The sequence below is a fragment of the Kocuria sp. BT304 genome, assembly GCF_003290245.1.
Classification (GTDB): Bacteria; Actinomycetota; Actinomycetes; order Actinomycetales; family Micrococcaceae; genus Kocuria; species Kocuria rhizophila_A.
This window is the reverse complement of the sequence record NZ_CP030039.1, coordinates 456,979-683,826: the sequence shown is the minus strand read 5'-3', so window position 1 is coordinate 683,826 and position 226,848 is coordinate 456,979. Positions and strand designations below refer to the sequence as shown.

Genomic DNA, 226,848 nt, shown 5'->3' with positions numbered 1-226,848 from the left:
ATCCCCGTGCTCAAACAGTGCGGGTTCATCAACCTGGGTGTCACCGTGCTGTACGCGGTGGCGGTGCTGGTCTACCAGTACGTGGGCTGAGCCCGCTCAGACGTCCTTGCGGGACTCGGCGTCCGTGTACGTGTCCTCGATCTCCTGGTCCTCCAGCGCCACGCGGTTGGCGGGCTTGGGCGAGCGGGAGATGAAGCGGTGGAAGTCCTGCCCGGCGGCATAGTGCAGCTTGGGGAAGAAGATGTAGCAGATGGCAAACGCGGCCAGCACGGCGGCGATCCCGGAGAACACGAGTCCCAGGCCCGCGAGCATGAACAGCAGGAACAGGACCACCAGGATGCCCAGGCGCAGCAGGGAATACTTCACGAAGTTCACGGCACCAGTCTAAGCGTGCGCCCTGGGTGCTCCCCGGGGGCACGCCCCCGGTGGGCGCCCGCCCCGTCCCCGCACAACCTCGCTGGGCCGGTGGGTGCGTGCGAGGTGCGTGCCCGCTGTCCGTCACCGCCCACGTCCGCGACGCCGCCCTGCCCGCCGCCCCCGCCCGGCCACGCCCGGCTCCCGGGCACGGTCGGCGCACGGCGCCGCGGCGCTCGTGCCCGCCGCTTCCCCGGACCGCGCGCCATGAACGGGGTGCACCCGGCCCGCTCGCCTAGGATGACACGCATGGGCAGAGCGATTCTCATCATCACCGCGGGTGCGCTCGCGGTGGGCGTCATCATCTACGCGCTCATCGAGTGTGCGCAGTCGGACCGGTACCGCGTGCGGGCCATCCCCAAGGGCGCCTGGCTGCTGGTGATCCTGCTGCTGCCGGTGGTGGGCGCGCTGCTGTGGCTCTTCTTCGGACGCCCCCGGCAGGACGACGCCGCCCGCGCCCCCGAGCGCGGCCGCGGGCCGGACGACGACCCCCAGTTCCTGCGCAACCTCGAGGAGCGCCGCAAGCAGCAGGAGCAGGCACGCCGGTTGCAGGAGTGGGAGAACGAGCTCAAGCGCACGGGCCGCGCCCCCGGCGCCCGCCCCGGCACGGACGACGCCGAGGACGGCACGAGCGCCCCGGACGCCGATTCCCGAGGCACCAATTTCCGCGGCACCGATTCACAGGGCACCGATTCCCGCGGCACTGATCCGCGAGAACCGCAGCCCCGCCGGGAGAACCCGGGTGACGAGGGCCCGACCGAGAACCACCCCGCAGCAGAGGACACCGACCCGCGATCCTGACGCAGGCGGTGGTCTCCGCCGCACCCGGGCCCGTCTCCTGCACCCCGGGATGCACACGAAAAGAGCCCGCCTCCGCAAGCACATGCGGAGGCGGGCTCTGCCGTATGGGGGCGCGGGCGGCGTCGTCGGCGCCACCCGGCCGCGAGGTCACAGACCCGAGTAGGAGTGCAGCCCCGGGAACAGCGTGTTGACCACGGTGAAGTTGAAGACCACGCACAGGTAGCCGGCGATCGCCAGCCACGCGGAACGGTTGCCGTTCCAGCCGCGGGTCACGCGGGCGTGCATGTAGGCGGCGTAGACGGTCCACACCACGAAGGTCCAGACCTCCTTGGTGTCCCAGCCCCAGAAGCGGCCCCACGCCTGGTCCGCCCAGATGGCGCCGGCGGCCAGGGTGAAGGTCCAGAACACGAAGCCCACGGAGTTGAGTCGGAACGCGAAGTTCTCGAGCGTCACCGAGTTGGGCACGGCGCGCAGGAAGCCCATGCGGGACTCCTCGCCCGCGGCCAGGCGCTTCTCGCGGCGGGACTGCAGCAGCTGCAGCACGGCCATGGCGAACGTGATGGTGAAGATGCCCGAGGCGGCTACCGCGATCGACACGTGGATGATCAGCCAGTAGGACTGCAGGGCGGGCTGCAGCGGGGACACCGGCGTGGGGAACGCGATGGTGGCCAGGCACAGCATGGTCAGCACGAGGCCCGAGACCATGGGGCCCACGAAGCGCAGGTCCTTGAAGGCCAGCGTGACCAGGTACACGCCCGAGACCACCAGGGCGCCGGTGCTGCAGAACTCGTACATGTTGGCCCACGGCACGCGGTCCGCGGCCACACCGCGGGAGATCACCGCGAAGGCGTGCAGCGCGAACGCGAGCACCATCAGCGTCACGGCCACCCGGGCCGCGGGGCGGCGGGCGTCGCGGCGGTAGTTCAGGGCCTCGAACTCGCCCACCGCGCGGGCGGGGTTGTCCGCCGAGGTGCGGAACTCGCTCGCCACGGACGATCCCGCGGCCTCGCGCGAGGACACGCTGCCACCGCCGGAGGACGACGCCGCCCCGGCCCCGCGGGACGCGCCCGCGGCCACCAGCTGCGGGGACTCCGCGGCCGCCTCGGCGCGCTTGCGCGCGCGCTGCTCCTGGACCCCCAGGGTTTTGGAGTGGCTGGCCATGTCCCACACGAACGCCACGAACACCACCATGTAGGTCATGGCGGCCAGGAGCATGAACCACTCGCTCCAGTTGCCCAAAGTCACATTGATGTCGCTACCCATTGTTCTGCGCCTCATCCGACGATTTCAGGTGGAACTCCCGGACACCGCTGTCCTCCCACAGTGACGTCCACAGTGCTGTCAGTTTCTCCGCTTCCGCGCCCAGCCTGTGGTCCTCACCGCGTGCCAGCAGTCCGTACTCCAGAACAGTACACCGCACCCCGTTGGGGTCCTCCGTCTCGGTGGCCCGCACCCAGGCCCGGCGGCGGGCGATGAACAGGCTCATGATCAGCCCCGCGAACGCCACCAGGAAGGAGATGAACGCCGGGATCCGCCCGGGGTCGCTGTGCACGTCCAGGCCCACGTAGCGCTTGACGTCCAGGAACTCCACGCTGCCCTTGCCGTCGGGCAGATCGGCGGTGCGGTGCTGTGCGTCCAGCATGATGGGCCCGTTCTCCGAGGTCATGGAGTTGAGCTCGGTGAGCTTCTGGGTGTCCAGCACGTACACGTTCTGCGGCTGGCCGCTGTCCAGGCCCAGGTCCCCGGAGAACGAGGAGAGGATCAGCGCCGGGTTGTTCAGCGCCGGGTCCACGGACTTGGGGATCTGGCCCTCCTGGGAGACCGCGGTGGGCAGCAGCAGCCCCACGAAGCCCAGCTGGTCCGGTGCGGCGTCCGGGACCTTGAGGGTCAGCGAGGACGTGTACACGGAGTCGGAGGGGACCGTGACCACGGGGCCCTCGTACGCCACGTTGCCCTTGCCGTCCTTCACGCGGATCACGGGGGCGTAGCCGTTGCCCACCAGGTACACCTTGGTGCCGTCGATGTTCAGCGGCTTGTTGACCGCCAGGTTGACGTCCTGGGGCGTGGCGCCGGGCTTGTCCGTGACCGTGAGGTCCGCGTTGAAGTCCGTGGGCTGGCCGTAGTGCTTGGGGTCCGAGGTGTCCCGGTTGAAGGTGGCCTCGAAGGACTTCAGCTGCACCGAGAACGGGTTGAGCGAGTCCGCGTCGAAGTTGGTCCCGGGGTTGAAGGAGTCGTAGTCCACCAGGGTGTTCACGAAGGACTCGCCCTCCACCACCACCTTCTGGCCCTTGTACCCGTAGAGGGAGCCGATGGCCACGGAGATCAGCACGGCCAGCAGCGCCACGTGGAAGAGGATGTTGCCCACTTCCTTGAGCATCCCGCGCTCCGCGGCCACCGACGGCGCCGCGGTGCCGAGGTCCTGCGGCGCCACCCGGTAGCCGCGCTTCTTCAGGGCGGCCGCGGCTTGCTCCACGGCCTCGTCCGGGGTGGGGCCGGGCGCGCCGTCCCGCCCGCCGAGCATGACCTTGCGGTACTGCGGCATGCGGGAGATCCGCCGCGGGGTGCGCGGGGGCTTGGAGCGCCACGCCCTGAAGTGCTGCACCGCGCGCGGGATCACGCAGCCCACCAGGGAGATGAACAGCAGGATGTAGATCGAGGAGAACCAGTAGGACGAGTACACGTCGAAGAGCTGCAGCCGGTCCAGCCAGGGCCCCATGGTGGGGTTGGCTTGGATGTAGCTGGTCACGGCGTCCGGGTCCTGCACCCGCTGGGGGAACAGGGAGCCGGGGACCGCGGCGATCGCGAGCAGCAGCAGCAGCACCAGCGCGGTGGACATCTTGGTCAGCTGCCGCCACGCCCAGCGCAGCATGCCCACCGGGCCGAGGGCCGGGACCTCCGCGTCGGAGCGCTTCGGGTTCCGCTCACGCGGAGTGCGCGCTGAGGTCATATCGGCATCACCCAATCGGTTACGAATTCGGACTGGATCCAGGAGACCAGCGCGGACCACACGCCCGTGGCCATGGCCAGCCCGATGAGCACGAGCACCACGCCGCCCACGCGCTGCAGCGTGAGGCGGTGGCGGCGGAAGAAGGACATGGCGCCCATGCCCCGGCGCAGTGCCAGGGCGATGAGGATGAACGGGACACCCAGTCCCAGGCAGTAGGCGGCGGTCAGCACCACGGCCTTGCCCGTGGAGGCGCCGTCCACGTAGGCGAGGGCCTGCACGGCCGCGAACGTGGGCCCGATGCACGGCGCCCAGCCCAGCCCGAAGGTCATCCCGAGCACGGGTGCACCCCACAGCCCGGGAGGTGGGCGGCGCTCGATCTTGCGGTCGCGCTGGAACCACGAGAAGCCGCCCAGGAACACCACGCCCATGAGCGCCACCAGCAGACCCAGCACCACCATGATCCAGCGTTGGCCCAGGAACCACGCGAACGCCCCCAGCTGGGCGAGCACCACGGACATCACCACGAACACCACGGAGAAGCCGAGGACGAACAGCAGCACGCCCCAGAAGATCCGCCCGCGCTTCTGCTCGCGCAGGTCCGCGCCCGTGAGCCCGGTGATGTAGCCCAGGTACCCGGGGATCAGCGGCAGCACGCACGGGGAGGCGAAGGAGACGAAGCCCGCGAGCAGGGCCACGGGCAGCGCGGCAATCAGTGAGCCGTCGAGGATCACCTCGGCGAAGGGATTGCCGTTCATGCGGACTCGGCCACCGTGTCCTTGATGAGCGCGTCCAGGGTGGACTTGTCCGCCTTGCCCAGCACGCGCGCTGCCACCCGGCCCTGCGAGTCCAGCACCAGGGTGGTGGGCACGGCCTGCGGCGGGACGTAGTCGCTCAGCGCCAGCAGCACCGCACCGTTGACGTCTGTGGCGGAGGGGTAGTCCACGCCGAAGGTGCGCTCGAACGCCTCGGCGGTGGCCTTCTGGTCCCGCAGGTTCACGCCCATGAACCGGGCCTTGTCCCCGTACTCCTCGTGCAGCGCCACGAGGTCCGGCGCCTCGGCGCGGCACGGGGCGCAGCCGGCGTACCAGAAGTTCAGCACCACGGGCTTGCCGCGCATGCTCTCGGCACTCACGGTGGAGCCGTCGAACATGGCGGCGTCGAAGGTCACGGGCTCCCCTCGCTTGTCCGGGGCGTACTCGCTCACGGAGCCGTCACCGGCCACGTAGCCCTTGTCCCCGCCGGCGTTGGCCTGCTGCGCGAGGCTGTCGTCCGAGGACGAGCACCCCGTGAGTGCGAGACCCACCGCGGCCACCACGGCGATGACGCCCGTGCGCACGCGTGCTCGGGTGGCCGGGCGCCGGGAGGAGGAGGGCAGTGAGTTCACGGGGGCAGCACCTGGAAGGGGTCGGGTGGGGTGGGACATCGATTATGAGCCGGGAAGCTGGTTGACACCTGGATAGAGGTGCGCGGCCGGCTCGCGGTAGGAGACCGTGGGGACCTCGGCGGCGTCGACGTCCCGGAAGGTCAGGGACGTGAGGGAGGCCAGGTTGCACTCGCGGCGGCGCGGGTCGTGCGGCAGGGGCCGGCCCTCCGCGGAGAGGCGGGTGAGCCAGATGGGCAGCTGGTGGGACACGGCCACGGCCTGGGCGCCGTCGCCCCCGCGGCGGACCGCCTCCCGGGCGATCTCCCGCACGGCCTCGGCCATGCGCGCGACCTGCTCGCGGTACGGCTCGCCCCACGAGGGGCGCAGGGGGTTGAGCAGGTGGGGCCAGTGCCGGGGCCTGGCCAGCTCGGCCGGTGTCACGTGCAGGCCCTCGAAGTGGTTGGCCGGCTCGATCAGCCGCTCGTCCGTGTGGACATCCAGGCCCAGCTCGCGCGCCACCGGGGCGGCGGTCTCCCGGGTGCGGGTCAGCGGGGAGCAGGCCAGGTGGACGATCTCGTCCCCCGCCTGCACCCGCTGGGCGAGGTCCGCAGCGGCGGCCTCCGCCATGCGGGCCCCCTTCTCGGAGAGGTGGTAGTCCGGCAGACGCCCGTAGACCACGTGCTCGGGGTTGTGGACCTCGCCGTGGCGCAGGAGGTGAACGGTTGCGGAAGCCATGGCCCCAGTGTCTCAAACCCCGGGGGAAGGCCCCAATCCGCGGCTCACTCCAGCACGGAGCGCAGCCGCTCGGCGTCGATCCGCCAGCGGTCCCACGCCGCTCCGTCCACGAAGACCACGGGCACGAACTCGGCGTAGTCCCGGGTGAGCGCCTCGTCCCCGGTGATGTCCTGCTCGCGCAGCGCGCTGCCGGTCTGCGCGCAGACCCGCTGGACCACCTCGCGGGCGTCGTCGCACAGGTGGCACCCGGGTTTCGTCAGCAGCACCACCTCGTGCCGCGGCCGGGGGCGCGTCCAGTCCACCCCGGCCAGCAGGCCACCGGTGCGCCGGGCAGTTCCGGCGGTTCCAACTGCTCCAGGGGTTCCGGCTGTGTGAGCGGCTCCGGCAGCTCCGGCGGTCCCGGCACTGCCTGCGGTTCCAGCGGTTCCGGCGCTCCCGGCCGGGGTGCGTGCCGGATGCGTGGCTCCGAAACCCAGCCCCGCGGCGTCGTCGTGGCCCGCGCGCGCCGACGCGGAGCGTGCGGCACCCGGGCTCCCAGGGGCGCCGGGGCCGGTGGCCGGCTGGGCAACGCGGGGGTGATCGGTCATGGCGCCCATGCTACGCACACGGCACAGGCCCCGTTCCCTGGTGCGGGAACGGGGCCTGGCGCGAGCGCGACTACTTCTTGTTGCGGCGCTGGTGGCGGGTCTTGCGAAGCAGCTTGCGGTGCTTCTTCTTGGACATGCGCTTGCGGCGCTTCTTGATGACCGAACCCATAGGATCCCTCACAATTCTCTGGACAGTGTGTTTGCTGGGGGTCGCGAGTCGACGCCACCCCGCCCCGTGGAACTCAGGGGCAACATCCGATTAACGGCAAACTACGGCATAGCCTACCGTGTGACCCCGCCCCGCCCGAAAACGGAGGGCCGGTCTCACGCGCTCGCCCGGCGCTGCGAGCTCAGCTCGTGCTCCTCGCCCGGGGCGGACGACGACGCCGCGGGGCCCGGGTGCCCCGCCTCCCCCAGTGCGCGGGGGTCCGCCGTGGTGCTGCGGGCCTGGTCCGGGTCCACCCCGGCCTCCTCATACTGGTACTCGATGTGCTCCCGCACGAGCCGGGCCGCCAGGGTGCGGTCCCCCGCCTCCAGCGCGCCCACGATCGCGCGGTGCTCCGCGCGGATCCGGCTGGACGTGGTGGACCACAGGGGCACGTGGCCCACCAGCGCCATCGTGTACTCGTAGATGGAGTCGCGCAGCGCGGTGAACAGCGCCACGTTCACGGCGTTGCCGCAGGACTTCACGAGCGCGATGTGGAAGCTCACGTAGAGGTCGTGGAACTGCTTGAGCCCGAGGTCCTCGCGGTCCATCCGGGCCATGATCCCCTGCAGCTCCTCACGGGGGATGCTGCGCTGCTGGGCGGCGTGCAGGGCGGCGGTCTCCAGCAGCACCCGGGCCTCCACGATGTCCCGCAGGGGGTGCTCGGAGGTGGCCATGTGCAGCTGCAGCGCCGGTCCCGCGGACGCCGCCGGCTCACGCACCAGGATCGGGAGGATCCCGCGGTGCGGGCCCTCGAAGAGCTTGACGATGCCCTGCGCCTCCAGGATCTTCAGCGCCTCGCGCATGGAGCTGCGGGAGACCCGGAAGATCGCCGCCAGGTCCTTGTCAGTGGGCAGCCGCTGCCCCAGCACCAGGTGTCCGTCGAACAGCTCGTTCTCGAGCCACTGCAGAACCTCTCGATGCGTTGCCATGTTCCCCACCCTAGACTCGCAGGGTGGGCCAGCCGCGCCACGACGCGGCTGGCCCACCCTGCGAGACGTCTCGTGACCGTGCGTGTGATCAGATAATGCCCTGGGCCACCATGGCGCGCGCCACCTTGATGAACCCGGAGATGTTCGCGCCGGCCACGTAGTTGCCGGGCATGCCGTACTCGTCCGCGGTCTCCGCGCAGGTTTCGTGGATGCCGCGCATGATCTCCTGCAGCCGGTCCTGCGTGTGCTCGAAGCTCCACGAGTCCCGCGAGGCGTTCTGCTGCATCTCCAGCGCGGAGGTGGCCACACCGCCGGCGTTCGCGGCCTTGCCCGGGGCGAACAGCACGTCCGACTCCTGGAAGAGGTGCACGGCGTCCGTGGTGCAGGGCATGTTCGCACCCTCGGCCACGGCCACCACGCCGTTCTCCAGCAGGGTCTTGGCCTGGCGGCCGTTGAGCTCGTTCTGGGTGGCGCACGGCAGGGCCACGGATCCCGGGACGTCCCACACGGAACCGCCGGCCACGTAGGTGGCGGAGGAGCCGCGGCGTTCGGCGTAGTCGCTCATGCGCCCGCGCTCCACCTCCTTGATCTGCTTGAGCAGATCCAGGTCGATGCCGTCCTTGTCCACCACGTAGCCACCCGAGTCCGAGGCGGTCAGCGCCTTGGCCCCGAGGGACTGCGCACGCTCGATCGCGTAGATGGCCACGTTGCCGGAACCGGAGACGATCACGTCCCGGCCCTCGAAGGTCTTGCCCTGCGTCTTGAGCATCTCCTCGGCGAACATCACTGCGCCGTAGCCGGTGGCCTCGGTGCGCACGAGGGAGCCGCCCCAGGACAGGCCCTTGCCGGTGAGCACACCGGACTCGTAGCGGTTGGTGATCCGCTTGTACTGGCCGAACAGGTAGCCGATCTCCCGGCCGCCCACGCCGATGTCACCGGCGGGAACGTCCGTGTACTCGCCGATGTGGCGGTACAGCTCGGTCATGAAGGACTGGCAGAAGCGCATGATCTCGGCGTCGCTGCGCCCGGAGGGGTCGAAGTCCGAACCGCCCTTGCCGCCGCCGATGGGCATGCCCGTGAGCGCGTTCTTGAAGATCTGCTCGAAGCCCAGGAACTTCACGATCCCCAGGTACACCGAGGGGTGGAAGCGCAACCCACCCTTGTACGGGCCCAGGGCGGAGTTGAACTCCACGCGGAAGCCGCGGTTGATGTGCACCTCGCCCTGGTCGTCCACCCACGGCACGCGGAAGATGATCTGCCGCTCGGGCTCGCAGATCCGCTCCACGATCGCGGAGTCCAGCACCTCCGGGTGGCGCGCCACCACGGGCCCCAGGGACTCGAAGACCTCGTCCACGGCCTGGTGGAACTCGGACTCCCCCGGGTTGCGTGCCGTGATGATCTGTCGGATGGGGATCAGTTTCTCGTGCATGTCTCTCCTGCCGTCTTGAAAGTGTCTGCGGATGCGCGCTCAGTCGCGGCGTGAGCCGCGGCCTCGGCGCCGGAAGCCCGTCAGAGTGGACAGCAGACCGCTCTGACGGCGATGCGCCCCACCGCGCGGACGCATCGGCTCCGCGGGCTCCGGTGAGGCGGTGTCCTCGGGGAGGTCGCGGGGCTCGACGCCGCGGGGCTCCTCCTCGTGCGCGGCACCCGGCTGCGCGGTCGAGTCGGCGGGGACATCGTCCTCCACCCTAGCGGCTGCCGCGTCGAGCCCCCCGGTCGCCGTCTCCCGCTCGACGTCCGCCACCGCGTCCGCGACGTCCTCGGCGGGATCGTGCTCGACGTTTGCCACCGCGTCCGCGGAGTCCGCGTGCAAGCCTGCGGTCTCGGCCACCACGTCCTCACCGGAGGTTGCGGTCCGGGCGCTCGGGGTGCTCTCGTCCGCGGCGTCCTCAGCGGTGGCGTCTGCGTCCTCGCCGTCCACGGCGGCACCGTCCGGCTCGACGTCGCTCTCGACCGCCGCGGGCCCGGTCACCTCGGTGACGTCCGCCATGAACCACGGAACGGAGCGCTCCGGCTCGGCCGCGGGGAGCTCCGCGGGCTCCGCGACGTCCTCCCCCGCGGGCTCAACGGCCGGGGCGGCCTCCTGGCCAGCAGGCGCGGCGACGGCGGCATCCCCCTCGGTGCCCGCCGTCCGGGACGGCATGTCCGCACCAACGGTGGGCGAGGTCTCGGGGACGTCCCCGGTCGGAGGGGTGGTCTCGGTGACGTCCTCCTCGGCCGGGGAGGGCGCGTTGGCGTGGTCCCGGGAAGGCGCGGTCGGGTCGTCCCCCGACCGTGCGGCGTCGTCGTGCGACGGTGTGGCCGCCGTCTCCGGAACCGGCGCGGACTGCGGTGCGGCCTCCGCCGCGGCCACGAGCTCGTCGAGCCAGTCGGCGACCTCGGTGAGCGGCTCGGGCGCGATGCTGTAGAAGCGCTTCTGTCCCTGCGCGCGGGTGCTGACCATGTGCGCGTCCCGCAGCACCTTGAGGTGCTTGGAGACCGTGGGCTGGGAGACCTCCAGCTCCGTGACCAGCTCGCCCACGGGCCTCGGACCGCCCCGCAGTGCCGCGAGGATGCGGCGTCGGGTGGGGTCGGACAAGGCGGAATATGCATCGTGGGACATGGGAAACAGCCTAGTGGGAGCGCACGTGTCCGCCCCAATCCGGTGCCCGGGTGGTGCCGGGCCGTGGTCCGGTGCCGTCCGGTGCGCTCAGTCGTACCAGGGGTCCAGTCCCCAGTGGGGGAAGACCTCCTTGCGCGTGGCCATGATGCTGCGGTCGGTCTCGTCGTTGGGGTCGTAGCCGATCTCCCAGGAACGCCACCAGAGGTCCACGTCGTCGCCCATGGACTCGGGAGGGCGCCCGCCGTACTTCTCGCTCATGTAGTCCCGCCAGGGCTGCGGCACGGGGGTGCTCACGTCCACCGGGTGCCCGGAGGCCACGCCCACCAGGTGGGCCCAGGAGCGGGGAACGGCGTCGTGGACGTCGTAGCCGCCCCCGCCCGTGGCCAGCCAGCGGCCCTCGCACAGCTCCCCCGCCAGCTCGGACATGGACAGTGCGATCTGGCGCTGCCCGTCCACGCTCACGCGCAGGTGCGTGAGCTCGTCCTGGAAGTGGGAGTCGCAGCCGTGCTGGGAGACGATCACCTCGGGGCGGAACTCGCGCGCGATGGGCGGGACCACGGCGTCGAACGCGCGCAGCCACTGGGAGTCGTCCGCGCGGGTGGGCACGGCCACGTTCACGGCGGTGCCCGCGGCCTCGCCCTCACCGATCTCGTTGGCGAAGCCCGAGCCGGGGAACAGGGAGAGCCCCGTCTCGTGCAGGGAGATGGTCATCACGCGGGGTTCGCTGTAGAAGATCGACTGCGTGCCGTCCCCGTGGTGGCCGTCCACGTCCACGTAGAGCACCCGCTGCACACCGTTGTCCAGCAGGTGCTGGATGGCCACGGCGCAGTCGTTGTAGACGCAGAAGCCCGAGGCCCGGTCCGCGGCCGCGTGGTGCATGCCCCCGCTGAAGTTCACCGCGTGCACCACCGAGCCGCTGAGCAGGTCCATGGCGCCCTGGTAGCTGCCGCCCACCAGCCGGGCACTGGACTCGTGGATGCCCTCGTAGCCGGGGGTGTCCTCCGTGCCCAGCCCACACTCGGGGATCTCGCGGGTGGGATCCTCGGAGACGGCGTGGACGGAGGCCACGTACTCGGGGGTGTGCACGAGCTCCAGGACACTGTCCTCCGGGACCTCCGGGACGGTGACCCGCACGTTCTCCGCGGTGTCCAGGCCCAGCTCGCGCACCAGGCGCATGGTGGCGTCCAAGCGCGTGGGACTCATGGGGTGGTAGTCCCCGAAGTTGTACTGCAGCAGCTGCGGGTCCCAGTAGACGCTGGTGGGGTGCAGGGCGTCCTTGCCCCTTGTTGCGGAGGTCACAATCCCATTAGACCACTCGGGTCCCGGGGCTGTCGCGGCACCGCACCGGCACGGGGGATACTGGGGGACGTTGCCCGCAACGAGCCCGGGGCCCGCGCCGCCGCGTGCGCCCCGATCCCACCCGCGACGTTCCCGAGGAGGTGCCGTGAGCGAGCTCGAACAGTGCAGTGCCGTGGAGGAGTCCGAGGCCGAGGCGCCCACCACGGAGCCCCTGACCTCGCGCGCGGCACGCGGTGTGCGCGACTTCGTGGACCGGGTCGCGGATTCCTCCCCCGCCCGGCTGGCCGTGATCGTGTTCGTGATCGTGGACCTCGGCTTCGCGCTGCTGCTGTGGCTGCCGGTGTCCGCGCAGCCCGGGCGGCACACGCACTTCGTGGACGCCGTGTTCACCGCCACCTCCGCGGTGACCGTCACGGGACTGACCACGGTGTCCACCGCGGCGCAGTGGTCCGTGCTGGGGCAGGTGGTGATCCTCGTGGCCATCCAGGTGGGCGGTCTGGGCACCCTGACCATGACTTCCATCCTGGCGCTGGCGATCGGGCGGAAGCTGGGGCTGAAGTCCAAGCTCATCACGCAGGAGGCCCTGAACATCGGGCGCCTGGGCGAGGTGGGCTCGCTGCTGCAGATCATCGTGATCACCTCCATCTCCATCGAGGCGGCCCTCGCGGTGGTGCTCTCCGTGGGCTTCCTCGCGGAGGGCGAGCCGCTGGGCACCGCCCTGTGGCACGGCGTGTTCTACGCCGTGTCCAGCTTCAACAACGCCGGTTTCACCCCCCACACGGACGGCCTGGTGCCCTACGACCACGCCGGGCCCACCGTGTGGCTGATCCTGCTGCCGGTGTCCGTGGGCGTGATCGTGGGCTCGCTGGGCTTCCCCGTGATCCTGGTGCTGCGCCAGGTGGGCTTCCGCTTCAACCGGTGGAACCTCAACGCCAAGCTCACCGTGGTCACCACGGCCATCCTGCTGGTGCTCGCGTGGGTGCTGTTCCTGGCCGTGGAGTGGAGCAACCCGGCCACCCTGGGCGGCAAGTCCGTGTCCGAGCGGATCTTCCAAGGGTTCTTCGCCTCCGTGATGATGCGCTCGGGCGGCTTCAACCTGGTGGACATGCCGGACACCTCGCAGGTCACCCTGCTGCTCACGGACGCCATGATGTTCGCCGGGGGTGGCTCGGCGTCCACGGCCGGTGGGATCAAGGTGACCACGCTCGCGGTCGTCTTCCTGGCCATCCTCGCCGAGGCGCGCGGCGACCAGTCCGTGATCGCGTTCTTCCGCACCATTCCGGACTCCGTGCTGCGCATCGCGATCTCCGTGATCATGATGGGCGCCTCCGTGATCCTGCTGGGCTGCGCCGTGATGATCTCGCTCACGCACCTGCCGCTGGACCACGTACTGTTCGAAGTCATCTCCGCGTACGCCACGTGCGGGCTGAGCACGGGTGTCTCCGCGGCCTCCCCGGACGCGGGCAAGTACGCACTGTCCGTGATCATGCTGGTGGGCCGCATCGGCACCAACACCGTGGCCACCGCGCTCGCGCTGCGTTCCCGGCGGCGGCTGTACTCCTACCCGGAAGAGAGGCCGATCATTGGCTAAGAACTCCTCCCACGCCGCGCCCGTGCTGGTGGTCGGTCTGGGCCGCTTCGGCGCGGCCACCGCACTGCAGCTGATCCAACAGGGCCGCGAGGTGCTGGGCGTGGAACGGGACGCCGCGCTCGTGCAGAAGATGTCCGGGCAGCTCACCCACGTGGTCGAGGCCGAGGCCACGGACATGGACGCCCTGCGCCAGATCGGTGCCACCGAGTTCTCCTCGGCCGTGGTGGGGGTGGGCACGTCCATCGAGTCCTCGGTGCTGATCACCGCCAACCTGGTGGACCTGGGCATCGACCGGATCTGGGCCAAGGCCATCTCCCCCGCGCACGGCAAGATCCTCGCGCGCATCGGCGCGCACCACGTGATCTTCCCGGAGGCCGACGCCGGGCGGCGCACCGCGCACCTGGTCTCCGGGCGCCTGCTGGACTACATCGAGTTCGACGACGACTTCGCGATCGTCAAGATGTACCCGCCCCGCGAGACCCAGGGCTTCACGCTGGGCGAGTCCCACATCCGCTCCAAGTACGGCGTGACCGTGGTGGGCGTGAAGTCCCCCGGCGAGGACTTCACCTACGCGCGCCCCGAGACCACGGTCTCCTCGCGGGACCTGCTGATCGTCTCCGGGCACGTGGACCTCATCGAGCGCTTCGCCGCCCGCCCGTAGGACGACGCCGCACGGTCGCCTCCCGGGTGCCCGTCACCCGCAGGACGCCGGCGGCTGTCCCGGCCCGCTGGGGAGGGCACGCGGCGGCACCCGCGGGCGCAGCGGCGTCGTACCGGCCCGCACGCGCGTGCACGCCGCAGCGGAACCGTGCCCCGTTCCCCGACTCAGGCCCGCGGGTCGGCCGTCATCGCCGCGGCGGCCATGTCCATGACACCGGGGATCCCCGCGCGGGCGAAGGCGCGGCGCTGCCGGATGGCCCCGTTGCCGCGCTCCGCGATCCGGCGGACCCCGGCCTCGGCGAACTCGCGGTCCGCCGCCGTGGGGTAGTAGTCCCGCACCCGCTCCAGCAGGTCGGTGACCAGCGCCTCGCCCGGGACCAGCTCGGCGGCCACGGGGTCCAGCACCCGGCCGCTGAGCCCCCAGCGGGCCGCCTGCCACAGGGCGATGTCCAGGTACTCCTGACTGAACTCCATGGTGGGCGGGACGTCCATTGCGTAGTCCGCCAGGGCGCGGATCAGCACCGCGATGGCCACGGAGTCCTGCGCCTCGAGCTGCACGTCGCACGCCCGGATCTCCAGGGTGCCGTGCTTGTGGGACAGCCGGGCCAGCCAGCTCAGGGTGGAGGGGCTCTCCATCACGTCGAACGCGCTGAGCACGGCCACGCGCTGCTCGTGGTCCGCCAGGTCCTTGAAGTGCGGAGGGATGTCGTTGGCAATCCAGCGGCGGTAGTGGATCGAGCGCCAGGACTCGAACCCGGACTCCGCGCCGCGCCACAGCGGCGAGTTGGCACCGATCGCCACGAGCGCGGGCAGCCAGCCGCGCAGCCCGTTCAGCGCACGGACAGCGTCCTCCATGTCCGGGAAGCCCAGGTGCACGTGCATCCCGCTGATGTACTGGTCCGCGGCGACCGCCGGGGTGTACCCGGCGAGGCGCTGGTAGCGCTCGTTCACGGTGATGTCCGCCGGTTCCGGGCGGATGTCGGGGGCCGCGGCGAGTCCCACCACGTCCATGCCCATGGCCTCCGTGGCGTCGTGCAGGGCGGTGCGGAAGGTCACGAGCGAGTCCACGGCCCCGGCGGCGTCGTGGAAGATCGGCGAGGTCTCCTCCACCTGGCACGCCAGCCACTCGGGCGTGGCGGAACCGCCGCCCGCCTCGAGGGAGACCAGCTGCGCGGACTGCTCCGGAGTGGGGCGTGCGGGCAGCCTGTCCCCGCGGTCGATCAGGAGGAACTCCTCCTCGATGCCGAACGTGCTCATGGTGCTACCGCCTTGCTGGTCTCGTGGGGTGGCCGGTGGCGTCACTCGCCGCCGTACTCCTTCTCCATCTCGTCGCCCTTGGCCGCGGACGCCTCGGCACCCGCGGCGACGATCTCCCGCAGGCCCTTCTCGTCGAACGTGGTGATGGCCTGCTCCGTGGTGCCGCCCGGGCTGGTGACGGCCCGGCGCAGAGCCGCGGGATCGGCGTCGTCGGGGCGCAGCAGCTCACCGGCGCCCGAGACGGTCTCCTTGGCGAGCACGCGCGCGGTCTCGGGGTCCAGGCCCAGCCGCTCGCCCGCCTGCTGCATGGCCTCGGCCAGGTAGAACACGTACGCGGGCCCGGAGCCGGAGACGCCGGTGACCGCGCGGATCAGGTGCTCGGGGACCTCCACCACGGTGCCCACGGTGGAGAGCACCTCCCTGACACGGGCCAGCTGCTCGGCCGAGGTGTGCTCCCCCGGCGTCACGGACAGCGCGCCGCGGCCCACGCTCGAGGGGGTGTTGGGCATGCAGCGCACCACGGGCTGCCCGTCCGGCAGTGCCTTCTGCAGCGCGTCCAGCGCGACGCCGGCCGCCACGGAGACCACCACCGTGGCCGGATCCAGCGCGGGGGCGACCTCCCGGGCCAGGTCCAGAACCGCGTAGGGCTTCACACCCAGCAGGACCACGTCCGCGCCCGTCACGGCCTGGGTGTTCGCCTCGGGATCTGACTCCCCGGCAAAGACCTCCACGCCGGTCTCCTCGTGCAGGGCTTCCGCCGACGACGCCGAACGGGTCGTCGCGCGCACCCGCCCCGCCTCCGTGCCCGCGGCCAGCACACCGCGCAGGATTGAGCCGTTCATGGATCCGGCGCCCAGGAACGTCAGGGTGGTCTCGCTCATCGGATCAGTCCTCTCTGCCCCCGCGGTCCCCGCCCAGCAGGGGCGGCAAGACGCGCGGTTGGTGCGGATGTCGGGAAATCTGGTCTCGACCGTACAGCGCCCCGGGGCGTCCCGCGACCGTCCCCGCGGGCCCGTGCAGTGCGCACCGCGGGCTCAGGCGGTGGGCAGCGACCCGTGCGGCGCCAGCGCGAGGTGCAGGATCGGGTACGGGCACCCCGCCTCGTCCGTGGCGTTGCGTCCGACCGTACGGAAGCCGTGGTGCTCGTAGAAACCCACGGCCCCGGGGTTCTGCTCGTTGACGTCCACCGCCGTGACGCCCCGCTCCCGGCGCACGTGTGCGAGCAGGGAGCTTCCGATCCCCCGGCCGCGGTGGTCGTCGGAGACGAAGAGCATCTCCAGGCTTCCGCCCAGGGTGCCCACGAACCCCACCGGCTCCCCGTCCAGAGTGGCCACCGTGAGCTCCACGGCGGGGAAACAGTCCGGCTCCAGGTGCGCGGCGATCGACTCCCGGTCCGCCACGCTCAGGAAGTCGTGGGTGGCCTCCCCCGCGCTGCGGCAGATGCGCACCAGCGCGGGATGCTCCTGCGGCCCCCGGCAGGCACGGATCACGGGCTCGGAACGGGGTGCGGCGGCGGCGTCGGCCATGGCGGTTCTCCTGAGCGGTGCAGGCGGGCTACGGCGTGGGCGTCATGTGGCGCCGGGCGAAGTCCAGGGACTCGGCAAGCCACTCGTCGCGCTGCTCCGGGGTCTCGCACTTGCGCGTGGAGACCTCCACGCCCACCACGCCCTGCCAGCGCTGGTCCCGCAGGTACTCGAGGGTCTGCGCGACCGGTTGCACGCCGTGGCCCGGGAGCAGGTGCTCGTCCGCAAGCGTCTGCCCGGAACCGTCCGTGAGGTGCACGTGGCCCAGCCGGGAGCCGAGCTCCTTCACGGCCGCCAGGGAGTCCATCTTGGCGGTGGCGGCGTGGGAGAAGTCCCACGTGACCCAGTCGTAGTCCTGGCCCAGCGGGCTGTAGTGCGGGGAGTAGACCACGGCCTCCCGCCCGGCCATGCGCCACGGGTACATGTTCTCCACGGAGATCTTGGTGTCCGTCATCCGGGAGACCTCCCGGACCCCGGCCACGAAGTTCCTGGCGTACTTGCGCTGCCACCGGAACGGCGGGTGCGCCACCACCACCTCGGCGCCCACCTGGTGGGTGAGCTTGGCGGCCATCTGGATCTTGGTCCAGGACTTGCCCCACACCTGCTGGGTGAACAGCAGCGTGGGCGCGTGGATGGTGGAGATGGGGATCTGGTACTTCTGCACGCTGTCCAGCAGCTGGTGGGTCAGCTGGCTCATGCGCTCGTGGGTGACGAGCACCTCCACGCTGTCGTAGCCCAGGCGAGTGGCGGCCTCGAAGGTCTCCGGAACGCCCTGCGGGTACAGCGAACTCGTGGACAGCGCCACGTGCGGGCGGTAGACGGCGGGGTTCTCGCTCATCGGCGGTTCACCAGGTCCTTCGGGTTGACGGTCTCGCTCGTGGCGTCCCGGACCAGCCGGTCCATGCGGCGCAGGATCAGGCCCTCGCGCAGCGCCCACGGGGAGATCTGCACGGTGTCCACGGCGAGCATGTCCATGGCGGTCTCCGCGACGATCGCCCCGGCCACCACCTGGGCCGCGCGGTACTCGGAGACGCCCGGCAGGTCCTCGCGCTCCCGCACGCTCATGGCCTCCATGCGCCGGGTCCACAGCCGCAGGTCCTCCAGGTGCATGAGCCGCTCCACGTAGGGCCCCTGGGCGGACGGCGCGGCGCCGCAGATTCGGGCGAGGGAGCGGAACGTCTTGGACGTGCCCGCCACCAGGTTGGGGTGCCCGCCCCCGGCGATCCGGTCCACGGCCGGGCGCAGCGTGGTGCGCACGTGCTTGCGCAGGGCCTTGAACTGGGCGGGAGAGGCCACGTCCGCCCCCGCCAGGTACCCGCGGTACAGCCGGCCCGCTCCCAGCGGCACGGACGTGGCCACCGAGGGCAGCGCGTTGGTGCCGATCGCCATCTCGAACGAGCCGCCGCCGATGTCGAAGTCCAGGATCCGCCCGGCGCTCCACCCGAACCAGCGCCGCACCGCGGAGAACGTGATGGCGGCCTCCTGGTCCCCGGAGAGCTCCGTGAGGCTCACCCCGGACACGGACTGCACGTGCTCCAGCACGTCGGCGCCGTTGGTGGCCTCACGGATCGCAGAGGTGGCGAACGCCAGCAGGTCCTCCGCCCGGTGGTCCACCGCGAAGTCCCGAGCCTCCACCACGAAGGACGTCAGCAGGTCCCGCCCCTCGTCCGTGATCCGCCCCTCGGCGTCCTGGTGGTCCACCAGGCGCAGCGCCATCTTGTGGGACGCGTACGGCTCCGGGCGGGATCCCGGGTACACGTCCAGCAGCAGCAGGTGCACCGTGTTCGAGCCGACGTCCAGGACGGACAGACGCATGTGTGCTCCTTCGCTCGCGGGCGGGGCGGGTGCGCGTCCCACCCCGCGGATTCACCGGTCGACGACGCCGCTCGCGGCGTCCCCGGGCTCAGCTCGACTTCTTCGCGGGGGCCTTGCGGGTGGTCCGCGCCGCGCCCGTGGTGCTCTTTGCCTTCGTCGCGGAGGCGCGCTTCGCCGTCGTCGTCCCGGCCTTGGCCTTCGAGGAGGTGCCCTTGGAGGCGGAGGCCTTGGACGTGGAGCTCTTCGACGCGGTGCGGGCCTTGCCGCGCGCCGGGGACTTGGCCGGGGCGGGGCCCTTGGCGCGCTTCTCCGCCAGCAGCTGGGAGGCCCGCGCCGCGGTGATCTGCTCGACCGCCTCCGCGCGCGGCACCGTCACGTTGGTCTCGCCGTCCGTGATGTACGCGCCGAAGCGGCCCTCCTTGATGACCATGCGCTTCTCCGTGAGGGGGTCCGCGCCCAGGTCCGCGAGTGGCGGCCGCGCGGCCTGGCGGCCACGCTGCTTGGGCTGCGCGTAGATGGTCTTGGCCTCCTCCAGGGTGATCGTGAAGATCTGGTCCTCGGAGGAGATCGAGCGGGAGTCCGAGCCCTTCTTCAGGTACGGCCCGTAGCGCCCGTTCTGCACCGTGATGGTCTCGCCGTCCGTGTCCTGGCCGAGCTCACGCGGCAGGGACAGCAGCTTCAGGGCGTCGTCGAGCGTGATGTCCTGCAGATTCATGGACGAGAACAGCGAGGCCGTGTTCGGCTTGGGCTTCTCGATCTTCTTGGGTTTGGGGTTGCCGTTCTTGTAGTACTCGGTGGGGATCGCGTCGAGCTCCTCCTGCGTGGGCTCGGGCACGATCTCCGTGACGTACGGGCCGTAGCGGCCGTCCTTGGCCACGATGGTGCGCCCGTTCGCCGGGTTCACGCCGAGCTCCCGGCCGTCCGCCTTGCCGATCTCCATGAGCTCCTGTGCCTTCTCGGGCGTGAGCTCGTCCGGGGCGAGGTCCAGGGGAACGTTGGCGCGCACGGGATCCGTGATCTCCCCGGTCTCCGGGTCCACGGTGCCGCCGGCCTCCAGGTAGGGGCCGTACTTGCCCACGCGCAGGGTGATCTCGTCCGTAATGGGGATGGAGTTCACCGCGCGGGCGTCGATCTCCCCGAGGTCGTCCACGATGGGCTTGAGCCCGGGCTCGGACGGGTTCTCCCCGAAGTAGAAGCCAGAGAGCCACTTCACGCGCTCGGCCTCGCCGCGGGCGATCCGGTCCAGGTCGTCCTCGAGCTCCGCCGTGAAGTCGTAGTCCACGTAGTCGGAGAAGTGGTCCTCCAGCAGGCGCACCACGGAGAACGCGAGCCAGGACGGGATCAGCGCGGAGCCGCGCACCTGCACGTAGCCGCGGTCCATGATCGTGGAGATCGTGGCGGCGTACGTGGAGGGGCGTCCGATGCCCAGCTCGTCCAGGGTCTTCACCAGGGAGGCCTCGGTGTAGCGGGCCGGCGGGGTGGTGGTGTGCCCGTCCGCGGTGACCTCGGAGGCGTCCAGGGCGTCGCCCTCGGCCATCACGGGCAGACGTTTGTCCTCGTCCTTCGCGCCCTTCTTGCCCGAGTCCGCGGTGAGGTCCGGGTTCACGTCCCGACCCTCCTCGTACGCGGCCAGGAACCCCCGGAAGGTGATGACGGTTCCGGAGGCCGAGAACTCGGCGTCGGCCCCGGTGTGCTCACCGGCGGCGGAGGTGGCCGTGGCGCCCAGACGCACCGTGGCGGTGTCGCCCTTGGCGTCCTGCATCTGGGAGGCCACGGTGCGCTTCCAGATCAGCTCGTAGAGCTTGTACTCGTCCACGGACAGCTGCGAGCGCACCTGGGAGGGCGTGCGGAAGGTGTCCCCGGCGGGGCGCACGGCCTCGTGGGCCTCCTGCGCGTTCTTGGACTTGGAGGCGTACACGCGCTTGGAGGACGGCACGAACTCGGGGCCGTAGAGCTCCTTGGCCTGCGCGCGGGCGGCGTTGACGGCCTGGTCGGACAGGGCCACCGAGTCCGTTCGCATGTAGGTGATGTAGCCGTTCTCGTACAGCCGCTGCGCCACGCGCATGGTGGTGCGGGATGTGAAGCGCAGCTTGCGCGCGGCCTCCTGCTGCAGCGTGGAGGTGGTGAAAGGTGCGGCGGGGCGGCGCGTGTAGGGCTTGGTCTCCAGGGAACGCACCGAGAAGGGCGCGTCCTGCAGGCCGGCCGCGAGCGCCGTCGCCACGGCCTCGTCCAGCGTGACCGGGGCGTTGCCGGACGAGGGGGACTTGAGCTGGCCACGGTCGTCGAAGTCCTTGCCCGTGGCCACGCGACGGCCGTTGACGGAGCTCAGCCGCGCGGAAAAGGCGCGCCCGGCGTCCTGGCCCTTGGGGCGGGAGAACTGGCCCGTGAGGTCCCAGTAGTCGGCGGGCACGAAGGCGATCCGCTCACGCTCGCGCTGGACCACCAGGCGCGTGGCCACGGACTGCACGCGGCCCGCAGACAGGCCCGCGGCCACCTTGCGCCACAGCACCGGGGAGATCTCGTAGCCGTAGAGGCGGTCCAGGATGCGGCGGGTCTCCTGGGCGTCCACGAGGTCCTGGTCGATGTCCCGCAGCTGGCCGAAGCCGCGCTCGATCGCCTCCTTGGTGATCTCCGGGAACGTGAGGCGGTAGACGGGCACCTTGGGCTTGAGCACCTGCAGCAGGTGCCACGCGATGGCCTCGCCCTCGCGGTCCCCATCAGTGGCGAGGTAGAGGGCGTCGGCGTCCTTCAGCTTGCGCTTGAGCTCCGTGACCTTCTTCTTCTTGTCCGGGTTGACCACGTAGTACGGGTCGAACTCGTGCTCCACGTCCACCGCGAACTTGCCGTACGGGCCCTTCTTCATGTCCGTGGGCAGCTCGGAGGGCTGCGGCAGGTCACGGATGTGGCCCATGGAGGACTCCACCTCGTAGGCGTCCCCCAGGTAGCCCGCGATCGTCTTCACCTTGGACGGTGACTCCACGATCAGCAGGCTCTTGCCCGTGCCTTCGTTCTTGGTGGCCTTCGATGCCAAAGGTGCTCCTCGTCCTGACCCGTGCGTGCGGGGCGGGTCTGTCTGTGGTGGTCGCCGTTCAGCGTAGGCGACGGCGCCCGGTCTGGTGCTCGTGGTGTGTCTCGTCCCGCGTCTGAGTCGTCAGCGTACGTCACGCGGCTCATCGGCCCCGGTGGGCCGCGTGACTGTGCAGATGTTCACACCCGGTGGGCGGCCGTGGTGCGGATCAGCACCGGGCACCCGTCCACGGGCTCAGTCTGACACCTCCAGCAGGAAGCCGTGGGCGATGAGCCCCTCGATCTCGGACACCAGCTGCGCGGACGGGCCCTGCTCCCACCCCAGCAGCACGCCCAGCGCCGTGAGGATCTGCTGGGCACTCAGCTCGCCGTCGCACACCCCCGCGAAGCCTGCGGCCTCGCTCGACAGGATCACGGTCCGCCGCAGCCCGGCGCCCTGCCGCAGCAGGATCAGGGACGGGTCTTCCGCGCCGGGGGTGCCGTGGCGCTCCTCGGTGACGTCCGGCGCCACGGTGAAACGACGATCCAGCCACGCGGGCTGCCCGGGCGCTCCGCTCTCGGCATCCGCCGCTTCCCGGCCCAGCCGCACGGTCCGCTCCCACTCGGCCGCCAGTGCGGGCGCGATCGGCTGCTGGATAGGGTGCGGGACGGTCTCGAAGATCCGCGGCAGGGACCACGACGCCGCACGGCCGGGTTCCGCGGTCCCGCTCGCCGTGCGCTGTATGTCCTCGGGGCGCTGCAGCCACACCATGCCGAAGCCGATCGCGGCCACGTCCCGGGAAGCGAAGTCGTCCAGATAGGCGGCGTAGGCGCGGTCGAAGCCCTCGGGATCGCGCTGCTGGGAGGCGTCCTGGAGCCAGGTCTCGGCGTACTCGCACGGGTCCTGCAGCTCGCGCTGGATGAGCCATGCCCCGGTGCCCTCCGGGAGCCACGACGCCGGACCGCGGGACCACGTGGTCTCGGGGGTGTCCTGCGGATCGTGGGGGATCTCCCAGTTGGCGAGCAGGTGCGCGGTGCCGCCGGGGGCCAGCACGGAGGGCAGCGTGCTCAGCAGCTCACGTACGATCCGGTCCCCGGGCAGGCCGCCGTCCCGGTAGGTGAAGCGTTCGGTGTCCGACTCCCGCGGGGTGCGCGGGGTGATCACGAACGGCGGGTTGGAGACAACCATGTCGAAGGACCGCCCGGCCACCGGCTCCAGCATGCTGCCGAGCTCCAGGCTCACCCGGTCCTCCAGATGCTCCGGGTCCAGGCCCAGGGCCGGGGCGTTGAGCAGCAGGTTGAACCGCGTGGTGGCCAGGGCGCGCTCGGAGATGTCCGTGGCGGTGACGTGCTCCGCGTGGGCCAGCAGGTGGAAGGTCTGGATGCCGCAGCCCGTGCCGAGGTCCAGGGCCGTGGCCACCGGGCGGCGCGGGGTGGACTGCACCAGGGTGGTGGAGGCTCCCCCGATGCCCAGCACGTGGTCGTGGCGCAGCACGCCCGGGCGCTGGAAGGCCCCCAGGTCGCTCGCGACGTACAGCTCGGCCGAGGAGTCCGTGGCGTAGGGGCGCAGGTCCATGGCGGCGCTCAGCAGCGGGTCGGTGCCTGCGCCGGCGCCCGGGCAGGTGCTCGTGGGCTCGGGGGTCCCCTCCACCAGCCCGAGACGCACCAGCCCGAAGGCGCCCACGGTGGGCAGGGCGGCGTCGAGCGCGGAGGACTGAACGGGGTCGCCCAGGAGGAAGAACGCCGTCAGGGTGCTCAGCGCCGGATCCTGTGCGCCGCGGTCACGGAGGGCGCGCCGGGCGGGTACAGCCTGGTCACGTGACCACGCGGACATGGCCTCCGGGCCCACCAGGTCCGTGACACTGTCCACCGTGAAGCCCGCCGCTGTGAGGTCCGCGTGCAGGGAGGCGAGCAGGGCGGCGTCGTCGGAGCGGGGTGCGTCCGGGACGGTGCTGAACGGGGCGGGGCCGGAGACAGCCGCGGCCACGCTCAGTGACCCAGCCGGAACGCGCGGCCGGTGATGCGCGTGGGGGTGATCTCCACGAACTCGATCTTCTCCGTGTTCAGCCACGGCCGCAGCCCCAGGCCCTCCACGCGCTTGATCTCCGCGGAGTCCGTGATCATGGCCGCGGTGCCGCGCACCACCACGGAGTGCGCCTCGGAACCGGACGTGCGGTCGATCTCCAGCGCCACGTTCGGGTTCAGCTGCAGGTGCAGCACCTTGGTGCCCTTGGCGGAGCGGAAGTAGAGCTTCTCGCCGTCGGTCACGATATTCAGGGGCGTGATGTCGATCTCGTCCCCGTCGCGGGTGGCCAGCCGGGCGAACCGGGCCTGCCGGAGCAGCTCCCAGCTCTGCTCCTCGCTCAGCTCCGTGATGGGCGAGCCCTGGGGGGCGTCCTCGTGCTCGCCGGCGATGTTCATGGGGTGGGAATGCGCGTCGTTGCTCATGCCCCCATGATTCCACGCAGGCGGGCGCGGCGGGTGAGAGGGCTCGGACGCGTCGTCGGCACCCCGGGCTGGGCGGGGGCGGGTGGGAGACCAGCAGGGCCGGGGCGGGCGATGCCGCCGATTCCTCGCGTGGCCGGGGTGCAGCGTGGCTGGGGTGCGGTGGCCAGCGCGCGGTACGGCCGGGGTGTGAGGCGGCTGGGGTATCAGGCGGCGGCGGGGCGGGCCGCCGCCCGTCCCCGGGAGCCGGGCAGCTCGTTCGTGCTCCCTCACCGGGTGGGCGACAATGACGGGATGACGACCTCCCAGCAGATGGTGGACCTGCTCGGCCGCGGACCGCGCCCCGAGCAGGTGCGTCACGTCCGGGAGATTCCCGAGCGCGCCCCGGTCCACGCACCGTGGCCGGACTGGCTGCACCCGGACGTGGTGGCCGCCTACGAACGGCTGGGCATCCACGAGCCCTATGCCCACCAGGTGGCCGCGCTGAACGCCCCGCGGCACGCGATCGTGGCCACCGGCACGGCCTCGGGAAAGTCGCTCGTCTACCAGTCGCTCGTGGTGGACGCCGTGCACCGCGGCCGCCTGGCCGTGGCCGAGCGTCCTGGGATGCTCCACCACCCGGACGAGGCCACCGCCCTCTACCTGTCCCCCACCAAAGCGCTCGCGGCGGACCAGCTCAGCTCCCTGCGCTCCCTGGGTTTCGACGACGTCCGGGCCGCCACGTACGACGGCGACACCGATCCCGGCGAGCGCCGCTGGATCCGCGAGCACGCGGACGTGATCCTGTGCAACCCTGACATGCTCCACCACGGGGTCCTGCCGAACCACGCCGGGTGGTCCCGGTTCTTCCGGCGGCTGCGGTACGTGATCATCGACGAGGCCCACTCCTACCGCGGGGTCTTCGGCTCCCACGTGGCGGTGGTGCTGCGCCGGCTCGCGCGGATCGCCGCGCACTACGGGGCGTCCCCGCGGTTCATCGGGGCGTCCGCGACGAGTGCCTCCCCGCAGGAGTCCTTCGCCAAGCTCATCGGCTGCACGCCAGAGGACGTCACGGCGGTCACGGAGGACACCTCGCCCCACGGCTCGCGCACGGTGGTGCTGTGGGAGCCCGAGCAGTCCCCCGGCGGCTCGGACAACGGCGCCCCACGACGCCGCACTGTCACCGCCGAGGCCTCGGACATGCTCACCGACCTGGTGCTGCGCCAGGTGCGGACCATCGCGTTCATCCGCTCCCGGCGCGGCGCGGAGACGATCGCGCAGGCCGCCCACCGGCAACTGGAAGAGGTTGACCCCTCGCTCGGCCACCGGGTGGCCGCGTACCGCTCCGGCTTCCTCCCGGAGGAGCGGCGAGAACTGGAGCAGCAGCTGCGGGACGGTCGGCTGCTCGGGGTGGCCAGCACCTCCGCACTGGAGCTGGGGATCGACATCGCGGGCCTGGACGCCGTGCTCGTGGCCGGGTGGCCCGGCACCCGGGCCTCGTTCCTGCAGCAGATCGGCCGGGCCGGACGGGCCGGGCAGCAGGCGCTCGCTGCGCTGATCGCCGGGGACGATCCCCTGGACGGGTACCTGGTGAACCATCCGGAGGCGATCTTCGACGTCCCCGTGGAGGCCACGGTGTTCGAGGCGTCCAACCCCTACGTACTGGCACCCCACCTGTGCGCGGCGGCCGCCGAGCTGCCCCTGCGCCCCGAGGAGCTGGAACGCTTCGGCCCCACGGCCCGGGACGTGGTGGACTCCCTCACCGCGGCTGGCCACCTGCGACGTCGCCCGTCCGGCTGGTTCTGGACCCGTTCCGAGCAGCCGGCGGGCATGGTCTCGATCCGTTCCGGGGACGGCGGCCCGGTGCAGATCATCGACTCGGACACCGGTACCGTGCTGGGCACGATGGGCGCGCCGCAGTCCCACTACCAGGCACACCCCGGGGCGGTGTACGTGCACCAGGGCAGGACCTACCTGGTGGACGAGCTGGACGAGGAGCTGCACGTGGCGGCCGTGCGGCGGGCGTTCCCGGACTTCTACACGGTCGCGCGGGACGTCACCGAAGTGCGGGTGCAGGACGTGGCCGACTCGGTGCAGTGGGGTCCGGTGAGCATCCACCGCGGCTCCGTGGACGTGACCACACAGGTGGTCAGCTACCAGCGCAAGCTCGTGGCCTCCAACGAGGTGGCCGGCGAGGAACCCCTGGAGCTGCCACCGCGGCAGCTGTCCACGGTGGCCACGTGGTTCACGGTGTCCGGGCCCCAACTGGCCGCCATGGGCATCGAGGAGCCGGACATCCCCGGCGCCCTGCACGCCGCGGAGCACGCCATGATCGGGCTGCTGCCCCTGCTGGCCTCGTGCGACCGGTGGGACGTGGGCGGGCTGTCCACCGCGCTGCACGTGGACACCGAGCTGCCCACGATCTTCGTGCACGACGGCCACCCCGGTGGCGCGGGCTTCGCCGAACGCGGCTACGACATGTTCCGCACGTGGGTCACCGCCACCCGGGACGCGATCGCCCAGTGCGAGTGCGAGTCCGGCTGCCCGTCCTGCGTGCAGTCCCCCAAGTGCGGCAACCGCAACAACCCGCTGGACAAGGCCGGGGCGCTGAAGCTGCTCAACGGGGTGCTGCGCTTCGCGCCCTGAGCGATCTCCTAGCGGGTGAACGCGGGCCAGCGCGGGCGTCAGCCGACGGTGGCCGTCCTCGGACGACGCCCTCCGGTTCCGTCCGGTTGCCCCCGGCCCCGGAGATACCGGGGGGCTTCCCCGGGTCGTGACCATCACGGCTCCCCCGGTGGCGGTCCGGCGCGGGACACGCCGCGCGCCGGTCCGAGCGGGCTCAGCGGCGGCGGCAGGTCGATGCTCGCGGTGACGTCCACCGAGGTGTTCTCCGGAGCCACCACCGCGCACTCGACGGCGTCCGCGCCGTTCTCCCGGGCCACCGCCCCGGCAACGTCGCACGGCACCCCGGGACTCAGCCCCCGCGCGACGTCCGCTGCCGCGAGTGCGGCGAGGTCTGCGGCCTTGGCGGCGCGGTGCGTGGCAATGCCGGCCTGCGCCACGAGGAGCAGCGCGATCAGCAGCGTGCACAGCACCGCCGCGAGGGTGAGCCCGTGCACGGTTCCGGAGCCCTCGTCACGGTCCTCCATGACCGGCTCCGTCCCTGTCCGTGGCGGGCCCGTTCCCACCGGCTCCGTTCTCGCCGCCCTCCTGCCCGCGCTCCCCGGCTCCGCCCGGCCCGTCATCCGACGGCGCGACCGCGATGCTCTCCACCGCGGCACTGGCGTCCGCGTCGAGCCGCCAGCCGCTCCACTGCCCCAGGATTCCGGGGGCGGGTCCGCTCACGGCCACCGTCACGCGGCCGGCAGCGGCCCCGACGACGACGCTCGCGGACTCCCCCGCGATCTCCTGAGCGGTGCGCTCCACCACCGCAGTGTTCTCGCCCCGCGCGGCAGCACGGGCGGACGCCCGGGCCGCCTCCTCGTAGCGGACGGCGGTCATCCCGGCGGCGGCCGCGGCGAGCAGGACCGCGAGCAGCAGCACCAGCGCGGGCATGATGACGGCGGTCTCCACGGTCACCGCACCCCGGTCCGGGTCGGTGTGGTCTGGACGAGCTCTGGTGCGGTCGATCATGGTTCCTCCTGACAGGTGGTGGGTGACTCGGCAGCCCGGTCTCCGCTGCACCGACCCACCGGAGCGCGGGGCGCCCGCTCGTTGCGGCGAGCACCCCGCACTCCGTGGCCTCGGTGGCATCTCAGATGGCCAGGGCCTTCTGGATGATCCCGAGCAGCATCCCGGACACGGAGTCCGAGGACAGCACCGCGGCCATGACCCCGCCGAACGCGGCGGCGGCCAGGACGATCACCGCGTACTCCGCGGTGGACGCCCCGAGATCGGGATCGTCCTGGTCCGGGAGCACCTCGGCGGTCGAGCCCGGGTTCGCGACGGCCCCCGCATCCGCAACGGGGTCGGTCGAGGGGTCCGTGGTCTCGACGGGGACCTCGGTGTCCGTCGTGTCGGTCGGCTCGGTGACGGGCACGGCCGGGGGCGGCACGTCAGCGAGGTGGGCGGCGTCGTCGTGGCCGGAGGTCGGGGTGGGGGGAAGGCAGGTGAGCATGGACATGGTGGGTCTCCTTCGGTGGGTGGATCGGTCGAGTGCATGGAGCGGGATGGAACGGCTGTGGACGCCGCGAGCGGTGGATCGACCGCGGCACGGCACGCGGGCGGGCCTCGCGCCGGAGGCGCACGGTGGACGCACGGCGGGCTCATGAGCCGAACGCCCTGGGCAGCAGGCCCATGAGCACGGGCACCACGCCCCAGCACATGAACGCCGGCAGGAAGCACAGGCCGAGGGGAAGCACGAGCTTCACCGCAAGGGCCTCCGCGGCCCGTTCCGCGCGGCGGTACTCGGCGCGGCGCACGAGTTCCGCCTGACCCCGCAGCACGGACGCGGACGCCGTGGCGGAGGTGGCCGTGAACTCCAGGGCGTCCCGATAGTCGTGGATCTCGTGCGGCAACGCCGTCTGATCCGGCCACGCGGCGTCCCACGAGAGGCCGAGACGCAGTGCGGCGGCCGCCCGCGAGAGCGCCGGATAGGGGCGCCCCGCGCTGCTGTCCGCCAGCACCCCCACCGCTTCGGCGAGGGGCAGCCCGGCATCCAGCTGGCACGCCGTGAGCTCGACGAGAGCGGCGGCCGGCAGAGCGGGGAACGAGTGCTCCCCCGGCCCAGGACGAGCACGGCGCAGGGCGGAACCGCCGGCCGCGCGGCGTCGTGGGCCCGGCCCGCGTGAACGGACACCGAACGCGCCCGGTGACATCCACAGCAGCAGGGCACCGGCGGCGAGCAGGCCCGCGAGGACGGTGGCGATCACGACCCGTTCACCCCCTCGGCGCGGTGCATGAGGCTGCGCGTCCACAGCCGGCCCGCAATGCTCAGTCCGGCCCCGGCGGCGAGCGCGATCCGGCCCCACACGGTGGTGAGCAGGGTGCTCACGGGGTCCGTGCCCATCAGCACGCCGAGCCCCAGGGCGAGGACGGGCAACCAGGACAGGGTGCGGACGGTGACGCGCGGCCCGGCCAGGGCGCTCTCGCGGGCGGCCTGGGCGTCCAGCTGCGACTCGAGGGACTCCGCAACCCCGGAGAGGGTCCGGGCCAGTGAGGAGCCGGAGCGCTCCGAGATCTCCCAGCACGCCGCGAGCTGGGCGCACACCGAACGGGCCGTGGCGCCGAGCACGCGGTCCCCCACGGCGGCGGGCCGGTGGGCGAACTGACCGAGCGTCGTCGAGACCGGAATGCCCACGAGGGCCGCGGCGTGCACCTCCTGGCACACACGGGTGATCCACCGGGCGGTGGGATCAGCGGTGCCGGGGGTGATCTCGGCGAACACCGTGGCGGGGGCCCGCCCGGCATGCAGCAGGGCCGCCAGACGACGCACCGCGGTGACCCAGCGCATGGCCTCGGTGGCGCGGTCCCGGCGCCGCCACCGTCCGACGAGCCGCGGGCGTGGCGTCTCGCCCGAACGCTGCGGGTGCAGGGCCCCCAGCGAGTGCAGACGCCCGGCGGGCGCTGCGGCCCCGGAGCCGATCAGCAGGGCGGCGAGCACCAGCGCGCCCGCGAGCACGGCGGCAGTCATGACGGCTCCCGTCCGCGCGCGAGAAGCTGGGCCAGCCGGGGCCACCCGGGTCCCTGGACCGGGTGGCCGTCCGTGGTGCTCAGCGCGGGCAGCGTGCGCAGCACGCCGTCCTCCCGGGCCAGGACGCACAGCTCGCTCAGGCGGCGCCCGGCGGGTGCGCGGTCCACGTGGGCCACGAGGTCCAGGGCGCTGGCCGCCTGCAGGTCCACGGCCTCGCGGCCGAGCCCGGCCAGTGAGCCGAGCGCGGCCAGCCTGGCGGGCACCGCCCGGGCCGAGTTCGCGTGCACGGTTCCCGCCCCGGAGTGGCCCGTGTTCAGCGCGGTCAGCAGCTCGCGGACCTCCGCACCTCGGCACTCCCCCACCACGAGCCAGTCCGGGCGCATCCGCAGGGCCTGGCGCACGAGGTCCGCGAGATCCACGGACCCGGCGCCCTCCACGTTCTCCTGGCGGGACTGCAGGCCCACCACGTGCGGGTGCTCGGGGTTCAGCTCCGCAGCGTCCTCCACCAGCACGATCCGCTGCTCCGCTGGGCACTGGGACAGCAGCGCGGAGAGCACCGTGGTCTTCCCGGACCCGGTGGCCCCGCTGATCATCAGGTTGACACGGGCCGCCATGGCATCGGTGAGCACGTCCGCCGTGAAGGGGTGGGCCGTGCCGGAGGCCACGAGGTCCGTCAGGGACAGCCGCTGCGGCGCCCGGAACCGGATGGACAGCAGCGTTCCTCCGGTGGACACGGGCGGGATCACGGCGTGCACGCGCAGTCCCGTGGCGGTCTGCACGTCCACGCAGGGGTGGCCGTCGTCCAGCCGCCGTCCCGCGGCCGTCACCAGCCGCACCGCGAGCGCTCGCAGCTGTGCCTCGCCCGTGAACGGTGAGGCCACGCGCTGGATCCCGTCCAGGGTCTCCACGAACACGTTCTCGTGGCCGTTGACGTAGAGATCGCTCAGCCCAGAGGCGGGCAGCAGGGGTTCGAGCGGACCCAGGCCGGTCAGCTGCGCCTTGACGTGCTGGGCCGCGCGCACCGAGCCCACGGCGCCGAGCACCCGCCCGGTCTCCCGCACGGCGGTGGCGATCCGGGTGTCCGTGAGGGCACCGCCCTCGGACAGCAGACGTTCGCGCACCTGGTCCACGAAGGCGTCGTCGAGCGCGGTGGCCTCCGCGGCGGCGTCGAGCGTGGCGCGGCCCGCGGGGGTGCGGTGGGCGGGCCCGTTCACGAGAGTCCCTCCAGGGCCCGGGCGAGCGCCGCCACCGTCTTGGCGTGCTTGGCGGTCCGGCCGCGCCGCAGCACGGTGCCGTCGTCCAGGTGCTGGGGCACGCGCGCGTCGAACGCGATCGTGGCCGCGCACGGCACCCCGGTGGCGTCGGCGAGGACGCGCGGTTCGAGATCCGCCACGTTGACGCCCGTGAGCGCGGTGGCGGCGGGCACCGGGGCGCAGCGGGCGAGGGCGAGCTCGGCCGCGAGCACGCCGCGCACCGTGCGCGGGGTCAGCACCAGCACGGCGTCGCACCACCGGGCCTGGCGTTCGAGGTCCGCGCGGGAGAGGTCCACGACCTGCACGGCCGCCGCCCCGCGCAGCGCCGCGACGACCGTGGCCGCGGGAACGGTCTCCGCGTGCGTGGCGCGACGGTCCCACGAGAGGTAGCGCAGCGCCTCCACACGCGGCATGGCGGCCCACAGCTGGTCCGCGGCCACGGCGCCGGAGAACTGGTTCAGCTCCGGCCAGCGCAGCCCGTCCGCGCCCTCCTCACCGAGCACGAGGTCCAGTCCCGCACCCAGCGGGTCCCCGTCCACCAGGGCGGTCTCGCTGCCCTGCCCGGCGAAGTGCCCCGCGAGCCAGCTCGCCACGGTGGACGCGCCGACCCCTCCGGTGGCCCCGACGACGCCGTACACGCGCCCGAGCGCCCGCGGCACCTCCGCGTCCACGGAGCGGGAGATCAGCTCAGCCAGCCACGCGGCGGCCTGCGGCAGGACCACCACGGCGGATGCCCCACGCCGTGCGGCGACGTCCCACGCGTCGCCGTGCTCGGCGAGCGCCACGACCACCGCTCCCGGTGGCACGGCCTCGCCCTCCCAGCAGGCGTCCACGAGCACCACGTCCGACGACGACGCCGCTCGCGCTCCCGTCTGCGCGCCCTCGACCGTGAGCGGCACTGCGGCTCCAATGCACACCGCCTCCACGGCCTCCGCGAGATCCGGGCAGCTGGTGAGCAGGCGGACGCCGCGCCCGCGGTCCTGCCGTGACGGGGCAGGGGCCGGCCGGGTGCGTCCCCACTGGCGGGGTGCGATGGGCCCATCCCATGAGGCGGGTCCGTGGCCCACTCGCTCGTCCCCGGTGAACCGGCCCACCGACGTCGATCCGGCGGCTCCCCGAGGCGGGCCGGCGGCCTCCGGAGCCGGGTGAGCGGCGCGACGAGCTCGGCGCGGGCTGTCGACAGCGGGAGCGCCCGGGGCGGTCATGTGTGCGGTGGTCATGGCCCCACGGTGGCGGTCGCGCCGTGGCAATGGTCCGGGCCACCTCGGGATTGTGGAGCGCCGCCGACGGCCGGTCAGGGCGGAACGGGCTGTGCAGTGACCCCGCCGCGCGCCGGGAACTCTGGCCGGAGGGCCATTGTGGTAACGGACTCACACCGCCACCATGGATTGATGGATATCAAGCCGGTCTCCCGTACGTCAGTCGTCGGCGCCCTCGCCCTCTGGTTCGTCTACGTGGGGCTCGTGGTGCTCCTCTTCCGCTGGGCGAGCGGCGAGTTCGCCCCGATCGTCGTGGCTGGGGCCGTGGTGGCGGGCGTGTCTGCGGCCATCTTCAGCCTGGTGGCCTGGCGCCCCGGCGTCCGCCGGGACGAGGGGTGGGAACTCACGGTCCACGGTGCCCGCTGCCAGGGCCGGGCCCATCTGGATGTCCCCGCCGAGGACGTGCCGGGACTGGTGGAACGGGTATGCCAGCGCAATGAAGAGCTGGGGCTGCGGACACTCGCGGCTCACGGCGGCACGGCAACAACGGGGCCCTCGTTCCGGACGTGGGGCGAGCGCCTGCGCTTCGCCATCCGCCCGTCCTCCGACGAGGGCTCCGAGGTGGAGGCCACGTGCCGCCCGGTGGTCCCGTTCGTGGTCTCGGACTGGGGTCGAAGCGAACGGATTCTCCGCGAGTTCCTGCGCGCCCTGCACCAGGAATCCCTCCAGCCACAGGCCCCGTTGCACACCGCCGGGCTGCCACACACCCCCTAGAGGGGCGCCCGTCTCACAGGGTGAGGGGGACTCTGCTCACCACCACGCCCGCGTGGTGTCCGTGGGTCCGTCCAGCTCAGTCAGCCCGGAATCCGTGACCGTCACCGGCCGCCGCGCCCCGGTCCACTCCCGCTCCGAGGGGAACACCACCCGCACGCGGTAGTCGTCCGCCCGCCAGCGGTCCCGCACGTCGGCGGGCATCTGCTCCCACGCAAGCTGCGCGGCGTGCCCGCACTGCGCCGCGAGCTTGCCGCTGGAGATCCCCAGCCCCGGAGCCACCTCCACGGTCACCACGGCGTCCTGGGCCCGTGACACGCCGCCCGCCGGGAACTGCGTTCCGGACACCTGCAGCTTGTGCAGTTCTCTCGGAAGGGGGCGCACCGGGGCCGGGACGAACGCGCGCACGGCGGCCGCGGCGTCGTCGTCCGAGCCAGCGCGCACCACCGTGACGCCGGGCAGGGACTGGACGTCCTCCCAGCGCTTGCCGTCCGCGCGGCGCACGAGCTTGCGGATCTGGACGTCGCGCCAGGTTCGCACGGCCTCGTGCCAAGGCCCGCCGGGGGCGCTGCGCTCGTCGGCCAGCAGGGTGACGACGGCGCTCGCGGCCGCCTCCGCCACGTCCACCTCGCGTGCCGGATCGGCTCTGTCCCGGTGCACGACCAGCTGCATGGCCCACGGCACGTCCTGCTCCACGTTCGCCTCGCTCATCATGCCGCCCAGTCTCCCACCGACCCCGCGGAGCACGACGCCGCCCGCTCCCCGGCCTGCGCGTCCCGGGTTCGGGAGCGGCCGCGGTCGCTGATGCGTGTCCTGGCCATCCGGTAGACCTGGAAGCATCAGCGGGACAGGTCGTGCTGGCAGAAAGAACACGTGGGCGGTTCCCCGGCCACGGCGCAGCACGCACCGCTCCCGCCCGGCATGCAGGAGGAGCCATGAGCACTCTCACGGACCGCGCCAGGGACATCGCCACCCGGGCGCACCGGGGCCAGACGGACAAGAGCGGCGCGGACTACATCGACCACCCACGCCGCGTCGCGCAGCGGGTGCGCCACTACGCGACTGCGGACCAGCAGGACGCCGCACAGGTGGTGGCGTGGCTGCACGACGTCGTGGAGGACACCGGGGTGACCCTCGACGACCTCCGCAAGAACTTCACCGAGGACACCGTCGCTGGAGTGGACGCCATGACCCGGCGGCCGGGTGAGGACGGCGAAGACTACTACCGGCGGGTGGCCGCCCACCCCCTGGCGCGCGCCGTCAAGCAGGCGGACCTGGACGACAACACGGACCCCGCCCGCATGGCCCTGCTGGACGAGGACACCCGCGCCCGCCTGGCGCGCAAGTACGCCCACGCCCGGGAGGTGCTCGCCGCCGGGTGAGTCCGGCGGGCGAACCTTGGCGCGTTGGTCTGTTCGGCCATCGGTCCGCCGCCGAACACGCAGCACACCCGGTCCCCCGCAGAGCTCCGGCCGGGCGGCCGCTCAGTGCCGCGGGCCGCCACTGTCGGAACCCCGGCCCATAATGAACCCCATGCACATCGTGGTGGCCGCCGCCGAGCCCGGGACCTGGGTCCTGCAGGTGGTCTCCGCCAACGGCGAGCGCGCGGGGCAGGAGCTCACGGTGGCGGACGCGGAACTGCCCGGCGTCGTCGCCCAGCGGGAGGAGGCGGCCGCCCGCGCGGGCGTCCAGCCCCCGGTGTGGACCTGGCAGGACACCTCCGTGCCCGCCGCGCTGCTGTGCGCCGCGGGGGTGTGGGTCACGCGGTGCCGGGACCTGGGACTGTGCGCCATGATCCTGGCCACGGCCTCCACCGCCCCGGGATCGGGCGCGCCCGACGACGCCGGGGAACCCCGTCCCCTCGCCTACCGTCCCGTGCTCGAACCGGCGGACCCGCGGCACGTCCCCGGACCCCGATCGCCGTCCCCCGCGAGCAACCAGGGCTCGCTGTTCGCCGTGGCGGAGGAGCACGGACCGGGCGTCGCGGAGCTGATCGCCGAACTTGCGGCCCAGACCAGCGCGTGCGCCACGGCCCGGAACCCGCAGCGTCTCGAACGGCTGCTGAGCCTCGAGTCCCAGGGGGCGCTCGTGGCCGCGGACATGCGCCACCGGGGCATCCCGTGGAACCCTGCGGTGCACCAGCAGATCCTGGAGGACATGCTCGGCCCGCGTCCGGCAGGTGAGGAGCGCCCCGCCCGGATGCAGGAGCTCGCACAGGAGGTCCGCACCGCACTGGCCGCGCCCGCCCTGAACCCGGACTCGCCCGTGGAGCTGCTCAAGGCCCTGCGCAACGCCGGGGTGGACGTGGACACCACCCGCGCGTTCAAGCTCCAGGAGTGGACGCTCGTCAACGGTCAGCCGCAGGAGCAGCGCGTGGCCACGGTGACGCCGGTGCTCGAGTACAAGAAGCTCTCCCGCGTCTTCTCCGCCACCGGGTGGCACTGGCTGGACACCTGGGTCCACGAGGGCCGCTTCCACCCCGAGTACGTGGTGGGCGGCGTCGTCACCGGCCGGTGGGCGGCGCGCGGCGGGGGTGCCCTGCAGATCCCCAAGTACATCCGGGACGCGGTGCGCGCGGACCCCGGTCACGCGCTCGTCGTCGCGGACGCCGCCCAGCTGGAGCCGCGCGTGCTCGCCATCCTCGCTCGCGACGACGCCCTGGCCGAGGCCTCGCGCGGCCGCGACCTCTACACCGCCATCGCGGAGCAGGGCCAGGCCCGCGGTTCCGAGCTCACGGAGCGCTCCCACGCGAAGCTCGCGCTGCTGGGGGCCATGTACGGCGCGACGTCCGGGGCGGGCGGCCGGTTCATGCCACAGCTGACCCGCATGTTCCCGCGGGCCGTGGGCTACGTGGAGCACGCGGCGCGCGTGGGCGAGCTCGGCCACCAGGTGTGCACCTACCTGGGCCGCTGGTCCCCCGCGCCGGGCCCGGAGTGGTTCGAGGTGCAGCGCGCCACGGACACGCAGGCCGGCGAGCGCCGCGCCGCGCAGGCGTCCCGCAGCCACGGCCGGTTCTCCCGCAACTTCGTGGTCCAGGGCTCGGCGGCGGAGTGGGCGCTCGCGTGGCTCGGCCACATCCGTCAGGGCCTGCACAGCGCGGACGTGGACGCGGAGCTCGTGTTCTTCCTCCACGACGAGGTCATGGTGCACTGCGCCGAGCAGCACGCGGACCGGGTGCAGCAGATCGTGGAGCACGCCGCGGGGCAGGCGGTGCACACGGTGTTCGGCACGGTACCGGTGGAGGTCCCGGTGGCCACGACCGTGGTGACGTCCTACGCGGACGCGAAGTAGAGGCGCTGCCTCACCCACCCGACGGAGAGGCCACCCGGATGCGGCCTCCGCGACCGGGCCACCACATGCGACAAGCTCACGCCGCCCGGCCTGGCTCTACGTCTTCGGCCCCATCCCCGGCGCCGGCCGCTTCACCGAGCGGTCCCACTCCACGGACCACCCGAGCCACTCGAGCACGCGGTCCAGCACCACGCCGGTGAAGCCCCACACGGTCACGGTCTCGGGGGCCCCGGCCACGGAGACGTCGAACGCCGGGGACTTGTAGGTCTGGTTCCCCCGGGTCACGGTCGCGTAGTAGCGGTGGGCGGGATTGATGAGATCCAGCACGGGCACACGGAACACCAGGGAGGACTCGGCATGGTCCACCACGTCCACGGGTGACTGGCTGCGCCACCACCCGATCACGGGGGTCACCAGATGGTTGCTCACGGGCAGCGGCACCTCGTGCAGTGCTCCGAGCACCTCCACGCCGTCCGGGTCCACACCGGTCTCCTCGTGGGCCTCGCGCAGCGCCGCGCGCACGTGCGGGGCGCTCACGGTTCCACCGGGGGTCTCCAGGGTGGTTCCGGGTTCGCCGTCGGGTGGGTCGAGGCGCCCGCCAGGGAAGGCCACCTGACCGGGATGCGCCCGCAGGGTGGAGGCACGCTGCACCAGCAGCACGTCCAGGTCCCGCCCGGGGCCCTCCGCGTGCTCGGCGTAGGCGGAGGGCACGCTGTCCAGCGCGCCGAAAAGGATGAGCACCGCCGAGTGCCGGAAGTTCTCGTTCAGCTGCCCGATCCGCCACGGCTCGCGGTCGTGCATGACCACGGAGTCGCCGTGGCGCGCGAGCTCCACGAGCTGCTCGCGCGGGCCCGCGGGCATCGCTGAAGAAGTGGTCATCGTCCGTCCTTTCACGCGCTGAGCGTGTGTCCCTCGGCGCGCAGCTGCCGCCGGGTGCGTCCCGCCATGAACCCGGCCAGCAGGTCCTCGCGGCCGGGTTTCAGTTCGTAGCCGAGCAGCTGGCGCGCCGCCTCCGGGTCCGTGGGGCCCTCGCCGTAGGAGGGGCACAGGTCTGCCACCGGGCACACCCCGCACGCGGGCCGGCGGGAGTGGCAGATCCGCCGTCCGTGGTAGATCAGCTCGTGGGACAGCTCGGTCCACAGCGCGGGCGGGAACAGCGCCGCCACGTCCGCCTCGACCTTCACCGGATCGTCCTGGACGGTCCACCCCAGCCTGCGCGCGAGCCGCCCGAAGTGGGTGTCCACGGTGATCCCGGGCACCCCGAACGCGTTGCCGAGCACCACGTTCGCGGTCTTGCGCCCCACGCCGGGCAGGGTCACGAGCTGCGCGAGCGTGCCGGGCACGGCGCCGTCGTACTCGTCCACGACGCGCGCGGCCAGGGCCTGGATCGAGCGCGCCTTGGAACGGTAGAAGCCGAGGGAGCGCACCATTTCCTGGACGTCCTCGGCGGGCGCCTCGGCCAGCTCGCGCGGGCCGGGGTACGCCGCGAACAGCCCCGGGGTGACCGCGTTGACGCGGATGTCGGTGGTCTGCGCGGACAGGACCGTGGCCACGAGCAGCTGCCAGGCGTCGTCGAAGTCCAGCTCCGCCACGGCGTAGGGGTACGTCTGCGCGAGGATCCGCTGGATGCGCCGCGCGCGCCGCGTCCTGGACAAGGCAGTCTCACTCCCGGCACGACGACGCCGCGCGGCCGCCTGCTCCGCCTGCCGCGCCGGGACGAAGCGCACGTGCTCGGCTGCGGCGGGGGTCTCCATGCCCTCGATCATGGTGCGCCCCGTCACGGGGGTCAAACCCGCCCTGGCGCCGCAGAACCGGGCCGACATGCGCCCGCACACGATGGAGGGCGCCCGCGAGGTTCCACTAGGCTGAGCGGGAGAATGTGAACTGCACCACGCGTCCGCGCAAGCGGCGCGTACCGGCCCCAGTGAAGGAGCACCATGACCCCGGATCCCGCAGCCCAGCCGAAGACCTTCGCCCCGAGCGAGGAGTTCGCCGCCCAGGCCAACGCCACCGCGGAGCTGTACACGCAGGCCGAGGAGCAGGGCGAGGAGTTCTGGGCGAACCAGGCCCGTGACCTGCTCACGTGGTCCACCCCGTTCACCGAGGTGCTGGACTGGTCCAACCCGCCGTTCGTCAAGTGGTTCCAGGACGGCACCCTCAACGCCGCGTACAACGCCGTGGACCGCCACGTGGAGGCCGGCAACGGGGACCGCGTGGCCCTGTACTTCGAGGGCGAGCCCGGGGACAGCGCGTCCTACACGTACGCGCAGCTCAAGGACGAGGTCTCCAAGGCGGCGAACGCCTTCGAGGCGCTCGGCGTGGGCAAGGGCGACCGCGTGGCCGTGTACCTGCCCATGATCCCGGAGGCCGTGATCACCATGCTCGCGTGCGCGCGCATCGGTGCGATCCATTCGGTGGTCTTCGGCGGCTTCTCCGCGGACGCCCTGCGCTCGCGCATCGAGGACGGCGAGGCCAAGCTCGTGGTCACCGCGGACGGCTCCTACCGCCGCGGCAAGCCCACCACGCTGAAGCCCGCCGTGGACGCCGCCCTGGAGAAGGGCGGGGACACCGTGCAGCACGTGGTGGTGGTCAAGCGCAACGGCGAGGACGTCGCGTTCCAGGACGGCCGCGACGTGTGGTGGCACGAGATCACCGAGAACGCCTCCACCGAGCACACGCCCTCGGAGCAGAACGCCGAGGACCCGCTGTTCATCCTCTACACCTCCGGCACCACCGGCAAGCCCAAGGGCATCCTGCACACCACCGGCGGCTACCTGACCCAGGCGGCGTTCACCCACAAGAACGTGTTCGACCTCAAGCCGGAGACGGACGTCTACTGGTGCACCGCGGACGTCGGGTGGGTCACGGGCCACACCTACATCACCTACGCGCCGCTCGTGAACGGCGCCACCCAGGTGATCTACGAGGGCACCCCGGACTCCCCGCACCGCGGCCGGTTCTGGGAGATCGTGCAGAAGTACGGCGTGAGCATCCTCTACACGTCCCCCACCGCCATCCGCACCATGATGAAGTGGGGCGAGGAGATCCCCGCCGAGTGGGACCTCAGCTCCCTGCGCCTGCTGGGCACCGTGGGCGAGGCCATCAACCCCGAGGCATGGACCTGGTTCCGCAGGGTCATCGGCCAGGACCGCTGCCCCATCGTGGACACGTGGTGGCAGACCGAGACCGGCGCCATGATGATCTCCCCGCTGCCCGGCGTCACGGCCACCAAGCCGGGCTCCGCACAGGTGCCGCTGCCGGGCATCGCCGTGGACGTGGTCGACGACGCCGGCACCTCCCTCCCCAACGAGACGGACGGCTTCCTGGTGGTCCGCAAGCCGTGGCCGTCCATGCTGCGCACCATCTGGGGTGACGACGAGCGCTTCGTGAACACCTACTGGGGCCAGTTCGGGGACAAGTACTTCGCCGGTGACGGCGCCAAGCGGGACGCGGACGGGGACGTGTGGATCCTGGGCCGCGTGGACGACGTCATGAACGTCTCCGGCCACCGCCTGTCCACCCCCGAGATCGAGTCCGCGCTGGTCTCCCACCCCTCCGTGGCGGAGGCCGCCGTGGTGGGCGCCGCGGACGAGACCACGGGCCAGGCGGTCTTCGCGTTCGTGATCCTCTCGGACCAGGCCACCGCCGAGAACCGGGACGCCGCCGAGCTCGCCGAGGAGATCCGCGCGCACGTGGGCCGGGAGATCTCCCCGATCGCCAAGCCCAAGAAGGTGCTGATCGTCCCCGAGCTGCCCAAGACGCGCTCCGGCAAGATCATGCGCCGCCTGCTCAAGGACGTCGCCGAGGACCGCCCCGTGGGGGACGTCTCCACGCTCGCGGACCAGACGGTCATGCAGCAGATCGTGGACTCGCTCGGCACCAAGTAGCCCACCTGCACGCTCCGTTCACGACGCCGCCGCGGCGCCTTCCCCACGGGAGGCACCGCGGCGGCGTCGTCCGTGGCGAGTGCCCCGCGACGGGGACCGTCAGACGCCCGGGCGGCACCCAGCAGAGCAACGGCCCGGGCGGCGCCCGCCGGAGGAACGACCCGCGCGATCTGCCCGGGAGACCCGGGAGGGCCACCGCGGCGTCGTGCGTCCGCGGCACAGTGGGCGGGACCGATGCGCTTGAATGGGGGCATGAGCGAGCTGCCGATCCACGTCCTCAACGGCCCGAACCTGAACACGCTGGGCACGCGCAAGCCCGAGATCTACGGGCACACCACCCTGGCGGACGTCGAGGCCGACGTGCGCGCCAGGGCGCAGAGCTACGGGCTGGAGGTCGTGTTCGAGCAGTCCAACTGGGAGGGCCAGCTCGTGGACTGGATCCAGCGCGCGCGCACCGAGGCGTGCGGGATCGTGATCAACCCCGCCGCCCTGACCCACTACTCCGTGGCCATCCACGACGCGCTGGAGATGTGCGAGATGCCGGTCGTGGAGGTGCACATCTCCAACGTGCACCGCCGGGAGGCGTTCCGCCACACGTCCTTCGTCTCGCCGCGGGCCACCGCGGTGATCGCCGGGGCCGGGGTGCTGGGCTACGAACTGGCCGTGGACGTGGTGGCCCGGAACCTCGGCCTGGGCTGAGCGCACCGCACCTCAAGGCGGCGCAGCCGCAGCGGCACCGACGCGCCGCTGCCCGGACGGGCCGTCCCGCAACTGCACCGGACACCCACGCCCCCGTTACGCACGGCCCACTCAGCCACGGCTCGGGCAGGAGCGGCCCGGGCAGGAGCGTCGCGCCAGGGATCAGGGCACCACGCACTCGCCCGTGGCCACGGACTCCGTGGAGTCCCCTGCCGCGGTGAGCACCTCGCGGACCCGGTCCACGGGAATGGCGTAGCCCACCTGGTCCTGCACGGCCTTGGCGAAGACCACGCCCACCACGTGGCCGTCCGCGTCGAGCAGCGGCCCGCCCGAGTTGCCCTGCTCCACCTTGCCCGCGATCTGGATGATGCTGCGGGTCTGTGTCTCCCCCGTGGTGACGTTCTGCACGGGGGCCACGGCCTGGCCCTGCACGGTGGCCGCCCGCAGGGTGTAGGGCCCGCCCAGGGGGTAGCCCGCGAAGGACACGGCCTCGCCCTGGCTCACGGTCTCGTCCATGCTCAGCGGGGCCTCGGGCAGGTCCGGGACGCGCAGCACGGCGAGGTCCGAGGCGGCGTCGTACTGCACGGTACGGGCGGGGTAGGCGCGGCCGTCCCGGGTCTCGACCACGGGCTGGTCCACGCCCGCCACCACGTGAGCGTTGGTGACCACGGTGCCGGGCTGGACCACGAAGCCGGAGCCCGTCTGGTTCTGGGCGCACTTGGCGGCCGTGCCGTAGACCTGCACCACGGACTGCCCGGCGTCCGCGACGGTCTGCGAGTCCGGGGTGTCCTTCGGATCGGGGGCGGCCTGCGTGGGGAACAGCAGCTCGTCCAGCTGCCGGATGCCCTGCGCACCGCTGATCGCGTTGCGGGTCTGGGTCATGGCGTGGCGCACCGGATCCGGGGTCATGCGCTCGATCCCGCGCAGCACCTGGGAGGACGCCACTTGCTGGGAGAGCCCCGGCAGACCCATCTGCCCCACCAGGGAGCCCAGCAGGGACATCACCAGGCCGGCCACCACCACGTTGAGCACCGCACCGCCGAGCCGGTCCAGCAGACCCACCCCGGACTTCTCCAGCAGCTCGGACAGGGCCCTGCCCAGCACGGTGCCCAGGTACTCGCCGAGGGCCAGCAGCGCCAGGACCGTGAGCAGCACGGTGGGGATCTGCCACTGGGTGTCCACGTACGCGGCCACCACGGGACTTGCCCAGAAGGCCAGCACAGCGCCCAGCAGCAGGCCCACCAGGGCCGCGAACGAGCGGAAGAAGCCTCGGCGGAACCCGGCCACCAGGTACGCCAGCAGGACGACGATCAGCACGGCGTCCAGGAGGTTCAGGGCCAGGGTCATCAACGGTCCTCGGGAAGTTGAGGGGTCACGCGGGGATCCACCGCGTGTGGGCACGAGCATACGGTGGGTGCCCGGGCGCCACACGAATCCCGCGGCCGCACCCCGGATCACGGGCTCCCTCCGGGGAATTTCCTGGACGTCCACACGGAGCACCCACCCCCGGGTGGCCCTGAACCGTGTGAAACTCGTTACTATGTAACGTAATCATGCACGTGGCCCCACCGGGGCACACCCTTCTTCGTGAGGAGATCTACCTTGGATACCGACGTCCTGCGCCGCGCTCCGCTTTTCGCTTCCCTGGACGACGAGGCGTTCGCGGCTCTGACCAAGGAGATCACCGAGGTGGACCTCTCCCGCGGCGCCACCCTCTTCTACGAGGGCGATCCCGGGGACCAGCTCTACTTCATCGTCTCCGGCAAGATGAAGCTCGGGCGCACCGCGAGCGACGGCCGTGAAAACCTCGTGGCCGTCATGGGCCCGGGCGAGATCTTCGGTGAGATGGCGCTGTTCGACCCCAGCCCGCGTTCCACCTCCGCGACCGCGGTGTCCGAGACGCGCCTGGCCGGGCTCAAGCACGAGAACCTGCGCAAGGTCATCCAGCACTCCCCCGAGGTCTCCGCCCAGCTGCTCCAGGCCCTTGCCCGCCGGCTGCGCCGCACCAACGAGAACCTCGCGGACCTCGTGTTCTCGGACGTCCCCGGCCGCGTCGCCAAGGCCCTGCTGGACCTCGCGGACCGCTTCGGGCGCCCCGCCACGGACGGCATCCTGGTGGCCCACGAGCTCACCCAGGAGGAGCTGGCCCAGCTGGTGGGCGCCTCCCGCGAGACCGTCAACAAGGCCCTCGCCGAGTTCGTTCAGCGCGGCTGGATCCGCCTCGAGGCGCGCGCCGTGGTCATCCTGGACCTGCAGCGCCTCAAGCAGCGCTCGCGCTGACCCCCGTCACAGCATTCACGACGACGCCCACGGCACCTGCCGCGGGCGTCGTCGCGTTGTGCACGCGCTCACCGTGGCGTGCGTCGCGTACCGGCCCGGGCGGCGTCGTCCGGCGGTGGGGTGTGCGGCTGCTCGCGGTGGGGTGTGCGGGTGTCCGCCTTGAGCACACCCGCAGCGGCGGATCCCAGCGGGGCGGGTGCGAGGTCCGGTGTCAGCCGTCGAGCACGAGGACGGGTTCGCCGTCGCGCAGGTCCAACCGGGGGCTGCGCACCCGCAGGTCCCGGCGCGCCGCGAGGAACGCCACCGCGGAGGACGCCTCGGCCACCGCCTCCACGGCGCACTGCACCCCGGGAGTGGTGAGCTCGTGGAACTCGAAGTGCCTCGGATCGTCCGTGAGCGCGGAGTCCTCGGCCTGCTGCCGGAACAGCTCGGGAACCGGCGTGGACCACGGGTCCTCCAGCAGCGTGCGGGCATCCACCCACCCGAGCCACGCGCGCCCGCGCTGGGTGGCCAGCGGACTGTGGCGCTGACCCACGGGCACCGCCGCCGCGAAGAACTGCAGGTCCACCCGCTGGTGCACGAAGTCCGAGGTCACCCAGTGGGACAGCGGGCGCAGGCACTCGCTGTGGAACGCCATGCTGCGCTTGGCCAACAGGTCCGCGAAGGAGATGTCCTCCGTGGCCAGCAGCTCCCGCGAGCGCATCCAGTCCACGCCCTCCACGGTGTCCGCGACCCCGTACATGGGGGTCCCGGCGAAGAGGATCCCGGTCTCCACGAACGTTTTGCGCGCGGCGGCGACCACGCGGCGTCGTGAGAGACCAATGTCCTCCGAGAGCAGCCGGTGCGCCCACTCGGCGGGGGACGGCCCGCACCAGCTCAGGGGCTCGTCGTCGCTGGTCTCGGTGATGCCGCCGGGGAACGAGAGCGTACCCATGGACTGGCGCCCGGGGCGGTGGAGCATGAGGGTCTCGACCCCGTGCTCGCCGTCACGCACGAACACCGTGGCCGCACCGTGGCGCGGCGCGGACCCGTGCATGCCGAGCCCGCGCTCGAGCCACGCACGGGCCGCCTTGGAGTACACGCGGGGCACCGCGAAGATGCGCTCGCTCCCGCGGGGGGCGTCCATGCTCAGCCGAACTCGACGATCAGCTCGACCTCCACCGGGGAGTTCAGGGGCAGGACGCTCACGCCCACCGCGGAGCGCGCGTGCACGCCCGCGGCCCCGAACACCCGACCCAGCAGGGTGGAGGCACCGTCCACCACGGCGGGCTGGCCGTGGAAGTCCGGTGCGCTGGCCACGAAGCCGGTGACCTTCACGATGCGGCGGATCCGGTCGAGGTCCTCGATCTGGGACTTCACGGCGGCAATCGCATTGAGCGCGCAGCGCTCCGCGAGCTCGGCGGCCCGCTCCGGGGACACGGTGCCGGCGGCGCCGGAGTCGCTGACCACGCCGGTCTCCGGCAGGGCCCCGGACACGAGCGGCAGCTGCCCGGCGGTGTACACGTACGTGCCGCTCACCACGGCCGGTGCATAGGCCGCCAGGGGCTTGGCCACCTCCGGCAGCTCGAGCCCCAGCTGCGCCAGGCGCTCCTCGAACTTCTCACTCATGGTTCGACCTTCCCGCCGCTCAGGGCTTGGGGCGCTTGAAGTAGGCGATCGGGTTGTTCTGGACGGGCGCGTTCATGTTCCCGGCCGGCGTGTCCGCGGCCTGGGTGCCCGGCAGGACGGTCACGAGCTCCCAGCCGTCCTCCCCCCAGTTGTCGAGGATCTGCTTGGTGGCGTGGATCATGAGCGGAACGGTTGCATATTCCCAAGTGGTCATGGCCTCCACACTACTTGCCGCGACACTGTCAGGCGCGTGCGCGCACCCCGGGAGAACACAGTGTGACCCCTCCCGCGCCCGCCCGGTCCACCCCGCCCCGGCTTGTACACTGGCGCAATGGCATCACGCAACAACTCGGGCTCCGAGCCCACGTCGGTCCTGGGCAACGTCGTCGCGTTCATCGCCGTCGCCGTGGTCACCGGAGTGGTGGCGGCCGGACTCCTGGTACCCCCCGCCGCGGCCGCCGGGCTGGCCGCCAACGCGTCCGTGGGCTGGTTCAAGTCCCTGCCCGCGGACATGGAGTCCGGACCCGTCTCGGAGGCCTCCACCGTGGTGGCCAAGGATGGCACCGAGATGGCCAAGTTCTTCGCGCAGAACCGTGATCCCGTGCCGCTGGACCAGATCTCCCCGAACATGCGCAACGCGCTGCTGTCCATCGAGGACCGCGACTTCTACGACCACGGCGGCGTGGACCCGTGGGGCATCGTGCGCGCCATGGGCAACAACCTGCTACGCCCCAGCACCCGCCAGGGTGCCTCCACCATCACGCAGCAGTACGTCAACAACCTGATCATCGACCAGCAGGTCCGGGCCGGTGAGCAGGCCAGCACCATCGGTGCCGACAAGGGCGTGGTGGACAAGATCAAGGAGATCAAGCTCGCCCTGTCCATGGAGCAGGAGAAGTCCAAGGACGAGATCCTGGAGGGCTACCTCAACATCGTGCTCTTCGGCGGCTCCAACTACGGCGTGGAGGCCGCGTCCCAGTACTTCTGGGGCATCCCGGCGTCCAAGCTGAGCATCGCCCAGTCCGCCACGCTCGCGGGCATGGTGCAGTCCCCCAACTACTACAACCCCGAGGTCAACCCCGAGGCGTCCACGCAGCGGCGCAACGTGGTGCTCGACACCATGGTCCAGACCGGGTCCATCACGCAGCAGCAGGCGGAGCAGGCGGCCAAGGAGCCCATGAAGCTGGACATCCACCACACCAACTCGGGGTGCTCCGCGGCCAAGACGGCCCCGTACTTCTGCGACTACGTGGAGAACGAGGTCATGCAGTCGGACTCGTTCGGCACCACCCCGGAGGAGCGGCTGGCCACGCTGCAGCGCGGTGGCCTGACCATCCGCACCACCCTGGACCCCAAGGCCCAGAAGGCGGCGGACACCCAGGTCAACGCCACGCAGCCCAAGGACAACAACCCGGACAGCGTCTCCACGTCCCTGATCTCCCTGGAGCCGGGCAACGGGCACATCGTGTCCATGGCGCAGAACACCAACTACTCCGCCGCGGAGGGCATGTCCAACACCACGTACAACTTCAACGTGGACACCTCCATGGGCGGGGCCGGCGGCTTCCAGGTGGGCTCCACGTTCAAGCCGTTCACCCTGGCCCAGTGGATCAACTCGGGCAAGGGCGTGAAGGCCAGCATCGACGCCCGCAGGCTGAGCTACCCCGCGGACTACCAGTGGAAGGCCTCGTGCCTGCCCAACGGGTACAAGATCGAGCCCGGCACGGACGGCAACGGCCTCTCGTTCCAGAACGCCACCGAGGGCTACAACAAGGTGATGGACGTGGACTACGGCATCTACAACTCCATCAACTCCGCCCTGTACGCCATGGCCGCGGACCTGGACCTGTGCCAGATCGGCGAGATCACCAAGGCGCTGGGCATCCACGACGGCAAGACCGGCGACCCCGTGGACACCACGGTGCTGTCCTCGCTGCTGGGTGGTTCCGCGGACATCTCCCCCATGACCATGGCCCGCGCGTTCTCCGCGTTCGCCAACGACGGCATGATGTGCGAGCCGCGCTCCATCACCAGGGTCACGGACCGTTCCGGCAAGAACTACTCGGTGCCCGGTGACAAGTGCCAGCAGGTCATCAAGAAGGAGGTCGCGCAGGGCGTGAACTACGTCCTGGAGCAGGTGATCGTGAAGGGCTCCGCGTACCAGCGGGGCATCGGACTGCCCAACGCCTCCGCCGCCAAGACGGGCACTACCGACAACTCCACCCAGACCTGGATGCTCGGCTACACCAAGGGCCTGTCCACGGCCTCGTGGGTGGGCAACTACCAGTCCGGCTCCCGCTCGCTGAACGGGCTGAACATCGGTGGCAAGCGCGGCGGCTCCGGCACCGAGTGGGTGGACGGCGCCACGTACGCGGGCAGCCAGTGGCAGAACTACATGAAGGAGATCGCGCCAAACTACAGCACGGCGCCGTTCTCCGACCCGCCCTCGAACGTGCTGTCCACCCGCAAGTGACGGCGCCCTCCCCCGGCACCGGCCCCGCCCCGGTCGCGCGCACCCTCGCCGCGACCGGGGCGGGGCTCTTCGCCGCCGGCGCGGCCACCGTGGCCTGGGCCACGCTCGGGGAGCGCCGCCGGTTCCAGCTGCGCCAGGAGACCGTGCGGGTGCTGCCCGCCGGGTCCCGGCCGCTGCGCATCCTGCACCTCTCGGACCTGCACACGGTTCCGGGCCAGGAGGCCAAGAAGCGCTTCGTGCACTCGCTGGCCGCGCTGGAACCGGACCTGGTGGTGGACACCGGGGACAACCTCTCCCACCCGCACGCGGTGCCGTACCTGCTGGAGATCCTCGAGCCGCTTTTCCGCTTCCCGGGCGTCTACGTGCCGGGCTCCAACTGCTACTTCGCGCCGCAGCCCAAGAACCCCACGCGCTACCTGTGGCGCACCACCGCGGGCGAGAAGTCCTCGGGCGAGGCGCCCCGGCTGCCCACCGAGCAGATGCACCGCGCGTTCGAGTCCCACGGCTGGCAGGGCCTCGTCAACCGCTCGCTGCGCCGGGAGGTGGCCGGGACGGTCGTGGACTTCTCGGGCGTGGACGACCCGCACCTGAAGTACGACCGCCACCCCGGTTTCCCCGAGGGCCAGCCGACCCCGGCGGACGTCCGGATCGGGGTGGCCCACGCCCCGTACCTGCGCACCCTGGACCGCTTCGCCGCGGACCGGGCGGACATCGTCTTCGCGGGCCACACCCACGGCGGCCAGGTGTGCCTGCCCGGGGGCCGGGCCCTGGTCAGCAACTGCGACCTGGACCCCGCGATCTGCAAGGGACTCATCGACCACCGGGGCGTCCCGGTGAACATCTCCCAGGGCCTGGGCGAGTCCCGCTTCGCCCCGGTGCGGCTCTTCTGCCCACCACAGGCCGTTCTGGTCACACTCACGGACTAAAGTTCTTCCCATGGCACCGATCCGACTCCCCCTCCCCACGCGCCGGCCCGACGACGCCCCGGCTCCCCTCGACTCTCCGTTGGACCACGCGGTGGCGAGGATCGAGCGGGAGTGCGGCAGCGGCGTCGTCGTCACCGGGGAGCTGGAGCGGCGCGCCCTGGCCCACGACGCCTCCCACTACCTGATGCAGCCGCGCGCGGTGCTGCGCCCGCGAGACACGCACGAGGTGGGGCGGATCTTCGCCGCGGCCGCGGACACGGACGCTGGCCTGACCCTGCGCTCGGGCGGCACGTCCCTGTCGGGGCAGTCCGTCACGGACCAGATCCTCGTGGACGTCCGCCGCCACTTCAAGAGCGTGGAGGTCCTGGATCGGGGTGCCCGCGTGCGCGTGCAACCGGGGGTCACCGTGCGCCAGGTCAATGCGCGGCTGGCTCCGCACGGGCGGGCGCTGGGCCCGGATCCGGCCAGCGAGTCCGCGTGCACGCTGGGCGGAGTGGTGGCCGACAACTCCTCCGGGATGGCGTGCGGCACCGAGTTCAACACGTACCGCACCCTGGAGTCCATGGTGCTCGTGCTGCCCTCCGGCACGGTGCTGGACACCGCCGCCCCGGATGCTGGTGAGCAGCTGCGGGCCCGAGAGCCCGACCTGTTCGAGGGCCTGCTCCGGCTGCGGGACCGCGTGCGGGGCAATCCGGAGTCCGTACAGACCATCGAGCGGCTGTTCGCCATGAAGAACACCATGGGCTACGGGCTGAACTCGTTCCTGGACCACGAGGACCCCGTGGCCGTCCTGGAGCACCTCATGATCGGCTCGGAGGGCACCCTGGGGTTCGTGGCGAGCGCGACCCTGCGCACCGTGCCCGTGCGCCCGCACGTGGCCACCGGCCTGCTGGTGTTCCCCACCGTGGTGGCCGCCACGAGTGCCGTTCCGGAGCTGGTGGGCTCGCAGTGCGCCACCCTGGAGCTGATGGACGCCACGTCCCTGGCGGTCTCGCAGCGCACCGGACTCGCGCCGCCCGCGATCATGGACATCCCGGTGGGCCAGCAGGCCGCACTGCTCGTGGAGTACCAGCACGACACCGCGGCAGGTGTGCGGGAGCTGGCGGAGGCGGCGGCGTCCACCTTCGACGCGCTCGAGCTGGCCGGGCCGGTGGCCCTGACCACCGACCCCCGCGAGCGCGCGAGCCTGTGGACCGTGCGCAAGGGGCTCTACACCACCGTGGCGGGCAACCGGCCGCAGGGCACCAACGCGCTGCTCGAAGACGTGGTGGTGCCGGTGGACCAGCTGGGCGGCACGTGCGAGGAGCTCACCGGACTCTTCGACGCCCACGGCTACCGGGACTCGGTGATCTTCGGCCACGCCAAGGACGGCAACGTCCACTTCATGCTCAACGAGCAGTTCGACGATCCCGCCCAGCTGGAGCGCTACGAGCGCTTCACCGAGGAGATGGTGGATCTGGTGCTCGGCCGCGGTGGGTCCCTGAAGGCCGAGCACGGCACCGGGCGGATCATGGCCCCGTTCGTGCGGCGGCAGTACGGGGACGAGCTGTACTCGGTGATGGTGGAGCTGAAGGCCCTGATCGATCCCGGCAACCGCTTCAACCCCGGGGTGATCCTCACCGAGGACCCGCGCGCGTACCTGCGGGACCTCAAGACCGCCCCGCCCGTGGAGTCCGAGGTGGACCGCTGCGTGGAGTGCGGCTACTGCGAGCCGGTGTGCCCGTCCCAGGACCTCACCCTCACCCCGCGCCAGCGCATCGTGGGACGCCGGGAGATCGCCCAGGCTGAGGAACGCGGGGACACCGCCCTGGCCGCCCGGCTGCGCCGCGAGTACGACTACGCCGGGCTGCAGACGTGCGCCGTGGACGGCATGTGCGTCACGGCCTGCCCCGTGCACATCAACACGGGCGACCTGGTGCGGCGGCTGCGCGCGGAGAACCACTCCACGGTCGCGGACCTCGCGTGGGGAGCCGCCGCGCGCTCGTGGGCCGCGACCTCCGCCGGGGCGGCCTTCGCCCTCACCATGGCCTCGCACATGCCCGCGGTGCTTCCGGTCTCCGCCACCCGCGCGGCCCGCGCGGTGCTCGGCGCAGACACGGTCCCCCGCTACAACGCCACGCTCCCGGCGGGCGGCGGCACCCGCTCCCGGTTGACGACGCCGCCCGCGCACTCCCCTGCCGGGCAACCGGCCCGAGGGGCTGCGGGCGCCCCGGGCACGAGCGCCCAGGGCACGAGTGCCGCAGGAGCGAGGGCGGCGGCTCCCCGCGGTGACGCCGCGGCGTCGACCTCCGCCGAGCACCACCCCGTCCGGGCCGTGTTCTTCCCCGCGTGCATCGGGGCGATGTTCGGCACGGTCTCCGGTGAGGGCCCCTCGGCGTCCGAGGCGTTCCTGCGGCTGTGCGAGCGCGCCGGGGTGGCCGTGCGGATCCCGGAGGGCATCGACGCGGCCTGCTGCGGCACCCCGTGGAAGTCCAAGGGACTGCCCACCGGCTACGCCACGATGAGCGAGCGGACCCTCGGGATGCTCTGGGAGGCGTCCGAGCACGGGCGGCTGCCGGTCGTGTGCGATGCGGCGTCCTGCACGGAGGGGCTCGAGACCATGCGGGAGCTGGCCACGGAGCACCCCGTGTACCGTGACCTGCGCTTCGTGGACGCCGTGACGTTCACCGCCGAGCACGTGCTGCCCGGGCTGGACCGGGGAGCACCCCTGGAGACCCTGGCCGTGCACCCCACGTGCTCGTCCGTGCACCTGGGCGCCACCGAGGACCTGCTGCGCGTGGCCCACGCGTGCGCCGGGGAGGTCACCGTGCCCGTGGACTGGGGCTGCTGCGGCTACGCGGGGGACCGCGGGATGCTGCACCCGGAGCTCACGGCGTCCGCCACCCGGCGCGAGGCCGCGGAGGTCGTTGCCGGAGATTTCGATGCGTATGCATCGTTGAATCGGACGTGCGAGCAGGCCCTCACGGAGGCCACGGGCCGGCCCTACGAGCACGTGCTGCAGGTCCTGGAGCGGGTCACCCGCTGAGCGCGTGCGCCACCTGACGCCGGCGGTGGGCTCAGCGCGGACCCACCGCCGGCGACGGCCGGACAGGCCACCGCGCCACGCGCGGGCAAGCAGCGCCGGACGTCTGTCTCGTCAACAGAGGGTCGTCGGCACAGCACCACGCGCGAGCGGCCGACGCACCGGAACGGACGACAGGGCCGGGGCAGCGCCCGAACCGGGGCGGGCGCGCCTCAGCCCTGCGGCGTCGTCGTACCCGGATCCGGAACGCCGCGTGCCGCGGCGCGTGCCACCGGGACCGCGGAGGCCGCGCACACCAGCACGCCGAAAAGCAGGCACCACACGAAGCCCGTGGTGGGCTCCACCCCGGCCCAGCGCGCCACGGCCGGGGCCACCAGGGACAGCACGAACGGCACCGCGAAACCCGTGTAGGTGAGGGTGTAGAACACCCCGATCAGCGCCCCGAGCTCGTGCGGGCGGGCCATGAGCTCCACCTCGCGCAGCCCGGCAACCATCATGAACCCGTAGCTCACGCCCAGCATCACGGCTGTGGGGAACGCGAGCCAGCTCAGGTGCCACGTGACGGTCAGGGCCCCGAGGACCAGGCCCGCGCTCGCGGCACCGAGCCCCGTGACGGACAGGGGGAGCCACCCGCTGCGCGCGAGCCGGGCCGCGAGGGGCTGCACGAGCACCCCGGTGAACATCACCGTGGCGGCCACCGCGCCGAGGTAGGCCACGGGGAAGCGCACCGTGGTGAGCAGGAAGGACGGGATGCTCGCGAACGCGATCGTGGCCGTGCCGAACACCCACGGCGCCCACGCGGCCACCACCCAGAAGAACCGGCCCGTGCGCGCCACGGCGGGCACGAGCGGCCGGGACGGGCGCGGGCCGCTCGCGGGCGGCTGGGTCTCGGGCACGCGCCACACCAGCACCGCAGCGCAACCCGCGAGCAGCACGTGCAGCAGGAACGGCGTGACCTGCGGTGCGGGCAGGAACTGGGCGAGCAGTCCGGCGGCGAGCGGGCCCCCGCCGAATCCCGCGGAGAGCACCACGGTGGCGCGTCGGGGTCCGGAGCCGGGGCGGTCCGTGCTGAGCTGCTTGACCCACGCGGAGCCCGAGGCCATGGCCATGCCCACCCCGAAGCCCATGACCCAGCGGCCCGCGTACAGCAGCCAGTCCGAGGTGTGGGACGCCGCGGCGAGCACCAGGGAGGCCGCGATCACCACGGCGAGCGCCGGGCGCATCACGGCGCGCCGCCCCCGGTGGTCGGACACCGGCCCGAACACGAGCAGCGCGGGCACCAGCCCGGCGGCGTAGATCCCCAGCATCCCGGTCACGAAGGACTCGCTGAGCCCGTCCTGCGAGCGGTAGACCTCGAGCATGGGGGCGAACAGGTTGGCCCCGAACCCCACGGTGAACATGGCCGCGCCCACCCGCCACCACGTGCGCGGGGCGGCGGCCGTCACGGCGGGATTCTCCATATGGGCGAGCGTACCGGTGCCCGCCCCGGTGATTTCGCATTCCCCGGAGCCTGACGCTATGCTGAAGCAGTTGTTCGCGGGTCCGCCCGTGCAACTTCCGGGATGTGGCGCAGCTTGGTAGCGCGCGTCGTTCGGGACGACGAGGTCGCAGGTTCAAATCCTGTCATCCCGACCGAAATCCCCTTGCTCCTCCGCAACCGGAGCAAGGGGATTTTTTTCATGCCCGCCCCGGGCGTCGGGGCTCCGTGGTGGAATCGTGGCATGACCTCCGCACCCCGCTCCCGCCCGTTCGCCCAGGTGGACGTCTTCTCCGCCGAGCCCTGCCGGGGCAACCCCGTGGCCGTGGTCCTGGACGGCACGGGCCTCTCGGAAGAGCAGATGGCACGGTTCGCCGCCTGGACCAACCTCTCCGAGACCACGTTCGTGCTGCCGCCCACCGACCCCGCGGCCGACTACCGGCTGCGCATCTTCACCCCGGACCGCGAACTGCCCTTCGCCGGGCACCCCACCCTGGGTTCGGCCCGCGCGTGGCTCGCGGCGGGCCACGCCCCGCGCGCCCCCGGCACGGTGGTCCAGGAGTGCGCGGCGGGTCTCGTCCGCATCCACGTCCCGTCCCCGGACGACGACGCCGCCGCGCTGCGTTTCGAGGCCCCACCCATCCTCCGCTCGGGCGGGCTGGACCCCGGGGACCTGCGGGCGGTCACCGTGGCGCTCGGGCTGGCCGAGGGGCAGGTGCGCGACCACCAGTGGGTGGACAACGGCCCCGGGTGGGCCGCGCTGCTGCTCGCCTCCGCCGAGGACGTTCTGGGCGTCGAGCCCGACTACGCCGCGCTCGGGGACCGGAAGGTGGGCGTGGTGGGCCCGGCGCCGGACGGGGCCGGGCACCGCTTCGAGGTGCGGGCCTTCGTGCCCGGGGCCCGCGGCTACGAGGACCCCGTGACGGGCAGCCTCAACGCGGCCCTCGCGCAGTGGCTGATCCGCACCGGGCGTGCACCCGGCGAGTACACGGCACGGCAGGGCACCCGCGTGGGCCGGCACGGACTCGTGCACGTGATCTCGGACCGGCAGGGCGCCGTGCTGGTGGGCGGCGAGTGCGCGGTGCGCATCACCGGGAGCGTGGAGCTGTGAGCGCACGGCTGCACGTGGTCTTCGACGGCCGGTGCGGTTTCTGCACCCGCGCCGTGGGCTGGGTGCGGCGCCTGGACCGGCACGGGCGGGTCGAGCTGCACGCGTGGCAGCAGCCGGACGTGCCGGAACGGTTTGGCCTGACCCCGCAGGAGTGCGACGCCTCGGTGTGGGCGGTGCCCCAGGCCGGGGAGAGCACCGTGATCGCCGCGCAGCGCCCCCGCGGGGGCGGAGCCTCGGGCAGTGCCTGCGACGGTCCGCAGCCTGGAGCTGCGCCGCCGGACGCTCCGGAGTCCGGATCCGGTGACCTCGGGTCGGGGCGCGGAGGCCCGCAGGCCACGAGGAGGCACGCGGTGAGCGGCGCCCGAGCAGTCGCGGCGATCCTCGACACCGCCCTGGGCACACGCTGCTTCGGCGCGTTCCACGGCCTGCCACTGGTGGGCCGCACCCAGGAGGCCGTCTACCGCTGGGTGGCCACCCACCGGGGCCGCTTCCCGGGGGTCACCCCGTGGTGCGAGGAGCACCCAGGGCAGTGCGCCGGGGATGCCTGACCTCCGGTTCTGCCCCGCCTCGCGCACAGCCCCCGCACCAGCTTCCCCGCCGGAGACGCCGGGAGGGACCACCCCGGACGACAACGCGTTGCGTCGCCGCCCGGGTCAGGCGGGCAGCGCGCTGCGCAGCTCCCGCGCGGCGGCGGTGACGTCCCGCGCCTCGGTGACGGCGCGGACCACCACGATGCGCGTGGCACCGGTGCCGAGCACGGCGGGCAGCCGGGCGGCGTCGACACCCCCGATGGCGAAGAACGGGGTGGTGCCCGCGTGCTCGGCGGCGTAGCGGGGCAGCTCGAGCCCCACGGCCGCGCGGCCGGGCTTGGTGGGGGTCTCCCAGACCGGCCCGGTGCAGAAGTAGTCGAGCCCGGGGTCCGCGAGCGCGGCGTCCACCTGCGCGGGCGAGTGGCACGAGCGGCCCAGCACCACGTCCGGGCCCAGCACAGTGCGTGTCTGCCGCGTGGTGAGATCTCCCTGGCCCACGTGGAACACGTCCGCGCCGGTCAGCAGGGCCACGTCCGCGCGGTCATTGACGGCGAAGAGTTTGCCGTGCTCACGGGCGACCTCCGCGAGCACCTGGATGGCCTCGATCTCCGCGGCCGCCTCGAGCGTCTTGTCCCGCAGCTGGATGATGTCCACCCCGCCCTCGTACGCGGTGTGCAGGAAATCCCGCAGGTCACCGCGCTCCCGCCGAGCGGTCACGCACACGTAGAGCCGCGCGTCCCGCAGCTGTCGGCGTCGTCGTCGTCCCTGGTCCTCGCTCCGTTCCATGCCGCCATGGTGGCACGAACAGCGCACCGGGGGTGCAGCGCCCGCTCAGCCGGCCGCGAATCCCCCGGGGAAGCGACCGGCAAGGAGGACTAGACTGGCGGCGTCGTCCGGTTGCCGACGCCGCACCGCGCGACGAGGTCCACGGGAGCCCGCACACGTCACCGACCACCGCATCCGGCTGAGAGGGCGTGAGACGCCGACCGGTCACCTGATGCGGATCATGCCGCCGGAGGAAGGATGAGGATGTCCGAGAACGCACCCGTGCACGTCGTCGTGGCCGGGGCGGGTCTGATCGGGCTCGCCACCGCGGTCGAGCTGCGACGCCGCGGCGCCGCCGTCACGGTCGTGGACCCCCAGCCCGCGTGGGGCGCCACCCGAGCCGCTGCGGGCATGCTCGCACCGGTCGCGGAGACCCAGTACGGCCAAGAGCGGCTGTACCCCCTCATGCGCGCCTCTGCGGAGGAGTACCCCCGGTTCGTGGAGCGCATCGGCGCGGCCACCGGGCTGCCCACGGGCTACCGCACGGAGGAGACCCTGGTGGTCGCCGCCGACGCCGCGGACGCCCATTCCCTCTCTGACCTCGCCTCCCACCAGATCGCCTCCGGCATGGACGTCGAGGAGATCTCCACGGGCGAGGCCCGCGCCATGGAGCCCGCGCTCGCCCCCCGCCTCGCGGGCGCCGTGCGCATCGTCTCCGACCGCCAGGTGGACCCCCGCATGCTGGCCGCGGCCATGGTCGAGGCCCTCAACGCCCCGCACACCGAGACGCTCGCCGGGGTGCCCGACGCCGGGCCCGCCCTGTGGCGCACCCGCCGCGTGGACTCCGTGCAGGTCCCCCGCAGGGGCCCCCGCCGCGCCGAGGGCGTACTGCTGGACGACGGCGAGCGCCTGCCCGCGGACGCCGTGGTGGTGGCCTCGGGGCTCACCGCCAACACCGTGGGCGGACTGCCCGAGGACCTCGAGCTGCGCCTGCGTCCCGTGTTCGGGGACATCCTGCGGCTGCGCGTTCCCGACGCCGCCCTGGCCCCCGGTGAGGACCACCTGCTCACCCGTACCGTGCGCGCCCAGGTGATGGGGCGGCCCGTCTACATGGTCCCCCGCGTGGACCGCACCCTGGTGGTGGGTGCCACCAGCCGTGAGGACGGCCGCGAGTCCGTGCTGGCCGGCGGGGTGCACCAGCTGCTGCGGGACGCCCGAGCCGTGGTCCCCGCGATCGACGACTGCGACGTCCTGGAGATGATGGCCCGCGCACGGCCGGGCACCCCGGACGACCTCCCCTACCTCGGCGCCACCTCCGTGCCCGGACTCGTGATCAGCACCGGGCACTTCCGCCACGGCATCCTGCTCACCCCGGTGGCCTCGCGGCTGGCCGCGGAACTCGTCACCGGGGTCCTGGACCCGGCGGTGGACCACGCGCAGGACGCGCAGTTCCTGGCAGCAACCGACCCGGGCCGGCACAGCCCCCGCAACGACGACCCGCACGACACCCCTGACTTCTCGGGAGGACTCGCATGAGCACCCCTGCACCGCACACGCCCGGCCCCGCCACCCCGGCCGCTTCTCCGCTGACACCCGCCGTCACCTCCGCCCCGCAGCCCCAGACCGCGGTGGTCTCGCAGCACGATGACGCCGCCGCGGGCACCGCGAGCATCAACGGCGCTCCCGTGCCCGTGCGCGAGGGGTTCACCCTCACCGACGCCGTGGCGGATCTGACCGGGCGGGAGATCACCCCCCGGGGCACCGCCACGGACGGGCATCCCCTGGGCATCGCGGTGGCCGTGGACGACACCGTGGTCCCCCGCTCCCTGTGGGCCGCCACCGCCGTGGCACCGGGGCAGTCCGTGGAGATCGTCACCGCGGTGCAGGGAGGCTGAGCATGACGGATGCACACCGGACCGGCACCCCGAACACCGATCCCGTGACCGGAGGCCCCGCCACGCCGGAGAACCCCGCCACCGCCGCCGGTTGCCGTGCCCGCGGCTCCGGTGACACCCGCAGAGCCCGGACAGCGGGTGACCCCTCGCTGCCCGCCCTGAGCGTGGCCGGGGTGGAGCTGTCCTCACGGCTCATCATGGGCACCGGCGGTCTCACGGACCTCGCGATGCTCGAACGCGCCCTGCTGGCCTCCGGCACGGACCTGACCACGGTGGCGCTGCGCCGCTTCTCCCCGGGGGTACCCTCCGCGGACCGCCCCACCGGGCAGGGCCCGCACGGAACCGGACCGGCGAGCGGTGCCGGCGGAGCGGCGTCGTCGTCGGGGGCCCCGCAGGACAGCCTGTACGGGATCCTGCGCCGCCACGGGATCCGGGTGCTGCCCAACACCGCCGGGTGCTACACCGCCCGGGACGCGCTGCTGACCGCGGAGCTCGGGCGCGAGGCCCTGGAGACGGACTGGGTGAAGCTGGAGGTCATCTCGGACGAGGACACCCTGCTGCCGGACGGCGTGGAGCTGCTGGACGCCACCGAGAAGCTCGTGCGACGCGGCTTCACGGTCTTCGCGTACACCTCCGACGACCCCGTGCTCGCGCTGCGCCTCGAGGACGCAGGGGCCAGCGTCGTGATGCCCCTGGGCGCGCCGATCGGCACGGGGCTGGGCATCCTCAACCCCCACAACATCGAGCTGATCGCCTCGCGCGCCTCCGTGCCCGTGGTGCTGGACGCCGGCATCGGCACGGCGTCCGAGGCGGCGCTGGCCATGGAGCTCGGGTGCGACGCCGTGCTGCTCGCCTCCGCGGTGACCCGCGCCCAGGACCCCGTGGCCATGGCCCACGCCATGAAGCACGCCGTGCAGGCGGGTCAGCTCGCGCGGGGCGCGGGGCGGATCGCGCGCCGCACCCACGCGCTGGCATCCTCGCCCATGGCCGGGCGGATCGGCACCGATGAGGACACCCCGCGCGGGGACTGGCCCGCCCGGTCCGTGACCGAGACCGCGGGTGAGCCCGTCACCGGCGAGGGAGCGGCGCGGAACCCTCGAGGGAACCGCCCGTCCCCGGTGGGACCCCGTATGGATGGGGGTGGCGGCGCACCGCGTGACGTGGTGGACGCCTCCCCCGGCGCCCGCGGAAGCGCGGGGGACGTCACCCGATGAGCGCTCCCTCCCCCTTTGATCCCCTGGTGGAACCGGCCACCGAGCTCACGCGCGAGGAGCTCAAACGGTACTCGCGCCACCTCACCCTCACGCAGTTCGGACCGGTGGGGCAGCGGCGGCTCAAGAACGCGCGCGTGCTCGTGGTGGGGGCCGGGGGGCTGGGCGCGCCCGCGCTGCAGTACCTCGCCGCCGCCGGTGTGGGAACCCTGGGCGTCGTGGACGACGACGTGGTGTCCGTGTCCAACCTGCAGCGCCAGGTGATCCACACCGTGGCGGACGTGGGCCGTCCCAAGGTGGACTCTGCCGCGGACGCCCTGGCCCGCCTCAACCCGCTCGTGACCGTGCGGACCCACGACACGCGCCTGAGCACCGACAACGCCCTGGAGATCCTCGGGCAGTACGACCTCGTGCTGGACGGCGCGGACAACTTCGCCACCCGCTACCTCGTGGCGGACGCCGCGGAGCTCACCGGGATCCCCGTGGTGTGGGGATCCATCCTGCGCTTCGACGGCCAGGTCTCGGTGTTCTGGGCGGGCCGAGGGCCGGTGTACCGGGACCTCTACCCGGAGGCTCCCCCGGCCGGTTCCGTCCCCTCGTGCGCGGAGGGCGGGGTGCTGGGCGTGCTGCCCGCGACCATCGGCTCCGTGATGGCCACAGAGGCCCTGAAACTGCTCACCGGCATCGGGGCGCCCCTCGTGGGGCGCGTGCTGGTCCACGACGCCCTCGCCCAGACGTGGCGCACCCTCACCGTGCTGCCGGACCCCCAGCGCGAACCCGTCACCGACCTCACGCAGGTCTTCGTGGCGTGCGGCCTCCCGGCCCCCGACAACGACGCGGCGGACCGCGGGGACGTCCCGCCCGCCGCGCCCGGGGCCGGGGCGGGCACCCCGCCGGCCGCACCGAGCGCCGCGGAGACCGTGGACGCCACCGAACTCGCCCGGCTGCTGGCGGCCCGCGAGCGCGGCGAGACAACGTTCACGCTCGTGGACGTGCGTGACGACTGGGAGCGGCAGCTCGTCTCGATCCCCGGATCCGTGCCGGTGCCGCTGGACCGGCTGCTCGCCGACGGCGTGCAAGCGTTGCCCGCGGGCTCCGAGGGGGACGTGGTCCTGCACTGCAAGGCCGGGGTGCGCTCCGCACAGGCACTCGCGGCCCTGCGAGCCGACTACGCCCTGCGGGAGGACCGCCTGAAGCACCTCGACGGTGGCGTCCTCGCGTGGATCGAGGACGTGGACCCCACGCTGCCGCGCTACTGAGCAGCGCAAGAGGCCACGCGCCGCGAGCGCACCTCAACCGCGCACCCTCCTGACCCAGAAAAAAGTGCAGATATTGTTATCTACCGCTTGGTAGATAGCAATATCTGCACTTAATCCCGCGGGGTGAGCCTCGGCATCAGCCCGTCGGAAAGTCAGCCCAGCAGGATGACGTCCAGCGTGCGCGGACCGTGGACGCCCTCCACGCGCTCGAGCTCGATGTCCGACGTGGCGGACGGGCCCGAGATCATGGTGGTGGGCGCGGTGGGCTCCACGCGGGCCATGGCCTCGGGGATCAGCTCCACCACGGAGTCCAGCGGCACGATGCAGATGTGGTGGTCCGGCACCAGGGTGATGGCGCGCCGCCCCTCGTCCGGGCGCCCGGACAGGAAGATGGTGCCCGTCTGCGCGCACGAGACCGTGGAGGATGTCACCACGGCGTCCACCTGGTTGAGGTCCCGCACGGTGAGCGCGGAGGCCTTGCGGGCGTCGTTGGGGTCCACGATGGCCCGGCGCGCGGCGGTCTCCTCGGGCAGCCACGCGGTGTCGAGGCCCTCGGGGATCACGTAGCGCGCGGAGGTCCCAAGCTGGGTGGCGACGCGCTGCGCCACGGTCTGCGCGGTCTCCCGGTACACGTTGGCCTTGTAGTCGAGCAGCCGGTCCTCGAGCATGTCGATGATTTCGTCCCGCCCGAGGTCCGAGGTGTGCCGGTAGTCGCGAGGCACGTGGGGAGCCCGCGGATGGTCCGCGAGGGCGCCGTTGAGCCGCTCGAGGATTTCGGTCTTGGCGTCGGCGCTCATGCCCGCTCTCCGTCCTGGTTCCCGCGGCCTGCGTGGCCGTTGCGGGGTGCGATGTTGTCCTTCTGGGGGTCGCCCGTGGCGGCACTGTCCGCTCCGGCCACGGCGTCCGCGCCGGCACCCGGGGTGGCGGCGTCCTTGCCGGTGCCCGCGGCGGTCTCCTCGGTCCGGGCGGCCTTGGACTCGCCGTGCGCACCCGCGGGGCTCGCCTCCCCGGGGGACGACGCCGTCGGGTGGCCCTGCGCGGGCCCCGCACCGGTGCGCGCGGTTCCCGACGCCGCGGTGACGCCGTCGCGCTCGAGCCGCTCGTCGGTCTCCCCCTCGTGCTTCTTCCACCAGTTGCGGAAGGACTCCTTGGGGGGCTCGGGGATGTCGCGCTCGGCGGTCCAGCCGCCCACCATGCCGGGCAGCCAGCCGATGGCGCGGTCGCGGCCGGCGATGACACGGCCCATGGGTAGCCCGCGCTCCGCCAAGGACATCCGCTGGCCCGACGACATCACGAAGGAGGCGCCCTTCATCATGGCGTCCATCTGCGTGGGCACACCGCGGGAAGGCACGGCTCCTCGGATGCGGCGTCCTGCGCGACGCGCCCGAGAACCGAGCTCCTGGAGGGTGCCCTTCTGGGGGGCAGTGTCCTGCCCACCCCGGCCCTCGTCCGCGGTCAGGGACTTCTCCTCGCGCCAGTTGTCGTCCCCGCCCACCGCGGGGTCCTTGGAGACCGGTGCTGGGTTGGCGTGGTCCGCGCGTTTCCCGTGCTGGGCGCGGATGTCCTCGTCCCGCAGATGCACGAGGATCTCGGGGATGTTGATCTTCACGGGACACACCTGGTAGCACGCCCCGCACAGGGAGGACGCGTACGGCAGGGAGGCATTCTCCTCGGACGTGATGCCCGTGAGCTGCGGCGAGAGGATCGCCCCGATGGGACCGGGGTAGGTGGAGCCGTAGGAGTGCCCGCCCGCGTGCTCGTACACGGGGCACACGTTCAGGCACGCGGAACACCGGATGCAGTGCAGTGCGGAGCGACCCTGCGGGTCCGCGAGCACCGCGGAGCGCCCGTTGTCCAGGAGCACCACGTGGAAGTTCTTGGGGCCGTCCCCGGGCGTCACGCCGGTCCACAGGGAGGTGTACGGGTTCATGCGTTCGCCAGTGGAGGAGCGCGGCAGGAGCTGGAAGAACACCTCGAGGTCCTGGTAGGTGGGCAACAGTTTCTCGATGCCCATCACGGTGATCAGGGTCTCGGGCAGGGTCAGGCACATGCGCCCGTTGCCCTCGGACTCCACCACGGACAGGGTGCCGGTGTCCGCGATGCCGAAGTTCGCGCCGCTGATGGCCACCTTGGAGGTGAGGAACTTCTCCCGCAGGTGCTGCCGCGCGGCCTCCGCGAGCACTCGGGGCTCGCTCGTGAGCTCCTCGGTGACGCCGGGCATCTCGCGGCTGAAGATCTCGCGGATCTCCTCGCGGTTCTTGTGGATCGCGGGCACCAGGATGTGGGAGGGCTTGTCCCGCCCCAGCTGCACGATGAGCTCGGCGAGGTCCGTCTCCGTGGCGGTGATCCCGTGCTCGGAGAGGTGCTCGTCCAGCCCGATCTCCTGGGTGGCCATGGACTTCACCTTGATCACGTCCGTGGTGTCCTGCTCCTGGACCAGACGGGTCACGATGGCGTTCGCCTCGTCCGCGTCCCGGGCCCAGTGGACGACGCCGCCGCGCGCCGTCACGTTCGCCTCGAACAGCTCGAGCAGCTCGGGCAGCCCCGCCATCACGGTCTCCTTGATGGCGGAACCGGCGTCGCGCAGCTCGCTCCAGTCCGGGACCTCCCCCACCACGCCGGCGCGCTTGGCGCGGATGGTGTGGGTGGCGTGCCGGATGTTGGCGCGCATCTGCTTGTTCTGCAGCTCCTTCTTGGCGGCCTTGGGGAAGGCGACCTGCGCATGCAGGTTGCCCTGCCCGTGCACGGGACGCACGGCGGGCATGCCGAGGGACGTGACGCTCATCGAGTTGCTCCTGCAGTGGTGGCCGGGCTCGCCGCGCGACGGCCGGGTTGGGAGATGGACAGTTCAACGGGACCCTCTACCTGCAGCGGGTTGGCCCGGGTTGAGGCGAGGATTTCCGCGAAGTGGACGGTCTGGACGTCCACGTTCCGCTTGGACGCGGCTCCGCCCAGGTGCAGCAGGCACGAGGCATCCCCGCCGGTGCACAGCGAGGCGCCCGAGCTGCGGATGTTGTTGAGCTTGGCGTCCGCCATGGCACCGGAGACGTCCGGATTCTTGAAGGAGAACGTGCCGCCGAAGCCGCAGCACTCCTCGGCGTCGGGTAGCTCATGGAACTCGATGTCCGCCACGGAGCGCACGAGGTCCTTCTGGCGATCCCCGAGTCCCAGCAGGCGCATGCCGTGGCACGAGGGGTGGTAGGTCACCGGGTGCGGGAACCAGGAGCCGAGCTGCTCGGCGGCGTCCGTCACGCCCAGCACGTCCACGAGCAGCTCGGAGAGCTCGTAGGTGTTCTCGGCCACCATGGCGGCATCCTCGGCCAGGGCGTCCTCGCCGCACTGGCGCGCAACCATCGGCTGCTGGTGCCCCAGGGAGGCCACACAAGAGCCGGAGGGGGCCACAGCGACGTCGTAGTCCACGCTGGTGAACGCGCGCACGTGGTTGCGGATCACCGGCACGGCGTCCTGGAAGTACCCGCTGTTGACGTGCATCTGGGAACAGCAGCCCTGCCCCTGGGGAAACACGACCTCGTGTCCCAGCCGCTCGAGGATCCGCACGGTGGCCAGCGCCACCTTGGGATACATGGCATCCACAATGCATGTGGCGAAGAGCGCGATTTTCATGGGTGTGGTCTCCTAACCGTCTGCCCCGGTCATGCTGTGCCCCGGTCCATCTCTGTGGCCAGACCAGGCTACGCCCGTGAGTCCGGTCACAACAACGCACCGCGCGGCATCGGGGATGTGCATGGAGGCCCGCACACGGGCTCCCCGCCGCCGGGCGCGAGATCTTCACCGTGTGACCTGGATCATGTACGCTGTGTGGTCGGACCACTGTGGTCTGACCACTTATCGTACGACCGGTCCCGGACACGGAGCACACCGCCCCGCCGGGACCATCCTCTCGACCCGGGAACCACGGTTCCGATCCGGCCCCACCCCTTGGAGAACGCGTGAACACCTTTACCGCCGCGACCGACGCCGTGGGCGGCAGCGTCGGGCTGTCCGCCCTGGTCGGCTGCCTGCCCCTGCTGACCTTCTTCGTGATGCTGCTGGCCTTCAAGGCCAGCGCCTACGTGGCGGGGCTGACGTCCCTCGCCGTGGCCCTGCTGGTGGCCATCCTGGGCTTCGGCATGCCGGCCCACCTCGCCGCGCTGGCCGCCACCCAGGGCGCCGTCTACGGACTGTTCCCGATCGTGTGGATCGTAGTCATGGCCCTGTGGTTCTACCAGGTGACCGTGCTCTCGGGGCGCTTCGAGGACCTGCGCACCATCTTCGACACCATCGGCGGCGGTGACCTGCGCATCCAGGCCATGCTCATCGCATTCTGCTTCGGCGGCCTGCTGGAGGCGCTGGCGGGCTTCGGTGCCCCCGTGGCGATCACCGCCACGATGATCCTGGCCCTCGGCCTCAAGCCGCTCAAGACGGCCACTCTGGTGCTGATCGCCAACACCGCCCCGGTGGCGTTCGGCGCGATCGCCATCCCCATCACCACCGCGGGCACGCTCACGGATCTGGACCCCGCCCACATCGGTGCCGTGGTGGGGCACCAGGCCCCGTTCTTCGCGTTCGTGGTCCCCTTCTTCCTGCTGCTGATCGTCGACGGCGCCCGCGGCCTCAAGCAGGCCTGGCCCGCCGCCCTCGTGGTGGGTGGCAGCTTCGCGATCGCCCAGTGGTGGTGCGCCACGCACTTCTCGTACGAGCTCACCGACGTGGTCGCGTCCCTGGCCGGACTCGCCGGCGTGGTGATCCTCATGCGCTTCTGGCGGCCCAAGGGCGCCGAGGCCGTGCGCGCGGACCTCGGCATTGCCCGCCCGGAGAACGCGGCCGTCCTCACGCCCGGACGCGTGTGGATGGCGGTGCTGCCCTACCTGCTGGTGGTGGTCGTCTTCGGCATCGCCAAGCTCTGGACCGCCGGAATCAACGTGCCCAAGGCACTCGCGTCCACGGACATCAAGATCCCGTGGCCCGGCCTTAACGGCCACCTGCTCAACGCCAAGGGCGAGGCCATCTCGGGCACGGTCTACTCCTTCCAGTGGCTCTCGAGCCCCGGCACGCTGCTGCTCATCACCGGGCTGCTGGTGGCCGTGATCTACGCTCTGTTCACCCACCACGGGATGTTCCGGCTCTCGATCGCGAACGCCCTTGCCGAAATCGGACGCAGCTTCTGGAAGATGCGTTTCTCCGCCCTGACCATCATGTCCGTGCTGGCACTGGCGTACGTGATGAACTTCTCCGGCCAGACCCTGGCGATCGGCACGTTCGTGGCCGGTCTCGGCGCGGCGTTCGCGTTCTTCTCCCCCGTGCTGGGCTGGGTGGGCACCGCGGTCACCGGTTCGGACACCTCCGCCAACGCACTGTTCGCCAACCTGCAGAAGACCGCGGCCCTGGGGTCTGGGCTGGACCCGCACCTGATGACCGCCGCGAACACGTCCGGCGGTGTGGTGGGCAAGATGATCTCGCCGCAGTCACTGGCCATCGCGTCCTCAGCGGTGGGCATGCAGGGCAAGGAGTCTCAGATCTTCCGCTCCGTGGTTCCGTGGTCCCTGGGCATGCTGCTGGTGCTGTGCTGCCTGGTGTTCCTGCAGTCCAACGTGCTCTCCTGGATGCTCCCGGCGGCCTGAGCCGCCCGAGAACGGTGAGCACCCATGGCCCGTCGTCGCCGCGCGCGACGGCGGGCCACTGCACGTGAGGACCTTGGAGGAAGCATGAGCGCTGCACCCGCCTACACGGTGGTGCTGGACTGGCTCGAACGGCAGCTGCGTTCGGGAGCGCTGCGCGTGGGCGACAAGCTGCCCGCGGAGCGCACGCTGGCCGAGGACTTCGGGATCTCCCGCGCCTCGGTGCGGGAGGCCGTGCGGATCCTCGCGGCCATGGGCCTGGTGCGCTCGGCCACGGGGTCCGGCCCGCAGTCCGGGGCCACGGTCATCTCGGACCCCTCCGCCGCCCTGGGCTGGGCGCTGCGGATGCACATCGCCACCCGGTCCCTGCCGGTCGCGGACGTGGTGAGCACCCGTGTGCTTCTGGAGACGCAGTCGAGCCTGGACGCGGCATCGTCGACATGCCCCGAGCGCGAGGAAATCTTGGAGCAGGCCGCGCAGATGCTCGACCGCATGGACGACCCCGCGGTGGACGACGAGCAGTTCCACATCCTGGACGCGCAGTTCCACCTGCACCTGGCCTCGCTGGGCGGCAACGTGGTGCTCGAGACCATCATGGCGTCCCTGCGGGAGGCCACCATCGGCTACGTCCAGGAGACCGTGGCGGGAACCTCCGACTGGCCCGCGATCCGCGCCCGCCTGCAGGAGCAGCACCACGCGATCCACAGGGCCACCGAGGCCCGCGACGGCGCTCTGGCCGCCCGGCTGCTGCGCGAGCACATCATGTGGTTCTACGGCCACGCACCGGACGCGCCGCGCCACCGGGAGTAGGTGCCCGCGGGTGCCGCCGGGTCCGGGAACAGAGGAACCCCGGCGCCCACTGGTCGGAGGACGCCGGGGCCAGGCCTGTCTCTGCCCTGGACCGCTGACGCAGCGGAGGTCCCGGAGCTTCGCGTGAGGTGATCCAGGCCTCACGGTACTCATCCGGTAACACCAGGGGCACGAGGACCCCCGCTGCGAGTTCAGCGATCCGCTCCTGCGCGGGACGGACGCCGTACATCCGCCCGCCCCGGTGGAGCGTGGGGACACCTCTCGGGGTGTCCGCCACCTACTCTGCCGCACGGGGTGCCGCGCCCACCATGGCCGAACGGCCAGAGTTGCGCCCCGAAGCTGGGCGGGGACTGGGAGTCAGCGCGGGCCGAGGGTGCCCTCCGGCTCCAGTTCGGGGTGCACGAGGCCCCACTGGATGCCGGAGATCAGCACCTGCACGCGGTCCCGCACGGCCAGCTTCTCGCACAGGTGGGACACGTAGGACTTCACGCTGCCGTGGGACACGGACATCCGCTCCGCGATCTCGGCGTTGTTGAGCCCCTTGGCGATCCACTGCAGCGTCTCCTGCTCACGGTCGGTGAGCTTGGGAGCACCGGGGTGCGGGCCCGGTGGCGGGGACGTCGCCGCCTGCGTCATCGCGCCGCGCTGGCGCCCGCGCCGCACGGACGGCACGGGCACGTCCCCCAGCACGTTGTTCGCCAGGGAGTTGGCCACGGACGGGGACAGTGCGAGCTCGTCCTCCCGGATCAGGCTCACCGCGGAGACGATCTCGTGGTGCCGCGCATCCTTGACCAGGTACCCCGAGGCGCCGGCGCGCAGGGCCGGGACCACGTACTCGAGCGTGGAGAACGTGGTGAGGGCCAGCACCTTGGTGTCCGGGCACTGCGCGACGATCTGCGCGGTGGCCTCGATGCCGTCCATCCCCGGCATGCGGATGTCCATGAGCACCACGTCGGGGGACAGGTCCAGGCACGCGGCCACCGCCTCCGCGCCCTCGGAGGCCTCGCCCACCACCTCGAAACCCGGCTCCGCACGGAACAGGTTGGCCAGGGCATCACGCATGAGGGGGTGGTCGTCCACGAGAATGAGCCTGCACAAATCCATGATCTTGATCATAAACTGGGTGCATGACTCACACTTCTCAGGGCTCCGGCACCGCCGCCCCCACTCGCAACGTGACCCTTCTGCGCGCGGCCGCAGCCGCCGCCCTCGTGTTCTCCATGCTCTTCGCCTCGGCGGCACCCGCCATGGCCCTGCCCGACGACGCCTCGGTGCGCGGCCCGGGCAGCGCCCTGTGCCGCTTCTTCCCCATTTACTGCAACCCCCGGTGAGTTCGGCCCCCGCCGTCACGGACGGGGATCCCGCCGCACGCACCAGCACGATGCCCAGTTGGCTGCGCATCGTGCTGGTGCTTTTTGCCGCCGTGGCACTTTTCGACGACCTCCACGCCCTGGACTGGCCCGCCCTGTCCCCCGGGCAGAGGGTGCTGACCTCGGCCTGGATCGTGCTCAGCTACGGCGCGGTGGCCCTGCTCGCGTGGTCCGCCGTGGCGGGAGCGGCGGCCATCGCCCTGTCCTACGCGCTGTGCCTCGTGCTCGACGAGTACTCCATCACCCTGCTGTGCGGGTGCGTGGTGATGGTGGCCGCGCTCGCGATGCTCGAACGCACGGCCATGCTCGTCCACCTGGCGGTGACCGCCGTGTGGATCGCCGTCACCGCGTGGGTGCTCGAGAGCACCGACTTTCTCTGGGCCCTGGGGCTGCCCCTGGGCATCGCGGCGCTGATCGGCGTGGCGGTGCGCTTCTTCCTGGGCCAGTACCGCCTCAGCACGCGCCGGCTCGCCGCCATGGAGGCCACCCACCAGCGGCTGCGCGAGCAGGAGCGGCTGGCCCTGGCCCGGGACCTGCACGACGTGGTGGCCCACGAGCTCACCCTCGTGACCATGCAGGCCGCGGGCTCGCAGCGCCAGAGCGACCCCGAGGAGCTGCACCGCACGATCGACACCATGGACACCGCCGCGCGCTCCGGACTCACCGAGCTGCGGACCCTGCTGCACATCCTGCGGGACTCCCCCGGCTCCTCGGACACGGACCCCGACCCGGACGGACCCGAGGAGCGCGGCAACGCGTCCGGGCTGACCACCGGGTCCCTGCACGGCGTGGCCCAGGCGCTCGAGGGGAGCCTGGAGCGCGCCGGTCTGCTGCCCCGCTTCGAGCTGGGTGAGGGCGTGGACGACCTCCCGACCTCCATCCGCGGCACCGCCGCACGGGTGATGCAGGAGGCCGTGACGAACATGATCAAGTACGCCCCCACCGGCTCCCGGTGCCTGGTGCGGATGAGCGTGCGCGGTTCCACGCTGCACATCCACACGGAGAACCGGATCCCGCACCGGGCCGTGGAGCTCGACCACCGGGAGCTGGCCTCCGGTTTCGGGCTGCGGGGCATCCACGAGCGGGTTGCGCTGCTCGACGGGGAGGTGGCCTACGGGCCCCGCAACCACGTGTGGCACCTGGACGTGCGGATCCCGTTCTCGTGAGCGAGGGGCGCGGCACCCGCACCGGGGCGGACGCGGTCGAGGCGGTGCGCGGCGTCGTGCTGGCCGTCCCGCCCGCCGCGGTGCTGTCCTACGGGGACGTCGCGGAGCTCGCCGGGCTGGGCACCCCGCGGCTGGCCGCGCGCATCATGGCCCTGGGCCAGGCTGGTGAGGACATTCCGTGGTGGCGCGTAGTGCGTGCGGACGGCACCCTGCCGGACCGGCTGCAGATCGGCGCTCGGGAGCACTACGAGCGGGAGGGCACGCCCCTGCTCGAGACCGCGGCGCACTGGGTCCGGGTGGACATGGCCCGCGCCCGCTGGGCCGGACCGGGCGGGGCGCTCAGCCCTCGCGGGATCCCGTGACCTCGAGGAACGGGCCGCGGGGGTCGAAGACCCGACCCGTGAGCCGTTCGTAGGCCTCCACGTAGCGCTCGCGCGTGCGGGCCACCACGTCCTCGGGCAGCTGGGGCACCGGCCCGTGGCCGTCCCACCCGGAGGCGTCCGAGCGCAGCCAGTCGCGCACGTACTGCTTGTCGAAGGAGGGCTGCGCGCGGCCGGGCCGGTAGGTCTCCATGTCCCAGAAGCGGGAGGAATCCGGGGTCAGCACCTCGTCCCCCAGGGTGATCGCGCCACGGTAGGAGTCCAGGCCGAACTCCACCTTGGTGTCCGCCACGATGATCCCGCGCTCCCGGGCGATCCGCTCGGCGCGCGTGTAGATCTTCAGGGACAGCTCCCGCAGCCGGTCCGCCACGGAGTTGCCCACCACGTCCGCCATCTCGCGGTAGGTGATGGGCTCGTCGTGCTCGCCCAGGGCGGCCTTGCCCGTGGGCGTGAAGATGGGCTGCTCCAGGCGGTCGCCGTCCCGCAGCCCCTCGGGCAGCTCGATCCCGCACACGGATCCCGTGGTGCGGTAGTCCTTGAGACCGGAGCCCGTGAGGTAGCCGCGCACGATGTTCTCCACGGGGAACATGGACAGGTTCTTGCACACCACGGCGCGCCCGCGCACGGACTCGTGCACGTCCGTGGAGAGGATGTGGTTGGGGATCCCGTCCAGCTGCTCGAACCACCACAGGGACAGCTGCGTGAGGATCGTGCCCTTGTCCGGGATCTCGGTGGGCAGCACCTGGTCGAACGCGGAGATCCTGTCGCTCGCGACCACCAGCACGGCACCCGCGCGGTACTCGGCGTCGTCGTGGATGGCCACTCCCGTGGCGGTCATGCGGGACTCGTCCGGGACGTACAGCTCCCGCACCTTCCCGGAGTAGACGTGCTTCCAGCCCGGGATCTCGCGGGGTGTGCCGTGCTCGCTCATGCCTGCTCCTCTGCCGTGCGCGCCGTGGGCGGGGCGTCCACACCGGTTCCGCCGTCCGGGTCCGCCGGGGACGACGACGCCGCCCCCACCCCGGGCAGCGCCACGCGGCCGTGCGCGGCGTCCAGGGCAATGTCCGTGCGGTGGTGCGATCCGTCCAGGGTGATGTGCTCCATGCCACGATAGCCGCGCTCGCGCGCCTCCCCCAGATCAGCGCCCCGGGCCACGACCGCGAGCACCCGCCCGCCGGCCGAGACCAGGTTCCCTGCGGCGTCGCGGGCCGTGCCGGCGTGGACCACCCACGTGTCCTCCTCACGGGCGGCGTCCTCGAGCCCGGTGATCACGTCCCCCGTACGCGGGGCCCCGGGATAGTTGTGCGCCGCGAGCACGATCGTCACGGCCGCACCGGGCTCCCAGTCGAGGGGCTGCTCCTCGGACAGCCGTCCCGTGGCGGCGTCGAGCAGCAGCTGCCCGAGCGGCGTCTCCAGCACCGCCAGCACGGACTGGGTCTCGGGGTCCCCGAAGCGCGCGTTGAACTCGATCACCCGCATGCCCTGGGACGTGACGGCCAGCCCGCAGAAGAGCACGCCCGTGAACGGGGTGCCGCGGCGTCGCAGCTCGTCCACCACGGGCCGGGCCACCCGCTCGACGACCTCCCCGGCGAAGCCCTCGGGAAGCCAGTCCAGCGGCGTGTAGGCCCCCATGCCGCCCGTGTTGGGGCCCCGGTCCCCGTCCCGCACGCGCTTGAAGTCCTGCGCCGGCTGCAGCGGCACCACGTGCGTGCCGTCGCTGAGCACGAACAGGGAGACCTCGGGACCGTCCAGGAACTCCTCCACGAGCACCGAGCCCCCGGCGTCGAGGCACTCGCGGGCGTGGGCCTCGGCGCGCTCGCGGTCGTCCGTGACCACCACGCCCTTGCCCGCGGCCAGACCGTCGTCCTTGACCACGTAGGGCGCGCCGAACTGCTCGAACGCCTCGCGCACCTGCGCCAGGTCCGAGGTGGCCACGGCCCGCGCGGTCGGAACATCCGCTGCGGCCATGACCTCCTTGGCGAACGCCTTGGAGCCCTCGATCCGGGCGGCCTCGCGGGACGGGCCGAACACGGGGATCCCGGCCTCCGTGAGGGCGTCGGCGACGCCCGCGACGAGCGGCGCCTCCGGACCCACCACCACGAGGTCCACCGCGAGCTCGCGGGCCAGGGCCACCACGGCGTCCGGGTCCTGGGCGTTGAGCGGGTGCACGGGGACGTCACGGGCGATCCCGGCGTTGCCGGGGGCCGCGTGGACCTCGCTCACGTGCGGGTCCCGCAGCAGGGACATGATCATCGCGTGCTCGCGGCCGCCTGGGCCCACCACCAATACCTTCACGCGCTCAGCGTATCGGCCGGGGCCCCCGCCGGGGCAACGACGCCGCGCGGTGCGCTGACATACTGGGGCCATGCAGACTTTCAGCTCGGATCAGGCCGTGGACCTCGCCGTGGTGCAGCGCAGCGGCTTCGTGGAGTCGCGCCACCGCGGCTCCGCCGTGGTGCTGGCCCCGGACGGCTCCGTGGCCCTGTCCCTGGGGGCCCCGGACGTCCCGGTGTTCCCCCGCTCCACGCTCAAGCCGTTCCAGGCCATCGCCTCCATGAAGGCCGGGGCCGCGCTGCGCGGCGAGCAGGTGGCGATCGCGGCGGCGTCGCACACCGGCACGTTCGACCATCTGGACGCCGTGAGCTCCATCCTGAAGGCCGCGGAGCTGGGCCCCGAGGCACTGCAGTGCCCGCCGGACTGGCCCGAGGACGAGGACACCCGCGCGTGGCTGATCCGCACCGAGCGCGGGAAGAACCGGATGTGCATGAACTGCTCCGGCAAGCACGCGGCGTTCCTGCTCGCGTGCGTGACCAACGGCTGGCCCACGGACTCGTACCTGGACCCCTCCCACCCGCTGCAGCAGCTTGTGGTGGAGACCATCGAGGAGTTCTCCGGCGAGCGCGCGGCGCACCTGGGCGTGGACGGCTGCGGTGCGCCCCTCGCGGCCGTCACCCTCACGGGTCTGGCGCGGATGTACTCCACCCTGGGCCGTGCCGCGCGCAACATCCAGGCGGACGCCCGCGCCGCCACCGTGGCCACCTCCATGCTCGACTACCCCGAGTACGTCCAGGGGCCGGGCCGCTCCAACACCGTGATCATGGAGGAGCTGGACGTGATCACCAAGCTCGGCGCAGAGGGCGTGCTGGGCCTCGGCACCCGCTCGGGCTGGTCCGTGGCCATCAAGATGCTCGACGGCTCCTCGCGTGCCAACTCGCTCGTGGGCCTCACCCTGCTCGCGCACGCGGGGGCGATCTCCCGGGCCGACGCCGACCGTGTCCTCGCGCGCGTCACACACCCCATCACGGGGGCCGGGAAGCCCGTGGGCGCCATCGAGCTCGCCCAGCCGCTGCTCGACCTCGTGGACTGAGGGCGGCTCCGTGGTGCGACGCAGGATCGACCCCGCCGACGGCTCCCTCGCGCTCGCGCGCTGGCGCCGGGACCCCGCGGCCGCGGACCGCAGGACCACCGCCACCGCGGTGCGCTACTGCCTCGAGGAGCTCGGCTCACGGGCCGAGGGGAACTCCGTGGAGGTGCGCGTGCCCCCGTTCGGCGTGACCCAGTGCGTTCCGGGACCGCGACACACCCGCGGCACCCCGCCCAACGTGGTGGAGACGGACGCCGCCACATGGCTCGCGCTGGCCACAGGCACCGAGACGTGGGCGGGCGCCGTCGGGCGCGGCACCGTGGCGGCGTCGGGAACGCGCACGGACCTCAGCGCGTGGCTGCCCCTGTTCGGGTGACGCGAACTCCCAGCGGACCGCAAGAGCACCCACAGCCCGCACGGAGCGCGGGAGCGCGCGGCCGCGATAACCTGGAGACCATGAGTTCCGCGAGCCCCGAGACCCCAGACCGCGCAGCGCAGACCACGTCCGAGACCCAGCGGATGACCGTGCGCCGCGCACCCAACCTCGTGGCGTTCGTGGCCGCGGGCGCCGGGGTGGGCGCCATCGCGGGGCTGCTCGTGGGAGCACTGGGCCCGGGAGCCCTGGCCTACACCCGGGCGGCCATCCTCGGCTTCTTCCTCATGGCGTTCCTGATCCTCGGCGCGGCCCTCGGGGCCGTGGTGGGGCTGCTGCTGGACCGGATCTCCCTGCGGCGCTCCCGCCAGGTCTCCGCGGAGGTCAGCGACGTTCACGAAGCGGAGCCCGAGTCCGGCGCATGAGACACTGTCAGCGTGGTTCGAGCTGACGGAAAACTCTCTCACGACCTTCTTCCCGGCGAAAAAGGCCCCCAGGACGCGTGCGGCGTGTTCGGCGTGTGGGCCCCCGGGGAGGACGTGGCCAAGCTGACCTACTACGGTCTCTACGCGCTGCAGCACCGCGGGCAGGAGTCCGCGGGCATCGCCACCTCGGACGGCGAGCGGATCTCGGTCTACAAGGACATGGGGCTCGTGTCCCAGGTCTTCGACGAGACCACGCTCAACACTCTCAAGGGCCACCTGGCCGTGGGCCACGCCCGGTACTCCACCACGGGTGCCTCCCACTGGGCCAACGCGCAGCCCACGCTGGGCGCAACCCCGCACGGCACCCTGGCGCTCGCGCACAACGGCAACCTCACCAACTCCGCGGAGCTCTACGACCTGCTGCTGGACAAGTCCGGCTTCCCGTCCCGCGGCGAGATGGCCCGCGGCAACACCACGGACACCGCTCTGATCACCGCACTGCTGGCCGAGCACCCGCTGAACTCGCTCGAGGAGGCGGCCATGAAGCTGCTCCCCCAGCTGGTGGGCTCGTTCTGCCTCACGTTCATGGACGAGAGCACGCTCTACGCGGCCCGCGACCCCCTGGGGGTGCGCCCGCTCGTGCTGGGACGGCTGGAGCGCGGCTGGGTGGTGGCCTCCGAGACCGCCGCGCTGGACATCGTGGGCGCCTCCCTGGTGCGCGAGGTCGAACCCGGGGAGTTCATCGCCATCGACGAGAACGGGCTGCGCTCGAGCCGCTTCGCGGAGCCCACCCCGGCCGGGTGCGTGTTCGAGTACGTGTACCTCGCGCGCCCGGACACCACCATCAACGGCCGCTCGGTGTACGAGTCCCGCGTGGAGATGGGCCGCCGCCTGGCGCACGAGCACGCCGTGGACGCGGACCTCGTGATGCCCACCCCCGAGTCCGGCACCCCGGCCGCGATCGGCTACGCCGAGGCCGCCGGGATCCCCTTCGGCCACGGACTCGTGAAGAACTCCTACGTGGGGCGCACGTTCATCGAGCCCTCGGACACCATCCGCCAGCTCGGCATCCGGCTCAAGCTCAACCCCCTGCGCTCGATCGTGGCGGGCAAGCGCCTGGTGGTCGTGGACGACTCCATCGTGCGCGGCAACACCCAGCGGGCCCTGGTGCGGATGCTGCGCGAAGCGGGAGCCGCGGAGATCCACGTGCGGATCTCCTCCCCGCCCATCAAGTGGCCGTGCTTCTACGGCATCGACTTCGCCTCCCCCGCCGAGCTGATCGCCAACGGGATCACCGTGGAGGACGTCCGGGCGTCCCTGGGCGCGGACTCCCTCGGCTACATCTCCGAGGACGCCATGATCGAGGCCACCGCCCAGTCCCGCGGCAACCTGTGCACGGCGTGCTTCTCCGGCGAGTACCCCACGGCCCTGCCCAAGGCGGACCGCCTCGGCAAGGCCGTGCTCGAAGCACCCGGCGCCCACGCGGAGCCCTCCGCGGACCTCGTGGAGCCCCTCACCGACCGACCCGACGACGCCGCCACCCAGGAGACCCGCGCATGAGCCAGCAGCCCCAGCAGGACAGGTCCGTCACCTACGCGAGCGCGGGTGTGGACGTCGAGGCCGGGGACCGCGCCGTCGAACTCATGAAGGCCGCGGTCAGGGCAACCCACACGCCGCGCGTGGTGGGCGGCGTCGGCGGCTTCGCCGGGCTCTTCGACGTCTCCGAGCTGACCGCGTACCGCCGGCCGTACCTGGCCACCTCCACGGACGGGGTGGGCACCAAGGTGGCCATCGCGCAGTCCCTGGACGTCCACGACACCATTGGGTGGGACCTCGTGGGCATGGTCGTGGACGACATCGTGGTGGTGGGCGCCACGCCCCTGTTCATGACCGACTACATCGCCACAGGCAAGGTGGTGCCCGAGCGCGTCGCGGACATCGTGCGCGGGATCGCCGCGGCCTGTGAGGCCGCCGGGACCGCTCTCGTGGGCGGGGAGACCGCCGAGCACCCCGGCCTGCTGGCGGTGGACGAGTACGACGTCGCCGGGGCCGCCACGGGCGTGGTCGAGGCCAACGAGCTGCTCGGCCCCCAGCGCGTGCGGGACGGGGACGTCGTCATCGGCATGGCGTCCTCCGGTCTGCACTCCAACGGATACTCCCTGGTGCGTCGCGTGATCAACATGGCGGGCTGGCAGCTGGACCGCCAGGTCAGCGAGCTGGGCCGCACCCTGGGCGAGGAGCTGCTGGAGCCCACCCGCGTCTACGCCGCGGACGTGCTGGACCTCGCCCGAGCCTTTCCCGTCAACGGGGACGACGGCGCCACGGGCCACGGTGTGCGCGGCTTCTCCCACGTGACCGGTGGCGGGCTCGCCGCGAACCTCGCCCGCGTGCTGCCGCCGGAGCTGCAGGCCACCGTGGACCGCTCCACGTGGTCCCTGCCCCCCGTGTTCCGCCTGGTGTCCGAGCTCGGCGGCGTGCCGCAGCCGGACCTCGAGCGCACCCTGAACCTCGGGGTGGGCATGGTGGCGATCGTGGACCCCGCGGTGGCCGACGCCGCCGTGGCCCACCTGAACGCGCGCGGAGTGCCCTCGTGGGTCATGGGCGGGGTGGGGCCGGTGGACCCGGACGCCGCGCACCACGGCAGCGACTGGGTGCAGGGCGCCAAGGGTGTGTCCGGCGGCGGAGTGCTGATGACCGGCTCCTACGCGCACTGAGCACGGGGGCCCGGCCCACGACACGCAAAGAACCGCCCACACGGTCGTGTGGGCGGTTCTTGCTGCACTGTGCTCGAGAGGCGCTCGGTTCGCGGAGACTCTCCTCCCGCAGCTTCGCTGCGGTCAGGACTGCGCTGGGTGCCAGGCTGCGCCACGGTCCGATGCCGAACTGGTGTCGAGCGGCGCGCTCACCGCGCCGGGCGCGGGGTCAGTCGTAGTCCGAGTACTTCTCCGCGTAGGTCGAGTAGTCGTCCTCGTCCTCGGGTCGTTCCTCGTGGTCCACGGCTCGGGAGGACGGTGTCGTGCCTCGCAACTCACGTTGCAGGGCCGAGTAGTCGGTCTGCGGGCTGAAGTACTTGATCTCCCGCGCCTGTCGTGTCGCCTTCGCCTTTTGACGGCCGCGCCCCATGGCGTGACCCCCTCTGCGTCTCGTGTCCGGTGGGCGGTGCCGTGTTGAACACACAGTACGGCCCCGGAGTGTCTTGTCAGTTTTTCGTGAGTCCAGGGTACATGTTTTGAACGCTTCCCGCGCACCAGTGCCCGTTGCGTTCACCCCCGGCCGATCGGGGGCTGCCAGGGCGTGGAGCCGCGCCGGTACAGTGGGGCGGCCCGGGCGCCCCGACCCGCGCTCCGCCACCCCGGAACGCAGGTTCCCATGAGCTCCCCCCTGCCAGGACCCGCCCGCCGGAAGTCGCTGCCCGCACGACGCCCATTCCGGTCTGGTGCCCGGGTGTCCGTGGAGGAGCAGCGGGTGCGCTCGCACCAACCGCATCACCTTCGGCATGGCCGGTGCGCTGGTCATCGGCTTCGTGGTGAGGGGGCGGTCTCCACCGATCCCATCAGTCTGCGTCACCGCTACGCCCGCACCGCGCTGGAGAACGCCGTTCGCCAGGGCGTGGGCGAGCACGGCGATGACGTCGCCCTGCAGGTGCGCCACACGTCGGGGCCCGCGGCTGCGGGCCCCGACGTGGACTTCACCGGCGAGCGGATGAGCTCGTGGGACCGGCGCACGGACGCGGACGGCCGCCCCGTGACCTGCGACTACGCCCGGGACAGCTGCGTGGAGCCGGATTCGCCCGAGCACCACTGAGGCATGACGCTGCCCGCCCGCCTCGCGCGCCCGCTGCACCGCCGCACACGGTCCCCGCCCGGTGCCCCGTCGGCGACCTGCCCGGCAGGGAACCGGAACGCGCGACGAAGCGCCGGGCCGGACTCCCAGGAATCCGGCCCGGCACTTCTGTCTCCGGTGCACGAGGACACGGGTTCCCCACGCCCTCGTCTCACGCGGAGGTCACTCGTCCACGATCTCGGCGTCCACGACGTCGTCGTCGCCCATGGCCCCAGAGGCGTCGGACTCGCCCCGTTCGGCGGTGACCGTGAGGCCGTCCTCGGCGACGTCCGGGTTGACGTCCACCACCACAGTATCCCCGTCCAGAATGGCCCCGGACAGCAGACCCTTGGCCAGCCGGTCCCCGATCTCGCGCTGCACGAGCCGGCGCAGCGGGCGTGCGCCGTAGGCGGGGTCGTAGCCGGTGATGCCCAGCCACTCGCTCGCCGCAGGCGTGACCACCAGGGTCAGGCGGCGCTGCGCGAGACGCGTGGCCAGCTGGGCCACCTGGATGTCCACGATCTTCGCGAGGTCCTCGGTGCTCAGCGGCTCAAACATGATGATGTCGTCCAGCCGGTTCAGGAACTCCGGCTTGAAGGACGCGTTCACCACGCCCATCACGGCGTCGTTCTTGGCCTTCTCGTCCAGGGTGGGGTCCACCAGGAACTGGCTGCCCATGTTGGACGTGAGGATCAGGATCACGTTGCGGAAGTCCACGGTCCGGCCTTGCCCGTCGGTGAGCCGGCCGTCGTCGAGCACCTGCAGCAGGATGTCGAAGACCTCGGGGTGAGCCTTCTCCACCTCGTCCAGCAGCACCACGGAGTACGGACGACGCCGCACGGCCTCGGTGAGCTGCCCGCCCTCGTCGTAGCCCACGTACCCCGGAGGGGCACCGACCAGGCGCGAGACGGAGTGCTTCTCCGAGTACTCGGACATGTCGATGCGGATCAGGGCGCGCTCGTCGTCGAACTGGAAGTCCGCCAGGGACTTGGCCAGCTCGGTCTTGCCCACGCCCGTGGGGCCCAGGAACAGGAACGAGCCGATGGGCCGGTCCGGGTCCGAGATGCCCGCGCGGGAGCGGCGCACGGCGTCGGCCACGGCGGTCACGGCCTTGCGCTGACCGATCAGGCGCTTGCCGAGGACCTCCTCCATGTGCAGCAGCTTCTCGGACTCGCCCTGCAGCATCTTGCCCGCGGGGATCCCGGTCCAGGCCGAGATCACCTCCGCGATGTCGTCCGCGGTGACTTCCTCGGAGACCATGGTGTCCTCCGCCGCGCCACCGGCTTCTTCCTGGGCCTGGGCGGCATCGAGCTGCTTCTGGGCGTTCGGGATCTCGCCGTAGAGCAACCGGGAGGCCTCACCCAGGTCGCCGTTGCGCTGGGCACGCTCGGCCTGTGAGCGCAGGTCGTCGATGCGGGCCTTGAGCTCACCCACCTGGTTCAGCCCGGCCTTCTCCGCCTCCCAGCGCGCGTTGAGCGCGTCCAACTCGGCTTCCTTGTCCGCCTTGTCCTGGCGCAGTGCGGCCAGGCGTTCCACGGAGGCGGGGTCTGTCTCGCCCTCCAGGGCCAGCTCCTCCATGGTCAGCCGGTCCACGGCACGGCGTAGCTCGTCGATCTCCTCCGGCGCGGAGTCGATCTCCATGCGCAGCCGGGACGCGGCCTCGTCGATGAGGTCGATGGCCTTGTCCGGAAGCTGACGGCTGGGGATGTAGCGGGCGGACAGCTGCGCGGCGGCCACCAGGGCGGAGTCCGCGATCTGCACCTTGTGGTGCGCTTCGTAGCGCTCCTTGAGCCCCCGCAGGATGGCCACGGTGTCCTCCACCGAGGGCTCCCCCACGTAGACCTGCTGGAAGCGGCGCTCCAGGGCGGCGTCCTTCTCGATGTTCTCGCGGTACTCGTCCAGCGTGGTGGCACCGATCAGGCGCAGCTCACCGCGGGCCAGCATGGGCTTGAGCATGTTGCCGGCATCCATGGACCCCTCGGACGCACCCGCACCGACCACGGTGTGGATCTCGTCGATGAACGTGACGATCTGACCCTCGGACTTCTTGATCTCGTCCAGGACGGCCTTGAGCCGCTCCTCGAACTCTCCACGGTACTTGGCGCCGGCCACCATGGACCCGAGGTCCAGGGAGATCAGGGTCTTGCCGCGCAGGGACTCGGGGACGTCCCCGGCCACCATGCGCTGGGCGAGGCCCTCCACCACGGCGGTCTTACCCACGCCGGGCTCACCGATCAGCACGGGGTTGTTCTTGGTGCGCCGGGAGAGCACCTGGACCACGCGGCGGATCTCCGAATCACGGCCGATGACCGGATCCAGCTTGCCGTCCCGGGCGATCGCGGTGAGGTCCGTGCCGTACTTCTCCAACGACTGGAACGTGCCCTCCGGATCCGGGCTGGTCACCCGGCGGTCGCCCCGCACCTGCGGAATGGCCTCGCCGAGGGCCTCGTCCGTGACCCCGGCACCCTTGAGCGCCTCCGCGGTCTTGTCGTGGCCCGCGGCCAGACCGTAGAGGATGTGCTCCGTGGAGACGTACTCGTCCTTCAACTCGCGGGCGTAGTTCTCCGCAGCCTGCAGCGCCTGCAGGGCGGCACGGCCCAGCTGCGGCTGCGCGGTGGAGTTGCCGGACGCGCTGGGCATCTCCTGGATGAGGTTGCTGGCCTTGATGGACACGGCGTCCGCGTTCGCGCCGGTGGCCTTCAGGACCGCCACGGCCACGCCTTCCCGCTGGTCCATGAGGGCCTTCAAGATGTGGGCCGGTTCGATGGTGGGGTTGCCCGCCGTGGCGGCATTCGTGGCCGCGGCACTCAGGGCTTCTTGGGACTTGGTGGTGAACTTGGTGTCCATGGCATCTCCTCGTACTTGATCGACGTTTTATCAGTTGCCTTGAGTCTACCCCGCTCAAGTCGCATTGGGAAGGCCGGAGCCTTGGGGACTTCGGGAACCGCTCCGTTGCACCGGCTATGCTTAGTGCATTAGTTGTTGAGGCGAGACCGCCCCGCCCGCCCCGTGGGAAGGACCAGCCATGCCCCGCAGCCACGACGCCGATCCACCGCGCCGCAGTCTCTTCCGGCGCTTCGACGACTTCGTGATGAAGTTCGTCGGGCCCGCCGACCGCAGCCCCGTGGATCTCAGGGGCAAGGAGCGGATGAACGAGCAGACGCAGCAGTGGTACGACAACCTGCAGTCGGAGTACGAGCTGGTCAAGGACGCTCACGGCCAGAGTTACCTGCGCCGCCGCGAGGGCTGAGCCCTACCACGCGCCATCGGCCCCGACCGAGCGGCGCCGCCACCCGTTACTGCACCGTCGGCCCGCCCGCACGCCCAGAGACCCGAGCTGCCGCGGCGATGGCTGCCCACCAGGTGCGTGTCCACCATGCCGATCGCCTCCATGAGGGCGTACATGGTGGTGGGCCCCACGAAGGCGAAGCCGCGGCGCTTGAGTTCCGCGGACAGCGCCGCGCTCTCGGGCGAGGCCGTGGGCACCTCCGCGAACCGCACCGGCTCGGGGGTCTCGGAGGGTCGGAAGGACCACACCAGCTCCACCAGTCCCTCGTACTCCCGCAGCGCCACGGTCGCGCGGGCATTGGTCAGGGCGGCGCGGATCTTGCGCTCGTTGCGGATGATGCGGGCGTCGGCCATGAGCCGCTGGACGTCCGCGTCCGTCATGGCGGCCACCGCGTCCGGATCGAAACCGTGGAACACCTCGCGCAGCGCCGTTCGTTTGGCCAGCACCGTGCGCCACGAGAGTCCTGCCTGGAACCCCTCGAGCACGATCCGCTCGAGCAGCCCTGTCTCGTCCCGCACGGGCATGCCCCACTCGGTGTCGTAGTACTCGCGCAGCAGCGGATCGCTCGCGGCCCACACCGGGCGGGCCAGGCCGTCCGAGCCGACCACCAGGTCCGGGTTCTCACCCATGGTCGTTCGTCCCCTTCTGCCCCGTGGCCGCGGCCGACGAGGCCGCTCCCGTCAGCGGTGCCTCGCCGCACGTCCCGCTCGGGGCGGCGGCGGGCGCCGTGCGCTCGAAGAGGGCGCACTCGGCGTCGTAGTAGGCGCGGCTGAGGCCCCGCGGGGTCATGCCCAGCCGCAGGCACACCACCTGGGACGCCTCGTTGGCGGGGTGCGTCACGGCCACCACGCGGGTCAGGCCCGCCGCGAAGGCGTGGGCCAGCACCGCGTGCGCGGCTTCGGTCGCGTAGCCGTGTCCCCAGGCGTGCGGGTGGAAGTGCCACCCGATCTCGATGTCGTGGGCGGTGGCCGCGCCCGAGTCCGGAATGGGCTTGAGCAGCAGGGTTCCCAGCGGCTCGCCCGCGCGGGTGCTCACGAGCCACACCCCGTGCACGGGGTGGCTGCCGTGCAGCTCGTTCCAGCGCTCGATCTTCTGCCCCGCCGCCGCGAGGGTCCGCACGCGCTGGGTGCCGTCTCCAAGCCACCGCTGCACCTCCGCTCGGGAGTAGAGATCGCGCGCGAACGGAGCGTCCGCGGCGGCGTCGTAGGCCCGCAGCTGCAGGCGCGAGGTGCGCAGGGGAACCGTCACGAGCGGCCCCCGGTCGACGCCGCGGTGCCCGGACGTGCGGCGTCGTCCTCCCGCTGGGCCTCCAGCCGGTCCAGGAGCTCGTCCTCAGTGAGCGGCTCGCCGCGCAGCCGCCGCGCGGTGACCCGCAGCTCCGTGACCGCCAGCAGCACCAGGGCCACCGCCATGGCCACGGACAGCACGCCCAAGATGTTCACGAACCCGTAGCCGAGCTCCAGGTACCCCGCTCCCGCCGCACGCGTGAACACGGACTGCATGCCCTGGGCGGTGGCGTCCGGGAGGAAGAAGCCGAACCCCAGCGTCACGAGCCAGGCGCCCACCGCGGTGAGCACGGCCCGCCGACTCACGGCGTGGGACGGGTAGTTCAGGGCGTCCCGGCGGAACAGCGCCGTCGCAATCATGTGGAGCACCAGGACGGGCAGGGCGATCGCCACGGCGTACACCGGTGTGAGACCGCCCAGCACACCCGCCAGGGCACGGCCGAAGCCGACCCACAGGGCCAGCAGCAGCGCCACCACCACCATGACCGCGGGGAAGCTGCGGGACAGCGCCGATCCCGGTCTCGAGAGGGCTGCGGGCTCACGGTCCTGGGAACTCATGTGCCCATGGTAGGGCGCTGGGACGTGTCGGGGCGGGCACGTACCGTGGAGTCATGAGCGACGCAGACTTCCCCCGAGCCGTCCTGTTCGACCACGACGGCACCCTCGTGGACACCGAGCCCCTGTGGGAGACCGGCAAGCAGCGGATCGTGGCCGCCCACGGCGGCGAGTGGACCGACCGGGACACCTGGGACACCCTGGGCGAGCCCCTGGCCGCCACGGTGCAGCGGCTGTCCGAGCTGGGCGTCCCCGGCTCGCCGGAGGAGGTCTTCCGCGAGTTCTACGAGGTGCTGGAGGACGTCCTCGCGAAGAACCCTCCCACGTTCATCCCCGGCATCCGGCCGCTGCTGGCGGACCTGGACCGGGCCGGCATCCCGGCGGCCATCGTCACGAACGCCACCTCGGAGGTGGCGCGCTACACCGCCGGGCTGGCCCCGGACAACCTGTTCCGGGTGATCATCGGGGATGAGGAGGTGGCGCAGGGCGTCACCCCCAAACCGGACCCGGACGCGTACCTGGAAGCAGCGAGGCGCCTGGGCGTGGACCCCCGCGCCTGCGTGGTGGTCGAGGACTCCCCGTCCGGCGCCGCCGCGGGAGTGGCCGCGGGCATCGTCACCGTGGTGGTTCCCGGGGTTCAGCAGGTCCCGGAGGGACCGGGGGTCGTGCACGTCCCGGAGCACTCCGCCGTGACCCTCGACCTGCTGCGCTCCCTCGACCCCCGCGACTGAGCAGCCGCGCGGCCGCCGGCGGTCCACCACTACACTGTCCCCATCCCGGTGCACCGCTCCGACGGCCACCGGCGCTTACCCACCGCGCGCCCCTCGCGGCTGCTCCCGAAAGGCGGACATGAGCTATCCCCTCGCCGTGCTCTTCGACCACGACGGCACCCTGGTGAACACCGAGCCCCAGTGGGCGGTGGCCAAACGGAAGGTCGCCGAACGCTACGGCCAGAGCTGGAGCGTCGCGGACGACCACGCCACCCTGGGCGGCACCGTCCAGGACGCCGCGCGCACGTTCGTGGACCGGGGCGCCCCGGACTCGGTGGAGGACATCACCCGGCAGCTGGCCGAGCACGTGATCGGGAGCATGGACGAGGAGATCCCGTTCCTCCCGGGCATCCGCTCCCTGCTGCGGGAGCTGGCGGACGCCGGCATCCCCGCAGCCATCGTGACCAATGCCCTGACCTCGGTGGCACGGCACACCGCGGCCGGCGCCCCGGAGGTCCTCACACGCATCGTCTCCCACGACGACGTCACCCACGCCAAGCCCGATCCCGAGCCGTACCTGCGCGGTGCCGAGCTGCTCGGCGTGGCGCCCCGCGACTGCGTGGCCGTGGAGGACTCCGAGCCCGGCGTGCGCAGCGCCGTGGCCGCGGGCATGACCGTGGTGGTGGTCCCCGGGGACAAGCCCGTCCCGGAGGGGCCACACCGCGTGTTCGTGACCGCGCACGAGGACGTCACCCTGGACTTCCTGCGCTCCCTCACCCCGCCGGCCTGACGGGCCGCACCGCGCCCGCCTGCGCCTGCACTTGCCCACCCGCGCACGAAAGACCCCCGGCTCGATGCTCTCGGGCCGGGGGTCCTTCGTGTCGTGCGTCCGGGGGTCGACCCGGTCGCCTCAGGGGTCAGCGCGCCGACTGCCCCGAGCGGTTGCTCTCACGACGACGCTGCGCCGCCGCCATGGCGCGATCCGGCACCCGGTCCGCGGCGCCGCCGCGCGCGCCTCGCGGGGAGGAGCTGCGCGCGGCACCGGGCCCGGCGGCGTCGCCACCCGAGCGGCGGGTGGTGGCGGACCGGCCGCCATTGCCACCGCGCCCGGCGTCGGAGCGGTTCGTACCGGAGCGGCCGCCAGAGGGACGGCCGGAGCCCTGGCCCTGCTGGCCGCCACCCTTGCCGGAGCGCCCGGCCGAGCCGGAACGTCCACCGCTCTGACGGGACCCGCCCTGGCGCTGACCACCGGAGCGGCCGCCCGAGGAACGACCACCCGAGCGCCCGCCGGATCCGCGGCCGCCGCCGGGCTGGGTGACCGCGGGGGCCGCGGTGGGTGCCACGCGCTCGGCACGCTCACCCACGAGCTCCTTCACGACCTCCGAGTCCGGACGCACCTCGTCCACGCGGGGTTTGACGCCGGCCTTCTTCATGAGCTTGTCCACGTCCGAGCGCTCCTCGGTGGTCGCGATGGTGATCACGGCACCGGAGGCACCAGCGCGGGCGGTGCGCCCGGAGCGGTGGAGGTAGGACTTGTGCTCGGCGGGCGGGTCGATGTGCACGACCAGCTCGACGTCGTCCACGTGCACGCCGCGCGCGGCGACGTCCGTGGCAACGAGGACCCGGACGTCGCCGTCGGAGAACGCGCCCAGGTTGCGGTCACGCGCGCCCTGGGAGAGGTTGCCCTGCAGATCCACGGCGGGGATGCCGGCCTGGCTGAGCTTCTTGGCCATCTTCTTCGCGCGGTACTTGGTGCGCGTGAACATCATGCGCCGCCCGGTGCCGGAGGCGAGCGCCTCGATCAGGGCCTGCTTGTCGTCCGCGTGGGTGACCAGGACCTGGTGGTCCATGGTGGTCACCGCGGCCTGGGCGTTGTCCGCCGAGTGCAGGACGGGGTCCTGGAGGAACTTCTTGACCAGCACGTCCACTCCGTTGTCCAGTGTGGCGGAGAACAGCAGCCGCTGCGAGCCCTTGGGGGTCTTGGCGAGGATCCGGGTGACCACGGGCAGGAAGCCCATGTCCGCCATGTGGTCGGCCTCGTCCAGCACGGTGACGCGGACGTCGTCAAGTGTGAGCAGGCCCTGCTTGATGAGGTCCTCGAGGCGACCGGGGCAGGCCACCACGATGTCCACGCCGTCCGCGAGCGCCTTCTCCTGGCGCTTCTGGGACACACCGCCGAAGATCACGGTGGTGTTCAGCCCGGCGGCCTTGGCCAGCGGGGCCACGGTGCGGTCAATCTGCGTGGCGAGCTCGCGCGTGGGAGCCAGCACCAGGCCGGTGGGGCGGTGCGCGCGGCGGGACGCGCGGGACGCACCCGGGGCCATGCCAGCGAGCCGCGCCACGAGCGGCAGCGCGAACGCCACCGTCTTGCCGGAGCCCGTGCGGCCGCGGCCGAGCACGTCCCGACCGGCCAGCGAGTCGGGGAGGGTCTTCTCTTGGATGGGGAAAGCTTCCGTGATGCCCACGCGGGCGAGATCGGCGGAAAGCGCCTCGGGCACACCGAGGTCTTCGAAAGAATGAGACAAGGAACGTCTTTCAGAATTGGTCCACGCGAAACGATTCCGCGCGCTCGCGCCTCATGGGACGCGGCCTGCGCGCCTCGGACCGGCGCGCTTCGACCCCGCACTCGGTGCGGGGGAACTGGGCAAGTCTACACGCAGTATGTGTGGCGCCACGAACCGGGTGGCTCAGAGGAGTTCGTCCCAGCCCGACGCCGTCGGCTCGCGCGGGCAGGTTGCGCGCCGCACCGGCGGGGTGCCCGCGCAGCCCGGTGGGGGTGCAGGCACCCCGCCCGGGCGCCAGGAATCAGACGGCGGTGTACCCGCCGTCCACCAGGTAGTAGGACCCGGTGATGAAGGATGCGGCGTCCGAGAGCAGGAACGCGGTCAGCTGCGCGACCTCCTCGGGGGTGCCCAGCCGCCCCATGGGGTGCTTGGCAATCAGCTCCGCGAGCACCTGCGGCGGCAGGTTCTCCAGCAGCGGGGTGTCGATGTACGCGGGGCCCACGGCGTTCACGCGGATCCCCCGCTGGGCGTAGTCCACACCGGTCTGCCTGGTGAGACCCACCAGGCCGTGCTTGGCGGTGGTGTAGGCGGAGTTGCCCATCATGGTGGCCACGGTGGAGTGGATGGAGCCCACGTTCACGACGGCCCCACCCCCGTGCTGCTCGATCACCGGCAGCTGGGCGTGCATCCCGTAGGCCACCCCGTTGAGGTCGATGGCCACCGTGCGCTCCCAGGCGGCGATGTCGGTCTCCCCCAGCGCCTCGGCCTGCCCGCCCACACCAGCATTGTTCACGGCGTAGTGCAGCCCGCCGTATGTCTGGACCGCGAAGTCCACGGCGGCCTGCGCGTCGTCCCTGCTGGCGACGTCCTGGCGAATGCCCGCGGCATCACCACCGGCGGCCATGATGGCCTGCACCACGTCGTCGACGCCCGTGGCATCGATGTCCGTGACCACCACCTTGGCGCCGCGGCGCGCCAGATCCTTCGCGATCGCCGCGCCGATCCCCGAAGCCGCTCCGGTGACCAGTGCTACTCGGGATGTGAACTCTGACATGGGGACTCCTGGGTGTCGATGTCGGTGTGAACCCCTCCAGTCTTACCGGCGGGACACGCCACGGCCAGGTGTTGCGCACATGAGACGGTGGGAACACCCGCGGTTCGCGGACTGCGGCGTTCCCACCGGGATCCTCATGCACGACGAGACCAGCCACGCGGGAGAACGAAGCCGGCCGTTCCACGGCGTCACGCCTGCGGTCTGCTGTCCCTCGCGAAGCGACGCGCCTTGACCCGCTCGGGCAGGACCGTGTTGAGCAGGGCAGCGCGGCGTGTGGCCCGGTCCCCGCCGATGACGTGGTCCTTGCCCGCGAACATGGCCTCCACACCCTGGCGGGCGACCTCGGCCGGGTCGTTCTTCCACTCGTTCGAGCCGAAGACCGTGTTGTCCATCCCCGCGGTGTGGTGGAACTGTGTGGCCGTGGCGCCGGGAAGCAGGGCTGTCACGGACACCCCGTACTCCTTCATCTCCTCATGCAGCCCCTGCGCGAAGGCGTATGCGAAGGCGCGCGTGGGCCCGTAGATGGATTCGTAGGGAGTGGGAGTCAGCGCGGAGAGGGACGCGGTGATCAGGATCCTGCCCGAACGCTGCCGCGCCATAGTGCGCACCACGCGCTTGGCGAGCCGCACCTGGCCCGCGACGTTGAGATCCAACATGTGCAGCTCGTCCTCGAGGTCCGTGTCCACGAACGAACCACCCAGGCTCTTGCCTGCGTTGAGGACCGCCACGTCCAGGGGCATGGCAAGTTCTTCGTAGCGGGCCCAGAGCAGCGCCACTCCCTCCGCGGTGCTGAGGTCCGCGCGCACGGGGATGACATTGACCGTCGGAGCGGAATCGCCCGCAGCCTCCTGCAACTTCTGCGGCAGGGACTCGATCCGCTCGCTCGAGCCCACGCCCAGGATGTCGTACCCGTGGGCCACGAGCTGCGACGCGATCTCGAACCCGATTCCGGATGATGCGCCGGTGACGAGCGCCAAGGACGTCACGATTGCTCCTCCTCGTCCGCGGCCTTCTCCGCGTCGTGTTCCGCGCGCAGCTCCTGGGCCGACTGCTCCTCCTGCGCCTTCTGCTCGCGGACCACCTCGGTGAGCAGCTTGGTCATCTCCTTGGCCACGCCGGCCGCGGACTGCGGGTTCTGCCCGGTGACGAGGCGCTCGTCCACCTGGACGTTCTCCTCCCAGTTCTCCGCGACCTTGACCGTGGCCCCCTGCTCCTCGAGCCGCTCCTGCAGCAGGTAGGGCACCGTGTCCTTCTTGCCCACTTCCTCCTCCTCGGCGGTGGTGAAGGCCGCCACCTTCCGCCCGGAGAGCAGGTTCACGCCGTTGGCCAGCTCCACGTCCACCAGCCCGGACGGGCCGTGGCACACCGCGCCCACCACACCGCCGGCGTCGTAGACGGCGGCCACGAGCTTCTGGAGGTCCCGGTTGCCCGTGAAGTCCCACATGGTGCCGTGCCCGCCCACCAGGTACACGGCGTCGTACTGGGAGGGGTCCACCACCGAGACCTTGGGGGTGTTGTAGAGGGAGGCCTTGGCGGTCTCGTCCTGCGTGAACTCCACCTGCACGGGATCGTCCTGCTGCACGGCGTCCTGCGGGGGCTGCCCGCCGGCGATGGACGCGAAGTCCACGAAGTAGCCGGCGTCCCGGAACACCTTCCAGGGGTGCGCGGCCTCGGCCACGTTGTAGCCCGTGGCCTCACCCGTGTCCCCGAGGGTGTCCTGGCTGGTCAGGACCAGGAGGATCTTCTTCATGGTGGTGATGTCCATGGGGTCTCCTTTCGTGAGCGCGCGGCGCGCGCGGCGTGGCACCACCCTAGACAAGCGCCGCAGCCCCGGGTCCGGGACGTTCGCTGTGGGCGTGCCCGGCGCCGCCGGAATGGTGCGGGAACCCGCTGTTAGCATGAGCAGCGATCCCCGGCGGGGTGCTCCGACCCCCGCGCGGCCCCGTCCCACCACAACGAAAGGCTCTTCCCATGCGCATCTCCAACGCCATCCTCCGCGGCATTCCCGGCGCCTACCTGCTGCAGTCCGGCTACGGCAAGCTCGGCATGGACGCCCAGGCGGCCGAGGGCCTCAAGCAGTTCGCCGCCACCGGCGTCCCCCAGTTCGCCGAGTGGGACTCCCGGACCTTCGCCACGTTCATCGCGGGCACCGAGCTGGCCGTGGGAGCCGCCCTGGTCACGCCGTTCGTGTCCAAGCGCCTGGCCGGTGCGGGCCTGCTCGCGTTCAGCGCCGGGCTGCTCACCATGTACTTCCGCAACCCGGAGATGACCCAGGAGGACGGCATCCGCCCGTCCGAGCAGGGCATCCAGCTCTCCAAGGACGCCTTCCTCGCCACGATCGGCGCGGCCCTCATGGTGCAGAAGTAGCGCCTCACACGCATCCGGTCACGACGACGCCGCAGGCCACCCTGCGGCGTCGTCGCCTTTTCCGCCCCGGGCACAAAAGGCGGGCCCTGCACCCCAAGGGGTACTGCTAGGTTGGTCAGCAATCCGCACCATCCCTCACGGAAAGCTCCGTCCCCCCCATGGAATCCCTGCAAAGCAGCTTGGACACCGTTCGCGACCTGATCTGGGGGCCGTGGCTGCTCCTGCCCCTGCTCTTCGGCACGGGCGTCTTCCTCACGTTCCGCCTGCGCGGGATCCAGTTCCGCCTGTTCACCAAGGCCGTGAGCCTGGGCTTCGGGCGCCGCTCGCGCGCCAAGGGCGAGAAGGGGGACATCTCCTCCTTCGCGGCCATGTCCACCGCGCTGGCCGCGACCGTGGGCACCGGCAACATCGTGGGCGTGGCCGCCGCGATCTCCATCGGCGGGCCGGGCGCGCTGTTCTGGATGTGGATCACGGCGCTGTTCGGCATGGCATCCAAGTACGCGGAGTGCTTCCTGGGCGTGCGCTTCCGCACCCGGGACACCGCCGGACAGCTCACGGGCGGACCGCAGGTGTACCTGGCCCGCGGGATCCCCAACAAGTTCGGCCGGGCCCTGTCCGTGGTCTTCGCGGTGGGCTGCGTGGTGGCCACGTTCGGGATCGGCAACATGACCCAGGGCAACGCGATCGCGTCCAACCTGGAGCACTCCTTCAGCGTGCCGCCCGTGCTGACCGCCGTGGTGCTCGCGGTGGGCACCGGGCTGGCCCTGGTGGGCGGCATCCAGTCCATCGCCAAGGTGACTACCTACATGGTGCCGCTGATGATCGTGCTCTACATCGGCTCCGGTCTCTACATCATCGGCGTGAACTACGAGGGCATCCCCGAGGCCCTGCGGCTGATCTTCACAGGTGCGTTCACCCCCATGGGCGCCACGGGCGGCTTCGTGGGCTCCACGGTGCTCGTGGCCATGCGCATGGGCGCGGCGCGCTCGCTGTTCTCCAACGAGTCCGGCATGGGCACCGCCTCAATCGCGGCGTCCATCGCCCAGACCAGCCACCCCGTGCGCCAGGGGCTCGTGTCCATGACCCAGACGTTCGTGGACACCCTGGTGGTCATCTCCATCACGGGCTTCGTGATCCTCACCACCGGCATGTGGACCCAGGGCGACACCGCCACCATGACCTCCCGGGCCTTCGCCACCGGGCTGCCGGGTGAGTGGGGCGGCACCATCGTGACCATCTGCCTGGTGCTGCTGGGCTACTCCACCGTGCTGGGCTGGGCGTACTACGGCGAGCGCAACGTGGAGCGCCTGGCGGGGGCGCGGGCGGCCATCGTGTACCGCGTGGTCTTCTCGGTCGCCGCCGGTCTCGGGGCGCTGGCCCCCCTGGCGCTCGTGTGGACGTTCTCGGACATCATGAACGGGCTCATGGCCATCCCCAACCTGATCGGGCTGGTGATGCTCTCCGGGCTGGTGGTCCGGGAGACCAGGCTCTACCTGGACCACGACCCCAAGTTCACCGCCACCACCGAGGAGATCAACGCGTTCATGGGCAGCCACCCCGGCGCCCTGGACGCGCAGATCGGCCACGAGGTGGACCTCACCTCGCCCACGCCCGCCCTCTCGGAGACGGGTTCCGCACCCACGCCCCCGGCCATCACGGGCAACGACGCCGCCGCGCGCTCCTGAGCCCCGGGTCCCCGGGCTGCCCGCTCAGGCCTGCCCGGAGTCCCGAGCCCGCACCTCGACGGTCTGGGCGATCGTGTGGGACTCCCCCGCCACCAGGCGCACCGGGGAGCCCATCACGTTGCCGGCCTCGACGCACACCATGGTCCGCCACTCGTCGTCCCCGAAGTCGCTGATCCCCACGGCCTTGTCCGCCCACGGGTTCCACACCACGGTGCTGTCCGAGCCCTCCTTGCCGAGCACCAGCACGCGGTCCAGGGCGGGGTCGTCCACGTGCACCTCGCCGCGGTGGGCGAACACGGCGTCAGTCTCGCCCGTGAGGCGCAGCCCGCCCACCTGGGTGCGCTGCTCCTTGGCCACCTTGTCGTAGTAGGACACGCCGTCCAGTCCGGAGAGCGTGATCCGGGTGGCGTCCCCCACGTGCAGGTAGGTGTGCAGGGCCTCCTCGACCTCGAAGGTCTCGGAGCCCGTGTTCGTGACCGTGAGCTCCAGGCGCAGCCTGCGCCCCGCGGTCATCCGGAACCGGGCGGCGAACTCGTGGGGGAACGGTGCGCGCAGCTCGTCGGAGACGTCCTCGGGCGTGAGGGTGAACTCCGCGAAGGGGTCACCGTGCTGGTCCTCGCCCTGCTCCGTGAGCGCCCACTCGGTGATCCGCGCGAAGCCGTGGGCGGGTTCCATCTCCCCCGTGCGCCCGGGGCCGAACCACGGGAAGCACAGGGGCACCCCGCCGCGCAGCGCCCGGCCGGTCTCGCTGTAGGCCCGCGAGGACATCCACAGGACGGGCTCGTGCCCCTCCGGGGCCCAGGAGACCGCGTGGGCGCCGTAGCTCAGCACGGCGCCGGTGCCGTGGGGGCCCGACAGGGTCAGGGGTTCGGGCAGTCGTGTCATACCCCCACCTAAGCACGCTCCCCGGCCTGCGCCGGGGAGCAGCACGGCAGGTTACTGCCGGGTTACGAGTCCGCGTGCTCCGCGGACTCCGGGTGCGCGACCTCCTGCTTGAACCACTCGAAGGCCTGCCGGTGGGACTCCGAGCGGCGGACGAAGGCCCAGGAGATCCCCAGCAGCACGAGCCACACGGGAAGGGCCACGAGTGCCGTCGCCGTCTCCACCTCGGTGGTCAGCGTCCACACCACGAACGCGAAGAACAGCAGCACCACCACGCACATGAGAAGCCCGCCCGGCATCTTGTACTCGGAGGCCGCGTGGCGCTCCGGGTGCTTGCGGCGGAAGCACATGTATGACACCAGGATCATGGACCACACGAAGATGAACAGCATGGACGCCACGGACGTGATGAGCGTGAACGCCTCGATGATCGAGGCCCCGGCGTAGAGCACCGGGATGGTCAGCAGCAGCACCAGGGCGGTGAAGAACAGGGCCCGCACGGGAACTCCCACACGGTTGAGCCCCTTGAACAGCCGGGGTGCGCTGCCCTCCGCAGAGAGCCCGAACAGCATGCGGGAGGTGGAGTACACGCCCGAGTTGGAGGAGGACATCGCCGAGGTCAGCACCACGAAGTTCACCACGGAGGCGGCCGCCCCGAGGCCCGCGAGGGAGAACATGTCCACGAACGGGGACTGCTCCGGGTTGATCGAGCGCCACGGGGTGACCACCAGGATGGCCAGCAGGGAGCCCACGTAGAAGATCAGGATGCGCAGCGGCACGGAGTTGATGGCGCGGGGCAGCGTGGTGCGGGGGTCCCGCGCCTCGGCCGCCGTCGTGCCCACGAGCTCCACACCCACGAAGGCGAACACCGCGATCTGGAACCCCGCGACGACTCCCATGGCCCCGTGGGGGAACCAGCCGCCGTCGTTCCACAGGTTGGACACCTGGGCCACGTTGCCGTCCGGCGACGTGAAGTGCGTGACGGCCATGACCGCGCCCACCACGATCAGCGCCAGGATGGCCACGATCTTGATGAGCGCGAACCAGAACTCCATCTCCCCGAAGCTCTTCACGCTCACCGCGTTGAGCAGGAACACGACCACGAGCACGGCCACGGTGGGCAGCCACAGGGGCACCGAGGGCCACCAGAACTGCACGTACCCGGTGATGGCCACGAGCTCCGCGATCGCGGTGACGATCCAGCAGAACCAGTAGGACCAGCCCACGAAGAACCCGGCCCACGGTCCGATCAGGTCCGCCGCGAAGTCCGCGAAGGTCTTGTAGTGCAGGTTGGACAGCAGGATCTCACCCATCGCGCGCATCACGAAGAACAGGAACAAGCCGATGGCCATGTACACCAGGACCACGGCCGGACCGGCCAGGGAGATGGTGCGGCCCGAGCCCATGAACAGCCCGGTGCCGATCGCACCGCCGATCGCGATCAGCTGGATGTGGCGGTTGCTCAGGCCACGGGTGGGGCCGGAGTGTGCGTGGGGCGGCGACACCGCGGTGGAGCTGTTGGTCATGGCTCCCGAGGGTACACCGCCACCGCGCGTGGCCGTGGCCTGGACCACACCCCTGCGCGGGTCGTCCGGGAACCGGGCCGGCGGCGCCTCGGCATCACTCGGGGACTGCGCCGGCGCCGCGTCGGCCTCGCCCAGGAGCCGGGTCGGCGAGGCGTCGGACCCACCCGGGGACCACTCCGGCATCACGTCGACCTCGCCCCGAGGGCCGTGCCGGCGTGATGCTGGGGACCGTGCCCGTCAGGTGCCGGGAACGCCTTCGAGGGTGCTCCGGGCACGACGCGGCCCCCGCGTCGCACTGTCGTGAACAGGCGGCGCGGGGCCCGGGGTGCTGGGGGCCGGGGTGGATCACCCCAGGGCCCGCCCCGGCGGATCCCCGCCGGGGCGGGCACCCGCCGCGGGCGGGCTCAGCGCACGCCGCCCGATGCCGCGCTCTGCGGCAGCACGTAGCTGTCGATCGCACCGGGGCGGCCGTCCATGAACCCGTCGATCTGCAGCTTGTCCGCCCGCAGGTGGGGGTCGTTGCGCAGGTAGTGCTTGGTCTCCCGAGCCACGAGCCCGGAGAGGATCAGCAGCCCGATCAGGTTCGGGATGGCCATGAGCCCGTTCATGAGGTCCGCGAAGGACCACACGATGGCCAGCGGCACGCTGCAGCCCACGAACACCACCGCGGAGAAGAACACGCGGTAGGGCATCACGGCCCCGCGACCGAAGAGCCGCTCCATGCAGCGCTCGCCATAGTACGCCCAGCCCAGGATGGTGGAGTACGCGAAGAGCACCAGGCCCACGGTCACGATCAGGTGGCCCCAGCCGCCGGGCAGGCCGTGGCTGAAGGCGTCACCGGTCATGGTGGCGGCGAAGTCCTTGCCCTGCTCCCACACGCCGGTGGTGACGATCACCAGGCCCGTGCAGGTCACCACGATGATGGTGTCGATGAACGTCTGCGTCATGGACACGAGCCCCTGGCGCACCGGGTGGGTGGTCTGGGCCGCGGCGGCGGCGATGGCCGCGGAGCCCATGCCGGACTCGTTGGAGAAGATCCCGCGGGCCACACCCATCTGCACCACGATGATGATGGCCGAGCCCGCGAAGCCGCCCACGGCCGCGTGGCCGGTGAACGCGGTGGTGAAGATGGTGGCGAAGGCCGCCGGGACGGCGTCGATGTTGACCACCAGGATGAACAGCGCGCCGAGCACGTAGAAGATGATCATCACGGGCACGAGCGCGGAGGTGACCTTGCCGATGGACTTGATGCCGCCCACGAGCACCAGCAGGGTCAGCACGGCGAGCACCAGGCCGGTGACCCACACGGGCACGCCGAACGAGGACTCCACGTTGGCGGAGATGGAGTTGCCCTGGGTCATGTTCCCGATGCCGAACGAGGCCAGCACGGCAGCCACGGCGAAGAACAGGGACAGGAACTTGCCGAAGCCGTTGGGGATGCCGCGGAACAGGTAGTACTGCGGGCCGCCCGAGATCTCGCCCTTGGCGTCCCGCGCGCGGAAGCGCACGCCCAGGAACGCCTCCGAGTACTTGGAGGCCATGCCGAGGATGCCGGTGACCCACATCCAGAACAGGGCGCCGGGCCCGCCCACGGAGATGGCGGTGGCCACGCCCACGATGTTGCCGGTGCCCACGGTCGCGGCGAGCGCGGTGGTCAGGGCCTGGAACTGGGAGACGTCCCCGCCGGGGGCGTCCTTGTCCTTGCGCTCGAACAGCGCGAGCCGCAGCGCGGGGATCAGCTTGGTGACCTGCAGCCCGGCGAGTCGGGCGGTGAGGTAGATGCCGGTGCCGAGCAGCAGCGGCATGAGGATGAAGGGCCCCCAGACGACGCCGTCCACGGCGTCGAGGAGGTTCTGGATCGCATCGAGCATGGAAGTGTCTCTCGTTCGTGCTGGAGGCGCGAAGCCGTGGATCAACTGTGAATCACGTCACCGTTTGGCACAGTGAACCACATCGGCGCCGCGGCTCCCGGCCCATCCGCCGCGTGGCGCGGCGGTGTTGCCGGCCCCGCCGGTCCTCGGGCACGACGACGCCGCGCGGCCGCCCCTTTGCCCTGCGCACCCGGGTGCCGGGTCACCGGGGTGCCGGAGCACCCGCGCACGAGGGGATGACGAGACCCCTGCACGCTCGACCCGCCGGGTACGGGTCCCTGCGGCGCCGCGGCCGAGGGGCCCGCCGCCCGAGCGCGCGCCGGGGTGCGGGAGCGCGCTGGGGGCGCGGGCGGCGTCGTGCGCTAGCGGCGCGCGGCGAGCACGAGGGCCACGGAGACCACCGCGCACGAGGCCATGCACGCGAGCATGGGCACGGCGGTGGACTCGCCCGCCAGTCCGGTGAGCGGGGTGACCACCCCGGCCATCACGAACTGCGCGGTGCCCACCACCGCGGCGCCGGTCCCGGCGAGGCCTCGGGCCTGGGCGCGTCGCTGGGCGAGGGCCACCGCGTTGCCGAGCACGAAACCCATGCAGGACTGGGAGAGGAAGATCAGCACGAGCGTGGCGGGGCCCACCACACCCAGCAGCGCGAGCACGAGGTTGAGCACGGAGGTCGCGGCGAGCCCCGTGACCCCGGCCAGCAGCAGCGACTCCGGCGCACGGGAGCCCACGATCCGGGTGTTGACCACGCCGGTGGCGATCGACCCGCACGCGTTGAGCGCGAAGACCACCGAGTACCCGAGCGCGCTGAAGCCCAGCACGTCCTGGATCACGAACGGGGACGCGGAGATGTAGGAGAACAGGGCCCCGAACGCGAACGCGAAGCTCAGGGCGTGCAGCGTGAACCGCCGGTCCCCGAGCACCGCGCGGGCGTTGCGGAGGATGCGCCCGATGCCGCCCCGCGAGCGGGCCTCGGGCGGCAGGGTCTCGGGGATCACGAGCAGCGAGCACCCGAGCATCACGGCGCCGAAGACGGTGAGCACCGCGAACGCCGTGCGCCAGTCCGCCACGGTGGCGATCACCCCGCCCGCGAGCGGTGCCACCACGGGCGCGAGGGACGTGATGAGGGACAGCACGGAGTACAGCTGCGCGGCCCGGTGCCCGCGGGCGATGTCCGAGACCACGGCGCGCGCGATCACCACCCCGGCGGCCCCGGCGGCGCCCTGCAGCAGCCGCAGCCCAAGCACGAGCCCGATGTGCGGGGCCACGATGATCGCCGCGGAGCTCAAGAGGAACACCAGGTTTCCCCCGAGCACCAGCCGACGGCGCCCGAGGACGTCCGAGAGCGGCCCCAGCAGGAACTGCCCGAGGGCCATCCCGACCATGTAGGCGGTCAGGCTCAGCTGGATCACGCTGGCCGGGGCGCCGAACCACTGCGCCATCTCCGGCATGGAGGCCAGGTACATGTCCGTGGCCATGGGACTCACGGCGGAGAGCACGCCCAGGGATCCCACGAGCACCACCGCGTCCCACCGCGGCCGCAGCCCCAGCCGGCTGCGCAGCAGATCGCGCGGCCCGGGATCCTGCATCGCGGGGCCCTGCTCGTCGGGATCCCCCTTCCGGGGGTCGCCGGGCGGGGACTCGGGCGGCTCGTGGTCCTGGGGCATGCGAGTCTCCTGCGCGGCGCCGGCGGAGGGTGGGCCTCAATCGTAGGGTCCGCCCGCCGCGCCGTGACCTCCCGTGACGGCCCGCCTAGGATGTTCCACGATGGAATCCAGCGATCGCACCCAGTCCTCCGCCCTCCCCTCCGGGGACGACGCCGCCCTGCCGGACTCGTCCGCCCCGGGCACCCCGGCCGGCGCCCCGGGCACCCCGGACACCGCGCCGGCGACCACCGCCCAGCACTCGGACGCCGAGCACGGCGAGCGGGCCGCCGCACCGCGGGACGGCGGGGGCGGCGCGGCGGCGTCGTCGTCCGGGGACGCGGTGGGTGGCGAGCCCGGCACCGACGGCCCCGGGGCGACCCCCGCGGCGTTCCACCGGCAGCCGTTCTCGTTCGTGCGCCGCGGGGACCGGCTCTCCCCCAAGCGGCAGAAGGCGTGGGAAGAGCATGCCGGGCAGTGGGTCCTGGAGATCCCCCGCGTGCGCACCGACACCTCCGTGGACCCCTCCTACCACCTGGACCGGGAGGCCGTGTTCGGCCGCACCGCGCCGCTCGTGGTGGAGATCGGCTCCGGGCTGGGCGAGGCGATCGTGGCGCACGCCGCCGCGCACCCCGAGCTGGACCACCTCGCGGTGGAGGTCTACAAGCCCGGGATCGCGGACCTGCTCATGAAGGCCGCGCAGGCCGGGGTGGAGAACGTGCGGGTCGCCCAGGCCAATGCCCCCGAGGTGCTCGAGCACATGCTCGAACCGGCATCCGTGTGCGAGCTGTGGGTGTTCTTCCCCGATCCGTGGCACAAGACCCGCCACCACAAGCGCCGCCTGGTCTCCCCCCGCTTCGCCGAGCTCGCCGCGCGCGTACTCGAGCCGGGCGGGCTGTGGCGCCTGGCCACGGACTGGCAGGAGTACGCCGTGGTGATGCGCGAGGTGCTCGACGCCGCGGACGCCGACTTCGAGAACCTCCACCCCGGGCCCGTGGCCGACGACGAGCACCCCGAGACGGGGTGGGCACCGCGCTGGGACGGGCGGGTCCTCACGAGCTTCGAGCGCAAGGCCACGGAGGCCGGCCGCGTGCCCCGGGATCTGACCTACCGGCATCGCTGACCCTGCGGCCACAGGGATCCCGGCCGGGGCAGTTCGGTCGCTGAGCAGTTCGGTCGCTGAGACCACGGATGTGACCCCGCGCCCCCCGTTCTGGACGCCACGGAGTGGGCAGATGCGCAGAGACCCCGCACCACGAGGTGGTGCGGGGCCCCTGCATGCCGAGGTGCGCTCAGGACGCGCTACGGCCGCGCTTCATCCCGCGTGCGGTCGGGGCATCGGCGGCGCCGGTGTCGCGGCCACCGTGCTCCGGCCGGGCCGGGCGGTAGAGCATGAGCGCCTGCGAGACCTTGCGCGGCGCCCGAAGCGAGCCGCGGGCGATCCGCACGACGTCCCCTTCGGAACCCGCCGTGAAGATCATGTCCCGCTCGCGCCGGGCCTCCCGCTCCTGCTCCAGCTCCTCGGAGAGTTCCGTGACCCGGGACTGCAGCGCCTGCACCTGGTTCTCCAGCTGCATGATCCGCTTGATGCCCTCCAGGGACACCCCATCCTGGGAGAGCTCCTGGATCTGGCGCAGCTTCTGCACGTCCATCTGGGAGTAGCGGCGCGCCCGCCCGGAGGCCCGGGACGGGGTCACCAGGCCCAGGCGGTCGTACTGGCGCAGCGTCTGCGGGTGCATGTCCGCGAGCTCGGCCGCGACTGAGATCACGAAGACGGGCTGGGCGAAGTCGATGGACATCTCAGACCGCGGCCTCCTCGGTCAAGGACGCACGGGGATCAAAGTCCCCCGTGGCCTCGGCGAACGTGCGCAGGGCCTCCTTGGCGGCGTCGTCGAGGTCGGCGGGCAGCTGGATCTGCACGGTGACGATCATGTTGCCCGTGCTGGACCCCGTGGTGAAGCCCTTGCCCCTGACGCGCATCCGGCGCCCGGACGATGTCCCCGCGGGAACCTTCACGCTCACGTGGCCCCCGTCCAGGGTGGGCACCTGCACGGTGGCCCCCAGACCGGCCTCACTCACGGTCACCGGGACCGTGACGTGGACGTCCTGGCCCTCCCGGGTGAAGAACGGGTGCTCCTTGACCTTGACGGTCACGAACAGGTCCCCGTTGCCGCCCGGGCCGGTGTGGCCCTTGCCAGCGATCTTGAGCCGTTGGCCGTCCTTCACGCCCTTGGGCACGCGCACCGTGGTGGTCTGCCCGTTGCCCCGGCGCAGCTTCACGGTGGTGCCGTGGTACGCGGAGCGCAGCGGAATGGTGGTGGTCGTGTGAATGTCCTCGCCCTTGGTGGGCGGGGCCTGGTAGCCGCCGAACCCACCCTGGCCGCCGAAGCCGCCACCAGTGCTGAAACGGGTGTCCCCGCCCTGGGCACCGCCGAACTGCGCGAACAGGTCCTCGAACCCGCCGCCGCCGCTGGACGTGGTGTAGCGCCTGCGGCCGCCGCCACCGCCGTTGAACAGGTCCCCGAAGATGTCCTCGAAGCCCGCGCCGCCGGTGCCGCCCGCTCCCGCGGGCCCGCCGGCCGTGAAGCGCGCACCCGAGCCCATGGCCCGGATGGCGTCGTACTGCTCACGCTCCTCCGGGTCGGAGAGCACGGAGTTCGCCTCGGTGATGTCCTTGAACTTCTTCTCCGCAGCCGCGTCCCCCGGATTCTGGTCCGGGTGGTACTTGCGGGCCAGCTTGCGGTACGCCTTCTTGACGTCTTCCGGGGATGCGTCCTTGGAGACGCCCAGGACGCTGTAGAAATCCTTGTCGATCCAGTCCTGACTGGCCATGACGCCTCCTTCCTGTGAATTCTTCCTCAGTAGGACTCGGGGCGGGTCCCGTCATGTGGACCCGCCCCGAGGTGTTGGTGTGCGCTACGGCTGCGCCGCCACGGCCACCTGGGCCGCCCGGACCACCCGGTTGCCCACCTTGAAGCCCGAACGCAGCACCATGGACACGTGGTCCGGCTCCACCTCGTCGGTGGGCTGCTGCATCACGGCTTCGTGGACGTTGGGGTCGAAGCTCTCCCCCACCTCACCGATGCGGGTGAGTCCCTTCTTGCCCAGGGCGTCCTCGAGCTTGGTGGCGATCGCCGCGAACGGGCCGTCCGTGAGGTCGCCCGCCTTGCGGGCGGCGTCGACGTCGTCCAGCACCGGCAGCAGCGCGGAGATCAGCTCACCCGAGACGAAGTCCCGCAGCTGGTCCTTCTCCCGCGCCGTGCGGTTCTTGAAGTTCACGAACTCCGCCTGCAGCCGCCGCAGGTCCTCGAGCCGCTCGTCGGCCAGCTTCTGGACCTCGGAGCCGCCCGCCGGGGCGGCGTCGCCGGACGACGACGCCGCGTCCGCGGACCCGGCCTCCTGGGACTGGGGGGTGCCGAGAATGTCGTCCACGGTGAGCCCCTCCTGTCCCTCGGTGCCGTCCTGACCGGTGCGAGCGGGCTGTTCCGGATCCTCCGGCACGGACTGGCCGTGGCCCTGGGTGTTCTCGGAATCGCTCATGCTCACTTCTTCCCGTCGTTGTCGTCGTCCACGACCTCGGCGTCGACGATGTCGTCGTCCTCCTTGGCCTGGGCGCCCTCGGCACCGGCGGCACCGGCCCCAGCACCCGCGGCCCCCTCGGCCTGGGACTGGGCGTACAGGGCCTCGCCGATCTTGGTCTGCGAGGACTGCAGCTTCTCGAACGCGGTCTTCACGGCATCGTCGTCATCGCCCTCGAGCGCGGCCTTGACGGCGTCCACGTCCGCCTGGACCTCGGCCTTGACGTCCTCGGGGATGGCGCCCTCGTCGTCCTTGATCAGCTTCTCCACCGAGTATGCGGTCTGCTCCGCGTTGTTGCGGCGGTCCGCGGCCTCACGGCGCTGCTTGTCGGCGTCCGCATTGGCCTCGGCGTCCTTGACCATGCGGTCGATGTCCTCCTTGGACAGCGAGGTGCCGCCCGTGATGGTCATCGACTGCTCCTTGCCGGTGCCCTTGTCCTTGGCGGACACGTGCACGATGCCGTTGGCGTCGATGTCGAAGGTGACCTCGATCTGCGGCATGCCGCGCGGGGCCGGCGCGATGCCGGTCAGCTCGAACGTGCCCAGGTTCTTGTTGTCCCGGGTGAACTCGCGCTCACCCTGGAAGACCTGGATGGACACGGAGGGCTGGTTGTCCTCGGCGGTGGTGAAGGTCTCGGAGCGCTTGGTGGGAATGGCCGTGTTGCGCTCGATGAGCTTGGTCATCACGCCGCCCTTGGTCTCGATGCCCAGCGACAGCGGGGTCACGTCGATCAGCAGCACGTCCTTGCGGTCGCCCTTGAGCACACCGGCCTGGATCGCGGCGCCGATGGCCACGACCTCGTCCGGGTTCACGCCCTTGTTGGGGGCCTTACCCGCGAGCTCGGTGACCTTCTCGACCACGGCGGGCATACGGGTGGAACCACCCACGAGCACCACGTGGTCGATGTCGGAGACGTTGATCCCGGCCTCGGAGATGACGTCCTTGAACGGCTTCTCGGTGCGGGCCAGCAGGTCCTTGGTGAGGTCCTCGAACTTGGCACGGGAGAGCTTCTCGTCCAGGTGCACGGGGCCCTCGGGGGTCACGGACAGGTACTGCAGGGAGATGGTCGTGGACGTCGCGGAGGACAGTTCCTTCTTGGCCTGCTCGGCTGCCTCCTTCAAGCGCTGCAGGGCGATCTTGTCCTTGGACAGGTCCGCACCGGTCTTGGACTTCACCTGCTCCAGCAGCCAGTCCACGATGCGCTGGTCCCAGTCGTCGCCACCGAGGCGGTTGTCACCGGCGGTGGCGCGCACCTGGATGGTGGAGAAGTCGTCCTCGTCCTTGCCGACCTCCAGCAGGGAGACGTCGAACGTGCCGCCGCCGAGGTCGAAGACCAGGATGAGCTCGTCCTCCTTGCCCTTCTCCAGGCCGTAGGCCAGGGCCGCGGCGGTGGGCTCGTTGACGATGCGCAGCACGTTCATGCCGGCGATCTCACCGGCCTCCTTGGTGGCCTGGCGCTCGGCGTCGTTGAAGTACGCGGGGACGGTGATCACGGCGTCCGTGACCGTGTCGCCCAGGTAGGACTCGGCATCCGCCTTGAGCTTCATGAGCGTGCGGGCGGAGATTTCCTGCGGGGTGTACTTCTTGCCGTCGATCTCAGTGGTCCAGTCGGTGCCCATGTGGCGCTTCACGGAGGCCACGGTGCGGTCCACGTTCGTCACGGCCTGGCGCTTAGCCACGTCACCCACGAGGGTCTCGCCGTCCTTGGAGAACGCGACGACGGACGGGGTGGTGCGGTTGCCCTCGGCGTTCGCGATGACGACGGGCTCGCCGCCCTCGAGAACCGCCACCACGGAGTTGGTGGTGCCGAGGTCGATTCCTACTGCACGGGACATTGTCGATCCTTTCGTTGATGCGGTGCGGCCCGCCGGTGACGCCGGTGCGTCCGCGGTGCCGCCAATACTTGAGCTTTCGTGACTCAAGTTTACACATTGAGCACCCCGTGTCAACCTAAGTTGAGTGCCACCCACTCAACTTACTGGCCGCCCGATCTGGCAGGATGCGCGGCGAGTTAGGCCGCCTACCCGTTGCGCGTTACAATCGTGAGTTTGCACGCCCGGGGCGAAACATGGTGTCGCCCTGGTACCACCCACCACGTCCATGGGAGACGCACACTCTTCAGGCCACACATCACTGCCCCGCCACAGTCAGGAGAACTGTCTTGAGCACGCCACCGCCCTCCTCGCCACGAGACCCGCAGGAGACCCCCGCCGTCGAGCACGGCTCCACCTCCGGATCCAGCGCCCGCAGCCGCCCGCGGCAGATCATCGACGAGCTGACCTACCCCCACGGCATCCACCCCGCGCTGGTCCCCGGCGTGGGTGTCGAGGACCGCAAGGTCCGCTTCAACACGGACAAGACGGTGTTCACCGTGACCGCGCTGCTGATCGTGGGGTTCATCGCCTGGGGCGTGCTGGGCACGGAGAGCCTGTCCTCCGTCTCCTCCACCGCCCTGGCCTGGGTCACCGCGAACACCGGGTGGTTCTTCATCCTGCTGTCCACCGCGGCCGTGTTCTTCATGCTCTTCATCGGCTTCACGCGCACCGGGCGCATCAAGCTCGGCCGTGACGACGAGAAGCCCGAGTACTCCTTCTTCTCCTGGCTCGCGATGCTCTTCGCGGCCGGCATGGGCATCGGGCTCATGTTCTACGGGGCGTTCGAGCCCATGAGCTACTTCGAGGGCGGGATCCCCGGCTTCTCGCACATGGCCGAGGCCGGCAGCGACTCCATGGCGGTCTACGCCCTCGTGCAGTCCGCGTTCCACTGGGCCCTGAACCCGTGGGCCGTGTACGCGGTGGTGGGCGTGTCCGTGGCCTACGGCGCCTACCGGCGCGGCCGCGCACCGCTGATCTCCCGCGTGTTCACCGCCCTGCTCGGGCACAAGCGCGTGGACGGTCCGCTGGGCAAGCTGATCGACGTGTTCGCGATCTTCGCGACCCTCTTCGGCACCGCGGCCTCCCTGGGCATGGGCGCCCTGCAGATCGGCTCCGGCATCTCGATCGTGAGCGGCCTGGGCGAGCTGGGCAACAACGTGCTCATCCTGCTGATCGCCGTGCTCTCCGTGGGCTTCATCATCTCAGCGGTCTCGGGCGTCTCCCGCGGCATCCGCTACCTCTCGAACATCAACCTGACGCTGGCGTTCGTGCTCGCACTGTTCGTGTTCTTCGTGGGCCCCACGGTCTTCCTGCTGACCCTGATTCCCTCCACGTTCTCCACGTACGTGTCCCAGTACCTGTTCATGACCGGCCAGTCCGCCGCCTGGGGCCCGGAGAGCGCCAAGTTCTCCAACACCTGGACCGTGTACTACTGGGCCTGGTGGCTGTCCTGGTCCCCCTTCGTGGGCATGTTCATCGCCAAGATCTCCCGCGGGCGCACCATCCGCCAGTTCGTGACCGTGGTGCTGGTGGTCCCGGCCTCCGTGTGCGTGCTGTGGTTCATCGTCTTCGGCGGCTCCGCCATGTGGTTCTCCAAGAACGGTGCGAACCTCTCGGTCGAGGACGGCGCCGAGTCCATGCTGTTCGGCCTGTTCGACCAGCTGCCCCTGACCGGGGTCACCTCCGTGCTCGCGATGGTGGTGATCGGCATCTTCTTCATCACGAGCGCCGACTCCGCCTCCGTGGTCATGGGCACCATGACCCAGCGCGGGCGTCCGGACCCGAGCAAGTGGATCGTGGTCTTCTGGGGCGTGTGCCTGTCCGGCATCGCGATCGTGATGCTGCTCGTGGGCGGCGACGACGCCCTGGCCGGGATGCAGAACCTGGTGATCGTCTCCGCGCTGCCGTTCGCCGTGATCATGGCGTTCATGATGGTGGCGCTCTACCGGGACCTGCGCAACGACCCCGCCACCCTGCGCACGCGCTTCGCGCTGTCTGCGGTGGAGAAGGCCGTGTCCACGGGTCTGGCCGAGCACGGCGACAACTTCGCCTTGCAGGTGGAGCACGCCGAGGGCTACCGCGCCGCCGGCGACTCGTTCGACTCCCACGACCCGGCGATCACCGAGTGGTACCGCCAGACGGACGAGAACGGGGACGAGACGGACTTCCAGTACAAGTCCCGCTGGGTCTCCTCCGCGGTGGACGACATCGTGGAGCAGACCCCCGAGGGCGAGGCGCCCTGGGACCAGACCACTCCCCACAACGCCAACCAGAAGTAGCCAGGGGGCGGCGCCCACCTGAGCCGCACCACGCAACGGGGTGCACGTCCGCGGACGTGCACCCCGTTGTCCGTTCGACCGGTCGCGTCAGTGCTCCGCGGTGTCCCGCGAGTCCGTGAGGGTGCGGATGCCCACCCCGGCGAGCACCAGCACGAGCACCGCCAGCAGGGAGAACGAGATCTGCTGCGAGTGGATGAACCCCGCGACGGTGGCGGGGTCCCACGCCCCGGTGGGCAGCGCGGTGCCCACCACGGAGGCCATCACAGTGCCCACGATGGCGAGCCCCACCGCGTTGCCCACCTCCTGGGCGGTGTCGTTCATGGCCGACCCCATGGAGGTGTGGCTCTCGGGCAGCGCCCCCATCAGCGCCACGGCCCCGGTGGTCATCACGGTGCGCATGGCCACGGTCATCATGAGCATCCCGAGGGCACACCACACGAAGCCGTGGGCCACCGCGCAGACCCACACCGCGAGGCTCGCGAGCAGCAGCACGACGGCGCCCAGCGAGGTCCCCCGGTGCCCCTACCCGGCCACGGCCCGGTCCACGAAGGGTCCCGCGCCCATCATGCCCACCACGAACGGCAGGTTGGCGAGGCCGGTCTGCAGCGGGGTCCAGCCCCACGCGAACTGGTAGAGCTGGGTGGACACGAACATCACCCCGGCCATCGCCGTCATCACCGAGGTCTGCAGGATCGCGGAGCCGCGCACCGTGCGGATGCCCAGCAGGGAGAGGTCCAGCATCGGGTCCGCCGCGGTGCGCTCGCGCCACACGAACCCGGCGCGCGGGCTCTGGGGCGAGGACCCGGCGCGGTGCCGGGCGCGGTGCCGGTGAGCTGTGTCGTGGGAGGCCCTTATTTAGTGTCAGACACTGTTCGATTAGTCGAACTGTGTTCGAAAATAGAACGTTGTTTGATACTGCGCAACACCCTGCGTACCGTGAGCGCCATGACAGCCTCGCGTGAACCCTCCCCGGACCGGACGTCCCCCGCCCAGAACGCCGCGCAGTCGGGCCCCGAACGGCGGGCGGGCGGGCCCGGACGGGGCCGGCGGGGCGGCACGCAGGCGGGCGGGCGGCGTCGCGCGTCCCTGTCCGTGGACGCGATCGTGGAGACCGCGATCGCCATGCTGGACCGGGAGGGGGCCGCGCGGCTGACCCTGCGGGGGCTGGCCGGCACGCTCGACAGCGGCGTGGCCAGCCTGTACTGGTACGCGTCCGGCAAGGACGAGCTCATGGCCATGGTCGCGGACGAGGTGCTGGGCCGCGCGCTCGCCGAGTTCGAGGCGCTGCGGGTGGCGGGGTGGAGCACGCCCGAGCAGTTCGCGCAGCTGCCGGCCCCGGAACCGGCCCCCCGCACGAGCGCCCGCACCCGGGAGGCCCTCGTGGACCTGCGCCGGCTGTCCCTGTGCCTGTTCGCGCAGATGTTGAAGCACCTCTGGCTCGCGGAGCAGCTGATGCACGCGGGCCCGGACGAGGAGAACGCCCTGCGCACGTGGGAGTGCACCGGGCAGATCCTGCAGCGCATGGAGCTGAGCACCTCCCAGCAGTTCCACGCGTCCATGGCGGTGACCACCTACGCCACCGGGATGGGTGCGGAGATCTCCCAGCGCCAGGCCCAGCGCAACGAGCAGGACGCCGAGCAGAAGTTCCGCGAGCAGCTCGAGCGCTGGGAGCACGCGAGCACGCAGGACTTCCCGTTCGTGCACTCGGTGCTCGGGGAGTTCCGCCGCCACGACGGCCGCGCCGAGTACGCGGCCGGGCTGAACCTGCTGCTGTCGGGCATCGAGCGCCAGACGTGGAGCGCCGACGCACCGCGCTGAGCCCCCTCGCGGCGGCCGGATTTTTCGTACAGTGGTGGCCATGATCGAAATCGTCACGGTGTGCACGGGCAACATCTGCCGTTCCCCCATGGCCGAGGCGCTGCTGCGCCGCGAGCTCGAACGGGCGGGCCTGGGCGAGCGTGCCGCCGTGGGCTCCGCCGGTGTGAACGACGAGGAGCACGGCAACCCCGTGGACCCGCGCGCCCGGGAGGTCCTTGAGCGCAACGGTCTGCAGCTGCCAGCGCACAGCGCCCACCGCGTCACCGACCGCGAGCTCGCGGACGCGGACCTGCTGCTGGCCATGACCGGGGAGCACGCGCGGCGGCTGCGGGAGCGGCTGCCCCACGGCGCCCGGGACACCGTGCGTCTGCTGCGCAGCTTCGACCCGCAGGCCGTGGCCTCCCACGAGGACCTCGACATCGCCGACCCGTGGTACGGCGGCTCGGAGGACTTCGACACCGCATGGGAGCAGATCGAGGCGGCGACCCCCGGGGCCGTGGAGTGGGTCCGCGAGCGGGTGTCCGAGCGGTGATCGGCCCCGGCGAGGCGTTCCACGACCACGAGCTGGAGCGGTACCCGGACGGCGTCAACCTCGCCCGGACCCTGCCCCCGGTCACCCGCAAGCCGTTCCTCGTGGGGATCGACGGACGCTCCGGGGCGGGCAAGACCACCCTCACCGACCAGCTCGCCGCAGTGCTGCGCCGCTCGCACGACGTGGTGGTGTTCCGCCTGGAGGACATCTACCCGGGGTGGGACGGTCTGCTGGCGGGCATGAACGCCTACCGCACCGAGATCCTGGAGCCGCTGCGCCGCGGCGAGGACGCCCACTGGACGGCGTGGGACTGGCTGACGAGTGAACCGGGCACCCCGCGGCTCACGCGCACCGCGGAGATCGTGCTGCTCGAGGGCGTGGGCGCGAGCCACCGCGAGGCGCGCGGGCTGCTGGACACCGCCGTGTGGGTCGAGCTGCCCACCGCACAGCGCAGGCAGCGCGCGTTGGAGCGGGACGGCGCCGCGTACGAGGGCCACTGGGAGCAGTGGGCCGCGCAGGAGGAGGAGTACCTCGCGGAGGACCATGTGTGGGAGGCCGCGGACGTCATCCACCCCGGCCCGTCCTCGGAGAAACCCGCGGCGGAGGACCGGGGCCCGGCATGAGCTCCCGGGGTGCCGGCACGGCGGCCGTGATCATTTCCCCCGTCACGGGAAAGCCGCGGCTCGTGGACCCGCACCACCCCCACGTGGGCCTCGAGGACCAGGCGCTCACCCGCGGGGACGGTGTCTTCGAGACGCTGCACGTGCTGGACGGGGACGCCTACAAGTTCGACGCCCACCACGCCCGCCTGAGTGCGTCCGCGCGCAGCTGCGACCTGCCCGCTCCCACGGCGGCCACGTGCCGCGCGGCCCTGGCCATGGCGCTCGACGCCGCCGGGCCCGGTTCCCAGGACCCCGCCCTGGGGCTCGGCGCGGAGCACTCCGTGAAGCTCAGCATCTCGCGCGGCGCCCCGGGGGACGCCCCGTGGGCGTGGCTCACCGCGGCCCCCGTGCCGGACTCGACGTTCGCCGCGCGCCGGGACGGGGTGTCCGTGGTGCTGCTGGACCGCGGCCACGACCCCGCGGAGGATTCCGGGCTGCCCTGGCTGCTGCCGGGGGTCAAGACGCTCTCCTACGCCGTGAACGTGGCCGCCCTGCGCCACGCGCGCGCCCACGGCGCCCAGGACGCCGTGTTCACGGCGTCCTCCGACCGCCGGATCCTGGAGGGCGCCACCTCCTCGGTGGTCTGCGCCCGCCTCGCACCCGGTGCCCCGCCCACGCTCGTGACCCCCGAGCCCTCCCGCGGGGTCCTGCCGGGGACCTCCCAGGCCAGAATCTTCGACGTGGCACGCGCCCACGGGTGGGGCGTGGACCACGGCCCCCTGCACCCCGGGGACCTGCTGCGCGCCGACGCCGTGTGGTTGACCTCCTCGGTGCGGCTCGCGGTGCCCGTGACGGCCGTGGACGGCCACCCCGTGTCCACGGACCCGCAGCTCACGCGCACGCTCACCGGCTTCCTGGTGGGGCGCGACATCGGGCACGGCACCGGGGGCCGCTGAGGAGGGAGCTCCGCCCGCGCCCCGCGCGCGCCGACGGACCCGCCCACGTCCCGGGGACACACGGCTCGGGTGTCCCGTACCGGCCCGCGCTCCGTCCCGTTCGCGCCCCCGACGTTGCTCCCACCCCCGACGCCGCTCGCACCCCCGACGCCGCGGGGGCCGCCGGTGCCTCACCCGCGCGCGGCTCCGCTCCGGCTCCCGGTGCAGGCGCCCGGACCGGACGACGACGCCCGCGCCGTCACTGCCAGATGAACCGGTGGGTGCCCAGCGCCAGGGACAACGCTGGCCCGCCGAGGGCGGTGAGCAGCACCGCGGCCCCCACGACCACGTCCACCCGGCTGTAGTGCAGGCTCCTGGCCCACGTGCGCGGCCCCGCCCCGAAGCCCCGGGCCTCCATGGTCATCGCGAGTCGGGTGGCGCGGCGCAGGGACTGCACGAGCAGCGTGAACGCCTGGCCGCCGAACTCCCGCAGCATCCCCCACGGGCCGCGCCTGCCCCCGGCACCGCGTGCGCGGCGCGCAGCGGCGAGCACGCTCCACTCGGTGATCATGACCTCCACGAGGCGCATCGCGGCCAGGGCGGCCAGCACGAACCGGGCGGGCAGCCGGAGGGTCTGCGCGAGTCCGTCCGCGAGGTCCGTGGGGTCCGTGGTCAGCAGCACGGTGATCCCGGGCAGCGCGATCGCGAGCCCGCGCAGGGCGATCGCCCCGCCAGCGGCCAGCGAGCCGGTGGTCACGGTGACCCAGCCCAGCTGCACCAGCACGGTCCCGCCCTCCGGGGAGAGCATCGCGGTGCCCCAGCCACTGACGAGCGCGGCCACCACCACGGGCCACAGGGTGGCGAGCAGCCGCACGGGGCCGAGACCCACCCCGGCGAGCAGCACGAGCTGGCCCGCGAGCACGGCTGCGTTGGTCACGGGGTCCGCGCTCACCACGACCACCACGGTGATCAGCAGCGCGCCGAGCAGCTTGACCACGGGGTTCGCGCGGGCCAGCAGCCCGCTGCGGGCTCCGAACACGGAGGGTGCTGCGGTGGTGCTCATGGGCCGAGTCTCACTTCCTGGGCGTCGAGGGCGGCCAGGAGGTCGCGGTCGTGGGTCACGGTGACCACGGCGGTGCCGCGGTCCAGCTCCGCCACGAGCAGGTCCACGAGCTCCCGCCAGGTCTGGGCGTCCTGCCCGAACGTTGGTTCGTCCAGGACCACCACGCGCGGCGCGGCCGCGAGCACCGTGGCCACGGACAGCCGGCGCTTCTGGCCCCCGGACAGGGTGAACGGGTTGGCGTCCGCGAGGTTCTCGAGGCGAAGGCGGGCCAGCAGCTCCGCCACGCGGGCGGCGTCGTCCTCCGGGAGCTCGTCGTCCCCGTGGCCGGCGCGCAGCCGCAGCTGACGCGGGCCGAACTCGAGCTCCTCGCGCACGGTGGGGCGCAGGAACTGGTGCTCGGGGTGCTGGAAGACGGTGCCCACGCGCGGGACCAGCTCGGCGCCGTCCCACAGGCACGGATCGGACGGGGCGTCCCCGGCGAGCAGCGGCGCCGCGCGCACCGTGCCGCGCACCGGCACGAGCAGCCCGGCGAGCGTGAGGGCCAGAGTGGACTTGCCCGCGCCGTTGACCCCGGTGACCGCGAGCGCCCGCCCGGCCCGCACCTCCAGGCTGATCCCCTCGGCCGCCACGGGCGGGTCCCAGCCCGCCGGGCGCCGGGTGGGCGCGTCCCCGCCCCGCCGCCACGACCTGCGCGCACGACGCCGCTCGCGCGCCACCGCGCGCCCGGGGGGCTGGACCCGGGAGACCGCGACGTCCCGCGCGCTGAGCAGCAGCTGCCCGGCGTCGGGTCCGCGGGCGGTCTCGGGGGCCGGGGTCCGTGTGCTCGGGACCCAGCCGGGAACCCACGTGCCCTGCTCCTGGAGCAGGCGCCGGGCCTCGTGCAGTGTCTCCCGGGTGGGTCCGTCGAAGGCCACGCCGCCGTGCTCGTCCAGCACGAGCACCCGGTCCACCACGGACTCCCACAGGGCCACGCGGTGCTCCACGACCACCAGGGTGATGCCCTCCTCCGCCACGGCACGGGACACGGCCCGGCAGAGGTCCTCGGCACCCTCCTGGTCCACGCTGGCCGTGGGCTCGTCCAGCAGCAGCAGCCGGGGCCGCATGGCTAGCACGCCCGCGAGCGCGAGGCGCTGCTTCTGGCCCCCGGACAGGGCCGTGGTGGAGTGCTCGAGGGGCAGCGGCAGCCCCACGCGGGTCAGTGCCTCCGTGACGCGGGGCCAGATCTGCTCCCGGGGCACCGCGAGGTTCTCCAGTCCGAACGCGACGTCGTCCCCGACCCGCGAGAGCACCACCTGGGTCTCAGGGTCCTGGTGCATGAAGCCCACGGTGCCGCGGACGTCCCGGGGGTCCGCGCCGTCCACGGTGAGACCCCCGGAGCGGGACTGACCGTCCGGGTCCTGCTCGACACCCGCGAGCGCCTGCAGCAGCGTGGACTTCCCCGCACCGGAGGGACCGAGCAGGAGCACGCGCTCCCCCGGGGTGATGGTGGCGGTGACGTCCCGCAGGCTCGGGTCCTGACGGCCGGGGTAGTGCCAGTCGAAGCCCTCGAGCCGGACCTCGGCGCCCCTGCGGGCGGCGGGCCCCTCCCCCGTCATCGACGCCGCGTGGCGCCGGAGGCCAGGGCCCCGAGCACACCCGTGGCCTGCAGTGCGCGCACCACGAGCCACATGAGCGCACCGGCGATCACGGCGCCGGAGAGCGTGGTGAGTGCGGCGTAGACGACCCTCTGGTCCAGCGCCCACTCGTAGTTGTACATGATGTCCTCGCTGACGCCGAGGAACAGCCCGGAGAGCGCACCCGCCGCCGTGGCGGTGGCCAGGCCGAAGCGGCGGTACCCGGTCAGCAGGAACACGAGCTCCACGCCCAGGCCCTGCACGAGCCCGGAGATCACCACGGTCCACCCGAAGTGGGTGCCCAGGAACCCCTCGAGGACGGCCGCGAGCAGCTCGCAGAACAGCGCCGCGCCCGGCTTGCGGATGATCAGGGCGCCCAGGGTTCCTGCCACGAGCCAGCCGCCGGCGAGGAGCCCGGCCGAGGGCGGGTAGGCCACCGAGGCCGTGGACACCACCGGGTACAGCAGGTTGGACCACATCCAGAAGATCACCGCGCACGCCGCCGCGAGCACCGCGGCCACCACGATGTCCACCACCCGCCACGAACGGGCACGCGTCGTGCCGTGTCCGGCCCGGGGCGAGGTGCTGCGCGTCTGTGTCATGAGAAGTCCTCCTGAAGGTTCCAGGAGGGGAAGAGCACCGGGCGCCGTTGCGCACGGGCTCCTGAGATGCTCGACTCCCTAGCGCCGGTATGAACCGGATCAGGTTCGAGGGTCTGCGCTCGCGCGCACTCTCAGCGCCGCGGTGGCGCTCCCCTGTCGTTGAGGCTCCAGCTTAGACCACGACGGCGGGCGGGCGGGGCATCCTGGATGCCTCGCCCGCCCGCCGTCGCAGGGGCGCCGCGGTGCCCGACGCCGGGCTCAGACCTCGGTCTGCGAGCTCTTGCCGGACTCGGAGTCCTCGGACTGCATCTTGGCCACCTGGCGGGAGATCCCCACCTTGATGACGGTGCCCACCAGGCCCGTGAGCAGGGACCACAGGATGATGTCCCGCCAGGCCTCGTCCTCGTCCGGGTTCTTGGCGGGGGGCTCGTTGCCCGTGACCTTCTTCCAGACCACCGTCAGGGCCTTGTTGGACAGGGCCACGCCGCCCAGGGAAGCGGCCGTGCCGAGCAGGTCCATCGCCTTGTTCATGGAGTTCTCCTTGGTTCTCGTGAGTGCCGCCGGCGCAGGGTGGCCGACGGCGCGGTGTTCCTCCCCCAGCATACGAACCTCGGCGCGTGTCCGGGGACACCGCTGCGGGGGAGGCGCCCTGGTGGCGCCGTCAGCCGGACTCCTCGCCCGCGCGCGCCACCACGTCCCGCAGCTCGTCCTCCACGAGGTTCTCCTCGTGCAGGTGCTTGGAGCGGTAGGCCGCGCGGCCCACCATGTGCGCGGAGACCGGGACCGTGAGCAGCTGGAAGATCCACGCGAGCAGCAGCAGCGGGATCATGCGCGGCTCGCCGCTCTCCAGGGCGACCGCCGTGAGCAGCAGCAGCAGCCCGAAGACCTGCGGCTTGGTGCCCGCGTGCATGCGCGAGAGCAGGTCCGGGAAGCGCAGCAGGCCCACGGCCGCGGCGAGGGACATGAACGTCCCCACCACCAGGCAGATCACGGCGGCCACGTCCACCACGGTGTGCCAGCTCATGAGCGGTCCAGCCCCACGTTGCGGGCCACTGTGACCGAGCCGAGGAAGCCCACCAGGGAGACGATCACCAGCAGCACGATGTTGTCCGTGTGGTGGTGGTAGACCATGTCCACCGCCAGGGCGGCGCCCACGATCGCGAGCAGCACGTCGGTGGCGATCACCCGGTCCAGCAGGGACGGCCCCTTGGCCAGCCGGTAGATGGTTCCGGCCGCCGCGAGCGCGAGGAGCACCCCGCACACCCACACGGCCACGTCGAACATGGTCATGATCGCTCCTGTCCCGGCCCGCGCTCGGCCTCGTCCATGTCTTCGGTCGGGGACTCCACGGCACCCGTGGCCTCCGTGCGGTCCGGATCCCCCTTCACGGGCAGCAGCGCGAGGTCCTCGCGGGAGCCCATGATCCGGATCCACGCGGCCTCCGCGTCCAGCACGGAGCGTTTGAAGGCCTCCGCCTGCTCCGCGGTGGCGATGTCCAGCACGTGGAAGTAGAGGATCCCGTTGCCGCGGTCCACCTCCACCACCAGCGAGCCGGGGATCAGTGCCATGGTGTGGCCCACGGCCGTCATCAGGAGGTCGTTGTTCTGCCGCAGCGCCACGCCCAGCACCGCGTTGTGCACGCGGGGGCCCTGGGTCAGCGCCACCCGGAACACGTGGATGCTCGCCCGGGCCACCTGCCAGATGAAGGTCACCACGAACAGCACGAAGTGCACCACGCTGAAGCGCCCGGACAGTCGCACGGGCGGCAGCACCAGGGTGCGCGTGACCAGCAGGGCCAGCAGCAGCCCGAACACCAGGTTCCCGGGGCTCCAGTCGCCCCACAGGGCACCCCACACCACCACGAGCCACAGGATGAGGGGCAGCTCGGCCCGCAGGGAGTTGCGGGACTGCCGACGGATCGCGGACGTGCTCACTGGCCCTCCTCGCTCACGCCGCCGTCACCCATGGGTGCCAGTACGGCGTTGGTGTAGCGCTGCGGGCTCACCAGGTTGTCCGCCGCACTGCCCGCGAGGTCGAACAGGGGTCCGGCGAACACGGTCAGGGCCACACCCACCGCCACGAGCGCCGTGGTGGCGCCCACCATGGTCTTGGGCAGCAGCACCACGGGGGCGGAGTCCGAGAACCTGCTCGCCGGGTTGCCTGCGACCACGCGGGACGTGCGCGGACGGTGGCCCTGCGCGGTGGTGGCCCGCAGTACGGGATCGGGGTACTCGGCGTCGTCCACCCGGCGCAGGAACACTCGGTTCCACACCCGGACGAGGGCCATGAGCGTGAGCAGCGAGACGAACACGGACACGCCCACCAGCAGGTAGTCCAGCCAGGTTCCGCTCTGCACGCCGGCCTCGATCAGACCCACCTTCCCCAGGAAGCCTGAGAACGGCGGGATCCCGCCCAGGTTCAGCGCCGGGACCAGGTACAGCACGCCCAGCATGGGGGAGATCCGCAGCAGCCCGGCCAGCCGGTCCACGTTGGTGGACCCGCCGCGGCGCTCGATCAGCCCCGCCACCAGGAACAGGCTGGTCTGGATCACGATGTGGTGGGCGATGTAGTACACCACGGCCGCGAGGGCCTGCGGGGTGCCCACCGCGATGCCGAAGATCATGTACCCGATGTGGCTGATCAGCGTGAAGGAGAGCATGCGCTTGATGTCGATCTGGGCGAGGGCGCCCAGGATGCCCACCAGCATGGTCAGCAGGGCCACCCACATCAGGAGGTCGTTGATCTGGCGCCCCGGGAACAGCAGGGTCTCCGTGCGGATGATCGAGTAGACACCCACCTTGGTGAGCAGGCCCGCGAACACCGCGGTGACCGGCGCCGAGGCCGTGGGGTAGGAGTCGGGCAGCCAGAAAGACAGCGGGAAGATCGCCGCCTTGACCCCGAACGCGATCAGCAGCATGAGGTGCAGCTGCATCTGCGTGCCCTGCGGCAGGTCCGCGAGCTTGAGGGAGAGGTCCGCCATGTTCACGGTGCCCGTGGCCCCGTAGATCATCCCCAGGGAGATCAGGAACAGGATCGAGGAGATCACCGAGACCACCACGTACGTGACCCCGGCCCGGATGCGCTGCGCGGTGCCGCCCATGGTGAGCAGCACGTACGAGGCCGTCAGCAGGATCTCGAAGCCCACGTAGAGGTTGAACAGGTCCCCGGCGAGGAACGCGTTGGAGACCCCCGCCACGAGCAGCAGGAACGTGGGGTAGAAGATCGAGATGGGGCCCTCGTCGTCCCCGCTGGCCACGCCCTCGCTCACTGCGTACACGAGCACCGCGAGGGAGACGACCACCGAGACCACGAGCATCAGCGCGGAGAGCTGGTCCACGACCATCACGATCCCGTACGGGGCCGCCCAGCCGCCCAGGTGCACGGCCTGCGGGCCCTGGTTCCACACGTCCGCGAGCATCAGGCAGTTGAGGACCAGCGTCAAGGCCATGGTGCCCACGGTCACCGTGCGCTGGAGCTTGTTGCGGTGCACGATCACGAAGTTCAGGGCCGCGCCCACGAACGGGATGAGGACCGCGAGCGGTGCCAGCTGCGCCAGGTCAGTGCTCATGCGGATCCCTCCTGTCGTCCTGCTGCAGCCGCTCCACCCGGTGGTGGCCCGGGGACTCCGTGGCCTCGTCCTCGTTGTGCCGGGCCGGCGAGTAGCGCGGGTCCCCGTGGTTGAACTCGGAGGTGTCCTGCGGCATGGCGTCGTCGTCCTCGGCGTCGTAGGAGGACTGCTGCGCCACGCGGCGGTCCTCGAGGTCGTCCTGGATCTCGTCCCGGCGCGCCAGGATCCACGAGCGCCAGATCATGGACAGCAGGAAGGCCGTGGTGGCCAGCGAGATCACGATGGACGTGAGCACGAGCGCCTGCGGCAGCGGGTCCGAGTACTCGGAGGGGTCCAGCCCGGACTCGTAGAGGGGCGCCGCCCCCGGGGCGCCGCTCGTGTGCAGGATCAGCAGGTTTGCCCCGTTGGTCAGCAGCATCAGCCCCAGCAGCACGCGGGTCAGGGAACGCTCCAGCAGCAGGTACACGCCCACGGCGAAGAGCACCCCCATAACCACCAGCAGGGTCACGTTGACCGTCATGGCCGCACCTCCGAGGTCTCGTCGCCGGAGGCCATGGAGCCGGCCGGCAGGTCCGGGCTCTCGGAGCGGGTGGCGGACATGGCCGATCCCTTGCGCGTGAGGCGGATGCGGGAGCCGCGACCGCTGCGCTGGGTGCTCGCCTCGAGGGCGGCGCGCTCGATGCGCTCGTCGATGCGCCCGCCGAGGGAGCGCAGGATGTCCAGCACCAGGCCCACGACGATCAGGTAGACGCCCACGTCGAAGACCAGCGCGGTCACGAACTTCACGTGGCCGAACAGGGGCATGTCCCACTCGAAGGTGTAGCTCTCCATCACCGCTCCCCCGAAGAACAGCGGGCTCAGCGCGTAGAAGGAGGCCAGGGCCAGACCGGCACCGAGCATCCAGCCGGCGTTGACCAGGGTGGCGCGCTCCAGCTCGTAGCGCCCGCCTGCGAGGTAGCGCAGGGCCAGGGCCAGGGAGGCCATCAGACCGCCCGCGAAGCCGCCGCCGGGATCGTTGTGGCCCGCGATGAGCAGGTACAGGGAGACCAGCATGAAGGTGTGGAACAGCAGCCGTGCGACCACCTCGAAGATGATCGAGCGGCGCTCCGGGGCCAGGGTGCGCCCGGCGAGCAGGAACGGGTCCGCGTCCGGGCGTGAGGAGAACCGCCGGGCCACCTCGATCTCCCGGGTCACGCCCTGCTGGGAGTGCGCCGCCGAGTCCGCGCCGCGCAGCGCCCGGAGGCGGCGGGTGTCCAGCTGGTGGCGCTCGCTGCGCAGCCGGTCCCCGCGGCCCTTGACGAAGATCAGGGATGCGATGCCCGTGGCGGCCACGGTGAGCACGGAGATCTCGCCCATGGTGTCCCACGCGCGGATGTCCACGAGGATCACATTGACCACGTTCTGGCCGTGGCCCAGTTCGTATGCCATGGACGGCATGTCCAGGGAGATCCGCTCGGCGCTGCGCGAGGAGATGGAGAACACCGCGAGCGCCATCATGAACAGCCCGAACACCACCGCGAACACCGCGCGGAGCACCCGGCGCCCGGCACGGCGCCGGTTCCAGAGGGGCCCGGGCAGGGAGCGCAGCGCCAGCACGAAGGCCACGAGGGAGATGGTCTCCACGAGCATCTGCGTGAGGGCGAGGTCCGGGGCGCCGTGCAGCGCGAAGGTCAGTGCCAGCCCGTATCCGGTCACGGACACCAGCAGCACGGCCAGGAACCGTTTGCCCGCGGTGAGCACGAGCAGCGCGGCCACCACCATGGCGATCCCGGTGACCACCTGCGCGGGCGAGTCCGCCAGCCGGAAGCCGGCCAGCGGCGGGGTCTCGAACCAGAACAGCGCCACGAGCGGCACCACGATGGCCGTCACGAGGATCACGGAGAGGTAGAACATCAGCGAACCACGCTGGGTGCGCCCGGTGAGCCACACGGCCACGATGTCCAGCACGTTGATGATCCGGCGGTACACGTAGTCGCCGGTGGGCAGCTCGGGGAGGCGGCGCTGGAAGCGGGCCACGGGTCCGCGCAGGGCGTGCAGTGCGAGGCCCGCGGCGATGATGCCCGCGGAGATCCCGAGCGCCGGGGTCAGCCCGTGCCACAGCTCGAGGTGCACGTGGGACTCGTCCGCGTGCGGGAACAGCCGCTGGTAGGGGGCGATCCCGGCCTCGAGGGGTGCCGGGAGCACGCCGAGCACCACGGTGGCCACGGCCAGCACGATGGGTGCCATGAGGAAGGCCCAGGACGCCGGGGTGAACTCGCTGATCACCGACTGGCCGTCCGGGGCGGCGTCGAGATCCGAGAACTCGGCCGACTTGCGGGCGAAGCCGCCCCACAGGAAGCGCGCGCTGTAGGCCACGGTGAGCACCGAGCCCAGCACCGCGCAGACCAGCGCGATCAGGCCCACGGGTTCGGAGACCTCCTCGAAGAAGGCCGTGAGCACGGCCTCCTTGGCCACGAAGCCCAGCAGCGGGGGGATGCCCGCCATGGAGGCCGCACCGATCACGGAGACCACGAACAGCTTGGGCGCCATGCGCCCCACCCCGGAGAGCCGGCGGATGTCGCGGGTGCCCGCCTGGTGGTCGATCACGCCCACGCTGAGGAACAGCGTGGCCTTGAACAGCCCGTGGGCCATGACCATGCCCATCCCGGCCATGGCCGTGTCCGCGGTGCCGAAGGCCACCACGGCGGTGATGAAGCCGAGCTGGCTCACGGTGCCGTAGGCGAGGATCAGTTTGAGGTCGTACTGGCGCAGCGCCACCCAGCCGCCGAAGACCATGGTGCCGAGGCCCAGGGTGAGCGTCACGGGCAGCCAGAACTGCGTCTCGGCGAAGCCCGGAGCCAGCCGCGCCACCAGGTAGATCCCGGCCTTGACCATGGCCGCCGCGTGCAGGTAGGCGGAGACCGGGGTGGGCGCCGCCATGGCCGCGGGCAGCCAGAAGTGCGTGGGGAACAGCGCGGACTTGGTGACCACCCCGGCCAGGACGAGCACCACGGCCACGTCCACCGGGGTGGAGCCCATCAGCTGGGGGGCCGCGGCGAGCACCCCGGAGATCCGGAACGTGCCGGCCGCGGTGCCCAGCATCACCAGGCCCACGAGCATGGCCAGTCCGCCCGCGGTGGTGATGATCAGGGCCTGCAGCGCGGCCCGGCGCGCTGCCAGCTTGGTGCGCGAGTACGAGATCAGCAGGAAGGAGAGCACCGAGGTGATCTCCCAGAACACGAACAGCACCATGAGGTCGTCCGCCGTGACCAGGCCGAACATCGCGCCGGCGAACGCCACCAGCTGGGCCGCGAAGGATCCGATGTCCTGCGCGTCCGCCTTGAAGTAGCGCGCGCAGTAGGCCAGCACCAGGGCCCCCACCCCGAGCACTAGCACGCACATCATGTACGCGAGCGCGTCCATGCGGAACGCCAGGCTGATCCCCAGCTGGGGGATCCAGTCGAAAGAGGTGGACCACCCGTCCTCGGGTCCGTACACGCGTGCCGTCTGCGAGAGCAGCCATGCGAAGCCCGCGAGCGGGGCCAGGGCCACGACGTAGAAGCCGGAGCGTCCGGTGCGCTTGAGGATCGACGGTGCGCACAGGGCCATCAGCCCGTGGAGGAGCAGCACCGGGATCATGGAACCCTACCTTTCGGGCCGCAGAGCACTCACGCGCACCCCCGGGAAGGGCACAGTGGCAGTCGAGGGGAAGTCGTGGACTGTCGAGACCCCATCGTAACAAAACGGACTGTTGACGCGTCCCCGACAGGACGGCCCCGCGGGAGCCCCGCACCACACTGCACCGCGCCGACTCCCGGACCGTGTGACCGGCGCCGCACCGTAGGGTGAACCCCATGACCGGTCAGCACGCGCACGCGTTAGCACGCCCCCCACGCAGCACGGACCCCTCCCCCGAGGGCGGCTCGCGCGCCCGGGTGCTGATGTGGTGCCTGTGGGACACGGGCACCTCCGCGTACAACTCCGTGATGCTCACGTTCGTCTTCACGGTGTACCTCACCAGCTCGGCGTTCGGCTCCGCGGAGTACACCTCCACCGTGCTGAGCGTGGCCATGACCGTGGCCGGTTTCGCCATCGCACTGACCGCCCCGATCGTGGGCCAGCGCAGCGACACCCCCCGCTCCCGGGCCTCGTTCCTCACGGTCAACACCGCGGTGCTCGTCGCGTGCACGGCACTGTGCTTCTTCGCCCGCCCAGAGCCCGGCTACCTCTACCTGGGCGTGGGCCTGGTGGCCGCCGGCAGCGTGGCGCAGGAGTTCGCCACCGTGAGCTACAACGCCATGCTGCCCGCCCTGGCCGGACCCGCGCGCATGGGCAAGGTCTCCGGGTGGGGCTGGGGCGCGGGCTACGTGGGCGGGATCTTCGCGCTCGCGTTCGTGCTGTTCGGCTTCGTGACGCCCGGCTTCCTGGGCATCCCCACGGACGACGCCCTGAACTACCGCGCCGTGGCCCTGTTCAGCGCCGCCTGGATCCTGGTCCTCTGCCTGCCCATGAGCCTCGCGGCCCGCTCCATGCCGTTCCGGGCGCACGACGGCGCCGTGCACGGCCCCTCCCCCGCCGCGACTCCCACGCTGGGCGGGCTCGCGGGCCCCGACGTCCCGGTGTCCCCGCCCGCCACGCGGCGGCGCGGGATCATCGGCCCCTACCGGGAGCTCTTCGCCACGGTCGCCGGGCTGTGGCGGGTGTCCCGGGCCACCGTGTTCTTCCTACTCTCCTCCGCGGTCTACCGGGACGGGCTCGCCGGGGTCTTCACGTTCGGCGGGGTGCTCGCGGCCGGCTCGTTCGACTTCTCCCTCACCGAGGTCATCCTCTTCGCGGTCGCCGCCAACCTCATTGCCGCCCTCGGTGCGTTCGTGGGCGGTTCGCTCGACGACGCCCTGGGGCCCCGGCGGGTCATCGTGGGTTCCCTCGTGGGCGTGATGGCCGCGGGGGTCGTGCTGCTGTTCTGGCACGGCAAGCCCGCGTTCTGGGTGTGCGGGCTGGCGCTGTGCCTGTTCGTGGGACCGGCGCAGGCGGCGTCGCGCACGTACCTGGGGCGGCTCATCCCCCCGGGGCGCGACGGCGAGATCTACGGGCTCTACGCCACCACCGGGCGCGCGGTGAGCTTCATGGCCCCCGGGCTGTTCGGGATCTTCGTGTCCCTGCTGGGCGCGCAGATCTACGGGATCCTGGGCATCCTGGTGGTCGTGGCGGTGGGGCTCGCGCTGCTGCTGCTCACGCCCAGGCCGCCCGAGGGGTTCACCACCGCGCAGGTGTGAGCGCGGCTACTCGATGACCGTGCGGTGGAAGTTCAGGTGGCTGCGCGAGGCCGTGGGGCCGCGCTGGCCCTGGTACCGGTTGCCGTACGCGCCGCTGCCGTAGGGGTGCTCGGTGGGCGAGGAGAGCTGGAAGAAGCACAGCTGGCCCACCTTGGAGCCCGGCCACAGCTTGATGGGCAGGGTGGCCATGTTGGACAGCTCCAGCGTCACGTGCCCCGAGAACCCCGGGTCGATGAACCCGGCGGTCGAGTGGGTGAGCAGCCCCAGGCGTCCGAGCGAGGACTTGCCCTCGAGCCGGGCGGCGATGTCGTCGGGCAGCGTGACCTTCTCGTACGTGGCACCCAGCACGAACTCCCCCGGGTGCAGCACGAACGGCTCGTCCGGGGCCACCTCCACCAGGCGGGTCAGCTCGGGCTGCTCCTGCTCGGGGTCGATGTGCGCGTACTTGTGGTTGTCGAACAGCCGGAACCAGCGGTCCAGGCGCACGTCCACGCTCGCGGGCTGGACCATGGCGGGATCGCTGGGCTCGAGGCGCACGCGCCCGGAGTCCAGGTGACGGCGGATGTCGCGGTCTGAGATGAGCACGCTCCCACGGTAGTCCACGGGTGCCACCGACAGCCCGGTCCCCGCACCGCCCCCGGGTGTCCGCGGGATGCGCGGCCGCGTGCCGCGACCGGCACTGTGGGGCAGGGAGGCGAGGAAGGTCGCGCGGGGAGCGGGCCGGCGTCGTGCGGGGGGGGGTTGCGGCGTCGTGCCGCCACGCGCGCGGCGAACGTGTTGTACAGTGGTGGGCGTTCGATCGGGAACGTCGGCTGGTCCGGCACCCGAGGAACCGCGCGGCTGTAGCTCAATGGTAGAGCGCACGCTTCCCAAGCCTGATACGCGGGTTCGATTCCCGTCAGCCGCTCCACGACGACCACCCCGGGCACCCACTGCGGACCCGGGGTGTTTGCGTGCCGGCCCCCGGGCCGCCGGACGGGCCCCGCCCGGCACCCCGCGCGGGACCGGTCCCCTCTTCACCCCAGGAGCACCCATGCTGCGCACCATGTTCACCGGCAAGATCCACCGGGCCACCGTCACGCAGGCGGACCTGCACTACGTGGGCTCCGTGACCGTGGACCAGGACCTGCTCGACGCCGCCGGGATCCTCCCCGGTGAGCTCGTGGCCGTCGTGGACGTCACCAACGGCGCCCGGCTCGAGACCTACACGATCGCCGGTGAGCGCGGCAGCGGTGTGCTGGGCATCAACGGCGCCGCCGCGCACCTGGTGCACCCCGGGGACCTCGTGATCCTGATCGCCTACGGCCTCATGGACACCGCGGAGGCGCAGACGTACGAGCCCCGCGTGGTGCACGTGGACGAGCGCAACAGGATCGTGGCCCTCGGCTCGGACCCGGCGGACGCCGTGGTCGGGGACGTGGTGCGCCCGCCGCACGCCCGAGAGCACGGCCGCGCCCGGGAGGACGCCGCCACCACCCGCGCGTGAGGCGCGGCACGGGAGCCGCGGCGTGAGCGGCGTCGCCTCCGGGTTCTTCATCGTGTGGGCCGTGATCGGGCTCGGCTGGGTGATCGGGCGGCTCGGCGTGCTGGGCGAGAACGGCCAGCAGGTGCTCTCCCGGCTCGCGTTCTACGTGGCCTCCCCACCGCTGCTGTTCACCACGCTCGCCCAGGCCGACGTCCGCCACGTGTTCTCGGCGCCGCTGCTCGTGGCGGCGGGCTCCGCGTGGCTCACGATGCTCGGCTACGGGCTGGTCTCCCGCTTCGCGCTGCACCGGGACGCCGCCACCGTGGTCATGGGCTCGCAGGCCGCGGGGCAGGTGAACTCCGCCAACCTGGGGATCCCCATCGCCCTGTTCGTGCTGGGGGACGCCTCCCAGGTGGCGCCCGTGATGCTGTTCCAGCTGGCGGTCAACAGCCCCCTGTACCTCACGGCCATGGACACGATCACGGGTGGTCGGCGCCCCACGGTGGGTTCCGTGCTGCGCACCGTGGTGAGCAATCCGCTAATCGTGGGCTCCGCCCTGGGCATCGCGGCCTCGGCCACGGGCGTGACGCCGCCCGAGCTGGTGATGGAGCCCGTGCGGATCGTCGCGGGGGCCGCCGTGCCCGCCATGCTGCTCGCGTTCGGGATCTCCCTGGTGGGTGCCCGGCCGCTGTCCGCGCCCGGTGCGCGCGCGGACACGCTGCTCGCCACGGGTGCCAAGGTGCTGCTGCACCCCGCCCTCGCCTGGGGCCTGGCCGTGTCCCTGGGACTGACCGGCCCGGCCCTGTACGCGGCCGTGGTCATGGCGGCCCTGCCCACGGCCCAGAACCTGTACGTGGCGGCCGTGCGCTACGACCGCGCCACCACCGTGTGCCGGGACACCGTGCTGCTCACCACGGTGGTCTCCATGCTTGCGATGGCAGGCATCGCGGCTTTCCTCTCCTGATGTCGAGTCACACGGGCGAAGTGAGCCACGCCACCCGTAGACTGTGTAAATGCTGAACCGGCTGGGATCCCCGCGGGGCCGCCGGGCAGATCCGCTCAGCACTCGCGCTCGCCAGGGGAGGAACCACAGTGAAGCCCACCCACCACTCACGCAGGGCCGGGACACCGCGTGCCGTCCGCAGCGCCGCGGCCGCCGCAGCCGCGTCCGTCATGCTGCTCACGGGGTGCAGCGGCGGGGAATCCGGACCGCCCACGCTCACCTGGTACATCAACCCCGACGACGGCGGCCAGGCCGTCATCGCGCAGGACTGCTCCGAGGCCTCGGGCGGCAAGTACACCATCCAGACCTCCCTGCTGCCGCGCGACGCCTCCTCGCAGCGTGAGCAGCTCGCGCGCCGTCTCGCCGCCGGGGACTCCTCGATGGACATCATGAGCCTGGACCCGCCCTTCGTGGCCGAGCTCGCCGAGCCGGGGTTCCTGGCCAAGCCGCCGCAGGACGTTGCCAAGGCCACCACCCAGGACACCCTGGAGGGTCCGCTCAAGGGCGCCACATGGAACGGCGAGCTCGTGGCCGTCCCTTTCTGGGCCAACACCCAGCTGCTGTGGTACCGCGAGTCCGTGGCCAAGGCTGCGGGGCTGGACATGTCCAAGCCCGTCACGTGGGACCAGATCATCGAGGCCGCCCGTTCCCAGGACAAGTACCTGGGCGTGCAGGGCATCCGCGGTGAGTCCATGTCCGTGTGGGTCAACGGTCTCGTGGAGTCCAACGGCGGGCACATCGTGACCGACGGCCAGGAGGGTCAGGACGCCCGCGTGAGCCTGGACTCCGAGGCCGGGAAGAAGGCCGCGGACATCATCGGGACCATCGGCCGTGAGGGCCTGGGCGGGCCGGGCCTGGCCACCCAGGACGAGAACGCCTCCATGATCCAGTTCCAGGGGGACAAGGGCTCCTTCATGGTCAACTACCCCTTCATCTACTCCGCCTCCAAGGGCGCGGTGGAGGAGGGCTCCCTGGACCAGTCCGTGGTGGACGACATCAAGTGGACCACGTGGCCGCGCGTCAACGCGGACACCACCGCCGCCGCCCCGCTGGGCGGGATCAACCTGGGCGTGGGTGCCAACTCGCAGCACCAGGACCTCGCGTGGCAGGCCGTGCAGTGCATCGTCTCCACCGAGCACCAGGCGCAGTACTTCGCCACCAACGGCAACCCGCCCTCGTCCGCCAAGGCGTTCGACGACCCCGCCGCTCGGAAGGCGTTCCCCATGGCAGACACCATCCGCAAGTCCCTGGACGACGCCAAGCCGCGCGCCCAGACCCCGTACTACAACGAGATCTCCACGGCCATCCAGCAGCACTGGACCCCGCCGAGCGAGGTCACCGAGGACACCCCTCGTGAGACTACCGAGTTCATCCAGGAAGTCCTGAAGGGAGATGCGCTGCTGTGAGCACAACCGTCGACTCTCGCGCTCGCGACGCCGCGCCCGGGAAGCCCCGCAAGAAGGCGCAGCTCTCGGACCGTGCCCGCTCCGAGCGGAAGCTGGGGTGGCTGCTCGCCGGCCCGGCCTTCGTGATCATGCTCCTGGTGACCCTGTACCCCATCGTGCAGGCCCTCTGGGACTCGCTGTTCTCGTTCCGCCTGACCGCCCCCGGGGACAAGGAGTTCGTGTTCCTGGGCAATTACGCCACGGTCCTCTCGGACAGCCTCTTCTGGCGGGACCTCGGCGTGACCCTGCTGATCACGGTGGTCACCGTGCTCGTGGAGCTCGTGCTGGGCCTCGCGCTCGCCCTGGTGATGCACAGCGCCGTCAAGGCCACCCGCGGGCTGCTGCGCACCGCCATCCTGGTCCCCTACGGCATCATCACCGTGGTCTCGGCGTTCGCGTGGTTCTACGCGTTCGACATCACCACGGGCTACGTGAACAACTGGCTCTCGTGGCTGCCCGTGATCGGCCCGGACTTCAACTGGTTCGCCTCCGCGGGCCCGTCCCTGACCGTGATCATGGCGTCCGAGATCTGGAAGACCACGCCGTTCATCTCGCTGCTGCTGCTCTCCGGCCTGGCCCAGGTTCCCGGTGAGCTCTCCGAGGCGGCCCGCGTGGACGGCGCGTCCTCGTGGCAGCGCCTCGTGCGGGTGGTCCTGCCGAACATGAAGGCCGCCATCATGGTGGCCGTGGTGTTCCGCGCGCTGGACGCCTTCCGCATCTTCGACAACGTCTTCATCATGACCCAGGGACAGTACGGCACCGAGACGCTCTCGCTGCTCGCGTACCGCACGTCCATCGGTCGTCTGGAAATCGGCCTGGGTTCGGCCATCTCGGTGATCCTTTTCATCTGCGTGATGCTCATCGCGCTCGTGGCGATCAAGATCTTCAAGGTGGACCTCACCGGTGGCTCTGGGAAGGGGAAGTGACCCGTCATGTTGAGCACTAAGCAGAAAATCGGGTGGACCGTGGTCTCGGTCCTGGTGCTGGTCTACGCACTGTTCCCGGTGCTGTCCATCCTGATGACCTCCTTCAAGTCCCCCTCGGACCTGAACTCGGGGAAGTTCCTCCCCACCACGTTCGTGTCCGAGAACTACCAGCAGATCTTCGTGGGCGACGCCAAAGACCTGTTCCTGCCGGCCCTGCGCAACTCGATCGGGATCTCCCTGATCGCCACGCTGATCGCCGTGGTGCTGGCCACGCTGTGCGCGTACGCGATCGCCCGCCTGGACTTCCCGGGCAAGAAGCTCGTGCTGACCACGGCGCTGATGGTCTCGATGTTCCCGGTGATCTCGATCGTCACGCCGCTGTTCAACCTGTGGCGCCAGGTGGGCCTGTACGACACCTGGCTCGGCCTGATCATCCCCTACCTCTCCCTGACGCTGCCGATCTCCATCTGGACGCTGGCCGCCTTCTTCCAGCAGATCCCGTGGGACCTGGAGCGCGCGGCCCAAGTGGACGGCGCCACCACCTGGCAGGCGTTCCGCAAGGTGATCGTGCCGCTGACCCTGCCGGGTGTGTTCACCACGGCGATCATCGCGTTCTTCATCGCGTGGAACGACTTCGTGTACGGGATCGGCCTGACCTCCACCTCGGCGGCCCGCCCGGTGCCCGCGGCCCTCGCGTTCTTCACGGGCGCCTCGCAGTTCGAGGACCCCGCGGGCGCGATCTCCGCGGCCGCCATCATCGTGACGATCCCCGTGGTGCTCCTCGTGCTGGCCTTCCAGCGCCAGATCGTCTCCGGTCTGACCCAGGGCGCCGTCAAGGGCTGAGCCCGGCCCTCCCCATTCACGCTCGGACACAGTTAGGACTGACAGAACATGGCAGCTATCACCATGGAGCACCTCGTCAAGAAGTACGACGACGGCTTTCCGGCGGTCAACGACATCTCCATCGACATCGCCGACGGCGAGTTCCTGATCCTCGTGGGCCCCTCGGGCTGCGGCAAGTCCACCCTGCTGCGCATGGTCGTGGGGCTCGAGGACATCACCAGCGGCGATCTGCTGATCGACGGCGAGCGGGTCAACGACCGCCAGCCGCGCGACCGCAACCTGTCCATGGTGTTCCAGAACTACGCCCTGTACCCGCACCTGTCGGTGTACGAGAACATCGCGTTCCCGCTGCGCCTGGCCAAGGGCCAGTTCAGCGACGACGAGATCGACCGCAAGGTGCGCGAGGCCGCGGAGACCCTGGACCTCAACGAGCACCTCGAGCGCAAGCCCGCGAACCTCTCGGGCGGTCAGCGCCAGCGTGTGGCCATGGGCCGCGCGATCGTGCGCGACGCGGACGCGTTCCTGTTCGACGAGCCGCTGTCCAACCTGGACGCCAAGCTGCGCGGCCAGATGCGCACCGAGATCGCGCAGCTGCAGCGCCGCATGGGCATCACCTCCATCTACGTGACCCACGACCAGACCGAGGCCATGACCCTCGGGGACCGCGTGGCCGTGCTCAAGCGCGGTCAGCTGCAGCAGATCGCGTCCCCGCGGGAGCTCTACGAACAGCCCGTCAACCTGTTCGTCGCCGGGTTCATCGGAGCCCCGTCCATGAACTTCATCCCCGCGCGGATCGAGGGCGGTGTGTTCCAGACGCCCATCGGCGAGATCGAGATCCCGCAGCGCGTGCGCGCCTCGCTCTCGGGTGCTCCCGAGATCGTGCTGCTGGGGCTGCGCCCGGAGCACTTCGAGGACGCCAAGTTCGTGGACGAGGCCAAGGCTGGGCACGGCACCACGTTCGACGCCGAGTTCACCCACACGGAGTGGCTGGGCAACCAGCAGTACGGCTACATCCGCTACCAGCAGGACGAGACGGTCCAGCACAAGCTCAACGAGCTGGCCCAGGAGCTGGACGCGGACGAGATGCCGGCGCAGGTGATCGTCTCCCTGGACGCGTCCTCGCGCATCCGCGGCGGGTCCACGTCCAAGATCTGGCTGGACAGCCGCCGGATGCACGTGTTCAACCCCGAGACGGGTGAGAACCTCACGCGCGACGCCGAGGCCGGCGCCGAGCTGACCCGGGAGGCCAACGAGGAGCGCAAGGCCGAGATCGACCGCGCCCGCCAGCACGAGGGCACGGACCGCACGGGCGGCCCCACCGCGCCGGGGCACGACGACGCGCGCGCGGCGGATGCCCCGGCCCACGGCGGCCACGCCGGACCGGGCGACGGCGGCAGCAGCGCCGCCCGCTGAGCCGCATCCCTCGAACCGCGCCCGCTGAACCGGTTCCGCTGAGCAGGATCCGCCGCGGAACCGCTGCGAGGCGGCAGGTTCGGGCACCGCCGGGCACGTGCGGGGTGCACGTGCCACCGGACCACCGCGAACGGCCGGTCCCCTCCCGGGGGGACCGGCCGTTCGTTGTGAAGCGGCGTTGCGGGGCGTGCAGGGACATCGTGGGAGCCGGCGGGCGGAGTGACGGCCCGCCGCTCACCCGGCCCGGGAGGCGAGCGCCCACCACACGGCCAGCGCGATCGCGGCCACGAGGGCGAGCGAGGACACCGCGTACCGCAGCCGCGGATAACGCACCCGCCAGGAGACCAGGTGGGGCCGGTGCTCGCGCACCTCGGCCGGGGTGGCCCGCCGGAAGTTCAGGTGCCGCGCGCCGCTGAGCCGGGCGATCTCCTGCAGGCTCTTCCCGTCCCACACGGTGCCGTCGAGGGCCAGGGCGCTGCGCCCGGCCCCGGTGACGAACCACAGCTGCGGGCGCCCGCGGGGCGTGCCGCCGCCGACCCGCGGGGGCAGCAGCGCCTCCACGGTGACCACCTCCGCGATGCGCTCGCGGGGCACGGCCCGGAACCCCACCCAGCGGGAGACCAGCACGTGGCTGGCCGTGAGCACCGCGAGCGCCGGCCGCAGGTACGCGTAGGACACCACGAGACCCACGAGGGCGAGCAGCACCAGCACCGCCGCCGCGGGCGCACCCGGGCGGCGGTAGTACAGCATGGCCACGGCGAGTCCCACCACGAGCAGCGGGGGCAGCGCGGCGCCCAGCCGCCTGCCGTAGGACCCGATGCGGGGGTGGAACACGTGCTCGGGCGTGCCGTACCGGGCGGGAATCTGTCGGACGGTCTCTGCCATGGGCTGCTCTCGTGCTTGCGGGTGCCGGTCCGCACGGTGGCGCGGACCCCGTGGCGGCCCCGTGTCCGGGTGCGGCCGCCGCTCGGCGGCTCCGACCGGTCGGTGCCGCGGGGGCGACGCCGCGGCGTCGCCCCGTTCAGCCTAACGGCACCGCAGGCGGGCCGCGCGGGGACACAGGTCGGCCGGAGTCCCGGGCATCAACTACCGTGAGTGGTCATGGAACGCAGTGATCGCATCGTCAGGGCCGTGGGGGCGTGGTTCTTCCTGATCGTGCTCTCGGTCGCGGCCGCCGCGGTGACCATCGCGCTCGTGAACAAGTACCAGTACGGCCCGGAGACGGACGTGCGGGAGTACTTCCAGGCGCTGCAGGACGGCAATGGCGGCAAGGCACTGGGTCTGCTCAACGCCCGCGTGCCGGACTCGAATGCGGCGCTGCTGGACGGGGACGCCCTCGCGGAGGCGGGCAGCCACCTGGAGGACGTCGCGGTGTCCACGGTGTCCTCGGACGGGGACCGCGCGGTGGTGCGGGCCAGCTACCTGCTGGACGGCAAGGAGGCCTCCTCGGAGTTCACCCTGCACCCGGCGGAGACCCAGTGGGGTTTCTTCACCGTGTGGGACTTCGACCCGTCCACACTGCCCACGATGACCGTGTCCATGCCGGGCTCCACCGCCGTGGACATCAACGGCGCGTCCGTGGCGCTGCGCGGCTCGTCCCGCGAGTTCGCGGTGTTCTACCCCGGCGTGTACACCGGTTCCTACAGTTCGCCCATGATCACGGCCGAGCCGCGCGAGGTCCCGGTCAGCGACGAGGACCAGCGCACCACCATGGAGCTCACCGCCGTGCCCTCCGAGCAGCTCAAGCAGCAGGTGGAACGGCAGGTCCACGACCACCTGGACGCGTGCGCGCGCCAGGACAGCCTCTACCCCGCCGGGTGCCCGTTCTCCGCGGACTTCCCGGGCCGGATCCAGGGCGCGGTCTCCTGGAGCATCAAGGACTACCCGCGCCCGGAGGTCCGCCTCGGTGGCGCCCACGCGGACCAGTGGTCGCTGCCGGACAGCCGGGGCACGGCGCACCTCGAGTTCACTGCCGTGGACCTCTACGACGGCCACACCACCAAGGTCTCGCGGGACGTCCCCTTCACGTTCTCCGCGGGTCTGCAGGTCACCGGGGACAAGGCCACGGTCACCCCGAAGTAGCGCCCGCACCACGGCGCGCCTCCGCACGACGCCGCCCGGCCCGGGTGTCGTGCCGCGCGCACCGCGGACGGTGAAGCCGCCCGCGGGCCCGACACCGGGTCCGAAGTCTGCCGCGCGCGGGGGCGCGGTCCACGCGGTGGCCAGCGGGTGCCCGGGCCACCTCGCGCCCTGGGACGCGCCCGCGGGACGACGCCGCACGGGCCGTCCCGCGCCAGGGCGGTCCACCCCAGCCGTGCCGGGCGGCGGCGTCGGGTTCCGGCGTGCCGCCCGTGCCGCTCAGTCCGTGCCGCGCAGGTCCAGCGTGAGCTCGGATGGCGCCGCAGGATCCACGCTGAACGGGATCCCCCAGTCCTGCTGGTACAGGTGGCACGCGGCGTGGTCCGGGATCTCCCCGTCCGGAGAGCCGTCGCACGCGGCCGCGCGGGCCGAGATGTGCAGGACGCCCTCGGTGACCCCCTCGGCGAGGCGCAGGGTGCGGGTGAGCCCCTGGGCCGTTCCCCCACCGGACGCGAGGGCCTCCTCCGGGGACGCGGAGACCTTCAGCTGGGTGGGATCCCCCCAGCGGGTGTCGAGCTTCTGCCCGGCGGGGGCGGCGAAGCGCACCGCGAGCTCGAGCTCACCGGGGGCCAGCTGGGTGCGCTTGCGCTGCACCTGGGCCGCCCCCTCGTCCACCGTGAGGGCCTGCCGGGGCACCGGCACCCGAACGAGCCGGTGCGCGTTGGTCTCCACCACCACCAGCACGGGGTCCTCGTGGGTGGTGTCCAGCAGCACGTCGGACGGCTCGGCCAGGCCGCGGGTGAGGGTCGTGACCTCGTCCGTGGCGGGGTCGTAGCGCCGCACGGCACCGTTGTAGGTGTCCGCCACCGCCACGGAGCCGTCCGGGAGCACGGTGACCCCCAGACAGTGCTGCAGCCGGGCGTCCGCGGCGGGGCCGTCCCGGAAGCCGAAGTCGAACAGCCCCAGCCCTACGGCGGAGTCCACCGTGGCCGCGCCGGTGCCGGGGGCACCCACGCCCCCGGGCGTCGTCGCCCCGTCGGAGGGCGCCGCCGCCCCCGTGGAGGGTGTCGTGGAGGCCGCGCCGGAGGGCAGCGCGTCCACCGCGCGGGCGAAGATCCCCTCCGCCCCGGCAGCCGGGGCGGCAGCGGCACCCGGCGCGGCGGCGTCGTGACCCGGCAGCCGGACGCGCCGCAGCGCGGAGGACTCGGAGTCCGCCACCCACACGTCCCCGTGCGCGTCCTGGGCCAGACCCGAGGGCTGGGCGAACCAGGACTCGTGGGCGGAGCCGTCGCGCAGCCCCTCGTCTCCCGTGCCGGCGAGGACGGCGAGCGCCCCGGTGCGCGGGTCGAAGGAGAACAGCTGGTGGGTTCCGGCCATGGCGACCACCAGGGCGTCCGCGGCGTCGGACCACACCACGTCCCACGGGGAGGACAGCGCGACCGACGTGGGTTCCGTGTCCGTGATCTCGTTGGGGTCCACGCCCCGGGCGCGGGCGTCGTCGAGCAGGCGCTGCACACCGTTGCCCGCGAGGGTGCGCACCGAGCCGGAGCCCAGGTCCACCCCGCGCAGCCGGTGGTTGACGGTGTCCGCGACCACGAGATCGTAGCCGACCTCCGAGCGCAGCCTGCCCGGCAGCACCGCGATGCCCTGCGGCTCGTTGAACCGGGCCACGTCCCGCGGGCCGTCCGACCAGCCGCGCGCACCCGAGCCGATGGCGCGCCGCACCGTGGTGAGGTCCGACTCCAGCTGCACGAGGCGGTGATGGCCGGTGTCGCTGACCATGAACGAGCCGTCCGGCAGTGCGACCACCTTGCCGGGGAAGCGCAGGTCCCCCTCGGGCTGCGGGCGCGGCACGTAGGGTCCGTCCCCGCGGTGCAGCGTGCCCTTGGCCTCGTGCTCCGCCACGAGCTCCGTGACCAGGGACTCCAGCCCCTGCACGTGGCCCTCCCCGGACAGGTGCGCCACGATGTAGCCCTCGGGGTCCACGACCACCAGGGTGGGCCACGCGCGCGCCGTGTAGGCGTCCCACGTGCGCAGCTCGGGGTCGTCCAGCACGGGGTGGGTGAGCTCGTAGCGGTCCACCGCGGCGGCCAGGGCGTCCGGATCGGCCTCGTGCTCGAACTTCGGGGAGTGCACGCCCACCGTGACCAGCACGTCCGCGTACTGCTCCTCGAGCGGGCGCAGCTCGTCCAGCACGTGCAGGCAGTTGATGCAGCAGAAGGACCAGAAGTCCAGGATCACGATCTTGCCCCGCAGCGACTGCAGGTCCAGCGCCTCGCCGCCGGTGTTGAGCCAGGCCCGGCCCTCCAGCTCCGAGGCGCGAACGGGTGTGGTCATGCGTGCAGCGGTCACGGGGGTCCTTCCACGGGGGTCAGGTGTCTGTCATTGCCAACGCTAGCGGCGCGCCCACGCTTCCCGCGCGCCGCATGACGCCCCGCACACGCGGCTCGTCACACAGGCTCTGCCCACGGCGCCGGGGACGACGCCGCCCGGCCAGGCCGCGGGGCCCGGCCCACCCGGTCACGGGCCACGACGCCGCCCGCACCGGGAACGGGACGACCGCTCCCGCGGCGACCGTGCGGCGTCGTGCCCACGCGCACGGTGGCGGGCCCGCTGGGAGGCGGGGTCAGCGGCGGGACTCGTCCCGCTCGGCGAGCTCGGCCATCATCTCGTTGTAGGCGCGCAGCTCGGCGTCGTCCGTGCGGTCCGCCTGCCGGTCCACGCGCCGGTTCTCCTTGCTGCCCTCCATGGCCCACAGCACCGCCATGATCACGGCCAGCAGGAACGTGGGGAACTCCCCGATGCCCCACATCAGCATGCCGCCCAGCTCCTGGTCCTCCAGCGCGGTGAGCCCCCACGGGCGGCCCATGTTGCCGAACCACGAGGCCTGCATCACGGACGTGAGGCTCATGATGCTGATGCCGATGAACGCGTGCGCCGCCATGGTGGCCAGCAGCAGCACCAGGCGCATGGGGTAGCTGGGACGGCGCGGAATGGGGTCGATGCCGATCAGCACGAGCGCGAACATGTACCCCGTGAAGAGGAAGTGGACCATCATGAACTCGTGGCCCACGTGGTAGCGCAGGGTGAAGCGGAAGAGGTCCGTGAAGTAGAACAGCACGATCGAGAACGCGAAGTTCGCCCCCGCGAAGATGGGGTTGGTCACGATCCTGCCCCACGTGGAGTGCACGAGGCGCAGGATCCACTCGCGCGGACCGCGGGTGCCGTCCCGGCGGGGTTCGAGCGCCTTGAGGATCACCGTGACCGGCGCGCCGGAGACCAGGAACAGCGGGATGATCATGGTCAGCGTCATGTGCTCCACCATGTGCGCCGAGAACAGCACGCGGGCGTACACCGAGACCCCGCCGCACGTGGCGTAGACCAGGGCGACCAGGCCCACGAACCAGGAGACCGTGCGCAGCGCGGACCACGTGTCCCCGCGGCGCCACACCTTCACCGCGGCCCACAGGTACACCACGGCCATGAAGAGCACCACGGCCACCCAGAACCAGTCCCAGCGCCACGTGGTGAACCAGTGGGCGAGGGTGGGCTCCGGGGGCAGCTCGTACCACGTGAGGATCCGTGCGGGTGAGGCGTCCGGGGCGAGCTCCTCCGGGACGGGCGGGGCGGTGCGGCTCAGGGACGTGGCGATCCCCATGAGCAGGCCCATGAGGAAGACCTCCACCACGATCACGCGCCACAGCGTGGCCGTGCGCGAGCGCGAGCCCTCCGCGACCCCGGGGATGAGCCACTGCCGGTGGGCGAAGCCCGCCGCCGCGAGCAGCAGGGTCAGCACGAGCTTGGTCAGGGCGAGCACCCCGTAGGACGAGCCCAGCTGCTCCCACGTGCCGATGCGCACCGCGGCGTTGACGATCCCCGAGAAGAACACCAGGGCGTAGCAGCCCAGGGCCACCACGGAGTAGCGGCGCAGCACCACCGCAAGCAGCGGTTCCCGGTGCGTGGTGCCACCGCGGCGGCTGACCACCGTGGACTCGCGGGACAGCAGCGGCCCCACCCACACCAGCACCAGGATCCCGCCGACCCACAGGCTGACGCCCAGCAGGTGCAGCCCCAGGGAGTTGACCGCGCCCATGTGGTCCGCACCGCCGGCGGCGTGCCCGTTCAGGGCCAGCGCCACGAGGGCCACGAAGGACAGCGCCAGCGTGCAGAACAGCCCCAGCAGCGCGCGCACGCCGAACACCAGCGTGGTGACCACGGCGGCCACCATCACGATCACCGCCTGGGACTGGCCCGTGGAGATCTCCGTGACGTAGTGCAGCAGCTGCTGGGTGTAGCCCGCTCCCCGGCCGAAGCCCGAGCCGGAGACGTCCGCGTACGTGAACACCAGCACCGCCACCGCGGAGACCGTCCACACCACGGACGCGGCCTCCACGAGCTGCAGCACGGAGCGGTACACCGGGTGCTCGGGCTCCCCCACCTGCTCCTTGCTGTTGCGGGGCGGGCGCTTGCGGGTGGTGTCCGCGAAGCGCGGCACCACCCCGATGGCCAGCAGCAGTCCGCCCATCACCACGGTCATGGCGATGTTGTGCACGGTCTCCACCACGGGCAGCCCCCAGCGCACGAGGGTGCCCGGATCCGCCACCTGCCGGGGTGCGGCCGCGCCGCCGTACAGCAGCGCGGCCGCCATGCCGAGCATGGCCGCCACCAGCACGAGCGAGATGCTCCACGGGCTGACGCTCACCCCGCCGTCCCCGGGCGCAGAGGTGCGCCCGGCCGGGCCGTTCGTGCGCTCCCGGGTTCGGCCCCGGTTCCGTGCGGTGGTGCTCATCAGTGCTCCTTCGGCCCCTCGACCGATCGCGGTGGTGTCCTGGCGCCGTGATGGCGGGACCGTGCGTGGTGAACGCGCTAGTTGAACAGCACGTCCCCGATGAACCCGCCCGGCTGGCAGCCCGGCGGGATCGCGAACACCGCGGAGCCGATCGGCACCGTCCACGTGTTCAGCATGTCCAGCTCGTCCAACCGCTTCTGGATCGGCACGAACTGCCTGTCGGGGTCCGACTGGTAGGACGCGAAGATCAGCCCCGTGTTGGACACCCCGCCCGAGACGTCCCCGGAGCGGCTCTGCCCGGAGGCGTTGCTCACCGCCAGATCATAGTTGTAGACCCTGCGGAAGATCTTCTCGTCCGGGTTCTCGCTGCGGGAGCGGCGCACGTGGCTGTAGGAGGAGATCACCGGGAACCCCAGGGGTCCCTTGGCCTCGAAGTCCGGCTCGTCGTGCTCGCTGCCGCCGGTCAGTGGCGCCCCGTCCGAGAGGCGGCGCCCCACGGCGTCCTCGCGGGCGGGGGTGTCCGCCTCGTCCCACGTGTCCAGGTTCATGTGGATGCGCCGGATCACCACGGAGGTGCCGTCCTGGATCCACGGCTCGAAGCCGCCCTGGCCGTAGACCACCTTCTCGTGGTCGGGCTCCCCCGGGTAGGCGTTGACGGTGCCGTCCAGCTGGCCGAACAGGTTCCGTGTCGTCTGACCGTCCGGGGTGGCCCCCACGGTGTTGCGGAAGCCGTCCTGGACCCACTTGACGCTCGCGAAGGAGCGCACGTCCTTGAGCAGCACGCGCTGCGCGTGGGCCAGGGTCAGCTTGTCGTCGCAGCACAGTTGGATCAGCAGGTCGCCCTGGCCCCACCGGGGCTGCAGCCGGTCCACCCCGAAGGCGGGCAGGGGCCGCAGCCAGGACGGGGAGCGTGTGCGGTCCACGAGCTCCATTGCACGGGGGCCGAAGCCCACGGTGACCGTGAGCCGCGAGGGGTTCTCCGCGAGCCACGGTTCCTGGTCGTTGAGCGGGGCCCGGCCCTGGGTCAGCGCCGCGGCGTCGTCCGTGAGCACCCGCAGCAGCCGCCGCAGGGAGTCCCTGGTGGCGCCGTCCGCGAGCCGAAGCGCGACGAAAGCACTGAAGGCCTGGGGCAGCGTGGCCACGCCGGCCTGCCGGGCGCCGTGGAAGGGCTCCGTGGCCAGCCCGTGCCGGGGCAGGCCCTGCTCGGAGGAGAAGCGGGGATCCCCGGCGCCCAGGGCGGCGGCCGAGACCGCGCCGAGACCCGTGGCGCCGGCGCCGGCGACCGCTCCCGTGAGGAGCGATCGCCGACTCCATCCCGAGGGGGAAGGGCTGGGATCAGTGGGCATGGCACTCCGGCAGTGCGGAGGAGGAGGGCGAGGACATGTCCATCCCGCCGTGGGATGCATGCTCGCCCGAGCCACTCCCGTGGGAGCCGTGGGAGGCGTCCGAGCCGTGATCGCTCGCGGACGCGCTCGCCTCCTCGCCCGGTGCGTAGTTCTCCTTGGCGCCCGAGTAGTCGCGCACCGGGACGCTCACGTCCTGGGTGCCGCCGTCGGTCTCCAGCTGCAGCGTGAGGTCGCTGCCTGCCTTGAGCGAGCACGTGAGGCCCATCAGCATGATGTGGTTCCCGCCCGGCTCCAGGTTCACGCTCTGCCCGGGGGCGATCGTGAAGCCGTCCTTCTTCTCCTTCATCTCCGTGGCCCCGGTCTTTGGATCCTTCACGGTCTCGTGCATCTGGACGTCGTCCGCGGTGCCGTGGGCCGCCGCGCTCTTGAGCGTGACCTCCTTGTCCGAGGTGTTGGTGACCTTGCCGAACACGGCCGTCATGCCCGAGTCCGCGGCTTTCGCCCAGCCGTCCTCGATCTTCAGGGCCCCGGCGGCCGCGGCGTGGGAGGCGGAGCTGCTGCCGGAGGCCGACGGCGCCTGCTCACCGTTCTGCGCGGAGCAGCCGGTCAGCGCGGCGAGGCCCAGCCCCAGCACGGTGACGGCCGCCACCGCCCGGTGGGCGGGACGCACGCGTCGGTCGGGGCGGGAGGAGGTGTGGGTGGTGGTGTTCATGGTGTGAATCCTTCGAGTGTGCGACCGTCGGGTGCCGGCGGGCCGCCACGGGTGGCATGCTGCCCATGGCATGTACCGCGGCTCGCCCTGCGTGGTGGTTCCCGCGGGGTGCGGGTGCCGGGCCGGGGACGCCGAGGTCCCCGCCGTGCCCGCGCGGTCCGCTCCGGGGCTCGGACTCCACCGCGTGGGCAGGCCCGGCCTCACGGGGCAGGCACCGTTCGGTCGATGAGTGTGATGAGTGGTCGGGACCGGCGCGGGGCGCGCCCTGCCTGCCGGTCCGGGTGTCAGCGCTGCCGCGGACGGGTGGCGAAGGCGAGGACCACGAGCAGCAGGATCAGCGCGACGACGCCGCCGATCACGGGCAGCACCCAACTGGGCACCCCCGTGCCGCTCACGTTCTGCTGGCCGGCGTCCCCGCTGGCCTCCCCCGCACCTTGGGAAGTGGAGGCCACGGGCGCCGGAGCCGCCGTGGTCCCCGAGCCCTTGCCCACGGAGTAGGAGAAGGTCCCCTCGATGGGGTGCCCGTCCTGGGAGACCACGCGCCACGTGACCGTGTACGTCTCGTCCGTGCTCCCGCCCTCGCGCAGCGGCTGGGACACCTTGGTGTTCTGCACCGCGAGCTTGCCGCGGGTCATGTCCGTCCCGTGGGAGTCCGTGACCCGGACCTCGCTGCCGATGTCCTGGATGTTGCCGGAAAAGGTGAGGTCCAGCGTCGTCGGCGCCTTCTCCAGGGTGGCACCGGACTCGGGGGTGGTGCGCACGAGCTCGTCGTGGGCCTGCGCCGGGCCGGAGGCGGCCAGCGCGAGGACCATGGCGAGCAGCACCGCGAGGACCGCGGTGAGCGCCGCCCCGGGCCCTCGGAGGGCGGCCGTCGCGGGCGGCCCACCGGCGGAGAGCGGGGGTGCCGTGCGGGCGACCGCCCGCACGGTGGAATCTGAACGGGTGTGACGGTGTGACATGGGTGCTCCTGCGCCGAAGGGCGCGGACGGGCCGCACTGGTGCGGCGGGGTGGATGCGATGGACGCCGGGGCGGCATCGGATCCACGGGGCGCGGGGCCCGTCCGATGCCTAGGCGAACGCGGGCGGTCCGCGGTACCCGCAGACCGAGGGCAGCAGGAGCTGGGGCGTGAGTGCGCGCGGCGAGGTCCAGGAGGTGCGCCGGGGCACCTCCACCGTGACCGGGCGCAGCACGGGCGCGAGGATGCGCAGCACGCGCACGGAGAAGGCGTCGAGCAGCCGGAAGGCCGCGACCTCCCCGTGGCGCAGCAGCAGGTAGGTGGCCAGCGCGGCCACGGCGTGGGCGACGAGCATGCCGCCACCGTGGTGGGCCACGACGGGGGCCGCGGTGATCACCACGGTAGGGCCGTCCGTGGCGGCCGCGAGGTGGTGGTGGGTGTGGTCCACGGTGTGCACCGCGCCGCCGGACTGGGCGAACAGCGTGTGGAGCAGCGCCTGGGAGAGCGCGACACTTGCTGCCACGGCGCCCCGCGAGAGGACGCGCCCGGCCAGCAGCATGCACACGGGTGCGGCCAGGCACGTGGACAGTGCCACGAGCAGCGGCGAGGGCCAGCCTCCCCCCACGGCGGCGTGGGAGGCCGCGGCGAGGGTGGTGGCCACCACGGCGGCAACCCATCCCCGGGCAAGCCGGTGGGCGCGAGGGGACACCGGACACCTCCGAGGCAGACGCAATGGGATTCGTCCTCCATTATGCGCCACGGCCCGCGGGAGTTCGACCACCGCCGGGACACGGACCGCGCTCCCCTCTGGCCCGTGACGCGCCCCACGCACTCGAAGGGTGCGCCGGGGTGCAGGTGTTCGCGCCCAGGGCCACCTGGGCCCGAACACCGGCGGCGGGAACACGGCGGGGTGCGGGGGATGCGGGCGGGGATGCACGAAGGGACCGTTCACGCGAGTGCGTGAACGGTCCCTTGAGCAGTCACGGGTGAGGCACCCGTGCAGACCTGCCTCACTTGGAGGAGACGGCAGCCTTCAGCTTGGAGCCCGCGGTGAGCTTGACACCGTGGCCGGCCGGGATCTGGATGGCCTCTCCGGTCTGCGGGTTGCGGCCCTGGCGAGCGGCACGGTCGGTGCGCTCCACGGACATCCACCCGGGGATGGTGATCTTCTCGCCCTTGGAGACGGAGCTCTCGAAGACCTCGAAGAGAGAATCCAGCACGCCGTTGACGGCGGCCTGGGTGTTGCCGGACTTCTCGGCAACCTCGGCAACGAGTTCGCTGCGGTTCATAGCCATGTGCTTGTCCTCCTGGACTTGGTTGGCGTTCTCTGGGACGGACCGCGACCGGGGGTCACTCGGCCCTTCCGGGTGAGAAATTACCAGCTGGACTTGTAGATGCCGGGCAACTCGCCACGGTGAGCCATGTCGCGGAAGCGCACACGGGAGATGCCGAAGCGCTGGAAGGTGCCACGGGGACGGCCGTCGATCTGGTCGCGGTTGCGCACGCGGATCGGGGAGGCGTCACGGGGCAGCTTCTGCAGACCCAGGCGGGCCTCCTCGCGGGCCTCGGGGGAGGCGTTCTCGTCCACGAGGGTCTTCTTCAGCTCAGCGCGCTTGGCGGCATAGCGCTCGACGATGACCTTGCGCTGCTCGTTCTTGGCGATCTTGGACTTCTTGGCCATGGATTCAGCGCTCCTCGCGGAAATCGACGTGCTTGCGGACCACCGGGTCGTACTTCTTCATGACGAGGCGGTCGGGGTTGTTACGGCGGTTCTTGCGGGTGACGTAGGTGAACCCGGTGCCGGCCGTGGACTTCAGCTTGATGATGGGACGTACGTCCTTGTCCTTGGCCATCTCAGATCTTCTCCCCACGTGCGATGAGCTCGTTGACCACGGCGTCGATGCCGCGCGCGTCGATCACCTTGATGCCCTTGGCGCTCAGGTTGAGCGTCACGTTGCGGCGCAACGAGGGCACCCAGTAGCGCTTCTTCTGGATGTTCGGGTTCCACCGGCGCTTCGTGCGGCGGTGCGAGTGCGAGATGCTGTGGCCAAAGCCCGGCTGGGCCCCGGTCACCTGGCAGTGCGCTGCCATAGTGTTCTCCTCCAATGTCCAATGTCGACGAAATGACGGCACGCATGGTGACCGCCGGGCGGTGTTCCGCCAGCAGCCGTGGCCACGAGTGATCCGCCACCTCAAGAAAATGCCACCGTTCGCGCGCCGGGCGTGATGTGTGCTTACCCCGCGGCAGTACCGGTCAGGGCACTCGCTACGACGAAGACGGTGAAGATCAAGGCGCCGGTAGATGGACTCCACCACACGACAGCCTTAGATTCTAGGCTTCTGCGGGCTCTCTCGCAAACGTGGAACAGCAGAACGGTGCGAGTGAGCGCCCCTCGATCTTAGCCGGTGGGGCTCGCCTGACCAATTTGGCGGGCCCGGCACCCCCTCTCGGGACCCCGATCCACGCCCCGGTGGGCCTGCGGGCGTGCACCCCGTGGGTGCGCATCGAGAATGCTCCCGGCGGAATGCACGGGATAGCGCAACGGGGTGGGGGCGCGTCCATGACCCGCGCCCGCCACCCCGATGCCTTTCCTTCGGCCCCATCTCCTCACCCAGGAGATTAGGTAAGAGAAGTCTCACCTAATTGCCCGGCCGGGGCAACCCCCGCACGGCGTAACTCAGGACGCGCTGCGGAACGGGTCCGCGAGGTCCCGGCGCTCCGGCTGCTCGGGCGCGGTCACGGCGGAGGTGCGCCGGTGGGTGCCCAGAGCCTCGTTGACCACGTCCACGAGGCGCTGCACGCGCGGCATCCTGGGCAGGGACTCGAGCATCACCGGCCGGCCGTCCGCGTCCGCGAGCGGAACGCGCCAGTTGGGGTACTCGTCGCTGGTGCCCGGCTGGTTCTGGATCCGCTTCTCCCCCACGGCGTCCACGAGGGACACGTTGAGCAGCAGGGACGGCGCATCGCACAGGTAGCGGTAGAGCGCCTCGACCTTCGTCTCGGCGTCGGCGTCCGCACCTCCGGGCAGGTACCCCGCCTCCGTGACGGCCGCGAAGAACGTCTCGAGCTGGGCGCGGGCGTCCTCCCGCTCCTCCTCGGGGGAGCGTGCCAGCAGCCCGAGGTCCTCCCGCAGCTGCAGCTGCACGCCCTCCAGGTACCCGGGCGTGGGCGGCAGGTCGTGGGTGTTGACCGAGGCCATGCACAGCTCCCGGTAGCGGGACGGGTCCCGGGGGACGTCCCCGTCCATCTCGAACCACAGGATCGAGGTGCCCAGCACGCCCTTGGACTCCAGGTACTCGCGCACGCTGTCCTCGACCGTGCCGAGGTCCTCGCCCACCACCACCACGCCGGCGAGCTCGGCCTCCAGCGCCAGCACGCCCACCATGGCCTCGTGGTCGTAGTAGACGTACGTGCCGTCCGAGGCGGTGTTGCCCTCGGGGATCCACCAGAGCCGGAACAGGCCCGCCACGTGGTCGATCCGCACCCCTCCGGCGTGCCGGAAGATGGTGCGCATCATCTGGCGCCACGGCCGGTAGCCCAGCTCCGCGAGCTTCTCGGGGTGCCACGGGGGCTGGCTCCAGTCCTGGCCCAGCTGGTTGTACATGTCCGCGGGGGCACCCACGCTCACGCCCGCCGCCATGGCGTCCTGCAGCGCCCAGGCGTCCGCGCCGTGCTTGTGCACGCCCACCGCGAGGTCGTGCACCACGCCGATGTCCATCCCCGCGCGGTGCGCCGCGCGCTGCGCCGCCTCGAGCTGCTCGTCCAGCAGCCACTGCAGCCACACGTGGAAGTTGACCCGGTGGGCCAGCCGGGTGCGGGCCTCCTGCGCGTACGGGGACTCGGGCGAGCGCGCCTCGTCCCGCCACAGCGGGGAGTCCTCCCCCAACTCCTCGCGCAGCGCGCACCACAGCGCGAAGTCCTGCAGCGGTTGGCCCGCCTGCGCCACGAACGCCTCCAGCTGCTGCTGGCGGTAGGGCGAGCGGCGCACGGTGTAGAGCAGCTCCAGGGTCTTGAGCTTGGCGGCGTAGGCCGGGTCCCGGTCGATCGAGGAGGGGTCCAGCACGGCCTTGCGCTGCACCGCGGCCAGGCGGTCCACCACCTCACGGTCCGCGGGGCGCAGGTAGGGGAACTCCGCGACGTCCGCCACGCGCAGGTACAGGGGGTTGAAGAACCGGCGGCTCGAGGGCAGGTACGGGGAGGGCTCCACGGGCGGCTCGGGCTCGGCCGCGTGCAGGGGGTTGATGAGCACGTAGTCCGCGCCCTGCACACCGCTCAGCGCCGCGAGCGAGGCGAGGTCCGAGAGGTCCCCCACCCCCCACGAGCGCGAGGACATCACCGAGTAGAGCTGCGCCATGTACCCCCAGCGCCGACGCCCCCGCAGCCGGTCGGTGGTGCTCAGCCGCCGCGGCGTCACGGCCACGTCGATCCTCGCGCGCTCACCCGATCCCGTGACCGCCTCGAGCCGGTACCAGCCCAGGGGCAGCTCCGCGGGCAGCGCGTAGGGCACACGACGCCGCTGCTCACCGTCCACCTCGCGCGTCTCGGGCTCCTCGTCCGCGGCGGGCTCCAGGGCACGCTCCGCGTCCTGGTCCCCCTCCGGCCACAGCCGCACGCGCACCGTGTCCCCCGGGGCGGTGGTCACGGCCACGGTGGCCGCCCTGCCGACCTCGGTGACCACCACGGGCGGCAGCAGCCGCCGCCACGGCGCGGACTCGCGCTCGCGCAGGGAGCGGGCCACGGCGTCGTCGTCGGACACGTCCGCCCCCAGCGCGGTGAGAACGCTGCGCAGCGTGGCGTCCGGAACGCTCTCGTGCTCGCCGTCGAAGCCCTCGTACTCGGTGGCCACACCGTACTCGGCGGCCAGGCGCCGCACCGTGGTGTCCCCTGAATTCCCTGCCTGCTCAGCCATGCCCCACACTCTAGTCAGCGCGGGGCGCGGCCCCCGCCCCGCACGACGACGCCGCACCCGGCCGCCGCGCGCCGCCCGCCCGGGTGCGTGGTTGACTGGAGGCATGGAACCCACCCTGCCCGGACCGGACCCGCAGTGGCGCCCGAGCGCCGTCGTCTTCGACTGCGACGGCGTGCTGATGGACACCGAGAGCGCGTGGGCCCGCGTGCAGAAGCGGGTGGCGGCCGGCTACGGGGTGGACATCGACGCCCGCACCGAGGCGGACCTGATGGGACTCTGCGCGCAGGACATCGCCGCGTTCATCACGGGCCGCGCCGGCGAGGTGGCGCGCGAGCGGGGCACGTCGGCCCCCGGGCAGGGCGAGGTCCTCGCGCGGCTCGTGGACACCGAGGCCGAGGTGGTCGGAGCGGTGATCGAGGCCCTGCCGGGAGCGGTCGAGACGGTGCGCACGGTGGCCCGGCACGTCCCGGTGGCCGTGGCGAGCAACTCCACGAGCGCGATCCTGGACCGCAAGATGCACGGTGTGGGAATCGCGGACCTGCTGCGGACCTGGGTCAGCGCGGAGGACGTGCCGCGCGGCAAGCCCGCGCCCGACATCTACCAGGAGGCCGTGCGCAGGCTCGGCGTGGACCCTGCGGACGCCCTCGCGGTGGAGGACTCCCCCGCAGGGAGCACCGCCGCGCGCACCGCGGGACTGTGGGTGCTGGGGGCGCCGCTCGGCCACACCGAGCCCATGGCCACCCACTTCCTGGTGGAGTCCCTCGCGGACCCCGCGATGGGGCGGCTGCTGCGCGGCTGGGGCTTCGAGCGCTGACGCCGCGGGGCGCGCGACCTCAGCTGTTCCAGAGGCCGTAGGTTTCGGCGAGCTCGGAGACTTTCCGGGCGCGCGCGAGGCGGGGCAGGTAGGAGCCGTCCGCGCCCCCGTGGCCCGAGTTCGCCTGCTCGATCATCTCCCGGGCCCACCGGATCTCCTGCTCGCTGGGGGCCAGCGCGTGGTTGATCGTGTCGGTCTGCGCCGGGTCCAGGCACAGCTTGCCGGTCATGCCCATGGACTGGGTGACCTTGCAGGCCGCCTCGAGCTCCTCACCGGACACGCCGTTGCTGGGCCCGTCGATGGGCCCGGGCAGCTCGCCCACGCGCGAGGCCGTGACCAGGGTGGAGCGCGCGAACGCGAGCGCCATGGGATCCCCCGAGGCACCGGTGTCCTTGCGGAAGTCCCCCACGCCGAAGGCCAGGCGGAAGACGCCCGGGGCGCGGGCGATGTCGTAGGCGTTCATGAGGCCCACGGCGGACTCGATCAGCGCCACCACGGGGGTGCCCGCTCGGCTCATCATGGCGGTCTTGGTGATGTGGTCCGGGTGCTCGGTCTTGGCCAGCACGATGCCCCGCAGCTGGGGGACCTCGCTCAGGGCGGCGAGGTCCTTCTCCCAGTGCGGGGTGGAGATGTCGTTGATGCGCACCCACGCGCTCACGCCGTCCTGCATGGCGGCGACCATCTCCTCGCGGGCGCGGTCCTTGTCCTCCTCCGGCACGGCGTCCTCGATGTCCAGGACCACGGAGTCCGCCTCCGAGGCCATGGCGGGCGCGAAGAGCGAGGTGTCCGCCGCGGAGGTGAGCAGCCACGAGCGGGAGAGCCGTGCGGGAAGTGCTGCTGCGCGCTGGTTGCGGTACGGGGCCATGGATCTCCTCGATCGGGTGGGACGGTGGACCCCGGAGGTGGCACCGGGGCGGGGCGTGCGGCGGCCCTGGAGGGACCGCCCGGCCCGGTCCCGGACACGGCGCGCGCGAACCACCACAGGGTCCGTGGACGCGCGGAAGTGCCGCAGGGATCCGGCGCAAGGCACCCGATCCACCCTAGTGGCCCCGCGCGGGACCGGTCCCGAGGGGTGGGCACAAAAGGCCCCGCCCGTGATTTGTGCGGTTCCCACCACCGCGCCCCGCGCCGGATCGGCCCGGCAGCGGCTCAGCGCCCCGCCCGCTCACCCCGGGGCCGGCTCCGCCCGGGCCGGCTCGACCCGGCGCCGCTCAGGAGACCAGCGGGGTGTGCTCCGGGTCCACCCGCTCCTCGGCGCGCACCGGGCCGGGGGCCGTGGCGCCGGGAGCGAACGGCGAGCCGCCCAGGGACTCCCGGCCGTGCGGCGTCGTCCAGTTCGACAGGTCGGGGCCGAGCGGCACGATGCCCGAGGGGTTGATGTCCCGGTGCACCACGAAGTAGTGCTCCTTGATCTGCTGGAAGTCCACGGTGTCCCCGAAACCGGGGGTCTGGAACAGGTCCCGGGCGTAGCCCCACAGGTTCGGCATCTCGGTGAGCTTGTTGCGGGAGGCCTTGAAGTGGCTCACGTAGACGGGGTCGAAGCGCACCAGGGTGGTGAACAGCCGCACGTCCGCCTCGGTGATGTGCTCCCCCATGAGGTAGCGCCGTGTGCCCAGCCGGTCCTCCACCCAGTCGAGGGCGGTCCACAGCCGCTCGTACGCGGCGTCGTAGGCCTGCTGGGAACCGGCGAAGCCGCAGCGGTACACGCCGTTGTTGATCTCGGTGTAGATGCGCTTCATCACCGGGCGCATCTCCGGGACCAGCTCGGCGGGCCACAGGTCCGGGGCGCCCTCGCGGTGGAACGCGCGCCACTCGGTGGCGAAGTCCTCGGTGATCTGAGAGAAGTCGTTGGTGACCACCTGCCCCGAGGGGACGTCCACGATGGCGGGCACCGTGATGCCGCGCGGGTAGTCCGGGAAGCGCGCGAAGTAGTTCTGCTGCAGCCCCTGCGTGCCGAGCACCGGGTCCCGGCCGTCCGGGTCCAGGTCGAAGCGCCACGAGCGCGAGTCGTGTGTGGGGCCCGGCAGACCCACCGAGATCGCGTCCTCGAGACCCAGCAGCCGCCGCACGATCAGCGTGCGGTTGGCCCACGGGCAGGCCCGCGCCGCGATCAGCCGGTAGCGACCGGGCGCCACGGGCCACGCCCTGGCTCCCGCAGCGAGCTCGGCGTGCTCCGGGTCCGCCACGATGCGGTCCTCGATGTAGCTGGTGTCGCGGGTGAACTCCTCCCCCGCGTGGACGTAGTGCCCCGCGGTCGAGTACTGCTCGTCCTCGTGCGCTCCGGTCTCCTGCGCCATGGCGGCCCCTTCCCTCGGTGTGCCTGGATGCCCTCGGTGTGCCTGGATGCTACGCCACGCACGGCGCAGCGCATGACCGGTGGGCCCGCCACCCCGCGGGCCGGGAGGACTACAGTGGCGGTGTCCAGTCCGTCGCGGCCAGGCCCGCGCGGCACCGCCGAGAACTCCACCGGATCGCCACCATGAACCCCGTTCAGCGCCCACGGGACGAGCACGGCTCGTCGGACCCCCGCCCCTCGGACTCCCCTGCCCCGGATCCCCGCGCCTCGGCTCACGAGGCCTCGGATCCCGACGCCTCGGCGCCGGGTGCCCCGGCAACGGGGGCCACGAAGGACCGCACCCGGGATGCGCGCGACCGGTCGCAGTACGGCATCCGCCTCGATCCCTCCGCGCAGGCCTCCGGCCCCGGTGCGGGCACGACGCCGCCCGCTCGCCCCGACGCTCCGCAGGGAACCTCCGGGGGCCGGGGCACCGCACGCGGGAGCGCCGCGCAGGGGGCGCGGTCGGCGTCGTCGTCCGGGGCGGGCACTGCCCCCGCCACCGCCGCGGAGGACCCTGCGGCGCGTTCGGCCGCGGCCCGAGCGGCACGACGGATGGGGCGCGGGCTGTCCTTCACCGTGATCATGCTGGGGGTGCTGGCTGGGCTGGCGCTCGTGGCCATGGACGTGTGGTTCGGCTGGGTCGTGGGCACGGTGCTCGTGGTGCTCGGTGCGCTGGGCTACGCGCTCGTGCAAACGCGCGCGCTGCCCGTGCTCCAGGACCCGGGTGAGCCCGAGCGGCGCTCGTGGTCCAAGCTGTGGCTGATCCCCGCCGTCCTGCTGCTGCCCGGGTTCGCGTGCCTGGGCATGGCGTTCGTCGTACCGTCCTGGCTGGGCCCCACCGTTCCCGCGGACCTGCTGGACGACTACGTGCTGGCGTTCATCGTGGGCGGGATGACCATGATCGTGGGCGCGGGGCTCGGCTTCGGGCTCGTGGCCACGGCGCGCTTCACCCGCCCGGACGACGACGACTCCCCGCTGCGCCCCACCGACTACGCCGAGCGCCTCCGGGAGCGTGAGCGCCCCGAGGGCGGCGACTACTACGATTCGGACTGGATCCGGCGCGATCCCCGCACCTGAGAAACCCGTCCCGCGGTGCGGCGCGTCACGGAGGAGCACTGGAACATGGACAGCACACCCACCGACCGCCCCGTCCCGTGGCTCAGCGACGCCGAGCAGGAGGTGTGGCGCAGCTTCCTGCGGCTCTCCCGCGGCATGGAGCGCGCCGTGGACCGGCAGCTGCAGCGGGACAGCGAACTCTCCGGCTCGGAGTACGAGATCCTGGTGCCGCTCTCCGAGTCCGAGACCGGTGAACTGGCCTCGCGCGAGCTGCTGCGTGCCCTGGGCTGGGAGCGCTCGCGGCTGTCCCACATGCTCTCGCGGATGGAGTGGCGCGAGATGATCCGCCGCTCCCCGCACCCCACGGACGCCCGCGGACTCATGGTGGGGATCACCGAGCACGGCCGCCGCACCATCGCACGGGCCGCCCCCGCGCACCTGCTCATGGTCCGCGAGGCCTTCGTGGACCGGCTCGAAGAGCAGGACCGGGCGGCGCTGGTGCGCATTGCGCGCGCGGTGCTGCCGAGGCTGGAGCAGCTGGGCCTGACCTGACCTGACCCGCCGCCGTCCTCGGCCGGCTCCGGCCCGACGCCGCGCCCGCCCGGCTCGCCCCGGCGAGCGTTCCGGCGGCGTCGCCGTCAGGGACCCGCGCCGCGTTCTGGACACTGTGGAACGAACCCCACGAGGGGACCGAGGCGTGGAGTGGGGCTGCGGTGGCGGGGAAAAGACCCGTTAACAGGGGACGGGTCCTGCCACTTGGGGGATCGGCAGGACCCGTCGGACATCCCGAATCTGGGGGAGATCGGGACGCCGGCCAGCCGGGGGATCATCCAGGCGCGTATTTGGGGGGATGCGCCCGGGCCACTTCGACCGACATCAACACATTATGTGGCAAGTCCATCCAGACGCAAGTAAACCATCCGATAAATCCGCAAATACTTTCCCACCTGGGACGATGCGTCGCGACGTGACGAGGACCATGTCTTCGTTCGTCACACTGTGCGACAACCCCCCCGAGCTCCTTGTCCCCAGGTAGGACCACACGTACTTTGCCCCGGCCCGCCCCGCGAGCGCCGGCTCACTCCGCGTCCTCGAGCTCCTGGAGCATGGTGAGGACCGTGCGCAGCAGCGGGGAGCGGTCCTCGCTGCGCCACGCCACGGCGAGATCCACCGCGGGCGGATCGGCGAGCTCCTCGTACGCGACACCGTGCAGCTGCAGGGCACGCAGGGCCTCGGGCACCACGGCCTCACCGCCACCGGCGGCCACGAGGGAGAGCACCGCGGAGCTCTCCCGGGCCACCTGCCCGATCAGCGGCGCGAAGCCCGCGGCCCGGCACATCTCCTCCAGCGCGCGGTGGACCGCGGAGTCCGGCGCATGGCACACGAGCGGGCGGCCCGCGAGCGCACTCGCGGGCACGGGCCGGCCCGTGGCGAGCGGGCACCCCGTGGGCACGGCCAGCACGAGCCGCTCCCGGCGCACGAGCCGGCGCTCGAGCCCCGGGGACGCCACGGGAGGGTGCAGGACGGCGGCGTCCAGGGTGCGCTCACGCAGGGCGGCCTCCATGTCCGGGGTGGACATCTCTCCCTGCAGCCTCAGGGTGGCGCCGGGGAGCCGGCGGGCCACCTCACGGGCGAGCCGCGGCATGGTCCCGTAGGTGGCCGAACCCGCGAAGCCCAGCCGCAGGGCACCCGCCGATCCCCGACCCACCTGGCGGACGTCCGCAGCAAGCGCCTCCACGTCGGTGACGATCCGACGGCCCCGGTCCAGCAGCAGCTGACCGGCGGGGGTGAGGTCCACGCGTCGGGTGGTGCGCTCCAGCAGCGTGACCCCCAGCCGCTCCTCGAGCTGGCGGATCTGCTGGGACAGCGCGGGCTGGGCCGTGGACAGCCGCTCGGCCGCGCGCCCGAAGTGCCGCTCCTCCGCCACCGCGATGAACTGTCTGAGCTGCCGCAGCTCCATCACCGTTCTCCTCTCCGCCCCGGACCAACCGGTCCACGGGTGCGCCGGGCGGGCAGTCCTCAGCCCTTGAGCAAGTCCTGGGACAGGATCTCCTCCTTGACGGCGCGACGCAGGGTCTTGCCGAGCATCGTGCGGGGGAGGTCGTCCATGGCGATGATCCGCCGCGGGACCTTGTAGCGGGTGACCTTGTCGTAGCAGTGCTGGCGCAGGGCGGCCTCGTCGAGGGTCACCCCGGGCTCCAGCACCACGGCGGCCACCACGGTCTCGTTGCCGTCGTCGTTGGGTATCCCCACCACGGCGGCGTCGGCCACGCTGTCGTGCAGCTTCAGGGCGGTCTCCACCTCGGTGGGCGCTACGTTGAACCCGCCCGTGATGATGACCTCCTTGATCCGGTCCACCACGCGCAGAAAACCGTCCTGGTCCACGGTCACGATGTCGCCCGAGCGCAGCCAGCCGTCCTCCGTGAACAGCTTGGCGGTCTCCTCCGGGCGCTTCCAGTAGCCCTGGGTGGTCTGCGGGCCCTTGACCAGCAGCTCGCCCTCGGCGTCCACGGGTACGTCCTCGCCGGTCTCGGGATCCACCATGCGGATGTCGGTGCTGGGGAAGGGGACGCCGATCGACCCCGCGCGGCGGTGCTCGTTGAGGGGGTTGCACGCGACTAGGGGGGAGCACTCGGTCAGCCCATAGCCCTCGATCAGCATGCCTCCCGTGGCATCCTCCCACGTGGCGACCAGGGGGACGGGCAGACTCATGGCGCCGGAGACCGCCACCCGGACCCCGGTGAGGTCCTTGCCCTGCTCCTCGGCGGCGTCGAGCACCTTCTGGTAGACCGGCGGGACCGCGGGCAGCACGGTGGGCATGCTCTTCTTCATGGCCCGCAGGATCAGGTCCGCGCGCACCGTGGGGAACAGCACCAGCTTGGCACCCAGGGACATGGCGAAGGTCAGCCCGAGCGTGAGCCCGAAGGCGTGGAACAGTGGGAGCACGCCGTAGACCACCTCGTTGGAGGAGCTGTCCAGCCAGTGCTGACCCATCAGGGCGTTGGACTCCAGGTTCCGGTGGCTGAGCATCGCCCCCTTGGGCAGGCCCGTGGTCCCGGACGTGTACTGCAGCAGGGCGGTGTCCGTGGCGGTGGGGCGCGGGTGGTCCGCGCGCAGCGGCGTCGAGTCCAGCAGGGAGGCCCACGAGATGGTGCCGGGTGCGGCGCCGGTGAGCTCGCGGCGCTGGGCGGCGAGCTTCTTGAGTGGCAGCCGCAGCCCGAGGCGCATGGGGGCGGGCATCGCGGTGGTGATGTCCACGGCCACCACGTGCTCCACGGCGAGATCCTGGGGCATGCTCGTGATCCGCGAGGCCACCTTGTCCCACGCGATCACCACGCGGGCACCGTGGTCCTCGAACTGGTGCCGCAGCTCCGGGGTGGTGTAGAGCGGGTTGTGCTCCACCACGATCGCTCCCAGGCGCAGCACCGCGTAGAACGCCACGATGTGCTGCGGGCAGTTGGGCAGCACGATCGCCACGCGGTCACCGGCCTGCACCCCCAGCACGCGCAGCCCCTCGGCCACGCGCTGGACCTGCTCCCCCAGCTGCGCGTAGGTGGTGCCCGCGCCGAAGAACTCCACGGCGGTCTTGGCGCCGTGGCGGGCCACGGACTTCTCGAGCATGTGCACCAGGGACGTCTCGGGCAGGTCCAGGTCCCGCGGGACCCCGGGGTCGTAGCTCGCCGTCCAGGGTCGGGTCGCCAGGAAGTCACGGGAATTCACGTCAGCCATGACTGCGAGGTTACCTGCCTCACGCTGCCCGCCCGCACGCGGTCCCTCGATACACTTCTGGGGACCCGCCCACCGGACTCCCCGCCGAATCGAGGCCTCTCGCATGTCCCCCTCCACCGCCCGCGATCCCTTCGACGACGGCAACGCCCCCTGGACCGGCGCCCACACCGAGGTGGGCCCGGACCGTTCGGGCGAGGACACCCGCCCGCTGCCCCGCCCGGGAACCGGCTCCGGCGCCGAGGGCGCCACCGGACCCGTCCCCATCGGGCACGACGCCGCGCGCACCGCTCCCCTGCCCTCCTCCGAGGACGCCGCCGTCCCCACCCGGGGCGGGGTGGCGCCCACGGGCCGCACCGGGGTGGCCTCGGGTCGGCTGCAGCCGCGGAGCCAGCGCAGCGGGCCGGCGGACCCCGTGGGCGACGACCACCTCACCCGCTCCCCGGACCGGATCTCGGCGGAGGCCTCGTGGGAGACCATGCGCCCGGCCGTGCGCTCCGGGCAGGACGGTGCCACGGCCGTCGCACGGCCGAGCGCGGAGCAGGTGCGGGCGCGGCAGCGGCAGCGGTTCGGGGGCATGCGGATCCTGCCCGGGCTCATGGGCCTGCTGGTCGCCCTGGCCCTCGGCGCGCTGCTGCTCGGGCTCGCGGACCTCGCCGGGCCCGGCGTGGGCCTCGATGTGAGCGGCGGCGCGGGCAGCACCCTGGACCGCGCGTGGTCGGAACCGGGGGCAGCGCAGCTGTGGGGCGGCGTCGTCGTGCTGGGTCTCGTGGAGCTGCTGTCCATGCTCGCGGGGGGATACACCGCGGGGCGCATGGCCCGCTTCTCCGGAGTGGCGCAGGGGATCAGCGTGTGGCTGTGGTCCCTGCTCGCCCGCGCGGCCGCCTCCGCGGCGGTCCTGCTGTGGGCCACCGGTGCGACCCCGCGGGAGGGCTCACGGTGGGTCGTGCAGGAACTCGTGGGCGCGAACCCCGGCGTGGGACTCGTGGCCCTGGCCGGGCTGCTCGTGCTCGGGCTGCTGGGCGCGGTGCTCGGCGGCGCGTGGGGCATGCGCTACCACCGCAAAGTGGACGCATGGACCATGTCGAATGCATGGGAATAGTAGACTTCCGTACTGTCGGAGGCCTGGGCTGGGCCTCCACAGGGGAGTACGGAGGAAACATCTATGCCTTCAACACTCGTCGCAGTAGTCGACGATCATGAAGTGGTTCGTGAGGGCGTCCGGCTGGTGTCCATGACATCGCTCGCGGACGTCAAGCTTGTGGGGTCCTCGGACTCGGTGACCACGCTGCTGGACCAGTTGGGCCGGGACCCGGAGAATCCCGCGCTCACGGCGCAGGGGGCCAAGCGCATCGAGTGCGACGTCGTCCTGCTGGACCTCTCGCTGGCGGACAAGTCCCGCCCGGCGAGCAACGTGGAGCGGTTGCGCAGCGCCGGCATGAAGGTGCTGATCTTCAGCATCGGGGAGAACGCCGGGCTGATCCGCGAGGCCCTGCGAGCCGGAGCGCTGGGGCTCGTGCGCAAGTCGGACCCGCTCGAGCACGCCATCGAGGAGGCGCGCGCCATCGCGGACGGCAAGCCCGTGATCACCAAGGAGCTGGCCGCCGCCATCGACGGCGACGTCGAGTTCTCCCGGGCCGCACTGTCCCCCCGGGAACGCGAGACCCTGCGGCTGTACGCCTCGGGCTTCGCGCAGGTGCAGGTGGCGCGCCGCATGGGCATCAAGCAGTCCGCGGTGAAGACCAACATCGACCGGATCCGCGAGAAGTACGCGCGCATCGGCCGCCCCGCGCCCACCAAGATCGACCTGCGCATCCGCGCCATCGAGGACGGCCTGGTGGACCCGGAGGACGACGTCACCACCGCCGAGAAGAAGCTGTGACCCCCGCCCCGGGGGCTCCGTGATCCGTCCGGGCAGGACCACGGGGAACAGAGCCCGCTCCTACCGCATGGTCAACACCCAGCTGCGGTGGAAGCGGTTCTTCGCGACCACCGCTCCCGGTGAGCTGGGGGTCTACACTTACCGGGCGCACTGGCTGGCCATGATCGGCTTCGGGGTGTTCGGGGTGACGCACCTGATCGAGGTGCTGCCGATCTTCGCGCAGCAGCAGACGTCACTGCGCGGGTGGTACACGTTCTTCCTGGTGGCACTGGGCGTGCTCACGGGATTCACGCTCTACTTCGGGCTGCGGCACTCCGTGCGGCCGCGGGTGTTCTTCGCCTACACCACAGTGGTGGCCGCCTCCATCCTGGCGCTGCCCATGGCCTGGACCGGCGACCCACTGCCCCAGAACCCGTGGATCTCCGGATTCATCATCCTGGCGGTGGGCGCGGCCGCGGTGCTGTGGAGCCCCATGGCGGCGATCCTGTACATGCTGCTGATCGAATTCGTCTACGCCGTGGTGGCGAGCCAGATGATCACCGTGAACCCCACCGCGGAGTCCTGGGTGGGCGAGGGGCTCTCGCGCATCGTGTTCAGCCTGATGCTGATCATGATCATCACCGTGGGCAAGCGGGGTGTGGAGCGGATGGACCTCAACTACGCCGAGGCCCTTTCCGAGACCCTCGCGATGCGCCGCAGCCGCTCCGAGACCGAGGACCAGGAGCGGATCGACCGGCTGATCCACGACAACGTCATGGCCGCGCTGCTGGACGCCTCCCGGTCCCAGGGGGTCCTGCACCGGCGGACCCGCCAGCTCGCGGCCCGGGCCCTGGACGTGCTGGCCGAGGAGTCCAGCCGGTCCACGGGGGCGCACACCGTGATGGTGCACGACCTCATGGACGAGCTCATGGACTCCCTCGCCCCCTGGCGCTCCCGCGTGCGCTTCACCAACCTCCGCGCGCCCATGCGACCCGTGGGTGAGCCGCGCGTGTTCGTCCCCGCCTACGTGGCCCACGGGCTCACGCAGGCCGTCACCGAGGCGGTGTCCAACAGCGCCCGGCACTCCGGCTGCGAGGTCACCACGGTGTCCATGGAGGGTGAGATGTGCGAGCCCAGCGCCATCAACCCCGAGGGCTTCTGCCTGCGCTTCACCATCACCGACGACGGCCGCGGCTTCAACTACCACGACGTCCCCAACCGCCGGCTCGGGGTGCGGGTGTCCATCATGGAGAACCTCGACGCCATCGGCGGGCGCGTGCAGCTGGACACCGCTCCCGGCCGCGGCACCCGCGTGAGCCTCGTGTGGCCCAGGGACGTGACGCCGTGAGGACCGTGCAGCGGACGGTGTTCGCCAACCGGTTCATGGGCGTGTTCGTGCTGGCCGCGTTCGCCGCGCCCTTCATCGACGCCGTCATCCACTTCGACACCGCGGAGCGGCCGCGGCAGATGCTGGTCTCGCTCGCGGCCTACGCGGTCTCCGGGCTGACCGTGGCCGTGCCGCCGTGGAACGGGCGCCGGTTCCATGTCACGGCCACCGCCGCGAGTGCGCTGCTGTTCCTGGTGGCGGCGCAGCAGGGCTACGAGGCCACCCGGGTGACCATGGACGCCGGGCAGTCCCCGTGGTTCCACCTGGGCTTCATCGCCGAGCTGTTCGCCCTGGGCATGCGGCGGCGGCGCGGCTGGGCGCTGCTCGTGTGGCTGGGCGTGACCGTGATGTCCGTGCTGCGCTGGCCCGTGGTCAACGGCACGCTCATTCCCATCGAGGCATACCATGTGGTGGGCGTGGCCGTGATGATCGTGACCTGGATGGTCGAGCGCCAGTACGTCTTCTTCATGCACCGCCGCGAGGAGACCCAGCGCATCCTGGACGCGGCACGCAGCCGGGACTCAGCGGAGAAAGACATGCGCCACGCCTCGAGCCGCCGCGTGGACGAGGTGCGGCGCCTCGCGGGCGGACTGCTGGAGCAGATCGCCCAGGAGTCCTCCGTGGTCACCGACTACGACCTGAAGCAGTTCCGCCTCACCGAGGCCCAGCTGCGGGACAGCATCCGCGGCCGCTCCATCGCCACCCCGCACGTCCTGGAACTCACCCGCGCTGCCCGCGCCCGGGGCGTCGCGGTGGACATCCTGGACGAGCGCGGCACGCCGCCCTCTCCGGAGGTGCTCGCCTCGACCGCCAAGCAGCTCTCGGAGATCCTCTCCCAGGCGCGCTCCGGCGTGGTCACGGTCCGAGCACTGCCCCCGGGGGATCCCGCGGCGGTGCTCATCGTCCACGACTCCCAGGACCCGGACGCCGATCCCGTGGCCGTGGAGATCGAGGACGGCACGGGGATCGCCTCGGCCTTCTGAGTCCGAGCCCGCGGCGAGGGCACTGCACAGCCCCGCCGTTACGGTCCTGAGCGGTTCCACGGTCCCCAGGCCCGCGCTCGGCCCTGCCCCGGGCCCTCGCGCGCTCCTAGCCTCCAGGCATGACGACGATCGCACCGCCCACATCCGCGGACGCACAGCCGCACTCCACCGCCCCGGCCGGACCCCACGAGCACGATGCGCCGCCACCGGGGTCCGCGCCCACGCGGGCCGCGTTCCAGGCGGTGGGGTGCGGGGACGGGCTGGAGCGCTGCCCCTGGGCCCTGGGCGCGCCGGGGACCCTCGCGGACCACGACGACGCCTGGGGCACCCCCGCGGGCAGCGCGCGGGAGCACTTCGCGAGCCTCACGCTGGAGCTCGTGGACTCCGGCCTCGCACGCTGGTCCCAGTCCGCACGCCACGGTTCCTGGTACCTGCACATGGCGGGGCTGGACCCGGCGCGGGTGGCGCTGCTCGACGAGGACGACGTCGAGGACCTCCTGGTCAACCCGGAGCTGATCCGCAACCGCGCGAAGATCGAGGCGGTGATCCACAACGCCGGGGTCTGCCAGGACTGGGACCTCTCCCGGTGGCTCGACATTGTCGAGGAGGCGCAGATCCCCGAACCGGAGGCACCTCCCGAGAACGCTCTCGACCTCCCGAGCTCCTCCGAGGCCTCCCGCAGGCTCTCCCAGATCCTGCGCACCCGCGGCATCGTGCTCGTGGGGCCGGTGACGGCCCACCGGTGGCTGCAGCGCATCGGCCGCGCCCCCGGGCACGTCGCGGGGTGCTTCCGGGCGGGTGCCCTCGGCTAGCCGTGGCCGCACCGCACCGCACCGCACCGCACCGCACCGACGAGGGCACCGCGGTCGTCGCGGTACGGCGCCACGGCCGCAGCGCGGCGCGGGATCACTCCAGGAGCAGCGCGGGCTCCTCCACGATCCGGGCGACGTCGGACATGAACCGGGCGGCCAGCTCGCCGTCCACCACGCGGTGGTCGAAGGACCCGGCCAGGGTGGTGATCCAGCGGGGGACCACGTCCCCGTCCACGACCCACGGCTTCTGCTTGATGGCACCGAACGCCACGATCGCGGACTCGCCCGGGTTGATGATGGGGGTGCCCGTGTCCGCCCCCAGCACACCGATGTTGGTGATCGAGAGGGTCCCGCCCTGCATGTCCGCGGGCTGGGTGCGACCCGCGCGGGCGGTCTGGGTGAGGTCCTGCAGGGCCACGGCCAGCTCGCGCAGGGTGAGGTCCTGGGCGTCCTTGATGTTGGGCACCAGCAGACCCCGCGGGGTGGCCGCCGCGATCCCGAGGTTCATGAAGTGCTTCACGAGGATCTCGGTGTCCGCCCAGGTCGCGTTCACGTGGGGGTTGCGCTCGGCGGCCCATATCACGGCCTTGGCCACGATCAGCAGCGGGGAGACCTTGACCCCCTCCATGCTGGGGGACTCCTTGAGCCGCTTCACGAACTCCATGGTGCGGGTGGCGTCCACCTCCACGAATATCGACACGTGCGGGGACGTGAACGCGGACTTCACCATGTTCTGGGCGGTGGCCTTGCGCACGCCCTTGACCTTGATCCGCTCGATGCGGTCGTCCGGCAGACGGGCTGCGGAGGCCTCGGGCACACCCACCGCGTCCGTGGCTTTCCCGGCCCGTTCCGCGTGGGCGAGCAGATCGCGCTTGGTGACCTGGCCGCCGTCGCCGGTGGCCTTCACGTCCGCGAGGTCGATGCCCATCTCCTTGGCGGCCTTGCGGACCGGCGGCTTCGCCAGTCCAGGGCGCCGGGGCACCGTAGCGGCCTGATCCCCCGAGGGCTCCTCGAGCGAGCGCAGCAGCGATCCGCCGCGCCCTCGGATCTTGCCCGCGCGCTCGGCGAGGTCCACGGCCGCGCCGCCCAGGCCCGTCCGCGAGAGCCGGTCAGCCCACGCGGAGCGGCGCTGGGCGTTCGACCCGCCGGAGAGCTCGGAGTCGGCACCGGCGCCGGTCAGCGCCTGGGGCGTGTCCGAGTCCATGCGCATGCCCACCCGGGAACGACGCCGCCGGCGCACCGGGTCCGCCTTCGGACCGGAGCCCACGAGGGCCTTGCCCTGGCCGGGCTCGGCGGGCTCCTCGGGAGCCGCCTCCGCGGCAGTGGCGGCCTCCGTGCCGGCGGCGTCGGAGCCAGCCACGGCGCCGCGCTCGAGGCCGTCCTGCGGCACGGATCCCGCGTACCCGGGGTCGGTGCCGCCGGCGGGTGCGTCGTCGGCGGAGCTCACCGCGATGATCGGCGTGCCCACATCCACGGTGTCACCCTCGGCGACCATGAGCTCCTGCACCGTTCCCTCGAACGGTGAGGGCAGCTCCACCACGGACTTGGCGGTCTCGATCTCCACCAGCACCTGGTTGACGGACACGGTGTCCCCCTTGGACACCTTCCAGGCCAGGATGTCGGCCTCGGTCAGACCCTCGCCCACGTCGGGCAGTGTGAAAACCTGGGACATCTGTTCTCCCTCCAGGCAGCGCCACGCCCGTGCCGGGCGGCGGCGCTGAACAGCGGACGTCTAGTAGGCGAAGGACCGGTCGAGTGCTTCCAGCACGCGGTCCAGGTCCGGGACGTAGTGGTCCTCCACGGCCGCGGGCGGGTAGGGCTGGTGGTACGCGCCCACGCGCAGCACCGGGGCCTCCAACGAGTAGAACGCCCGCTCCGTGACCCGAGCGGCGATCTCCCCGCCCAGTCCCCCGAAGGTGGGGGCCTCGTGGGCGATCACCATGCGGCCCGTCTTGCGCACCGAGGCGGTGAGCGTGTCGAAGTCGATGGGCGAGATGCTGCGCAGGTCGATGACCTCCACGCTGCGCCCGTCCTCCTCCGCGGCGGCGGCCGCGGCGAGCGCCACGGGCACGAGCGGACCCCAGGCGACGACGGTGGCGTCGTCACCCTGGCGGATCACCGACGCTGAGAACGGGTCGCCGGGGGAGGTGGTCTCGTCCACCTCGCCCTTGAGCCAGTACCGCCGCTTGGGCTCGAAGATGATCACGGGATCGTTGCACGCGATGGCCTGCTGCTCCATCCAGTAGGCGTCGTGCGCGTTGGAGGGCGAGACGATTCGCAGCCCGGCCGTGTGCGCGTACAGCGCCTCCGGGGACTCCGAGTGGTGCTCCACCGATCCGATGACCCCGCCGTAGGGGATGCGGATGGTCATGGGCAGGGTGAGCCTGCCCTCCGAGCGCGCGTGGATCTTGGCCACCTGGGTGGTGATCTGGTTGAACGCCGGGAAGCTGAAGCCGTCGAACTGGATCTCGCACACGGGCCGGTAGCCGCGCTGCGCGAGCCCCACCGCGGTGCCCACGATCCCCGCTTCACCGAGCGGGCTGTCCAGCACGCGGTGGGCCCCGAAACGGTCCTTGAGCCCCTCGGTCACGCGGTACACGCCGCCCAGGGAGCCGATGTCCTCCCCCATGAGCACGACCTTGGGGTCCTCCTCCATGGCTCGCGAGAGCCCCGCCGTGATGGCCTTGGCAATGGTCAGCCTGCTCATGCTCCCGCTCCTTCCGTGTGCGCGTCCTGGGCATCGTCCGGGACGTCAAATCCCGCCTGGTAGTCCAGGTACTCGGCGCGCTCGGCCTCCACCAGGGAGTGGGGCTCGGCGTAGACGTTCTCGAAGCGCTCCACGAACTCGGGCGGGGTCATGGCCAGGACGTCGGCGCGCATGCGGCGCGCGAGCTCGTCGTTCTCGGTGGCCACGGCCGCGAAGAAGGAGTCCTCCACGCCGTGCTCGGTGCGCAGCAGGACCGTGAGCCGCTCGACGGGGTCGAGCAGTCCCCACTGGTCCTCCTCCTCGCGCTTGCGGTACTTGGTGGGATCGTCCGCCGTGGTGTGCGCGCCCATGCGGTAGGTCTCGGCCTCGATGAGCACAGGGCCCTCGCCCCGGCGGATCTTGTCGAGCGCGTAGCGGGTGGCCGCCACCACCGCCAGGATGTCGTTGCCGTCCACCCGCAGCCCCTCGAAGCCGTAGCCCGCCGCACGGGTGGCGAGCGGCACGCGGGACTGCGTGGCGAAGGGCACGGAGATGGCCCACTGGTTGTTCTGGATGAAGAACAGCACGGGAGCGTCGTAGGAGGCCGCGAACACCATGGACTCGTGGACCTCTCCCTCGGTGCTGGCGCCGTCCCCGAAGTAGGCGACGACGGCCTCGGGCTCGGTCTCGAGCGGCGTGCCCGCCTCCTCGGCGGCACGGCGGTCCATGACGGTGCCCATGGCGTAGCCCACCGCGTGCGGGACCTGCGAGCCCAGCACCACGGTGTAGAGGTTGAGGTTGTGCTCCTCGGGGTCCCAGCCGGCGGCGGTGAGCCCGCGGAAGTAGCGCATCAGCTCGGAGGGCTCCACGCCGCGCTCGAAGGCCACGGCGTGCTCGCGGTACGACGGGTAGAGCCGGTCGGTGGGCCGCGTGGGCCACGTAGAGCCGATCTGGGCGGCTTCCTGGCCGCGCAGCGGGACCCACAGCACGAGCTGGCCCTGACGCTGGAGGGAGGTGCCCTCCTCGTCGATCCGCCGCGCCCGGGTCATGGAGCGGTAGAGGTGCTTGAGGTCATCGACGGTGATGTCCTGCACGTGGGGGGAGAGGAGGGGGTCCTGCGTGACGACGCCTCGTTCGTCCAGCAGCTGGTGGCGCGGGAGAGTGCTCTCCACGACACCCGGGTGAATGGCTGATTCCATGGTCGGTCTCGGTCCTTCCGCTGTCTTCATGACCGGAGGATCGCCCCGGTCATGTCGAGCCTTGCGAACACAGAGTTCTCGGTGCGCTCCACCACCTCAGGGTTGCCGGGGTGTCGGCATGGTGCTGGGGTGCGGGAAGGCAGCGCAGAGTTCCAGGAATCGGGAGTTCGCCTCGGGTTCACCGAAGCTTACACGGACCCCTTCGGAAGTGAAACACCTCACAGACAGGGCGTGTTGGTCGCACAGTTCGGTGAATTCCGCGCTGCGCTCGCCCAGCGGCAACCACACGAAATTGGCCTCGGTGCGGGGGTGCTGCCACCCGAGCTCGGCCAGTCCGCGCAGCACGCGCTCCCTCTCGTCCACCAGGCTCTGGACCCGCTGCTCGACCTGCTCGATGCTGGCGAGCGAGGCCGTGGCCGCGAGCTGCCCGAGCTCCGTGACGGCGAAGGCCGGGGCGCTCTGGCGCAGGTGGCGGGTGACGTCCTGCTGGGCCACGGTGTAGCCCACCCGCAGCCCGGCCAGGCCGTGCGCCTTGGAGAAGGTGCGCAGGGAGACCACGTTCGGGTGCTCCCGGTACAGCTCGATGCCGTCCACGAGTCCCTCACCGCGCTGGAACTCCCAGTACGCCTCGTCCACCACGACCACCACGCTGGACGGGATCCGCCCCAGGAACTCGCGCACGGCGTCGGCGCGCAGGCTCGGACCCGTGGGGTTGTTGGGGGTGCACAGCAGGACCACGCGGGTGCGCTCTGTCACGGCCGCGGCCATGGCGTCGAGGTCGTGGGAGCCGTCGGAAAGGTTGGGCACCTGGACGCTGAGGGCGCCGGCGAGGCCCACCGAGATGGGGTAGGCCTCGAACGAGCGCCACGAGTAGACCACCTCGTCCGGCCTGCCGTCCTCCCCCGTGCCCGCGAACGCCGCGAGCAGCTGGTTGAGGGCGCCCAGGCTGCCGGCCCCCGCCACGATGTCCTCCGCGGGGACGTGCAGGTAGTCGGCCAGAGCCTCGCGCAGCGCGGTCGCTGAGGGGTCCGGGTAGCGGTTGTAGGCGTCGAAGCCCGCCACGGCCTCGCGCACGGCGGGCACTGCCCCGAAGGGGTTCTCGTTGGAAGCCAGCTTGTAGGCCACCAGCCCCGGGATCTGGGAGGCCGGCTTGCCGGCGGCGTACGCGGGAAGCTTGGCGAGGGCCGCGCGCGGGGTCACGCGTGTGACGTCCCCGGGGGTCTCGGACGGTCCGGATGCGTGCGTGGCTGAATCCATGCCTGACATGCTAGTCCGGCCCTGCACCTCACCCGGGGAGGGGACCGCTGCCGGCCCCGCCCTGACCTGGGCACTCACCCGGTGCCGTGCCCGAGCACCGGGCCCGGGCCCGGAGGGCGCCGCTCACCGCACGCGGTCCGCGGCCCGCCGGGGGCTCACCACGCCGTCGAGCCCGGTGTGCTCCTCCCACCCCTCGTACACGTAGCTCTCGGTGCGGGTCCCGGGACCGTGGGGCACCGCGTCCGCGAGCCGCTGCTCGTGGGCCAGGACCACCGGGTGACCGGAGCCGGAGATGCCCTGGGCCCCCACGGTGTAGAGGTGCATCTCGTGCGCGGTGGCCCCGGTGCGACCGCCGTACCACTCCAGGGCGCCCGCGTAGGGGGTGTTGACCTGCACCGTGGAACGGTGCGCGCCGTCCGGGTTGGGCACGCCGTCCAGGGTGGGCACCACGTCGTCCACGTGCTCCACGGCCATCACGGAGGTCTCCCCGGGGATCGCGAAGTCCCCCACGGGCGCGCCGAAGGTGGTGACCGCGGCGACGTCGTAGAGCCCCCGGAACTGCTGGTTGGCGGCAAGCCCGGCGGCGTCGATCCCGCCCAGGCTGTGACCCGTGAGCACCACGGTGTCCCCGGGGCGGATCCCCGCGTCCCGCAGAGCCTGCACCGCCATGCGCTGGGCCTGGGGGAGCTCGCTGAGCGGTGCCGAGGGCACGGTGGTCATTCCCTGGCCGATCCCCTTGAGGTCGTGCACCCCGGCGCTGTCCGTCCACTTCTCCGTGCCGGTGAGGACCACGGAGTACGCGGTGCGCCCGTCCGCCCCGGTGGCCTTCTGAACCATCACGGTGCTGTTCTCCACGGGCCGGCCGTCCGCGTCCGTCCCCGAGACGATGCTCTTGGCGTCCTTGAGGGCGGCCGCCGTGCCCGCCACCGTGGTGGGCACGGCGCCGTCGTGGTGCACGCCCACCGGCAACGGTCGCCCGGAGAGCGGGGTCATGTGCTGGGCGGCGGCGGTCGCGGGGGTCACCCCCGTGAACACCTCCCGGCGCGCCGGGTACAGAGCCCGTTCCTTCTCGAGGCCGCGCAGCACCCCGGTGAGCCCCGGACCCGGGCGCTCCGCAGCGCTCAGCCGCCGCCCGGTGCGGTACAGCGCGTAGATCCCCGCGGTCGTGGGATTCGCGAGCATCATGGCGGCCACCGAGGGCTCGAGGGAGTCGAGGAGCTCCGCGTCCGTGGCCGGCAGGTCGCCCTCCCCCGGCCCGCGGGCCAGCCGCCGGCCCGCGCCGTCGAGCCGGCCCACCACCACGCCGCGCAGGTACTGGCCGAGCGTCAGGGGCGAGGATCCCGGCGCCGCCGCGCCACCGGGAGCGTGCCCAGCGCCGGGGTCCTCCCGTCCCGGCACCCCGCCCGGACCGGGCAGCTGCAACACCCCGTCCAGGAGGTCGTCCACCCCGGGGCCGCGGATCACGGCGTCGGTGCCGTGGGGGCCGCCGCCCCGCACGATCACCCCCAGGGCCGAGAACCGCACGCGCTCGCGCAACGCCGCGGGAGAGTCCACGTCCGCCCGTGCCAGGGCCACCTCGACGTCCTCCGCGGTCCGCGCCGCCTCCCTCGCGAAGGACGCGCTCAGTCCCCCCAGCGGCGAGCCCAGGGCCGCGGCTGTGAACGACCCGGCCAGGGCGTGCTCCGTGACGTCGTAGCGCAGCGCGGCCCGGCCGAGCCGCCCGGCGGTCAGGGCGACCCCGGCCGTGTGCTCCAGCACGCTCGCCACCAGGGCGCCCGACAGCGCGGCGGCGTCCCCGAGCAGCACCTGACCCGTGAGCGCCCACAGCTCCAGCTCGGCCGTGAGCGGCACGAGTGCGGCCGCGGCCTCCCCGAGCTCGCCCGCCGCGCGCCCGAGGTCCTCGGAGGTGCCCCGGAGGCCGTCGCCGTCCACCGTGACGATCCCGCCGCCCTGCCCCGACGCCGCTCCCCCGTGCACGCTCATGCTCTGCCGCGCGCCCTCCGCCGCGGCGGCGACCTCCCGGGCGGAGGTGAACCCCTGCGCGGCAGGGCGCCACGGGTCCCCCTCGCCGAACAGCTGCGCCTGGACGTCCTGGGCGGGGCCACGGACCTCGGTCACGCCCCCGGCAGGGAACGACGGCGCACCCGCCGTGCTTCCCGCGGGCGGCGCACCGCGGCCCGCACCCTCCGCGGCGCTCATCCCCGGCGCTCCGACCCGAGTGACGGGAGCACGACGCCGGGACCCAGCAGGGTGCTCAGCACCGAGACCAGGGGCGCGCCCAGCTCCGCGGCCGTCTCGAGCGCGGCAAGGCGCTCCGCGAGCACCGCAGCCGCCCAGCGCACCGACCGCGCGGCCTCACGGCACGCCTCCACGTCCCGGGCGAGGGTGCGCTCGTGGCGCTCCACGCGGGCCCGGAAGGCCCGGGACCCGGGCCCGGTCCAGGCGCCGTGGGCCTGTCCCAGGCCGCCGACCCGGTGGCCCAGCGCGCCGAGCCGTTCCGCGACGTCGTCGTAGCGCTGGGCGAGCGCCGTGAGCTGCTCGTGGACCATGGCGCCGAGCCCGGGGTGCAGCCCGGGGGCCGCGTTGAGCGTGGATGTCATCTCGTGTCCTCTCCGCGCGGCCCGGGCGAGGCGGCCGGCGCGCGGGACCAGGCTAGGACGGGGTGCCCGGCGGCACGGGCCGGTCGCGGGCCCCCGGGACACCGCGGCGCCACAGGCCCCGGAGCGTGCCGCGGTGCAGTGCGCTCGCCGCGGCACCGGGCCGCGGGCCCGTGGAAGAATGGGGGCCATGTCGAACGCCGCGCAGACCCTCCCGTCCGGACGAGTGGCCCTGGGCCAGCAGAGCCCCGCGATAGCCCTGGGGCCCCTGGACGGCCGCTACCGCCCGCAGACCTCCGCGCTCGTGGACCACCTCTCCGAGGCAGCCCTGAACCGGGAGCGCGTGCACGTGGAGGTGGAGTGGTTCATCCACCTGTGCGAGCGGCGCGCCCTGCCCGGGCTCGACCCCCTCACTGCGGAGCAGCAGGCCGGGCTGCGCGCGCTCGTGACCGGTTTCGACGCCGCCTCCGTCGCGGAGCTCGCGGAGCTCGAAGCCGTCACAGTGCACGACGTCAAGGCCGTGGAGTACTTCATCGCCCGACGGCTGCCCGAGCTGGGTCTCGAGCACCTCACGCCCCTGGTGCACTTCGCGTGCACGTCCGAGGACATCAACAACCTGGCCTACGCACTCGGGATCAAGGACGCCGTGCAGAACGTGTGGCTTCCCTCGGCCCGCGGACTGGTGGCGGCGGTGTCCACCATGGCGCGCGAGGCCAAGGCCACGCCCATGCTGTCCCACACCCACGGCCAGCCGGCCACGCCCACCACGCTGGGCAAGGAGCTCGCGGTGTTCGCCCACCGCCTGGACCGGCAGCTGCAGCGGGTGGCCGGCACCGAGTTCCTGGGCAAGCTCAACGGCGCCACCGGCACGTTCGCGGCGCACACGGCGGCCGCCCCGGACACCGACTGGCCCGCGGTCTCCCGGACCTTCGTGACCGGGCTGGGCCTCACGTGGAACCCCCTGACCACCCAGATCGAGTCCCACGACTGGCAGGCGGAGCTGTACGCGGACGTGTCCCGGTTCAACCGGATCCTGCACAACCTCTGCACGGACGTGTGGTCCTACATCTCCATCGGCTACTTCCAGCAGATCCCCGTGGAGGGTGCCACGGGCTCGTCCACCATGCCCCACAAGGTCAACCCCATCCGCTTCGAGAACGCGGAGGCCAACGCGGAGATCTCCTGCTCGCTGCTGGACACCCTGGCCGCCACCCTCGTGACCTCCCGCTGGCAGCGCGATCTCACGGACTCCTCCTCGCAGCGCAACATCGGCGTGGCCTTCGGCCACTCGCTGCTGGCCATCTCCAACGTGGTCAAGGGCCTGGAGCGCCTCGACGTCGCGGAGGCCACCCTCGCCGAAGACCTCGACGGCAACTGGGAGGTGCTGGGCGAGGCCGTCCAGACCGCCATGCGGGCCGAGGCGATCGCCGGGCGCGAGGGCATGGACAACCCCTACGAACGGCTCAAGGACCTCACCCGGGGCCACCGCGTGGACGCCGACCGGATGCGCGAGTTCATCGCCGGGCTGGGGCTCTCCGAGCAGACCGCGCAGCGGCTCAGCGCCCTGACCCCGGGCGGCTACACCGGTCTGGCCGAGGAGCTCGTGGACACCTACGGCCTCTGAGCCGCACCGCCGGGCGGCGGTCCCGTGCAGGGCCCGCCGGCCGTTCTCGGACCACCCGGGCCGGAGGGATGGGCCGGAGGGATGGGCCCGAGGAATGAGTCAGCCGCAGCGGGTCTCCCCTCAGACCGACCCGAGCACCTGGGGGACGCGCGTCCGGTGCCCCGGAACCGGGGCCCGGTGCGGATCGGTCCAGCTCCGCACCAGGGCCGGAACGTTCGTGGTGATCTGCTGGACTCCCAGGGCCAGGCACACGTGGGTGTCCGCGAACGTGTCCACCGTCCACACCCGCAGGGTGGAGCCGCGCTCCCGCCAGCGCTCGACCAGCCGCGGGTTCTCCCGCACGAACCGGATCCCAGGCCCCGCGATCTCCACCTCGCCGCGGGAGATCAGCGGGACGGCCGGGGGCACCACGAGCCGCATCCCGGCGCGGCACACGGCGGCGGTGGCCGAGCCCACCCCGAGGCTCGAGCGCACCGAGGCCACGGTGGACTGCGTGACCAGCTGGCACACGTGCCGCGGGGCCACCACCCCCAGGACGTAGCGGACGGCGTCGGGGTGGAAGCTCATGATCGACACCGTCACGGTGCCGAGCCTGCCGGTCTCCGGGTTCCAGCCGCGGCGCATGAGCAGCACCAGCAGCGCCTCCTCGAGTCCCTGCCCGTGGGGGCTGGGGTGCTTGGTCTCGACCGCCAGCCCCACCGGCCGCCCCGCGGCGAGCAGCAGGTCCAGCAGCTCGTCGAGCGTCATGAGCTGCTCGTGCGGTGCCCCGTGGGTCGGCGGGATCCGCACGCCCTTCCACGTGGTGAAGTCCAGCCGCCGCAGCTGCGCGAGCGTGTGCTGGCCCACGGGTCCGCTGCCGTTCGAGGTGCGCCCCAGGTGGGCGTCGTGGTGCAGCACCAGGTGCCCGTCACGGGTGAGGTGGACGTCGCACTCCACGCCGTCGGCGCCATCGGCGAGGGCCTGCACGAACGCGGCCCGGGTGAGCTCGGGATAGCGCTGCGAGGAGCCGCGGTGCGCGTAGACCAGGGGGCGGGCGGCGGGCGGTTCGGTCGGGGTGGCCACGGCCCCACGCTAGGAGGCGGGGGAAACGCGGGTCCGAGCGCCGCCCGACGCGGAGGTGACCTCCCGGTGACGTCCGCGTGAACGCGCACGGGCGCCCCGGGGAACCGTGGTCACCCGGGCGCCCGTGCGCGCGTGGTCGGGTGGCTACTTGCCCCGGGTGCGCCCCTTCGCGGAGGACTCCACGGCCTCCTGCTGGGTGGCGGTGGTCCCGCCCTCGAACGCCGCGGCACGCTCGTCCACGGCCAGCGTGGCCGGGAAGTCCGAGGGGAACTCCCCGAACGCCTCCTGCGCGGACTTGATGACCTGCCGGGCCATGGCCAGGTTGGCGCCGCCGCCGACCACCGCACCGATGCCGAAGGGCAGGGCACGGCCGAGCATCGCGCCGGACTGGCGGGCGATGAACCGCTTGACGAACATGTTGCGGATGGACCGGCCCACGTCGAAGCGCTTGGAGTGGTCCGAGGACTTGCCCATCATGAGCCCCCACTTGCCGGAGAGACTCTTGCTCGCGGAGGAGCTGGTGAGCAGCTGGCCCATGAGGGCCTGACCGTCCTCGCCGAGCATGAGGGCCATGACCATGGTGCGGTTCTGCTCGTCGTCCTGCGGCTCCACACCGTGCAGCTCCGCCACGGCCTGCGCGTACAGCGCGGTGGCCTCGAGGTAGCCGGTCACGGCCACCGACGAGAGCCCGAAGGAGGCCAGCGTGCCGATGCCCGGCACCGCGGCCGTTGCGCCCACCGCGCCGCCGCCGGCGGTCACGGAGCGCACGTAGAGCTTCTGGGCGCGCTTGGCCAGCTGGGCGGGGGTCTCGTCCGGGTGCTGGCGGCGCATGTGCTTGATCATCTTGACCACCCAGGGCTTCTGCATGCGCAGCGCGTGGTTGAGGAACTTGTTGACGCCCGGCGAGGGCTGGCCGTTCTCGTCGAACGCCTTGTTCAGGGGGTTAACGCGCATCTCTGTCCACTCCTCGACACGGATGGGGGGTTGTTCGGCGGGTGCGCCGGAAATCTCCGGATTCACTATGACACAGCGCCCGCCACCGCGCGCCGCCGTACGCCCAGGGCTCACAGGACGGGCCCGCAGCCGTGGGTCGCGGGGCGGGTTCGCGGCTCCGGTTCACGGGACGGGCCCGCTCCCCTCAGCGCACGAAGTCCCGCCACGCGTGCAGCTGCCGCAGCAGGTCCGTCTTCTTGGAGGCGTGCCCGGACATCCGTTCCAGCACAGAGGAGAGGGTGCGGATGGCCTCCACCACGAAGGGCCCCTTGTTGAGCATCACGCACTCGGCCTGCTGGCCCTGGGCGGCGTCCGTGATCTCGGCGCGGGAGGGCAGGCCCTTCTTGGCGAGGGTCTCCAGCACCTGGGTGGCCCAGACCACCGGGACGTGCGCAGCCACAGGATCTCCTGCTGCACCTCGGCCATGCGCTCGAAACCGGTCTCCACCGCGAGGTCCCCGCGGGCGATCATGACACCGGAGTCCTGCCACCGCATGACCTCCAGCAGGATCATGGGCAGGTGCTCGAACCCGCCCACGGTCTCGATCTTGAGGGTGACGTCCACGGAGCGGGCGTCCAGCGCCTCCAGGCGGGCGAGCAGGTCCGCCACGTCCTGGGCACTGCGCACGAAGGACATGTTGACGATGTCCGCGTGGCGGGCCACGAACGCCAGGTCCTCGCGGTCCTTCTCCGTCAGCGCGGGCAGGTGCAGGTCCGTGTACGGGAAGTTGATGCCCTTCTCGGCCCGGAGTCTGCTGCCCGTGGGCCCGGCGTGGGTGATCTCCACGTCCATGTGCTGCGGGTGCACCGAGCGGATCACCCCGCCGATCCTGCCGTCGTCCAGCCACACGCGGTGCCCGGCGGCGGCGTCCCGGAAGGCCTCGGGGAGGGTGCAGCCGATGCCGAGCGGAGCCGTGCCCTCCGCGGGCACGGGGTCCGTGTGGTTCAGCAGGCGCAGGGTCTCGCCCACCGCCACGCGCAGGGACTGCTCGGTCTCGGGCAGCTCGCCGAGCACGGCCTCCGCACCGTCCGGGGCCCTCAGGACGATCCCCGTGGCGAAGTAGACGGTCTTGGAGAACTCCACCAGCACGGCGTCCTCGTGGACCTCCACCACGCGCAGGGTGCGTCCGGAGTCCCGGGCATCGCGCAGCCGGAGGCGCTCGCCCTCGGTGCGCGCGGCGAGCCACCCCTGGGGCTCCACGGGCACCGCGGGGACGTCCTCCGAGCGCTGCGTGCCGAGCCGCAGCCGGGCGGGGCGGTGCACGTGGCCCGTGGCGTCCCGTTCGGGCTTGATCTTCTCCACGCGCGGGCCCGGTGCCACGGGTCCCGTGCGCACCTTGGGCCCCGCGAGGTCCATGGCCACCCGCAGGTCGGTGCCCAGCTCCGCGGCCGCCGTCCGGAGGTGCTCGAGCATCGCGGCCCACTCCCGCGGCCCGTCGTGGGCGCAGCTGATGCGCGCCACGTCCATGCCGACGGCCACCATGCGCCTGACGAGCGCCGGGTCCCGGGCGGCGTCGGTGGGCATCCTGACCATGATGCGCGTGGCGCGGCGCTCACGGGCCTGGCCCACGAGGCGCACGGTGTCGCGTTCCAGCGTCAGTGGTCCGGGGAGGGCGTCCTCCCCCGGCGGCAGGCCCGGGTCGAGGTCGGGCAGCCGGGCATCCGTGCCCGCCACGGCGGCCAGCGTCAGCGCGACCGCCACGAGGTGCTCCGCGACCCCGGACCCCATGCACCCGAGGGAGGAGACCCCCAGCAGCGAGCTCAGTCTGCAGCTCCCTGAGGTCCTAGGAGCGCACGGCGGTGTAGTCCACCAGGTTCAGCGCGGAGTGCCGGTGCCGGGGCGCCACCCGGTTGACGTCCGCGAGACGTGCGCGACGGGCCTCACGGATGCGCTCCAGCAGCTCGACGACGCCGCCCAGGCACCGGGCCGCGGGCTCGGGCCGGGAGCCGGTCCCCGGGGAACTCGTGACGGTCATGGACTCCTCCTCGCGGGCGGTCGGTCGGACCCCCCCACGGTAGGGTCCGCAGACCAACCGGAGGTGAACACGGCCGCGGATCAGTGGGTGGTGAAGTCCGTGTACTGACCGGTGGCGGGGCCGAAGTGCTCGTCCACGGTGATCACGGCCCCGGGGGTGTCGCGGGAGATCAGGGCCTGCAGGAACTCCCCCACGGCCCAGCGCGGCCCCTCGGCGACGACGCCCACGGTGCCGTCCTCCTGGTTGGTCGCAGTGCCGGTGAGCCCGAGCTTCTCCGCCTGCCGCCAGCACCAGTAGCGGAAGCCGACCCCCTGGACGGTCCCGTGGACCACGGTGGTCAGGGCGATGACCTCGTTGAGGTCCATGCGCTCCCGGGGGTGGCCGTCGGAGGCCTCGGGTTGGATTGATGGCATGTCCATGCGCTCAGCCTAGAAGATCGCCCGGCCCGCACGGCACCCCGGCAGGGGCGGCGCGGACCGGGCGATCGGTGTGCGGATCAGTCCAGCGAGTCGACGGCCTCGGCGATCGGGGTGCTGCCGTCCGCGAACTCGACGAAGCGGTGCACGGTGTGGGCGGGGTCGGCCAGCACCCTGGCGGCCACCAGTGCCACGTTGCCGCGGGCGGTGTCCCGGTTGCCGTCCTCCTCGGCCCTGCCGATCGCGATCGAGCCCGTGGCGGCGTCGTCGGTGAGCATTCCGGGGCCCAGGATGGTCCAGTCCAAGGAGCTCGCCCGCAGGTGGTCGTCCGCGTCCGCCTTGGACTGGGCGTAGGCGTAGAAGTCGTTGTCCTGGGGCACACCGTGGTCCTGCCCGGCGCCCATGTAGGAGACCATCACGTAGCGCTTCACACCGGCGGCCTCGGCGGCGTCCATCGAGCGGATGGCGGCGTCACGGTCCACGGCGTAGGTGCGCTCGGGGGAGCCCCCGCCGGCGCCCGCGGACCAGACCACGGCGTCCTGCCCGGCCAGCAGCTCGCTCAGCGCCGCCACGTCCATCTCCTGCACGTCCGCGACCACGGGGTTCGCGCCCGCGTCCTGCACGTCCTGACTCTGCTCCTCCTTGCGGATCACGGCGTTGACCGTGTCCCCCTGCGAGGAGAGCAGCCGGCTCAGCTGCAGCGCCACCTTGCCGTGGCCGCCGATGATCGTGATCTGGGACATTGTGAGTCCTTCCTGTCGGAACGGATCTGTGAGGGGTGCTCGCGCGCCCCTGGACTCCGTACAGCGGCTGTGAGGACGTGATTATTCCGGCAGGGGGCGTGGTGGGCCCGCCCTCAGCAGCAGCTCATCGACTCCGCGAGCCCCGCACTGAGGGAGTGGGCCAGGGACTGCACGCTCACGCCCGGCTGCGCCACGAGGGACTCGGCGATCACGCCCACGAGACCGTGCACGATGAAGCGGTCGCACTCGCCGGCGTCCCGCACGCGGGGGTCCTCGATGCGCCCGCGCACCTCCCGCAGCCCGGTGACCGCGTGGTCCACCACGGCGTCCCGCACCAGGAAGCAGCCGGGTCCGGAGAGCACCGCGCGGTAGAAGTCCCGGAACTGCTCCACGTGCTCGGCGATGGGCGCGAGCACCACGTCCCAGGGGTTCGGCCGCTCGGCGTCCAGCGCGCTCACGCGCAGGGGCACCGTGGCCAGCAGACTCTGGGTGGCGCTGCACAGCACCTGGTCCCTGGAGCCGAAGTTCTCGTACACGGCCTTGCGGCTGACGCCCGCGGCGTCAGCGATCTCGGTCATCCCGACCTGCGAACCGCGGGACGCCACCAGCTCCACGGTGGCCTGCACCACTGCCGCGCGGGTGCGTTCGATCCGCCGGTCCATCTGCACTCCCTAGCACTGCTCGTCAAACATGGGCCCAGCCATTCAACGCCTCTCGGCGGCCGCGCGCGACCATCTAAAGGGTGAGACGGGGCCCGTGCGGCCGGCCGGGAGTCACGGCCTCCACGAGGAACACACACCCCTCGCCGGTGATCCGCACGGTGCACGCGCCGCCCAGGCGCACGAGCGACTCCCCGGCCGCCGCGGCCGTGCCCTCGTCCTGCGCGCCGCCGTCCTCGGGCCCCGCCGTGGCGGAGACCCGTACGGAGCCCTCGGTGACGAGCACCATGCAGGTGTCCGCGACCTCGCGCACGAGCGGCGCACCGGGTGCCACCCGCGCGGACACGAGGGACAGGGCCGGATCCCACAGGGGGTAGTGCACGGCGCCGTCCTCGGCGGTGCGGGTCTGCAGCAGTTCCACGGGCTCCTGGGTCTGCGCCATCACGGCGAGCAGCTCGGGGACGTCGACGTGCTTGGAGGTCAGCCCCGCCCGCAGCACGTTGTCCGAGCACCCCATGATCTCCACGGCCGTGCCGCTGAGGTAGGCGTGGACCTGCTGCGCGGGGGTGAACAGCGCCTGCCCCGGAGCCAGGTGCACCACGTTCATGCACAGGGCCACCAGCATCCCCCGGTCCTGCGGGTGGTGCCGGCTCAGCAGCTCGATGAGGTGCACGGCGCGCTCGGCCGGGCCCTGCTCCGGGGACAGCGACCCGGTCCCCTCTTGTGAGGACGCCGCCGTGTCGCGTGCGGAGGCGGCCGCGGTGACGCACACGCGCACGGCCGCGGCGGCGTCGTCGTCACCGAGCTCCAGGGCGTGGCGCAGGGGACACGGGGAGGCGGCCGCCGCAGCGAGCCACGGCAGGTCCAGCGTCTCGGCGAGCTCCGCGAGCCGCCCGGGCTCCTGCTGCCCGGCGAGCAGCCACATGTCCGTGAGGGCGATGACCGTCTCCGGCTTGGCGTGCTCGTCCCGGTAGTTGCGGTGGGGTGCGTCCGGGGCGATCCCGGCGGCGTTCTCCCGCGCGAAGCCCTCCCGTGCCTGGTCGGAGGAGGGGTGGACCTGGATGGACAGGGGTGCGTCGATGGCCAGGACCTTGAGCAGGAACGGCAGGTGCGGGGCGATCTCGTCCAGGCCCCGCTGCTGCCCGGCGAGCTCCACGCGCGACGGTGCGCTCGCGTGGGCGCCCATCCACAGCTCCGCCTCCGGCCGTTCGGTGGGCCCGGGGCGGCCCTGCATGTCGGCGAGCACCGAGCAGGACCCCCAGGCGTAGTGCTGGATCGGGTTGCTCATCCTCAGGAACTCGGCCATGCCACACATGTAACCACAGCGCCCCGCGCGGACCCTGGCACCCCGCGAACCCCCAGGGCCCCTCCCGTAGAATCGGGGCCGTGACCACAGACCTTTCCTCATCATTCAAGGCCTACGACGTGCGCGGCATCGTGGGCGAGAGCATCACCGCCGAGAGCGTGCGGGCCACGGGCGCGGCCTTCGTGGACGTCCTGGGCCTGACCGGCTCCTCCGTGGTGGTGGGCGGGGACATGCGCCCCTCCTCCCCGGAGTTCGTCGAGGCCTTCGCGGCCGGTGCCACCCGCCGTGGCGCGGACGTCACGGTGATCGGCAGCATCTCCACGGACGAGCTGTACTTCGCGTGCGGCACCCTGGACTGCGCGGGCGCCACGTTCACGGCGAGCCACAACCCGGCGCAGTACAACGGGATCAAGATGGCCCAGGCCGGTGCGGTGCCCGTGTCCTCGGACACCGGGCTGTACGAGATCCGCGACGCCGCCCAGGCGTACCTGGACGCGGGCGAGATCGAGGCCGTGCCGCGCGGTGGTCGGGTGACCCGCCGGGACGTGCTGGGCGACTACGCCCGCTACCTGCGCTCGCTCGTGGACCTGAGCGGGATCCGTCCGCTGAAGGTCGTGGTGGACGCCGGCAACGGCATGGCCGGTCTCACCACCCCCGCGGTGCTGGGCGATGCCCTGCTGGAGGCCCTGCACCTGGAGATCGTGCCCCTGTACTTCGAGCTGGACGGCACGTTCCCCAACCACCCGGCCAACCCGCTGGAGCCCGCCAACCTGGTGGACCTGCAGAAGGCCGTCCGGGAGCACGGCGCCGACATCGGCCTCGCGTTCGACGGGGATGCCGACCGCTGCTTCGTGGTGGACCAGAACGGCGAGCCGGTCTCCCCGTCCGCCGTGGCGGCGATCGTCGCGGAGCGGGAGATCGCCCGTGCGCAGGCCGCGGGCGAGGAGCACCCCGTGGTGATCCACAACCTCATCACCTCCCAGGCCGTGCCGGAGCTGATCGAGGCGAACGGCGGGCGCGCCGTGCGCACCCGCGTGGGCCACTCCTTCATCAAGGCCGTGATGGCCTCCGAGCGCGCCGTGTTCGGCGGGGAGCACTCCGCGCACTATTACTTCAAGGACTTCTTCAACGCGGACACCGGGATGCTCGCGGCCATGCACGTGCTGGCCGCCCTGGGCGAGCAGACCGGCACGCTCAGCGATCTCATGGACCGCTACGACCCGTACGTGGCCTCCGGCGAGATCAACTCCGAGATCGAGGACAAGGCCGCCGCCGTGGACCGCGTGCGCGCGCACTTCGCCGAGACCGATCCCGCGGTCACGGTCGAGGACATGGACGGCACCACGTTCACGCACCCCACCCAGGGCTGGTGGTTCAACCTGCGCCCCTCCAACACGGAGCCCTTCCTGCGGCTCAACGTGGAGGCCCCGGACGCCGCGGCCATGGAGGCCGTGCGGGACACCGTCCTCGGGATCGTCCGCCAGGGCTGAGCACCCCGGGCACCATCCCCGCCTCCGGACAGGGTACGACGACGCCGCGCAGCCACCCGGCCGCGCGGCGTCGTCGTACCCCCGGCCCTCCGCACGTACCCGGCCCTCCGCGGGTGCCCGAGCCCTCCGCGCGTGCCCGCGGGCGCTGGGCGGGGGGCACCGCGAACGGGCGACGTCACCGGCCCACCGGGTCACCGCCGCCCGGCGCCCCGCCGAGCGGTCGCGCGCGTTGTGGCAGTGGTGACGGGGCTCAGGCCGCGGCGCGGGCCTCGTCGTGGAGCATCCACAGGTCCGGGCCGAAGATCTCGTAGTGGATTGCGCGGCCGGGCACGCCCGCGTCGACCAGCTGCGAGCGCACGGCCTGCATGAACGGCAGCGGGCCGCACATGAACACCTCGGCGTCCGCGGGGACCTCCACCCGGGAGACGTCCATCCGCCCCTCGTGGTCCCCCTCCCCCGGAACCCCGAGCCACGAGACCAGGCGGGCGTTGGGCAGCTGCGAGACGTACTCCCGCACCTGCTCCCGGCACGGCCAGGCCGCCGTGGAGCGGTCCGCGTGCAGCACCAGCACCTCCCGCTCGGGATCCTCGCGCACGAGCTGGTCGAGGAACGCGAGCACCGGCGTGATCCCGATGCCCGCGGACACCAGCACGAGCGGAGCGGGGGACGCCGGGTCCAGGACCACGTCCCCGTACGGATTGGAGAGCTCCAGGACGTCCCCCACGGCCACGTCCCGGTGCAGCACCGGGGTGACCTCCCCCTGCGGGTCCTCCCGCACGATCACCCGGCGGTGGCCCGGGCGGCCCGGCACCAGCGTGAACTGGCGGGGCTGGCGCAGCCCGTCGGTCACGGTGACCTGCACGGTCACGTACTGCCCCGGGACCGCCGGGGTCATGGGGGTGCCGTCCGCGGGCTCGAACTCGAAGGCCAGCACACCGTCCGCCACGGCCTCCCTGGCGCTCACACGGAAGGGCGCGAACGCCACGCGGTTGGCCTGCCGGGCGTAGAGGTCCTTCTCGAGGGCGATGAGCGCGTCCGCCATGAGCCAGTAGACCTCGTCCCATGCGGCCACGACCTCCGGGGTGGCGGCGTCCCCGAGGTCCGCGGCAATGGCCTTGAACAGGTGCTCGTGCACCGTGGGGTACTCCCGGGGATCGAGCCCGAGGGACGCGTGCTTGTGCGCCACGCGGGAGAGCACCTCGTCCGGGTAGGAGTCCGGGTGGTTCAGCAGGTGCGAGGCGAACATGGCGATCGACCCGGCCAGCGCCTGCGGCTGCGTGCCGTTCTTCTGGTTGGCGCGGCTGAACATCCCGTCCAGCAGGTCCGGGCGAGCCTCGAACATGGACCGGTAGAACACCGGGGTGATGTGGGGGATCCGCTCGGCGATGATCCCCAGGGTCTGGGCGATGACCGGGCGTGACTTCTCGGACAGCATGGCGGCTTCCTCTCGTCTGAACCTGACGAGACCAATTTAGCATTTCATATGCTGTGTTTAGTGAGCGGTGCTGTCGGGTCCCCCACCCGTGCGAGTGACCGGGGTGACGCCCGCCGCCCCCTCGCCCGGTGCAGTGCCCCCGGCGGGCGGGCGCAGCCCCAGCTGCACGGCGATCGGCCCCACCTGGCGGGGGTTCACCAGGTCCGCGACCGTGACGCCGTCGAGCTCCCGGTAGAACGCCTCCCGGGCACTGTTCAGCGCCCGGCGCAACCGGCACCCGTGGTTCAGCGGGCACGCCGCCTCGTCCGCCTCACACTCCACGATCGCCGTGTCCGCCTCGAGCTCCCGCAGCACCCGGCCCACGCTCACCCCGCACCCCTCGGCCGTGAGGGCAACGCCTCCCGCGCGGCCGCGCTGCGAGCACAGCAGGCCCATCCCCCGCAGCCGCGCCACGGTCTTGGCCACGTGGTGGTACGGGGCACCCACGCCCTCCGCGATGCGTTGCGTGGACAGCATGGTGCCCTGCGGCAGCCCGCCCATGAGCAGCAACACGCGCAGGGCGATGTCCGAGAACGCCGTGAGCCGCATGGTCTTCCTCTCCTCGGTGCCGTCCGTCGGCACGCACGACGACGCCGCGCGGCCAGCTCGGCCGCGCGGCGCAATCGCACAGGGGGTCCGGCGGGTGCCGGCCCTCGTCAGTCGTTCTTCAGGCGCTCCTCGAGACCGGCGCGCTGCTCGAGGATGACCTCGGGGACGTCGCGCAGTCGAGCGAACCACTCGTCGATGCCGGGCAGCTCCGCGAGCCACTCGTCCTTGTCCACGCGCAGGGCTGCCTCGATCTCCTCGTCGGAGATCTCCAGACCCGTGAGGTCGAGGTCCTCCTTGGCCGGGAGGATGCCCACGGGGGTCTCGTGGCCGCCCGCGGTGCCCTTGAGGCGTTCCACGATCCACTTGACCACGCGCGAGTTCTCACCGAAGCCGGGCCACGCGAAACCGCCGTCCGGGGTGCGGCGGAACCAGTTCACGTAGTAGATCCGCGGCATGTTCTCCTCGCCCATGCGGGCGCCGGTGTCCAGCCAGTGCTCGAGGTAGTCGTTGGCGTTGTAGCCGATGAACGGGAGCATGGCCATGGGGTCGCGGCGCACCACACCCACCGCACCCTTGGCGGCGGCGGTGGTCTCGGAGGACAGCGTGGCGCCCTGGAACACGCCGTGCTCCCACCCGAAGGACTCGGACACCAGGGGCACGGTGGTCTTGCGGCGCCCGCCGAAGATGATCGCGGACAGCGGCACGCCCTCGGGGTCGTCGTACTCCGGGGCCAGGATCTCCACCTGCTTGATGGGGGTGCAGAACCGGGAGTTGGGGTGCGCGGCGGGTCGCCCGGACTCCGGGGTCCAGTCGTTGCCCTTCCAGTCCGTGAGGTGCTCGGGGACCTCGTCGGTCATGCCCTCCCACCACACGCCGCCGTCGTCGGTCAGCGCCACGTTGGTGAAGATGGTGTTGCCGCGGGCAATCGCGTGCATCGCGTTCGGGTTGGTGGACCACCCGGTGCCCGGCGCCACGCCGAACAGCCCAGCCTCCGGGTTGACCACGCGCGGGGTGCGGTCCTTGCCGAAGCGGATCCAGGCGATGTCGTCCCCGACCATCTCGGCCTTCCAGCCCTCGATGGTGGGCTCGAGCATCGCGAAGTTGGTCTTGCCGCACGCGGACGGGAAGGCCGCGGCGATGAAGCGGGAGTCGCCCTCGGGGTCCGTGACCTTGAGGATCAGCATGTGCTCGGCCAGCCAGCCCTCGTCGTGGGCGATCGCGGAGGCGATGCGCAGCGCGTAGCACTTCTTGCCCAGCAGTGCGTTGCCGCCGTAGCCGGAGCCGAAGGACCAGATGGCGCGGTCCTCGGGGAACTGCACGATGTACTTGGCCGGGTTGCAGGGCCAGGGGACGTCCTCCTCGCCCGGCTGCAGCGGGGCGCCCAGGGAGTGCACGCACTCCACGAACGGGGCCTTGTCCCGGGACATCTTCTCCAGCACGTCCGTGCCGATGGTGGCCATGATGCGCATGGAGCACACCACGTAGGGGGAGTCGGTGATCTCCACGCCGTACTGGGGCTTCTGCGCGTCCAGGGAGCCCATGACGAACGGGATCACGTACATGGTGCGCCCGCGCATGGCGCCGTTGAAGCGCTTGCGCAGGGTCTCCTTCATGACCTGCGGGTCCTCCCAGTTGTTGGTGGGCCCCGCCCCCTTCTGGGTCTTGGTGCAGATGAAGGTGCGCTCCTCCACGCGGGCGACGTCCTCGGGGTCGGAGAACGCCGCGAACGAATTGGGGAACTTGTCCTCCGCGAGACGCACCAGCGTGCCGGCCTCGACCATCTGGTCGGTCAGCTGGGCCCACTCGGCCTCGGAGCCGTCCGCCCAGTGGATGCGGTCCGGCGTGGCAAGCTCTGCGACCTCGCGCACCCAGTCCACGAGCTCCCGGTAGTCCGTGGGCGGGTTGTCCAGCGACTGCTGGACCTCGCGGTTGAGCTCGGTGGTCCCGGTGCTTGCTGTGCTGTTGTCAGCCATTGACATGTCTCCTCGTTGAGGCCGTCGTGCGTGCCGCACCACCGCGGGGCCGCGGCCGCCGGTTCACGCGCCGCACCTCGCTGTGCAACGGCGCCGGGGTCGGGCCTCCCCCGGGGGCACGGGGGTGTGCCTGGAGTCTATCGCGGTGCCGGGAACCCCGGACGAGAGTTACACCACATCCACCCCGCACGGAGAGCTCCGCGATTTGTCGCCGGGGGCACGCGGGTGTAAGTTGTTACCCGTTGCAGAGGCCGCGTGCCGCTGCACGAGGGCGCCTGTAGCTCAACGGATAGAGCATCTGACTACGGATCAGAAGGTTGTAGGTTCGAATCCTATCGGGCGCACTCCATCGGGACCCCGCATCCACCGGATGCGGGGTCCTTGCGTTAACCGCCGCCCCGCCGGCGCCGCCAGGATCGAGGACTCCCTGACTTCCCCCCGCACCTCCCCCGCCCGCAGCACCGCCATCGTGGCCGCGGTGCTCGCCGTCGCCCTCGCCGGGTGCGGCGCCCCGGGCACGTCCGCCCCCTCGTCGGACGCGCCGACCGCCTCCGCTGCGCGCACAACCGACACGACGACGCCGCCCGCGCCCTCCCCCACGCCGGCCGCGAGCCGCACCGGGGCAGCCGGGGCGGGGACGGCGTCGTCGTCCCCCTCCGACCGCACGCGCAGTGCCGCACCCGGAACGGCGCTCGCGGCACTGGGAGAAATCCCCGTGAAGGGCCGCGCGCCCAGGACCGGCTACTCGCGGGACGAGTTCGGCCCCCGCTGGGCAGACACGGACCACAACGGCTGCGACACCCGCAACGACATCCTGCGGCGGGACCTCACCGGGGTGGAGGTGAAGCCGGGCACGCACGGCTGCAAGGTGGCCGCGGGCTCGCTGCTGAGCCCGTACACGGGGGAGGCCATGGCGTTCACGGCGGGCCGGGACACCAGCGCGGAGGTGCAGATCGACCACGTGGTGGCCCTCTCCGACGCGTGGCAGAAGGGTGCGCAGCAGCTCGACGCCGCCCGGCGCACCGAGCTCGCCAACGACCCCCTCAACCTGCTGGCCGTGGACGGCCCGAGCAACACTGCGAAGTCCGACGGGGACGCCGCCACCTGGCTGCCCCCGGCCAGGGGCGAGCGCTGCGAGTACGTCGCCACGCAGATCGCGGTGAAGAAGACCTACGAGCTGTGGGTCACGGACGCGGAGAAGCAGGCGCTGATCCGCGTGCTGGACACGTGCCCCGAGCAGATACTGCCGGGCCCGCGCGCCGTTCCGGCCCCGGCGGACGAACCCGCCGCGGAACCCGCGGCACCGCCCGCCGTGCCGGCGGCACCCGCCGCCCCGGCCGCGCCCGCACCCCGGCTGCCGGCTTCTGCGCAGCCCCCGGCCGGTGCGGGTGCGCCCGGCGGGGACGTGTACTTCTCCCGCTGCGCCGAGGCCCGCGCCGCCGGGATGGCGCCGCTGTACGCGGGATCCCCCGGGTACCGACCGGGTCTGGACGGGGACGGCGACGGTGTAGCGTGCGAGGCCAAGCACTGACCCCTGCACGAGGCCGCATGAGACCCTTCCACCGCACGCTGCGGAGCCTGTGGCTCACCGCGGGCGTCCTGGTGGCGCTGGCCGCGGTGCTGTGGGGTGCCGCGCTGCTGGGCCTGCCTCTCGTCCCGGACGACGACGGTCTGGGCACCGCCGTGATCGGGTTCGTCCTGCTCCTGCTGAGCGTGATGAGCGCGGGGATCTCCCTGGCGTTCGTCATCGCCCGCGCCCGGCGTGAGGCGCGCCGGCGGCGGGTCACACCTCCGGTGCGTGGAACGCGGTGAGGCGGGCGTCCGCACCGTCGAGCAGCGCCCAGTCCCCGGGGACCTCCAGCACCGCGGTGCCCGCGGTGGGGAAGCCACCGGCCACGTCCATCATGGCGTCCGGGTCCGAGTCGCGTGAGGCCAGGCGCAGCACGGCGTCCAGGACACCCGGCATGTGCGCGACCACCAGCAGGGTGCGCACGGATTCCGGCACGTGGTTGACCGCGGCGACCAGCTGGGCGTCCGCCCCGTTGTAGAGCCCCTCCCACAACTGGGGAGTGGGCGCCTTCTCCCCCAGTTCGTGGCACACCCACGTGACCGTCTGCCGCGTGCGCAGGGCGGGCGAGACCAGGATCATCTCGGGCGGCGCGTTCTCCGCCAGCCACGCCCCCGCCGCCGCGGCCTCCCGCGCACCGCGCGGCACGAGCGGACGGTCGTGGTCCGGGACGTCCCGCGGGTAGTCGGCTTGCCCGTGGCGCATGATCACCAGGTGCTTGAGGTCGTGGCGGGTCATGCAGGCCAGTCTGTCACGGGCCGCCCACCCCGGGTGACGACGCCGCCGGGCACCGTTGCGGGCGGCGTCGTGCACGCTTCGCGGCGGCGCGCACGTGCGGCCGCGGCGCCGTCAGATGGAGTACTCGGGAGCCGCCCACACGACCACCTCGGGGTGGTCGTAGAAGCGGTAGCCCTGGCCCCGCACGGTGCGCACGGTGTTGGCCAGGCGCCCCAGCTTGGAGCGCAGCCGCCGCACGTGGACGTCGATGGTGCGCTCGGAGGGCACCTCCTCGGCGTCCTCCCACAGGTTGTCGAGCAGCTCGGTGCGGCCCACGGTGCGCGTGCCGTTCTCCACCAGGTAGTTGAGCAGCTCGAACTCGCGGTGCGTGAGGTTGAGCAGGTCCCCGTCCAGGAACACCTCGCGGCGGGACAGGTCGATCAGCACGCCCACGCGCTGGTGGTCGATGCGGCTGCCGGCACCGCACGCGGGCAGCGGCGCGATGGGCTCGATCACCGGATCCGTGAAGGTGGGGTCCCCCAGGGCGCTGCGCACCACCTCGAGGTCCGTGCCCTGCGCGTTCACCGGGGCGAGCGCCACGGCGGCGTAGGAGTCGGACCCGGGAACGGTGGAACGGATGTGCTGGCGGATCTCCTGCACGAGCTGGACCAGGTTGATCCCCCGGTCCGCCGCGGCCTGCTCGTCCACGCCCACGTACAGCACGAAGCCGCGGGCCTCGGTGGGCTGCTGGTCGGGCACCTGGGGGTCCCGGACCTCGGGGGCGTAGTCCGCGGAGACGGAGCGCAGGTGGCGGTGCTCCTCGGGAGCCCCGGGAGCGCGGTGGGCTCCGCGTGCGCGCACAGGGGCCTGGGCGCCGGACAGCCGGTGCCGCTGGGAGATGTGGACGTAGCCCGGTGCGCCTGACATTCGTACCCCTGCCTCGTGAAGCCCCGTTCCCGTGAATTTCCTGGAAAACGGTGTTATATCCCATGTTCCGCGACATGGGGCTGGACTGGCAAGTAATATATGCGCTTTTTTCTCACATGGTGAGATGGGGTACACCTCTGGCGTGTCCGGAGCGAAAAAAGGTTGCAATTCGCCCGGGCTTAGGGGTCAGGTGTGGCGCATCATGGTGGGGGATCACATCCCGCACGTCTTTCGCTGGTCGGCGGCTGCCGGGCAGCTCAGTCCACGACGCCGTACAGACGGTCCCCGGCGTCCCCGAGCCCCGGCACGATGTAGGCGTTCTCGTCGAGCCGCTCGTCCACGGAGGCGAGCACCACGTTCACCTCGCTGTCCCCGAGCTCCTTCTCGAGCCGGTCGAGCCCCTCGGGGGCGGCCAGCAGGCACACGCACGTGATGTCCTGCGCACCGCGGCGGTACAGGAACTTGATGGCCTCGCTGAGGGTGCCACCCGTGGCGAGCATGGGATCGAGCACGTACACCTGGCGCCCCGTGAGGTCGTCCGGCAGCCGTTCGGCGTAGGTGATGATGTCCAGGGTGGCGTCGTCCCGGGCCATGCCCAGGAAGCCGACCTCCGCGGTGGGGATCAGGTGGGTCATGCCCTCGAGCATCCCCAGCCCGGCGCGCAGGATGGGAACCACCAGCGGGCGCGGGCGGGTCAGGGCGGTGCCCTGCGTCTCGGCCACCGGGGTCTGGATGGTCACCGGCTCCACGCGGACATCCCGGGTGGCCTCGTAGGCCAGCAGCGTGACCAGTTCCTCCACCAGCTGGCGGAACACGGGGGACGGGGTGTCCTTCTCGCGCAACACGCTCAGCTTGTGGGCGACCAACGGGTGATCCAAGACAGTGACTCGCATACCCAGAATCTAGCAGTAGCGCCGGCTGCGCGGACCATCGCCGGAGCGGGCTCCACCGGCCCCGGCCCACGCGCCCACGACGCCGCCGTCCCCGGCCGGACGGGTCACGTCACGACTTCGTCACGGGACACCGCCGCACGCCGTGCAGGATAGTGCCGTGCCCTACTCTCGTAGGGAACATGCGATCCCGCTCCACCCAGTCCTGCGCACGGCAACCCTCGGAAGGGGCACCACACATGACGGCACCGGTTCTCGAGACGGAGAATTTGGTCAAGATCTACGGCAGGGGCGACACCCGCTTCGACGCCCTCAAGGGCATCAACCTGGAGATCGGCAAGGGCGAGTCCGTGGCCGTGGTGGGCAAGTCCGGCTCGGGCAAGTCCACCCTCATGCACCTGCTCGCGCTGCTGGACGCCCCCACCCACGGCGTGGTGGCCGTGGAGGGCAGGCCCACCGGGGACCTCGGCGCCAAGGAGCTCAACGAGCTGCGCAACTCCGCGTTCGGCTTCGTGTTCCAGCAGTTCTTCCTGACACCCAACCAGAGCGTGCTGGAGAACGTCACGCTGCCCCTGAAGATCGCGGGCGTCCCCGCGTCCGAGCGCAAGCGCCGGGGCCTCGAGGCGCTCGAGCAGCTGGAGATGGCGGACAAGGCGGACAACAAGGCCACCGACCTCTCCGGCGGGCAGAAGCAGCGCGTGGTGATCGCCCGCGCGCTCATCAACGACCCCTCCGTGATCTTCGCGGACGAGCCCACCGGCAACCTGGACTCCGCGACCTCCAAGGTGGTGGAGGACATCCTCTTCGGACTCAACCGGGACAAGGGGATCACCCTGGTGGTCGTGACCCACGACGAGGACCTCGCCAAGCGCTGCTCGCGCCAGATCTACCTGGTGGACGGGCAGATCGTGCCGAGCCCCGAGAAGCCCGCGAGCGACGTCGCCCCCGGATCCCCGGCCCACCCGTGGGCCCAGCAGCCCGCCGAGGCCGCTGCGGAGACCCTGCAGGTCACCGAGCCCGCCACCGGGGAGGTGGTCACGATCAGCCAGGCCGACGCCGCCGAGATCGCCCGCGCCGCCCAGGAACCACCGCGCCCCGGCAAGCACGCCGCGCCCGCCCCCACCCCCGAGCAGCCAGGAGCCACCGCGTGAAATTCATCGATCTGCTGCGCACGGCGATCGGGAACACGTTCCGGTCCAAGGCGCGCACCATCCTGACCGTGATCGCGATCTTCATCGGCTCGTTCACGCTCACCCTGACCTCCGGGATCGGCACGGGCGTCAACGACTACATCGACAAGACCGTGGCCGCGTTCGGCAACGAGAACGCCCTGTTCGTCCAGAAGGTCTCCGAGCAGTCCGCCCCCGGCTCCAGCGAGCAGGACGGACCCACCGAGTACAACCCGGACGAGACCAACGTGCAGCTCGGCTTCGGCTCCATCAGCGGCCTGACCGACTCGGACATCGACAAGATCGAGAAGATCGACGGCGTGGGCTCGGTGGACCCCATGTACATGGTCACCCCCAAGTACCTGGAGGCCCCCGGCGGCGAGAAGTTCACGCTCAGCCTGGGCTCGCCCCCGGAGGCGGACGGGCCGCAGCTCGAGTCCGGTGAGGCCCCGGAGCGCGGCAAGGACGAGATCCTGCTGCCCTCCTCGTGGGTCGAGCCCCTGGGCCTGGGATCCAACCAGGACGCCGTGGGCAAGACCGTGAAGATCGCGCTGGGCAACGCCGTGGACCAGGACAGGACGTTCACCGTCAAGGTCTCGGGCGTCGCCCAGGCCTCACTGGCGGGCTCCTCCGACAACCCCATCCCCTCCGCGGGCCTGAACAAGAAGCTCTACGACTACCAGGTCTCCGGAAGCCCCCGGAAGGTCCCGAACTCGTACCTGACCGCCACCGCCACCGTGGACGACATGTCCAAGGTGGGCGCCATCAAGTCGCAGCTCTCGGACGAGAACATGCTCGGACGCACCGTGGAGGACCAGCTGGGCATGTTCCGCGCGGTCATCAACGGCATCGTGTGGATCCTCAACTCCTTCGCCATCATCGCGCTGCTCGCCGCGGGCTTCGGCATCGTGAACACGCTGCTGATGTCCGTGCAGGAGCGCACCCGGGAGATCGGGCTGATGAAGGCGCTGGGCATGAGCGGGGGCAAGGTCTTCGGCCTGTTCTCCCTCGAGGCGATCTTCATCGGCTTCCTGGGCTCCGCGATCGGCGCCGGCGTGGCCGTGGCAGCCGGGAGCATCCTCAGCGGGGTGCTCTCCAACGGGCTGCTGTCGTCGCTGCCCGGGCTGAGCCTGTTCCTGTTCAACCCCGTGAACATCGCCCTGATCATCCTCTCGGTCATGTTCATCGCCTTCCTGGCCGGCACCATCCCCGCCGTGCGGGCCGCCCGTCAGGACCCCATCACCGCCCTGCGCTACGAGTGACCCCCCACACCTGCACCACCACTCGCACCACCACATGAAAGGACGGCAGTCATGAGCACCACTCCGAACGAACCGCAGAACCCGCAGTCCGGCATCCCCGGACAGCCCGGCCCCGCACAGTCCGGCCAGCCCATGCCCTACGGCCAGGGCGCGGTCAACGGCGCACCGCAGGGTGGCCCCAACGGCCAGCAGTACGGTCAGGCCGGAGGCAAGTTCGGCACCGCGGAGTACAACCCCGGGCAGTACACCGGCCTGATGGAGCGCCCCTCCACGATCGACCGGCTGCTCAAGCTGACGCTGGTGTCGCTGGGGATCTCCGTGCTGAGCAGCATCCTCAGCATCATCGGAGTCCTCACTGCGGACACGGACGCCCTGCTGCGCGAGCAGGGGGGCGCCGCCGCATCGCAGGCCGGCGCCGCAGACGTGGCCCAGATGGTGGGCACCATGGGCACGGTGGTCGGCGTCATCGGTCTCATCATCTCCATCGGCCTGTACCTGCTGGTCTACTTCAACCTGAAGAAGGGCCGGAACTGGGCCCGCATCCTGGGTACCGTGTTCGCCGCCATTGCCATCCTGTCCGGCATCTTCGGCCTGTTCACCGGCACCAGCGGCATGAGCACTGGCATCTACATCGCAGGCATCGTCCTGGGGGTCGTCAAGATCGTCGTGGACATCCTCTGGATCGTCACCGCGTACAAGGCCCCCACCACCGCCTGGTTCAACCAGAACAGCGTGCGGCGCTGAGTCGCATGGCTCTTCCGCCCACCGCCAGGTCCATCCAGCTCGCGAGCTGGATGGACCTGGCCCTTTCCGAGGCCGCGCTCACGGCCGCGTCCGGGGACGTGCCCATCGGCGCCGTCGTGCTGGACGCGGACGGGCGGGTGATCGGCACCGGGCGCAACCGCCGAGAGGAGTGCGGGGACCCCACCGCGCACGCGGAGGTGCTCGCCCTGCGGGAGGCGGCCGCGCACCGCGGTGAGTGGCGGCTGGAGGGGTGCACCCTCGTCGTCACCCTGGAGCCGTGCGCCATGTGCGCCGGGGCGGTCGTGCTCGCCCGCGTGCCCACCGTGGTGTTCGGCGCGTGGGACCCCAAGGCCGGGGCGTGCGGCTCCGTGTTCGACATAGTGCGGGACCCCCGCCTCAACCACTGGGTGGAGGTCACCGGCGGCGTGCGCGAGGACGAGTGCGCCGCCCTGCTGCGCGAGTTCTTCCGCACCCACCGCTGAGCGCCGCATTCCCCGACGCCGCCGCGCAGCCTGCCAGCCCAGGGCTCCGGTTTGGAGGGGTTGCGTCCCGGCCTGTAAAGTGCTGGGAGCTGGTGACGTGTCCGAGCGGCCGAAGGTGCATCACTCGAAATGATGTTTGGTGTCAAAGCCAACGTGGGTTCAAATCCCACCGTCACCGCCACTGTCCCGATCAGGGACTCGGAGAACACCCCGAACCTCAGGTTCGGGGTGTTCTCCGTTGCAGGGGAGCACCACGCCGCAGAGCGTCCAGGAAGCCCGAAGGATGAAAAGGGCCCGCAGGGATTGCCGGCCTGCTTATCACTCGGATAGAACTTGGGCATGGGCCGCTCCGGGATCGTGAGATTCCTCCACGCAGCAGCCGGCATCCTGAGCTACCCCCAGGATCCGCGCTCGTTTGCACAACTCTTCGGCGCACTCTCGAGCGCCCACTACACGCGCGGGCGGATCACCCGCATCCACCGAGAGACGCCCGACACCGTGACCGCGTTCTTCACCGCCGGCGACGGCTGGATCCCGCACCGCGCGGGCCAGTGGGCGCGGATCGGCGTAGAGGTGGACGGGAAGCGGATCTGGCGCCCCTACTCCCTCAGCGCTCCCGAGCAGGGCGACCCCTCGATCACCGTCAGGGCCCAGGGGACCGTGTCCGAGCACCTCGTGCACCGGGCCGCCCCCGGGGACGTGCTGTACCTGGAGCGCCCGGAGGGGCAGTTCATCCTCCCGGAGATGCCCACGGCGCTGCTCTTCATGGTGGCCGGTTCCGGCATCACCCCGGTGATGTCCATGCTGCGGACCCTCATGCCGCGCAGACCGGATCACGACGTGGTCCTGGTCTACGTGGCCAGGAACCGGGAGTCGTGCATCTTCCACGACGAGATCCTGGAGCTCGCCGACCAGTTCCGGGGCCTGCGCCCGGTCTTCTGGTTCACCGAAGAGCGCGGGCGGCTCGACGCCGCGGACCCGGGTGCAGTGGGCGCGCTGTGCCCCGACCACCGGGCGCGCGCGACGTACGCGTGCGGCCCGGACTCCTTCGTCACGGCCGTGGAGGCCCTGGGGGAGGTTTCCGGTCACGCCCCCGTGGTGGAGAGGTTCGACGTGGCGCGCGCAGCCACCGGCGGGCGCCCGGGAGAGATCCGTCTCCAGCAAAGCGGCCTCACGGTGGCGGTGGGCGGACGCGACACCATCCTGGAGGCCGCCGAACGCGCCGAGCACCCTCTGCCCCACGGCTGCCGGATGGGCATCTGCCACAGCTGCCTGATTCCCATGACGGACGGAGCGGTCACCAACATCCGCACCGGTGAGCTCCACCGGGAACCCGGACCCATCCAGACCTGCGTGACGCGGCCCGCCCCCTATGCCGCGTTCGATGCCTGACACCCACCACCCTCCCCTCTCCGCCGGCACCGATCCCTCCGGCCTGCACCCCCGGAACAAAGGAACCACCATGACGCTCACCTCAGTCACCCCCACCCAGAACACCAGAACAGCGCCGCGTCCACCGGGTGATCCCCTGAACCTCACACGGGCGGAACTCGACGACCTCGCGGCACAGCTCGACGCCGTGCGGGAGGACATCTTCTCCCAGCGCGGGCAGTCGGACGCACGCTACATCCGCCGTGTGGTGGCCCTGCAGCGCGGCCTGGAGATGACGGGGCGCGCGTGCATGATCTTCTCCAAACACCGGCCCCTGTGGTGGGCGGGCGTGGGCTGTCTGAGCGTGGGCAAGATCCTGGAGAACATGGAGATCGGCCACAACGTGCTCCACGGTCAGTGGGACTGGATGAACGACAAGGAGATCCACTCCACCACGTGGGAGTGGGACTTCGTGGCACCGTCCGCCGGCTGGCAGCGCACCCACAACGATCTCCACCACACCTGGACCAACGTGCTCGGCAAGGACCGGGACGTGGGGTACAACGTGCTGCGCATGGACCCGGACCAGCCGTGGCGGCCCGTGCACCTGCTCAATCCCGTGATCAATCTCCTGCTGGCCCCGGCGTTCGAGTGGGGGATCGCCATCTACGACGTGGAGCTGGACCAGTTCCGCGCCGGGACCAAGTCCGGCCGAGCCACCTGGGAGGACTTCAAGCGGGTGATGAAGAAGCTCGGGAGGCAGTCCGCGAAGGATTTCCTGGTCTCCCCCCTGCTGGCATCCCTCACCGGGTCGGGGAAGGCGTCGATCAAGGGCTTCCTGGCGGCGAACGTGATCCGCAACGTGTGGGCGCACGCGGTGATCTTCTGCGGCCACTTCCCGGACGGCGCGGAGACCTTCACGGAGGACGAGGTGGAGAACGAGTCGCGGGGGCACTGGTACCGGCGGCAGGCCATGGGATCCGCGAACATCGACGGCTCCCGCCTCATGCACTTCATGAGCGGCAACCTGTCCTTCCAGATCGAGCACCACCTGTTCCCGGACATGCCCTCCAACAGGCTGTCCCAGATCGCACCGCGCGTGCGGGAGATCTGCCGGCAGTACGGGATCCGGTACACCTCCGGCCCGCTGCCCCAGCAGGTCTTCCAGGCGTGGCGCAAGGTGTTCAGGCTGGCCCTGCCCTGATCTCACCCGGAGTCCGGGACAGGTGCTCGACTCGCCGAGAACTTCTGCGAGGCAGGCGCGAGCCCGCGCTACGCGCCGGTAGGCGTTCACACGGCCCTCCCCCTAGGGTGTAATCCGGCACACACTTCGGTCGTGGATGGGGGTGTCCCCTGGGACGCGCCGCGCACCCACGGCCCGGACAGGAAGAGGATCAGAGCATGAGCGACGAGCAGCCCGTGGGGCACCTGGGCGTGAACGGCGAGGACACCCCGGACGCCCACTACATCCGCACCGGGGAGCACAGCTTCCGCACCACCGTGTACACACAGGGCGCGTGGAGCCCCCTGGAGCAGCACATGGCGGCGTCCTCCGGGCTGCTGGTGCACGAGATCGAGCGCAACCACCCGCGTGAGGACATGATCCCGGTGCGGTTCTCGTTCGACATCCTGGGCTTCATCGCCGGCGGCGAGATCGAGGTGCACACCCGCGTGCTGCGCCCGGGCAAGACCATCGAGCTGGTCGAGGCCACCATGAGCAGCGGCGGGCGGGACTGCATCCGGCTGAGCATGTGGCGGCTGAAGACCTCGGACACCCAGGACGTGGCGGGCGGCGAGATCGAACCGCTCACCCCGCTGGAGCAGTGCGAGGAGCTGAACATGTACGAGCAGTGGGGCGGCGGCTACATCGGCTCCCTCGAGGCCCGCGTGGCGCGCATGCCCCGCCCGGGCAGCGGCGCGGGCTGGCTGCGGATCAGCAAGGCCGTGGTGGAGGGCGAGGACTCCTCCCCCACCGCCCAGTTCATCAGCGCGGTGGACGCCGCCAACGGTCTGGCGCCCCGCGTGGAGATCGGCCCGTGGGCGTTCCCCAACGTGGACCTCACCATCCACATGTTCCGCGCCCCCGTCTCCGCATGGGTGGGCCTGGACACCAACGTGGAGTTCGGCGGGGACGGCGTGGGCCTGACCCACTCGGAGCTCTTCGACGAGCAGGGCCCCATCGGCCGGGTGGCGCAGGCGCTGACCGTCCGCCGCATGGGCTGAGGCCCGGGCCGCGTCGTGCGATGACGCAGGGTTTGACGGGCGCTCGTAGAATGGCGGCTGATTCCCAGAACAATTCGGACGGGGTGAGAGCCCCAGGAGGTCCAGGCGAGTGAGCAGCATCCAGATCAACGTGACCGACCGCGACGGTGTGCGCACCCAGGGTGTGGAGTGGAAGGACTTCGAGTCCCTCATGGAGTGCCTCACCCGCAACAAGTTCCCCATCCTGGCCACGTGCGGCGGCAACGCCTCGTGCTCCACGTGCCACTCGTACCTGGACCAGGAGACGTTCGTGAAGACGGGCGGCACCAACGAGGAGGAGGAGGACCTCCTGGAGATGCTGGACGACACCCGCCACGACAACTCCCGCCTGACCTGCCAGGTGGAGTGGTCCGAGGACCTGGACGGCGCGGAGATCGAGATCGCCCCGGAGTGGTGAGCGCCCACCGGTGACAGCAGCGCGGCAGTGCGCGGAGGAAGAGGTAGCACCATGACGGTCCTGCGGGACGACCTGACCACGCGCGCGGCGTACGTTTCCGACGCCTCGATCTACCGCAGGCTCCCGGCCGCGGTGGCCGAGCCGAGCTCGGTCGCGGAGATCCGCGAGCTGCTCGCCACCGCGCGGGAGAACGGCTGGTCCGTGGTCCCCCGCGGCGGCGGCACGTCCGTGGCGGGCAACGCGATCGGCGAGGGACTGGTGATCGACACCTCCCGCCACTTCCGCCGCATCCTGGAGATCGACCCGCAGGCCCGCACGGCGCGGATCGAGCCCGGGGTGATCTGTGACCAGCTGCGGGAGGCTGCCTCCGAGTTCGGCCTGACCTACGGACCGGACCCCTCCACGCACTCCCGCTGCACGGTGGGCGGGATGGTGGCCAACAACGCGTGCGGCTCCCACTCGGTCGCGTGGGGCACGAGTGCGGAGAACCTCGTGTCGGTCACGGTCATGCTGGCCGACGGCCGCCTGGTCACCCTGGACGCGGGCGGCACCTCGGAGCCCGCACTGACATCGCAGCTGGAGCGGCTGCGCAACGAGCACCTGGCCATGCTGCGCACCGAGCTGGGCCAGTTCCCCCGGCAGGTCTCGGGCTACGGGCTGCACTACCTGCTGGGCGAGAACGGCTTCGACGCCGCCAAGGCCTTCGCGGGCACCGAGGGCACGTGCGGGATCATCACGGAGCTCACGGTCAAGCTCGTGGCCAGGCCCGCGCACACCGCGCTGGCGGTGCTCGGGTTCCAGGACGCGATCGACGCCGCGAGCGCCGCACCCGCGCTCCGCGTCTCCGGCGTGACCACCATCGAGGGCATGGGCTCGGACCTCCTGGACGCCCTGCGCACCCGCCCCGGCCAGGAGCACGCCGGCTCCGAACTCCCGCGCGGCGGCGGCTGGCTGTACTGCGAGGTTTCCGGGGACACCCCCGAGCAGGCCTACGACGCCGCCCGGAGACTCCCCGCGCTGGTCGAGGAGACGGTGGTGGACTCGGTGGTGGTCGGGGATCCGACGCAGGCCCGGGCCCTGTGGCACATCCGAGAGGCCGGGGCAGGCATCGTGACCCGCCTGCCGGACGGCGGCGAGGCGTGGCCCGGGTGGGAGGACTCCGCGGTGCCCCCGGCACGGCTGGGCGAGTACCTGCGGGACCTCTACGCCCTGCTGGACGAGATGGGTCTGCGCGGCATACCGTTCGGGCACTTCGGCGAGGGCTGCGTGCACATCCGCATCTCCTTCGACTTCAACTCCGACCACGGAGTGGCCCAGTACCGCACGTTCATCGAGCGGGCCGCCGAGCTGGTGCACCGCTACGGCGGTTCGGTCTCCGGAGAGCACGGGGACGGCCGCGCCCGTTCCGAACTGCTGAGCACCATCTACACACCGGAGGCACTGGCCGCGTTCGCGCGCTTCAAGCGGATCTTCGACCCCGAGGGCCTGTTCAACCCCGGTGTGCTGGTGGATCCGGAGCCGCTGGACCGTGGCATCCGCCCCGGACCGGGTGCGCGCACGTTCGAGCTCACCCCGGTGCACGCGTTCTCCCACGACAACGGCTCGTTCGGCCAGGCCGTGAACCGTTGCGTGGGCGTGGGAGCGTGCCGCTCGGACTCCGGTGCGATGTGCCCGTCCTTCCACGCCACCGGGGACGAGGTGCACTCCACGCGAGGCCGCATGCGCTCGCTCGCGGAGATGCTGCGCGGCGAGCACCTCACCGACGGCTGGAAGTCGCAGGAGACCTACGAGGCCCTGGACCTGTGCCTCTCGTGCAAGGCGTGCGCCACCGAGTGCCCCGTGAACGTGGACATGGCCACCTACAAGGCCGAGTTCCTGCACCACCACTTCCGGCAGGGCCTCCGTTCGTTCATCGGCCGGGACCGCCGGCCCATGGCGCACCTCACCATGGGGTGGATGCCGTGGCTCATGCGGATCGCGGCCCGCGTGCCCGGCTCCCTGCGCGCGGTCAACGCCCTCGAGCGCATCCCGGCCGTGGAGGCGCTCACCAAGAAGCTCGGTGGCATCGAACCGCGCCGCGACATGATCCGCTTCAACGACACCCCGTTCACCGCGTGGTTCCGCGCGCGCTCCCGTCACGCGGGCCACGACGCCGCCGGTGCGGCTGCGCGCGGAGGCGGCCGTGCGGCGTCGTCGGCCCGCGGCGCCCTGGCAGACGGGGTGGCGGGCGCGGACCCCGCCGGGCGCCCGTCCGTGGTGCTGTGGCCGGACACGTTCACCACCTACTCCGCGGACGGGCCCGGCAAGGCCGCCGTGGAAGTCCTGGAGGCCATGGGCTACCGCGTGCTGATGCCCATGGGGGACGTGTGCTGCGGGCTCACGTGGCACTCCACGGGCCAGCTGGACATGACCCGGAAGGTGCTGCGCCAGACCCTGGACGTGATGGCACCGCTGCTGGAGGCCGGGTACCCGGTGATCGGACTGGAGCCGTCCTGCACGGTGATGCTGCAGCACGAGATCACCGAGCTGCTGCCCGAGGATCCGCGGGCCCATGCAGTGAAGGGCCTCACCCGGACCCTGGGCGAGTTCGCGGCGGCCCACCTGGAGGCCGGCGGGGACTGGCCGTTCGAGCCGCTGGAGACCCGGCAGGGGCCGAGCAGCGCCGTGTGCCAGGTGCACTGCCACGAGAAGGCCATGGGGGACTACTCCCCGGAGCTCACCGTGCTGGAGAAGCTGGGCGTGGACACCTCCGTGGTGGGCGGCGGGTGCTGCGGGCTGGCCGGGAACTGGGGCTTCGAGCCGGGGCACTACGAGATCTCGCAGACCCTCGGCGAGCGCAACCTGTTCCCCGCGATCCGGGCCGCCGAGCCCGGGGCGATCGTGCTGGCGGACGGTTTCTCGTGCCGCACGCAGATCTCCCAGGGCACCGGGGCCGACGCGGTGCACCTCGCGGAAGTGATGTGTGCCGCATTGCGGACGAAACGTAGGACACTGTCACCATGACGACCTCATCGCCCGACCCCCGGGGCACCCGCAAGCACTCCCGTCCGCTGCTCGCCGCCACTGCCCTGACCGCCCTGCTGGCGCTCTCCGCGTGCGGCTCCTCCGACGACTCCCCCACCACAGACTCAACGTCCGCGAGCGCATCGGCCACCTCGGCCTCGCCGAGTGCGTCCCCGAGCGCGTCGGCCAGCTCCTCGGCCAGCTCCTCCGCGAGCGAGACGCCGGCCCCCTCGGAGACCGCCACGGCGGCGGACGCCTCACAGCCCCAGCCGGAGGAGACCCGCATGGCGTCGGCCCCCGAGGTCGGGATGCCCACCGCGAGCCCGTTCGACAAGGAGAAGGCCGACCAGCAGGGCGTGGGCGGCGCGTGCAGCGCGTCGCAGCTCAGCGGCACCGCGGCACCCACCAACGGCGCGGCCGGGCACGTCATCGCGAGCCTCACCGTGACCAACACCGGCTCCACCCCGTGCGTGCTCAGCGGGTACCCGGGGGTGTCCTTCGTGGACGCCGCCGGCGCCATGGTGGGCGCCCCGGCCTCCCGCACCGAGTCCGCGGCCGCCGCGGTCACGCTGCAGCCCGGGGCCTCCACGAGCACGAGCCTGAGCATCACCCAGCCGGGTGTGATCGGGCAGGTGTGCAACCCGCACGACGTCACCGGCCTGCGCGTCTACCCGCCGGGCAGCCACGAGTCCCTCGTGGTCTCCTACCCGGGGCAGGCCTGCGGCAACCCCAAGGTCTCCCAGCTCCAGGTCAGAGGCTTTGGATCCTGACTCGGCCCTGAACCTCTTCTCCCCCGCGACCGCGCGGTGGTTCGACGCCGCCTTCCACGGGCCCACGGCGGCCCAGCGCGGCGCGTGGGAGGCCATCTCGGCGGGCCACCACGCTCTCGTGGTGGCACCCACCGGTTCCGGCAAGACCCTCGCGGCGTTCCTGTGGTCCATCGACCGGCTGCTCGCGGCAAAGTCCCCCGCGGGCTCCCCTGACGGAAGCTCGCCGAGCGGCCCCACCGCGCCGGGCTCCTCCGGCGACGACGACGCCGCGGCCGCCCCGTCCGAGGACCGCACCTCGGTGCTCTACATCTCCCCGCTCAAGGCCCTCGGCGTGGACGTGGAGCGCAACCTGCGCGCACCCCTGATCGGGATCACCCAGGCGGTCAGGGCCGCCGGGGGTGAGCCCCCGGAGATCTCCGTGGGGGTCCGCTCGGGCGACACCCCCCAAGCGATCCGCCGCGCCCTGCTGGCCCACCCGCCGGACATCCTCATCACCACGCCCGAGTCCCTGTACCTCATGCTCACGTCCAAGGCGCGAGAGACCCTGCGCCACGTGAACACCGTGATCATCGACGAGGTGCACGCGGTGGCCGGGACCAAGCGCGGCGCGCACCTGGCCGTCAGCCTCGAACGCCTGGACGACCTGCTGGAGCAGCCCGCCCAGCGGATCGGGCTCTCCGCCACTGTGGAACCCGTGGACACCGTGGCCGGATTCCTGGGCGGTTCGCAGCCCGTGGACGTGGTGCGCCCGCCGTCCGAGAAGGACTGGGACCTCACGGTCTCCGTGCCCATCCCGGACATGACCGTGCTGGGCGGGGCGGCGGCGTCGCCGTCATCGGACGGCTCCCCCTCCCTGGACGCCGAGCTGGACGGTGCGGGGCAGCAGGCTACGGCATCCATCTGGCCGCACGTGGAGGAGCGGATCGTGGACCTCGTGGAGGCCCACCGCTCCACCATCGTGTTCGCGAACTCCCGCGGGCTCGCGGAGAAGCTGACCGCGCGGCTCAACGAGATCCACGAGTTCCGCCTGGAGAACGCCGCGGAGCAGTTCCCAAGTGGCGAGCGCTCCGGGGATCCCGTGGCCGTGGGGGAGGCTCTGAACCACCTCTTCGCGGAGAGCGCGCGGCGCGCGGCCGGGGACGAGGACACCGGACCCGAAGGCCTCGACGGTTTCGCGGTCGAGGGGTACGACACGCCGGGCGCCCCCGGTGCACCCTCGGGCGGTCCCAGCCACCCAGTGCGAGCGCCCGGCGACGCAGCGCTGTTCGGCACCCCCGGGGACGGGACTGGCGCGCCCGACGGCCCGGGCGGCGTCGTCCGCCCCGCGTCCGACGAGCGGGAGCCCGCCGCGATCCCCCGGCAGAGCAACCGGCACGAGGGCGCGTCCCCGGTGCTCGCGCGCGCCCACCACGGCTCGGTGTCCAAGGACCAGCGCAGCCTGATCGAGGAGGACCTCAAGACCGGGCGGCTGCGGTGCGTGGTGGCCACCTCGTCCCTGGAACTGGGCATCGACATGGGCCACGTGGACCTGGTGGTCCAGATCGAGTCCCCGCCCTCGGCGGCCTCCGGGCTGCAGCGCGTGGGGCGTGCCGGGCACCAGGTGGGTGAGGTGTCGATCGGGCGGATCTACCCCAAGCACCGCGGGGACGTGCGGGACGCCGCGGTGATCGCGGAGCAGATGCTCGCCGGAAACCTGGAACCGCTCTCGGTGCCCGCCAACCCCCTGGACATCCTGGCCCAGCAGACGGTCTCCGCGGTGGCCGCCGAGGACGTGGACGTGGAGGCCTGGTACGACACCGTGCGCCGCAGTGCCCCGTTCCGCTCCCTGCCGCGCTCCGCGTACGACGCCGTGCTGGACCTGCTCGCCGGGCGGTACCCCTCGGACGAGTTCGCCCAGCTGCGCCCGCGCCTGGTGTGGGACCGCGAGACGGGCACGCTCCAGGCCCGCCCGGGAGCGCTGCGCCTGGCGACCACGAGCGGCGGCACCATCCCGGACCGGGGACTGTTCCCCGTGTTCCTGGTGGGTGAGCAGGACTCCAAGTCCCCCAAGCGCGTGGGCGAGCTGGACGAGGAGATGGTCTACGAGTCCCGCGTGGGGGACATCATCGCGCTGGGCGCCTCCAGCTGGCGGATCGAGGAGATCACCCACAACCGGGTGGTCGTGGCCCCGGCGCCGGGTGTTCCGGGCAAGCTGCCGTTCTGGCACGGGGACGGGCTGGGCCGGCCCGTGGAGCTGGGGCGCGCCGTCGGGCGCTTCACCCGGGAGCTGGCCGGTGCCGCGAACGCCGAGGCCCGCGAGCGCCTGGCGGTGTCCGGGCTGGACGAGTGGGCCCAGGACAACCTGCTGGCGTACCTCGCGGAGCAGCGCGAAGCCACGGAGCACGTGCCGGACGACCGCACGCTCATGGTGGAGCGGTTCCGGGACGAGCTCGGGGACTGGCGCGTGGTGCTGCACAGCCCATTCGGCACGCCCGTGCACGGCCCGTGGGCGCTGGCCGTCCGTGCCCGGCTGGACGAGCGCTGGGGTCTGGATGCGAGCGCGCAGGCCGCGGACGACGGCATCGTGCTGCGCGTGCCCGCCACGGATGAAGAGCCTCCCGGGGCGGAGCTGTTCCTCTTCGAGCCGGAGGAGCTCGAGCAGATCGTCACCGAGGAGGTGGGCGGTTCCGCGCTGTTCGCCTCCCGGTTCCGGGAGAACGCGGCGCGCGCCCTGCTGCTGCCGCGCGCGGACCCCGGCAAGCGCACGCCGCTGTGGCAGCAGCGCCAGCGCTCGGCGCAGCTGCTGGACGTGGCCCGGAAGTACCCGCAGTTCCCGATCATCCTGGAGACGGTGCGCGAGTGCCTCCAGGACGTGTACGACGTCCCCGCCCTGCTCCAGCTGCAACGGGACCTGGCCGGACGGAAGCTGCGGGTGGTGGAGACCACCACGGACTCCCCTTCACCCTTCGCGCGCACCCTGCTGTTCGGATACGTGGCGCAGTTCCTCTACGAGGGTGACTCCCCGCTGGCCGAGCGCAAGGCCGCCGCGCTGTCCCTGGACCCCGCCCTGCTCAACGAGCTGCTGGGCCGCGCCGAGTTGCGCGAGCTGCTGGACCCCGAGGTCATCGAGACCACCGTCCTGCAGCTGCAGCGCCTCGCCCCCGACCGCCGCCTGCGCGGGGTGGAGGGCGCGGCGGACCTGCTGCGCCTGCTCGGGCCCATGACCGCCGACGACGCCGCCCTGCGCCTGCGCGGGGACGGTTCCGTTCCTGCGGGGTCGCCGGCCGCGGGGTCCGCCTCCGCTGGGGCAGGTGCCGCACCCCCCGACGCTCCGGCGCCCAGCACCGGGGCGTCGGAGGCGGCCTCGTCAGCGGCGTTGGAGGCGCCGGGCGCCGCCGCGTCCGCCCGGATCGGCGACGAAGGCGGCCCGGGTGACACGGCGGCGTCGGGCGGCCCTGAGGACGAGGAGGACACGGGGCGGGCCGAGGACCCCGCGTACCGGGCAATCTCCCCGGAGGCCGCGCGCGAGCTGCTGGACGCCCTCGTGGAGACCAACCGCGCGATCGTGCTGCGCGTGGGCGGGCGTGAGGTGTACTGCGCGGTGGAGGACGCCGCCCGGATGCGGGACGCGCTCGGTCAGCCCCTGCCCATGGGGGTGCCGCTCGCGTTCCTGGAACCGGTGGCGGATCCCGTGGGGGACCTCGTCTCCCGGTACGCCCGGACGCACGGGCCGTTCAGTGTGGCCGAGGCCGCGCAGGCCCTGAGCCTGGGCCCTGCCGTGGTGGAGTCCGCGCTGCGGTCCCTGGCCAGGCAGCGGCGGGTGAGCGAGGGGGCGTTCCGGCCGAGCGGTGACCCGGCGGCGTCGGACTCGGAGTGGTGCGACATCGAGGTGCTGCGGACCCTGCGGCGTCGTTCGCTGGCGGCGCTGCGCGCGGACGTGGAGCCGGTGGACCCGCAGGCGTACGCCACGTTCCTGCCCGCGTGGCAGCACGCCGTGAAGGGACACCAGCTGCGCGGGCTGGACGGGGTGCTCACCGTGATCGACCAGCTCGCCGGGGTGCCGATCCCGGCGTCCGCGTGGGAGCCGCTCGTGCTCGCGCAGCGCGTGGTGGACTACCGGCCCGCCATGCTGGACGAGCTCATGGCCACGGGCGAGGTCGTCTTCTCCGGCACCGGGTCCCTGGGTGGTGAGGACGGCTGGGTGGCGTTCCACCTGGCCGAGTCCGCGGAGCTCTCGCTGCCGCCCGTCGCCCAGCTGGACGCCACCGCGGCCGCCCTGGACTCCGCGCTCGAACGGGAGCTGCTCACGGTCCTGCAGGGCGGTGGCGCGTACTTCGCGTGGCAGCTGATCCAGCCCCTCGCCGCGGCGGGCGTGAGCGTGGACATGGCCCAGCTGCGCACCGCGCTGTGGAACCTGCTGTGGGCGGGGCTGATCACCAACGACACGTACGCCCCCGTGCGCGCACTGATCTCCGGCGGGCACTCCGCGCACAAGACGCCCAAGCGGCCGGGGCGTTCCCGCTCCGCGGGGCGCCGGGGTGCGGCGCGGCTGCGCGCGGTCGGGCGCGGTCCGGCCGGCTTCGACCCCGCGGGTTCCGCCGACGACGCCGCTCCGTCCGGCACGCGCGTGGTCCGCGCCTCCGGGGGCGGCGAGGAGCGCACGACGGCGGGCCGGTGGTCCGCGCTGCGCCCCGAGCCGCTGAACCCCACCGTGCGGGCGCAGGCCCAGGCGGAGCTGCTGCTGGACCGCTACGGGATCCTCACGCGTGGACCCGTGGCGGTGGAGGACGTCCCCGGCGGGTTCTCGACGGTCTACAAGGTGCTGCGTGCCCTGGAGGACGCGGGGCGGGCGCGGCGCGGCTACTTCATCGAGGGTCTCGGAGCCGCCCAGTTCACGCAACCGGCAACGGTTGATGTGTTGCGCAGCTTCACGGACGACGACGCCGCCCGCAAGGCCGATCCCCAGGTCCTCGCCCTCGCGGCTACAGACCCCGCGAACCCGTACGGCGCGGCGCTGGACTGGCCGGAGGCGGTGGTGCTGGAGTCCAGCACAAAGCACCGGCCGGGGCGCAAGGCCGGTGCCGTGGTGGTGCTCGTGGACGGCGCGCTGACCCTGTACCTGGAGCGCGGCGGCAAGACGGCGCTGGCGTTCGCCTCTGACCCCGCGCTGCTGCACCTCGCGGCGGAGGCCGTGGCCGCTCTCGTACAGCGCAAGGCCGTGGACTCGCTGGTGGTGGAGAAGGTCAACGGGGACTCGGTGCTCTCCTCGGAGGAGCTGGTCACCGCGGTGCGGGACGGGCTGCTGGCGGGCGGCTTCTACCAGACCCCGAAGGGCGTGCGGATGCGGGCACCGGTGGGTGGGGGCCGGGGGTGACGGTTCGGGCCCGTCTCCACGGGTCACCTTGAGAAGGCCCGTCAACCTCAGTGAAGTTTCGTCCTGTTCTGTGCGGGAGTCCGTGATCAGGGCACGGCAAGATGCCTGCAGATGAAAGCGCCCGCCCGCCGGAGTGCGAGGTCTGCACTGCCGGGGTCACTCATGAAACCGTGACCGCGCCCGTCCACGATATTCAGTTCTCAGTCCGGGCCCTGGAGAGCCTGACGGTCGAAGGACTGCAGAGTGAGATCGAGATTCGGGTTGGTGAGCATCACAGCGCGAACCGTGGCTCCGATCCGTTCCCCCGCGGCGACGCTTACGGCACCCCCGGCCGAATCTCCACAGAGAATGACGCCCGTGGTCCCTGCCTGGACCCGAACACAGCTCTCGAGATCGTCGACTGCATCGAAGAATGAATTCTCGGGCGCCAGGCGGTAGTCAACGGCCACGACTCGACGGTGCAAGACCGTTGCGAGACGACGACAGTAGGCGTCCTGCAGGTCGAGGTCACCGAACACCCCGTACCCACCGTGTGAGAAGTAGACGATGGCATTGGTCATCCTCTCGTGCGGGGTGTAGGACCGCGTCGCAACGACGCCCACGTGCTCATCGCGGATCACACCGTCAAATGGGGACCGTGGCCGCGCGGCTGCTCGCTGCCGGGCTGACTGCCTCAGCGTTTCAACGTCGATCATCTCGTCACCATAGGCGGGACCGGACGTGCACCGGCGGAGATGGGCCTACGTGTGGACCATGGACACCGCTTGCTCCTGCGTCACTCGTTTCCCTTGCGCTTGTCGTAGCTGTCCCGGACCTTCTGACCGGCCTGCCGTTTGAGGTCTTGCACATCGTCATCGAACGTCTCGTGCGTCATCTGCTTGGTCTGGCGCCACTTCTCGTCAAACTCGGCCTGGGTGTCACCCGGCAGCCAGGACTTCGACAGGATCGTCTCGCCCACCGTGGCCACTGCATATGCCATCCCCAGAGCGATGCCGCCCCGCAGACCACCCAGGAGGAGGGCGCCGAGGCCCAGACCCACGACCGCGTGGATCACCACGGGCACGAGCGCGTAGTCCCAGCCGCCCGGGGCGGAGAGCCGTCGCTTCACCACGAAGGGCCGCTCCGCCAGTGTGGTGAGGACCTCCCCCACGACCACTGCGGCCACCCCTGCGACGACCAGATTCTGCAGGGGCGCGGCCGCCAGCCACCCCGTGAGCGTGGCGGCCCACAGCAGAAGCACCATGACGGGCACCTTGACGGCCCCCATCATCAGGTGTCCGGACACCGGCGCCCACAGGGGAGGCGGGGTCCATCCTTCGGCGTTTCTCGCGATTTCCTCGGATCTCATCAGGGCTCCTCGCAGTTGGAGTGAACCGCCAAACGCTCGGCGACTCCGGAAAATCCACCAGAAGCATCTGGTGGAACACGCCGTACGCTGAACACCCCACCGCGAACCGAGGAGGACCCGTGCCCGAAGGTGATTCCGTCTACCGCCAGTGCAAGATGCTGCGCGAGGCGCTGGAGGGTGCCGTGATCGAGAGCTCGGACTTCCGGGTGCCCGCGCTCGCCACCTCGGACGTCTCTGGGCGCACCGTGGTGGCCGTGGTGCCGCGCGGGAAGCACATCCTCATCCGGCTCTCCGCGGCCCCGGACGCGGAGCAGATAACGTCCGGCGCCGAGCCCCTCACCCTGCACTCGCACCTCATGATGGACGGCACCTGGCGGGTCTTCGACCGGCAGCAGGACGACGCCGCCGCGCGCCCCGGCGGGCGCCGGAGCCGGCCCGGCGCGAGCCCGTACCGACCGCGCGGCCAGGCCCGGAAGGGCGGAAGTGTGCGCTCCGCCGCCGAGGCGCGCACCCGGCTCAGCGCCGACGTGGCCATCGGGCAGGGCTCGCACACCATCCGCGCGATCCTGCGCACCAAAGAGGTGGAGGCCGTGGGCTTCGACGTCAAGGACGTGCGCCTGGTGCCCACCCGGCTGGAGGGCCAGGAGCTCGTGGGCTACCTGGGCCCGGACATCCTCGGCCCGGACTGGGACCTGGAGAAGGCCCTGGAACGGTTGAGCGCCCAGCCGGACCGGGCGATCGGCACCGCCCTGATGGACCAGCGCAACCTCGCGGGCATCGGCAACGTGTACCGCGTGGAGACCCTGTTCATGACCCGCACCAACCCCTGGGCCCGGGTGGACTCCCTGCCGGAGGGCAAGCTGCGCGAGATCGTCGTGCTCGCCCACAAGCTGCTGCACCTGAACAAGGACCGCTCGATGCGCTCCACCGTGGGCCAGGCGCCGCAGGGCCGCCCCCTGTTCTGGGCGTACGGCAAGGACGGTCAGCCGTGCCGCCGCTGCGGGACGCAGCTCAAGCGCGGGGAGATCGACGACGCCCTGCTCACCGTGGACCCCGCCCCCTCACGCACCGCGGTGCAGCACCTGCGCACCATCGCGTGGTGCCCCCGCTGCCAGGCCGCGGCCTGACGCAGCCGGCCGGCACGTCACCGCGCGCCCCCGGGCACGGCCACCGCGCACGACGCCGCCCGCTCACGTACTCGAAGCACGCGGTCTTCGCTTCGGGCCGGGGCGATGGGCACCGCTGCCCGGCCCATGGACCCTGCCCCCACCCACCTGCGCTGCCCGGGCCACAGCGAAAGGAAAACGCAGCGCCCCGCGGACCCGTGCCGAGGCAGGAAGTCCGCGGGGCGGCGTCGTCGGCTGTGCGGTACGTGTCAGCGCGTGACCCAGGTGCGGCCGGTGGTGCGGGACCAGTGCGCGGTGTAGCCGTTGGAGAAGCGCTGCTGGACCTCGGAGCCCGCGCGGTACTCCTCGGTGAGCGGGTAGCCCCAGCCGCGCTCGAAGCCCGCGGCCTTCCAGGCGCTGCCGATCCCGCCCGACTCCTTGACGGCGTGCGCGCCCGTGCGCGGGGTCCACAGGATCTTCCACTGGGCGCCGTTGGCCGCGCGGAAGCTCTGGTAGACGCCGCCTCCCACGAGACCGCCGCGCTCGTTGGCCAGGGGAGCACCGCACACGGAGGCCCCGCCGAGGGCGTCGTAGCGGCCCCTGATGGCACCACGCACCACGACCTTGGGAGGTGCGGGCTTCACGGCGCTCGCGCGGGGTGCGACGGCGCCGGCCACCCGGGTGCTCGTGTCCGCGGGGGCGCGCCCGGCCGGGAAGCCGTAGGAGTTCACCGTGCCCACCAGCCGCCAGCCCTGACCGCTGCCGCCCAGGCTGCCGTCCACGTAGGTCAGCCCGATGCCGATCACCTCCATGCGCGGATCGGTGAGCACCTTGTTGTGCGCCGGAGAACCCTTCCACCAGGTGGTGAGGTCCGTGACCGAGTTCTTCCAGGACAGGGCGTGGATCTCACCCGCGGCGCTGTACCCCGCGGCCCGGCGGTCCGTGAGGAAGGTGTTGGAGTGGTTGATGACCTCCTGGTTGACCAGCCGGTCCGACTGCCCCTGGGCGAGCCCGGACAGGGACTTGGAGTACTTCACGGGCTTCAGACCACGGGACGCCCGGTGGCTGTTGACCTGGTCCAGCAGCTTCTGGGAGTCGGCGGCGCGGGTCCCGGAGGACACGGCCACGATGTCGGAGGGCCTGGCCTGCGCCTGCGGCGCAGTGAGCAGGCTGCCCGTCAGGACCACGGTGGCCGCGGACGCGGCGGCGGCGAGAGTGGTCAGGGCACGGCGGATCGGACTCTGCACGCGGGGCGCAGAGGTGAGGTGTGTGGACATGCAGGGCCGTTTCGTCGTCGGGCGGGCACGAGGGTCCCGCCGGGTGCGACGGGTCGTGCACGCTGTGGGGACAGCTCCCGGTGGCTGACGCCAACCGGTCCGGGCCCCCGCACTGCGGCGGTGGCTCCGAGGTGGGCCCGATGAGGGGGGAAGACCCGCGCGCTACGGTACCCCCGGAGGGCATCGGCGTGTGCCACCCGTCACATGTTACGCAATCGTTACGTGGCGCTCCGAGTGGCCGCCGCATGGCTGCCGGGGGTCAGTCGCGAGTCGATCCGCACCGCGCGACCCGTCACGGGGTGCACGAACTCGATGGAGCGGGCGATCAGCTGCAGGGGGTTCTCCGGGTCCTCCACGTCGAAGTCCTGCCGCGGCTGCGGATAGAGCTTGTCCCCGCGCAGCGGCAGCCCGAGCGACGTCATGTGCACGCGGATCTGGTGGGTGCGCCCGGTCAGCGGGGCGATCTCGTAGAGCCCCCACGTGCCGTCCGCGTCCGTGAAGGTCTCCACGCGCCGCACGTCCGTGACCGCGTTGACCTCACCGGGCTCCTCGAAGGCCTGCACCACACCCTGGATCTTGCGGATGCGTGACTCCACGCGCACGGTCTGCTCCCCCACGCGCTCGTTCACACCCGCCACGGCCCAGTACGTCTTGCGCACCGTGCGCTCCTGGAACAGGCGGTGGAACGCGCCCCGGTCCTCCGCGCGCTTGCACAGCAGCAGCACCCCGCCGGTGGAGCGGTCCAGGCGGTGCAGCGCGGAGATCTCGTCGTTGTCGAACTGGCAGCGCGCGGCCACCACCACCGAGCGCCGCACGTTCTCCCCCTTGGGTGTGCTGCACAGCCCGTGGGGCTTGTCCACGGCCACGATCCACTCGTCCTCGTGGAGCACGTCCAGTGTGACGGGCGGAGCGTCCTCGTCCGGCACGGGGCGGTGGAACCACACGGACACCCCGGGCTCGTAGGGGGTCTCCGGGGTCACGACGACGCCGCCGTCCCCGAGCACACGACCGGCCGCCACCTGCTCGGCGAACCACGCGGCGTCGTCGGGAAAGCGGGCCCGGACGTAGTCCACCGCGGTGGCGGGCAGACCGGGGAGGGAGTCGAGAACGGGGTCCGGGGCGCCCGGGCCGGGCATCCGCACGCGGGTGGGGCCCACGCCGCGAACGATGGGCAGCGGAGGGGTCACGCGGCGTCTCACTGCGTGTCCGACCCGGCCGATACCATGGCGAGGAACCTAACACACCACCGTGAGGCGGCACCGTGAGCGAGAACAGCACCCCGGAGCGCGTCGTGCTCCTGGACGAGCAGCACCAGCCGACCGGGACCGCACTGAAGTCCGAGGTCCACACCGAGGCCACCCCGCTGCACCTGGCGTTCTCGTGCCACGTGCTCAACCCGGACGGTCGGGTGCTCGTGACCCGCCGAGCGCTGAGCAAGCGCACGTGGCCCGGCGTGTGGTCCAACAGCTTCTGCGGGCACCCGGGGCCGCACGAGTCCTTCGAGGACGCGATCGCCCGCCGCGCCCGCCAGGAACTGGGGCTGGAGATCCGCAACCTCACCGTGGTGGTCCCCGAGTTCCAGTACCGCGCCACGGACGCCACCGGCGTGGTGGAGAACGAGTTCTGCCCCGTGTTCGTGGCCGTCACCGACACCGACCCGCAGCCCGCGGAATCGGAGGTGGCCGAGTACGCCTGGACCGCGCCGCGGGACCTGATTGCGGCGGTGGAGTCAGCCCCCTACGCGTTCAGCCCGTGGCTCGGGGACCAGGTGCGGGAGCCGGCGCTGCGGGAGGCGCTGGGCTGAGGGAGGCTCGCGGCCCGCAGGAGGGGGCCGGGATGCCCACCCCTGCGAACCAGGCGGCGGCTCAATGCTGACAGTCCCTTGGCACAGCGCACCCCTCCCGCTCGGGCCGTTAGGCTTCTGCCACACCCCGCCACGTCCCGCAGGAGCCCCGCGATGTCCGAGCCCCCCGCCCACCGCGCCGCCACGGCCGCCCGTTCCGTGGACCGGCTGTTCGGCTCCCGCGCGTTCCGTGTGCCGGGCACGTACCTGGGCGCCGTCGCGTTCCCGCACCCGCGCCGCGGCCCGTGGCACTACTGGTGGCAGGCGCACCTGCTGGAGGCGTTCGTGGACGCCACCGCCCGCGAGCGCGCGGCCGGTCACCACGACGACGCCGCCCTGGCCCGCTCCCGCGCGCACCAGCTGCTGCGGGGCATCGCCGTGCACAGCGGTGGCCGGGTGACCAACAACGTGTTCTTCGACGACATGGCATGGCTGTCTCTCGCGCTGGGGAGGCTGCGCCACGAGGACGTCGCCGCCACGGGCCGCACCACGCGCACGGTGCAGGACGACGGCGTCGCTCTGGCCAAGCGGCTCGAGGCGGGGTGCGACGAGAACCTGGGCGGCGGCGCATGGTGGAACATGACCCGCGACTACAAGAACACCGCGTCCACGGCCCCGGTGGCGCTGAGCTTCCTGCGGATGCACCGGGTGGACGAGGCCTGCGCGCTGCTCACGTGGCTGTTTGACACCCTCTTCGACGCCGAGCGCGGCGTGTTCCTGGACGGCATCCGCATGGTCGCCGCGGGCTCCGGCTCGGAGATCACGGCGGTGGACCCGCACGTCTACACCTACAACAGCGGCCCCGCCCTGGGTGCCGCCCTCGCGCTGGCGCGCGTGACGGACGACGCCGCCCAGCGCGAGCTCTGGCTCTCCCGCGCCTCCCAGCTCGTGCAGGGAGCGGCGCAGCAGTTCACGGTCCCCGGCCCGCACGGCGCTCCCGTGCTCACGGGCCAGGGCGGTGGGGATGCCGGACTGTTCACGGGGATCCTGGCGCGGTACCTGGGCGAGGCGGCGTCGTCGTCCGACGTGGATGCCGAGACGCGCCGCACGGCGAAGGCGCTGGTGTGCGACACCGCGGACGCCCTGTGGGACGGGCGGCGCGAGTTCGACCCGGACGAGGACTTCTCGACTCCGGGCGCGGACGGCGGCGAGACCGTGGCGGTGTTCTCCCCGGAGCCCGCCGAGCACGCGAACCAGGCGCAGCGCACCGGCGCGCCCGTGGAGCTGAGCACCCAGGTGCAGGCGTGGACCGTGCTGGAGGCGGCCGCGCGTTCGGCTGACCGCTGAACCGGGCCCGCCACGCGCGCGGACTCTGGCCCGCAGGGGTACGCCGGGGGTAGAAACGAGGCATGACCTTAGTACGCACCCCGGACCCGAACCCTGGTTGGCTCAGCGAGGAGGACCTCAACCGAGCCCGCGCCACGCTGCCCATCGTGTACGTCCAGGCCGTTCCGGTGCGCCTGGACCCCCTGGGCTGCCTCTCTGAGATCGGGCTGCTGCTCACCGCCAACGACGAGGGCCGGATGGTCCGCACGTTCGTCTCCGGGCGCGTGATGTACCGCGAGACGGTGCGCGCCGCACTCCTGCGCCACCTCGAGAAGGACCTCGGCCCGCTGGCCATGCCGCAGATGCCCTCCACCACCGTGCCGTTCGCGGTGTCAGAGTTCTTCCCGTCCCCGTCCGAGACGGGACTCACCGACGACCGCCAGCATGCCGTGGCCCTGAGCTACATCATCCCCGTGCGCGGCGAGTGCGAACCCCGCCAGGACGCGCTGCAGCTGTCCTGGATGACCCCGGACGAGGCACTGTCCCTGGACGTCCAGGAGGAGTTCGAGGGCGGACGCGAGGACCTCATCCGGCAGGCGATCGCCCACGCGGGCTGGGGTCGCTGAGCGGCCCTCCACGGCGTCACCCTCCCCGGCGCAACACCATTGCCTTCACGCGCGGCCCGGAACCCATGACGGTTCCGGGCCGCGCGGCGTCCTACCTCCGGGCCCGTAAGTTACCGGTCCTCCATTGACCGGACAGCGTTCCGCACCGTAGCTTGTGGCAACCGGGTTGCACGCCTTGCAACCCCCGACCCCTGGGGGATCCATGACGCACGATGCTGCAACTCCACAGGCGGCCCCCGCGGGAGGACCACCGGCCGCAGCGGCGGCGGTGTCCGCCGGGACGCGCCGCCGGGTGATCGGGGCCAGCTTCATCGGCAACTTCGTGGAGTGGTTCGACTACGCCGTGTACGGCTACCTGGCCGCGACCATCGCGGTGGTGTTCTTCCCGGAGTCCGACCCGCAGACGGCGCTGCTCGCCACCTTCGCACTGTTCGCCATCTCGTTCTTCGTCCGGCCCGTGGGCGGCTTCTTCTGGGGCCACCTGGGGGACCGGCTCGGGCGGCGCACCGCGCTGTCCCTGTCCATCCTGATCATGACCGGCGCCACGTTCTGCATGGCCCTGATCCCCGGCTACGGGAGCATCGGGATCTTTGCGCCCATCCTGCTGCTGGTGGTGCGGATCGTGCAGGGCTTCTCCGCCGCCGGTGAGTACGCCGGGGCCTCGGCCTTCCTGGTGGAGTACGCCCCGGCCCACCGCCGCGGGCTCTACGCCGCGGTGGTGCCCGCAAGCACGGCTGCTGGTCTGCTGTTCGGCTCCCTGTTCGTGGCCGCCCTGACCGCCGCCCTCTCCGGGGACCAGATGAACATGTGGGGCTGGCGCATCCCCTTCCTGCTGGCCGCCCCCATGGGCCTGATTGGACGCTACGTGCGCACCAAGCTCGAGGACACCCCCGTGTTCCAGGAGCTCGCCCAGGAGGACGAGGTCATCCACGCCCCCGTGCGGGACATGTTCCGCCACCACTGGGCCACGCTGCTGCGCGCGTGCGGCGCCGTGCTGCTCAATGCCGTGGGCTTCTACATGCTGCTCAGCTACATGCCCACGTACCTCTCCGAGGAGATCGGCTTCGGCAAGACCGAGTCCTTCCTGGCCACGTCCCTGGCGCTGCTGTCCTACATCGGCTTCATCTTCCTCACGGGCCTGGCCTCGGACCGTTTCGGGCGCAAGAAGCTGCTCATGGCCGCGTCCGTGTGCTTCGTGCTGCTGACCGTCCCGCTGTTCCTGCTGCTGGACGAGGGCTCGTTCCTGGTGGTGCTGCTGGTGCAGGTGGTGCTGGGCGCCATGCTCACCCTCAACGACGGCACCCTGCCCAGCTTCCTGGCCGAGCAGTTCCCCACCCGCATCCGCTACAGCGGCTTCGCGGTGAGCTTCAACCTGTCCAACGCGATCTTCGGCGGCACCGCACCCTTCATGGCCACGCTGCTGATCTCCGCGTTCCACAGCCAGCTCGCCCCCGCCTGGTACCTGATGGCCGCCGCCGCGGTGTCCTTCGTGGCGGTCGCTCTCTCCCACGAGACGCACCGCGAACCGCTGTCGCACTGACCCGCACGTCCCGCTGACCGCACCGCCCACCGGCCCCGCCGCCCGGGGCGGGCGGCACGAGGCCACCGACCCACCGCCACCGGGGCAGGGACGGCGACGCCGCGGCGTCGCCCCCGTCCCGGACCCACCAACCCCACCACCAAGGAGGATCATGAACACGTCACCCGCCACCGATGTCTCGGAGCTGGCCCGTCTGAAGGTCATGCACAACGGCCAGAAGGAGCAGCTCACGTTCTCCGACGCCGAGTTCGAGCGCCGCCTGGACGGGCTGCGCCGGATCATGGCGGAGAAGCAGCTGGACGCCGTGATCCTCACCAGCCACCACGGCATCAAGTACTACTCGGACTTCCTCTACACCACGTTCGGGCGCAGCTACGCGCTGGTGGTCACCCCGGAGGACTCCGTGACCGTGACCGCGAACATCGACGCCGGCATGCCGTGGCGCACCAGCTACGGCGAGAACGTGGTCTACACGGACTGGCAGCGCGACAACTACTACTTCGCACTGCAGGAGGTGCTGCGCCAGCGCGGGATCACCGCCCGCAGGATCGGCGTGGAGGACGACGCCCTGCCGCTGCTGAACCGCCAGCGCATCCAGGACGCGTTCCCGGACGCCGAGCTGGTGGACATCTCCCTGGAGTCCATGCGCCAGCGCATGTTCAAGTCCGCGGAGGAGATCGCGGTGATCAAGGACGGCGCGCGCATCGGCGACCTGGGCGGTGAGGCCATCCGCAACGCGATCCGCGAGGGCATCACCGAGTACGAGGTGGCGCTGGCCGGGACCGAGGCGATGATCCACGAGATCGCCACCACGTTCCCGCTGCGCGAGGTCCGGGACACGTGGGTGTGGTTCCAGTCCGGGCTCAACACGGACGGCGCCCACAACTGGGCCACCACGCGCAGGCTGCGGCGCGGGGACATCCTGTCCCTGAACTGCTTTCCGATGACCTCCGGGTACTACACCGCCCTGGAGCGCACCCTGTTCCTGGGGGAGCCGGATGCCCGTTCCCGCGAGCTGTGGGAGATCAACGTGGAGGTCCACGAGCGCGGCCAGGAGCTCATCAAACCGGGTGCGGTGTGCAAGGACATCGCCCACGAGCTCAACAAGATCTACGTGTCCCACGGGCTGCTGGCCAACCGGACGTTCGGCTACGGCCACTCGTTCGGCGTGCTCTCCCACTACTACGGCCGGGAGGCCGGGCTGGAGCTGCGCGAGGACATCGACACCGTGCTGGAACCGGGCATGGTGATCTCCATGGAGCCCATGATCACCATCCCGGAAGGCCAGCCCGGCGCCGGCGGCTACCGCGAGCACGACATCCTGGTGATCGGGGAGGACACCGTGGAGAACATCACCAAGTTCCCCTACGGCCCCGAGCACAACATCGTGGACGCGTGAGAACCCCGTCACGCAGCGGGGCGGTGTCGCGTGCGCGCGGCGCCGCCCCGCTGCGTGCGGGAGAATACGGGGCACCATGACTACTGCGACCAACGACTCCCGCACCACCCCGGTGGTCTCCAACGCCATCGGCGTGCTGCGCTGCTTCACCGTGGATGAGCCGCACCTGGGCGTCACGGACATCGCCGGCCGCGTGGGACTGCACAAGTCCACCGTGTCCCGGATCCTGACCAGCCTGGAGCAGGAGAACCTGGTGGAGCGGGACCCGCAGTCCCTCAAGTACACCCTGGGGCTCGGACTGATCACCCTGGCCGGGCCGCTGCTCGCAGAGCTGGACGAGCGCCGCGTGGCCTACCCCGTGCTGCAGGAGCTCACCGAGCGCACCGGTGAGACCAGCGCCCTGGTGGTGTGGAACGGCACGGAGACGGTGTGCGTGGAGCAGATCCCGAGCCCGCGGGAGATCAAGCACACCGTCCCGCTGGGCACCCGCTACAACTCCGCGCCCAGCTCCACGGTCCAGGTGTTCCTGGCCCACCAGCCCCAGGAGCGGGTGCGCGCGCTGCTGCTGGCGGGCACCCTCACGCACCACTCCACGGCCGACGCCGCCGTGGACGCCTACCTGGGCGAGCTCGCCGAGGTGCGGGAGGCCGGGGTGGCCGTGAACTACGGCCGGACCTCCGTGGACGAGGTCGGGGTGGCCGCCCCGGTCTTCGACCACCGGGGTGAGCTGGTCTCCGCGGTGGTGATCGCGGCCCCGCGGTACCGGGTCACGGAGGATCAGGTGGCCCTGATGGTGGCGGCGTGCACGGACGCGGCACGGGAGGTCTCGCAGCGGCTCGGCCACGTTCCCCCGGCCGGCTGAGATCCCGGGCCCCCGCGGAAGCGGCACCCCAAGACCCCGGGCGCCTCAGCGACGCCCGCACCGGGATTCGGAGGCACCGTGGCATGGCGCGCTGAGACCCCTGCGACGACGCCGCGCGGTGGCCCCGAGCGGCGTCGTCCCCGCGTCGGCACGGGCCCGGGACCCCTGCGGCCGCCGGACCCGGCACAATGGTCGGGTGCCCACCACAGACTCCGTGCCCCCGTTCAGCTTCGAGCTCCACACCCGGCTGCGTGACAGCCCCACCCTGCCCGAGGAGCGGGTGCGCGAGAACGGCGGACAGTTCCAGGCCCGCACGGGCACCATCACCACCCCGCACGGGCAGATCCGGACGCCCGCGTTCATCCCCGTGGCCACCCAGGCCGCGATGAAGGCCGTGCTGCCCGAGTCCATGGCGGCCGAGGGCGCGCAGGCCATGCTGGCCAACGCGTACCACCTGTTCCTCGAACCCGGGGACGACGTGCTGGACGAGGCCGGCGGGCTGGGCACCTTCATGAACTGGCCCGGACCCACGTTCACGGACTCTGGCGGGTTCCAGGTGATGTCTCTGGGCTCGGGGCTGGGCAAGGTGATCGACATGTCCACCGTGGCCAACCCCCTGGGCGACTCCCAGATGGCGCCCGGCCAGAAGCGCATGGCGCGCGTGGACGACGACGGCGTGTGGTTCCGCTCCTACCTCAACGGGGACCTGCACCGGTTCACCCCGGAGGTCTCCATGAGGGTGCAGCACAACATCGGCGCGGACATCATGTTCGCCTTCGACGAGCTCACCACCCTCCACAACACCCGCGAGTACCAGGAGACCGCCCTGGAGCGCACCCGGAAATGGGCGCTGCGCTGCGTCGCGGAGCACCGCCGGCTCACGGAAGAGCGCGCTCACAAGCCCTACCAGGCACTGTTCGGCGTCATCCAGGGCGCACAATACGAGGATCTCCGCCGCCAGGCCTGCCGGGACCTCTCCGGGATGGGCTTCGACGGCTTCGGGATCGGCGGCGCGCTGGAGAAGTCGCAGCTGGGTACGATCGTGCGCTGGTGCACGGAGGAGCTGCCGGAGAACACCCCCAAGCACCTGCTGGGCATCTCCGAGCCGGACGACATCTTCACCGCGATCGACAACGGGGTGGACACCTTCGACTGCGTCTCCCCCACCCGCGTGGCGCGCTCCTCCGCGGTCTACTCCCCCACGGGCCGCTTCAACCTCACGAACATCCGCTTCAAGCGGGACTTCACGCCCATCTCGGACACGTGCCCCTGCTACACGTGCACGCACTACACCCGCGCGTACCTGCGGCACCTGTTCAAGTCCAAGGAGCGCAACGCCGCCACCCTGGCGTCCATCCACAACGAGCGCTTCGTCCTGGACCTCGTGGCCGGCGCCCGCGCCGCGATCGAGGCGGACACCTACTTCGAGTACCGGGACGAGTTCCTGGGCACCTACTACGGCACCGCCCGGCCCACCGCCTGACGACGACGCCGCGGGGCCGGCTGGTCCCGCCGGGCCAGCCCACGCGCGGCACCGCCGGGACCGTGGTGTCTCAGGGCGCCGAGGGAATGCCCGCGACGGCCACGAGTTCCTGCTGCGTCATCCCCTCCCGGTCGATGATGGGCATGGCCCGGGCGATCCGCTCCTGCACCGCCGGGATCTCCAAGGAGGCACGGTGGGCGGCCTCGGTGTCCCAGACCTCGGTGACCCACACGGCGTCGGCGTCCTGCGGGTCACGGGCGACCAGGTAGAGACGGCATCCCGGCATCGGCTCGTTGCGCTCCTGCTCGCTCAGGATGCTTGCCAGCGTGTCACCCTCGCCCGCAGTGGAGCGCAGGCGGCCGTGGAGCATGTAGGAGGAATTCTCACCGGTGGTCTTGTTGTCAGCCATGTCACAACCGTAGGTCATGGCAATTCCCCTGGACTTGTAGATTCTTGCCATGGTTGCGAAGACCGTGCCGAACGGCCGCGGGGTCCCCTACCCCGAACATCTCCCGGTGACGTTCCGGCGTCTGCCCGCCTCGGTGCAGACCGATGAACTGGTCGCGTGGTGGTGGATCTGCGAGTGGGACGTTCCTGTAGGGCAGCACTCGAACCAGCAGGTCCTCGCGTTCCCCGCCCTGAACTTCACGGTCGACGACCGTGGAGCCGGGATCTCCGGTGCCACCAGCTCGGCCTCCACCCGCGAGCTGACGGGCCGGGGATGGGTGATCGGTGCACTCCTCAAACCTGCCGCGACCCCGGTGTTCACCTTCGATCCGGCCTCGCTGCGCAACCGACTGGAGCCGCTCCACCTCCCCGGGCTGCACTCCCGCGTGGCGGACCGTGCAGCGACAGGTCACCTCGACAGCGCCGTCGACGTCCTGTCACGGTGGCTCGTGGCCCGAGCCGGAGCGCTCGACGATTCGGCTCTCACCGCCAATCACATGGGGCGCCTTGCCACGACCGACCCTCAGATCACCTCCGTGTCAGGACTTGCCGATGCCGTGGGAGTTTCCCAGAGTGGCCTCTACCGGCTGGCCCGACGCTACGTGGGGGTGTCCCCCTACAGCATGATCAGGCGGCGACGCCTCCAGGAGATCGCTGAACGCATCCGCCTCCACCCAGGGGAATCACTCGCGGACGTCGCAGTCCACTTCGGCATGACGGACCAGGCCCACTTGGGCCGAGAGTTCAAGTCGGCCTTCGGGATCACCCCCGGCGACTACAGATCCACATGCAGTGCCGCGCAGCGGCACCCCTGAGACGGTTCTCGCCCCGGTGCCGCACGCCGGAGGATCGTCAGCCACGCGGCCGCATCGCCGCCTCCACCCTCTCCGGTGCCATGTGTACCTGGGGAGTCAGCTCCTGGGGCGGGAATTCCGGGTCGATGCACTCGCGCCAGAACTCCAGGTGCTTCGCGTCGAGCCAGTGCTCCGACTCCAACACGGATCGCCGGCCCTCACCCTGAACGGAATACCAGTAGAGGTACATGACACTGTCGAGAACTTCGCTGAAGATCGTCTCCACGTACATCTGTTCCGGTTCGAGTGTTTCCCGGAAAGCCTCCGGGTTCGAACGGAGAAAATTCATCCACTCGGCTGCGCGTTCTTCCGCGCCGGGCCGCACTCGGAAGCGGGTCATCTCGACGATCATGGGCTGACTCTACGAGGTCGTCACCCTGCAAACGTTGGGAGCGTGACCCTGGACAGCGGCATGCACGGACCGGGACACCCGCTGTCCGCGTTAGACTTCCGTGAACTTCTTCAACCCGCCGGGAGTCCTCTGCACGCGGATCCACGGCCCCGGTGGGTCCACCCGGCTCTCCTGCCGCAGCAGGCGGGGGTTCAGGGATCCGCAGGTTCGAGGGCCCCACGTGTTGAGCGAGACCAGGCGCGTCCCCACCACGGGACCGCTCTGCCGCGCCGCGCGCACGGTGACAGGGGCCGCGCGCGCCGGCGGCAGCGGCGTCGTCGTCCGCGTGGGAGCCACGGGACGGGACCCGCGAGCGTGAGCGCCCAGCCCGACTACACCGTCCCCGGCGTGCTGCACCGCGTGAGCGCGTGCGCCGGGATGGTCCTTGCGCCGAATCCCGGGCCCATGACCCTGGACGGCACCAACACCTGGATCCTCTCCGCCCCCGGCTCAGGGCCCGAGCACCCGAACTACGGGCAGCACCCGTCCGCGCAGGGGCGGGGCGAGTGGCCGGGGCCGGACGTCGTCGTCGTGGACCCGGGACCCCTGGACGAGGACCACCTTCAGGCCGTGGCCGCCACCGGCAGGGTCGTGCTGATCCTGGTGACGCACCGCCACAGGGACCACACGGACGGCATCGACCGCCTGCACGAGATCACCGGCGCCCCCGTGCGCGCCGCGCTGCCCGAGTTCTGCCGGGACAGCGGCGAGCCTCTGCGGGACGGGGACTTCGTGCTGGCGGCAGGCGTGAGCATCCGCGTGCTCGCCACCCCGGGCCACACCTCGGACTCCGTCTCGTTCCTGCTGCACCACGACGAGCCCGAGACCATCCTCACCGGGGACACCGTCCTGGGCCGCGGCACCACCATGATCGACCACCCGGACGGCACCCTGGGCGACTACCTGCGCTCCCTCGAACGCCTGGGCAGGCGCTCCGGCGCGATGGGCCTGCCCGCCCACGGTGCACCCCTGCCGGGCCTGCAGGACGCGTGCGACGAGCTCGCCGAGCACCGGCTGGAGCGCCTGGAGCAGGTGCGCGGCGTCGTCGCGGACTTGGGCGAGCGCGCGAGCGTGGAAACCGTCACGGACGCCGTCTACCCGGACGTCCCCGCCGAGGTGCGCCGCGCGGCCGAGCACTCCATCGCGGCCCAGCTCGCGCACCTCGACCACCTCGGCCGCTGAGCGCAGCGCACGACGGCGCCGCACGCGCCGTTCCCTGCGGCGCTCAGCCCTGCAGCGGGGCCGACTCCACGTAGCTGGGCTCGCGGCGCTTGATCCACGCGATCGCGGCGTAGGTGACCGGCATGATCACCACCTCCACGAGGCACTTGTACACGTAGCCCACGAGCACGTAGTTGAGGAACCCGGACCACGAGTCGATGCCGATGATGGGCGCGGCGATCGTGCAGAAGATGAGGGTGTCCACCAGTTCACCCACCATGGTGGAGGAGATCAGCCGCGCCCACAGGTGCTTCTCCTGGGTGCGCTGCTTGACCTTGACCATCACGTACGCGTTGAGCAGCTGGCCCACCAGGTAGCCCAGCAGGGACGCCGCGACGATCAGCGGCACAGGGCCCAGCACAGCCTCGAACGCCCCCTGGTTCTCGTAGAACGGGGCGGCGGGCAGGATGATCACGATCCAGAACACCACCGACGCGAACGCGCCGAAGACGAACGAGGTGAGGATCGCCTTGCGGGCCGCGCGGAAGCCGTAGACCTCGGAGACCACGTCCCCCAGCACGTAGGCCAGAGGGAAGAGGAAGAACCCGCCGTCCGTGATGACCGGGCCGAACTGCACACCCTTCGTGGCGCCAATGTTGGAGAGCACCAGGATGACGCAGTACGCGGCCAGGATCAGGTCGAAGTACGTGCGGGGACGGTGCGCGAAGGCGGGCGCCGCGGTGGAGGGCCGGGATGTGGCAGTGGCCGCAGCGGCGGGTGCGGGGTGCGTGGAGCCGCGGGGCGGGGTGGCGTGGGAAGACACGGGTGTCCTTGGGGTCGTCGCGTGCGATGAGGGGACGTCGCCTGCCACCCGACGTCGCGCACCAGTGTAGTGCGGCGTTCGAAACTCGCGGGGCCGGTGCCGGGCGGAGCACAATACTGTGCATGAGCGAAACCACACGCAACCAACCGCCCGTCGCCATGACCGTCGCGGGCTCCGAGGCCACCGGCGGCGCCGGGGCGCTCGCGGACATCAAGACCTTCACGTCCCTGGGGGTCTTCGGCTCGCTGGCGCTCACGTGCATCGTCGCGTTCGACCCCGAGAACGAGTGGGGCCACCGCGTGACCCCCGTGGACCAGCAGACCCTGGCGAACCAGCTGCAGACCATCACCGCGGCCTACGACCTGGACGCCGTGAAGATCGGCATGCTCGGCCACCCGGACACCATCCGCACCGTGGCCACCGCCATGAAGGAGCTCAAGCCCCGCCACCTGGTGCTGGACCCCGTGCTGATCTGCAAGGGCCAGGAGCCGGGTGCCGCGCTGGACACGGACCAGGCGCTGAAGGCGGAGGTGCTGCCGCTGGCCACGTTCGTGACCCCCAACCACTTCGAGTCCCTGTCCCTGTCCGGGATGGAGTCCATCGACTCGGTGGAGGACCTCAAGGAGGCCGCGAAGCGCATCCACGACTCCTCAGGTGCCGCCGTGCTCGCCAAGGGCGGCGTGCGGCTGGCCGGGGCGGAGGCCGTGGACGTGTTCTACGACGGATCCACGCTCGAGGTGCTCACCGAGCCCAAGGTGGGCGAGGTGCCGGTGTCCGGCGCGGGCTGCTCGCTCGCGGCGGCCGTGACGGCGGAGCTCGCCAAGGGCGCCACCCCGCTCGACGCCGCCCGCACCGCCAAGAGCTTCGTTACCGCGGGCATCCGGCACCGTCTGGCATCCCACCTGCCGTTCGACTCCCTGTGGCAGGGCGGATACGCCGCTGACGCGTAGCCGCACAGCGCCACCGAGGTTCCTGGGGGCCTTCGGGGAATGCCCTGTTCCGCAGGGCATTCCCCGTTTCCATAGGGTGGAATGGACATCGAACCCGCACGCGATGTCGGCAACCCGCACTTTGCTGACAGAACAAGGTAAGGTGTCATCATGCCCCGCATCACAGCCCCCAGCAACGCCGCCCAGCGAGAGCGCACCCAGCGCGCGATCCTGGATGCGTTCGGGGAGCTGCTGTACAGCAACGGGCTCACCGACCTCACCATGACCCGCGTCGCCAAGACCGCCGGAGTGGGCCGCACTGCGGTCTACAACTACTTCGCGGACATGGGCGAACTGCTCGTGGCCTACGCCCTGGACAAGACCGAGCGCTTCGTGGCGGACCTCAACCGCGAGCTCGCGGACACCGAGAACCCCGTGGACCAGCTGGGTGTCTACATCCAGCACCAGATCGAGGACCTCGGCCGCCGCCACCTGCCTCCCGGCCAGGCCATGCGCACGGTGCTCTCCCCCGAGGACTTCGCGAAGCTGGGCGCGCACGTGCAGAAGCTGCAGACCGTGCTCGCGGGCATCCTGCAGCGCGCCATGGACGAGGGCTACCTGCCCCACGGCGACACCGACGAGCTCTCCCAGCTGGTGCACGGCTCCCTGACCTCCACCGCGGACCGCACCACCTCCGTGGAGAGCACCCGCGCCCAGCAGCAGCGCACGCTGGCCACCGTCCGCTTCATCCAGCGCGGCCTGGGTGCCCAGTTCGACGCCCAGATGCGCCCCGTGCGCCTGCCCCAGCAGCCGCCGCAGCTCAGCGCGGTGTCCTGATCCCCGGGACCCCACGTAGGCCCAGCACCAGAACTCGCCGTTGCGTGTGGCCACGTGCAACGCGTCCCTGAACCGCGGCGCGGAGGGGCAGTTGCTCCGCGATCTCAGCACGCCGGGCAACGAGCAGGCGCAGAACATCGCGGAGGTCATCCAGATCAACGCGCCGGACGTGGTGCTGGTCCACGAGTTCGACCACGTGCCGGGCGGCAGGGCCGCCGAGGCATTCCGTGACCACCACCTGTCCGTGAGCCGGAACGGAGTGTTCTGGCCGAAGCTCGGCGAACCCGGTTCGGGGCTCACGAGCGACCCCGCCCTGGCCACCGACCACCACCTCGTCTGGGTGGACATGGATGTTCCCGGCAAGCGCTGACCTGCTCCCGCTGGTGCCCAGCTGCCGGGATCGGGGCTTCCGGCGGCCCGGTCACCGGGTTGGCCCGGCCACCGGGCCCGCATGCTCGCCGCTCCCGCCCGGTGACCGATCCGGCCGGTGGTGGGGCCCGCTCGTCGAGGTAGAGCTGGACGAACCGCTCCGCGTCGAAGTACGGGGTCCAGTCCTGGGTGGCGCCGTGGAACGCCTCCGTCACCTCGAACACCCGGGCTGGGGGCTGGGGGCTGGGTGACGCACCTCACGGGGAATTCACTGTCCCGTCACGACCTGGTCTTGTGCTGTCCTTACGCTCACTGGCAGCAGTGCTGAACCAAGAGAACCGGCCGATCCCCCTCGACCGTTCACCCCACTCAGACCCCCCTTTCACAGCCCCTGCCCAGGAGATCACCGTGCCCACACCCCACCCCTCCGCCCCCGCCGGCGCAGTGCGCCGAGGCGCGCTGGCCATCTCGCTCAGCGCCGCGCTGCTCACCACGGGACTCAGTGCCACCCCCGCCATCGCCGCGCCGAGCACCACGAGCATCGCCACCATCCAGGGCACCGGGCAGAGCACTCCCCTGGCGGGCCAGACCGTCACCACGGAACCCGCGGTGGTCACCGCGGTGTACCCGCCAGAACCCGGGTCCCTCGGCGGGTTCGTGATCCAGACGCCGGGATCCGGGGGCACGATCACTGGGACCACCGCCTCCACCGGGCTGTTCGTCCACACCGGGCAGGCTCCCGTGACCGTGCAGAGGGGCGATGCCGTGCAGGTCACCGGCACCGCCGGCGAGTACCAGGGCCTCACGCAGCTCTCGGGGAACGTGAGCGTCAAGAAGGTCGTCAAGAAGGTGGCACCGGTCAAGCCCGTCACCACCGACTGGGCCTCCACCGCCTCCTACCGGGAGAACCTGGAGTCCATGGTGTACCAGCCCCGGGAGAACTTCCGGGTGGCGGACACCTACGGAGTGGGCCGCTACGGGGAGCTCGGACTCTCGGCGGGCCCGGCGCTGCCCACCCAGCCCACCGACGTCGCCCTGCCCAGCAGCCCCGAGGCCGAGGCGCAGGCCGCGCGCAACGAGGCCATCTCGGTGACCCTGGACGACGGCACCAACCGTGGCTTCGCCGCGAGCCCCCAGCAGGAGGCGCGCACCGTCCCATACCTGGATCCGCAGAACCCCGTGGAGGTGGGCGACCGCGCCAAGATCACCGCACCCGTGATCGTGGATTACCGGCACGACTCCTGGCGGTTCCAGCCCACCTCCGAGATCACCCGTGGTGCGGAGCCGGCGCGCTTCACCACCTCCGCAGACAAGACCCCTCGCGTGGGCGGCCAGGTGTCCGTGGCCTCCTTCAACGTGCTGAACTACTTCACCACCACGGGCCAGCAGAAGAAGTGCAAGGGTGGCAACTTCTCCACCGACGGCACCTACAACGTGGCCCAGGGGTGTGACGTCCGGGGTGCCTACGACGCGGCGGACCTGCAGCGCCAGCAGGCCAAGACCGTGGCGGCCATCAACCAGCTGAACGCCTCAGTGGTGGGTCTCATGGAGATCGAGAACTCCGCAAAGCTGGGGGAGGAGCCGGACGAGGCGCTGGCCACCCTGGTGAGCGCACTCAACGGCGCGGCCGGCTACGAGAAGTGGGCCATCGCCCCCGTGGACGCCTCCCAGTTGCAGCCGGTGGCGGACCAGGACGTCATCATCAACGCGATCATCTACCAGCCTGCCGAGGCGAGCCTGATGGGTGAGGCCCAGGCACTCGGGGCTAAAGCGGGCGCCGGCGGGGCCTTCGAGAACGCCCGGACCCCACTGGCTGCCTCTTTCACCGCCACGCGGGGCAAGGGCCGCGGCACCAACGCCCCGATCACCGTGGTGATCAACCACTTCAAGTCCAAGGGCTCGGGGCCCAAGAACGGCCCCAACGCGGACGCCGGGGACGGGCAGGGCGCCTGGAACGCGGCCCGGGTGGCCCAGGCCGAGGCGCTGGTGGACTGGATCCCGGAGCTCGCGGACCGCGCCGGCTCCGCGGACGTGGCCCTGCTGGGCGACTTCAACTCCTACACGCAGGAGGACCCCATGCAGGTCTTCTACTCGGCCGGCTTCGCGTCTGCTCCCGCTGCGGACGAACACACCTACGTGCACGGCGGGCAGGTGGGATCCCTGGACCACCTTCTGGTGTCACGGAGCCTGCAGCAGCGCACCATGGGTGCGGACGTGTGGAACATCAACTCCGGGCAGTCACCCCTGCTGCAGTACGCCCAGTACCGCACCACCGCGCTGGACTACTACCGCCCGGACGCCGCGGCGTCCTCCGACCACGACCCGGCCATTGCCGGATTCCGGGCGGGCCGGTAGCAGCTCGCCGCACACGGAGTGCCCCTGTGGCCGCCACCGGGCGGTCGCAGGGGCACCGTCGTGACCATCCGTCCGGGAGGGGCGGGCCACCGGGCAGGTCAATGAGAAGCCATGTGTAATTTTCGCGCGCAAACCCCCTGGGTGGGGCAGGCGCGGCTAGGATCCTGCTGTTCTCATCTCCTGGGCGCGGGAACGGATCGGCCGGGCTGTCGATCAGCGAGCACTGCAGAATCCCCAGCGCGCCCCCTCCCACAAAGGACCCACCATGGTCACTGCCGCACCGCTGCGCCGCTCCCTCGCCACCGCCTTCGTGGCCCTCTCCCTGACCGCCGGCCTCTCCCTGGCCGACGCCGCCCCGGCCGAGGCCGCGGCCGCGGCCGCCAAGCCGTGTGCCGCGAGCATGTCCGTGACGCAGCCGAAGCAGAACACCACCACCACCGTGAACGTCTCCAAGGTGGGCGCCAAGGCGAAGGTCACCACGCGCGCCCGCTACAAGACCACCACCACCGTCAAGAACGCCACGGCGTCCACCAGGGGAACGGCAGCGGTTCCGTACGCCATTGCCAGGGCCACCCCGGGGGTCAAGGTGGTCGTGGACGTCACCGCCGTGTCCGGCAAGACCACGTGGAAGTGCTCCACGTCTTTTACCCCGCGCCGCAAGTAGCGGGTACTCGCACCCTCCGGACTGCCCCGTGCTCGGGGCAATCCGGAGGTGGGCACGAGGGCACCGCGGGTCTCACGAGCGACCCTGCGGTGCCCTCGTCATGGGCGACTCAGGAACGGAACACGCCCCGTATGCGGTACCCCGCGTCCTCGACCGTGGCCCGGAGCGCAGGACCCGCGCCCCGGAGCCTGGAGCGCACGGCAATCCGGTCCCGCAGGGACGGCGGGAGGGGCGCCTCCCGTCGCGCGGCGGGCCCGTCCTCCGAGGCGCGGATGGTGGATCCGCCCGACCACCGGACGAGGCTGGGGCGGACGAGCGCGACGTCCACCCCGCCCTCGTCACGGAGGTCCGGCCACACATTCGCGACGCGCTGCAGCTTCCCCTCCGGCAGCGCCCGCACGTAGTCGTCGAACTTCCTCGCGCCGCCGCGGGTCATCAGGTACAGCCCCGAGCAGTCCCCCTGTCCGGCGAAACGCCCGATCCGGTGACGCCGCTCGGGGCCCGAGACGGTGCGCGAGAGGAGGGAGAGCTGGGAGATGGAGGTGAGGAACCGCCTGCGGTGCAGCGCGGGGTCCAGGCTCAACCCGTCCGTCAGGACCACCACGTCGTGCGGCAGCGGACCCTCGGTGACGGCACGCAGGGCACAGGGGAGGTCGGCGGTGAACCGGGCGTCGTCCTCCGCCACCAGGAGCAGGTCCGCATCGTCCCCGGTCTCCGCCGCGAACGCGCGGATCACCCGGGCATGACTGATGGCGCAGCCGATCTCGGCAGGGGCCGGGGGACGCAGGTAGTTTCCCGCGAACCGTTCCGCGTCGAAGTACGGAGTCCAGTCCTGGGTGGCGCCGTGGAAGGCGTCGAACACCTCGAAGATCTCCCCCAGCGGCTGGGCGAAGAAACCGGGCCTGCGGTCGCTGTCGGCAAGACTGACGACCACCGCGCGCGAGAGGGAGAAGGGGAGCCCGACCATGGAGGCAGACTACGCAGGCCGCCTCACGTGATCCGCGCGTCACGCGGCGGGGCACCAGGGCAACGACGAAGCCCCCGACCCGCCAGGTGGCGGATCAGGGGCTTCGCGGTGCTGCGGAGGATGGGGGATTTGAACCCCCGAGGGCGTTAACCCAACACGCGTTCCAGGCGTGCGCCATAGGCCGCTAGGCGAATCCTCCAGGCAAACACGCGTTCCGCTCTCGCGGGGCACGTGCGGCAATCAGCATAGCGGAACTCCCGTCCAGCGCGCGAATCCTCACCCGGGCGGAGGGTGCGGCCACCGGTGGCGGCCGGTTCGAACTCCGCGCGCGCTTGGGCTAAAGTAGTGATCAGCCCCTCGTGTGGCGCCATCTCGTAAAACTCCCCCAGGGCCGGAAGGCAGCAAGGGTATATGGGCTCTGGCGGGTGCACGGGGGGTCTTCACGTTCCTGGCTCCCCATGCTCGCGGGCCCGCTGAGGGCGTCTGAGACCCCCGCTAGAGTCTTCTGTGTGACTACCGCCCTGTACCGCCGCTACCGCCCGGAGACCTTCGAGGACGTCATCGGTCAGGAGCACGTGACCGAGCCCCTGATGACCGCGCTGCGCAAGAACAGGGTCAACCACGCCTACCTCTTCTCGGGCCCCCGCGGCTGCGGCAAAACCACGTCCGCGCGCATCCTGGCCCGTTGCCTCAACTGCGCCGAGGGGCCCACCGCCACGCCGTGCGGGCGCTGCGAGTCCTGCCGGGACCTCGCCCGGGACGGCGCCGGCTCCCTGGACGTCATCGAGATGGACGCCGCCTCCCACGGCGGCGTGGACCACGCGCGTGACCTGCGCGAACGCGCCACCTTCGCGCCCGTGCGGGACCGCTACAAGATCTTCATCATCGACGAGGCCCACATGGTCACGCGCGAGGGCTTCAACGCCCTGCTGAAGATCGTGGAGGAACCTCCGGAGCACGTGAAGTTCATCTTCGCCACCACCGAGCCCTCCAAGGTGCTCACCACCATCCGCTCACGCACACACCACTACCCCTTCCGGCTGGTGCCGCCCGAGCCGCTCATGCGCTACCTGGAGCAGCTGTGCCAGGAGGAGGGCGTCAGCACCGAGCCGGGTGTGCTCTCCCTGGTGGTCCGCGCCGGCGGCGGGTCCGTGCGCGACTCGCTCTCGGTGCTGGACCAGCTCATGGCGGGCTCGGACGAGCGCGGGATCAGCTACGACCTCGCCGTCGCCCTGCTCGGCTACACCCACGCCGCGCTGCTCGACGACGTCGTGGATGCCTTCGCCGCCGGGGACGCCGCCACCGTGTTCTCCTCCGTGGACCGCGTGGTCCAGACCGGTCAGGACCCGCGCCGTTTCGTGGAGGACCTCCTCGAGCGCTTCCGGGACCTCGTGGTGGTCAACGCGGTCCCGGACTCCGCGGCCAACATCCTGCACGGGATGCCCACGGACCAGATCAACCGGCTGCGCAACCAGGCCACCCAGCTGGGCGCCGCGGAGCTCTCCCGCTCCGCGGACATCACCAACGAGGCGCTCAACGAGATGACGGGAGCCACCTCCCCGCAGCTGCACCTGGAGCTGCTGTGCGCCCGCATCCTGCTGCCCTCCGCGGATGACACCACCCGCGGCATCACCTCCCGCGTGGACCGCCTGGAACGCCGGCTGAGCATTCCCCGGGGCGCGGGCATCCGGCCCGGTGGGCCCTCCATTCCTCCGGCGCCCGGCGCGGCGGACGGGGTCGACCCGGCCGCGCCCCACGCACCCGGTGCGGACGCCATGGCGCCCGTGGCGCCCGACTCCCCTTCGTCCGACGCCTCCGCGGCACCCGCACGGGAGGCCGCGGACCCTGCCCCGTCCGGACCCGTCCGGCAGGACGGCTCGCAGCCGGGCCGTTCCGCCATGACCACCCCGGACATCGCCGAGCCGTCCATCCCGGAGGACGAGGCCGAGGACCCCCGCGGCAGCGACCACCCCGCCGCGGGTGACCCCGTTCCGCGGGGTGAGCGCGGACCCCAGGGCAACCACCCGCCCGCGGACGGCACCACCACCGAGCACGACGCCGCGGGGCAGGAGCGCTCTCCGGCCACCGGTGCGCCCGCCGGCCCGTCGGGGTCGCCGGCCTCTACGATGCCCTCCCGGCCCGACGACGCCCAGGACACCTCCGGGGCGCAGTCACGTTCCGGCGTCCAGCGCTTGGACGACACGCGCGATGGAGCGAGCGGGCACGGACCGGACGGCCGGGAGTCCGCGCCGCGCTCCGACGGACAGGGTTCTCGTGGGCGCGATTACGACGCCCGGGGTTCGGACGCCCCGTCCCACGCCACCACTCCCGGAGAGGACCGCGCCGCCACCCCCGGCGAGGAGACCGGGGCATCCTCCGGCGCCCGCGGCGAACCGGACACCGCACCGTCGGACGACCGGGACCCCGCCGCGCCGTCGCCCTCCACTGGAAGCGCTGGAGAGGGCGCGGGAGACGGTGTGAACGACGGTGCCGCGGCGGGTACCGCCGCGGCGAGCGACGTCACCAGCGGCGAGCTGGAGCTGCTGCGCTCCTCGTGGCCGGAGATCGTCTCCGCCCTCGCGGAGATCCGCCGCGTGGCGTGGGCCATCACGGTGCGCGGCACGCCCATCTCCTACGAGAACTCCACGCTGCGCATTGCCTTCGAGGGTGACGGGGACATCATGAACTTCCCCCGCTTCGAGGGGGACGTCCGCACCGCCATCCAGAACGTGGTGGGGCTGGACTGCGCGGTGGAGGCCGTGCGCCCGGGGGACACGCGAGGACAGCACGGCGGCCCCGCCGGAGGCCCGCCCCCGGGCTCGAGCGGAGACCCGCGCGGCGGCGGTTCCGGTGGGCGCGGCCCGGCCCCCAGGAGCACCGGTGGCCCGGGCTCATCCCAGGAGCAGCCGGACTACTTCCGGGAGCCGGAGGGCTTCGGCGTCAACCGACGGCGCAGCAACCCCTCGGGTGGCCAGGACAGCGCGTCCCCCGCGTCGAGGGACGCGTCGCCCGCCCCCGCGCGGGATGCCTCCTCGGGGCCCTCGCGGAGCGACCGGGGGCAGGATCGGCGGGCGGGCCGGTCGGGGGAGCGCGGCCGCTCCGCATCGCAGGAAATTCACCGAGAGCCGTCCGGCGACGACGACGAACCCGTCACCTCGTGGTCCGTGGCGCCCATTCCCCAGCCGGGGGTCGGCACCCGAACGGGTGGTGACCGGTCCGGCACCGGGGAGCACTCTGCGGAAGAGAGCGGCACCTCCACGGGCGCGCGGGCCAGTGCCTCGGAATCCGCTGCCGCGCCGTCCGGGGAGGCCGCCGGAACCGACAGCACCACTGCACCACGCTCCGGTACGGGGCCCGGCTCGGGATCCAGCACGGGGCACGGGCCGGAGTCCGACACCGCGCTCGAGTCGGGGCAGGCCACCGCGCCCGGCTCCGCCCAGGGTCCCGAGTCCCCGAGTCAGGCGCCCACGGAGCACCAGGCACCGCAGGACGCAGTGCAGGGCGGGCCGTCCGAGCGCCCCGACGCATCTCCCCCGGCACCCGGTGAGAACACCCCCGCGGACGGCAGCCGTCCGCACTCCGGTGGAGCCCAGAACCCGGGCGGCGGGACCCCGGGCAGTGGGGCCCCAAGCAGCGGGATCCAGGGCCGGGGGGGCCAACACCGTGGGGAGCAGAGCACCGAGAACCAGAGCACCGGGGACCAGAACCACCGGGACCAGGGCATGGGCGGCGTCACCCCGGGTGGTGCGGGCGCCCGACCGGACCGGGGCCCCGAGTACTGGAGCCCTGAGGAGCCGCCCCCTCCCCCGGAGGACGAGCCCCCGGCGGACATGTACGACGAACCGGGGCCCGCGGCGTCGTCGTACCCGCGGCGTGGACGCCGCCCCGAGGGTCGGGGCGACGGCTCGGGGCCCGTGCGGGACGGGGACCGCCCGGATCCGCACCGCACCCCCGGGGGCGGGGGCGGCGCCGGGGAGCGCACCGCGTCCGGCCGGGAGTCCGCGAGCCCCTCGGCACACGGCGGGGCCACCCCCTCGCCCGCCGGAGGACAGCGGCGCGGCTGGCGGGAGCGCCACGCCGCTGCCATTGCCGCGGCCACCAGCGGTTCCCCGGGCATCGCCCCGCCGAGCACCCGCAGCCCGGGCGTGGACGAGGAGAACTTCGTTCCCGGAGCCGACGACGAGTCCCTCGAGGACTCCGCCCTGTACGGGAAGGCCGCCATCGAGCGCATCCTGGGTGGCATGCTGATCGACGAACGGTCGCACGACACCGGCCGGTGACCTCGCACGGGTGCCGCTCACCGCGGCCGCCCTGCGGCGCACCGCCCGATCACGACCACCACCACGAAGGAGCACGGTGTACGAAGGACCGGTTCAAGACCTCATCGACGAGCTGGGGCGGTTGCCCGGTGTGGGCCCCAAGTCCGCGCAGCGCATCGCGTTCCACCTGCTGGACGCGGACAAGGACGAGGTCCAGCAGCTCGTGGACGCCATCTCCACCGTGAAGACCTCCGTGTCCTTCTGCGTGATCTGCGGCAACGTGACCGAGCAGGAGGAGTGCGCCATCTGCCGGGACGCCCGCCGGGACCGCAGCGTGATCTGCGTGGTGGAGGAGTCCAAGGACGTCATGGCCATCGAACGCACCCGCAGCTACCGCGGGCTCTACCACGTGCTGGGCGGTGCCATCTCGCCGCTGCAGGGAGTGGGCCCGGACCAGCTGCGCATTCGTGAGCTGATGACCCGCCTGTCGGACGAGACGGTGCAGGAGATCGTACTGGCCACGGACCCCAACCTCGAGGGCGAGGCCACCGCCACGTACCTGTCCCGGCTGCTGAAGACCCTCGGCATCCGGGTCACGCGGCTGGCCTCGGGGCTGCCGGTGGGCGGTGACCTGGAGTACGCGGACGAGGTCACGCTGGGCCGCGCGTTCGAGGGCCGCACGGTGGTCTCCGAGGCCACATAGCGCACCGGGCCGACCCGCCGGGCAGTGCGCCCCCGGGCCCGCCACCGCCCCGTGATCCCGTGACCGGCGGCTCCCCCGAACCAGTAGCATGGGGCACTGAACCCCCGAGACCGTCCGCCCGCCCAGTGCGGGCCACCGCCCGCGAGAGGAACGCATGAGTCTCATTGTCCAGAAGTTCGGCGGCTCGTCGGTCGCCGATGCCGATGGTGTCCGCAGGGTCGCCCGCCGTGTGGCCGAGACCCGCAACGCCGGCAACCAGGTGGTCGTGGTGGTCTCCGCCATGGGCGACACCACCGACGACCTCCTGGACCTCGCGAACGAGGTGGCCCGCAAGCCCCCGGCCCGCGAACTGGACATGCTGCTGACCTCCGGCGAGCGGATCTCCATGGCGCTGCTGGCCATGGCCATCTCGGACCTCGGCGTCCCGGCGCAGTCCTTCACGGGCTCCCAGGCGGGGATGATCACGGACGGCGCCCACGGGGCGGCCAAGCTCGTGGAGGTCAGCCCGCTGCGGGTCCGGGAGGCCCTGGACAACGACAACGTGGCCATCATCGCCGGCTTCCAGGGCATGAACCGCTCGTCCAAGGACATCACCACGCTGGGTCGCGGCGGTTCGGACACCACCGCCGTGGCCCTGGCCGCGGCCCTGGACGCGGACGTGTGCGAGATCTACTCGGACGTGGACGGCGTGTACTCCGCGGACCCGCGCATCGTGCCCTCGGCCCGGAAGCTGGACCGGGTCTCCTCGGAGGAGATGCTGGAGCTGGCCGCGAACGGCGCCAAGATCCTGCACCTGCGCTGCGTGGAGTACGCCCGCCGCTTCAACGTCCCGCTGCACGTCCGCTCGTCCTTCACCCACAACGAGGGCACCTGGGTGATCCCCAGCCCCGACGAGATCCTCACGCCCCAGAAGGAGATCCCCTTGGAACAGCCGCTGATCGCCGGTATCGCTCATGATCGCAGCCAGGCCAAGATCACGATCGTGGGCGCACCGGACCACCCGGGCATCGCGTCCCGGATCTTCCGCCTGCTCGCGGACTCCGAGGTGTACGTGGACATGATCGTGCAGAACGTCTCCACGGGCGAGCACCCCCTCACGGACGTGTCCTTCACGCTGGACGAGTCCCAGGGCGCCCTGGCCATGAACCTGCTGCGCGCCGCCGAGGAGAAGATCGGCTACACCCGCCTGGACTACAACAGCGAGGTGGGCAAGCTGTCACTGGTGGGCGCGGGCATGAAGACGAACACGGGCGTGGCCTTCCAGTTCTTCCAGGCGCTGGCGGACGCGAACATCAACGTGGACATGATCTCCACCTCCGAGGTCCGCATCTCCATCGTCACCTCGGTGGACAAGCTCGACGAGGCGGTGCGCGCCGTCCACACCGCCTTCGGCCTGGACTCCAGCGAAGAGGCCACCGTCTACGGGGGCACGGGGCGCTGACCCCGGCGCACCCCATGACCCGCGACACCGCACCCCTGGGCGTCGGGAACGACGACGCCGCGGCGCCCGGTCCCTGTGCCGCGGCGGGTTCCGCACACGCCCCCGCAGCCGCGCCGGGCCCGGCGGACGGGGCCCCGTCCGCTGCGGCACGCAACCCCGTGGCCTCCCCCGACCACCGGGACGCCGCCCCAGCCCAGGGCACCGTCCCGCCCCAGGACCCGGCCGACGACCCGCTGGCGCTGTCCAA

The 226,848-nt window shown here is 71.9% G+C and carries 208 protein-coding genes, 5 tRNA genes, 1 other RNA gene, 1 pseudogene and 2 riboswitches (2 of these 217 cut by a window edge); of the genes and pseudogenes, 97 read left to right on the top strand and 118 right to left on the bottom strand.

The genetic code is table 11. From position 1 onward, the window contains the following. Positions 1–90, top strand: partial view of a 1,4-dihydroxy-2-naphthoate polyprenyltransferase gene (locus DNL27_RS03125; protein WP_012397567.1) — the end only. 795 nt of this gene lie to the left of the window's left edge; only the last 90 of its 885 coding nucleotides appear in the window; the start codon falls outside the window, past its left edge; it ends in the stop codon at positions 88–90. A gap of 6 nt (positions 91–96) precedes the next feature. Here the strand turns inward: DNL27_RS03125 and DNL27_RS03120 are convergent, their stop codons facing one another. After that, complete coding sequence (locus tag DNL27_RS03120; RefSeq protein ID WP_012397566.1) at positions 97–375, bottom strand: DUF4229 domain-containing protein; 279 nt, start codon at positions 373–375, stop codon at positions 97–99. Between the two features lie 288 nt (positions 376–663). Here DNL27_RS03120 and DNL27_RS03115 point away from each other — a divergent pair, with 288 nt between their 5' ends. Then, entirely contained in the window at positions 664–1,215 is a 552-nt protein-coding gene (locus tag DNL27_RS03115) for a PLDc N-terminal domain-containing protein (RefSeq protein WP_012397565.1), read from the top strand. A gap of 147 nt (positions 1,216–1,362) precedes the next feature. On the opposite strand, the gene ccsB is transcribed toward DNL27_RS03115, so the two are convergent. The 11 genes from ccsB to DNL27_RS03055 all read right to left on the bottom strand — a co-directional run bounded on the left by ccsB (position 1,363) and on the right by DNL27_RS03055 (position 11,885). After that, positions 1,363–2,430 (bottom strand): c-type cytochrome biogenesis protein CcsB, encoded by a 1,068-nt coding sequence (gene ccsB / locus DNL27_RS03110; protein WP_012397564.1) that lies wholly within the window; start codon positions 2,428–2,430, stop codon positions 1,363–1,365. A 40-nt stretch (positions 2,431–2,470) separates the two neighbouring features. Next, complete coding sequence (locus tag DNL27_RS03105; RefSeq protein WP_112234677.1) at positions 2,471–4,162, bottom strand: cytochrome c biogenesis protein ResB; 1,692 nt, start codon at positions 4,160–4,162, stop codon at positions 2,471–2,473. Continuing rightward, positions 4,159–4,917, bottom strand: a complete 759-nt coding sequence (locus tag DNL27_RS03100; protein ID WP_012397562.1) for a cytochrome c biogenesis CcdA family protein — start codon at positions 4,915–4,917, stop codon at positions 4,159–4,161. Before DNL27_RS03100 ends, DNL27_RS03105 begins: the two co-directional genes overlap by 4 nt. Further along, positions 4,914–5,546, bottom strand: coding sequence for a TlpA disulfide reductase family protein (locus DNL27_RS03095; RefSeq protein WP_229577887.1), 633 nt, complete (start codon positions 5,544–5,546; stop codon positions 4,914–4,916). The genes DNL27_RS03100 and DNL27_RS03095 overlap by 4 nt, the downstream gene beginning before the upstream one ends. A gap of 42 nt (positions 5,547–5,588) precedes the next feature. Beyond that, on the bottom strand, positions 5,589–6,260 hold the full coding sequence (locus DNL27_RS03090; protein WP_112234675.1) for a histidine phosphatase family protein: 672 nt from the start codon (positions 6,258–6,260) through the stop codon (positions 5,589–5,591). Positions 6,261–6,304: 44 nt separating this feature from the next. Continuing rightward, on the bottom strand, positions 6,305–6,526 hold the full coding sequence (locus tag DNL27_RS12365) for a glutaredoxin family protein (protein WP_200571286.1): 222 nt from the start codon (positions 6,524–6,526) through the stop codon (positions 6,305–6,307). A gap of 391 nt (positions 6,527–6,917) precedes the next feature. Then, positions 6,918–7,016, bottom strand: a complete 99-nt coding sequence (locus tag DNL27_RS03080) for a 30S ribosomal protein bS22 (protein WP_005504750.1) — start codon at positions 7,014–7,016, stop codon at positions 6,918–6,920. Between the two features lie 155 nt (positions 7,017–7,171). Next, complete coding sequence (locus DNL27_RS03075; protein ID WP_112234674.1) at positions 7,172–7,984, bottom strand: FadR/GntR family transcriptional regulator; 813 nt, start codon at positions 7,982–7,984, stop codon at positions 7,172–7,174. An 88-nt stretch (positions 7,985–8,072) separates the two neighbouring features. Next, entirely contained in the window at positions 8,073–9,413 is a 1,341-nt protein-coding gene (gene gdhA / locus DNL27_RS03070) for an NADP-specific glutamate dehydrogenase (RefSeq protein ID WP_012397557.1), read from the bottom strand. Between the two features lie 39 nt (positions 9,414–9,452). Next, complete coding sequence (locus DNL27_RS12230) at positions 9,453–10,586, bottom strand: metalloregulator ArsR/SmtB family transcription factor (RefSeq protein WP_204360322.1); 1,134 nt, start codon at positions 10,584–10,586, stop codon at positions 9,453–9,455. 87 nt (positions 10,587–10,673) lie between these two features. Beyond that, complete coding sequence (locus tag DNL27_RS03055; protein ID WP_012397555.1) at positions 10,674–11,885, bottom strand: acetoin utilization protein AcuC; 1,212 nt, start codon at positions 11,883–11,885, stop codon at positions 10,674–10,676. 145 nt (positions 11,886–12,030) lie between these two features. Here DNL27_RS03055 and DNL27_RS03050 point away from each other — a divergent pair, with 145 nt between their 5' ends. Continuing rightward, positions 12,031–13,476: a TrkH family potassium uptake protein gene (locus tag DNL27_RS03050; protein ID WP_112234673.1), complete on the top strand. Its 1,446-nt coding sequence runs from the start codon at positions 12,031–12,033 to the stop codon at positions 13,474–13,476. After that, on the top strand, positions 13,469–14,137 hold the full coding sequence (locus DNL27_RS03045) for a TrkA family potassium uptake protein (RefSeq protein ID WP_012397553.1): 669 nt from the start codon (positions 13,469–13,471) through the stop codon (positions 14,135–14,137). The genes DNL27_RS03050 and DNL27_RS03045 overlap by 8 nt, the downstream gene beginning before the upstream one ends. 164 nt (positions 14,138–14,301) lie before the next feature. Here DNL27_RS03045 and DNL27_RS03040 read toward each other — a convergent pair whose 3' ends face one another. From DNL27_RS03040 to DNL27_RS03005, 8 genes are all read right to left on the bottom strand, one after another. Then, a complete protein-coding gene (locus DNL27_RS03040; RefSeq protein WP_112234672.1) occupies positions 14,302–15,393 on the bottom strand; it encodes a YbdK family carboxylate-amine ligase in 1,092 nt (363 codons plus the stop codon). 41 nt (positions 15,394–15,434) lie between these two features. Next, positions 15,435–16,274 (bottom strand): pyrroline-5-carboxylate reductase, encoded by an 840-nt coding sequence (gene proC, locus DNL27_RS03035; RefSeq protein WP_012397551.1) that lies wholly within the window; start codon positions 16,272–16,274, stop codon positions 15,435–15,437. A 153-nt stretch (positions 16,275–16,427) separates the two neighbouring features. Continuing rightward, entirely contained in the window at positions 16,428–16,919 is a 492-nt protein-coding gene (locus tag DNL27_RS03030; protein WP_162627090.1) for a GNAT family N-acetyltransferase, read from the bottom strand. Positions 16,920–16,947: 28 nt separating this feature from the next. Next, positions 16,948–17,754, bottom strand: coding sequence for a sugar phosphate isomerase/epimerase (locus DNL27_RS03025; RefSeq protein WP_112234671.1), 807 nt, complete (start codon positions 17,752–17,754; stop codon positions 16,948–16,950). Beyond that, positions 17,751–18,731, bottom strand: a complete 981-nt coding sequence (locus tag DNL27_RS03020) for an exopolyphosphatase (protein WP_012397548.1) — start codon at positions 18,729–18,731, stop codon at positions 17,751–17,753. The genes DNL27_RS03025 and DNL27_RS03020 overlap by 4 nt, the downstream gene beginning before the upstream one ends. 88 nt (positions 18,732–18,819) lie before the next feature. Then, positions 18,820–21,762, bottom strand: coding sequence for a type I DNA topoisomerase (gene topA / locus DNL27_RS03015; RefSeq protein WP_112234670.1), 2,943 nt, complete (start codon positions 21,760–21,762; stop codon positions 18,820–18,822). Between the two features lie 231 nt (positions 21,763–21,993). Continuing rightward, on the bottom strand, positions 21,994–23,724 hold the full coding sequence (locus tag DNL27_RS03010) for a methyltransferase (protein WP_112234669.1): 1,731 nt from the start codon (positions 23,722–23,724) through the stop codon (positions 21,994–21,996). 2 nt (positions 23,725–23,726) lie between these two features. Then, positions 23,727–24,185 (bottom strand): pyridoxamine 5'-phosphate oxidase family protein, encoded by a 459-nt coding sequence (locus DNL27_RS03005; protein WP_041297283.1) that lies wholly within the window; start codon positions 24,183–24,185, stop codon positions 23,727–23,729. Between the two features lie 291 nt (positions 24,186–24,476). Between DNL27_RS03005 and DNL27_RS03000 the strand changes: the two genes are divergently transcribed. After that, positions 24,477–26,807 carry a DEAD/DEAH box helicase gene (locus tag DNL27_RS03000; protein WP_058955930.1) on the top strand — a complete coding sequence of 777 codons (2,331 nt, stop codon included), beginning with the start codon at positions 24,477–24,479 and terminating at the stop codon, positions 26,805–26,807. 134 nt (positions 26,808–26,941) lie between these two features. On the opposite strand, the gene DNL27_RS02995 is transcribed toward DNL27_RS03000, so the two are convergent. The 7 genes from DNL27_RS02995 to ssd all read right to left on the bottom strand — a co-directional run bounded on the left by DNL27_RS02995 (position 26,942) and on the right by ssd (position 31,945). Continuing rightward, positions 26,942–27,310 carry an Rv3654c family TadE-like protein gene (locus DNL27_RS02995; protein WP_012397543.1) on the bottom strand — a complete coding sequence of 123 codons (369 nt, stop codon included), beginning with the start codon at positions 27,308–27,310 and terminating at the stop codon, positions 26,942–26,944. After that, positions 27,297–27,794 (bottom strand): TadE family type IV pilus minor pilin, encoded by a 498-nt coding sequence (locus DNL27_RS02990; protein WP_112234668.1) that lies wholly within the window; start codon positions 27,792–27,794, stop codon positions 27,297–27,299. The genes DNL27_RS02995 and DNL27_RS02990 overlap by 14 nt, the downstream gene beginning before the upstream one ends. A gap of 121 nt (positions 27,795–27,915) precedes the next feature. Continuing rightward, positions 27,916–28,284, bottom strand: a complete 369-nt coding sequence (locus DNL27_RS02985; protein WP_112234667.1) for a DUF4244 domain-containing protein — start codon at positions 28,282–28,284, stop codon at positions 27,916–27,918. 142 nt (positions 28,285–28,426) lie between these two features. Further along, entirely contained in the window at positions 28,427–29,032 is a 606-nt protein-coding gene (locus DNL27_RS02980; RefSeq protein WP_112234666.1) for a type II secretion system F family protein, read from the bottom strand. Further along, entirely contained in the window at positions 29,029–29,793 is a 765-nt protein-coding gene (locus tag DNL27_RS02975; protein WP_112234665.1) for a type II secretion system F family protein, read from the bottom strand. The genes DNL27_RS02980 and DNL27_RS02975 overlap by 4 nt, the downstream gene beginning before the upstream one ends. Further along, positions 29,790–31,007: a TadA family conjugal transfer-associated ATPase gene (locus DNL27_RS02970; protein ID WP_112234664.1), complete on the bottom strand. Its 1,218-nt coding sequence runs from the start codon at positions 31,005–31,007 to the stop codon at positions 29,790–29,792. The genes DNL27_RS02975 and DNL27_RS02970 overlap by 4 nt, the downstream gene beginning before the upstream one ends. Continuing rightward, a complete protein-coding gene (gene ssd / locus DNL27_RS02965; protein ID WP_239494431.1) occupies positions 31,004–31,945 on the bottom strand; it encodes a septum site-determining protein Ssd in 942 nt (313 codons plus the stop codon). The genes DNL27_RS02970 and ssd overlap by 4 nt, the downstream gene beginning before the upstream one ends. Before the next feature lie 492 nt (positions 31,946–32,437). On the opposite strand from ssd, the gene DNL27_RS02960 reads away from it, so the two are divergent. After that, positions 32,438–33,019, top strand: a complete 582-nt coding sequence (locus DNL27_RS02960) for a hypothetical protein (protein WP_239494430.1) — start codon at positions 32,438–32,440, stop codon at positions 33,017–33,019. Positions 33,020–33,055: 36 nt separating this feature from the next. Here DNL27_RS02960 and DNL27_RS02955 read toward each other — a convergent pair whose 3' ends face one another. Then, complete coding sequence (locus tag DNL27_RS02955; RefSeq protein WP_112234663.1) at positions 33,056–33,730, bottom strand: peptidyl-tRNA hydrolase; 675 nt, start codon at positions 33,728–33,730, stop codon at positions 33,056–33,058. Positions 33,731–33,951: 221 nt separating this feature from the next. Between DNL27_RS02955 and DNL27_RS02950 the strand changes: the two genes are divergently transcribed. Both DNL27_RS02950 and DNL27_RS02945 read left to right on the top strand, forming a co-directional pair. Beyond that, a complete protein-coding gene (locus DNL27_RS02950) occupies positions 33,952–34,398 on the top strand; it encodes an HD domain-containing protein (protein ID WP_112234662.1) in 447 nt (148 codons plus the stop codon). Positions 34,399–34,549: 151 nt separating this feature from the next. Beyond that, entirely contained in the window at positions 34,550–36,307 is a 1,758-nt protein-coding gene (locus DNL27_RS02945; RefSeq protein ID WP_239494429.1) for a bifunctional 3'-5' exonuclease/DNA polymerase, read from the top strand. 96 nt (positions 36,308–36,403) lie between these two features. On the opposite strand, the gene DNL27_RS02940 is transcribed toward DNL27_RS02945, so the two are convergent. Further along, positions 36,404–37,186, bottom strand: coding sequence for a CoA pyrophosphatase (locus DNL27_RS02940; RefSeq protein WP_012397532.1), 783 nt, complete (start codon positions 37,184–37,186; stop codon positions 36,404–36,406). A gap of 11 nt (positions 37,187–37,197) precedes the next feature. Continuing rightward, the gene (nth, locus tag DNL27_RS02935) at positions 37,198–38,061 is read right to left on the bottom strand and encodes an endonuclease III (RefSeq protein WP_204360342.1); all 864 of its coding nucleotides are present in this window, start codon (positions 38,059–38,061) and stop codon (positions 37,198–37,200) included. 183 nt (positions 38,062–38,244) lie between these two features. Here nth and acs point away from each other — a divergent pair, with 183 nt between their 5' ends. Next, complete coding sequence (gene acs / locus DNL27_RS02930; protein ID WP_112234660.1) at positions 38,245–40,194, top strand: acetate--CoA ligase; 1,950 nt, start codon at positions 38,245–38,247, stop codon at positions 40,192–40,194. 252 nt (positions 40,195–40,446) lie between these two features. Next, positions 40,447–40,893, top strand: coding sequence for a type II 3-dehydroquinate dehydratase (aroQ, locus tag DNL27_RS02925; RefSeq protein WP_229577867.1), 447 nt, complete (start codon positions 40,447–40,449; stop codon positions 40,891–40,893). A gap of 162 nt (positions 40,894–41,055) precedes the next feature. On the opposite strand, the gene DNL27_RS02920 is transcribed toward aroQ, so the two are convergent. Further along, entirely contained in the window at positions 41,056–42,240 is a 1,185-nt protein-coding gene (locus tag DNL27_RS02920) for a MarP family serine protease (RefSeq protein WP_112234658.1), read from the bottom strand. A 255-nt stretch (positions 42,241–42,495) separates the two neighbouring features. Between DNL27_RS02920 and DNL27_RS02915 the strand changes: the two genes are divergently transcribed. After that, positions 42,496–43,173 (top strand): Crp/Fnr family transcriptional regulator, encoded by a 678-nt coding sequence (locus tag DNL27_RS02915; protein ID WP_012397527.1) that lies wholly within the window; start codon positions 42,496–42,498, stop codon positions 43,171–43,173. Between the two features lie 211 nt (positions 43,174–43,384). Here the strand turns inward: DNL27_RS02915 and DNL27_RS02910 are convergent, their stop codons facing one another. From DNL27_RS02910 to DNL27_RS02900, 3 genes are read right to left on the bottom strand one after another with little or no spacing between them, the layout of a single operon-like run. Continuing rightward, positions 43,385–44,299: a hypothetical protein gene (locus tag DNL27_RS02910; RefSeq protein ID WP_112234657.1), complete on the bottom strand. Its 915-nt coding sequence runs from the start codon at positions 44,297–44,299 to the stop codon at positions 43,385–43,387. A 2-nt stretch (positions 44,300–44,301) separates the two neighbouring features. After that, positions 44,302–44,781, bottom strand: coding sequence for a RidA family protein (locus DNL27_RS02905; protein WP_058955917.1), 480 nt, complete (start codon positions 44,779–44,781; stop codon positions 44,302–44,304). A 19-nt stretch (positions 44,782–44,800) separates the two neighbouring features. Next, on the bottom strand, positions 44,801–44,995 hold the full coding sequence (locus tag DNL27_RS02900; protein ID WP_012397524.1) for a DUF4177 domain-containing protein: 195 nt from the start codon (positions 44,993–44,995) through the stop codon (positions 44,801–44,803). A gap of 117 nt (positions 44,996–45,112) precedes the next feature. Between DNL27_RS02900 and DNL27_RS02895 the strand changes: the two genes are divergently transcribed. Genes DNL27_RS02895 through DNL27_RS02885 form a run of 3 tightly spaced genes read left to right on the top strand, consistent with a single transcriptional unit; the run spans position 45,113 to position 51,205 of the window. Further along, positions 45,113–47,254 (top strand): transglycosylase domain-containing protein, encoded by a 2,142-nt coding sequence (locus DNL27_RS02895; protein WP_112234656.1) that lies wholly within the window; start codon positions 45,113–45,115, stop codon positions 47,252–47,254. Next, positions 47,251–48,180: a metallophosphoesterase gene (locus DNL27_RS02890; protein ID WP_112234655.1), complete on the top strand. Its 930-nt coding sequence runs from the start codon at positions 47,251–47,253 to the stop codon at positions 48,178–48,180. The genes DNL27_RS02895 and DNL27_RS02890 overlap by 4 nt, the downstream gene beginning before the upstream one ends. 10 nt (positions 48,181–48,190) lie before the next feature. Beyond that, the gene (locus tag DNL27_RS02885; protein ID WP_112234654.1) at positions 48,191–51,205 is read left to right on the top strand and encodes an FAD-binding and (Fe-S)-binding domain-containing protein; all 3,015 of its coding nucleotides are present in this window, start codon (positions 48,191–48,193) and stop codon (positions 51,203–51,205) included. Between the two features lie 209 nt (positions 51,206–51,414). On the opposite strand, the gene DNL27_RS02880 is transcribed toward DNL27_RS02885, so the two are convergent. Then, a complete protein-coding gene (locus DNL27_RS02880; protein ID WP_112234653.1) occupies positions 51,415–52,662 on the bottom strand; it encodes an MFS transporter in 1,248 nt (415 codons plus the stop codon). 98 nt (positions 52,663–52,760) lie between these two features. Between DNL27_RS02880 and DNL27_RS02875 the strand changes: the two genes are divergently transcribed. The 3 genes from DNL27_RS02875 (at position 52,761) to DNL27_RS12360 (ending at position 54,338) form a co-directional block, all read left to right on the top strand. Further along, positions 52,761–52,834 (top strand) — tRNA-Pro (locus DNL27_RS02875). Between the two features lie 89 nt (positions 52,835–52,923). Continuing rightward, on the top strand, positions 52,924–53,790 hold the full coding sequence (locus tag DNL27_RS02870; protein WP_112234652.1) for a PhzF family phenazine biosynthesis protein: 867 nt from the start codon (positions 52,924–52,926) through the stop codon (positions 53,788–53,790). Next, positions 53,787–54,338 carry a thiol-disulfide oxidoreductase DCC family protein gene (locus DNL27_RS12360; RefSeq protein WP_229577862.1) on the top strand — a complete coding sequence of 184 codons (552 nt, stop codon included), beginning with the start codon at positions 53,787–53,789 and terminating at the stop codon, positions 54,336–54,338. Before DNL27_RS02870 ends, DNL27_RS12360 begins: the two co-directional genes overlap by 4 nt. A 105-nt stretch (positions 54,339–54,443) precedes the next feature. Here DNL27_RS12360 and thiE read toward each other — a convergent pair whose 3' ends face one another. Next, on the bottom strand, positions 54,444–55,106 hold the full coding sequence (gene thiE, locus DNL27_RS02855) for a thiamine phosphate synthase (protein WP_112234651.1): 663 nt from the start codon (positions 55,104–55,106) through the stop codon (positions 54,444–54,446). 131 nt (positions 55,107–55,237) lie between these two features. Beyond that, a riboswitch (TPP riboswitch) is annotated at positions 55,238–55,358 on the top strand. Here thiE and thiO point away from each other — a divergent pair. From thiO to moeB, 4 genes and pseudogenes are all read left to right on the top strand, one after another. Beyond that, positions 55,350–56,621 (top strand): glycine oxidase ThiO, encoded by a 1,272-nt coding sequence (thiO, locus tag DNL27_RS02850; protein ID WP_229566129.1) that lies wholly within the window; start codon positions 55,350–55,352, stop codon positions 56,619–56,621. It overlaps the preceding riboswitch by 9 nt. Then, positions 56,618–56,980, top strand: coding sequence for a sulfur carrier protein ThiS (gene thiS / locus DNL27_RS02845; protein WP_370447107.1), 363 nt, complete (start codon positions 56,618–56,620; stop codon positions 56,978–56,980). Before thiO ends, thiS begins: the two co-directional genes overlap by 4 nt. Before the next feature lie 2 nt (positions 56,981–56,982). Beyond that, a pseudogene (locus DNL27_RS02840) lies at positions 56,983–57,975 on the top strand (thiazole synthase); the annotation flags it as partial. Between the two features lie 215 nt (positions 57,976–58,190). Beyond that, entirely contained in the window at positions 58,191–59,450 is a 1,260-nt protein-coding gene (gene moeB, locus DNL27_RS02835; RefSeq protein WP_112234648.1) for a molybdopterin-synthase adenylyltransferase MoeB, read from the top strand. A gap of 152 nt (positions 59,451–59,602) precedes the next feature. Here moeB and DNL27_RS02830 read toward each other — a convergent pair whose 3' ends face one another. From DNL27_RS02830 to DNL27_RS02820, 3 genes are read right to left on the bottom strand one after another with little or no spacing between them, the layout of a single operon-like run. Further along, positions 59,603–60,247 carry an LUD domain-containing protein gene (locus DNL27_RS02830; protein WP_112234647.1) on the bottom strand — a complete coding sequence of 215 codons (645 nt, stop codon included), beginning with the start codon at positions 60,245–60,247 and terminating at the stop codon, positions 59,603–59,605. Beyond that, a complete protein-coding gene (locus tag DNL27_RS02825; RefSeq protein ID WP_112234646.1) occupies positions 60,244–62,235 on the bottom strand; it encodes a LutB/LldF family L-lactate oxidation iron-sulfur protein in 1,992 nt (663 codons plus the stop codon). Before DNL27_RS02825 ends, DNL27_RS02830 begins: the two co-directional genes overlap by 4 nt. After that, the gene (locus DNL27_RS02820) at positions 62,232–63,074 is read right to left on the bottom strand and encodes a (Fe-S)-binding protein (protein WP_012397510.1); all 843 of its coding nucleotides are present in this window, start codon (positions 63,072–63,074) and stop codon (positions 62,232–62,234) included. The genes DNL27_RS02825 and DNL27_RS02820 overlap by 4 nt, the downstream gene beginning before the upstream one ends. 326 nt (positions 63,075–63,400) lie before the next feature. On the opposite strand from DNL27_RS02820, the gene DNL27_RS02815 reads away from it, so the two are divergent. Together DNL27_RS02815 and DNL27_RS02810 are read left to right on the top strand one after the other, a co-directional pair. Beyond that, the gene (locus tag DNL27_RS02815) at positions 63,401–65,071 is read left to right on the top strand and encodes an L-lactate permease (protein WP_112234645.1); all 1,671 of its coding nucleotides are present in this window, start codon (positions 63,401–63,403) and stop codon (positions 65,069–65,071) included. Between the two features lie 84 nt (positions 65,072–65,155). Next, complete coding sequence (locus tag DNL27_RS02810; protein ID WP_112234644.1) at positions 65,156–65,878, top strand: FadR/GntR family transcriptional regulator; 723 nt, start codon at positions 65,156–65,158, stop codon at positions 65,876–65,878. 357 nt (positions 65,879–66,235) lie between these two features. On the opposite strand, the gene DNL27_RS02805 is transcribed toward DNL27_RS02810, so the two are convergent. Beyond that, positions 66,236–66,982 carry a response regulator transcription factor gene (locus tag DNL27_RS02805; protein WP_239494428.1) on the bottom strand — a complete coding sequence of 249 codons (747 nt, stop codon included), beginning with the start codon at positions 66,980–66,982 and terminating at the stop codon, positions 66,236–66,238. A 23-nt stretch (positions 66,983–67,005) separates the two neighbouring features. Here DNL27_RS02805 and DNL27_RS02800 point away from each other — a divergent pair, with 23 nt between their 5' ends. From DNL27_RS02800 to DNL27_RS02790, 3 genes are read left to right on the top strand one after another with little or no spacing between them, the layout of a single operon-like run. Further along, a complete protein-coding gene (locus DNL27_RS02800; protein ID WP_112234642.1) occupies positions 67,006–67,209 on the top strand; it encodes a hypothetical protein in 204 nt (67 codons plus the stop codon). After that, on the top strand, positions 67,206–68,414 hold the full coding sequence (locus DNL27_RS02795; protein ID WP_239494427.1) for a sensor histidine kinase: 1,209 nt from the start codon (positions 67,206–67,208) through the stop codon (positions 68,412–68,414). Before DNL27_RS02800 ends, DNL27_RS02795 begins: the two co-directional genes overlap by 4 nt. Then, positions 68,411–68,776, top strand: a complete 366-nt coding sequence (locus DNL27_RS02790) for an MGMT family protein (RefSeq protein WP_041297277.1) — start codon at positions 68,411–68,413, stop codon at positions 68,774–68,776. The genes DNL27_RS02795 and DNL27_RS02790 overlap by 4 nt, the downstream gene beginning before the upstream one ends. Here DNL27_RS02790 and DNL27_RS02785 read toward each other — a convergent pair. Together DNL27_RS02785 and purD are read right to left on the bottom strand one after the other, a co-directional pair. Continuing rightward, a complete protein-coding gene (locus tag DNL27_RS02785; RefSeq protein WP_112234641.1) occupies positions 68,754–69,725 on the bottom strand; it encodes a phosphoribosylaminoimidazolesuccinocarboxamide synthase in 972 nt (323 codons plus the stop codon). The genes DNL27_RS02790 and DNL27_RS02785 overlap by 23 nt on opposite strands. Beyond that, positions 69,722–71,089, bottom strand: a complete 1,368-nt coding sequence (gene purD / locus DNL27_RS02780; protein ID WP_112234640.1) for a phosphoribosylamine--glycine ligase — start codon at positions 71,087–71,089, stop codon at positions 69,722–69,724. Before purD ends, DNL27_RS02785 begins: the two co-directional genes overlap by 4 nt. Before the next feature lie 70 nt (positions 71,090–71,159). On the opposite strand from purD, the gene DNL27_RS02775 reads away from it, so the two are divergent. The 5 genes from DNL27_RS02775 to purM all read left to right on the top strand — a co-directional run bounded on the left by DNL27_RS02775 (position 71,160) and on the right by purM (position 75,670). Further along, positions 71,160–72,161: an asparaginase gene (locus tag DNL27_RS02775; protein ID WP_012397501.1), complete on the top strand. Its 1,002-nt coding sequence runs from the start codon at positions 71,160–71,162 to the stop codon at positions 72,159–72,161. Between the two features lie 10 nt (positions 72,162–72,171). Next, complete coding sequence (locus DNL27_RS02770; RefSeq protein ID WP_112234639.1) at positions 72,172–72,534, top strand: sterol carrier family protein; 363 nt, start codon at positions 72,172–72,174, stop codon at positions 72,532–72,534. Positions 72,535–72,614: 80 nt separating this feature from the next. After that, positions 72,615–72,956, top strand: a complete 342-nt coding sequence (locus tag DNL27_RS02765) for a hypothetical protein (protein ID WP_041297276.1) — start codon at positions 72,615–72,617, stop codon at positions 72,954–72,956. A gap of 12 nt (positions 72,957–72,968) precedes the next feature. Continuing rightward, a complete protein-coding gene (gene purF, locus DNL27_RS02760) occupies positions 72,969–74,516 on the top strand; it encodes an amidophosphoribosyltransferase (protein WP_012397498.1) in 1,548 nt (515 codons plus the stop codon). Then, positions 74,513–75,670 (top strand): phosphoribosylformylglycinamidine cyclo-ligase, encoded by a 1,158-nt coding sequence (purM, locus tag DNL27_RS02755; RefSeq protein WP_112234638.1) that lies wholly within the window; start codon positions 74,513–74,515, stop codon positions 75,668–75,670. The genes purF and purM overlap by 4 nt, the downstream gene beginning before the upstream one ends. Positions 75,671–75,878: 208 nt before the next feature. Here the strand turns inward: purM and DNL27_RS02750 are convergent, their stop codons facing one another. Further along, positions 75,879–76,079 (bottom strand): DUF3073 domain-containing protein, encoded by a 201-nt coding sequence (locus DNL27_RS02750; RefSeq protein ID WP_012397496.1) that lies wholly within the window; start codon positions 76,077–76,079, stop codon positions 75,879–75,881. Positions 76,080–76,565: 486 nt separating this feature from the next. Here DNL27_RS02750 and DNL27_RS02745 point away from each other — a divergent pair, with 486 nt between their 5' ends. Further along, on the top strand, positions 76,566–76,760 hold the full coding sequence (locus tag DNL27_RS02745) for a hypothetical protein (protein WP_112234637.1): 195 nt from the start codon (positions 76,566–76,568) through the stop codon (positions 76,758–76,760). Between the two features lie 201 nt (positions 76,761–76,961). Here the strand turns inward: DNL27_RS02745 and clpB are convergent, their stop codons facing one another. After that, positions 76,962–79,625: an ATP-dependent chaperone ClpB gene (gene clpB, locus DNL27_RS02740; RefSeq protein WP_012397494.1), complete on the bottom strand. Its 2,664-nt coding sequence runs from the start codon at positions 79,623–79,625 to the stop codon at positions 76,962–76,964. Positions 79,626–79,803: 178 nt separating this feature from the next. Here clpB and DNL27_RS02735 point away from each other — a divergent pair, with 178 nt between their 5' ends. After that, positions 79,804–80,028, top strand: a complete 225-nt coding sequence (locus DNL27_RS02735; RefSeq protein WP_012397493.1) for a hypothetical protein — start codon at positions 79,804–79,806, stop codon at positions 80,026–80,028. Here the strand turns inward: DNL27_RS02735 and DNL27_RS02730 are convergent. From DNL27_RS02730 to DNL27_RS02720, 3 genes are read right to left on the bottom strand one after another with little or no spacing between them, the layout of a single operon-like run. Next, a complete protein-coding gene (locus DNL27_RS02730; RefSeq protein WP_012397492.1) occupies positions 80,004–80,696 on the bottom strand; it encodes a DNA-3-methyladenine glycosylase I in 693 nt (230 codons plus the stop codon). The two genes, DNL27_RS02735 and DNL27_RS02730, sit on opposite strands and share 25 nt — an antisense overlap. Beyond that, entirely contained in the window at positions 80,689–81,315 is a 627-nt protein-coding gene (locus DNL27_RS02725) for a GNAT family N-acetyltransferase (protein ID WP_112234636.1), read from the bottom strand. The genes DNL27_RS02730 and DNL27_RS02725 overlap by 8 nt, the downstream gene beginning before the upstream one ends. Beyond that, entirely contained in the window at positions 81,312–81,911 is a 600-nt protein-coding gene (locus tag DNL27_RS02720; RefSeq protein ID WP_112234635.1) for a hypothetical protein, read from the bottom strand. Before DNL27_RS02720 ends, DNL27_RS02725 begins: the two co-directional genes overlap by 4 nt. 53 nt (positions 81,912–81,964) lie before the next feature. On the opposite strand from DNL27_RS02720, the gene DNL27_RS02715 reads away from it, so the two are divergent. Both DNL27_RS02715 and DNL27_RS02710 read left to right on the top strand, forming a co-directional pair. Further along, positions 81,965–82,639, top strand: a complete 675-nt coding sequence (locus DNL27_RS02715; protein ID WP_112234634.1) for an HAD family phosphatase — start codon at positions 81,965–81,967, stop codon at positions 82,637–82,639. A gap of 118 nt (positions 82,640–82,757) precedes the next feature. Continuing rightward, a complete protein-coding gene (locus DNL27_RS02710; protein ID WP_012397488.1) occupies positions 82,758–83,408 on the top strand; it encodes an HAD family phosphatase in 651 nt (216 codons plus the stop codon). 127 nt (positions 83,409–83,535) lie between these two features. On the opposite strand, the gene DNL27_RS02705 is transcribed toward DNL27_RS02710, so the two are convergent. The 4 genes from DNL27_RS02705 to DNL27_RS02690 all read right to left on the bottom strand — a co-directional run bounded on the left by DNL27_RS02705 (position 83,536) and on the right by DNL27_RS02690 (position 87,941). Beyond that, positions 83,536–85,143, bottom strand: a complete 1,608-nt coding sequence (locus DNL27_RS02705; protein WP_012397487.1) for a DEAD/DEAH box helicase — start codon at positions 85,141–85,143, stop codon at positions 83,536–83,538. A gap of 280 nt (positions 85,144–85,423) precedes the next feature. Next, complete coding sequence (locus DNL27_RS02700) at positions 85,424–86,176, bottom strand: SDR family NAD(P)-dependent oxidoreductase (RefSeq protein WP_012397486.1); 753 nt, start codon at positions 86,174–86,176, stop codon at positions 85,424–85,426. Positions 86,177–86,364: 188 nt separating this feature from the next. Further along, entirely contained in the window at positions 86,365–87,162 is a 798-nt protein-coding gene (locus tag DNL27_RS02695; protein ID WP_112234633.1) for an SDR family oxidoreductase, read from the bottom strand. Further along, entirely contained in the window at positions 87,159–87,941 is a 783-nt protein-coding gene (locus tag DNL27_RS02690) for a type 1 glutamine amidotransferase domain-containing protein (RefSeq protein ID WP_112234632.1), read from the bottom strand. Before DNL27_RS02690 ends, DNL27_RS02695 begins: the two co-directional genes overlap by 4 nt. A 206-nt stretch (positions 87,942–88,147) precedes the next feature. Between DNL27_RS02690 and DNL27_RS02685 the strand changes: the two genes are divergently transcribed. Together DNL27_RS02685 and DNL27_RS02680 are read left to right on the top strand one after the other, a co-directional pair. Next, a complete protein-coding gene (locus tag DNL27_RS02685; RefSeq protein WP_058955762.1) occupies positions 88,148–88,543 on the top strand; it encodes a hypothetical protein in 396 nt (131 codons plus the stop codon). A gap of 158 nt (positions 88,544–88,701) precedes the next feature. Beyond that, positions 88,702–90,228: a sodium:alanine symporter family protein gene (locus DNL27_RS02680; RefSeq protein WP_112234631.1), complete on the top strand. Its 1,527-nt coding sequence runs from the start codon at positions 88,702–88,704 to the stop codon at positions 90,226–90,228. Between the two features lie 24 nt (positions 90,229–90,252). On the opposite strand, the gene DNL27_RS02675 is transcribed toward DNL27_RS02680, so the two are convergent. The 4 genes from DNL27_RS02675 to DNL27_RS02660 all read right to left on the bottom strand — a co-directional run bounded on the left by DNL27_RS02675 (position 90,253) and on the right by DNL27_RS02660 (position 96,174). Continuing rightward, positions 90,253–91,113, bottom strand: a complete 861-nt coding sequence (locus DNL27_RS02675) for a D-hexose-6-phosphate mutarotase (RefSeq protein WP_112234630.1) — start codon at positions 91,111–91,113, stop codon at positions 90,253–90,255. A 62-nt stretch (positions 91,114–91,175) separates the two neighbouring features. Further along, a complete protein-coding gene (locus tag DNL27_RS02670; RefSeq protein ID WP_204360321.1) occupies positions 91,176–92,636 on the bottom strand; it encodes an amino acid permease in 1,461 nt (486 codons plus the stop codon). 404 nt (positions 92,637–93,040) lie between these two features. Then, positions 93,041–94,507, bottom strand: a complete 1,467-nt coding sequence (locus DNL27_RS02665; RefSeq protein ID WP_058955765.1) for a sodium:alanine symporter family protein — start codon at positions 94,505–94,507, stop codon at positions 93,041–93,043. Between the two features lie 362 nt (positions 94,508–94,869). Next, positions 94,870–96,174, bottom strand: coding sequence for a multidrug effflux MFS transporter (locus DNL27_RS02660; protein WP_239494425.1), 1,305 nt, complete (start codon positions 96,172–96,174; stop codon positions 94,870–94,872). Positions 96,175–96,274: 100 nt separating this feature from the next. On the opposite strand from DNL27_RS02660, the gene trmB reads away from it, so the two are divergent. Further along, positions 96,275–97,273: a tRNA (guanosine(46)-N7)-methyltransferase TrmB gene (gene trmB, locus DNL27_RS02655; protein ID WP_239494424.1), complete on the top strand. Its 999-nt coding sequence runs from the start codon at positions 96,275–96,277 to the stop codon at positions 97,271–97,273. Between the two features lie 169 nt (positions 97,274–97,442). Here the strand turns inward: trmB and DNL27_RS02650 are convergent, their stop codons facing one another. The 4 genes from DNL27_RS02650 to dnaK all read right to left on the bottom strand — a co-directional run bounded on the left by DNL27_RS02650 (position 97,443) and on the right by dnaK (position 101,564). Then, positions 97,443–97,949 (bottom strand): heat shock protein transcriptional repressor HspR, encoded by a 507-nt coding sequence (locus DNL27_RS02650; protein WP_012397475.1) that lies wholly within the window; start codon positions 97,947–97,949, stop codon positions 97,443–97,445. Position 97,950: 1 nt separating this feature from the next. Continuing rightward, positions 97,951–98,982, bottom strand: coding sequence for a DnaJ C-terminal domain-containing protein (locus DNL27_RS02645; RefSeq protein ID WP_012397474.1), 1,032 nt, complete (start codon positions 98,980–98,982; stop codon positions 97,951–97,953). Positions 98,983–99,066: 84 nt separating this feature from the next. After that, on the bottom strand, positions 99,067–99,696 hold the full coding sequence (locus DNL27_RS02640; RefSeq protein ID WP_112234629.1) for a nucleotide exchange factor GrpE: 630 nt from the start codon (positions 99,694–99,696) through the stop codon (positions 99,067–99,069). Continuing rightward, positions 99,693–101,564 carry a molecular chaperone DnaK gene (gene dnaK / locus DNL27_RS02635; protein WP_112234628.1) on the bottom strand — a complete coding sequence of 624 codons (1,872 nt, stop codon included), beginning with the start codon at positions 101,562–101,564 and terminating at the stop codon, positions 99,693–99,695. Before dnaK ends, DNL27_RS02640 begins: the two co-directional genes overlap by 4 nt. A 326-nt stretch (positions 101,565–101,890) precedes the next feature. Here dnaK and DNL27_RS02630 point away from each other — a divergent pair, with 326 nt between their 5' ends. Further along, entirely contained in the window at positions 101,891–103,882 is a 1,992-nt protein-coding gene (locus tag DNL27_RS02630; protein WP_112234627.1) for a BCCT family transporter, read from the top strand. Between the two features lie 87 nt (positions 103,883–103,969). Here the strand turns inward: DNL27_RS02630 and DNL27_RS02625 are convergent, their stop codons facing one another. Both DNL27_RS02625 and DNL27_RS02620 read right to left on the bottom strand, forming a co-directional pair. Further along, complete coding sequence (locus tag DNL27_RS02625) at positions 103,970–104,374, bottom strand: hypothetical protein (protein ID WP_112234626.1); 405 nt, start codon at positions 104,372–104,374, stop codon at positions 103,970–103,972. A 30-nt stretch (positions 104,375–104,404) separates the two neighbouring features. Then, the gene (locus DNL27_RS02620) at positions 104,405–104,623 is read right to left on the bottom strand and encodes a hypothetical protein (protein ID WP_112234625.1); all 219 of its coding nucleotides are present in this window, start codon (positions 104,621–104,623) and stop codon (positions 104,405–104,407) included. A 204-nt stretch (positions 104,624–104,827) separates the two neighbouring features. On the opposite strand from DNL27_RS02620, the gene DNL27_RS02615 reads away from it, so the two are divergent. From DNL27_RS02615 to DNL27_RS02600, 4 genes are read left to right on the top strand one after another with little or no spacing between them, the layout of a single operon-like run. Continuing rightward, complete coding sequence (locus DNL27_RS02615) at positions 104,828–105,700, top strand: TetR/AcrR family transcriptional regulator (protein WP_112234624.1); 873 nt, start codon at positions 104,828–104,830, stop codon at positions 105,698–105,700. 40 nt (positions 105,701–105,740) lie between these two features. After that, positions 105,741–106,232 carry a low molecular weight protein-tyrosine-phosphatase gene (locus tag DNL27_RS02610; RefSeq protein ID WP_112235730.1) on the top strand — a complete coding sequence of 164 codons (492 nt, stop codon included), beginning with the start codon at positions 105,741–105,743 and terminating at the stop codon, positions 106,230–106,232. After that, on the top strand, positions 106,229–106,855 hold the full coding sequence (locus DNL27_RS02605; RefSeq protein WP_112234623.1) for a uridine kinase: 627 nt from the start codon (positions 106,229–106,231) through the stop codon (positions 106,853–106,855). The genes DNL27_RS02610 and DNL27_RS02605 overlap by 4 nt, the downstream gene beginning before the upstream one ends. Beyond that, entirely contained in the window at positions 106,852–107,790 is a 939-nt protein-coding gene (locus DNL27_RS02600; RefSeq protein WP_012397465.1) for an aminotransferase class IV, read from the top strand. The genes DNL27_RS02605 and DNL27_RS02600 overlap by 4 nt, the downstream gene beginning before the upstream one ends. A 238-nt stretch (positions 107,791–108,028) precedes the next feature. Here the strand turns inward: DNL27_RS02600 and DNL27_RS02595 are convergent, their stop codons facing one another. The 10 genes from DNL27_RS02595 to DNL27_RS02550 form a co-directional block, all read right to left on the bottom strand. After that, complete coding sequence (locus DNL27_RS02595; protein ID WP_012397464.1) at positions 108,029–108,832, bottom strand: energy-coupling factor transporter transmembrane protein EcfT; 804 nt, start codon at positions 108,830–108,832, stop codon at positions 108,029–108,031. Next, positions 108,829–110,427: an ABC transporter ATP-binding protein gene (locus DNL27_RS02590; protein ID WP_112234622.1), complete on the bottom strand. Its 1,599-nt coding sequence runs from the start codon at positions 110,425–110,427 to the stop codon at positions 108,829–108,831. Before DNL27_RS02590 ends, DNL27_RS02595 begins: the two co-directional genes overlap by 4 nt. Continuing rightward, the gene (locus DNL27_RS02585) at positions 110,424–111,047 is read right to left on the bottom strand and encodes an ECF transporter S component (protein WP_112234621.1); all 624 of its coding nucleotides are present in this window, start codon (positions 111,045–111,047) and stop codon (positions 110,424–110,426) included. The genes DNL27_RS02590 and DNL27_RS02585 overlap by 4 nt, the downstream gene beginning before the upstream one ends. A gap of 58 nt (positions 111,048–111,105) precedes the next feature. After that, positions 111,106–111,212, bottom strand: a riboswitch (TPP riboswitch). 93 nt (positions 111,213–111,305) lie between these two features. Beyond that, entirely contained in the window at positions 111,306–111,578 is a 273-nt protein-coding gene (locus tag DNL27_RS02580) for a DUF4235 domain-containing protein (protein WP_041297273.1), read from the bottom strand. A 130-nt stretch (positions 111,579–111,708) separates the two neighbouring features. Then, positions 111,709–112,071 carry a monovalent cation/H(+) antiporter subunit G gene (gene mnhG, locus DNL27_RS02575; protein ID WP_012397460.1) on the bottom strand — a complete coding sequence of 121 codons (363 nt, stop codon included), beginning with the start codon at positions 112,069–112,071 and terminating at the stop codon, positions 111,709–111,711. Next, positions 112,068–112,337 (bottom strand): monovalent cation/H+ antiporter complex subunit F, encoded by a 270-nt coding sequence (locus tag DNL27_RS02570; protein ID WP_012397459.1) that lies wholly within the window; start codon positions 112,335–112,337, stop codon positions 112,068–112,070. The genes mnhG and DNL27_RS02570 overlap by 4 nt, the downstream gene beginning before the upstream one ends. Further along, on the bottom strand, positions 112,334–112,981 hold the full coding sequence (locus tag DNL27_RS02565) for a Na+/H+ antiporter subunit E (RefSeq protein ID WP_012397458.1): 648 nt from the start codon (positions 112,979–112,981) through the stop codon (positions 112,334–112,336). The genes DNL27_RS02570 and DNL27_RS02565 overlap by 4 nt, the downstream gene beginning before the upstream one ends. After that, on the bottom strand, positions 112,978–114,615 hold the full coding sequence (locus DNL27_RS02560) for a Na+/H+ antiporter subunit D (RefSeq protein WP_012397457.1): 1,638 nt from the start codon (positions 114,613–114,615) through the stop codon (positions 112,978–112,980). Before DNL27_RS02560 ends, DNL27_RS02565 begins: the two co-directional genes overlap by 4 nt. After that, positions 114,605–115,135 carry a Na(+)/H(+) antiporter subunit C gene (locus DNL27_RS02555; protein ID WP_012397456.1) on the bottom strand — a complete coding sequence of 177 codons (531 nt, stop codon included), beginning with the start codon at positions 115,133–115,135 and terminating at the stop codon, positions 114,605–114,607. The genes DNL27_RS02560 and DNL27_RS02555 overlap by 11 nt, the downstream gene beginning before the upstream one ends. Next, positions 115,132–118,233, bottom strand: coding sequence for a Na+/H+ antiporter subunit A (locus DNL27_RS02550; protein ID WP_112234620.1), 3,102 nt, complete (start codon positions 118,231–118,233; stop codon positions 115,132–115,134). Before DNL27_RS02550 ends, DNL27_RS02555 begins: the two co-directional genes overlap by 4 nt. A gap of 215 nt (positions 118,234–118,448) precedes the next feature. Between DNL27_RS02550 and DNL27_RS02545 the strand changes: the two genes are divergently transcribed. Then, complete coding sequence (locus DNL27_RS02545) at positions 118,449–119,870, top strand: MFS transporter (RefSeq protein WP_226905776.1); 1,422 nt, start codon at positions 118,449–118,451, stop codon at positions 119,868–119,870. A 6-nt stretch (positions 119,871–119,876) separates the two neighbouring features. Here the strand turns inward: DNL27_RS02545 and dcd are convergent, their stop codons facing one another. Further along, positions 119,877–120,455 (bottom strand): dCTP deaminase, encoded by a 579-nt coding sequence (gene dcd, locus DNL27_RS02540; RefSeq protein ID WP_012397453.1) that lies wholly within the window; start codon positions 120,453–120,455, stop codon positions 119,877–119,879. Between the two features lie 251 nt (positions 120,456–120,706). Between dcd and DNL27_RS02535 the strand changes: the two genes are divergently transcribed. The 7 genes from DNL27_RS02535 to DNL27_RS02505 all read left to right on the top strand — a co-directional run bounded on the left by DNL27_RS02535 (position 120,707) and on the right by DNL27_RS02505 (position 126,965). Then, a tRNA-Gly gene (locus tag DNL27_RS02535) sits at positions 120,707–120,780 on the top strand. A 123-nt stretch (positions 120,781–120,903) separates the two neighbouring features. After that, entirely contained in the window at positions 120,904–121,356 is a 453-nt protein-coding gene (panD, locus tag DNL27_RS02530; RefSeq protein ID WP_012397452.1) for an aspartate 1-decarboxylase, read from the top strand. A gap of 22 nt (positions 121,357–121,378) precedes the next feature. Further along, positions 121,379–122,299: an AEC family transporter gene (locus DNL27_RS02525; RefSeq protein ID WP_112234619.1), complete on the top strand. Its 921-nt coding sequence runs from the start codon at positions 121,379–121,381 to the stop codon at positions 122,297–122,299. A gap of 128 nt (positions 122,300–122,427) precedes the next feature. After that, positions 122,428–123,744, top strand: coding sequence for an extracellular solute-binding protein (locus DNL27_RS02520; RefSeq protein ID WP_112234618.1), 1,317 nt, complete (start codon positions 122,428–122,430; stop codon positions 123,742–123,744). Next, positions 123,741–124,709 carry a carbohydrate ABC transporter permease gene (locus DNL27_RS02515; RefSeq protein ID WP_012397449.1) on the top strand — a complete coding sequence of 323 codons (969 nt, stop codon included), beginning with the start codon at positions 123,741–123,743 and terminating at the stop codon, positions 124,707–124,709. The genes DNL27_RS02520 and DNL27_RS02515 overlap by 4 nt, the downstream gene beginning before the upstream one ends. A 6-nt stretch (positions 124,710–124,715) precedes the next feature. Then, positions 124,716–125,552, top strand: a complete 837-nt coding sequence (locus tag DNL27_RS02510; RefSeq protein ID WP_012397448.1) for a carbohydrate ABC transporter permease — start codon at positions 124,716–124,718, stop codon at positions 125,550–125,552. A 48-nt stretch (positions 125,553–125,600) separates the two neighbouring features. Further along, positions 125,601–126,965 (top strand): ABC transporter ATP-binding protein, encoded by a 1,365-nt coding sequence (locus tag DNL27_RS02505; RefSeq protein ID WP_012397447.1) that lies wholly within the window; start codon positions 125,601–125,603, stop codon positions 126,963–126,965. Between the two features lie 234 nt (positions 126,966–127,199). On the opposite strand, the gene DNL27_RS02500 is transcribed toward DNL27_RS02505, so the two are convergent. Beyond that, positions 127,200–127,850 carry a hypothetical protein gene (locus DNL27_RS02500; protein ID WP_112234617.1) on the bottom strand — a complete coding sequence of 217 codons (651 nt, stop codon included), beginning with the start codon at positions 127,848–127,850 and terminating at the stop codon, positions 127,200–127,202. A gap of 216 nt (positions 127,851–128,066) precedes the next feature. On the opposite strand from DNL27_RS02500, the gene DNL27_RS02495 reads away from it, so the two are divergent. Beyond that, on the top strand, positions 128,067–129,047 hold the full coding sequence (locus DNL27_RS02495; protein WP_050738023.1) for a hypothetical protein: 981 nt from the start codon (positions 128,067–128,069) through the stop codon (positions 129,045–129,047). 276 nt (positions 129,048–129,323) lie between these two features. Here DNL27_RS02495 and DNL27_RS02490 read toward each other — a convergent pair whose 3' ends face one another. From DNL27_RS02490 to malQ, 11 genes are all read right to left on the bottom strand, one after another. Next, positions 129,324–131,381 (bottom strand): NHL domain-containing thioredoxin family protein, encoded by a 2,058-nt coding sequence (locus tag DNL27_RS02490; protein WP_239494423.1) that lies wholly within the window; start codon positions 131,379–131,381, stop codon positions 129,324–129,326. Between the two features lie 289 nt (positions 131,382–131,670). After that, positions 131,671–133,833 (bottom strand): cytochrome c oxidase assembly protein, encoded by a 2,163-nt coding sequence (locus tag DNL27_RS02485; protein WP_112234615.1) that lies wholly within the window; start codon positions 133,831–133,833, stop codon positions 131,671–131,673. Positions 133,834–133,910: 77 nt separating this feature from the next. After that, the gene (locus DNL27_RS02480) at positions 133,911–135,179 is read right to left on the bottom strand and encodes a Dyp-type peroxidase (RefSeq protein ID WP_012397442.1); all 1,269 of its coding nucleotides are present in this window, start codon (positions 135,177–135,179) and stop codon (positions 133,911–133,913) included. Beyond that, positions 135,169–135,891: a copper chaperone PCu(A)C gene (locus DNL27_RS02475; RefSeq protein ID WP_112234614.1), complete on the bottom strand. Its 723-nt coding sequence runs from the start codon at positions 135,889–135,891 to the stop codon at positions 135,169–135,171. The genes DNL27_RS02480 and DNL27_RS02475 overlap by 11 nt, the downstream gene beginning before the upstream one ends. Before the next feature lie 284 nt (positions 135,892–136,175). Further along, positions 136,176–136,850 carry a copper resistance CopC family protein gene (locus tag DNL27_RS02470; protein WP_012397439.1) on the bottom strand — a complete coding sequence of 225 codons (675 nt, stop codon included), beginning with the start codon at positions 136,848–136,850 and terminating at the stop codon, positions 136,176–136,178. A gap of 109 nt (positions 136,851–136,959) precedes the next feature. Further along, positions 136,960–137,556: a hypothetical protein gene (locus DNL27_RS02465; RefSeq protein WP_112234613.1), complete on the bottom strand. Its 597-nt coding sequence runs from the start codon at positions 137,554–137,556 to the stop codon at positions 136,960–136,962. Positions 137,557–137,857: 301 nt separating this feature from the next. Next, complete coding sequence (locus DNL27_RS02460) at positions 137,858–138,142, bottom strand: HU family DNA-binding protein (RefSeq protein ID WP_012397437.1); 285 nt, start codon at positions 138,140–138,142, stop codon at positions 137,858–137,860. A gap of 80 nt (positions 138,143–138,222) precedes the next feature. Next, positions 138,223–138,528, bottom strand: coding sequence for a 30S ribosomal protein S14 (rpsN, locus tag DNL27_RS02455; RefSeq protein ID WP_012397436.1), 306 nt, complete (start codon positions 138,526–138,528; stop codon positions 138,223–138,225). Positions 138,529–138,532: 4 nt separating this feature from the next. Then, on the bottom strand, positions 138,533–138,700 hold the full coding sequence (gene rpmG / locus DNL27_RS02450) for a 50S ribosomal protein L33 (protein WP_012397435.1): 168 nt from the start codon (positions 138,698–138,700) through the stop codon (positions 138,533–138,535). Position 138,701: 1 nt separating this feature from the next. Continuing rightward, entirely contained in the window at positions 138,702–138,938 is a 237-nt protein-coding gene (rpmB, locus tag DNL27_RS02445; protein WP_012397434.1) for a 50S ribosomal protein L28, read from the bottom strand. A 587-nt stretch (positions 138,939–139,525) separates the two neighbouring features. Continuing rightward, positions 139,526–141,757: a 4-alpha-glucanotransferase gene (gene malQ / locus DNL27_RS02440; protein ID WP_112234612.1), complete on the bottom strand. Its 2,232-nt coding sequence runs from the start codon at positions 141,755–141,757 to the stop codon at positions 139,526–139,528. Positions 141,758–141,860: 103 nt separating this feature from the next. Here malQ and DNL27_RS02435 point away from each other — a divergent pair, with 103 nt between their 5' ends. After that, on the top strand, positions 141,861–142,571 hold the full coding sequence (locus DNL27_RS02435) for an HAD family phosphatase (RefSeq protein ID WP_112234611.1): 711 nt from the start codon (positions 141,861–141,863) through the stop codon (positions 142,569–142,571). A 19-nt stretch (positions 142,572–142,590) separates the two neighbouring features. Here DNL27_RS02435 and DNL27_RS02430 read toward each other — a convergent pair whose 3' ends face one another. Both DNL27_RS02430 and DNL27_RS02425 read right to left on the bottom strand, forming a co-directional pair. Next, positions 142,591–143,436 carry a CoA ester lyase gene (locus DNL27_RS02430; protein WP_012397431.1) on the bottom strand — a complete coding sequence of 282 codons (846 nt, stop codon included), beginning with the start codon at positions 143,434–143,436 and terminating at the stop codon, positions 142,591–142,593. A gap of 346 nt (positions 143,437–143,782) precedes the next feature. Further along, on the bottom strand, positions 143,783–144,868 hold the full coding sequence (locus tag DNL27_RS02425) for a glutathione S-transferase family protein (protein WP_112234610.1): 1,086 nt from the start codon (positions 144,866–144,868) through the stop codon (positions 143,783–143,785). Positions 144,869–145,050: 182 nt separating this feature from the next. Between DNL27_RS02425 and DNL27_RS02420 the strand changes: the two genes are divergently transcribed. Both DNL27_RS02420 and DNL27_RS02415 read left to right on the top strand, forming a co-directional pair. Next, entirely contained in the window at positions 145,051–145,986 is a 936-nt protein-coding gene (locus DNL27_RS02420) for a hypothetical protein (protein WP_239494422.1), read from the top strand. 45 nt (positions 145,987–146,031) lie between these two features. Further along, complete coding sequence (locus DNL27_RS02415) at positions 146,032–146,517, top strand: MarR family winged helix-turn-helix transcriptional regulator (RefSeq protein ID WP_112235729.1); 486 nt, start codon at positions 146,032–146,034, stop codon at positions 146,515–146,517. Positions 146,518–147,043: 526 nt separating this feature from the next. On the opposite strand, the gene DNL27_RS02410 is transcribed toward DNL27_RS02415, so the two are convergent. Beyond that, the gene (locus DNL27_RS02410) at positions 147,044–147,925 is read right to left on the bottom strand and encodes a LysR substrate-binding domain-containing protein (RefSeq protein WP_112234608.1); all 882 of its coding nucleotides are present in this window, start codon (positions 147,923–147,925) and stop codon (positions 147,044–147,046) included. A gap of 59 nt (positions 147,926–147,984) precedes the next feature. Further along, on the bottom strand, positions 147,985–149,694 hold the full coding sequence (locus tag DNL27_RS02405) for a long-chain-fatty-acid--CoA ligase (protein ID WP_112234607.1): 1,710 nt from the start codon (positions 149,692–149,694) through the stop codon (positions 147,985–147,987). Between the two features lie 103 nt (positions 149,695–149,797). On the opposite strand from DNL27_RS02405, the gene DNL27_RS02400 reads away from it, so the two are divergent. The 5 genes from DNL27_RS02400 (at position 149,798) to DNL27_RS02380 (ending at position 154,734) form a co-directional block, all read left to right on the top strand. After that, positions 149,798–150,793, top strand: coding sequence for a hypothetical protein (locus tag DNL27_RS02400; RefSeq protein ID WP_112234606.1), 996 nt, complete (start codon positions 149,798–149,800; stop codon positions 150,791–150,793). A 63-nt stretch (positions 150,794–150,856) separates the two neighbouring features. Beyond that, entirely contained in the window at positions 150,857–151,573 is a 717-nt protein-coding gene (locus DNL27_RS02395; RefSeq protein ID WP_012397424.1) for a DNA-binding response regulator, read from the top strand. A 67-nt stretch (positions 151,574–151,640) separates the two neighbouring features. After that, positions 151,641–152,900 (top strand): ATP-binding protein, encoded by a 1,260-nt coding sequence (locus DNL27_RS02390; RefSeq protein WP_012397423.1) that lies wholly within the window; start codon positions 151,641–151,643, stop codon positions 152,898–152,900. Further along, positions 152,876–153,922 carry a hypothetical protein gene (locus DNL27_RS02385; RefSeq protein ID WP_112234605.1) on the top strand — a complete coding sequence of 349 codons (1,047 nt, stop codon included), beginning with the start codon at positions 152,876–152,878 and terminating at the stop codon, positions 153,920–153,922. Before DNL27_RS02390 ends, DNL27_RS02385 begins: the two co-directional genes overlap by 25 nt. 119 nt (positions 153,923–154,041) lie before the next feature. Next, the gene (locus DNL27_RS02380; protein ID WP_081431572.1) at positions 154,042–154,734 is read left to right on the top strand and encodes a DNA-3-methyladenine glycosylase I; all 693 of its coding nucleotides are present in this window, start codon (positions 154,042–154,044) and stop codon (positions 154,732–154,734) included. A gap of 94 nt (positions 154,735–154,828) precedes the next feature. Here the strand turns inward: DNL27_RS02380 and DNL27_RS02375 are convergent, their stop codons facing one another. From DNL27_RS02375 to DNL27_RS12570, 6 genes are all read right to left on the bottom strand, one after another. Beyond that, the gene (locus DNL27_RS02375) at positions 154,829–156,406 is read right to left on the bottom strand and encodes a dihydrolipoamide acetyltransferase family protein (protein ID WP_112234604.1); all 1,578 of its coding nucleotides are present in this window, start codon (positions 156,404–156,406) and stop codon (positions 154,829–154,831) included. A gap of 60 nt (positions 156,407–156,466) precedes the next feature. Continuing rightward, on the bottom strand, positions 156,467–157,441 hold the full coding sequence (locus DNL27_RS02370) for an alpha-ketoacid dehydrogenase subunit beta (RefSeq protein WP_012397419.1): 975 nt from the start codon (positions 157,439–157,441) through the stop codon (positions 156,467–156,469). Further along, complete coding sequence (locus DNL27_RS02365) at positions 157,438–158,649, bottom strand: thiamine pyrophosphate-dependent enzyme (RefSeq protein ID WP_112234603.1); 1,212 nt, start codon at positions 158,647–158,649, stop codon at positions 157,438–157,440. The genes DNL27_RS02370 and DNL27_RS02365 overlap by 4 nt, the downstream gene beginning before the upstream one ends. A gap of 66 nt (positions 158,650–158,715) precedes the next feature. Then, positions 158,716–159,876, bottom strand: coding sequence for a histidinol-phosphate transaminase (locus DNL27_RS02360; RefSeq protein WP_112234602.1), 1,161 nt, complete (start codon positions 159,874–159,876; stop codon positions 158,716–158,718). 123 nt (positions 159,877–159,999) lie between these two features. Beyond that, positions 160,000–161,994, bottom strand: coding sequence for a lipase family protein (locus DNL27_RS02355; RefSeq protein ID WP_239494498.1), 1,995 nt, complete (start codon positions 161,992–161,994; stop codon positions 160,000–160,002). A gap of 77 nt (positions 161,995–162,071) precedes the next feature. Beyond that, complete coding sequence (locus tag DNL27_RS12570) at positions 162,072–162,476, bottom strand: hypothetical protein (RefSeq protein WP_058954675.1); 405 nt, start codon at positions 162,474–162,476, stop codon at positions 162,072–162,074. Between the two features lie 178 nt (positions 162,477–162,654). Here DNL27_RS12570 and purB point away from each other — a divergent pair, with 178 nt between their 5' ends. After that, positions 162,655–164,097, top strand: coding sequence for an adenylosuccinate lyase (gene purB / locus DNL27_RS02345; protein WP_112234600.1), 1,443 nt, complete (start codon positions 162,655–162,657; stop codon positions 164,095–164,097). A gap of 120 nt (positions 164,098–164,217) precedes the next feature. Here the strand turns inward: purB and DNL27_RS02340 are convergent, their stop codons facing one another. The 9 genes from DNL27_RS02340 to manA form a co-directional block, all read right to left on the bottom strand. After that, positions 164,218–165,159 (bottom strand): glycerophosphodiester phosphodiesterase family protein, encoded by a 942-nt coding sequence (locus DNL27_RS02340; protein ID WP_012397413.1) that lies wholly within the window; start codon positions 165,157–165,159, stop codon positions 164,218–164,220. A gap of 144 nt (positions 165,160–165,303) precedes the next feature. Then, positions 165,304–166,113, bottom strand: a complete 810-nt coding sequence (locus DNL27_RS02335; RefSeq protein ID WP_012397412.1) for a hypothetical protein — start codon at positions 166,111–166,113, stop codon at positions 165,304–165,306. Positions 166,114–166,297: 184 nt separating this feature from the next. Further along, a complete protein-coding gene (locus DNL27_RS12350; protein WP_226905781.1) occupies positions 166,298–166,516 on the bottom strand; it encodes a hypothetical protein in 219 nt (72 codons plus the stop codon). Continuing rightward, positions 166,432–167,853, bottom strand: coding sequence for a pyruvate kinase (locus DNL27_RS02330; protein WP_239494420.1), 1,422 nt, complete (start codon positions 167,851–167,853; stop codon positions 166,432–166,434). The genes DNL27_RS12350 and DNL27_RS02330 overlap by 85 nt, the downstream gene beginning before the upstream one ends. Before the next feature lie 82 nt (positions 167,854–167,935). Continuing rightward, positions 167,936–168,127: a hypothetical protein gene (locus tag DNL27_RS12345; protein ID WP_239494419.1), complete on the bottom strand. Its 192-nt coding sequence runs from the start codon at positions 168,125–168,127 to the stop codon at positions 167,936–167,938. An 80-nt stretch (positions 168,128–168,207) separates the two neighbouring features. After that, a complete protein-coding gene (locus DNL27_RS02325) occupies positions 168,208–168,546 on the bottom strand; it encodes an acylphosphatase (protein ID WP_204360320.1) in 339 nt (112 codons plus the stop codon). Between the two features lie 77 nt (positions 168,547–168,623). After that, entirely contained in the window at positions 168,624–169,286 is a 663-nt protein-coding gene (locus DNL27_RS02320; protein ID WP_112234598.1) for an NAD(P)-binding oxidoreductase, read from the bottom strand. 113 nt (positions 169,287–169,399) lie between these two features. Beyond that, complete coding sequence (locus tag DNL27_RS02315) at positions 169,400–169,948, bottom strand: TetR/AcrR family transcriptional regulator (RefSeq protein WP_012397405.1); 549 nt, start codon at positions 169,946–169,948, stop codon at positions 169,400–169,402. Positions 169,949–170,021: 73 nt separating this feature from the next. Then, positions 170,022–171,251: a mannose-6-phosphate isomerase, class I gene (manA, locus tag DNL27_RS02310; RefSeq protein WP_239494418.1), complete on the bottom strand. Its 1,230-nt coding sequence runs from the start codon at positions 171,249–171,251 to the stop codon at positions 170,022–170,024. Positions 171,252–171,331: 80 nt separating this feature from the next. On the opposite strand from manA, the gene DNL27_RS02305 reads away from it, so the two are divergent. Then, positions 171,332–172,741, top strand: a complete 1,410-nt coding sequence (locus tag DNL27_RS02305) for a phosphomannomutase/phosphoglucomutase (RefSeq protein WP_112234596.1) — start codon at positions 171,332–171,334, stop codon at positions 172,739–172,741. Between the two features lie 250 nt (positions 172,742–172,991). Here the strand turns inward: DNL27_RS02305 and DNL27_RS02300 are convergent, their stop codons facing one another. From DNL27_RS02300 to DNL27_RS02290, 3 genes are all read right to left on the bottom strand, one after another. Then, positions 172,992–174,176 (bottom strand): globin domain-containing protein, encoded by a 1,185-nt coding sequence (locus DNL27_RS02300; protein WP_112234595.1) that lies wholly within the window; start codon positions 174,174–174,176, stop codon positions 172,992–172,994. Positions 174,177–174,233: 57 nt separating this feature from the next. After that, the gene (locus DNL27_RS02295) at positions 174,234–174,764 is read right to left on the bottom strand and encodes an Rrf2 family transcriptional regulator (RefSeq protein WP_112234594.1); all 531 of its coding nucleotides are present in this window, start codon (positions 174,762–174,764) and stop codon (positions 174,234–174,236) included. A 107-nt stretch (positions 174,765–174,871) separates the two neighbouring features. Next, on the bottom strand, positions 174,872–176,737 hold the full coding sequence (locus DNL27_RS02290) for a phosphoenolpyruvate carboxykinase (GTP) (RefSeq protein WP_012397400.1): 1,866 nt from the start codon (positions 176,735–176,737) through the stop codon (positions 174,872–174,874). Between the two features lie 271 nt (positions 176,738–177,008). On the opposite strand from DNL27_RS02290, the gene DNL27_RS02285 reads away from it, so the two are divergent. The 3 genes from DNL27_RS02285 (at position 177,009) to DNL27_RS02275 (ending at position 178,549) form a co-directional block, all read left to right on the top strand. After that, positions 177,009–177,081, top strand: a tRNA-Arg gene (locus DNL27_RS02285). A 26-nt stretch (positions 177,082–177,107) separates the two neighbouring features. Then, entirely contained in the window at positions 177,108–178,268 is a 1,161-nt protein-coding gene (locus tag DNL27_RS02280; RefSeq protein WP_112234593.1) for a DUF1524 domain-containing protein, read from the top strand. Between the two features lie 17 nt (positions 178,269–178,285). Beyond that, positions 178,286–178,549, top strand: a complete 264-nt coding sequence (locus tag DNL27_RS02275) for a hypothetical protein (protein ID WP_112234592.1) — start codon at positions 178,286–178,288, stop codon at positions 178,547–178,549. Here the strand turns inward: DNL27_RS02275 and DNL27_RS02270 are convergent. The 3 genes from DNL27_RS02270 to upp form a co-directional block, all read right to left on the bottom strand. Continuing rightward, positions 178,521–179,042 carry a histidine phosphatase family protein gene (locus tag DNL27_RS02270; protein WP_012397397.1) on the bottom strand — a complete coding sequence of 174 codons (522 nt, stop codon included), beginning with the start codon at positions 179,040–179,042 and terminating at the stop codon, positions 178,521–178,523. The genes DNL27_RS02275 and DNL27_RS02270 overlap by 29 nt on opposite strands. A gap of 111 nt (positions 179,043–179,153) precedes the next feature. After that, positions 179,154–179,948, bottom strand: a complete 795-nt coding sequence (locus DNL27_RS02265) for a winged helix-turn-helix domain-containing protein (RefSeq protein ID WP_012397396.1) — start codon at positions 179,946–179,948, stop codon at positions 179,154–179,156. 257 nt (positions 179,949–180,205) lie between these two features. Continuing rightward, positions 180,206–180,841 carry a uracil phosphoribosyltransferase gene (gene upp, locus DNL27_RS02260; protein WP_012397395.1) on the bottom strand — a complete coding sequence of 212 codons (636 nt, stop codon included), beginning with the start codon at positions 180,839–180,841 and terminating at the stop codon, positions 180,206–180,208. Between the two features lie 236 nt (positions 180,842–181,077). Between upp and DNL27_RS02255 the strand changes: the two genes are divergently transcribed. The 12 genes from DNL27_RS02255 to DNL27_RS02200 all read left to right on the top strand — a co-directional run bounded on the left by DNL27_RS02255 (position 181,078) and on the right by DNL27_RS02200 (position 197,651). Next, positions 181,078–181,989 (top strand): ABC transporter ATP-binding protein, encoded by a 912-nt coding sequence (locus DNL27_RS02255; RefSeq protein ID WP_012397394.1) that lies wholly within the window; start codon positions 181,078–181,080, stop codon positions 181,987–181,989. Further along, complete coding sequence (locus DNL27_RS02250) at positions 181,986–183,269, top strand: ABC transporter permease (RefSeq protein WP_112234591.1); 1,284 nt, start codon at positions 181,986–181,988, stop codon at positions 183,267–183,269. Before DNL27_RS02255 ends, DNL27_RS02250 begins: the two co-directional genes overlap by 4 nt. 51 nt (positions 183,270–183,320) lie before the next feature. Further along, positions 183,321–184,013 carry a hypothetical protein gene (locus DNL27_RS02245; RefSeq protein ID WP_112234590.1) on the top strand — a complete coding sequence of 231 codons (693 nt, stop codon included), beginning with the start codon at positions 183,321–183,323 and terminating at the stop codon, positions 184,011–184,013. A 5-nt stretch (positions 184,014–184,018) separates the two neighbouring features. Continuing rightward, a complete protein-coding gene (gene tadA, locus DNL27_RS02240; protein WP_112234589.1) occupies positions 184,019–184,495 on the top strand; it encodes a tRNA adenosine(34) deaminase TadA in 477 nt (158 codons plus the stop codon). Positions 184,496–184,586: 91 nt separating this feature from the next. After that, positions 184,587–184,676, top strand: a tRNA-Ser gene (locus DNL27_RS02235). 158 nt (positions 184,677–184,834) lie between these two features. Then, on the top strand, positions 184,835–185,887 hold the full coding sequence (locus DNL27_RS02230; RefSeq protein ID WP_012397390.1) for a flavin reductase family protein: 1,053 nt from the start codon (positions 184,835–184,837) through the stop codon (positions 185,885–185,887). A 70-nt stretch (positions 185,888–185,957) separates the two neighbouring features. Beyond that, a complete protein-coding gene (locus DNL27_RS02225; protein ID WP_112234588.1) occupies positions 185,958–187,070 on the top strand; it encodes an acyl-CoA desaturase in 1,113 nt (370 codons plus the stop codon). Between the two features lie 197 nt (positions 187,071–187,267). Further along, a complete protein-coding gene (locus DNL27_RS02220; protein WP_012397388.1) occupies positions 187,268–188,089 on the top strand; it encodes a thioesterase family protein in 822 nt (273 codons plus the stop codon). 109 nt (positions 188,090–188,198) lie between these two features. Next, the gene (locus DNL27_RS02215; protein ID WP_012397387.1) at positions 188,199–188,525 is read left to right on the top strand and encodes a 2Fe-2S iron-sulfur cluster-binding protein; all 327 of its coding nucleotides are present in this window, start codon (positions 188,199–188,201) and stop codon (positions 188,523–188,525) included. Positions 188,526–188,576: 51 nt separating this feature from the next. Next, a complete protein-coding gene (locus DNL27_RS02210) occupies positions 188,577–191,528 on the top strand; it encodes an FAD-binding and (Fe-S)-binding domain-containing protein (RefSeq protein ID WP_112234587.1) in 2,952 nt (983 codons plus the stop codon). Next, the gene (locus DNL27_RS02205; RefSeq protein ID WP_112234586.1) at positions 191,525–192,298 is read left to right on the top strand and encodes a DUF4232 domain-containing protein; all 774 of its coding nucleotides are present in this window, start codon (positions 191,525–191,527) and stop codon (positions 192,296–192,298) included. Before DNL27_RS02210 ends, DNL27_RS02205 begins: the two co-directional genes overlap by 4 nt. Continuing rightward, the gene (locus tag DNL27_RS02200; protein WP_112234585.1) at positions 192,288–197,651 is read left to right on the top strand and encodes a DEAD/DEAH box helicase; all 5,364 of its coding nucleotides are present in this window, start codon (positions 192,288–192,290) and stop codon (positions 197,649–197,651) included. The genes DNL27_RS02205 and DNL27_RS02200 overlap by 11 nt, the downstream gene beginning before the upstream one ends. 200 nt (positions 197,652–197,851) lie before the next feature. Here DNL27_RS02200 and DNL27_RS02195 read toward each other — a convergent pair whose 3' ends face one another. Both DNL27_RS02195 and DNL27_RS02190 read right to left on the bottom strand, forming a co-directional pair. Continuing rightward, positions 197,852–198,346: an alpha/beta hydrolase fold domain-containing protein gene (locus tag DNL27_RS02195; protein WP_112234584.1), complete on the bottom strand. Its 495-nt coding sequence runs from the start codon at positions 198,344–198,346 to the stop codon at positions 197,852–197,854. 80 nt (positions 198,347–198,426) lie between these two features. Further along, positions 198,427–198,999 carry a hypothetical protein gene (locus DNL27_RS02190; protein ID WP_162627089.1) on the bottom strand — a complete coding sequence of 191 codons (573 nt, stop codon included), beginning with the start codon at positions 198,997–198,999 and terminating at the stop codon, positions 198,427–198,429. 119 nt (positions 199,000–199,118) lie between these two features. Between DNL27_RS02190 and DNL27_RS02185 the strand changes: the two genes are divergently transcribed. Then, positions 199,119–200,126: a DNA-formamidopyrimidine glycosylase family protein gene (locus tag DNL27_RS02185; protein WP_112234582.1), complete on the top strand. Its 1,008-nt coding sequence runs from the start codon at positions 199,119–199,121 to the stop codon at positions 200,124–200,126. 248 nt (positions 200,127–200,374) lie between these two features. On the opposite strand, the gene DNL27_RS02180 is transcribed toward DNL27_RS02185, so the two are convergent. Next, complete coding sequence (locus tag DNL27_RS02180) at positions 200,375–201,382, bottom strand: CAP domain-containing protein (protein WP_112234581.1); 1,008 nt, start codon at positions 201,380–201,382, stop codon at positions 200,375–200,377. A 218-nt stretch (positions 201,383–201,600) separates the two neighbouring features. Beyond that, positions 201,601–202,539 carry a pseudouridine synthase gene (locus DNL27_RS02175; RefSeq protein ID WP_239494417.1) on the bottom strand — a complete coding sequence of 313 codons (939 nt, stop codon included), beginning with the start codon at positions 202,537–202,539 and terminating at the stop codon, positions 201,601–201,603. Between the two features lie 104 nt (positions 202,540–202,643). On the opposite strand from DNL27_RS02175, the gene idi reads away from it, so the two are divergent. The 7 genes from idi to tgt all read left to right on the top strand — a co-directional run bounded on the left by idi (position 202,644) and on the right by tgt (position 210,401). After that, positions 202,644–203,186, top strand: coding sequence for an isopentenyl-diphosphate Delta-isomerase (gene idi, locus DNL27_RS02170; RefSeq protein ID WP_012397378.1), 543 nt, complete (start codon positions 202,644–202,646; stop codon positions 203,184–203,186). Positions 203,187–203,339: 153 nt separating this feature from the next. After that, positions 203,340–204,512 carry a glycoside hydrolase family 76 protein gene (locus tag DNL27_RS02165; RefSeq protein ID WP_112234579.1) on the top strand — a complete coding sequence of 391 codons (1,173 nt, stop codon included), beginning with the start codon at positions 203,340–203,342 and terminating at the stop codon, positions 204,510–204,512. A gap of 62 nt (positions 204,513–204,574) precedes the next feature. Next, a complete protein-coding gene (locus DNL27_RS02160; protein ID WP_112234578.1) occupies positions 204,575–205,117 on the top strand; it encodes an NUDIX hydrolase family protein in 543 nt (180 codons plus the stop codon). Between the two features lie 202 nt (positions 205,118–205,319). Beyond that, complete coding sequence (locus DNL27_RS02155) at positions 205,320–206,657, top strand: MFS transporter (RefSeq protein ID WP_112234577.1); 1,338 nt, start codon at positions 205,320–205,322, stop codon at positions 206,655–206,657. Positions 206,658–206,808: 151 nt separating this feature from the next. After that, on the top strand, positions 206,809–208,056 hold the full coding sequence (locus tag DNL27_RS02150) for an aminopeptidase P family protein (protein ID WP_112234576.1): 1,248 nt from the start codon (positions 206,809–206,811) through the stop codon (positions 208,054–208,056). A gap of 76 nt (positions 208,057–208,132) precedes the next feature. Beyond that, positions 208,133–208,918 (top strand): IclR family transcriptional regulator, encoded by a 786-nt coding sequence (locus DNL27_RS02145; protein ID WP_058954479.1) that lies wholly within the window; start codon positions 208,133–208,135, stop codon positions 208,916–208,918. 196 nt (positions 208,919–209,114) lie between these two features. Then, entirely contained in the window at positions 209,115–210,401 is a 1,287-nt protein-coding gene (gene tgt / locus DNL27_RS02140) for a tRNA guanosine(34) transglycosylase Tgt (RefSeq protein WP_112234575.1), read from the top strand. 70 nt (positions 210,402–210,471) lie between these two features. Here the strand turns inward: tgt and DNL27_RS02135 are convergent, their stop codons facing one another. Beyond that, a complete protein-coding gene (locus DNL27_RS02135) occupies positions 210,472–210,810 on the bottom strand; it encodes a putative quinol monooxygenase (RefSeq protein ID WP_070105243.1) in 339 nt (112 codons plus the stop codon). Between the two features lie 49 nt (positions 210,811–210,859). Here DNL27_RS02135 and DNL27_RS02130 point away from each other — a divergent pair, with 49 nt between their 5' ends. Continuing rightward, positions 210,860–211,663 (top strand): AraC family transcriptional regulator, encoded by an 804-nt coding sequence (locus DNL27_RS02130; RefSeq protein ID WP_112234574.1) that lies wholly within the window; start codon positions 210,860–210,862, stop codon positions 211,661–211,663. Positions 211,664–211,700: 37 nt separating this feature from the next. On the opposite strand, the gene DNL27_RS02125 is transcribed toward DNL27_RS02130, so the two are convergent. Beyond that, the gene (locus DNL27_RS02125) at positions 211,701–212,054 is read right to left on the bottom strand and encodes a DUF6176 family protein (RefSeq protein ID WP_012397368.1); all 354 of its coding nucleotides are present in this window, start codon (positions 212,052–212,054) and stop codon (positions 211,701–211,703) included. Between the two features lie 354 nt (positions 212,055–212,408). Here DNL27_RS02125 and DNL27_RS02120 point away from each other — a divergent pair, with 354 nt between their 5' ends. After that, entirely contained in the window at positions 212,409–213,275 is an 867-nt protein-coding gene (locus tag DNL27_RS02120) for an MBL fold metallo-hydrolase (protein ID WP_012397366.1), read from the top strand. A 43-nt stretch (positions 213,276–213,318) separates the two neighbouring features. Here DNL27_RS02120 and DNL27_RS02115 read toward each other — a convergent pair whose 3' ends face one another. Then, positions 213,319–214,077 carry a queuosine precursor transporter gene (locus DNL27_RS02115; protein ID WP_112234573.1) on the bottom strand — a complete coding sequence of 253 codons (759 nt, stop codon included), beginning with the start codon at positions 214,075–214,077 and terminating at the stop codon, positions 213,319–213,321. Positions 214,078–214,199: 122 nt separating this feature from the next. Between DNL27_RS02115 and DNL27_RS02110 the strand changes: the two genes are divergently transcribed. The 5 genes from DNL27_RS02110 to DNL27_RS02090 all read left to right on the top strand — a co-directional run bounded on the left by DNL27_RS02110 (position 214,200) and on the right by DNL27_RS02090 (position 219,231). Next, positions 214,200–215,027, top strand: a complete 828-nt coding sequence (locus DNL27_RS02110; protein WP_012397364.1) for a hydroxymethylpyrimidine/phosphomethylpyrimidine kinase — start codon at positions 214,200–214,202, stop codon at positions 215,025–215,027. Between the two features lie 150 nt (positions 215,028–215,177). Further along, the gene (locus DNL27_RS02105) at positions 215,178–215,843 is read left to right on the top strand and encodes a TetR/AcrR family transcriptional regulator (RefSeq protein WP_112234572.1); all 666 of its coding nucleotides are present in this window, start codon (positions 215,178–215,180) and stop codon (positions 215,841–215,843) included. Positions 215,844–215,889: 46 nt separating this feature from the next. Then, positions 215,890–216,213, top strand: a complete 324-nt coding sequence (locus DNL27_RS02100; protein WP_204360319.1) for a hypothetical protein — start codon at positions 215,890–215,892, stop codon at positions 216,211–216,213. A gap of 407 nt (positions 216,214–216,620) precedes the next feature. Continuing rightward, a complete protein-coding gene (locus DNL27_RS02095; RefSeq protein WP_112234571.1) occupies positions 216,621–218,567 on the top strand; it encodes an ExeM/NucH family extracellular endonuclease in 1,947 nt (648 codons plus the stop codon). A gap of 265 nt (positions 218,568–218,832) precedes the next feature. Further along, the gene (locus DNL27_RS02090; RefSeq protein WP_112234570.1) at positions 218,833–219,231 is read left to right on the top strand and encodes a hypothetical protein; all 399 of its coding nucleotides are present in this window, start codon (positions 218,833–218,835) and stop codon (positions 219,229–219,231) included. 109 nt (positions 219,232–219,340) lie between these two features. Here the strand turns inward: DNL27_RS02090 and DNL27_RS02085 are convergent, their stop codons facing one another. Together DNL27_RS02085 and DNL27_RS02080 are read right to left on the bottom strand one after the other, a co-directional pair. Next, on the bottom strand, positions 219,341–220,198 hold the full coding sequence (locus DNL27_RS02085; RefSeq protein WP_112234569.1) for a glycosyltransferase family 25 protein: 858 nt from the start codon (positions 220,196–220,198) through the stop codon (positions 219,341–219,343). Between the two features lie 114 nt (positions 220,199–220,312). After that, positions 220,313–220,397: transfer RNA gene (locus DNL27_RS02080), tRNA-Ser, on the bottom strand. Between the two features lie 149 nt (positions 220,398–220,546). On the opposite strand from DNL27_RS02080, the gene ffs reads away from it, so the two are divergent. The 5 genes from ffs to DNL27_RS02055 form a co-directional block, all read left to right on the top strand. Continuing rightward, an RNA gene (ffs, locus tag DNL27_RS02075) (signal recognition particle sRNA small type) lies at positions 220,547–220,643 on the top strand. Between the two features lie 64 nt (positions 220,644–220,707). Next, positions 220,708–224,478, top strand: coding sequence for a DNA polymerase III subunit gamma and tau (locus tag DNL27_RS02070; protein ID WP_112234568.1), 3,771 nt, complete (start codon positions 220,708–220,710; stop codon positions 224,476–224,478). Between the two features lie 76 nt (positions 224,479–224,554). After that, a complete protein-coding gene (gene recR / locus DNL27_RS02065; protein WP_012397356.1) occupies positions 224,555–225,160 on the top strand; it encodes a recombination mediator RecR in 606 nt (201 codons plus the stop codon). Between the two features lie 154 nt (positions 225,161–225,314). Then, positions 225,315–226,601, top strand: coding sequence for an aspartate kinase (locus DNL27_RS02060; protein WP_012397355.1), 1,287 nt, complete (start codon positions 225,315–225,317; stop codon positions 226,599–226,601). 158 nt (positions 226,602–226,759) lie between these two features. Continuing rightward, positions 226,760–226,848, top strand: partial view of a MarR family winged helix-turn-helix transcriptional regulator gene (locus DNL27_RS02055; protein WP_012397354.1) — the start only. It continues 427 nt past the right edge of the window; only the first 89 of its 516 coding nucleotides appear in the window; its start codon is at positions 226,760–226,762; its stop codon lies beyond the right edge, outside the window.

Excerpts from the sequence above, each read along its gene's own strand:
- DNL27_RS02595 (WP_012397464.1), bottom strand. The coding sequence starts at position 108,832 with ATGAGCACCACCGCAGCACCCTCCGTGTTCGGAGCCCGCAGCGGGCTG.
- DNL27_RS02085 (WP_112234569.1), bottom strand. The coding sequence starts at position 220,198 with ATGGTCGGGCTCCCCTTCTCCCTCTCGCGCGCGGTGGTCGTCAGTCTT.
- DNL27_RS02685 (WP_058955762.1), top strand. The coding sequence starts at position 88,148 with ATGCGCATCTCCAACGCCATCCTCCGCGGCATTCCCGGCGCCTACCTG.
- DNL27_RS02485 (WP_112234615.1), bottom strand. The coding sequence starts at position 133,833 with ATGAGCACCACCGCACGGAACCGGGGCCGAACCCGGGAGCGCACGAAC.
- DNL27_RS02920 (WP_112234658.1), bottom strand. The coding sequence starts at position 42,240 with ATGACCCTGGCCCTGAACCTCCTGGACGCCGTGCTGATCGTCGTCCTG.
- DNL27_RS12230 (WP_204360322.1), bottom strand. The coding sequence starts at position 10,586 with ATGTCCCACGATGCATATTCCGCCTTGTCCGACCCCACCCGACGCCGC.
- DNL27_RS02430 (WP_012397431.1), bottom strand. The coding sequence starts at position 143,436 with ATGGCCCCGTACCGCAACCAGCGCGCAGCAGCACTTCCCGCACGGCTC.
- DNL27_RS02710 (WP_012397488.1), top strand. The coding sequence starts at position 82,758 with ATGAGCTATCCCCTCGCCGTGCTCTTCGACCACGACGGCACCCTGGTG.
- DNL27_RS02510 (WP_012397448.1), top strand. The coding sequence starts at position 124,716 with ATGTTGAGCACTAAGCAGAAAATCGGGTGGACCGTGGTCTCGGTCCTG.
- DNL27_RS02955 (WP_112234663.1), bottom strand. The coding sequence starts at position 33,730 with ATGATGAGCGAGGCGAACGTGGAGCAGGACGTGCCGTGGGCCATGCAG.
- DNL27_RS02435 (WP_112234611.1), top strand. The coding sequence starts at position 141,861 with ATGGAACCCACCCTGCCCGGACCGGACCCGCAGTGGCGCCCGAGCGCC.
- DNL27_RS02820 (WP_012397510.1), bottom strand. The coding sequence starts at position 63,074 with ATGAAAATCGCGCTCTTCGCCACATGCATTGTGGATGCCATGTATCCC.
- DNL27_RS03005 (WP_041297283.1), bottom strand. The coding sequence starts at position 24,185 with ATGAGCAACGACGCGCATTCCCACCCCATGAACATCGCCGGCGAGCAC.
- DNL27_RS02675 (WP_112234630.1), bottom strand. The coding sequence starts at position 91,113 with ATGACACGACTGCCCGAACCCCTGACCCTGTCGGGCCCCCACGGCACC.
- DNL27_RS02680 (WP_112234631.1), top strand. The coding sequence starts at position 88,702 with ATGGAATCCCTGCAAAGCAGCTTGGACACCGTTCGCGACCTGATCTGG.
- DNL27_RS02550 (WP_112234620.1), bottom strand. The coding sequence starts at position 118,233 with ATGATCCCGGTGCTGCTCCTCCACGGGCTGATGGCCCTGTGCGCACCG.
- DNL27_RS02150 (WP_112234576.1), top strand. The coding sequence starts at position 206,809 with ATGAACACGTCACCCGCCACCGATGTCTCGGAGCTGGCCCGTCTGAAG.
- nth (WP_204360342.1), bottom strand. The coding sequence starts at position 38,061 with ATGGAGACCCCCGCCGCAGCCGAGCACGTGCGCTTCGTCCCGGCGCGG.
- DNL27_RS02590 (WP_112234622.1), bottom strand. The coding sequence starts at position 110,427 with ATGACGGGGGAGGGGCCCGCCGCCCGCAGGGGCGCCGAGGTCCGGCTC.
- DNL27_RS02545 (WP_226905776.1), top strand. The coding sequence starts at position 118,449 with ATGACCGGTCAGCACGCGCACGCGTTAGCACGCCCCCCACGCAGCACG.
- clpB (WP_012397494.1), bottom strand. The coding sequence starts at position 79,625 with ATGGACACCAAGTTCACCACCAAGTCCCAAGAAGCCCTGAGTGCCGCG.
- DNL27_RS03075 (WP_112234674.1), bottom strand. The coding sequence starts at position 7,984 with ATGGCAACGCATCGAGAGGTTCTGCAGTGGCTCGAGAACGAGCTGTTC.
- DNL27_RS02390 (WP_012397423.1), top strand. The coding sequence starts at position 151,641 with ATGGTCAACACCCAGCTGCGGTGGAAGCGGTTCTTCGCGACCACCGCT.
- DNL27_RS02660 (WP_239494425.1), bottom strand. The coding sequence starts at position 96,174 with ATGCCCCAGGACCACGAGCCGCCCGAGTCCCCGCCCGGCGACCCCCGG.
- DNL27_RS02495 (WP_050738023.1), top strand. The coding sequence starts at position 128,067 with ATGGAACGCAGTGATCGCATCGTCAGGGCCGTGGGGGCGTGGTTCTTC.
- DNL27_RS02490 (WP_239494423.1), bottom strand. The coding sequence starts at position 131,381 with ATGACCACACCCGTTCGCGCCTCGGAGCTGGAGGGCCGGGCCTGGCTC.
- DNL27_RS02410 (WP_112234608.1), bottom strand. The coding sequence starts at position 147,925 with ATGGAGCTGCGGCAGCTCAGACAGTTCATCGCGGTGGCGGAGGAGCGG.
- DNL27_RS02905 (WP_058955917.1), bottom strand. The coding sequence starts at position 44,781 with ATGAGTGAGAAGTTCGAGGAGCGCCTGGCGCAGCTGGGGCTCGAGCTG.
- DNL27_RS02830 (WP_112234647.1), bottom strand. The coding sequence starts at position 60,247 with ATGAGCGCCGACGCCAAGACCGAAATCCTCGAGCGGCTCAACGGCGCC.
- manA (WP_239494418.1), bottom strand. The coding sequence starts at position 171,251 with ATGGCCGAGTTCCTGAGGATGAGCAACCCGATCCAGCACTACGCCTGG.
- DNL27_RS03115 (WP_012397565.1), top strand. The coding sequence starts at position 664 with ATGGGCAGAGCGATTCTCATCATCACCGCGGGTGCGCTCGCGGTGGGC.
- DNL27_RS02130 (WP_112234574.1), top strand. The coding sequence starts at position 210,860 with ATGGTTGCGAAGACCGTGCCGAACGGCCGCGGGGTCCCCTACCCCGAA.
- DNL27_RS02255 (WP_012397394.1), top strand. The coding sequence starts at position 181,078 with ATGACGGCACCGGTTCTCGAGACGGAGAATTTGGTCAAGATCTACGGC.
- DNL27_RS12570 (WP_058954675.1), bottom strand. The coding sequence starts at position 162,476 with ATGACATCCACGCTCAACGCGGCCCCCGGGCTGCACCCCGGGCTCGGC.
- DNL27_RS02400 (WP_112234606.1), top strand. The coding sequence starts at position 149,798 with ATGTCCCCCTCCACCGCCCGCGATCCCTTCGACGACGGCAACGCCCCC.
- DNL27_RS02560 (WP_012397457.1), bottom strand. The coding sequence starts at position 114,615 with ATGAGCACTGACCTGGCGCAGCTGGCACCGCTCGCGGTCCTCATCCCG.
- DNL27_RS02975 (WP_112234665.1), bottom strand. The coding sequence starts at position 29,793 with ATGACTGCCGCCGTGCTCGCGGGCGCGCTGGTGCTCGCCGCCCTGCTG.
- DNL27_RS02825 (WP_112234646.1), bottom strand. The coding sequence starts at position 62,235 with ATGAGCGTCACGTCCCTCGGCATGCCCGCCGTGCGTCCCGTGCACGGG.
- DNL27_RS02615 (WP_112234624.1), top strand. The coding sequence starts at position 104,828 with ATGACAGCCTCGCGTGAACCCTCCCCGGACCGGACGTCCCCCGCCCAG.
- DNL27_RS03025 (WP_112234671.1), bottom strand. The coding sequence starts at position 17,754 with ATGAGCGAGAACCCCGCCGTCTACCGCCCGCACGTGGCGCTGTCCACG.
- DNL27_RS02315 (WP_012397405.1), bottom strand. The coding sequence starts at position 169,948 with ATGGACCGGCGGATCGAACGCACCCGCGCGGCAGTGGTGCAGGCCACC.
- trmB (WP_239494424.1), top strand. The coding sequence starts at position 96,275 with ATGGAATCCAGCGATCGCACCCAGTCCTCCGCCCTCCCCTCCGGGGAC.
- DNL27_RS03105 (WP_112234677.1), bottom strand. The coding sequence starts at position 4,162 with ATGACCTCAGCGCGCACTCCGCGTGAGCGGAACCCGAAGCGCTCCGAC.
- DNL27_RS02950 (WP_112234662.1), top strand. The coding sequence starts at position 33,952 with ATGAGCACTCTCACGGACCGCGCCAGGGACATCGCCACCCGGGCGCAC.
- DNL27_RS02610 (WP_112235730.1), top strand. The coding sequence starts at position 105,741 with ATGATCGAAATCGTCACGGTGTGCACGGGCAACATCTGCCGTTCCCCC.
- DNL27_RS02775 (WP_012397501.1), top strand. The coding sequence starts at position 71,160 with ATGCAGACTTTCAGCTCGGATCAGGCCGTGGACCTCGCCGTGGTGCAG.
- DNL27_RS02155 (WP_112234577.1), top strand. The coding sequence starts at position 205,320 with ATGACGCACGATGCTGCAACTCCACAGGCGGCCCCCGCGGGAGGACCA.
- DNL27_RS02375 (WP_112234604.1), bottom strand. The coding sequence starts at position 156,406 with ATGTCCCAGGTTTTCACACTGCCCGACGTGGGCGAGGGTCTGACCGAG.
- DNL27_RS02090 (WP_112234570.1), top strand. The coding sequence starts at position 218,833 with ATGGTCACTGCCGCACCGCTGCGCCGCTCCCTCGCCACCGCCTTCGTG.
- gdhA (WP_012397557.1), bottom strand. The coding sequence starts at position 9,413 with ATGCACGAGAAACTGATCCCCATCCGACAGATCATCACGGCACGCAAC.
- DNL27_RS02805 (WP_239494428.1), bottom strand. The coding sequence starts at position 66,982 with ATGGATTTGTGCAGGCTCATTCTCGTGGACGACCACCCCCTCATGCGT.
- DNL27_RS02165 (WP_112234579.1), top strand. The coding sequence starts at position 203,340 with ATGTCCGAGCCCCCCGCCCACCGCGCCGCCACGGCCGCCCGTTCCGTG.
- DNL27_RS02895 (WP_112234656.1), top strand. The coding sequence starts at position 45,113 with ATGGCATCACGCAACAACTCGGGCTCCGAGCCCACGTCGGTCCTGGGC.
- DNL27_RS02460 (WP_012397437.1), bottom strand. The coding sequence starts at position 138,142 with ATGGCTATGAACCGCAGCGAACTCGTTGCCGAGGTTGCCGAGAAGTCC.
- DNL27_RS02060 (WP_012397355.1), top strand. The coding sequence starts at position 225,315 with ATGAGTCTCATTGTCCAGAAGTTCGGCGGCTCGTCGGTCGCCGATGCC.
- DNL27_RS02785 (WP_112234641.1), bottom strand. The coding sequence starts at position 69,725 with ATGAGCGAGCACGGCACACCCCGCGAGATCCCGGGCTGGAAGCACGTC.
- DNL27_RS02665 (WP_058955765.1), bottom strand. The coding sequence starts at position 94,507 with ATGCTCGATGCGATCCAGAACCTCCTCGACGCCGTGGACGGCGTCGTC.
- DNL27_RS02325 (WP_204360320.1), bottom strand. The coding sequence starts at position 168,546 with ATGGACATGCCATCAATCCAACCCGAGGCCTCCGACGGCCACCCCCGG.
- DNL27_RS02945 (WP_239494429.1), top strand. The coding sequence starts at position 34,550 with ATGCACATCGTGGTGGCCGCCGCCGAGCCCGGGACCTGGGTCCTGCAG.
- DNL27_RS03090 (WP_112234675.1), bottom strand. The coding sequence starts at position 6,260 with ATGGCTTCCGCAACCGTTCACCTCCTGCGCCACGGCGAGGTCCACAAC.
- DNL27_RS02280 (WP_112234593.1), top strand. The coding sequence starts at position 177,108 with ATGCGGGGTCCTTGCGTTAACCGCCGCCCCGCCGGCGCCGCCAGGATC.
- purM (WP_112234638.1), top strand. The coding sequence starts at position 74,513 with ATGAGCCAGCAGCCCCAGCAGGACAGGTCCGTCACCTACGCGAGCGCG.
- upp (WP_012397395.1), bottom strand. The coding sequence starts at position 180,841 with ATGCGAGTCACTGTCTTGGATCACCCGTTGGTCGCCCACAAGCTGAGC.
- DNL27_RS02480 (WP_012397442.1), bottom strand. The coding sequence starts at position 135,179 with ATGCCCACTGATCCCAGCCCTTCCCCCTCGGGATGGAGTCGGCGATCG.
- mnhG (WP_012397460.1), bottom strand. The coding sequence starts at position 112,071 with ATGAGCTGGCACACCGTGGTGGACGTGGCCGCCGTGATCTGCCTGGTG.
- DNL27_RS02370 (WP_012397419.1), bottom strand. The coding sequence starts at position 157,441 with ATGAGCAGGCTGACCATTGCCAAGGCCATCACGGCGGGGCTCTCGCGA.
- DNL27_RS02505 (WP_012397447.1), top strand. The coding sequence starts at position 125,601 with ATGGCAGCTATCACCATGGAGCACCTCGTCAAGAAGTACGACGACGGC.
- DNL27_RS02880 (WP_112234653.1), bottom strand. The coding sequence starts at position 52,662 with ATGGAGAATCCCGCCGTGACGGCCGCCGCCCCGCGCACGTGGTGGCGG.
- DNL27_RS02125 (WP_012397368.1), bottom strand. The coding sequence starts at position 212,054 with ATGATCGTCGAGATGACCCGCTTCCGAGTGCGGCCCGGCGCGGAAGAA.
- DNL27_RS02190 (WP_162627089.1), bottom strand. The coding sequence starts at position 198,999 with ATGAGATCCGAGGAAATCGCGAGAAACGCCGAAGGATGGACCCCGCCT.
- DNL27_RS02395 (WP_012397424.1), top strand. The coding sequence starts at position 150,857 with ATGCCTTCAACACTCGTCGCAGTAGTCGACGATCATGAAGTGGTTCGT.
- DNL27_RS02105 (WP_112234572.1), top strand. The coding sequence starts at position 215,178 with ATGCCCCGCATCACAGCCCCCAGCAACGCCGCCCAGCGAGAGCGCACC.
- ccsB (WP_012397564.1), bottom strand. The coding sequence starts at position 2,430 with ATGCTCCTGGCCGCCATGACCTACATGGTGGTGTTCGTGGCGTTCGTG.
- DNL27_RS02275 (WP_112234592.1), top strand. The coding sequence starts at position 178,286 with ATGAGACCCTTCCACCGCACGCTGCGGAGCCTGTGGCTCACCGCGGGC.
- panD (WP_012397452.1), top strand. The coding sequence starts at position 120,904 with ATGCTGCGCACCATGTTCACCGGCAAGATCCACCGGGCCACCGTCACG.
- DNL27_RS02885 (WP_112234654.1), top strand. The coding sequence starts at position 48,191 with ATGGCACCGATCCGACTCCCCCTCCCCACGCGCCGGCCCGACGACGCC.
- DNL27_RS02160 (WP_112234578.1), top strand. The coding sequence starts at position 204,575 with ATGACCTTAGTACGCACCCCGGACCCGAACCCTGGTTGGCTCAGCGAG.
- DNL27_RS03000 (WP_058955930.1), top strand. The coding sequence starts at position 24,477 with ATGACGACCTCCCAGCAGATGGTGGACCTGCTCGGCCGCGGACCGCGC.
- DNL27_RS02570 (WP_012397459.1), bottom strand. The coding sequence starts at position 112,337 with ATGACCATGTTCGACGTGGCCGTGTGGGTGTGCGGGGTGCTCCTCGCG.
- thiS (WP_370447107.1), top strand. The coding sequence starts at position 56,618 with ATGAGCACCCCTGCACCGCACACGCCCGGCCCCGCCACCCCGGCCGCT.
- DNL27_RS02940 (WP_012397532.1), bottom strand. The coding sequence starts at position 37,186 with ATGACCACTTCTTCAGCGATGCCCGCGGGCCCGCGCGAGCAGCTCGTG.
- DNL27_RS02985 (WP_112234667.1), bottom strand. The coding sequence starts at position 28,284 with ATGTCCATGCTCACCTGCCTTCCCCCCACCCCGACCTCCGGCCACGAC.
- DNL27_RS02910 (WP_112234657.1), bottom strand. The coding sequence starts at position 44,299 with ATGGACGCCCCCCGCGGGAGCGAGCGCATCTTCGCGGTGCCCCGCGTG.
- DNL27_RS02210 (WP_112234587.1), top strand. The coding sequence starts at position 188,577 with ATGACGGTCCTGCGGGACGACCTGACCACGCGCGCGGCGTACGTTTCC.
- acs (WP_112234660.1), top strand. The coding sequence starts at position 38,245 with ATGACCCCGGATCCCGCAGCCCAGCCGAAGACCTTCGCCCCGAGCGAG.
- DNL27_RS02995 (WP_012397543.1), bottom strand. The coding sequence starts at position 27,310 with ATGGAGGACCGTGACGAGGGCTCCGGAACCGTGCACGGGCTCACCCTC.
- purB (WP_112234600.1), top strand. The coding sequence starts at position 162,655 with ATGGGGGCCATGTCGAACGCCGCGCAGACCCTCCCGTCCGGACGAGTG.
- DNL27_RS02205 (WP_112234586.1), top strand. The coding sequence starts at position 191,525 with ATGACGACCTCATCGCCCGACCCCCGGGGCACCCGCAAGCACTCCCGT.
- DNL27_RS02425 (WP_112234610.1), bottom strand. The coding sequence starts at position 144,868 with ATGGCGCAGGAGACCGGAGCGCACGAGGACGAGCAGTACTCGACCGCG.
- rpmB (WP_012397434.1), bottom strand. The coding sequence starts at position 138,938 with ATGGCAGCGCACTGCCAGGTGACCGGGGCCCAGCCGGGCTTTGGCCAC.
- DNL27_RS02265 (WP_012397396.1), bottom strand. The coding sequence starts at position 179,948 with ATGTCAGGCGCACCGGGCTACGTCCACATCTCCCAGCGGCACCGGCTG.
- aroQ (WP_229577867.1), top strand. The coding sequence starts at position 40,447 with ATGAGCGAGCTGCCGATCCACGTCCTCAACGGCCCGAACCTGAACACG.
- DNL27_RS02990 (WP_112234668.1), bottom strand. The coding sequence starts at position 27,794 with ATGATCGACCGCACCAGAGCTCGTCCAGACCACACCGACCCGGACCGG.
- DNL27_RS02900 (WP_012397524.1), bottom strand. The coding sequence starts at position 44,995 with ATGACCACTTGGGAATATGCAACCGTTCCGCTCATGATCCACGCCACC.
- DNL27_RS03100 (WP_012397562.1), bottom strand. The coding sequence starts at position 4,917 with ATGAACGGCAATCCCTTCGCCGAGGTGATCCTCGACGGCTCACTGATT.
- DNL27_RS02720 (WP_112234635.1), bottom strand. The coding sequence starts at position 81,911 with ATGAGTTCCCAGGACCGTGAGCCCGCAGCCCTCTCGAGACCGGGATCG.
- DNL27_RS02300 (WP_112234595.1), bottom strand. The coding sequence starts at position 174,176 with ATGCTGTCCGAGAAGTCACGCCCGGTCATCGCCCAGACCCTGGGGATC.
- DNL27_RS02715 (WP_112234634.1), top strand. The coding sequence starts at position 81,965 with ATGAGCGACGCAGACTTCCCCCGAGCCGTCCTGTTCGACCACGACGGC.
- DNL27_RS02195 (WP_112234584.1), bottom strand. The coding sequence starts at position 198,346 with ATGATCGACGTTGAAACGCTGAGGCAGTCAGCCCGGCAGCGAGCAGCC.
- DNL27_RS02670 (WP_204360321.1), bottom strand. The coding sequence starts at position 92,636 with ATGACCAACAGCTCCACCGCGGTGTCGCCGCCCCACGCACACTCCGGC.
- DNL27_RS02180 (WP_112234581.1), bottom strand. The coding sequence starts at position 201,382 with ATGTCCACACACCTCACCTCTGCGCCCCGCGTGCAGAGTCCGATCCGC.
- DNL27_RS02415 (WP_112235729.1), top strand. The coding sequence starts at position 146,032 with ATGGACAGCACACCCACCGACCGCCCCGTCCCGTGGCTCAGCGACGCC.
- DNL27_RS02270 (WP_012397397.1), bottom strand. The coding sequence starts at position 179,042 with ATGACCCGCCACGACCTCAAGCACCTGGTGATCATGCGCCACGGGCAA.
- DNL27_RS03030 (WP_162627090.1), bottom strand. The coding sequence starts at position 16,919 with ATGGCCGACGCCGCCGCCGCACCCCGTTCCGAGCCCGTGATCCGTGCC.
- DNL27_RS02245 (WP_112234590.1), top strand. The coding sequence starts at position 183,321 with ATGAGCACCACTCCGAACGAACCGCAGAACCCGCAGTCCGGCATCCCC.
- DNL27_RS02320 (WP_112234598.1), bottom strand. The coding sequence starts at position 169,286 with ATGTCCCAGATCACGATCATCGGCGGCCACGGCAAGGTGGCGCTGCAG.
- moeB (WP_112234648.1), top strand. The coding sequence starts at position 58,191 with ATGAGCGCTCCCTCCCCCTTTGATCCCCTGGTGGAACCGGCCACCGAG.
- DNL27_RS02380 (WP_081431572.1), top strand. The coding sequence starts at position 154,042 with ATGACGACGATCGCACCGCCCACATCCGCGGACGCACAGCCGCACTCC.
- rpmG (WP_012397435.1), bottom strand. The coding sequence starts at position 138,700 with ATGGCCAAGGACAAGGACGTACGTCCCATCATCAAGCTGAAGTCCACG.
- DNL27_RS03080 (WP_005504750.1), bottom strand. The coding sequence starts at position 7,016 with ATGGGTTCGGTCATCAAGAAGCGCCGCAAGCGCATGTCCAAGAAGAAG.
- DNL27_RS02650 (WP_012397475.1), bottom strand. The coding sequence starts at position 97,949 with ATGTCCATCGACTTCGCCCAGCCCGTCTTCGTGATCTCAGTCGCGGCC.
- thiE (WP_112234651.1), bottom strand. The coding sequence starts at position 55,106 with ATGGAACGGAGCGAGGACCAGGGACGACGACGACGCCGACAGCTGCGG.
- DNL27_RS02220 (WP_012397388.1), top strand. The coding sequence starts at position 187,268 with ATGAGCGACGAGCAGCCCGTGGGGCACCTGGGCGTGAACGGCGAGGAC.
- proC (WP_012397551.1), bottom strand. The coding sequence starts at position 16,274 with ATGAGCGAGACCACCCTGACGTTCCTGGGCGCCGGATCCATGAACGGC.
- DNL27_RS02765 (WP_041297276.1), top strand. The coding sequence starts at position 72,615 with ATGAGTTCCGCGAGCCCCGAGACCCCAGACCGCGCAGCGCAGACCACG.
- DNL27_RS02580 (WP_041297273.1), bottom strand. The coding sequence starts at position 111,578 with ATGAACAAGGCGATGGACCTGCTCGGCACGGCCGCTTCCCTGGGCGGC.
- DNL27_RS02870 (WP_112234652.1), top strand. The coding sequence starts at position 52,924 with ATGACCTCCGCACCCCGCTCCCGCCCGTTCGCCCAGGTGGACGTCTTC.
- DNL27_RS03040 (WP_112234672.1), bottom strand. The coding sequence starts at position 15,393 with ATGAGCACGTTCGGCATCGAGGAGGAGTTCCTCCTGATCGACCGCGGG.
- DNL27_RS02290 (WP_012397400.1), bottom strand. The coding sequence starts at position 176,737 with ATGGCTGACAACAGCACAGCAAGCACCGGGACCACCGAGCTCAACCGC.
- DNL27_RS02500 (WP_112234617.1), bottom strand. The coding sequence starts at position 127,850 with ATGGCAGAGACCGTCCGACAGATTCCCGCCCGGTACGGCACGCCCGAG.
- DNL27_RS02585 (WP_112234621.1), bottom strand. The coding sequence starts at position 111,047 with ATGACACAGACGCGCAGCACCTCGCCCCGGGCCGGACACGGCACGACG.
- DNL27_RS02600 (WP_012397465.1), top strand. The coding sequence starts at position 106,852 with ATGAGCTCCCGGGGTGCCGGCACGGCGGCCGTGATCATTTCCCCCGTC.
- DNL27_RS02145 (WP_058954479.1), top strand. The coding sequence starts at position 208,133 with ATGACTACTGCGACCAACGACTCCCGCACCACCCCGGTGGTCTCCAAC.
- DNL27_RS02700 (WP_012397486.1), bottom strand. The coding sequence starts at position 86,176 with ATGTCAGAGTTCACATCCCGAGTAGCACTGGTCACCGGAGCGGCTTCG.
- DNL27_RS02960 (WP_239494430.1), top strand. The coding sequence starts at position 32,438 with ATGGATATCAAGCCGGTCTCCCGTACGTCAGTCGTCGGCGCCCTCGCC.
- dnaK (WP_112234628.1), bottom strand. The coding sequence starts at position 101,564 with ATGTCCCGTGCAGTAGGAATCGACCTCGGCACCACCAACTCCGTGGTG.
- rpsN (WP_012397436.1), bottom strand. The coding sequence starts at position 138,528 with ATGGCCAAGAAGTCCAAGATCGCCAAGAACGAGCAGCGCAAGGTCATC.
- DNL27_RS02230 (WP_012397390.1), top strand. The coding sequence starts at position 184,835 with ATGGGCCGCTCCGGGATCGTGAGATTCCTCCACGCAGCAGCCGGCATC.
- malQ (WP_112234612.1), bottom strand. The coding sequence starts at position 141,757 with ATGGCTGAGCAGGCAGGGAATTCAGGGGACACCACGGTGCGGCGCCTG.
- DNL27_RS02420 (WP_239494422.1), top strand. The coding sequence starts at position 145,051 with ATGAACCCCGTTCAGCGCCCACGGGACGAGCACGGCTCGTCGGACCCC.
- DNL27_RS02810 (WP_112234644.1), top strand. The coding sequence starts at position 65,156 with ATGAGCGCTGCACCCGCCTACACGGTGGTGCTGGACTGGCTCGAACGG.
- DNL27_RS02295 (WP_112234594.1), bottom strand. The coding sequence starts at position 174,764 with ATGCGGCTCACGGCGTTCTCGGACATCGCCCTGCGCGTGTTGCTGCTC.
- DNL27_RS02750 (WP_012397496.1), bottom strand. The coding sequence starts at position 76,079 with ATGGGGCGCGGCCGTCAAAAGGCGAAGGCGACACGACAGGCGCGGGAG.
- DNL27_RS02645 (WP_012397474.1), bottom strand. The coding sequence starts at position 98,982 with ATGGCCAGTCAGGACTGGATCGACAAGGATTTCTACAGCGTCCTGGGC.
- DNL27_RS12345 (WP_239494419.1), bottom strand. The coding sequence starts at position 168,127 with ATGACCGTCACGAGTTCCCCGGGGACCGGCTCCCGGCCCGAGCCCGCG.
- DNL27_RS02135 (WP_070105243.1), bottom strand. The coding sequence starts at position 210,810 with ATGGCTGACAACAAGACCACCGGTGAGAATTCCTCCTACATGCTCCAC.
- DNL27_RS02360 (WP_112234602.1), bottom strand. The coding sequence starts at position 159,876 with ATGGATTCAGCCACGCACGCATCCGGACCGTCCGAGACCCCCGGGGAC.
- DNL27_RS02800 (WP_112234642.1), top strand. The coding sequence starts at position 67,006 with ATGACTCACACTTCTCAGGGCTCCGGCACCGCCGCCCCCACTCGCAAC.
- thiO (WP_229566129.1), top strand. The coding sequence starts at position 55,350 with ATGTCCGAGAACGCACCCGTGCACGTCGTCGTGGCCGGGGCGGGTCTG.
- DNL27_RS02555 (WP_012397456.1), bottom strand. The coding sequence starts at position 115,135 with ATGACGGTCAACGTGACCCTGCTGGTGGTTATGGGGGTGCTCTTCGCC.
- DNL27_RS02735 (WP_012397493.1), top strand. The coding sequence starts at position 79,804 with ATGCCCCGCAGCCACGACGCCGATCCACCGCGCCGCAGTCTCTTCCGG.
- tadA (WP_112234589.1), top strand. The coding sequence starts at position 184,019 with ATGGCTCTTCCGCCCACCGCCAGGTCCATCCAGCTCGCGAGCTGGATG.
- DNL27_RS02365 (WP_112234603.1), bottom strand. The coding sequence starts at position 158,649 with ATGAAGACAGCGGAAGGACCGAGACCGACCATGGAATCAGCCATTCAC.
- DNL27_RS02225 (WP_112234588.1), top strand. The coding sequence starts at position 185,958 with ATGACGCTCACCTCAGTCACCCCCACCCAGAACACCAGAACAGCGCCG.
- DNL27_RS02730 (WP_012397492.1), bottom strand. The coding sequence starts at position 80,696 with ATGGGTGAGAACCCGGACCTGGTGGTCGGCTCGGACGGCCTGGCCCGC.
- DNL27_RS02475 (WP_112234614.1), bottom strand. The coding sequence starts at position 135,891 with ATGAACACCACCACCCACACCTCCTCCCGCCCCGACCGACGCGTGCGT.
- DNL27_RS02690 (WP_112234632.1), bottom strand. The coding sequence starts at position 87,941 with ATGGACATCACCACCATGAAGAAGATCCTCCTGGTCCTGACCAGCCAG.
- DNL27_RS02470 (WP_012397439.1), bottom strand. The coding sequence starts at position 136,850 with ATGTCACACCGTCACACCCGTTCAGATTCCACCGTGCGGGCGGTCGCC.
- DNL27_RS02620 (WP_112234625.1), bottom strand. The coding sequence starts at position 104,623 with ATGCTGGACCTCTCCCTGCTGGGCATCCGCACGGTGCGCGGCTCCGCG.
- DNL27_RS02110 (WP_012397364.1), top strand. The coding sequence starts at position 214,200 with ATGAGCGAAACCACACGCAACCAACCGCCCGTCGCCATGACCGTCGCG.
- DNL27_RS03020 (WP_012397548.1), bottom strand. The coding sequence starts at position 18,731 with ATGCGTCTGTCCGTCCTGGACGTCGGCTCGAACACGGTGCACCTGCTG.
- DNL27_RS02405 (WP_112234607.1), bottom strand. The coding sequence starts at position 149,694 with ATGGCTGACGTGAATTCCCGTGACTTCCTGGCGACCCGACCCTGGACG.
- DNL27_RS02335 (WP_012397412.1), bottom strand. The coding sequence starts at position 166,113 with ATGCGCGTTAACCCCCTGAACAAGGCGTTCGACGAGAACGGCCAGCCC.